Origin of the sequence: Trueperella bonasi (assembly GCF_030811535.1) — a bacterium.
Lineage (GTDB): Bacteria > Actinomycetota > Actinomycetes > Actinomycetales > Actinomycetaceae > Trueperella > Trueperella bonasi.
Window position 1 is genome coordinate 1,323,912 of sequence record NZ_JAUSQX010000001.1, and the last position, 230,686, is coordinate 1,554,597.

A 230,686-nucleotide genomic window follows, 5' to 3' on the forward strand; every position below is an offset into this window, starting at 1 on the left:
GCACGAAAAAATAGAGCCGCAAGACTTTGTGGTGGACGTGGACATGTGGCTGGACGCATCGGCTGCAGCGCGAAGCGACGACGTCGCCCACACCGTTTCGTATGCAGAGGTTGCGGACGCGATCGTGGAGATCATCGAGGGCGAGCACGCGGATCTGATTGAGACGCTCGCGGATCGGATCGTGCGGCGGCTATCGGTTTTTCCGGTCGACGGGCTATCCGTGACGGTACACAAGCCAAATGCGCCGATTCCGCACCAGTTCGAGGACGTGTCGGTGACTTTCGAATGGTGGCGCCTACCCGATACGGACACGTGCGAGGTAGTGATCTCGCTCGGATCAAATTTGGATGATCCGCGGGCCCACGTGCGCGAGGCAATCGAGCAGATCGGGGACAGCTTTGAGGTGCTCGCGGTCTCGAGCCTGTACGAGACGGCTCCGCAGCTCGCGGAGGGTCAGCAGCCGCAGCCCGCGTACGTGAACGCTGCGATGAAAGTGCGCGCATCGGCGGATCTCGAGGCGGTACTGTTGAATTTGCAGGAGATCGAACAAGCGCACGGGCGTGTTCGTGACGAGCGTTGGGGCGCGCGGACCCTCGACCTTGACATCATCAGCGCAGGCGGGCTGAGCACCGATGGCCCGCTTCTGACCGTGCCGCATCCGCGCGCCCACGAACGGCGATTCGTGCTTGAACCGTGGCTGGAGATCGACCCGCATGCCACCCTCGGCGGGCGTGCCGTGTCCGATCTGGTTGACGAGCTGCCCGAACAGTCCGTAAAGCGACTGGACTGACCCGTGGCCCGCAATCACGATTCCTACCAGCCCGGCAAACAGGATCGCGAACCGGGCGGCAAGCTCCGCCCCACCTCGATTTGGATGCTTGTGGCGGTGGGAACCGTTGCGAGCGTGACGCTGTTTATGCTGATCACCCTGTTGTTGCGTTCAGGTGGTAGTCCGATCGCAATCCACAGCCTCCTGTTTTTCGCGCCGATTCTTATTGGGGTGGCCGTGGCCTGGCAGGCGTGGCTTGTACGCTCGTACAAACTGGGGCGCCGGAATCTTGACCCGCTCTACGCTGCGCGGATTTGGGTGCTGACGCAGGCGACGTCGCGCGTGGGTGCACTCATGACCGGCGGCGCGGCTGGAATCTCGCTTGCGTACTGGTGGGGCGGGCCGACGTCGTTCCTTAGCGAGCAGGCCATCAACGCCGGGCTTGCAGCGCTCGGTTCGCTCGTGATGACGGCGCTCGCGATAGTTGGGGAGCGTTGGTGCATCGTCGACGACGAAGACGGCGGCCAGCCTGATATCGCGCAGGCGGGCGTGTAGTCCCGGACTCGGTCCTAGGCTCGGCCCGGTCCCGAACTCTGGCTCGGCCCGGACTCAGCCCGGACTCGAGACAGTTACCGCCCGGGCATGACAAGGGCGCTTTCCGTGGTAGCTAGAATGATGTTATGAAAAATCTGCTCGCACAGGACGTGCAATTCACCCCGTTGCACCCCAAGTTTACGAATGTTACCGTCATTCGATGGGGCTCCTTGGCTCTCGTGGTTCTCATTGCTGCGTTAGTGGCAGCTATTGCCGGGAGCCGGTTTTCTGGCAGTAATGGCTGGCTATGGTGGCTCGCCGTCGTCGTAGCGCTCGGGGTCGGCGTCTGGGCCATATGGCTCGCGGTACGCCGGGCGCGCGTTTTTGGCTATGCCGAGCTCGAGGATGAACTGCTCATCCGCTCCGGCATCATGTTTCACCGCGTGACCGTGATTCCCTATGGCCGGATGCAACAGGTGAACGTCGAAACGGGGCCGCTGCTCAAACGATACGGTTTGGCCTCAGTCGAGCTTGTGACGGCCTCTGCAGACACGAATGCCGAGATCCCCGGCATAACACTCGAAGAGGCCGAACGCCTCCGCGAAAAACTCACCGCGCTCGGTGAAGCGAACATGGAGGGCCTGTGATCCCGCACGACGAACCCGAGACTCAGCCAGCCGCCAACGAAACGCAGCCGCAGGTGCCGCCGACGTCGGGCAAAAGTGGTTTGGGCGGATCAGTGCCGGAGGGCGCCTGGCGAAAATTCCACAAAGTTACCCCGCTTGCGCAAGGTGGCGCGCTGTGGGTGGTCCTCGCGATCTTCGTTTATAACGTAGTCACGCAAATTATTGAATCTGGTTTGACCGAAATGCTCGAAAGGGTTGGCGATATTACGCTCACCTTCGTGCTCGCTATCTTGGGCGCTTTGCTCGCACTGACTTTGCTCGTTATCTTTTTCTCGTGGATTTCGTGGCGGTACCAGTCGTTCGCGATTATCGACTCCGGCATCCACAAGCGTTCGGGCGTACTGCTGAAGAATCATTCGCACATGCGCTGGGATCGCATCCAAACTGTTGAGATCGAACAGAAGCTGTTTGGGCGGATCTTCGGTTTCGGATCGGTCAAGGTCGAGTCGGCGGGCTCGGAGCCGGCTACTGAACTCGGACTGCTGACCATGGAAGACTGCGGCAAACTACGCCGGGAAATTCTTACAGGACTGGGCAACGCCCGGGCCGGTAGACCGATCGGTGTGGGCGTACCGGTCAGTGCCGTCGTCGGCGCCAACACCGTGGAAGCAATCCCCGAGGGTGCGGGTGTGCCGCTCGCGCCTGATTCGCAGACGCCGCCAGATTTAGACACTATGGGTGCTGCGGCGTTGGACTGCACGGGTATGCAATCCGGTATGCAGAGTGGCGAGATCCCCGTTTTTGACCCCGACGACCTCGAAACCGATCAGAAAATCTTCGAACTACCCACATCGCGTCTAATTGTCTCGGCGCTACTTCAACTCGGCCGCATTCTCGCCCTGTTATTCATGGTTGTCTTCATCGTGATTGCAATCGTGTCTGGCGAAATGGGCTTCCTCGCCATCGCGCTTGGTGTCGGTTCGGGCGTGTTCGTGCTGGTGAAAGCGAGTATCGACTCATACGGAACGAAGGTCTATCTCTCGCGTAACGGCTTACGTGTACGCGCAGGCTTGACAACCCTCGTCACCCGTTCCATCCCGCCGCAGCGCTTGCACGCGATCGAAATCCGCCAGCCGATGTTGTGGCGCCGTGCAGACTGGTGGCAGTTGCGTGCGGTGCTCGCCGGCGGCCAGTTTGATTTAGATAGTTCAAGCGATGCTGGCGACGCGATGATTATTCCAGCAGGCACCCGCGAAGACGTGCTGAAAGTGCTGTGGACGATGCTCCCGTCGGCCGGCACCGACGACGACGCCACGCTCATCCGCGACGCCTTCGACGGCAGCGGCACGGGCGAGTTCTTCTTAAGCGCGCCGCGAAAGGCACGCTGGCTCGATCCGATCACCTGGAAATCGCGCGGAATTTGCCTCACGCCGAACGTGGCTGTGTTCCGCACCGGCCGGTGGAGCCGCCGTGTCGTGTTCGTGTGGCAGGATCACACGCAGTCGCTACGGATGAGCCAGGGGCCACTGCAACGGTTGTTCGGGCTCGGGGCGATCCAACTCGATCTGGTCTCGCCGTTTATGGACGCGGGCCAGAACAATATGGCTGTCGAAGATGTGGAGCGCATGATCTGGATCGAAAACGACCTGACTGCGCAAGCTCGCAATCGAGGCGTATCTGAGTCGATCGAAGCGTGGCAGCGCCGAGTTGGCCTCGATTAGCGTTTAAGTACATGTGACCCTGTTTCGCGGGTGCGTACGTGGCCGCCTCGGGCGGTCAGGCTTGATCCCTCGGACGCCCACTTTTCGGACCCGCTGCGGTGCTGGCGCCTGCACTAGCTCGACGCGGCCTTACGGACCGCCTGCTTGATTCGCGGTACCAGGCTTGGGCGCACAGATAGCTCGCGCACACCCGCCGCCAACAGTTGCGGCACGTGCTCCTCGGACGAGGCAAGATCGCCGCATACCGATATCGGCTTATCGAGATTGTCCACCGCGTTTGCGATCAGGTCGATAACCAGTGGCACGACATCACCGGCCAGCCCGGCAACTTCTGCATTGCCCCGATCGGCGGCGGCGATGTACTGAATCAGGTCATTAGTACCAACCGATACGAAATCGACCAACTCGTTGAACTCGGCGATCCGAAGTGCCGCGGCCGGTGTTTCGAGCATCATGCCGAACTCGGGCAACTCCTCCGGGCGCCCCTCAAGCTGGACGGCATCGTGAAACTTCTCCCGTGCCCACGCAAGCTCCTCAACCGTCGTGATCATCGGAACCATCACCTTGATCTGCGCACTTTGCGCCACCTGAATGATGGCCCGGAACTGATCTACCAGCGCGTCCGAGTACCGGCGCATGAGCCTGATTCCCCGCACGCCCAAGAACGGGTTTTCTTCGGGTTCGGCGGCAAAGAAGGGGAGAGGTTTATCTGCACCTACATCCCACGTGCGAATCGTGATCGGCTTGTCGGTGCCGATCTGCTCGGCAATCTCGGTGAAAACCGCTACCTGTTCGGGGATCGTTGGCACGTCGTCGTGATCTGCGAAAAGCACTTCGGTACGTACTAGGCCCGAACCGTCGGCGCCGTTCGCGCGGGCCGTGCCGGCATCGCTTTCCATCGCCACATTCGCCGCCACCACAACGACTTCCTCGCCGTACAACGCGGGCTCGTGCGCGTGCTTCAACGCCTCGGCGTCTAGGCGCTGCTGCTCCTTCGAGGCGCGCAACAATTCGCTCAACTGTGCGCGCGAGGGATTCACCGTGACCATTTGGCTACGCGGTTCGAGCGCCACCTCTTCGCGATCGTTGATCTCCCGTGCCTTTGCAAAGCCCGCTATCACGGGTATGCCCTTGGTGGCAGCGATCAGCGCGCCATGCCCCGTTGCTGAACCCGTGGCTGCCACGATCCCCATAACGCTGCCTTCGTCGATTTCCGAGGCGAGCGCTGGCGTCAACGATTCGAGCACAACGACGGGTGGCGTTCCCAGTTCTTCGATCGCCTTTGCAAGTCCGCCGAGTACCTCACCTCGCAATGCCTGCATGAGTAATTCACCGAGCGCGTTTACATCTTCGGCCCGTTCGCGCAGATAGTCGGTGGGAAGATCGCCATACGCGGCGGCGAGGGCCGCTGTAGCAGCGCTGACGGCGACCCCGGCCGGAATACCGTTCTTTATCCGCGCGCTGATATCTCCCGCATACGTGGGATCATCGAGCAGTCCGAATTGAAGCGCCAACATTGGATTCTCGCCAAGCGAGTTCAAATATTCGCGCACCAGTTCGCGTGCGGTTTCGAAAGCCTCACCCTGGTCGTGTGCAATTTCCTGAGCCCCAGACTGCTGGCCGGGCCGCCACACAAGCGCGGGGCCAACAGCGATATCAACGCTCGAGGTCGGTTTGCGAGTATGGGCAGGTACCGCTGAGACTTCGGTTTTCTTCTCACCCTCGGCCGTCCAACCGCGGGCAGCTAATTCGCCGACGGCGTCGAGGGCCTTGTTCGCATCCAGGCCCGACGCCTGGACGAGAATCTCTCCGCCGCCCTGCACGCCGAGCGAAATGAGGGAGGTCATCGAATTTGCCAGGTTCGGCCCGCGCCCGGCCTTCTCATTGGCCACCCGCACCTGCGCGTCCAGCCCAGAAATCGCCCGCACGAGTGCCGCCGCCGGCCTGGCATGGAGACCAGCCGGATCGTCGACGACGTACCGGCGGCTCGTCCACTCGACTCCCTCTGCATCCGTGATGCCAGTTCCTGGCTGGTCGCCCGTTGAGCTCGCGCTGTCCGCCGAGCCCGAACCGTCCGCCGAGCCCGAACCGTCCGCCGAGTTTTGGCCGCCCACAGTGCCGTCCAAATCCGTGCCGTCCGAATCCGTGCTGTCCACCGAACTAGCTCTGCCGGCCGTACCCGCACTGCCCGGCGACCCACCTCCGTCGTAGGGAATATCCGTTTCCTTCGCGGCTAACGCCCCCATCGCTTCGCCCGCAACCGTTGCGCGATCTGCGCCCGCTCCGGCTGCTACGGCCGCCACCACGAGCCCCTCGACGAGGGGAGCGGGAACGACAGTCGTACGCTCGGCGATATCCGGATCGATGAACTCGAGCGCCATTTCGGTTGACATGACGGCCGAGCCGAGATCTACCAGCACCACGACGCCCGCTTCCGAATCAGCTTCCTCAATAGCGTTCGCAATCAGTTCCGCGTTGGTGCCAAAACTGCCGTCATCCGTACCACCGGCGGCCACGACGACGGCGTCCCTGCCCATATCGAGGGCAAGATCGCGCGCCGCAACCGCCAGCGGCTGTGAATGAGAGACGGCAACAAGGCCGACGTTAGCCATTCGAGGCCTCCGTATTCGTCGTTAAAGAATCTGAGATGTGGGCCGAGCTCGGCGTGATCGAGGCAAAGCTCCGCGTTAGTGAGCGAAAGCTTCCGCGGCGGCTTCGATCAGAAGAACCGACGATGCCGAACCCGGATCCTTCACGCCCCTCGATCGTTCGCCAAGATACGATGCCCGCCCTTTCCGAGCGATCATCGGGATGGTATCTTCGGCACCCTTTTCGGCCGCCTCGAGTGCCGCAGCAAGTGCCGTCGACAACGGGCCGTCACTTGCCTCGCCGGCTTCGAGAGCGGGGAACCACACGTCAAGCATCGTTTTATCTCCGACCTCGGCCTTTCCACGAGCTTGCAGGCCCTCAACCCCGGCGCGAAGCGCAGCAAAGAAAGAGTCCTTGGTCAGTTCGCTATCGCCGAGCGCTCCGCCCATTTTCATGAGCAACGTGCCGTACAACGGGCCGGAGGCGCCACCAACTTTGGACACCAGCGCCATGCCGGCCTTCTTCAGATAAGCGCCCGCATCCGCCATCGAATCCGCGTCCAGCTCAGCAACTGCGGCCACGCCTCGAACCATGTTCGAACCGTGATCGGCGTCGCCAATCTGCCGGTCAAGATCGGTCAGCTCGGCGGCGTTAGCGTCGATTTTTTCTTTGAACGCGGCCATCCAGGCCGAAAATTGTGAAAGATCAGCCACTATGCACCCCACCGAAGCCCGGTGGTCACAACGGGAGCGTCCCAGAGGCGGAGCAGTTCGTCGTCGGCCTTCAGCAGGGAAAGCGCACATCCAGCCATGTCGAGCGAAGTGACGTAATTGCCCACGAGTACGCGTTCGACCTTAACGCCCGCTTCCTCGAGAAGCTTGGCGCACTCGCCCCACATGAGGTACAGCTCCGAAAGCGGCGTGCCGCCCATGCCGCCAAGCAAGGCGACGACGGGAGCACCCGTGAAGTCATAATCGGAAATGATTGGCTTAACCAGTTCCGCGGCCAGCTCGTTCGCTTCTTGAAGCTCGCGGCGCTCGCGCCCCGGTTCGCCGTGGATGCCGATGCCCAGCTCGATCTCGTTTTCTGCAAGATCGAAGGTCGGCTTGCCCGCGGCTGGAACGGTGCACGAGGTGAGCGCGAGACCGTACGAACGAGTATTATCGGCGGCCTTCTGCGCGACGGCGGTTACGGCGTCGAGATCGGCGCCTTCTTCGGCGAGCGCTCCCGCGATTTTCTCCACGAAGAGTGTTCCACCGACGCCGCGACGGCCGGCAGTGTACAGCGAATCCTGGACGGCGACGTCGTCTTCTACAATTACCGAAGTAACTTGCGTGTTCTCCATGTCGGCAGCCATTTCAGCGGCCATTTCGAAGTTCATCACGTCACCGGTGTAGTTCTTGACGATGTGCAAAACGCCCTTGCCGGTATCTACCTTCGTGGTTGCTTCCATGATCTGATCGGGAACAGGGGAGGTAAACACCTCGCCGCAGACGGCTGCATCAAGCATTCCGGTTCCTACAAAACCGGAATGGAGGGGTTCGTGACCAGCGCCGCCGCCGGAAATAATGGCGACCTTGCCATCCTTGGGTTGCTTGCGGTAAACGATATGATTGTCGAGATCGACGTCGAGCTCGTTCGGGTGGGCTAAGGCCACTCCCTTGAGGGAATCAGTGACCACATCATTGGGGTTATTGATTAGTTTCTTCATGCGGCAATTCTCGCACTATTGCTCAACCTATGCAATGATCTGCCGAAACCTTGACTCTCGCGCGAGCGCATCGACATTGCGTCATTGTGAGTTCGGTTTTCCTTCAGGTTCCGGGGTCGTTGACGCGATGGCGAGCCTGGTTCGGCTTTAGCCCACGCCTATACCCGATAGACTTTCGCCGTGAACACACAATTGCATGAAAACGCGAGCGGCCGGATGGGCATTGGCATTATCTCTGCGGGCCGAGTAGGGGCTGCGTTAGGTAGCGCTTTACGTGCCGCCGGGCACACGGTGATCGGCGCTTATGCCGCCTCCGATGATTCACGTGATCGACTCGACGCCATGCTGCCGGGGGTGCCCGCACTCGATATTCCAACGATTGTTGAACGGGCTGAACTCGTTGTGCTCGCCGTGCCAGACTCTGAACTCGCGCCTCTTGTTCAGGGATTAGCGAAGCTTGAAGCGTGGCAGCCAGGCCAAATTGTTTTCCATACGGCGCCCGGGTTTGGCATCGAAATTCTTGAGCCTGCTGCGAAACGGGGTGCACTTACCCTCGCCATCCATCCCGCCATGGAGTTTTCCGGAACATCACTCGATGTCGCTCGGTTAGCAGAGTGCCGATTTGTAGTGTCAGCTGCCAACGCGCTCCAACCAATTGGCTTGGCTTTAGCCGCCGAGATGGGTGGGGAAGGAATCGTGATCGATTCAGCTAACCGCTCGAGCTATCAGGCGGCCGTGGAAAAAGCGGTTTCCAGTATCGAGTCCGCGTCAGCTCAGGCGGTAGAGACGCTCGTCAAGATGGGTGTGAGCCAGCCCGGTGATCTTCTTCGTTCGCTGAGCAGTGCCGCCCTTGAACGTGGCTTGGGCGGTCGTGAACCTCATGCTTAACTGCCGTCGTGTTTGCTCGAAGCACCACTTCACTTCGATAGCCGACCAAATTTTGTGAAAAACCTTGCGATTGTGGCGATAACGTTCATGGAAAGCCCTATTCTCCCAAAATTTGTCCGCTAATATAGCCATCGCCCGCTCGCTGCCCCGCCCACACGATACGCGCTAGAATCTTTACGTGAAAGTTTGTAAAACGCGGCACGAGTTAGCCCAATCCCTTCATGAATCCTCGATCGGTGAATCTACTCATGGTGTTTCCCAACTTCGTGGGCTGGTGATGACGATGGGCGCCCTGCACGCCGGGCACGCCCGGCTCCTGAAGGCAGGCCGGGAGGCGGCCGACGTTCTGATTGCCTCGGTGTACGTCAATCCGCTGCAGTTCGGCCCACATGAGGACTTCGAGGCCTACCCGCGGCCTATCGAGTCCGATCTTGCACTTCTCGAAAGTGAGGGAGTAGATATCGCTTTCGTGCCATCGGACGAAGAAATGTATCCACGCACGCCCCTTGTCCGGATTGATCCGGGGCCAATCGCCACCGTTCTTGAAGGCAAAACCCGCCCGACCCATTTCGCCGGTGTTCTCCAAGTGGTGCACAAAGTTTTTAATCTCGTACGCCCGGACGTAACGTTCTTCGGCCAAAAGGACGCCCAACAGCTCGCCCTTGTTCGCACCATGGTTGAAGACCTCGACATGGGGATTGAGGTTCGGGCAGTTCCAATTGAGCGGGATAGCGACGGGCTGGCGCTCTCGTCTCGAAATACTTATCTTTCCCCGGAGGAACGACGGCGGGCCCTCGCGATCCCGGCAGCGTTACGGGCTGGCCGCGAGGTCGCGGAAGCCGGTGGATCTGCCGCTGATGTCCGCGAGGCCGCACGGAGCGTCGTAACGGGGGCGGACGGCGTCGTTCTGGATTACCTCGTGCTCGTTGATCCGTACACCTTCGTCGAGCTCCCACATGACGCGAGCGGCCGTGGCCTTATCGCGGCGGCCGCTTGGGTTGGGGAAACCCGCCTCATTGACAACATGGAGGTCGAGATCCGATGACATTACCGACCAGCCTACGCACAGTGAGCACCGAAAAACCTACCGCGCGCTGGTGTGCCCAACGCTGCCCGATCGAATGCCAAACCATTGTATGCGAATCAAGGAGTAACCATGCGTTTCCCAACACCGCGTATTCCGCAGATTAACCCGAAAGCTTTCATCCCGGACCCGCGTGAACTTCGCGAAAAACTAGCGAAGCGCGTGGCTCCCGAGACGGCCACAGAGCGAGTGTCGACGGCCCCGGGCGCTAAGGTCGGTGAAAAGGAGATTTCGGAACGGATCGCGTCCCTTGACGTCATGGTTCGGGAGGCACCGCAACGCGTTTTCGATGCGTACGTCCTCAATATTGACGCCACGGTGTTCACAGGTACTCAGCTGATGCCGGAATTACGATTGGTGGTCGATACGCTCGATTCGCTGCGCAGGCCGATCTCGTATCTGTCGATGATGTCGACGGTTTCTTCCGAGCAGCTGATTGCCGCAATGAGAGCGGAGGGCGTGCACCTTGAGCCGGAACAGATCGTGACGCCGGGTCGTCAGGCCGCACGTTATATTCACAAGTCCTATCCGGGGGCAAAAGTGTTCGTGATCGGCGACCACGCGTTATCGGCGGAACTTGAGCAGGGCGGCGTCGCGTTGAGTGGTGACCCGGAAGAGATCAATGTTGTGCTCGTTGGCCACGACTGGAATTTCACATTCGATAAGTTGACGACGGCGTTTCGCGCGATTGACGAGAACGGTGCGGATTTGGTGGCGTCCTCGCTCCGGCGTGTGCGGCGCCAACCGGACGGGACTCGCGAGCCGGGCACTCTTTCCGTGGTGACCGCGATCGAGGTGGCCACGCGTAAACGTGTTGCAAAGAACCTTGGGAGCCCGGAGACGGATTTACTCGAGATGATTTTCGAGGATCTGAACGTTGCCCCGGAGGATGCGTTGCTCGTGACCGACTCTCTGGGCGCTGATATTCGTATGGCGAAGCGTTTCGGAGTTCCGTCGGCCCTCGTGCTCACGGGGGAGGCGAGCCTCGAACAGGCGGAGAAACTTAAGTGGAAGGATCAGCCTAATTACGTGCTCGATTCTGTGGATTCGATTATCCCGCCCTACATCAAGGATCAGCTCTGAGCACCGAGCGTTTAGCCACATCGCCGCTAACGAGTGATGTTGCCGTAAAATGATGACATTAGAGTGTAGCCAATGGTAAGAAGCTAGAGGTAGAGGCCTTGAGCAAGAGCCCCGACTGCGAATCGCCAATCAGGGCCAAGCGACACGAACACGACATAGGAAAGAGCGAATGACACAGCCGCACTACGACGACACCTCCGATCAGATCGCCGTTCGCAAGGAAAAGCGTCAGCGCATGCTTGACGAGGGGCGCGATCCGTATCCGCCCGAGCTCGAAGTGACGGATACACTTGCCGAGATCCGCAAGCGTTATGTCGTGGACCGGGGCGACGACGGCGGCCAGCCCACCTCTGGCCAGCCCGCCACCGGCCCGTCTAGCGACGGCCAGCCCGCCTCTGTCCAGCCCGGCTCAGACCAGTCCCGTGGTGTAGCCCCAACGGTTTTGCAACCGGGCGATGAACTGACCGACGCCGTCGTCAAGATCGCGGGCCGCGTCATGCTCTTCCGGCCGTCGGGCAAGATTGCGTTCGCGCAACTCCAGTCGGGTGATGGCGAGCGTTTGCAGGTCATTTTCTCGTTGGCGAACGTCGGTAAGGAGGCGCTCGACGCGTTGAAGGCCGACGTGGATCTGGGTGACCACCTCTGTGTGGAAGGTTACGTGGGCGCCTCCAAGCGCGGCGAGCTTTCCGTGTTTGCGACGAGCTGGAAGATGGCTTCTAAAGCGATTCGCCCTCTGCCGAAGACGTTTACGGCTGAAGACGGCACCGAGATGTCCCTGAACGAGGAAACCCGCGTGCGCAAGCGGCACCTCGACCTGATCACCCGCGCCGATGCCCGGAACATCGTGCGGATTCGCGCGAAGATGATGAAGTCGATTCGTGCTACGTTCGACGCCCGTGGCTATATCGAGGTCGAGACGCCGATGCTGCAGCCGCTTCATGGTGGTGCGGCGGCTCGTCCGTTCGAAACGCATATTAATGCTTACGATCAGGACCTGTATCTGCGTATCGCCACTGAGCTGTATTTGAAGCGCGCGGTGGTTGGTGGCCTCGAAAAGGTTTATGAGATTGGTAAGAATTTCCGGAACGAAGGCGCGGATTCGACGCATTCGCCCGAGTTTTCGGCCATGGAGGCCTATGAGGCGTACGCGACGTACGAAGAGATGGCGGATTTGACGCGCGATTTAATCCAGAACGCGGCGCGTGACATTTTCGGAACGACGACGGTGACGCTGGCCGACGGAACCGAATACGACCTTGGTGGCGAATGGGCGAGGCTGGATTTGTATGAGTCGTTGTCGAAGGCGGTAGGTGAGGAGATCACGGTTGAAACGCCGCGTGAGCGGTTGGTGGAGATCGCCGAGTCTCGCGGGATTTCTGTGAAAGATTATGCGGTGCCAGGGAAGATCGCGGAGGACATTTGGGAGGAGCTCGTCGGGGATCATCTGTGGGAGCCCACGTTCGTGTTCGATTTCCCGGAGGATACCTCGCCCCTCACGCGTAACCATCGGTCAAAGCCGGGCTTGACGGAGAAGTGGGATTTGTATGTGCGCGGAGTTGAAATTGCGACGGCGTATACCGAGCTTGCTGATCCGGTGATTCAGCGCGAACGCCTTACACAGCAGTCTCTTGATGCTGCAGCCGGCGACCCGGAGGCCATGCAGCTCGACGAGGACTTCATCGAGGCGATGGAGCAGGGCTTCCCGCCCTCGGGAGGCATGGGAATGGGCATTGATCGGATGCTCATGGTGTTGACCGGCCTTGGAATTCGAGAGACGATTTTGTTTCCGTTCGTGCGGCCGCAATCCCGAAAACCCGCTGCTGAGCAGTCTGTGGATGGGGTAGCCGAACCGGCTGCCGATCAGTCTGCCGAACCGACCGCCTAGTCCCGCTACCGATCCGGCTACTGTGCCGACCGCTTAATGAGGCGACCACCTAACGCGGCGACCGGGTCTGACCCAACACCGAGTCTGATCCGGTCGCTGAACCTACCTCAACATCGAATCTGACCGGCGACCGGGTCCGGCCGATCACTGAGTCCGGTTGGCCGTCGAACCGGGCGGCGCTTCCGAATCAGGCCGAACGGGCACAATCCTGCGCCGACCGTGAGCAATGTATTCCCATCCATTGCGGTCTCGGAATGCCCAGCCGTGTTCGTGGCGATAGATTGTGATGTCTCGACTGTGAACGAACCGATGGTGATACCAACACAGCATCACGAGATTGTCGATATTGGAATCCCCACCGTCTTTCCAGTGAACGGCATGGTGAATTTGCGAGGACTGATATGTGTGGTGACATCCGGGAAATCTACAAGTTCGATCCCTTGCTATCACGGCTCTTCGCTGTTGCGGAGTGCATAATCGGTGGGCGTGCCCGTGATCTAGAGTGACACCTTCTTTTGAAAAGATCTGCCTCGAAATTCGTGAATCACATAGTAACGTCATCAAGTCCGAAGGCACTAGGGGAGTTCCGTCATCGAGGGTTGCTGGCTCAAGCCCCTTGAAGAGGTCCGGATCGATGCCCGCTCGGATTTCGCTAAGTACGCGACCTAACACTGGATGCGAAGTAGTTTTTGTGTCGAAGACAGGAGCGGCTTGCGCATTGCCGTCGGTAGCCGCTTGGGTGGCGAAGTTTGGCCCGGTGTGCGTGGTGGAGCCTAGTCCCGCATGGCCTGCTGACTCATCCTTTGCTTGAGCCGCGTGCTGTTCCCTCACCTGAGCCGCGTGCTCACCCCTAGCCTGGGCGGCCAACTCCAATCCGGCTTCACGCTCGAGCTTCGCCGCCGCCTCGGCGGTAAGAAGCGTTTCTAGCGGCACCTGCACAGAAATGTGCGCTGCACCGTTACCCTTGCCTGCTTCGTCGTTTGACTCAGCCGCCCGGTTGCAAATCTCTGCCAACGCGGCCGCCCTGCGAGCCAGTGGGCCGCGCGGATCTCCCAGGCTCGGCACACCCATAACCTTGGTGAGGGCCGAATCGATGATCTTTCCGTTAAGTGAGTCAAGAAAGCCGCTGATAATCCAACCATCTGATTCCTCGACGATCGACAATCGCTCTTCTTTCGAGATTTCGCGTGCCATTCGTTCGGCTCGCTTTGGCGCATGCTTGATCGCCCACGCCTTGACATGCTTTTCAAACTTACCGGCGTCCATGGATTGCGCGGCCTCTCGAAGTTGCGCCGCGCCATCTTCGGGATCTTGAAGTTGGTTTTTCAGCACGGGAGCCTGAATCACCTTCGTGAGCACGTCAACGTGCGCCACCGAAATCTCTCCCTCCGAAAGTCCATCCTTAAACTTCGGAAGATCTTCCTTGAGGGCCTTTGCCCGCCTCACCGTTTTGCGCGACTGCGCCAAACTGGTTTTACTGATCTGGCGTTCGTACTCGCCAACCGTGCGCGCACCGGCCTCTTGCCAATCACCGGTAGCCTCCACGCGTGCGAGCGTCTCTGCTCGTAAAGCCCCAATCTTTGTTTCGGCCTTTGCGAGAAGAGAAGAAAACGTCAGTAGCTCCTCCCCGGCAAGCCCACTTATTTTGCCCTTCGCAAGGGAGTCCAGTCCGTCAATTACCCGCCGAAGCTCTTGCACCGCATTTGCGCCGATGACGCCCGCATTTCCGTTAATGCCGCTCGCACTTGCTGTGTCAACGCCCACGCTTGTGCCACTGACGCCCACCGTGACACGCGATACTCCGCGGCCGTCTGGACGCGCAGCGGAATCAAAGAGGTCTAGTGCCGTAGACACAGCTGGCCTCCTTTCGGTGAGAGTAGTGAAACGTTCTGAACACAGCGCTTTTACTGCTTCGTTCGTTTGGTGAGATGCTTCAATTCTACCCCGCTATTCGAACGTCTGTTCGACATATGGCTCACGCCGCAACCCAGCTCGACGTTTCAGAATTTGTGGAAAACTTTTCGCCCCGCCGCCCCGCCGCACCCGCCGTCCCGGGCCACTCCACCACCCACCTCCTGTACGCTAGGCGAGTGCAAACTTTTTTGACGTCCAAAAAGGCGCTACCTCTGCGCGCCCTCTTTCTCATCTTCTGGTTAGCCATGCTCGGCTTCGGTGGCGTAGCCCAGGGCAAAATTTCTTCCGTCACGGTCAACGATCCGGCCTTCTTCTTGCCGGAATCAGCCGAGTCCACGCTCGCATCGCAGGCCACGGCTGAATTCAAGCAATCCAATGAGCTACCGCTGTTGATCGCCGTCGTCGCTCCGGATGGCTCCGCCCTCGACGCTGCCGCGCTCACCGAGCTTGGCGCCCTCGCCGAAGCGCTCCCCGGCCTCGAACTTGAAAACGGCGCCACTCTGCGCGACGTCATGACCACCGAGTTCATCCCAGTTATCCCCAGCGAGGACTCCACCGCCGCCCTGCTCCCGGTCGGCCTTGACGCTGGCGCTATTAACGTCACCGGGCCAAGCGGCGATCGCCTCGGCAGCACCATCGTCGACGACGTTCGCACTTTTTTCGCCGAAGAATCCCGCTCGTTAGATGCGGATTTCTACGTCTCCGGCCCTGCCGCACTCTCGGCGGATCTCAGCGGCGCCTTCGCGGGCATCGATCTCACTCTTCTCCTTGTGGCGGTCGTGCTCGTTTTCGTCATTCTGATCGTCGTCTATCGTTCGCTCTACCTACCGATCGCGGTGCTCCTCACGGCAATCGCAGCATTGTGCGCGGCAGTGCTCGTCGTCTACAACCTCGCCGCCAACGACGTTTTCGACCTCAATGGCCAAACCCAGGGCATCCTCTCCATCTTGGTTATCGGCGCCACCACGGACTATTCGCTGCTTGTCGTCTCACGTTACCGCGACGAACTTACCGGCCCCGGCACTCCAATCCAAGCACTCGCTCGCTCGATCAAAGGTGTGTGGGAGCCGATCCTCGCCTCGGGCGGCACGGTGATCGCTGGCCTTCTCGCCCTGCTGCTATCTGACCTATCTTCGACCGCGTCGCTTGGCCCGATTGCCGCGCTCGGCGTCGTCTTCTCCATGCTTGCCGCGCTTACCTTGCTTCCCGGCCTTCTCATGATGTTCGGTAACCGGTTCGCGCGCGTCGTGTTCTGGCCGGCGAAACTTCCAGAAAAGTCGGTTTCTGAGGACGGTATCGAAGGGCACGGTATCTGGTCCAGATGGGCCCGTGTCGTTGGAAAACACGACCGCAAGGTCTGGGTTGGCTCTCTCATTTTCCTCGTTGCCCTAGCTGCCTTTGCGCCTACCTTCCGCGCTGAAGGTACCTCGCAAACCGACCAGTTCGTCGACAGTCCCGAGTCCGTCGTCGGTTTTGAAATTTTGGGAGAAAAGTTTGACGCCGGCTCGGTTGAGCCGGTTGAGGTGATTATTTCCGAGGACGCCGCTTTGGCTGCTGCCGAGCAGATCTTGGCGCTCGATGGGGTCGAGTCAGTAGAGCCGACGGTTGGGCAAGACGACGAGCCGCTCGCCGTCGATGGGCGAGTGCTCCTTTCGGTGACGACGTCGATGCCAGCAGGCGATAAGGCGGCGGGGCAAGTGGTGCAGGAGATCCGGGCGTCAGCTCACGAGCTTGATTCCGATGCGCTGGTTGGAGGTGTGGCAGCACAAAACCTTGACACTCAGCAGACGGCGCGTGCGGATTTGGTGAAGATCATTCCCGTGGTTCTCATCATTATCACGGTGATGCTGGTTATCTTACTGCGCGCAATCTTGGCGCCGGTCTTGCTGATCCTTGCGAATATCCTGTCCTTTGCCTCGGCGATGGGGATCTCAGCGATTATTTTCAACTGGATACTGGACTATCCGGGCGCGGATGCATCCGTACCTCTTTATGCCTTCGTGTTCCTCGTTGCGCTTGGTATCGATTACACGATATTCCTGATGGCGCGTGTGCGTGAAGAGTCGGCGCAACATGGAACGCGCGAGGGGTTATTGCGCGGGCTTGCCGTCACCGGTGGCGTGATTACATCAGCGGGTATTGTTCTTGCCGCGACCTTCGGGGCTCTCGCGGTAATTCCACTATTGTTTATGGTACAGTTGGCGATCATCGTGCCGTTAGGACTGCTCATTGACACCTTTGTTGTGCGAACGGCGCTTATCGCAGGCATCGTCCACGATATTGGCAATCCGGTGTGGTGGCCGCGCCGCCTTAACAGGACGGGTGCTCAATGAATGCGTCACGCGGCGCCTCATAACGGTGGCCACCTGCCGTGCCGCGCAGAACATGCCCCACGTGTAAGATATCTTGGCCGTGAGGCATAAAACGTGGGGTCCAAGTCAGTTAGGACTTGGACCCCACTGCTTTGTTGCCACCTAACTATGAGGTGTCAGAACATCGCGGGCAACACCCGGTTAGCGTTTAGGCGTCTTCGGGAGTGACGACGTCCACTACCTCGGTGTCCTCGTCAACCCAGTCGAAGGTGCGCGTGACGGCCTTCTTCCACAGGCGCATCTGACGATCGCGCTCTGCCTTATCCATGGACGGTGACCAGCGCTTGTCTTCCTGCCAATTGTTGACGACGTCGTCGGTGCCGTCCCAGAACCCGACAGCAATACCTGCAGCGTATGCCGCGCCGAGAGCCGTGGTCTCCGTGACAACCGGACGAACCACGTCGGTGCCGAGAATGTCTGCCTGGAACTGCATGAGAGTGTCGTTGGCCGTCATGCCGCCGTCGACGCGAAGCTCTGCGAGATCCACGCCCGAGTCGGCGTTCATCGCGTCCAGCACCTCGGAGGTCTGGAAAGCAGTCGCCTCGAGAACTGCACGTGCCAGGTGACCCTTGTTGTTGTAGCGGGTCAGGCCGACAATCGCGCCGCGTGCGTCGTCCTTCCAGTAAGGTGCGAACAGGCCGGAGAAGGCCGGGACGATGTATACGCCACCGTTGTCCTTCACCGTCTCGGCAAGCCGCTCAACTTCGGGCGCCGAGGAAATGATTCCGAGCTGATCGCGCAACCACTGGACAAGCGAACCGGTCACGGCGATCGACCCCTCGAGCGCGTAGACAGGATCTTGATCACCGAGCTTGTAGCACACCGTGGTCAGCAGACCGTTTTCCGACGTAACAGCCTCGTTGCCGGTGTTCATGAGCATGAAACAGCCCGTGCCGTAGGTGTTCTTCGCCATGCCCTTTTCGAAACAGGCCTGGCCGAACGTTGCGGCCTGCTGATCACCGAGAATGCCCGAAATCGGGGTGTCAATGATCAGCGTGTTCTTGGCGCCGTAGCCGTAGACCTCAGAGGAGGACTTAATGTCTGGAAGCATCGACATCGGGATGCCCATGTCCTCACAGATTTCCGGTACCCACTCAAGCTTGCGTACATCCATGAGCATGGTACGTGAGGCATTGGTTACGTCCGTGACGTGCACGCCGCCATTGACGCCGCCCGTGAGGTTCCAAATGACCCAGCTATCCATGTTGCCAAACAGCAGGTCTCCCGCCTCGGCGCGCTCGCGAGCACCTTCCACATTGTCGAGGATCCACTTGATCTTCGGACCCGAGAAGTAGGTGGATAGGCCCAAGCCGACGATTGGCTTGTAGCGATCCACACCTTCATCTCCGGCGAGTTCGCGGACGATCTTGTCGGTACGCGTGTCCTGCCATACGATCGCGTTGTAGACCGGTTCGCCAGTGTTCTTATCCCACACGACGGTGGTCTCGCGCTGGTTGGTAATGCCAACGGTGGCAATCTCGTGGCGGTTGATATTCGCCTTTGACAGCGCCTCGCCAACTACCTCACGGATAGCGCCGGACACTTCGACGGGGTCGTGCTCGACCCAGCCAGCGCGCGGCATGATTTGCTCGTGTTCTTTTTGTCCAATAGCAACAATGTTTCCGCCATGGTCGAAGATGATCGCACGGGACGACGTCGTCCCTTGATCGATCGCCATGACGTACTTCTTTTCTAATCCTGCCATTGAAATCCCTTCTTCTTTGAACGGCTAAATTTCGATCGACGCTGGTTTCCGAAAACCCTCGCCAGCTGCGTTGATGCGATAGGCAGTTAAGGCGCCCTCGGCATCAATCTGCTAACCGCTAGTCTTTCATAAATGGACAAACAGTGACGGACGCTACACTCACATTGCAAGAAGTTGCAAGCGGGTGGCCGTGACGTAGAAAACGTTCACGGTTTTATTCGCTCCAGCGCAGCGCCGCAAGCATCTGGGTCAAGGATTCCTGAGCCTCGGAATACGACACGAGCCGTGCGCCCTTGGCTTCGAGTTCTTGATACATGGCCGGCTCCTTGCAAAAGTGCGCGATACCGCGCCGCAGCAGATTCGGTAACGGCTTCCTGTTTTCATCAATATCGCGCATGAGCCTGAACCAGAATGTTTGCAACCGAGGGCGCTTGATCCCAAGGGCATCGGCAAGGATTCCCTCGGCACGCAGATCATCAATAATTTCGACGGCGAAAATCCCTTCTGCCAGTACGTAGCGGCGGCCGTCCATATCAAGTTTACGCTCACCGATCTTAGTCGAGGTGGGAATGTCGTAGACCGGCAGTATGGTTGAACCCGTCGTGCACAATTCACGAAGAGTGCGCACGGCCCCCTCTTTGTCCCACGTTTGTGGAGAATCCCAATCGACCATGCCGTGGCGTTTTGGCATTCCCGGGCGATCGCCGTCGTAATAGAAATCGTCAAGTGAGACCACGGGCAGTCCCGTACGTTTGGTGAAGCGCGTCTTTCCGCTGCCGGATGCTCCCATGACGAGAATTACGCGAGCGGTAGGCCGCCGCGCGGATTCGGGCAGATCAAACAGACCATCATCAGACAGGGGCGTAGACATGCTGGCATTCTAACCCGGGCACGCACCTACCTTGATGGTGGGCAGACGTGATTCCCAACGCGCCGCACACCCCCGGCGTGTCATCTAGCGCGCCGGGAACGAAGCGATTTAGCCTCCAAACGGGACTACCGGCTTACCTGGAACCTGTGCGCGGCCAAGGAAAACAGCTCCCTCGGTGTCGGTGGGATCGTCGAGGTTTTCTCGCGAAGTGGTCACGAACACGTCGCGGCCGTCAGCCCCGCCGAGCGTGACAGCGGTGACGAGCCGCGCTGGAATATCCCACTCACCAAGAATTTCCGCGCCCGGGGAGTAGAGCCGGATCTTGCCCACCCGATTGAGCGCCACCCACACGTTGCCCTCAGAATCCACATTCAGGCCATCCGGGCTCGTCCCCGTTGCTTCATGAAATTCCCGGCGATTGGTGAGTTCTTGATCCACCACGTCGAACACGTCCGTGCGCCGCGTTGCGGTGTCATGGTAGTAGGCCCGTGTGCCGTCGGGGCAGAAATCGATGCCGTTCGAGGTCGTGACAGATTCGAGTACCGTTGTGACCTCAAAATCTGGCGTGATCTTGTAAAACTTGCCCGCCCGTTCCTTGCGCGAATATGACATTGAACCGGCATACAGGTTGCCCCACGGATCGGTGCCGCCCTCGTTCATCCGGATATCGGGATCCGTCCACATGGGCTCAAGCGGGCGCACCTCGCCAAAGGCTTCATCGGCAAGGCCAAGCCCGCGCTCAAGTCCCACCACGAATCCGCCAGATTTTTTCGGGCGCACAAACGCGGCAACGGGCGAACCTACGTGCAACCGGTCGATTTCCCCGTTGTCTTCCAAGGTCAGTAGGTCGCCTGCAAGCATGTCGACCCAGCGTAGGCCTCCCCACTCGCTTGCCCAGACGGGCCCTTCAGCGTGGTAGGCAACAGCATCGGTGATCTGTTCGAACACATTTCCTCCGGCAGTAGGTCGGCCCCAGCCATTTGCTGGGAGTCTGAGCGTTTGCGCAGACGAAATTTACCGTATCAGCAAAATTTTCCCCGCAATTGGCTCAGGTGGTGCCTACTCAGCCAGCCCAAGCGACCTATGAATGATTTCCACAGGATGAACTGTAGTGGCGCCACTACCTTTGCGGATCTGCCACCGGCAGGTATCCGTTTCGCATGCCGCAAGCTTTGGATTGGTGCGCTTAATCATGTCGAACAACGGCTTGCCCACAGCCTGAGCAACGTCATACTTTTCCTTCTTCAAGCCGTATGTGCCAGCGATACCGCAGCAAGCCTCACCCGATTCAACAACCGTCACACCCGGAATCGTTTCCATCATCTTGATGGCTGGCTTACCTATGCCCTGACTCTTGACCTGGCATGGTTGGTGGTACGGAATAGTGATATCCCATCGCTGCAGGTCCTCAACCGGGAACTCGCCCTTGTCGATCAACTCCGCAATAAACTCTGAAATCTCGATAGTTCGTGAGCCAACCTCTAGCAGATCGGGATCATCAAGCCCCATAATTTCGTGAGCTTCGTGGCGGATCATACCCGCACAAGAGCCGGAGGAAGCCACGATCGTCAGATCCTTGCCGGCCGCATTCAACTGGTCAACCAACTGGCGGAGCTTCTTCGAAGCGCGCCCGAACAGGCCGTTAGACTGGTGGGCTAGGCCGCAGCATCCCTGCTTTGGCGCGAGTACCTCGTAACCGATGTGTTCGAGTACTTCAACGGCAGCTTTCGATGTTGCAGTTTCGAAATATCCGCCCGCGCATCCGTGGAAAAATACGATCGGCCCCTTCGGAAACGGCCCGGTGCGAGTTTTCTCATGTTCCTTAAACCATGACATGAAGGTGCGCGATTGCGCTTTGGGCATGGGTGCATCGCGGTGAATACCGATCACTTTTTCGACGACGACGCGCACCGGTTTAGTTGCCAGTGCCGCATTGGCGATTGGCGCGAAGGGCGTCATGAGCTTGCCTTCGAGTTCGGTCTCGGGCATGAGCCGATCACGCAGGGGCATGTTATCGGCCTTCATCACGGCACGCGCTTGGGCGTTAATCTCCGCGATCTTCACGCCCTGCGGGCAGACGGTCGTGCAAATCGAGCACCCCGAACAGTAATCGAGCGAAAGATCAACTGATTTGCCGTGCCGGAACCGCTCTGCCTGAGGGCCTACCCACTTCGGGCCTGAGAACAGCGGGGTTTCGCGTACTACGGGGCAATGCGATTCACAGATCGTGCATTTTACGCAGGCATCAAGGGAAGCTCGCGCAAGCGAGGCTTTCGCGTGTTCGAGTGGATTGACAGTCATGATTGATCCTTCTTCCTCTGTGCTTCCTCAGTTTTTCTTTAGCGCGCGGGTGGCGGCAACCGCGGATCCGAGAGCGATTCCTTCGCCGGACTTCTCAGTCCATGGGCGCGCGCCGCCCAGTAGCGATCCCACGCAATGCAGGTTGTCGTACACGGGCTTGCCCTCGGCAAGTGGCAACATTTGAGCATCTACTTTGACGCCACAGCCGAAAATATCCTTGCCGTCTACCACGACAGCTCCTGTTACGGTCCGAGCATCCTCATCCTCGGGATCCATAAAGATCAGTGGCAGATCAAAGATCCGCTCGCCGATGTGTCCGTAGGAATCACGCTCGATTGTTCCGGATTCTAGGCCGCCACCTGCGTAGACGACGGCGTCAACTTTTTCGGTGGTTATTCGCCCGGCACGCTGCACCTTGAGTGCGCTAACCCGTGAGCCGTCAGCCTCGAATCCAACCACCTGAGCGTTGAGGCTGATATCTACACGCTTCTTTCGGGTTTCTTCGGTGAGCGCATCATTGATTCGGCGCCCGGGAATCGACGGTGGTGGAACGGGAATTTCAGCCACCGGTGCGCCGAGCTCTTCGGCGATCTCGTTGTAGGCATCGGTTGAGAAACCCAAAATTGCCGGTAGCAACACCGTTTCACCTTCGCGCATTTCAGAACGGAGCGCTTCAACGATTGCGTCCCGAGTTCCCGGTCCGTCAAGCCCGGCGGTTCCGTCTAGGGCGCGGGCAAATGTTGTGCCCGTGGAATCAGCTTCGGGGCGGCGGGCCTGCACGTCAATCGTCACGGCCCGGGCCTCCACCTGAGCTAGAGGCGTGCGAGCAATATTGTCCGCTATTAGCTGTGCGGGAAAGTCTCGGAACTGTTTAATTCCGGCGACGAGGTATTTCTTTCCATCCTCAACAAGTGCTGGAAGCATCGTGTTTTGCACGCAGGCTGTGGGGCGAACAGCGCCGATCGCCGTCGGGATCAACACGTTCGTGCCGGAATTTTGTGTGAACAGGCCTGTTCTTTCGCAGAGCCAGTCGACACCTTCGCGCACCGCGTCGGCGCCGATAGTAGCGTACGGATGTTCGGGCTGCTCTTTCACCAGCTGGTCGATGGCCGCGTAGGGTTCTTTGATTGGTTGGCCATCGCTGTGCCAGCCGTATACGTCGAGCGTGCCACTGGACAGCCCAAGGCCGCCGATTCCGCGAGTCACGATGTCAACGTCGTGCCCGTCTTCGCGCAACATGAGCGCACTGGCCAAGCCGGCCAATCCCGCTCCAATCACTATGATTCGCATTATGCGTCCTCCTTCACCGGTGCCTGTACGGGCCGGCCATGCAACAGTTCCAGATCGCCGGTGGCGACGATTGCCTCTTTGGTGGGTGCCGGCAGGTGGTCAATGTCTAGATTGCCTGCCAGGATCCACTTGTTGAGCGTGGCCTCGCGTAACTGTTCGCCGTACATGAGCGATTCGAGGCCCGAATAGCGGTTTTTCACGAAGAGCCTGAGCATCGACGACGTGCGGTCGGCATTAGCTTCCGGATCCGTGACGGTGTCGGCGGTCTTTTCGTGCATGATCCCCGCGGCACGCATACCGCAGAAGGTGCCTTGGCACGGGCCCATTCCAAGGCGCGTGCGGCGCCGGATATCGTCAAGGTTTGCTTCCGGTTGCTTGTCGAATTCCTGCTCGATGGTTGAGCGCTGCAGGAGTTCACATTCGCAGATGATCGGATCTTCGTGGCGCTCTTCTTCGGCTTCTGCGAGCCGGTCGGTCACCCTGTGGGTGCGCGCCGCGCGCGGGGGCACGGGCTCGTCCGCCGTCGTGCATTCCACAAATTCATCCAGCTGCGTGAGGAGGGCGTCCACGATGTTCTTCGCCATGAGTCGGTAGGTGGTAAGTTTGCCGCCAGCAATCGTGAAAAATCCCTTGATTCCATCGCGCGTAGAATGGTCGATAATCGACATGCCGCGTGACATGTGGCGGGTATCGGAGGCATCCACACGTGAATCGAGAACGAGTGGCCGGGCTCCTGCCCACGCGTGGACTGCACGAGCCTTGCGGAATCCGGGGATGAGGTCTTCACCTGAATCCAGCATCTGCTGCACTTCGGAGTTCTTTATTTCGAGGAAGTCTGGATCCTCGGCACGCTGGTCGGTGGTGCCAATGATGGACACCGTGTGTGCCGGCACGATGATATCGCCGTCAGCTGGGTGAATACAGCGGTTAACCACCATGTTCACGAGCCGGTGGTTCATCGCAATCATAATTCCGCGGCCGGGAACGACGTCGACGCCGTGGGCGCCCGCCATTTGGGCGATCTGGCCGGCCCATGGGCCACCGGCGTTGATGGCCGCTCGGCAGTTGATGCGGACCTCTTCGCCCGTCTTTTCGTTTGTGCACACGACTTGGCTAACCTGGCCATCCTCGTTTTCGATTTTGGTTACCCGGTGGTAGGTGAGCGTCTGGCCGCCATATTCGCGCGCCGACTCGGCGCATCCCCAGACCATGGCCCAACCATCGACCGAGCCGTCCTCAACCTGAAAGGCTCGCTGAATGCCCGGATTCAGACGGGGTTCAAGGGTGAGTGCCTCCTTGATCGAGAGCTCGTGGGCGGGCACGCGGGTTTCGTTCGCAGCGGCAAGGAACCGTGTGGAGTACTCCGGGTCATCATTTGGCCCGACGACGAACAGGCCGCCGGTTTCCTCGACTGAGTCCGCATGGATTCGGCGCAAGATCACGTTTTCTTCGGCGCATTCGGTTGCCGAGTGCGGATCCGAGATGACGTAGCGTCCACCAGAATGCAGCAGGCCGTGGAAGCGCCCCGAGGTGCCTTGCGCCAGATCGGCGCGTTCTACCATGATGGTGTCAAAGCCACGCATAGCAAGGTCTCGTAAGACTCCCGCTCCCGTAGCTCCGCCACCTATAACAACAACATCGGTGTTCATAGTTTTCATTATTTATCCCGTTTTCTACGCGGAAGGTTCCCTTCCAATGTACGACGTTGTTGCCGTTCGCGGGCGAAAATCTCTTAAGACAAAGAAAAAATGCTCAATCGTGCACATGCGTGCACGATTGATGAAATCAGTTTCACATTGAGTGTAGGATTCTGAGGAGTCAAATCGGGTAAGGAGCACGAATGAACGAACGGGCGCAAGTTGCCTACCAGGCGGCCGTGATGCATTTTGTACAGGGCGAAACGATGGAATCGATAGCCCGGCGGTTGTCGGTATCCCGCTCGACAGTCTCGCGACTCATCGCCGAGGCGAAAGAGACGGGCCTGGTTCAAGTGACTATTCATCCGCCTCAAGCCGCGGCATCCGAACTGCAAAACTCGATAGTGGACATGTTCGACGTGCGGGTCAAGGTCGTCCCCGTTCCATTTGGAGTTAATGAAACCCGGCGGTTAAACGCAGTGGCTCAAGTGGCTGCCATGATGGTGTCCGAGCTCATGAAGCCGGGAACGATCATCGGGGTTGCATGGGGCAATACAATAGCCGCCCTCGTCGATCATTTGGTTCCCCGCCCAGCACGCGGCTCGATCGCCGTTCAACTCAACGGTGCCGCCAATGCATCCACTACGGGCGTCCCCTATGCCGGCTCACTCATGGAAGAGTTCCGGAAAGCATTCGGTTCAGAAAGCCAGTATTTTTCGGTTCCCGCATTTTTTGATTTTGCACAAACTCGCGATGCCCTGTGGCGCGAACGTTCTATTAACTCTGTTCGTGAAACGCAAAAGAACGCCGATGTTGCGCTGTTTGGCATTGGATCGATGACCTCCAACAGTCCCTCACTTGTATACTCTGGCGGGTACCTGAGCGCCGATGAGATCAAAAACTTACGTGAAGACGGCGTCGTCGGCGATATTTGCACCGTTCTGCTGCGAGCGGATGGCTCGTGGGAGGATCTGGAGATCAACTCCCGCGCCTCAGGCCCGACGCCGGCCGACCTGAAAAATATCCCCAAGCGGATCGGCGTCGTTTCTGGGACGGACAAGGTCACCGCAACCGTTGCCGCGTTGCGAGCAGGTGTGATCACCGATTTAGTCATCGATGAGGACTCAGCCGAACTGCTCTACGGGCTCGCGCGCCGGTCAAATAACCCGCGCTAGGAGGCCACATGATCCGCTCGGCCCAAGCTAAAGACGCCCGAACTATCGCAGAACTTGTGCGGCCCTATGCCCGCCGCCGAATCCTTATCGCTAAAGACCTCATCGACTATTTCGAGGACATCCAAGAGTTTGTGGTTGCCGAAATTGACGGCGAAGTGATTGGCTGTGGAGCCCTGCACGTGTTTTGGGATGACATTGGCGAAATCCGCACCCTCGCGGTGAAAGAAGAAATGATAGGTAAAGGCGTGGGCAAGGCGATAGTGGCCGAATTGGAACAACGCGCTCGCGAACTTGGCCTACGCAGACTGTTTTGCCTGACCTTCGAAATCGACTTCTTCGAAAGCCGCGGCTACCGGCACATCGACGGCACGCCCGTGGGGGTGGACGTCTACCAACAGATTTTGCGCTCCCATGACGACGGCACGGCCGAGTTTCTTGATTTAGCGCGAGTAAAGCCCAATACGCTTGGCAACTACCGCATGCTCAAAGAACTGTAGATGTGAAGCTGGCCGATCGCCCAAGTAAACTGGGGGCGATGCCCGTTAGGAGTCCGCGGGCCTGTTGCGGATAAAACCTGCTGCCATGACCATCGCTATCGGTGCTTGAAGGCCAACGAGAATAAGAATAATGCTCGTCACCAACCCGGGCCCGTTAGCTAGCGAGGCGATTCCACTGATCACGACGATAAGGCCAGCCACGATCGCGGCCAGTTTGAGAACTGAAGCGCCAGACCTCGATGCAGCTGACCAACTGACCGGGCGGCGCGAGGACAGCACGAGGTAGGCGGCCCCCACTAAGAGCGAAAGGCCGGCGCCGCCAGTGATCAGAATTGGGAAAATCATATCCTCGCCGGTCATCTGGATCACCAGCCCGATCGCAAAAATAGTGGCGGCTAAAAACGCCAATATGGCGCCGACCCGGGCAAGGGATAGCTTTGCGGAAGCCTCATTCATGGCTTCGATGCTATCGGAAGTTGAAATAGTTCGCCTTCCTGCTCGATCAGGCCATCGACCAACAGGCCGTCAAGTGCGCGTGCAAACCTCGCGGGCTCAAGCGCGGTGGCGGCGTTGAGTGCCTGCCTGCTTGCCGGTTCCTTGCGAAGTTGGGCCATGATCTTGCCACGAGCTTGCCGGTTGGTTCCGTGCCATTTTTGCGGCTTGCGTCGGGCGGCATGTTCGTCCGCGGGCTGCCCGGCTTGGAACCACTCGCAATGCGCTGTCAGCGGGCAGGATTCGCACAGAGGCGATCGAGCTGTGCAGGTTAAAGCCCCGAACTCCATTATTGCTGCGTTCCACAGGGCCGCCCGTTCGTCGTCGTCAGGAACGAAACGCTGTGCACGGGAGAATTCGGCCTTAGTCTGGCTCGGGGCGGGTAGGGCTTGGCCATGCCAGCGCGCCAACACCCGGCGAATATTCGTATCGAGAACGACCGAGCGCTTCCCAAATGCGAATGCTACGACGGCCGCGGCCGTATACGGGCCAACACCGGGTAATTCCACGAGCTCCTCGTATGTGCGCGGAAAACCCTGTGCCCTACCCGCTATCAGTTGTGCGGCTGCGTGGAGCCGCAGTGCCCTGCGCGGATAACCCATCGTCGACCAGGCGATCAAGACCTCGGCGGGTGAGGCGCTGGCGAGGTCGGCCGGCGTTGGCCACCGGTCCATCCACTCACGCCACACGGGCTCAACGCGTGCTACAGGTGTTTGCTGACTCATGATTTCACACACCAAAATGGCCCACGGGTCGGTTGTTTTGCGCCAGGGTAGATCCCGAGCGTGGGTTGAGTACCAGCGGGAAAGCACGGAGTATGCGTGCTCGCGTGTTGGAGCCATCGCACATACTATACGCGGGCAACGCGGCGCGCGTCGCTCTGTGGCCTTCGGTTTGCGGTTACTGTATTTGCGTGGCAGATGACAAACCTCGGCGTACGCGCAGACCTGCGGGTTCTCGCTCGCGCGATGCTGCCCGAAAAGGGCAGCCGCGCCGTGGTGCGGAGCTCCCACGTTCCGAAAAACAGCGGCGTGCGCAAGCAGCTCGTGGTGATAGGCCGACCGTTGGCCGGAGCAGAAGTGATCGGCAACGAAGCGGGCAGCAACCAGCTGGACGCTCAGGAAAAGCTGCAGATGCGAGGGGGCGAAATGTCCACCGTCGGTCGGGTGACGCGCGGGCTCAGGCAGCAATTGCCCGGCGAACAAAGGCCCAGGGAACTGGAGCTCAAAGAACAGCGCCGCAAAGAACAGTGCCGCAAAGACCTGGGCCGCGGAAGCCAAGTTCGCGGAGCGTTCGGTCCGCAGCGGGTGGCCTGTCACAGCGTCAAAAGACGGTCATCTTCGCGGCCACGGCCGTGGTTCTGGCCGTCCTTGCGGTGGTCTTCGTTATGCGTTATGCGCTGTCCAAAATTGAAAGCCATACTGCGCCAGCAAGCCCCGTCGAGCAGTTTGCGCCAGTTGAATGTAGTTCAGACATGCTGGTCACCTCTGCTGAACGCCTCGGCGAGCAGGCCGGGCAGCCGATGCAATTCACGGCCTCGATCACGAACACCGGTGAAAGGCCATGCCATTTCGATGCCACCGATCTTCGGCTGAACATCACGTCGGGTGACCAAACGGTTTACGATACCGCCACCTGTCAAACGGGCATCGGCTCAAAAGTGCTGTTGCTCGATACCGGGCTGACGACGAGCCAGCCATTGCAATGGAATGGCATCAATGCAGGCGTTGACTGTTCCGGCGCTTCCTTCGCACAACCAGGCACGTACGTTGCCCGAATCTTCCTTGCAGGCGAGGAGCTGTTGGAATCCGGAATGGTCTTCGAGCTAAGTGCCACACCTGCGGCGAAGCCGGCTCCTGATGAAGCTGCGGACAACCAGCAGGCAGACGACGGTGCCGAGCAGAGCGAGGCCGGGCAGGTAGGCGAAGCATCTGAGGACGATCAGGCAGCTGAGGAAGTTCCAAACGATGAAGGCGTGCAAGCGCCAACTGAGCTTCAAGCTGATGATCCCGTTGAGGACGTAGAGGAATAGTCCCTCAGGGGAGTGCGTTGTGGTAGACGTTATCTCCGGGACGGGCTTAAACCTCGACGGTAACGGGAAGAACCGAGCGCGTGGCCTGTTGAACGTCGGCCACAGCTTTGACTTTCATGCCTTCTGGTGCTTTCAGGTCATCGCCAGTGTTCGGCACGATAGCCGTGTGAAAGCCAAGCCGAGCCGCTTCGTTTAGGCGCCGTTGCAAACCGACGACGGGGCGCAGCTCGCCGGTTAGCGACACTTCCCCGATGGCGATGACACCTGGGGCTAGCGGAAGGTCAAGAGCTGCCGAGGCGAGCGCTAAGGCAATTGCCACGTCAACCGAGGGTTCTAAAGCTCGCGCCCCACCGACCGTGGAAACGAATACGTCATTGCGGTCAAATTCCACGCTCAAACGTGACTGCAAAACAGCGAGCATCATTGCTACGCGTGAACTATCCACTCCCGAAGTTGTGCGCCTAGGCGGACCAGCAGCCGCCACAGAAAGTGCTTGGACCTCGACGGGCATGGGCCGCCTGCCTTCGAGGGTGACCGTCACGCAGGTACCGGGAACCGTGAGGCTGCGGGCGGATAGAAATAAGCCAGACGGATCAGCTAATCCGTGGATCCCCGAATCTACGAGCTCGAAACAGCCGACTTCGTCCGTCGCCCCATAACGGTTTTTAACCGCCCGAACAAGGCGTAAACGCGAATGGCGATCGCCTTCGAATTGGCATACGACATCCACCAGATGTTCCAGGACTCGGGGCCCGGCAATCGATCCATCTTTGGTCACATGCCCGACTAGGATCACCGGAAGATCGGATGCCTTCGCGGTGTTAACAAGAGCGGAAGTCACGGATCGTACCTGCGCCACCCCGCCCGCGCTGCCTTCCACATTCGGATCTATGACGGTTTGCACGGAATCAACAATCAGCAACGAGGGCTTCGATTCGTTCACGTGACCGAGAATCTTCGCCAAATCTGCTTCGGCAGTTAAGAATAAGTGCTCGTGTAGCGCCCCAATCCGTTCCGCACGCGAGCGCACCTGAGAGGCCGACTCTTCCCCCGTTACGTATAAAACTTGCGGCTTTCCACCTGCCAGTGCCTCCTGTGCGGCTTTAGCGGCGACATCGAGCAAAAGAGTTGATTTACCGACACCTGGCTCACCAGCCAGAAGAATGACGACGCCGGGCACGATACCGCCGCCCAGAACGCGATCAAGTTCAGAAACGCCGGTGGGGATCTTCACGGATGCTTGCTGCGAAACTTCGGTAATCGGTTGCGCGGGAGACCGGGGAGCTAGCGGGGCAACCTTCGATCCACTAGTGAAATCGGCTGCCTCCTCAACGGTGCCCCACGCCTGACATTCGCCGCACCTGCCGACCCACTTCATGGTTGTCCAGCCACATTCGGAACACGTAAATCTCTGTTTCTTTGCCATGAGCTCAGATTATCTGAGGCGTCCGACATGTCGATTTGCGAACGCCTCAAGGAGGGAGGATTCACCTGAAACAATAAGGATATCTGCGGCTCCGACAGTTGTGTCCGCAGTTGCATACTCGAAGGGTTGCCCGGGTGATTTAACACCGATGATCGTCACGCCATACTTTTGCCGGATATTCAATTTTCCAAGCGAATAGCCCACCAGATCTTTCGGCGGAACCATCTTCACGATCGTGAAGCCGTCCTCCATGTCAATGTAGTCCAGCATGCGCCCCGAGAGCATGTGCGCAACTCGCTGCCCGGCGTCGTATTCGGGATAAATCACGTGATGGGCACCGATCCGTTTCAAAATCGTGCCGTGTTCAATGGACGTTGCTTTTGCCCAGATGTCCTTGACTCCCAGGTCAACGAGATTGGCGGTGATGAGCACAGAGGCCTCCAGTGCGCCAACACCCACCACGGCGACGTCGAATTCCTCCGCACCTAGTTGATGGAGAGTTTCGGATGTGCGCGCGTCAGCTTCCACCACGGAGAATCGGTGCGACCACTGCTGTGCCAGATCCGGATTCACTTCGACGGCGAGAAGCTCCTTATCAAGCTTGTCGAGTGTGGCGGCGATCGCGGAACCGAAACGGCCCAAACCGATGACCAACGTAGCTGAATTGACATAATCTCGGTGAGGCATAGCTTCCCTTCCGTTGCTGAAATTTTAGCCAATAATAGGGCGATCTTCGGGCATCCGGATGACTCGGCGCCGCGAACGCAGAGCAAGCGCGGCAGCGAAGGTCATCGTGCCCACCCGCCCTAGGTACATCAGAATAATGAGTATCGCATGCGCGGATGAGGGGAGGTCTGCCGTGATTCCCGTGGAAAGCCCGACGGTGGCGAAAGCGGAGATTGCCTCGAACAGTACACGCGAAAGTGGTAGGCCCGAGAGGTTAAGAATCGTCAGGGTAGCGATCCCGACGAGCAGGGCTCCGATGAAGGTAGCCGAAATTGCCAATCGAAGCACATCGGCAGGGATTCGCTTTCCAAACGCCTCCGTGTCACGGTCGCCACGCGCCTCCGCAATAATGGCGAGTACTAAGACTGCGAAGGTCGTGACCTTGATACCCCCGCCTGTACTCGCAGGACCGGCGCCGATGAACATGAGCGCGTCCATGACGAACCAGGTGCCCTCAGACATTGTGGAAATATCTACCGTGGATAGGCCCGATGAACGCGGTGTCGTGCCCTGGACAAGGGTGGCCAAGAGGCGTTCATTGGTGGAGAGATTGCTGAACGAGCCGTTCCATTCGAGAGCTCCAATCATTGCTACGGCAAGCACCCAAATCGAAAAATACGTGACCAAGGTGAGCTTCGTGTGCAAGGACCACCTGCGTGGCGAACCGGGGTTTTGAGAAATATTTAAGATGACCGGAAATCCGATTGCGCCCACCATTGTTCCTAAAATGATCGGGAGCGAAACGGCCCAATTGCCAACAAAGCTGGCCAGAGCGGCGTCGGTGATGACGAAACCGGCGTTGTTAAAAGTTGAAAGCGCCATGAAAATCGACTGGCCAAGCGCCGCTAGGAAGGTCTCTTCGCGAACCATGATCGATGGAAACAGCGCGAGTGCAATCAGGAGCTCGGCCAATATTGAAACGAGTACAACCGCCTTGAGGAGCCCGCCGATATTTCCCAGTTCAGATTTCCGTTCGGAAGCTGCGAGAAGGCGCTGAGTCAAGCCGATGTGTCGGGAGACGGCCAGGCCGAGGATCGATGCGAGAGTCATCACTCCAAGGCCACCGATCTGAACTCCGATTGCGATGACGGCGTGCCCGAAACCCGTCCAATACGTGGCGGTATCAACGATCGTTAGGCCGGTGACGCACACGGCTGACGTGGCAGTGAACAATGCCTCGATAAGGCTGGCTCCACCCGGGCCAGCCTTTGCGAACGGCATGAGCAACAGCGATGTGATGATCAAGATGATGAATGCAAATACCAGCAGGGTAAGGCGGGCAGGGGAGTGCCGCGCTAGGTGTTCGATGCGCGATCCCAGCGGTCGAATATTTCGCGCGCGGGCCTCCAAGGCCATGTGATCCTTCTCCATTACGTGATCGAGTGTTGACACGTCAAGATTAGACCTTGCGCCCGGTGTATCACCATTCGAGATATCACAGCGGTATTGTGCGAGTTAACTCGGTTCTTCCCGGGCAATGGTGTTGAAATTGAGGAAATCGGGTATGGTGTGAAACGGACTAACGTCGAAAGACCTTAGGTTTCGACGAAAATTTTTACACCTCGGATGCAAGGACGGTTCATATGGCGCAACTCCCACCATCGGCGCCGCAGTTCTTCACTGTGGCCGAAGTTGCCGAAATGACTCGAGTGTCAAGAATGACTGTGTACCGAATGGTGCATTCAGGAGAGCTACCAGCAGTGCGCGTCGGAAATTCGTACCGGGTACCGAAGTCAGCTGTCGATAGCCTGCTTGGCGGTTCGAGTACAGATTCTCGTGAGGCTTCAGGCGCCTAATTTTGCACATGCAAACTCTGAGGTAGTATTTTCACGTTCACGTGGTGTATCCACTGCCCAAGCGATCGGAGGTAGCCAATGGGTTCCGTAGTCAAGAAACGCCGCAAGCGTATGTCGAAGAAGAAGCATCGCAAGTTGCTGCGTAAGACGCGCCACCAGCGTCGCAACAAGAAGTAGGCGGCTGAGGCTTGCAAGGACCGGTTTCTTTAAGAGGCCGGTTTTTTCTTGTGCTGGAAGGTTCCGTTCTCGGCGCTCAAATAACGTCCTGGTGATGTGCAATGTCTGCAAACCCACAGTCGATTTCACCTGGCAGGCTTTTCGACAAACCGAAAATGTGGCATACTCAGCTTGTTGAAGTTTCAATGATGAGGGAGTAGACGTGGTTGATTGGCTCACTGACAAGGAGCAGGTTGCTTGGCGGTCCTTTCTTACGGGTCAAGCACTGGTTCTTGACGCGATCAACCAGGACCTCGCGAGTGATTCCGGCCTAACGCTCAACGAATACGAAGTGCTCGTGCGCCTATCAGAATCGCCACAGCGGCAGCTGCGGATGTCCCATCTGGCAGAAAATCTTGTCCATTCGCGCTCGCGTTTAACCCACACCGTGAAGCGCCTAGAGAACCAGGGATACGTCTACCGTGAACCATGCCCGGAGGACAGGCGGGGAATAATCTGCAAGCTTACCGACGCCGGATTCGCCAAGCTGGAGCAAACGGCTCCGCAACATGTTGAATCGGTGCGCCGACACCTGATTTCCCATCTCAAACCAGATGAATTCCTCGAATTTGGGCGCGTACTCAAGAAGCTGATCGACGCTCAAGGCTGACACGCGGAAGAAGTTTCGCCCCCGCGTGGCACAATTGTTCCTATGGAAATGACAATCGTTCACCTCGTCCGGCACGGAGAGGTTCACAATCCCGAAGCTGTCCTGTACGGCCGCATGCCCGGATACCACCTTTCGCAGCTGGGGTATCGCATGGCAGATGGCCTTGGTGAAGCGTTTCAAGATCGCGACGTCCGGTACGTGATGTCTTCACCTCTTGAGCGAGCAGTTGAAACAGCGACGCCGACGGCTCGGGCTTTCGATCTTGAGATCGTGAAAGATCCGCGACTTATCGAGGCGGACAACAAGTTCGAGGGCGTTCCGGTCAATCAGAACCGGTGGATATTAGCCCATCCGCGCTACTGGCCGTGGTATGTGAATCCGCTCGAACCATCGTGGGGCGAACCGTACACCGAGATTATCGAACGGATGTCGGGAGCAATTGCACACGCCATCGATCACGCCCGAGGTGGCGAGGCCGTGCTGTTTTCGCACCAGTTAACCATTTGGACGATGCGGCGCTTCGTAGAGCGTAAGCCGCTCGCCCACGATCCGCGAAAGCGCGAGTGTTCGCTGGCCTCGGTCACATCGTTAACATTTGCCGACAAGCAGCTTTTAGCGCTTGATTATTGGGAGCCGGTGGGATGTCTGCTGGATGAGGCAGCAGACATGGTTCCTGGCACGTCATCTGCTCAAACCCACGCTTAACGCGAGCCGTACAGGCCACCTTCGTCGCGTTCGTCGTCGTTGGCCTTGTCGTCTTCTTTCCCGTCGTCAACCGGGTCTAGGCCCTCTTCTTCCCGTCTGCGCTGTTCGTAGGCACGGCGGCGATTGCGCGCCTCGAGCCGGGCGAGGAATTCAGGGTCATCGTCGGGAGCAACCGGGCCCGAAGGCTTCTTTGAGCGGCCAAACGGGGTTCCACCGGTGGTGCGATAGTCGGATTTGAGGACGTGCTGATATTTAAAAAACAGCCAAATCAGCGCGCCAATCACGGGCACGATCGCAATCAGCAAGAGCCACACTGGTTTGCTGATACGCGCCGGCATTTTGGATGAATCCGTACGCGCGGCGTCGATGAACGCGTAGATGATCAACGCCACGCCAATGATGATCGGTATTACTCGTGCCACGCGCCCCACTTTAGTTCAAAATATGGTCAATATAAATGTAGTTCAGTCACAGCCAAATTCACCGGTTCGCAAATTAAGATCAGAAAAGAAGAATGGCCAGCAAAACGACGAGGCCCCAAGCCAATTCGAGCAGCCCGGTATCGCGCAACACCGGAATAAGGGCCTGCCCAGCAAGCCCGCTTAGGACTCGCCGCGCGAGGATAGCGGCCCATGCGGCAAGGGGAATCATTCCTAGCGCGATCGGCCAGTGGCTGGCGCTAAGCGCTAGGCCGCAAATGATTGAGCCAGCCAGGATGAGCCCGTAGGAAATGCGCGCGCGGTTATCGCCCAACCGCACGGCGAGCGTGTGCTTGCCCGTCACGGAGTCGGTGGGAATATCCCGAATATTGTTGACCATGAGCAATGCGCATGCAATGAGGCCGATACCCGTGCCGCCAACCCATGCCTCCCACGGCGCGGTGCCCGTTTGCGTGTATGTGGTGCCGACCGTGGCGACGTAGCCGAAGAAGATCATCACGAATACTTCGCCAAGGCCCATGTATCCGTATGGGTTTTTGCCACCGGTGTAAAACCAAGCGGCGATCACGGCAAGTGCGCCAATTCCGATCAGCCACCACTGCCCGGCCAGCGCCACGAGAATCACCCCGGCGATACTTGCCAGTCCAAACGCGATGAAGGCTGCAGCCTTGACAACTGCGGGTGAAGTTTTGCCACCGCCGGTGAGGCGAGGGGGGCCTGTGCGAAACTCGTCCGTGCCGCGGACGCCATCGGAGTAGTCGTTGGCGAAGTTCACCCCGATCTGTAACAGGAGCGCTACGATTCCAGCCAACAGGGCGCGCAGCCACGAGGCGCCACCTTCGAGGGCCGCAACGCCGGTGCCCACCAACACCGGAGACACTGCGGCGGGCAGCGTGCGCACGCGCGCACCTTCGAGCCAGTCGTTGAAGGTCGCCATTTCCGTCCTTTCAGCCGCCCTATCTTACCGCGGCTTAGAGGCTGAGGTGAGCGGCGACCATGTCGGATAGCTCTCGTCGGTTCACCTTCCCAGAATCTGTTAGTGGTAGCGTGCCGCTCAGTTCCGATAAACCAACCACGTATGTTGGCGCCCAGCCTTCGCCCAGTGCCAGTTTGACGAAGCTTCGCATCACCGTGATGTTGCAGCTTTGAGCATGTGCGGCGCGATCATCGACGACGGCGACCACGGCCTCGCCCCACTCCAAATGCGGTATTCCAACGACGACGGCGTCCCAGCCAGTTTTCGCAAGTGCGGCTTCAATGAGGCTCGGCATGACGGTCAGGCCGCCGGTGGTGATCGCATCGTCAATTCGGCCAAGTATGTCGAGCTTGCCGTCCGTGAAGCTGCCAGCGTCCTTGGTGTGGTGGGTGCGGGGCTGGCCTTGCGAATCTGCATCTGGAGAGATGGTGAAATCCTCGCCGGTTTCCTGGCCGAGGTACCCGAGTGCGATGCAGCTTCCGCGAAGGCTGATTCGGCCTTCATCGCTGAGCAGGATGTCGGTATCGCCAATCGGCTCGCCGTCGTAAACGCAGCCACCACACGTTTCCGTCATTCCGTACGAGGTGTGGATTCTCAGGCCGGCTGCCCGCGCGCGTTCTAAAGTTTGCGCGTGAATGCCCGCGCCACCTACCAGAAATACGGCCTGGCGCAGGGCGTCTAGCACTTGCGGATCATCGAGAATTCGCAGTAGCTGGGTGGGCACGAGCGAGAGGTAGACGCGTTCGTGATTGTTGAGCGCCGAGCGAATGGCAAGGGCGTCGGAAAGATCAAGGTCCACGGCGCACAGTGCCGAATTCTCCGAGGCTAGCGAGTGAAGCGCACTGCGGACGACGGTTTGGAATCCTGCGATGTGATGAAAAGGCAGGTGAGCAGCCCAAACGCCCGGCCCGCCGAGAGCGTCGTGAGTCGCTCGCACTGACGCAACGAGCGAATCCCAGCTCAGGGCAACAATCTTTCCGGTGCCGGTGGTTGATCCGGACGTCCGCATGAGAACGCCTGCGCCCTCGGGGATACCGAGCGCGAGTACTTCCTCGCGGGTGGCGGCTTCATCGGTGCCCGGCGGAACCACGAAAAGCGGAGCCGGCCGCTCGCCGGCAAAATGCACATGCAAGGCCTCGCGTACAGCCCGATCAACGCGTTCCAGTGCCAACTGCCCTCGCCCGCCTTCAATAATCGCTATAGCCATCATGCTTTCTCCTCAGTGGCTGACATTTGAGGGACGAATTTTAAACGATTGTCGAATATAAGAAGATCGTTGCGAGAAAGTCCCCCAAATTTACGCATAGTAGGGAAAGTCTTCCCAGTTTGGCGGGCGCTTTTCCAAAAACGCATCACGGCCTTCTTGTGCTTCGTCGGTCATATAGGCGAGCCTTGTTGCCTCCCCGGCAAACACTTGTTGGCCAGCCAGCCCATCGTCGGCAAGATTGAACGCAAACTTGAGCATCCGTAGCGCCTGCGGCGATTTTGTAGCCAAAATTTTGGCGTATTCAAGCGCCTTTTCCTCGATCTGTGCATGTGGCACGGCCTCGTTGACCACTCCCCAACGCTCGGCATCCTCGGCGGAGTATTCGCGCGCAAGGAAGAAGATCTCGCGCGCCCGCTTGTCGCCAACTTGCCGAGCCAACAGCGCCGAGCCGTACCCGGCATCGAAGGATCCTACATTGGCATCAACCTGCATGAAGCGCGCGTGCTCAATGGACGCGACCGACAGATCGCACACGACGTTAAGCGAATGCCCGCCGCCGGTGGCCCAGCCGGTAACGGCAGCAATAAAGATCATCCCCGAGGTCCGCATAAGGCGCTGCACCTCGAGAATGTGCAGGCGCCCGGCCCGCGAGGTTTCGGCGCGGGTTGCGGCATTGGCCTGCGCGTCGTCTCCGCCACCGTCGTACTTGTAGCCGTCCCGGCCCCGAATGCGCTGATCGCCGCCCGAACAAAACGCCCAGCCGCCGTCTTTTTCGCTCGGTCCGTTTCCGGTCAAAATCACGGTGCCGATTTCGCCCGATAGCCGCGCGTGATCGATCGCCCGATAGAGTTGATCCACGGTTTCAGGCCGAAACGCGTTACGCACGTGAGGCCGATTGAAAGCAATGCGCACGACGGGCAGGTCGCGCTCGGCAATCACATCCTCGCCGTCGTAGACGCGTTCGACGCTGCGGTGATAGGTCACGTCCGAATCTGGAAAACCCTCGACGGCGCGCCAGCGGCGCGGATCGAATGTTTCGGAAACGGAATCGGGTAGGGGAGAAGGTGAAAGTGTCATAACCCCATTGTGCCAGCGTATTGTGGAGGGGTGGAGATTTACGTGTATCGGCTCAAATTCAAGAACCGCTTTCGGGGGCTTACCGAGCGCGACGGTTTGCTTTTGCGCGGCCGTGCCGGCTGGGCCGAGGTATCGCCGTTTTGGGATTACGACGACGCCGTGGCGGCAACCTGGCTTGCCGCCGGTTTCGAGGCGGCGCAGCGAGGTTACCCGAAGCACGTGCGCAATGTGATTCCCGTCAATGAGACGATCCCAGCCGTTGACGCGCATACGGCCCACCGTCTCGCAACCGCGTCGACGTGCGGAACTTTCAAAGTGAAGATCGCCGAACATCCGGATTCTTTGGCCGAGGATGTGGCCCGCCTCGAAGTGGTTCGGGATGCCCAGCCAAATGCAAAAATCCGTGTGGATGCCAACGGCGCTTGGAATGTGGACACCGCCGTGAAGCACATACTCCTCATGGAACAGGCGGCGGGCGGTCTGGAATACGTGGAGCAGCCGTGCAGAACGGTGGAGGACATGGCTGCCGTGCGCCGCAGAGTCGAGGTTCCAATCGCCGCCGATGAGTCGATTCGGCTCGACCACGCAATCGACGACATTAAACGAAAGGGCGCGGCAGATATCGCGATCGTGAAGAATCAGCCGCTCGGGGGAGTACGTGCGACGCTCGAACGGTTCGCCAGTTATGGCATGCCGGTGGTGGTGTCATCTGCTGTCGAAAGCTCGGTGGGTCTGCGGGCTGGTCTGGCGCTCGCGGCCTCGCTTCCGCAACTGCCTCATGCGTGCGGGCTTGCTACCTCTCGCCTATTCGAGCGTGACGTGACGGCGGATCCGCTCGTCCCCCGTGGTGGGTACATCGAGATTCGTGATGTGGTGCCAGAGCACTCAGAAGCCATCGACGACGAGTTAATCGAGCGCTGGCGCCTGCGGCTAGAGGCTATGTGGCAGCGGGCTGAGCGACGTGGCCTAGTGGGGGGACGCTACACATTCATGGGGAGGTTTGTGTGATGGAAGCTTCGACGCGCGTGGCACGGCAGGTCGTCGCCGAACTGGTCAAGGCCGGGGTGAGCACCTTCGTGCTGTGCCCTGGTTCGCGGTCCGCTCCGCTCGCCTATGCGCTTGGCGCAGCCGCCGACGCCGGTGTGTTGACCTTACATGTTGAAATCGATGAGCGTGTGGCCGGTTTTGTTGTTCTGGGCGCCGCACTTGCAGGCAAGCCGGCGGCGGTGGTCACGACGTCGGGCTCTGCGGTTGCCAACCTGCACCCGGCTGTCGAAGAGGCGAATCATGCCGGAGTGCCCCTCATTGTCTTGGCGGCTGACCGCCCGCATGAGTTGCGCGGAGTGCGGGCATCCCAGACAGCGGATCACCGTGCGATCCTCGAAGGCTCGGTCCGTTTCGTTACGGAAATTCCCGCAGGTGCGCCACATGTACGCGGGCAAGTTATGCGCGCCGCGAATAAGGCCACCGGCACAAACCCTGGGCCGGTTCTGATAAATGTGGCCTTTCGTGAACCGCTCGTGCCTAGCTCAAACTGGACCGACCCGATCGCTGATTGCAGGTTCGAGCGGCCGAAACCAGCGCGGCATCCGGTCGTGGTTTCTGGGCCGTCAAATCGATCACTTGGCATTGCAAATTTGCTGCATGTCGCCCCCAACCTAGGCCATGTGCCAATACTGGCAGAACCAACTGGCGAGCTCCGTTCTCATTCCAACGCGGTTGGCGCGCACCCGCTCCTGTTACGCACGCGGGTGCGCGAGCAGATCGATTCGGTCGTTGTTCTGGGGCACCCCACACTGACCCGCGAGGTAAGCCACCTTCTTGCGGATCCGAAAGTGAGCGTTTTTGCGGTCGATGAGCCAGCTGGGTACACCGATGCGGCGGGTACCGCGCATGTTGTGAATCTTCGCGAGGTAAATGATCTGCTTTCCAACGCCGAACCCGGTTGGCTCGATCGCTGGCTTGACCTCGATAGAACTGCGCAGAAGGCGATTGACCGGGAAATCGGTACAGAACTTAGTTTCCCAACGATAGCGCGAGCTCTGACCTCCTCACCCGTGCCGACCCAGCTTGCGGCGTCCTCGATTATTCGAGCGGTCAATCTCTACGGTCACGCCCCGGCAGGGCCGATGTTTGCCAATCGAGGTCTTGCGGGGATTGACGGGACGATATCGACGGCGATTGGCGCGGCAATCGCGCTTGGCCAACCAGCGAGGGTCGTCGTCGGAGATCTGGCATTTATTTACGACTTGGGGGCACTCGCTAAGGGAGCAGGCCAGAAGATCCCGGGCCTTGACGTCGTCGTTGTCGACGATCACGGCGGATCGCTGTTTGCTACCCTCGATTACGGCGCCGGCGATGAACCGACCTACGACCGCCTGTTCCGCACGGAAAAGGACGTGGATATCGAAGCGGCCACACGTGCCTTTGGCGTTGACTACGCCGCGCCAACCACTTTGGAAGAGTTCGTTCGACTTCTTTCTCAACCCGATGGCGTGAGGATAACTCACGTAGATCTTGGGCGTATTCCGATGGGCGTGGAACGGGCTTCTCGGCAGGATCTCGGTGAGGTAATCGTGCGCATTCTTGAGCCGTGAGTAAAATTTGAGTCCGAAATTTTTCTCGATCGGGCCGTTCTGCTTAGATTTAGCGTGAGCAAAGCTTTGGGATAAACGTGGAGGGGTAGCGGAAAAAGCTATGAAAGGTCACGAGAACGAACGAGGTTACGGTTCCGCTGGTGAAGCAGGAGACTACTGGCCGGGTGCTCACCACGAAAATGAGCCTTCACAGGCTGAGCGCCTTGCCTATCCGCTTTCCGGGCAACCAACGGTTGGGATGAGCCCGGCGCCGGCCCCTGCCGATATGCCTTGGGCGGAGCAGGTGCACGCTGACAAACCGACAAAGACGAGCCGCAAGGGGCCAGGCTGGATGGCGCTTATCGCCGTCGGCTTGATTGCTGCGCTTTTAGGCGGTGTGCTTGGCGTGGGAGTAGTGAATGCGCGTTGGACCAACGCGAGACCCGCCGCAGCGCCAACCACCTTTACGTCAGGTAGCACCGAGCTTGTCGAATCGAATGGCACGTCACCAAACTGGTCGGCCGTGGCGCAAGCAGTCGGAAATTCGGTCGTTGCTATCGATGTGTCGCTCGCGAATGGTGCGTCCACCGGATCGGGCTTCGTGATCGACGATCAGGGCCACATCATCACGAATGACCACGTGGTTTCCGGTGGCACTTCGATGTTCGTTACTTTGCACGATGGGCGAGTGTATGAAGCGAAGCTTGTGGGTGCCGATGAATCGACCGATCTCGCCGTGATCAAACTGGTATCGCCTCCAGACAATCTGACGATTGCACGTTTTGGTGATTCGAACGAGGTCGTGGTTGGCGATCCGGTGGCAGCGATAGGTAACCCGCTGGGACTATCATCAACCATGACCACGGGTATTGTTTCGGCGCTGGATCGCCCCGTACAAACCGTCAAAGACAAGCGCGGTGCCGATGCGACCCGCGTGATCACTAATGCCATCCAGATCGATGCTGCCGTCAATCCAGGAAACTCGGGCGGACCGGTGTTCGATAAAAACGGAACGGTTATTGGCGTGGCATCTTCGATTGCCTCGCTTGGTGAAGAGGGCAAGACGGGTTCGATCGGGCTCGGTTTTGCGATACCGGCGAATCTTGCTCAGCGCGTTGCAGGCCAGCTCATTGACCATGGCGTGGCAGAACATGCCTTCCTCGGGGTTTCGATTAAGGACGGAATTGGTCAAGCGCAGGGAACGCATTGGACTGGAGCCGAAGTGGGGACGGTTGAGCCCGGCACGCCGGCTGAAGCAGCGGGCATCCAAGTTGGTGATGTCGTCTTGCAGGTGAACGGCCGCGACGTGTCTTCGGCACTTGCTCTGACGGGTTATGTTCGCCAGTTTTCTTCCGGTGATGTGATTACGCTGCTGTTGATCCGCAATGGCGAATTACTCGAAGTGGACGTCACTCTTGCAACTCGGCCCGACTAACGCCCAGCGCGTCCAGCATGGGAACAAATTTGGCGACCGTCTCGCTAAATTCCGCGTCGGGATCCGAATCGGCCAGGATGCCGCCACCTGCGAAAGCCGTCGCTCGATTTCCGTGAATTCTTGCGCAACGTAAAGCAACGCACCACTGGCCGCCGCGCGCATCAAGCCATCCGACGGGCGCTCCGTAACGTTCCCGATCGATTCCTTCAAGATCTGCGATAACGTTCAGCGCCTCGCGCGTTGGTGTCCCGCCGAGGGCTGCTGTGGGGTGTAAGATGCCAGCCACGTCAAGGGCGGTGGCATCCGTATGAAGATCTGCGCGAACTTCGGTAGCTAAATGGAACACGTTGGGTAGTTCGAGAACGAACGTGGCTCCCACCTCGACGGTGCCGACCTTTTCGAGTTCGCTCACAACCGAGTCAACGGCCAGCTTGTGTTCGATGGCGTCCTTGCCAGATGATTGGAGCTTTTCGATGGCGTTTGGTCCGCTTCGCGGGACGGTGCCGGCAAGCACTCGCACTCGAACCGTTCGGCCCTGTGTTTGTGCGAGCAATTCCGGGGTTGCACCAACGAGTCCGTCAACGGCGAATGTCCACGTGTGTGGATAGGTCCGTGCGAGGCGCTTAACGATATGGCGTTCGTCAATTTCGCCATCCGTTTGTACGTCCAGCTTTCGGGCAAGCACAACCTTTGCCACCTCGCCGTTGCCGATGCGCTCTTTGATTGCAACTACAGCGTTTCGGTGGGCATCCGTATCCGTCGGCAATACTCGTGCGGCGCCGTGGCCACGGTACTGGAAAGTCGAGTGCCCCAAAGCGGAATCTACAAGTGCCTGCGCGTGCGAGCTGAGTGTTGCATCCTGGTTAGCGGGCCCGATAACCGTGAGCCAGCCCCGTTCGCCGTCGTAGCCAACCACAACCTGTGGAATGATCAGGGCCGATCCGACTGGCGAATTGCCGGCGAAGCTAAACGAGCCGACGCCGAGTAAGCCAGTAGCTGGTCCGCGCACGTTGTCGTCCACCTCGGCGCTTTCAAGAACCTTGTTCCACCACTGGGAGGCCCGCGTGAACCGAGTGTCTCCTTGGCTTGGAGCCTGGTCGAAGCGGGCTGCCTGCCCGGCGGCAATGAAACCTCGCCCTTCGCGAAGCCAGGCAATGGCCCCTTTCCTAGCGGGCAAAAGCTTGGCAAGAGCGGGCAACCTTGGCAGGAGGGTCGTATGGGCGTGCAATTGTGGAATGTCGAACACGAGTAACGATGTTACGTCGCAATTTGATTTAATGCAGTCATGGAAAGAGCCACACTGGAAAAGAACCCCGTTGATGTTGCGAAAATGTTTGACGGCGTGTCGGGCAAATATGATCTTATGAATGAGATCTTGACCTTCGGCTTGGTTAAAGTGTGGCGCGCGGCGACCAGGGAAGCGATTGCTCCGCGGCCGGGTGTGAAAGTCCTCGATATTGCTGCGGGCACGGGCACATCAGCTGCCAGCTACGCAGCTTGCGGAGCAGAAGTTATTGCCTCCGACTTTTCGCGGGGAATGATTACGAAGGGGCGCGAACTGCATCCGGAGCTTGAATTCGTTCAAGCCGATGCCATGGATCTTCCATTCGCGGATGAATCTTTCGACGTGACGACTATCTCTTACGGCTTGCGAAATGTTCAGGAGCCGGACCGCGCGCTTCAGGAAATGTTCCGCGTGACCAAACCTGGTGGCAGGCTGGTTATTGCAGAGTTCTCGCGGCCGAAAAATAGCTTCTTCCGGGCGGCGTACCACACCTATCTCAAGGGCTTCATGCCGCTCGTGGCAAAGCTTTTTTCCTCGAACGCGCCAGCTTACTCCTATCTTTTCGAATCGATTGAGGCATGGCCCGCGCAAGAAGATTTTGCCAGGCATGTGCAAAACGCAGGTTGGCGAGATGTCGAGTTTAGAAACCTGACCGACGGGATCGTGGCTTTGCACAGGGCGACTAAGCCCTCGGCATAAATTGTCTCAATTGCGCAAGAGAAGTATTGCGTAAATAGACCCGTAATAATTTCTCATGCCCCTTGAAGGTGCGTAGACTATTGGGCGAGTTAGCGGGAATAAATTATTCCCGTTTGGAAAGGGCGCAACGATGGTTGAGCACGCGGATGTCATTGTGGTAGGCGGTGGTCCCGCAGGAGCCGCAACAGCTCACTACCTTGCTCAAAACGGCATTGACGTGCTGGTTTTGGAAAAGGCAACTTTCCCACGAGATAAAATTTGTGGTGATGGTCTGACGCCGCGGGCTGTCGGCGAATTAATCCGTATGGGCATCCCGGTCCGAGAAGAGGATGGCTGGGTTCGCAACTACGGGATTCGTGCGCGCGGCGCGGGCCACGAGATTGAAGTACCGTGGCCGGATCTGGCTTCTCAGCCGAATTGGGGAAGCGCGAATAAGCGCACAGACTTTGACGAAACTTTGATCTTGCGCGCAGTCGAATCCGGGGCTCGCCTCCGTGAGGGAGTTACAGTCACCGGCCCGATCTTGCATGAAAAGTCTGGGCGCGTCGTCGGCGTGAACGCGAGGTCCACACGTGATCGAAACGCTGAAATGAAGTTTTCGGCGCGCTTCGTGGTCGACGCCGGGGGAGTGTCCGCGCGTTTGTCCACCGCAGTTGGCCGCGAAAAGAAGCACAACCGCCCAATGGGCGTTGCTGTGCGTACATATTTCGAATCCCCGCTCGCACAAACAGACATGATGGAATCTTGGCTCGAGCTATGGGCAGGAAAGCCCAACGAATCCGAACAGTTGCCCGGATACGCTTGGGCGTTCGCCGTCGGGGATGGCTTGGTGAACGTTGGCTTGGGAAGCCTGTCGTCAACTGCCACCCCGTCCGGCATCGATCATCGCAGTGTTTTGCAAACATGGCTCGCCAATACGCCACCCGAGTGGGAGCTCAATGCGGACACGCAGCGCGGTCCGATTCGAGGCGCTGCTCTTCCCATGGCATTCAACCGTAAACCGCACTATGCCAACGGGCTAGCTTTGGTGGGCGACGCCGGCGGAATGGTTTCCCCCTTTAACGGTGAAGGTATTGCCTACGCGCTCGCATCCGGGCGCCTGTTGGCCGACTTCATCGGGCAAGCCCTACTGCGTTCAACGCTAGGGCAACAGGACCGCGCCATGGCGCAATACCCCGAGGAGCTAGAGCGTGAACTTGGCGGCTATTACACGCTGGGCCGTATTTTCGCCGCTCTCATTGAGCGCCCCGAAGTCATGCACATTTGCGTCAAGTACGGCCTTCCTCGTCAAACTCTGATGACTTTGGTGATGAAACTCCTATCTGACGCCTACGATCGGCACGGCGGGGATTGGATGGATAGGGTAATCACGGCTTTGACGAAGGCGGTACCAAAGGCATGAACCAGCAACCCGAACACCTTTCACCGGTGAAAGAGCAGGTGGACTTCTAATGTATTCATACGTTCCCTTCCTCGTGATGATCATCGCCTCCGCGGTGGTAGCGGTGGCAGGACTTGCGATATCTGCCATCCTGGGGCCCAAGCGTTACAACCGCGTCAAGGTTGCAAACTATGAATGCGGTCTCGAGCCCACGCCGAATGCTGGGCAGGAAGGCCGTTTCCCGATCAAGTATTTCTTGACGGCGATGACGTTCATCATTTTCGATATTGAGGTTGTTTTCCTCTATCCGTGGGCGGTCACTGCAGGTCAACTCGGCGTCGCCGGAGTGATCGCAATTGCAAGCTTTGTATTCCTTATTACCGTCCCGTTCATCTATGAGTGGCGGCGTGGCGGACTCGAGTGGGAGTAAAAAATGGGCATTGAAGAAAAAGCATCGGGAAAGCTCCTCCATGGTATTGAGGCCGTCAGTGGCTGGGCGCAAGCGCGCTCTCCGTGGCCTGTCACGATGGGCCTAGCGTGTTGCGCAATCGAGATGATGGCATTCGGAGCCGTACGTTTTGATGCATCTCGAATCGGCATGGAGGTATTTCGCGCTTCGCCTAGGCACGCTGATCTCATGCTTGTCTCTGGGCGCGTGAGCCAGAAGATGGCTCCGGTTGTGCGCAATATTTACGATCAGCTCATGGAACCCAAGTGGGTTATTTCCATGGGAGTATGTGCATCGTCTGGCGGAATGTTTAACAATTACGCAATTTTGCAGGGTGTGGACCATATTGTGCCGGTAGACGTTTATCTGCCCGGTTGCCCGCCGCGCCCCGAAATGCTGATCAACGCGATTTTTGAGCTTCGCAACAACCATATTGAGGGCCGCCCGATCGGTGAGCACCGCAAGGAAATCGCGCGCAAGGCTGAGGCTGCCGCGCTCGAGGCGATCCCGGTTGAAGAAAGAAAGGGGCTTTTGGCGTGAGTGACGAACTCGTACATTCCGACGGCGTTGGCCCGTCAGTAATCGCGCACCGAAAAGGCATGTGGGGCGTCCAGGACACCGGCGATACCACGGGCTTTGGTGGCCAGGAAGAAATCTCCGTTATAGCCCCTCCGGCAAGCCGCCCATACGGTGGCTGGTTCGATGAGGTCGTGGACATCATTATTGAGCTGGCCCAAGCTGATGGCTACTCGGAGTCGGACGTTATCGAAAAAGTGTCCGTCGAGCACGATCAGCTAGTTATTTTCGTCAAGCGGGAGCGCCTGTTAGATGTGGCCCGGTACCTGCGTGACGATCAGGATCTGCGCTTCGAATTGTGCCTAGGCGTATCTGCCGTTCACTATCCGCACGATAAGGGCCGGGAGTTGCACGGCTACTTCCCATTCTTTTCGATTACGCACAACCGGATGATCGCGCTTGAAGTTACCTGCCCTGAAGACGATCCGCACATGCCATCCATTTGCTCGGTCTACCCGGGTGATGATTGGTCCGAACGCGAAGCCTTTGACCTCATGGGTATTATTTTTGATGGCCATCCGGGCTTGACTCGCTCCGCGATGCCGGACGATTGGGTGGGCCATCCACAGCGTAAGGATTATCCGCTCGGCGGTGTGCCGGTGGAGTACAAGGGCGCTGTTATTCCACCGCCGGATGCACGGAGGGAGTATAACTAATGAGCAATTCCATGCCGCGCGCCACCAAAGCAGCGACTGAGGAGTCGATGGCGGGCGCGAAAATGTATGAAGCCGTTGGCGGCGATTGGGGAGATATCGCCAAGGACGCCGAAGAGCTGGGCGAAGAGCACATCGTGGTCAATCTTGGTCCGGTGCATCCCTCTACCCACGGTGTTTTACGCGTGCAATGCGAACTGGATGGCGAACGCGTTAATGAGGTCCGGGCAGCAACCGGATTCTTGCACACCGGTATCGAGAAGAATATGGAGTACCGCACGTGGACTCAGGGCGTTACGTTCTGCACCCGCATGGACTACGTGGCCCCGTTCTTCCAAGAGGTTGCCTATTGCCAGGCAGTGGAAAAACTCCTAGGCATTGAGGACCAGATTCCTGAGCGCGCACAGGCGATCCGCGTGCTTCTCCTCGAGTTAACCCGCATTTCCTCGCATATTGTGGGTATCGGCTCGGGTGGTAACGAATTGGGCGCGACGACGATGCTCACCCTGACCTTCCGCCTTCGAGAAGACATCCTTCGTATTTTGGAAGACATCTCGGGCCTGCGAATGAATCACGGCTTTATTCGACCGGGCGGTGTGATGGATGATATGCCCGCCGGCGGTACAGATTATATCCGCGAGCTCCTCCCAGGAATACGTAACACGATTTCTGAGATGCAAGATCTGACCATGGGTAACCCGATTTTCAAGAAGCGTCACGTGGACGTTGCGGTTTCCCCACTATCTTCGCTGATGGCGTTGGGAATGACGGGCCCGTCGATCCGCGCGGCGGGGGTGCCGTGGGACTTGCGGAAGACGCAGCCAAATTCGGGTTATGAATTATACGAATTCGATGTGCCGGTGGCCGATAAGTCGGATGGCTACAACCGCATTAAGGTCAAGTTCGAAGAGTGCTACCAGTCGATCCGTATCGTCTATCAGGTGCTTGATCACCTCGATCAAACCGAAGGTCAGCCGATCATGGTGGAAGACAAGAAGATTGCTTGGCCAGCCCAGCTGTCGATCGCAACCGACGGGCAGGGAACCACACCGGAGCACGTTCAGCACATTATGACTGAATCGATGGAAGCACTTATCCACCACTTCAAGCTGGTCACGGAAGGTTTCCGGGTGCCCGCCGGGCAGGTTTATCAGCTGATCGAGCATCCGAAGGGAACGCTTGGAGTTCATCTGGTTTCCGACGGCGGAACGCGCCCCTATCGAGCGCATTTCCGCGACCCAGGCTTCAATAATCTTCAATCGCTAGCAATTATGAGCGAGGGCGGTTTGCTCGCCGATCTCATTATTGCGCTGGCGGCAGTTGATCCCGTGATGGGAGGAGTTGATCGCTAATGGCAACGAATTACACGCCTGAAGTCGAAGCGCGTTTGCGCGCCGACGCCGAAGAGATCGTCGCCCGCTATCCGCAGTCACGCTCGGCCATCATGCCCCTGCTTCACCTCATTCAGTCCGAGGACGGCTTTTGTTCGCCGCGCGGTATCACTCTCGTGGCAGACATACTCGGGCTGACTCGTGCCCAGGTTTCCGCCGTCGCCACCTTCTACTCGCAGTACCGGCGCCGCCCCAACGGCGAATACAACGTGGGTGTGTGCACCAACGCGCTGTGTGCCGTGATGGGTGGGGATATCATCTGGGAAGAGCTGAGCGAATACGTGGGCATTGGCCACGATGAAACTACCGAAGATGGCAAGATCACCCTCGAGCAGCTCGAATGTAATGCCGGGTGTGATTACGCGCCGGTAGTGATGGTTAACTGGGAGTTCTTCGACAATCAGAATCCGACGTCCGCGAAACAAATCGTGGACGATATCCGTGCTGGGAACGATATCCAGCCAACCCGTGGCCCGAATAAGGTTCGTACCTTCAAAGAAATTTCACGGGTTCTCGCAGGTTTTGAGGACGGGCTTGCCGACGAAGGCCCTGCGGGTGGCGATGCCACAATGGCAGGTTTGAAGATTGCCCGCGAACAGGGCTGGAGCGCACCCCAGCCGACACATGGGGAGGAAAGCAGTGACTGAGTTCAGTACACCCGGCACGCTTGCGCCAGTGCTCAGCGACATTTGGGACAAGGAACGCTCGTGGTCGCTCGAGACCTACCGTGAAAACGGCGGCTATCAGGCAATTGCCAAAGCGTGGGAAATGTCCAAAGAAGAGGGCGCGATCACGAATCTCGTGAAGGAATCCGGGCTGCGTGGGCGCGGTGGAGCGGGATTCCCGACCGGCTTGAAATGGTCCTTCCTTCCAGCTCCCGACGGCGGCCCGCGCTACCTCGTCGTGAACGCTGACGAATCAGAGCCGGGCACCTGCAAGGATATTCCGGTTTTGATGGCCAATCCGCACGTCCTGCTCGAAGGCATGATGATCTGCATGATTGCTATAGGTGGCAACCACGGATTTATCTATTTGCGCGGCGAGGTCGTGCACGTCTACCGCCGCCTACTCGCCGCGGTTCGCGAAGCGCACGAGGCCGGGTTGCTCGGCAAGGGCCTCGGGCCAAACGGGGACTATGATCTTGAGATCACGGTGCATGCCGGTGCCGGTGCCTACATTTGTGGTGAAGAAACAGCCCTCCTCGATTCGCTCGAAGGGCGGCGCGGCCAGCCGCGGCTCAAGCCCCCGTTCCCAGCTGTCGAAGGTCTTTATGCCCGCCCGACTGTCGTCAACAACGTTGAATCTATCGCGTCCGTTCCTGGAATTATCAACAACGGCCCCGACTGGTTTAAGAAGATGGGTGAAGACACGAAGAATTCTTCGGGCCACGGGCTGTTTTCCCTATCGGGCCACGTGAAGAATCCTGGCCAGTACGAAGCTCCGTTTGGTATCACGATGCGGGAACTGTTGGAGATGGCCGGCGGTATTCGTGACGGGCACGAGCTTAAGTTTTACGCGGTTGGCGGTTCCTCGGCGCCGCTATGCACCCCCGATCACCTCGACGTGCCACTCGGTTACGAAGAGGTCGCAGAATCGGGTTCGATGCTCGCAACCCGTGCAATTCAGGTCTTTGACGAAACCGTGTCAGTCGTGCGGGTCGTGTCCCGATGGACCGACTTCTACCAGCACGAATCGTGTGGCAAGTGCACGCCGTGCCGCGAGGGAACCTATTGGATGCGCCAGATTATGCATCGTTTCGAAGAGGGCCGCGGCCGGATGAGTGACATCGATTTGCTGTATGAAATTGCCGGGAATATTTTCGGCCGCTCGTTCTGTGCGCTCGGTGACGCTGCGGCCACGCCCGTCCGATCCGCGATTGAGCTCTTCCGCTCAGAGTTTGAAGCGTGCACAACGACTCCGGTGGCCGAGCAGTTCCCACCCGAAAAGTCTGCACTCTTCCATGAAGTAGGTGTTCAATGACAACCACGCACAATGTGCCCGAAGAGCAGGTCACGCTCAAGATTGACGGCAAAGAAACATCCGTACCCAAGGGAACGCTGATCATTCGTGCCGCTGAGAAGATGGGCGTGCACATTCCGCGCTTTTGTGATCATCCGCTTCTTGCGCCAGCGGCCGCCTGCCGGCAGTGCCTAGTCGAAGTGGCCTCTCCAAATCGGGAGGGCGTGGTGCAAAAGATGCCCAAACCACAGCCGGCGTGCGCGGTTGCCGTCTCACCGGGCATGGAGGTTTACACCCAGGAGACATCCGAAGTTGCGGAAAAGGCTCAGCACGGAATCATGGAGTTCCTGCTGATTAATCATCCGATGGACTGCCCGGTGTGTGATAAGGGCGGTGAGTGCCCGCTGCAAAACCAGGCGATGACGGATGGCCGTGCCCAGTCGCGCTTCATTGATATGAAACGCACCTATCCCAAGCCAATCTCCGTATCGCCGCAAATTCTCCTCGACCGTGACCGCTGCATCCTGTGCCAGCGCTGCACACGGTTTTCCGAAGAGATAGCGGGCGATGCCTTTATCCAGCTGCAGGGCCGCGCGGGCGGATCGCCCGGCTTGGACGTACATGGCCTGCACGGTTCCCAAATTGGTAATTTTGATGCCTCCATTCTCGGTTTCACAGATGCGGACGGTAACGAGGCGCCCGTCGTCGCCAACGATTACGCCGGTCCAAGTGGAGCGCTTGGCCGCGAGGTAGGTTTTGCCGCCGGCCCGGTTGAGCCCGCGGAAATGGACGTGACGGGCAAACCATTCTCGTCCTACTTCTCTGGCAACGTCATCCAAATTTGCCCGGTTGGTGCTCTCACCTCCGCGGCCTACCGATTCCGGGCACGCCCCTTCGATCTGGTTTCCGTGCCCTCAGTGACCGAGCACGATGCCTCCGGCGCTGCAATTCGCGTTGACTACCGACGCGGAACGGTTGTTCGGCGGCTCGCCCAAGAGGATATGGACGTCAACGAATCGTGGATTACCGACAAGGATCGGTTTGCGTTCCGTTGGCAGACTGGTCCAGATCGACTGAAGTACCCGCGCGTGGCCGCCGAACCTGAGGGGCCGACGTCGTGGTTTGAAGCGCTCGATGCCGCCGCGGACGGGCTTTTGGCGGCGAAAGAAAAGGGCGTGGGCCTGATTATCGGTGGGCGGCTCACGCTGGAAGATGCCTACGCATACTCGAAATTTGCTCGGGTCGTACTCGAAACAAACGACATTGATTTCCGCACCCGTGCGGCCTCGGCTGAAGAAGATGCTTTCCTTGCCGCACACGTTGCCGGCACCGATCTTGGTATAACGTACGCCGACCTTGAAAAGGCCAGCCATGTTCTGACCGTTGGATTGGAAGCGGAAGACGAAATCGGAACGGTTTTCTTGCGGCTCCGCAAGGGAACACTGGCAAAGACCACCTCCGTGTCGGTTATTTCCGCGTACGAAACGCTCGGTACATCCAAGATGAAGGCGCGTTTTATCCCGGCAGCGCCCGGAGCCGAGGCCGAGGTCCTCAATGCGATCAACGACGCCGGTGAGCTCGGCGACGTTTTTGACGACCTGAACGCCGAGGGGAGCGTCATCCTGGTTGGCGAACGTGCTGCCGATACGACCGGAGTGCTCACGGCTGCACGTAGACTCGCCGAGCGCACGGGTGCACGTATCGCGTGGATCCCACGTCGTGCGGGTGACCGAGCGGCAATCGATGCCGGCGCAATGGCAAACCTCCTCCCGGGTGGACGCCAAGTGAGCGATTCTGAGGCCCGTATTGATGCGGCCGCAGTTTGGGGTGTGCAGGCACTGCCACAAACCCCGGGCCGGTCAACCGAGCAGATGCTTCAGGCCGCTAAGAATGGTGAGCTGGGAGCGCTTATCCTCGGTGGTGTCGAATTGGCTGATTTGCCCGTCGGCGCCGAAGAGGCGCTCAAGAATGTTTTCGTGGTCCAGCTTGAGGTTCGCGACACCGAGACTACCGGCCTTGCCGACGTCGTTCTTCCCGTAGCGCCAACCTCCGAAAAGGGTGGCACGTTCATCAATTGGGAAGGGCGGTTGCGCCCGTTTGGTCAGTCGATCGTGTCGAAGAACCTTCCAGATCGCCGCGTCTTGCACGATTTGGCGGCGGAAATGGATGTTGACCTCGGGCTGGCAACGCTGGCAGAAGCCGTCGATGAAATGGCCGAGCTACGGCGCTGGGATGGCAAGCGAGCAGAATTTCTCGATGCCGAAGTCGCAGCGATGCCCGCTATTGGCGCTGGACAAGCAGTCCTGGCGTCATGGAAGCAAATGATCGACGCTGGCGCGCTACTTGGCCACGAACCGCATTTGGCCAAGACGGCTCGGAAACCTGTTGCCGTCATGTCTGAAAAGACGGCACGGGACGCTGAGATTTCTGGCGCGGTCACCATTACCGGCCCGCTCGGTTCCATCACGCTCGATGCCGTCACGGTGAATATGCCCGACGGCGTTGTGTGGGTACCGCAAAATTCCATCGGCTGCCAGATCCGTAGCATCGGTAGCCGGGCCGGCGACGTCGTCGCCATCAGCACGGAGGTAGCAAAGTGAATCCGGTGATTTTTGCCAATGGGGGAGTAGCCGCGGACTTTAGCCAAGATACGTGGTGGATCTGGGTGATCAAGGCCGTGGCCATCATCCTGTTTCTCATCTTCTCCGTGATTTTCGCGCTGTGGTTCGAACGCCGGCTGCTTGCCCGCATGCAAAACCGCCTTGGCCCAAACACTGTGGGCCCCCTCGGGCTTGGGCAGTCCTTCCCCGATGCTCTGAAGCTCATGCTCAAGGAAGATTTCTGGCTAGCGGGGGCCGACAAGGTGATCTACGCGATTGCCCCCGTGATCTCGGCGCTGTGCGCGTTCACGGTCATGGCGGTAATTCCTCTTGGCCCGAATGTCTCCATGTTCGGAATTAACACTCCCGTCCAACTTGCGGATTCACCGGTGGCGATGCTGTTCGTGCTTGCCGTAGCTGCGCTCGGTGAGTACGGCATGGTACTCGGCGGTTGGGCTGCAAAATCGACGTTCCCGCTCTATGGTTCGGTGCGTGCAGCCACACAGATGATCTCTTACGAGCTTGCCCAGGGGCTGTCACTGGTTACCGTTTTCGTGATGGCCGGAACCATGTCAACTTCTGGCATCGTTGCTAGCCAGGCGGGGCTGTGGAACATTATCCTCGTCCTTCCAGCTTTCATGATTTTCTTCGTCACCATGTTCGGTGGCACCAACCGCCTCCCCTTCGACCTTCCCGAGGCTGAAGGTGAAATCGTCGCGGGACCGCACCTGGAGTACTCGTCGATGAAGTTCGCCTGGTACTACCTGTCCGAATACATCAACATGCTCAACATGTCGATGCTTGCAACCACCCTGTTCCTTGGCGGATGGCGCTCCGGGCCGATCCTGACATGGATCTTCGGCCTGTGGGGCGGCGATCCGAATCAGGGCTGGTTCCCCGTGCTCGTATTCATCGCCAAGACCTGGGTCTTTATGGGTATTTTCGTCTGGGTTCGAGGCACGCTGCTGAGATTCCGTTACGACCAGTTCATGCACCTTGGATGGAAGGGCCTTATTCCTGCCGCACTTGGTTGGATGGTGGTCGTCATGGCCGTGATCGCGGTCGATATCGCAGTCGGAATCAACGTGCGTAACGTGATAGTTATCCTTTCGATCGGCTACGCACTCATCATGCTCATCTGGGCGTTTGGTGAGGACGACGTCCAAAAGAGCGATGAGGAAATTATTGCCGAGCGCGAGCGCCAAGAATTCGACGGCTTTGAAAACGGCTATCCGGTGCCGCCACTTCCTGGCCAACACCTACCGCCATCGCCGCGAGAACGCGCTGAAGTTCCAACGCTTGAGGAGGCTGACAATGTCTGAAGAAAATAAGAACCAGCCACGTTTCCAGCAGCCGGATCCGGCACTGTACGGGCCGACCAAGAAAGGGCCAATCGCGCGTTTTCTTAACCCCGTTGCCGGCTTTGGAGTAACGTTTTCCACTATTTTTCGCCCCGTCGTAACCGAACAGTACCCCTACGAAAAGGTGCCTACCCGCCCGCGTTATCACGGACTTCACAAGCTCAACCGCTACGCGGACGGATTGGAAAAATGCATTGGTTGCGAACTGTGCGCCTGGGCTTGCCCGGCTGACGCGATTTACGTTGAAGCCGGTGCGAATACGCCGGGTGCCCAATACTCGCCCGGTGAGCGTTACGGCAAGGTTTATCAAATCAATTATTTGCGCTGTATTTTCTGTGCCTTCTGCATCCAAGCGTGCCCAACTCGCGCGCTGACGATGACGAACGAGTACGAAATTACGGGACCGACCCGCGAGGGCATGATTTACGAGAAGGACCAACTTTTGGTGCCTCTTGCCGAAGGCATGCTGAACCCGCCGCACCCAATGGTCGAGGGAACGACCGATGCGGATTACTACCGCGGCAAGGTGACCGGCCCTACTCAGGAGCAAATTGATTGGGTAGCCGAAAACCGACCCGATGATCCGTCCCTACCCAAGGCCCGTGCCACCCAGGACGAGACGCGAGCCGCGCAGAAAGTCGAGGCTAACTAAATGTTGGAGATTTCTGTTGGCGAGATGATCATCTTCGGCGTTGCCGCCGTTGCCATGGTCCTGCTTGCCATTTACGGACTTTTGATTGCTCGCAAGGCGGTGTATTCGGTTGTGTGCGTCATCTTCATCATGGTGGGTTTGGCGATCATTTACACCGCGTTGGAAGCACCCTTTATGGGGGTCGCGCAAGTAGTGGTTTACACGGGCGCGATTTTGATGATGTTCCTCTTCGTGCTCATGTTGATTGGTGTCGACTCGGCTGATTCGAGCCATGAAACGCTGAAAGCTCAACGCCCGATTGCCGCGGTCGGTGGGATCGGAATCGCTGCTATCCTCATCGGAGTTGTCATCGGTGCGGCCAATCCTGAGGCGATAGGCCTCGCGGCGGCCAATGCCGAAGGTAATCCGACAGGTATCGCGAAATCGATCTTTTCCAATCACGTACTAACCCTTCAGCTCACGGGCACGCTCCTCGTGGTTGCGGCACTCGGTGCTATGACGCTCACGCACAAGGATCGACTCCGCCCGATCGTCAAGCAAGAAGAGCGTGCACACCGTTCCGTTCGAGATTTCACTACCAAGGGAACCCACATCGGTAACAAACCGAATCCGGGCGTTTATGCCGAATCTAATTCGTCCGCTAACCCGGCACTCACCGCCTATGGAAATCCCGAGCCGGGCTCGGTTAATCGCGTGCTCCAAGTGCGCGGTCAGGTTCGCACGGTCGGTGAGATTTCACCCAAGACGGTCGAACGTATCGCGACAGGCGAGGGTGTATCCGGCCCGAGCACATATGGAAAGGTTGGTCGTTCTTCACTCATGGGAATGCCAGGAGAAATCGCCCCCGATCACGACGCCGCACTCAAGCGCCTCGAAGAGCTCGAATCCGGAGGCCAGCGTGATGAAATCGATGCGGCTCCAGATGTTGACGTGCCCAGCGCTGGAGAAGTGGCCGCTAAAGGGGAAATGAAAGACGATCAGACCGATACCACACACTCGGAGGAGGGGCGCTGATGGATCTCATGGCTTATGTGATCCTCGGGATCATCCTCTTCGTGATCGGTGGGGCAGCGGTGCTCACCCGGCGAAACGCGGTCGTCGCGCTGCTGGGAGTTGAAATCATGCTCAACTCCTGCAACCTCGTTCTCATCACTTTCTCTCGCATGTGGGGAAACCTCGAAGGCCAGGTCTTCGCCTTTTTCGTCATGGTTGTAGCAGCCGCTGAAGTGGTTGTCGGCCTTGCCATTATTGTGTCCATTTTCCGAACCCGCAGGTCCGCATCGCTTGACGGCGCGAATCTGATGAAAAACTGACGAAAGCAGGTGTGATCATTGACAAATGATTTTTTTGCACTAAACACCGCGGACGTCGGGCAAGCGACGGGCGCGGCAGACATGATCTGGTTAACCGTAGCCATTCCGCTGATCAGCTTTGCGATCCTCCTCCTTGCCGGGCGCAGGGCAGATAAATGGGGGCACTGGCTGGCGATAGGCGCTTCGACGGCATCTTTCGCGATTGGCCTAGCTGCCACTATCCAGTTGCTTGGCATGGACGCGGGCTCGCGCGTGGTCGAATCCACGCTCTACACCTGGGTGCCCGCGGTGGGGGATTTCTCCATCGACTTTGGTACTCGAGTTGATCCGTTGTCGATAACCTTCGTCATGCTCGTGACCTTCGTGGGCACGCTCATCCACATCTATTCCGTGTCCTACATGGAACATGATCCGGATCGACGTCGCTTCTTTGCCTATCTGAATCTGTTCGTCGCTGCGATGCTCTTGCTCGTGCTCGGTAACTCCTACGCGGTGCTGTTCTTCGGCTGGGAAGGCGTCGGCCTTGCATCGTACTTGCTCATCTCATTCTGGAATCAAGTTCCGGAATACGCGACGGCGGGTAAGAAGGCATTCATCATGAACCGCGTGGGCGATCTTGGCATGCTGATCGCCATGATGGGCATGATCAACCTGTTTGGCTCCGTGACCTTCACCGACGTTTCGGTGGGAGTAGCCGGAGTTTCAGAAGGTTCAGCCACGTTTATTGGCATCTTCTTGTTGCTGGCTGCCTGCGGTAAGTCAGCGCAGTTCCCGCTACAGGCGTGGCTCGGTGACGCGATGGCAGGCCCCACCCCGGTTTCAGCCCTCATCCACGCGGCCACCATGGTTACGGCCGGCGTCTACCTGATGGTACGTTCCGGTGCCGTCTACGAGGCCGCTCCAACGGCCGCGCTCGTGGTTGCGCTTATCGGACTGATCACGCTGGTCTTCGGAGCTATCGTGGGCGCGGCGAAGGACGACATGAAGAAGGTCCTCGCGGCCTCAACCATGTCGCAGATTGGCTATATGATGCTCGCTGCCGGGCTCGGTCCGGTAGGGGCAGGATTCGCCATCTTCCACCTTGTCACCCACGGTTTCTTCAAAGCGAACATGTTCCTCGGTGCTGGCGCCGTCATGCATGCGATGGACGACGAAGTCGACATTCGTGGCTTTGGCGGCTTAGGCAAGCACATGAAGATCACGTACTACACCTTCCTCGCCGGCTATCTTGCGATTATCGGTTTTCCGTTCCTTTCCGGGTTCTATTCGAAAGACAAGATTATTGAGATCGCCTTCACCGGCGACGGCGCTCAGCCTTGGATCTTCGGTGGCATTACCGTCGTCGTGGCCGGCCTGACGGCCTTCTACATGTCGCGGCTATTCTTCGGAATCTTCCTGGGTAAGGAGCGGTGGACGAGCGAGGGTGCGGATGCAAAGCAGCCGCACGATCCGTCACCGCTGATGTGGGTTCCGATGGCGCTTCTTGCCCTTGGCTCCCTCGGATTGGGCGCGGTATTGAACTACACCGGCTTCCTTACGTGGCTCGAACCGGCCATCGGACACGTGCCCCACGAAGATCCGGTCCTTTCGATTCCTGTCATCACCACGATCACCTTGGTTTCCGTTGCAATTGGTGTGGGTATCGCATGGAAGATGTACCTTGCCAGCCCGATGCCGAAAGTTGCGCCGGAAGGATCCGGTTTGACCCGCGCGGCGAGAAGCGATCTTTACCAGGATACGGTCAACGAGAACCTGTTCATGAAGCCCGGTATCGCGATCGTGGCCGCAACTGATGCCGCAGATCGCACGATGATCGATGGCGTTGTGGAAGGGGTCGGCAAGGGTGCTCCGGCACTTGGCCGCGCCGTTGGAAAGTTGCAAACCGGTTACGTTCGTAATTACGCGAGCTACGTCTCGATCGGCCTGGTTATCGCCCTTATCGCTGTCGTTGCGTCGGTAGCGTTCTAGGGCTTGGAGGGGACTATGCATTTGAACATCGTTTCTGAAGCCAGCTTTCCCTGGCTATCTACCATGATCCTCCTTGCGGTGGTGAGCGCGCTTGTGCTGTGGCTCGTTAAGCCCCTGCGAAATCAGGCTCGCCACATCGCTTTGGGGCTTTCACTTCTTGTCGCGGTGACCTACGTGATCGCCGTCGTAACGGAATTTGATGTCGCGAACGCTGGGACCATCCAGCTAGCGGAAACCTATTCGTGGATTCCCCAAATTGGCGTGAGCTTGGCGTGGGGAATTAACGGCATGGGCGCCGTCATGATCGCCATGGCTGTATTCCTCGTTCCCGTGGTTATTCTCGCCTCTCGCGGCGAGGTCGACGACGAACGTGCGGCCGGTTACATGGCGTGGATACTGTTCCTTGAAGCGATTATTATCGGCCTGTTCGCGGCTCGGGATCTCTTCGTTTTCTACGTGCTTTTTGAGCTCATGATCATTCCGATCTTCTTTATGATCGGCCGCTATGGGAAGGGAACCAATCGTGCTAAGGCTGCGATGAAGTTCCTGATCTACTCCCTTGTCGGTGGCCTGATCATGCTCGTTGGCGTGATCGCCGTATACGGGTATGGGCCGGGTGGAGCTGGCGGCTTTATGATCGATAATCTCGCAACGGGTCTGCAGATCTCGGCTGGCACGCAAATGTGGATTTTCCTGAGCTTCTTTATCGCCTTCGCGATTAAGGCTCCAATGTGGCCCGTTCACACTTGGCTTCCGGATGCTGCGCAGGAGGCTCCTGCGGGCACATCAGCTTTGCTCGTGGGAATCCTTGACAAGATGGGCACGTTCGGAATGATTGCGATCTGCCTTCCGCTATTCCCGCAGGCAGCCGGCGAGGCGTCCGGAATCATTATGATTCTTGCCGTTACTTCCATTATTTGGGGTGCGTGTATGGCGATCGCGTCAAAGGACTTGATGCGCCTGGTTGCCTACACGTCCGTCTCCCACTTTGGTTTCATGGTGCTTGGCATCTTTTCCGGATCGTCGATGGCCATGGCGGGAGCGATCTTGTACATGGTCGCCCACGGAATTGGAACCGCCGGGCTCTTCTTGGCTGTGGGATTCCTCGGTCAGCGCGGCAAGTCCCACCTAATTGCCGATTACGGTGGCTGGCAGCGCGTTACACCGGTTTTGGCCGCGTTTTTCATGATCAGCGGTCTGGCAACGATTGCCCTTCCTGGCCTTTCGGGTTTCATCCCGGAGTTCATGGTCCTCATGGGTACGTTCCAGGTCAACGCCGCGGCGGCCCTGATCGCCGTCATTGGCGTGGTTTTGGCAGCGGTATATATCCTATGGCCCTACCAAAGAGCATTTACCGGCCCGCGCCCACAAGTCACGGTTAAGGATTTGGATGGCCGAGAAAAGACCGTCATGGGCGTGCTCGTCGCAGCGATGCTCGCGCTCGGTTTCTTCCCAGCCCCCGCACTCGATGCGATTAATCCGGTGGCCGAGAGCTACGTGACCTACACCGCCGAAGTCGAAGCAGCTACAGAAGGGAGCACAAAGTGACACCCCCTAACTACCTTGATTTCAGCATTGAATGGGGAGCGGTGCTACCGTTGCTGATCGTGCTCGGAGCTGCCGTGCTTGCCACGATCATCGAGGCTTTCGTTCCCCATCGAGCACGTCGCCCAGTACAGATCGGGCTGTCAATGCTCGCTTTGGGTGCCGCTCTTGTGACTGTCGTATGGCGCTGGACGGAACTTCGGATATCGGGAGCAAGCGGAACGGCACTGTCTGCTTCGCTCATGCCGGCACATCCGTTTGCGGGCATCCCCGGCACCGATTTTGCAACTGTGCCGCGCGGCCTGTTCAGCGTGGGGCTTGTTGAGGACAACATTTCTTTGATCGGCCAGGCCATCATTCTCGTGTCCGCTTTGCTTGCGTTCCTCGTGATAGCCGACCGTACCGAGACTCGTGAAGGTGCATTCGCCGCCTCGGCGGCAACTCGCCCAGGTTCTCCCGATGAACGTGAAATGACAAAGGCGGGCCGCCAGCAAACCGAAATTTTCCCATTGGCACTGTTTGCCACGGGCGGCATGATGGCGTTCACTTCAGCATTTGATCTGCTCACCCTGTTCATTGCCCTTGAAGTGCTGTCGCTACCGCTTTACGTTTTGGCGGCTACGGCTCGTCGCAAGCGCCTTCTGGCCCAGGAAGCTGCACTCAAATACTTTATTCTGGGTGCGTTTTCCTCGGCGATCTTCCTCATGGGCGCAGCACTGGTATACGGTGCCACGGGCACGCTCAGCTTGACTGGCGCGTTCGTGCGTTTCGAATTCGGCCCGTCGGGAGACTTCACCGCCATGCTGGCCGTAGGTGCGATCATGATGCTGGTCGGACTGCTGTTCAAGGTGGGCGCGGCTCCTTTCCATTCTTGGACCCCCGATGTGTACCAGGGTGCGCCCACGCCGATCACCGGCTTCATGGCCGCAGGAACCAAGGCAGCCGCATTCTTGGCGATGGTACGCGTCTTTTACTGGACGGCATCCTTGGTGCGCGATTCGGTCACCGTTTTCTTGTGGATCGTCATCATCGCAACCATCCTGGTCGGTACGGTGATGGGGCTTGTCCAAAAAGACATCAAACGTCTGCTTGCCTACTCCTCAATCGCACATGCGGGCTTTATTTTGATCGCTGTCAATGCGATCAACCATCCGTCAGGTTCCGCGCTCGTGACAGAACAGTCGATTGCGGCAATCATGTTTTACCTGCTCGCATATGCCGTGGCAACAGTGGGTGCTTTCGGTATCGTGACCCTCGTACGCGAACGTGATGAGAACGGCAACATTCTTGGTGAGGCCACGAAACTGTCGAGTTGGGCGGGCCTTGGAAAACGAAGCCCGTTACTTGCAGCTGCGATGACGATCTTCTTGCTCTCGTTCGCTGGCATTCCGCTGACGGGTGGTTTCGTTGGTAAGTTCCGGGTATTCCAAGCGGGTGTCAGTACTGGGCAGATCGTCCTTGTTGTTATTGCGGTTCTCGCATCCGCTGCTACGGCCGTCTTCTACTTCCGTTTGATACAGCTGATGTACTTCCGCGAACCGGAGGCGGATACCACCGCAGTCGTTGAATCTGAAGGCATGTCTATCGGCGCAATCGTCCTTGCGGCGATCGCGACGATCGGTTTGGGAATCCTTCCCGGCCCGGCACTTGACTTCATTGTAGGATCGTTCGTGTGAACGTAACGGAATTTTTAACCAGCGACGACCCGTTCGCCGGGCGTGTTTCAAAACGAATGGAACAGGTGGAGGAGCGGCTGCGCTCCGAAACCCGAGTGGACGACGTCGTCGTTGATTCCGTAACCTCGCACCTTGCTGATGCCGGCGGTAAGCGTCTTCGTCCGCTTTTGACGCTGCTGGCCTCAGAAATCGGCCCGAACCCGGATTCACCGGATGTGATTGACGCGGCCGTCGTCATGGAACTTACCCATTTGGCGTCGCTTTACCACGACGACGTGATGGACGAGGCACCCAGACGCCGTGGGGTTCCAACAGCCCACTACATTTTTGGTAATTCGTCGGCAATTATGGCCGGCGACGTGCTGTTCTCCCGAGCTTCAAAGATCGTTGCCGGACTGGGCCAGAAGGCAATTCACATGCATGCCACCGCTTTCGAGCGCCTGTGCATGGGCCAACTGCACGAAATCGTGGGGCCACAACCGGGTGATGACCCAATCGAGCACCATATTGGGGTGCTGTCTGGCAAGACTGGCTCACTCATCGCGGCCGCCGCACACCACGGCGTGCTAGCGGCCGGCGGCGCCGACGACCAGGCGGAGCAGCTCGAACAGTTTGGCGAACATATTGGCGTTGCCTTCCAGATAGCCGACGACGTGATTGATCTGGTTTCCGACGGGCAGCTGACCGGCAAGACGCCGGGGACCGATCTGCTTGAGGGTGTTCCGACGATGCCTACGCTCCTTTTGCGTCAGCGTGCTGAAACTGGTGACATCGACGAAGCCGGTGCACAGGCCCTACGTATTCTTGACGAGGGAAATCTGGAAGAGGGTGACAGGCTCGCGACGGTGGTCGGCATTTTGCGTGACCACCAGGTTGTCGTCGAAACCCGCGACCTTGCCTCCGCCTGGGTAGACGAGGCTTTGGGCTATCTTGAAGGCCTTCACGACCATCGCGTACACGAACATTTGGTAGCCTTCGCCCATGCCATGGTTGAACGCATGGCCTGAATCATTGGCTAATAGTGAAGAGTTTCCGGCGATGAAGGCGATATCGGTGGTAGTCGGTAGACTGTTGCCAGTTGTAATGAGGAGTAAACGTGCGCAAACTTATCGATAAGATCCTTCGAGCTGGAGAAGGCCGTCTCCTTCGCAAACTTGAATCTATCGCCGGTCAGATCAATGAACTTGAAGATGTTTTCCAAGATATGAGCGATGCGGAACTCAAAGGGCAAACCGCTGAGTTTCGGAAGAGATACGAAGCGGGAGAATCCCTAGACGACCTGCTTCCAGAGACTTTTGCGGCTGTGCGTGAAGCAGCCGTTCGTACACTGGGCCAGCGGCATTACGACGTGCAGATCATGGGCGGTGCTGCTCTACACTTGGGCAATATTGCCGAGATGAAAACGGGTGAGGGCAAAACGCTCGTGGCCACGCTCGCCGCCTACCTGAACGCGATTCCTGGCAAAGGCGTCCATATCGTCACGGTGAACGACTATCTGGCTTCCTATCAATCGGAGTTAATGGGGCGCGTGTTCCGCTTCCTCGGAATGACCACCGGCACCATCACGTCAGGTTTGACTCCCGGTGAACGCCGCGTACAGTACGCCTGTGACATCACCTACGGCACAAATAACGAATTTGGTTTCGACTACCTGCGTGACAACATGGCGATGAGCCTAGATAATCTGGTCCAACGCGGGCACAATTTTGCCATCGTTGACGAGGTTGATTCGATTCTGATTGACGAGGCGCGAACTCCACTGATTATTTCCGGACCTGCCGAAGGCGATGCGAAGAAGTGGTATCTCGCCTTTTCAAAGGCGATGGACCATCTTAAACGCGATATCGATTACGAGGTGGATGAGAAGAAGCGCAACGTCGGTATTCTCGAACCGGGTATTGACAAGATCGAAGACATGCTCGGCATTGACAACCTCTATGAATCTGCGAATACTCCGCTCATCGGCTATTTGAATAACGCAATCAAAGCCAAAGAGCTATTCACACGGGATCAGGACTACATTGTTCACGATGGAGAGGTCTTAATCGTCGACGAGCATACCGGCCGAGTCCTGGCTGGGCGCCGCTATAACGAAGGCATGCATCAGGCGATCGAGGCAAAAGAAGGCGTGGAGATTAAAGCCGAGAATCAGACACTTGCTACGATCACCTTGCAAAATTACTTCCGCCTGTACGACAAGCTTTCGGGCATGACGGGCACTGCAGAGACGGAAGCCGAAGAATTTGCCTCTACCTACGATATCGGCGTCGTTCCCATTCCAACGAATAAGCCGATGCAACGAGTGGATCAAACAGATCTTGTGTACCCCACGATGAAGGGCAAGTTCGGAGCGATCGTCGAGGACATTAAAGAACGCCACCAAAAGGGCCAGCCGGTGCTGGTTGGTACCGCCTCTGTGGAAAATTCTGAATATCTATCGAAGCTGTTGAAGAAAGCGCGGGTTCCGCACGCGGTTCTCAACGCGAAACAGCACGAACGTGAGGCATCGGTGGTAGCGATGGCGGGCCGCAAGCACGCGGTCACGGTTGCCACCAATATGGCTGGCCGAGGTACCGATATTATGCTCGGCGGAAATGCGGAACATATCGCGCTGGATATGATGTCCAAACGTGGGCTTGATCCGGAGGAAAACGCCGAGGAATACGAAGCGGCATGGCCGAAGGTTCTTGAGGAGGCGCAAGCAGCGGTCAAGCTGGAGCACGATGAGGTTGTGGAGCTTGGCGGCCTGTATGTTCTTGGTTCGGAGCGCCACGAATCGCGCCGCATTGACAACCAGTTGCGCGGCCGTTCTGGCAGGCAGGGCGATCCGGGAGAATCTCGATTCTATCTGTCACTTGACGACGATCTGATGCGGCTGTTTGGAAATTCTCGGGCAACCGCGGCGTTCAGGAACGGCCCGGAAGATGAGGCGCTCGACTTTAAGATCTTGTCGACCGCGATTGAAAAGGCCCAGACCCAGATCGAGGCGCGAAACGCCGAAACGCGTAAGAACGTGTTGAAGTACGACGACGTGATGAATGAGCAGCGCACCGCGGTTTACGCGGAACGGCGGCGAATTCTTGATGGTGAGGACGTCGAGCAACAGATCGAATCGTTTATTGATTTCGTTGTTGACGACGTGGTTGCTTCGCACACTCAAGGCCCAGCTGACGATTGGGATATGCAGGCGTTGTGGACGGATGTGAAGGGTATTTATAAACCGAGTTTCACCGCCGAAGAACTCGCCGATGCTCACGGAGGTCAAGATTCGCTCAGCCGGAAGCTGGTGCGCGATGAGCTTCGAGAAGATATGCGGGCTCAATACGAGGAACGCGAGGACGAGCTCACAGGCGATCAGATGCGAAAGATTGAGCGGCAGGTTTTGCTCACCGTGTTGGATCGTAAGTGGCGCGAACATCTTTACGAGATGGACTATCTCAAAGAGGGGATCGGGCTTCGGGCAATGGCACAGCGTAATCCGCTTGTTGAGTACAAGCAGGAGGGTTACCTCATGTTCCAACAGATGAACGATGCGATTCGAGAGGAAACCGTTCGCCATCTGTTGAACTTCGAAACGCCAACACAGAGGGCGGCGCGTGAAGCTGCGGAGGCTGCAAAGAACGCGGCAATAGCTGGGCTGAACCAGTTGGAAGGCAGTGTATTCGTAGGCCAGAAAGCTCCCATGAAGCCCACGAAAGATAGCAACGAGCGCACGTTGGGTCTGAAACGGCCCGAGAGCGGAAAGCAAAAGCTTACCTATTCCTCTTCGGCTACCCAGGGTGCACCCGTGCGTGGTGCCCAGCCGCCGGTAGGTTCGGCGTTTGGGGGAGGCCAGCCGCGGCCGGCTGAGCAGCAGGCCAATCAGCAGCAGGCTGATCCCTATGCGGGGATGAATCGTCAGCAGCGGCGCGCTGCCGAACGCCGCGCTGCAAAGCAGCGCCGCAAACGCTAGTTACGGTCAGATTATTTCGAGGGCGGTAACGTGCCAGCGTGACTTGCGTACCTCGAGGCGCGTTGCCGCTGCGCGTATCTTCGTGCCGTCAAACACGACGACGGATGCTTCTGCAACACCTTCACGAGGTTCGCACACGATCACTTGCTTAACGCGCGGTGCCAGGCACTTTTCCGCTTTGCCCCGGATGCGTTGCCCGAGCCCTGCGCGGCGGGCGAGGGCTTCGTAGACGAGCGGGTGCAGCCAGGTTTGCAATTGGCGTACCGGGCGGTGGCCGAGCAGCACTTCTATCGCTTGCCCGACGACGGCGGCCGCGAAACGATCTGGCGGGGGTAGAGGACGGGTCGGTTCGTCAGTGACCACATTGAACATTGGACGGTCTATCTTCGGCGAACAAAAGGCTGTGCGATCGAACCTTACGGGAGTGTCATCTGGGTCTAGTAGCGGTTTGGCAAGCGGCTCGGGTTGTGAGCGCGCCGGGTAAGCCCGGGGGATCGGAGTTGGCGCTCGCGGCGGTGTTTTGACGTTAAGTGGTGCGAGTTCTGAGTTCTTAAGCGCTGGCTGAGTCATGGGTTTTCCTTAGGGTAGTTCTAGGCGTTGGCCCGGGTAAATAAGATCGGGGTTTGGGCCGATTGTTGATGAATTTGTGTGCCAGAGTTCGGCAATGATGGCTGTGGTTTCCGACTCGTGTTCAGGAGCGTAGTGAGTGTTGACAATCGACCAGAGGCTCTCGCCCGGTTGGACCACGTGTACGTTCTTGGCGGGGCCGGTGTCGGCTCGCTGAGTTTTTGCTGGTGTGGCGACGACGGCGTGCTCGGGCATCCACAGCGGATCCGGCTGTAGAGCGATCTGGGCCGATTTCGAGTTGGTGTGTTCGATGCTGGTTTCCGAGCTTGGCAGATCGGCTCCCCAGCTGAGATCGATGGGCTGGGCAAATGCGGGGGTGGCTAACGATGTGGCGAGCCCGGTAGCAGCGAGCGTCTTTAGCACTGGTGGCCCCCAGCGTGCCACGGCCTTGCGCAACCGGTGGTTGTTAGTGCGGCGCGCATACAAGTAGGCCGTGACCGAGATCACGTACCACGCAGTGACCGCAATGAGTGCGCATAGCGCGACGAGCTCGAATATCTCTTCGAGTTTCTGTATGGGTGAGGGCCTGATCCGGAGGGAATTGGAGATGACGAACATTTGCCAGCCAATCGTGTCGTTTGGTGTTGTTTGATGTTGTCTGATCAAGTTTGAACGCGCTCTTGCGGTTTCGCGAGTGGGTAAACACGGCATTAAAGAGAGACTGAAATTAAGGAAACTTCCGAAATGATTAATTGTGCTTTCACCTGGATAAACCTGGAAGGTAGGGCTGTGGAAAGGTGAAGTGCGTGAAAGATATTGCCGGTAGATTTTCGTCTATGACCTGGGAAACTTTGGCTTACGATATTGCGGCGCGCATAGAGCAAGATGACCGCGAGGAGCTTTTCGCGCAAGCGTCAGAACTGGCAGACGCGGAAAGAGCGACTCAGCTCTTCGTTGATCGAATTCGGGCATTCACGGGAAAGCGCATCTCGATATCATTGCGCGGGCCCGAGGCCCTTCCTGTGCAGGGTCAGCTAGTGACTTCGGGAGATGACTGGCTGCTTATCCGCGCTCGCGCCTTCCAACACCTGGTGATGGCGCGGTCGGTAACAAAGCTAAAGTCCCCGGCGCTAATCCACGAACCTCCAGCCGGCCTGCCGGTGACTATCGGCTCGATGTTGAGGGGAATTCAAGGTGGTTACGTCACGGTGACGTGTATTGATTCTGAGCATTCCGGGGTTTTAGTTGGAGTGGGTAAAGACTATCTTGTGATTGATCTTGAACAAGACTTGGCAAGGCGAGGATCGTACGCCGCCTCTTGGCGGCCGCGTTTCGATTCCACGCCCTCAGCCAAATACTCGACTTTTGCAATTCCTTTCAGCTCACTTGTGAAAGTGAGTCAGGCGCAGGTTCACGCCGGTGGTGATGGGGAGCCCGATGGAAAAATGATTGGGCACCCTTAAACGTCCTCACCCGATGCGATCTTCTGGCGGGCCTTTTCGTATCCGCGCTCCACATACTCTGCGAGTTTAACGTCTTCGATCCGCCATTGGCCGCGCCCGCCTACCTGGATCGCGGGAAGTTCACCATTTTTGATGAGTGTTCGCACTTGACCGGCAGAAACATTCAAATACTCAGCCACGTCGGCAATCGTTAAAAACCTAGCCATAGTTGAAGTCTCCCACTTTCGCAATCCCTTTCGCAAAGTTATCAACAGGTTTTTGCTTGTGGAAAACTTTTTCACTCCGGCACTGATTCTGGAAGTCTAGCCCTATGAAATCAACAAGCATGCCGTGGAAAGATCCGAGATTTGCTATCGGGGTCGCGTTAATTGCGGGCGGAGGCCTAGCGGGTAGCTTTGTGCTGAGCGGAGAAGAATCCGTCGGTTTTCTTCGGGCGGACCAGCCAATTGCAGCCGGGTCTGTTCTTCAGGAGGGGCAATTCGTGATCGATGAATTACCCGAGCGGATTGGCAGTGGTTACGTGCGTGTAGGTGAGATTCCTGAAGGCGCTGTGGCGGCTCATTCGATTGCTGAAGGAGAGCTGCTAGCAGGTTCAGCGCTAGGAGGCAGCCACGATAGCGTGGATCTATCGGTGCCACTGATGGCAGCCCCGCCGGCAAGCACCGGAATTGGTTCGAAGGTAGAGGTGTGGCGGGTGCGTTCGGTTCAGTTCGATTCTGAGGCGCAAGCGCATCGCATCGCGGATGCAGTTCTCGTCTCGCTGGATTCGCCCGATTCGGTGGGAGTTTCCGGTGTCAACGCACATATTCGGCTTAGCCCTGCCGATGTGCCGGAGGTTCTCGAAGTGCTCGGCACGCAAGATGGCCTCGTTGTAGTAAGCGAAACGGGAACGCAATGATACTCCTGTGCCTTCCCGATCACCTTGATGATGCCCTGTTGCGGGAGCTTGCCGAATTGGGCGAAGAAGATCTAGTTGCCCGCCGGTGTGCAGATCTCGCCGAAGTCCTAGCTGGGGTAGATGCGGGGCTGGCACGCTCCGTGCTTCTTTCGGGGGATGAACCCGGCCTTGATCTCAGTGTCACGGCGGCGCTTCACGGTCAAGGGGTGCGCGTTGGGGTTGTTCCGCACGGCCGCCCTATCTCTGACTTGCGTGCCCTCGGCGTCGAAGTTGTGAGCGAAGGAGAACTCCTCGCATTCGTGCGAAACTCCTCTCGCATTGAAGAAATTCCGGCCAAGCTGGAGCGTGGCCGCATTATTGCCGTTTGGGGGCCGGGAGGATCGGTGGGCCGTACGGCACTCGTTCGCGACTTAGCTGCACTTGCGCAAGACGTTCTGGTCGTCGACGCCGATACCCATCGCCCGAGCCTCACTCAGTTATATGGTCTTGAGGAAACATCGGCCATCGTCGCCCTTGCGCGCCACATCGAACGGGGAAAGAACCCGGACGATCTTGTAGATTCGCTTCTTGTGGATATTCCTGGGAAGTCAGGAGCTGGGCGTCTTTTGGCCGGGCTGAATACCGGGGAACGCTGGCGCGAATTGCCTCGCGTCGTCGTTGATCGCATGTGGGAAGCTCTAGCTTCGCAGGCCCAAACGGTGCTTGTTGATCTTTCTGGTGGTATGGATTTGCGGCCCGAACGCGTGGACCGCTATGCTGCAACCCGCTCCGCTCTGGAGGCGGCAGATGTGGTTTTGCACGTGGGCAAGGGAACTCCCGTGGGCTTAAGGCGGTTTTTGGAACATATCGACGCCGTTGGCCCAGATGCGTCTGGCGATCACGTTGGTGTAGTGATCACTTCCCGGCGCGCGCTGGGAATGGACGGCGGGGCGAAAGTGCGAGAACTGCTTGCTGATGTTCCCATTCGCTGTGAAATCGTTCGAGGGGATCGCGATAGGCTCGACGAATGCGAGCTTATGGTGAAAGCGATGCCAGCCTCGTTTCCGAGATCGAAGTATTCCCGTGATGTAAGTGCGCTGTGGGACTCGCTGGCACGCGCGCTGCCCTAGTTCATCCGTGGATGTTTAGGATGAGGTATGCGTATCTACGTTCCACTTGACCCGTCCGATCTTCGCAGGGAAATTTCACCCCGAACCGTTCACGCTGTCACTGCCCGGTTGAAGAGCGCGGTTCCGGGGGAAGATCCGGAGGGCTGGGAGATGATTGCAACCCTGGCTGCCGCCGATGATTCTTTGCGTAGGCTAGCGGAGTTTGAGACTCAGGTTTTGCGCCGCATCGTGTGCGTTGCTGAGGTGCCTAATTCGGTGCTTGAGGCCGATGACGAATTGCCGACGGCGTGCCGACTGCTCGACCCGGTCTCGTGGGATGACGTGGTGACAATCCTCGTTGATGAACCCGGTTCAGAAAAGGTTATCGAGCGTGCAGTGGGCGGTGACGAGAAGGCGTTTATGGCCTCGGGCGATATCGATCTGATGTGGTACGACGTGGTCGAGCGCAAAATGCTCGCCCGAGAATTAGGCGTTTACTAGTTAGCCGCAGGATGTTAGTTTCCGGCGATGACCCGCATCGTTGACCCGCCATCTTCAAGAGGGCGCACGCTCACCCGATCGCTGATCATGGACTTCAATTCGTCCACGTGGCTGACGATTCCAACGGTTCTGCCGCCCGTGCGCAGCTGCCCAAGCGTATCCATGATCGTTTGCAGGTATTCGGAGGAAAGCGAGCCGAAACCTTCGTCGATAATGAGGGTTTCCATCCGGACACCGCCGTTTTCCGCTTGTACGACCTCCGATAGTGCGAGCGCTAGCGCGAGCGATGTGTAAAACGTTTCGCCGCCTGAAAGTGTTCTGGGTGAGCGGCGGTGATCGCCCTGCGGGCCGGCGTCGTGGTGGATGACCTCAAGGCCAAGACCGGACTTTCGTTCAGCGCCGGACTCGTCGGTTCGCGCCAGCTCGTATCTGCCGAAGGAAAATTCGCGTAGGTGTTCGTTCGCGCGGTCCACGATCTGCTCGAATCTGCGCAGGAGCACCCATGTGGAAAGCCGGATCTTGTTGAGCGAAAGGCTGTCAGCCTCGGCGAGATTCGCTAGACGTACGATCGGCCCAGCCGCATCTGCTTCAGCTTTCCACGCTTTTACCACCTGACGGGTGCGCTCAAGGTGGAGCGCTGCCAACTCCGCCCGGCTATGTGACAGCGTGTGGGCTTTTTCAGCCTCGCGAAGAGCGCCTTGAGCTTCCGCTTCCTTTGCCTTGGCACTTGCAACATCCGGTTGTTCTTCGCCGGTAATCTCGGCAAAGCGCGCAAGGGCAAGCTGGGCCTCGATTGCCGCGGTTTCGCGTCCGTACTTTTCTACACTCGCCTTTAGTTCCGTCAAGCGTTGAGCATCCAGATGTGCTGCATGCGCCTCGGCCTCCGTCACGTCGCTCAGCTCGAGAGATTCCTGGGCGGCCTTCCTCGTGACCTCGGCGTGGCGTGCATGCTCTGCGACTTTTTCAGCGAAAGCTTTTAGCTGCCCGAGATCGGAGCGTTGAGTATCCATGGATTCGCGCAGGGCTGCGATGGAAGGAGCATCACCGCGAGCATCAGCCACCGCCTGCTCATCCCGGGTAAACCCTTCGCTTGCGTTCTTGATCCTTTCCACGAGCGAGCTGTGTTCTTCGCGTTTTGCGTTGAGGTTCGTGCGCTGTTCCTCGGTTGCAGCAACCAATGCATCGAGTTTGCCGTTGAGTTCTAGCGCAGTGTCCGCTGCCGCATTGGCGTCAGCCAGTTTCGCTTTCGTATCGGCGACGGCGGCTGAAAGTTCCTCTTTTGTTGCATCGTTGACCTGACTTTCGAAGGTTTGAACTTGCCCCTTTAGCCGTGCGACTTCCTCATTTGCTTCCTGGAGCTTGAGACTGAGAGGTTCGAGTGCCTTTTCTGCCGCCTGAACATCTTGTAGGGTTGCCGCCTCATCACCCGGCTGAGCTGGCTTGGGATGTTCTGTAGAGCCACACACCGGGCACTCTTTCCCGTCGTCTAGATCAGCTGCGAGGTTTGCGGCACTCGAACGCCGCCAGGCCGCTGTGATTGAAGCGAGAAATTCCTGCTGGGTTCCGTGTTTTTCAAGAATGATCGTTCCCTCTTTTTGCGCTACGGCGAGCTCGTTGCGCAATGATTCGAGCCGTGTTACCCGTTCGTGTTGTTCGACCAACGCTTTGCGATGAGCTTCGAGCGCTGGGATCTTATCGGCGCGCTCGCGTGCATGAGTTATTTCAGATTCCAGCTGCTCTTTCTGCTTGGGGAAGGCGTCGATATCGATAGCCATTTTCTCGATTTGGGCCGCAAGCTTGCGCCCGGAGTCGTGAAGGTCCTTCAGGGCGGTTTCTCGATCGGCCAAGGTGACTTCAAGTTCGGCAATGGGTTTAAGTTCACCGATCTGCGATGTTAATTTGCTGATTGCGCTTTCGCAGCCGCGAATTAGGGTTTCGGCGGGTTCGATGAGATCGCGATCGGCTTCGATTGCGTCGGCTAGGCGCGTTCGTTCATCTTTCACCGGAACGACGCCGGCTGGTAGACCGAGCTTTGCCGAGTCGAGATCCTCGCGAGCTCGCTTTGCGATTCCTAGCCGATCGACGGCGGTGGCAACCGTTTCGTGAAGGGCAATCTTTTGCTGCTTTGCCACGATCTCATCTTTTTGCGCTTCTAATTCTTTTTGTTTGCAAAGCAAGCGCTGGCGATCTTCGAGTGTTTTCGCGAGTTCTTCTTCGGCTTGGCGCACTCTAGTTAGCGCTTCAGCGTTTTCTCTTAGCCGGGTGGCCGTCGCTTTAGCTTCCACAGAGCGCGTCGCGAGTAGTTCGTTAATCTTGGACATCTTAGCGAGCGGCCCGTGATCGTCGGCGTCGATGAACTTGAGCGTCGCCGCGCCGGGAAATTCTTGTTCGAGTCCATCAATATCTGCCCACCCATGAAGCGCTCGGGTGGCTTGATTCCCAGCTTCGTCTACCTTTTTCATGGCGAAGCGAGCCTTCTCGGTGAGCGCCCGAGTGAAAGTGCGGTAGTCCGTCGTCGCAAATAGGGTTTCAAGAAGCCCCGAGCGCTCACTCGAGCTAAGGCGGAGGAACTGCGCGAATTCCCCCTGCGGCAAAACCACTGTTTGCACGAACTGCTCACGGGTGAGAGCGAGCAGTTTGCTCAGTTCTGTCCCAACGTCCCGTGCGCCGCTTGCGAGTACTTCGCCCGCGTCCCACTCACGTGCGTCAACGGCCGATTCGGAGAGCTTCCACAGGGTTGCGGTGCTGTTAACAGGTGTAGTGCCGGTGCCGCGCTTTTTCTTCCTCGTCCATGCCGGGCTTCGCCGAACTCGAAAAACGCCGGATGGAATCGTGAAGACGAGATCGGAAAACGACGGCGTGGAATCATCGGCATGCGCGGAGCGAATACGCGAATCATCGGATTCTTCGCCCGCCACTTTCCCGTAGAGCGCGAAAACTATCGCATCGATGATCGACGATTTCCCCGAGCCCGTCGGGCCTTCAAACAGGAAGAGGCCGCTTGCAGTGAGTTCGTCGAAATCAATACTGTGGGTGCCAGGGAAGGGCCCAAGCGCGCTGAACGTCAAATAGCGAAACTGCATTATGCCCCAACTTTCTCCCACGTCTCACGGATGAGATCGAGCTCGGCATCGGTCAATTCGCGGCCACCGGAAGCTTCAAAAAACTCTCGAAGAACAGCAAGCGGTTCCGTTCGAATGGCTTCCAGCTCGGCAATGGACACTGCGGTAGCTTCTGTTACATGCTGGTGTTCGAGCACGTACGGAAACTTCTGGGTGAGCTTGGCAAAAAGGTTGGACGGCCGGTCCGGATCCGTGACGCGAATGCGCAGGAAATGCCCGCGATACTCATCGAACTTCGCCGACAGCAGTTCCTCGAGGGTTCCCTCGATCGTGGCAAGTTTTCGATAGATGGGCGCGGGCACTAGCGTGATCGGAACATCCGCCTGAGTATCAACAATGACCGAGGACTTCACGTGGTTTTCTTCCGAGAATGAGAACGGGATTGGCGAGCCCGAATAGCGCATGAGTGGCCCGTTTCCGCCAACCTTCTGCGGCCCGTGAAGATGGCCGAGCGCAACGTAATCCACGCCCGGAATATCAAACAGCGAAGCCGCCACGTTCGCCGCGCCGCCCACCGTGATATCGCGTTCGGAACCAGTCTCCTGCGCGCCCGTGACGAAGGAATGCGACATGACGACGACGAACGGGTTGTCCGCGACGCTAGCGTCACCTTTACGCCGTGTATCCTTAGCGCTAAGTCCGCGTGAAGCGAGATCGGCTTCAATGCGGTTCAGCACTTCGCCAAGCACGGCGGTGTGGCTGCGTGCCAAGGGCTCGGCAGGATTGTTGGCGAGCCGCCCCCGTTCCGAATCGGGATCCAGATAGGGGATCGGATAGACCAAGGCACCTAAATCGCCGTCGTGATCATAAAGCGGCACAGGAACGTGGGAGTGCAACGAATCCGTATAGAAATAAAGCCCTTCACGCATGAGCCGCGAACCAAAGCCGAGCCGTTTTGGCGAATCATGATTGCCCGATGTGACGATCACGTTCGTGTGTTCGAGTGCCCGTTCTAGAGTATCCGCAAGAAGATCGACCATGTGCACGGGTGGAATCCCGCGGTCATACACATCGCCGGATACCAGCAGCGCGTCGATGTTCTCGGTGGCGACCAGATCGACGACGTGATCCGCCCAGGCTTCGAACGCTGGCGTCAGATCAGCGCCGTGAAGCGTGCGGCCCAGATGCCAGTCGGCGGTGTGTAAAAATCTCATGTTCCAACACTATCGCCGGGGTCCGACACCGCTACTCGTCGTCGCGGATCGAACCCAAAATTTCCAAGGCTGCCTTGTGAAGATGGTCGTTTGTCGCAAGCGCGTTGCCGCCCCACGGGCCGTCTTCGCCGTCTAGGGAGGTGAATCGGCCGCCCGCCTCCGTCACGATAGGCGCGATCGCCGCCATGTCGTACAGTTCGAGTTCGGGTTCGGCCGCAATATCTACAGCGCCCTCGGCAACCAGCATGTAGGACCAAAAGTCTCCGTAGGCGCGCGTGCGCCAACAGCTTTGTGCAAGCCTGAGGAAGCTACGGAGCTGATTGCGTTCGCTCCATCCGCCGAGCGATGAATAGGACAGCGAGGAATCCTCAATTCGCCCAACATTCGATACTTTGAGGCGGCGCGCACTTGTGGCTGACCGGCCGTTGTACGCGCCTAAGCCTTTGGCCGCATACCAGCGTTGCTTGAGCGCTGGAGCCGATACGATTCCGAGAACGATTTCGCCCTGCTCTTCGAGAGCAATCAGGGTTGCCCACACGGGCACGCCACGCACGTAGTTCTTCGTGCCGTCGATCGGATCAATGATCCAACGCCTCCCCGAAAGACCTGTTTCTCCTTCTTCTTCACCGAGAATCGCGTCACGGGAGCGGAACTGGCCCAGCATGTCACGGATGATGCGTTCGGCGCCCCGATCGGCGTCGGACACCGGGGTCATATCCGGTTTTGTTTCAACCGCTAGATCCGAGGCTCGAAAACGTTCCATCGTGAAAACGTCCACACGATCAGCAATTCCTAGTGCAACTTGAAGATCGGCAGAAAGGCGTGCAGTGTTCATACTCATCATTCTAGCTTTTTATTGCTTCTTATTTTTCTTATTCTTTTTATTTTTATTAAAACTCTGAATCTGGAGGTAGGGGTTCAGAATCTTCCGCATTTTCTTGCGAGAGGTGGACCATACGGGTATGAACCTGAGAATGAGAGCTAAGTCCGAACCGGCTGATAATGTTACCTATGGAATTCGGTTTTCAGGAAAGGAAAGACGTGGAGCCGATCTACACGCCGTCGAACTACATCGATTTCTTGAACTCAGAACATGGGCGCCCGGCCTATGCCGCCTTGCAGAAAGCGCTGGACCACGTACGCCCCTACGCGTTGCGAGCAACAATCGCGGTGGTTGTTGCACTCGTACTAACCTTCGGCGGTTTCTTTGCGTTTCAGAAGTGGTGGGGCGCTATCGCGATCATTCCGGCGATTTACTTCGTCGTCGTCTATTTCCGGGAAAATGAGGCAGTGAGCAAGGCACACAAAGTTTTTCGCCGGGAACTACTGTTTTTCTTTTTCGGGGAAGAAAGCACGCGACGCAACGAGCGCTTTGACCGTCCTAACGAGTTCGTGAAGAGCCTAGACGACGTCGTTGGTTACAGCGCAACCGTCAAAACCGATCTAGGAAAATACGGGCAGGTTTACGCCGTCGACGTCGAGCGTGAACGTTACGAAGAATCAGACGGTAAATCTCAACGAGATATCAAGACGACGAAAGAGAACGGGCATGCGGTACGCCTTCCGTACCAGTCCCTCGTGCGCTCTAAAAGGGCATCCTTTTTCTTTAATGATCGAAAAACTTTCTTGGATGGATTCTCGCTGTCCGGGCGCACCCGGCGCTCTTTCGATTTGACCGACACCGAGCTAAACGAGTGGTTCGACGTCTCAGTGGGGGGTCTGAAAGACCTATTTGTGGAAAACCCTGACGAGCAGCAGTTCTGGACCCGGATCATGTCCCCCTATTTCGAACAAGTTATCAAAGCGCTCGTCGCCAAATATGGGCGTATGAATATTTCGATTAATGATGGCTATTTCTATATCAACGTCGAACGCAGGGCCCCCGGGTTTGACAGCGTTGACTTCGGGAAAATGGACAAGCGCTATCTATCGAGAGTTTGGCTCTCAAACCACGAGGGTAACCTGCAGGAAGGGCATGTGCATCCCAACAAGGTCATCCCCTATCTGTATCGGCTTTTCCTCAACAGAATCATGCATGCGATGACCATATACTTCTTGATGGATTCCCAACACGTCAGTAATGAAGAGCGGGAAGAAGCCAAGTGGGTTCTCGATTACGTCGTCAGCCAGTTCCATGCGATTGATACACAAGCTATGGAAGACCAGTTCAAAATGATTCGAGAGGGAGTAAGAAATGTTTAAAGACGTGCTCAAGGCTGTCAATAGAATTAAGGGAGAAGTCTTTCGCGAAACAGATAAACACGTGGATACGTTTTCACGTAATGTTTCGTCCGGGATTAGGTCCGGGATATCAGGCTTAGCTTCCAATGCGCGTAACCAAGCGATGGACTCGGTGAAGGACGCCGTGGTTGGCAAAGCCAAGAGCTATACCGATTACCTTTTTCAGGTGGATAAGGTGATCCATGAGGAGGATGCACGCAAGCTCGGCATCACCGCGCGCGAACTTATTTCGACGCCGAAGAGCGAGCTTTCTGCACGGCTCGGCGTTCCAGAAGAGCAGCTGACGCCCTACTCGGAAAGCGAGGAATCGCCAGCAGCTATCACGGTGGGCAAGCTGAAGGACATCAACGAGCGCACGGAGAAAGAGGCTAAGGCTCGGCGCGAACAGGCAGAGTACTTGCGCATGGAGCTTTCTGAATTCGACAAGCTTACACTGCAAGAACAGGCTGACAAGCTCGGGATGACTTTAGAAAGTCTGCGCGAGGAACGCGCCCTCATTTTCTAGGAGCACCATGGATCAGGCTATCGTCATTGTTATTATCGTCGCCGCGCTACTGGTTCTTTATCCGATCTATGTCTACAACAAGCTCAACCGGCGCAAGCTATCTGCCGAGCGCGCGTGGTCGGCCGTGGACGCGTATCTCCAGCAGCGATTTGATGAGCTTAACTCGCTGTTTGAACAGTTGCTCACCGCTTTTGATGTTGAGTCGAAGGTGTTTACGGAGGTCTCGCGACTCCGGGCGGGAATCACTAAGGCGCAAGAGAGCGGTGAACGTCAAGACGCAATCCAGGCTTATCAGCAGGCCAACGGCTTTATGCTCGGGTTCCGGCAGGAAGCCTACCCCGAGATGAAATCGATGGACCAGTCGATATTCACGGCTTCGCGCACATCGCACATTGAAACTGAGATCAACGCTGCGCGCCGGGTCTACAACTCGAATGTTATGAGCTACAACGTTCTGTTGAAGAACTTCCCGAGCAACATCGTTTCCCGGATGTTCAGCCATGAGCCGCTTCCCATGTTCGAAGCCGAGCAGCAGGCCCGTAGCCGCCCTGCTATGCCGTCAGCCAATTATGTGAGACGCAAGTACGAATAGATCCCTAACTCAGCGGGGATTGATAATACCCAAGGAGGCCCGTAAGTCGTAAGGGGATCGGTAAGCCACCAAAAACTGGAAATTCTTGGCTTTCGGATCCCCGGTGGCGAAAGGGATCCCCTGCGCGTGTACAATCACTTTGGTGCATAAGAACGATGTGCACCTCATCCGAATACGAAGGAGCTAAATTGTCTGCATTCGAACCTAATCCACAAGTTTCTGGCTATGACACTCCGGCGGTGCTACCACCGGTGAACCAACAAGCTCAATCTGCTGGGCATTACGGAAACCAGTACAATCCGAACTATGACCCCCGCTACAAGGTGATGAATAAGCATCTTTTCGTATGGCTAGGCGCTTGGTTTGCAGGCGCGTTCGGCGTTGATCGCTTTATGCGTGGCCAAGTCGGAATGGGTCTCTTCAAGCTCCTTATCGGATCATGGATCACACTAGGAATCTGGCCACTAGTCGACTGGATTATCGCCATGGTGAAGGCATACGGTCAAGCATACGGTCACGGGGACGATATCGTTTTTGCTGCAAACGGTGCATACATCCGCTAGCTGACCGTTGTGGGCATAGCGGTACGCCGCTACGCCCAGTGTGGCTCCATTGACGTGCGCGAATGCAGGAGCCTGCGGAAGGATTCCACACGCGCCTCGAGCCGCTCGTCGTCGGCCTCATCGAAAGCGCAGTCAAGCGCTCCGGCCTCGTGCGGGCAACCACGGGGGCACTCTTCGGCCACTTCCTGCAGATCCGAAAAACCGCGGAGCAGATCTTCGGGTTCTACGTGCGCCAAACCAAACGTGCGCACACCCGGCGTATCAATGACCACGCCGCCGCCTTCTAACGCAAACGCCATTGCCGAAGTCGAGGTGTGCCGCCCACGGCCCGTCACCTCATTAACGCCGCCGGTCTCGCGTTCGGCTTCGGGAACGAGCTCGTTAATTAACGTCGATTTACCGACCCCTGAATGGCCGACGAGCACCGACACGTGCCCCTGGAGCGCTGCGGCTATATCCGCCACGTCAGCTTCGCCGGCCTCTTCACTAATCGCCGAGGTGTAGATCTCCAGCTCGAGTGGTTCATACAGGGCGAGCAGATCATCTGGATCGGCAAGATCGTTCTTCGTGAGCAGCAAGATAGGTTTCATACCCGCGTCATAGGCGGCCACCAGAATGCGGTCGATCATTCCCGGCCTAGGTTCGGGCTGAGCCACCGCCGTGACGATCACGAGCTGATCGGCGTTTGCTACTATCACCCGTTCAGTACCTGCCGCTTCACTCTCCTCCGCCGTCCGGCGCAGAGCGGTGCTGCGTTCATCGACTTCGACTATCCGGCCCAAAGTATCCTTGCGCCCCGATAGGTCCCCAGTCATTGCAACAATATCGCCGACGACGATCGAACCGTGCGGCAACTCCCTCGCCTTTACGGCGATAACCCGCGTGCCGTCGTCGACCATCGTGACGTGATAGCGCCCTCGATCTACCCGGTATACCTGCGCGCGGGGTGCATTCGAATAGTCCGGCCTACGCTTTGTGCGCGGGCGCGAACCTTTACCTGGCCGGACGCGAACCCGCGGATCGTCGGTGCCAATATCGCGTCTAGACACCGCCACCACCAAATGCCCGCTCCCACATCTGGGCAAACCCGGGCAAGGTCTTAGAAGTTGTTTCGACATTGACCACTTCGGTGCCAGCAAGCCGCAACCCGAGAATGGCTCCGAAGGTGGCCATCCGGTGGTCTTCGTAAGATTCGATCACAGCAGGGCGCAGCTCACCTCCGCCTTCAATCACGAGGTTGTCGCCGTCTTCCCAAGCCTCGACTCCCATCTTGCCCAGTTCCGCGACGAGCGCGGCCAGCCGGTTAGTTTCGTGCCCGCGAAGGTGGCCGATATTTCTCAGGTGCGAGGTACCCTGCGCAAAGGCCGCGACGGCCGCAACCGTGGGAACCAGTTCGCCCACGTCCTTCATATCGGCGTTATACGGCTCGATAACATCAGGCCCGACGACGGTTAGCAGACCATCTTCCAGCGTGATACGCGCGCCCATCGCGGCGAAAATTTCGCGATAGGAATCGCCCGGCTGAGTCGTCACGCTCGGCCAGCGCGGAATCGAAACCTGCCCGCCGGTTACCATCGCCGCTGCAAGAAAAGCTCCCGCATTTGAGAGGTCGGGTTCGATCGTAACATCGGGCAACTGAGGAGTACCCGGCGAAACGATCCACCGATTCGGCGATTCTTCCGGCATCGCGACGATGTCTATCCCCGCCTCACGCAACACCCGAACGGTCATATCCACATGCGGCTGGGAGGGTAGGCTAGCGCCGACGTGGCGCAAATCGAGTCCACGAGTCATGCGCGGAGCTGCGAGCAAGAGTGCGGAGACGAATTGCGAGGACGCAGATGCGTCGATCTGCAGCGCGCCGCCTTCGATTGTGCCGGTACCGTGCACGGTGATGGGTAAAACGGGGGAGCCAGCGTGCTCTGAGGCCTCCACTTTAACCCCGAGTTCGCGCAGGCCGCCCACGATCGCGTCCATCGGGCGCACGCGAGCCGCCTGGTCGCCGTCGAGTCGAACGGGATCATTCGCGAATGCAGCCAGGGGCGGAATAAAACGCATCACAGTGCCCGCGAGCCCGCACTCGACTTCACCGCCGCGGATCGGCCCAGGATGGACTGTCCACGATTCGGGATCACGTTCGATCCTCGCACCGAGAGTTTCGAGCGCGCCGGCCATAAGCTCGGTATCGCGCGCTACAAGAGGATGATGAAGGGTTACTGGATCGCTCCCAAGTGCCGCGAGCACGACGTACCTATTGGTGAGCGATTTCGAACCGGGAATGTTAACCGTTGCTTCAACAGGCCCGGAATGGGGTGCGGTCCAGATCACCGACCGTCCCCAATGTTCAACCGGCCGGCAGCAGAATCCAGCTGGTCGGATGCGGCATCGCGCGCATCTTTGGCGAGCCTTTGTGCGCGCCAGGCGAGCGAAGGCTTTCCGCCACGATCCTGGGTGGCAATCAGGGCGCCGCCAACGAGCCCGGCAGCAGAAATGAGCGAGCTGATCGACTCGCGCCGTTCCTTGCCGCTGTGCTCCCAGAACGGGTTACGCGCCAGCGAAATTGGTAGTTGTAGTGCGCCGAGTAGGAGCGCGGAGCTGCGGGGAAGTTTGCCGCGGGCGAGCGTCAAACCCGCAACCGTAAAGACTGCGCCGGTGGCGCGGGTGATGAAATCGACAGAGCTTTGGCTGGGGCGCTGAATGCCAAGGGATTCAACGACGTCGAGCGCGCGGTTCGCGGCTTCACGATGGCTTTCAGGTTTTGTCAGGGCGTCGATGCCACTGGCAATGAATGGGGCTGCTAGTAGTGGGCGGGCGAGTGTGGAAATCATTTGTTTCTCCAATCGTCGGTGGCACTAGTCTACTGAAAAGATCGACGCCGGCACGCGGGTGAACCAGATTCCGGCAGTCTCGCGTTCCCACAGCATGGCAATATCGCCACCCGGCAGCGCGGCAAGCGACTGATAGCCGTGGTGGCGGGGATTAATGGCCCGACCAAGCCAGGCTCCCTCCGGGTTTTCGGCCCGGTAGACGGTGCCGCATCCCCGATATGGAAGCATGCGGGAGGCGTTCGCAAACACGAGCGCACCGTCGGTTGCGAGCGTTGCGGCGGGCTGGCAGAAAATCTCCCGCAGTTGGGGATCTTCGGTGACTTCGCTCCAGGTCTGCCCGGCGTCGTCGGAGTGCGTGCGCAGCACCCGGGGATGTTGGGAACGCGAGAACATGTGCAGGCGCTTGTCGACTTCCACGATCGCCGATTCGGTCATGGTGAGATGCGGATCGGTAAAGGTGCGCACGTCGATTGCCTCGCCGTCGACTTCCCGGCCTTCGTTCGGAGCGGGGCCACGGAACCAGGTCGCGCCGTCGTCGTCGGACATCAAGGTTGCTGCCGAATGTTGCAAGCCATCCGCGGTGGAGAAATAGCACGGAATGATCAGCCGGCCGGCATCCTCGCCATGTTCGAGCCGAATGCCGTTACCCGGCCCGATACCTAGGAAGGTCATCCAGGGCTCCTTCACGTGGTCGGTAATCAGCCGCATCTGTGACCAGCTTGCACCTTCGTCATCCGATGTCCACACCGCGATATGCGCCGTTTTGACGGCCATCAGCTCGGCGTCGATGAGCACGTTTCCCGCGGGTGCGCCAACGGTTGTGAGGGAGCCATCGGGGCAGACGGTCCAAGGGGTGTGCTTGCCGTTGTGATCGACGACGCCGGTCGGTTCGGTTGGCCAACCACCCGGAACGAAAAATTCGGTGCCATGTGCGTCTTCAAGGATCAACCCCCGCTTGTCCATTCCTGGGCCCGGGCGGGCGTTAAGTAGGCCGGTGTGCGCGGCGTAAAAGTCGGCGAGCACGTGGATGCGGCCGGTTTGATCTTCGACTGCCGCGGCGTCCGTCACCGCCACGCCATCTACGCCCTCGCCTGGGAAAGTCGCGATCGTTTGAACGGGCTCCCACGAGCGGCCTTCATCGAAGGAACGGCGTAGGACGAGATCGGTGGCATTGGGTGCATCGTTGGGCAGGTCGCGGCGGCGATCTGCGAAGGCGAGAAGCGTGCCGGAACTTGTGTAGGTGAGTGCGGGAATTCGATGGAATACACCCGAAGGATAGGAATCAAATACGGGAATTTGCGACAGTGCAGGGCGCCGAGCCAACAGGGCAATTTGCTGGTCGTTTAAGGGGCCGTGAATCCCGCCCTCGCCCACCTCGCCCATCAGGCGGTGGCCGGTGAGATCCTGGCCGATCGTGAACTGTGAAAACCTTGGCAGGCTTCCGGGCAGGTGTTCTTCCAGCCAGCCGTCCACCCAGATCTGGATCGCGCCACCGGTCAAGGCCAAAGCCAGATGATGCCAACGGCCATCCGACCAGTTCCCTGCGGCGAACGCGGCGGTATTTCCGCAGGTCAGCTCTATTCCACGCTCACCGGCAATGCGGGCCTCCAAGGTGGTGTGCCCCGCGTTTCCGGCCGCGATGACCGAGCCGTATTGCCCCGGCCCGCGCACGCGGAACCTGGCATGAATGACGAGTTCGGGAAGCGAGCCGAGCGCGCGGGCGTCGTCATCAGATAGGCGCATTGAAGCAAAGGCAACCTTTGGCACCGGGGGAGCGGTCAGATCGCGAACGAAAACTGCCAGTTCGTCGGGGCTGAGCTCGCCGGGAACGTCCACCGCTTTCAATTCGCCAACGGCAGCCTGGGGAGCTCCATCAAGCGGGGCTAGCGCAGACCACACCTCGTAGCCATCTAGGAAAACCCGTGTGTATTCGCCCTTATGCGCGGTACTCGTATGTACGCCAACAGTGTGCTGGCCAAACACTCGCGCATCTTCGATGTCATAGTCAAAGGGCGCCCCGGCGTTCCCGTGAAGGCGAAGCTTGCCATCGCGCACAGAAAGTTCCCACGAACGGCCTCGAAGAATTGGCCCCTGACGAACTATGCCCGACCACATCCACATGAGCTATTGCCTGACTTCCATAAAGTTTTCGATGAGCGACTTGACCTGCTCCCATACCTGCGTGCCCGGCGTCGACAAGCCGCCGTGATAGGTGCCGGCCAGCATGTGGAGCGCAGCGTTGAAGCCGACGTCAACAAGGTCGGTGGTCCAGATGATCCCCTCATCGCGTAGGGAATCTGCGGCCGCAACTACGGTGAGCACGCGAACGCCGCAGCCCGGGTGGTCAACGAGCCGGGGAAGTTCGCCCGGATGCGTATCTGCAAGGTAGGCGCGCCAAGCGTGGTATGCCTTCACTCGGTTCCACATCTGGGCCTGGTGATGGATGCGCATCGATCGGCCGGACATCGACGGGTCAAGGAATGGTTCCAACATGATGAGCCCCATGGGAGCTTCTCCGCGTTCGAGCATCATGACTGCCGTGGTTTCGGCGAGCCCGCCACCGGCCGAATCGCCAAGGATGAATAGTGGAAGATCGAGGGCTCCCAGAGCCGCCAGGCAGTCGTTCGCGGCGGCAGGAAAGGGATGTTCGGGCGCAAGGCGGTAATCCGGGCTTGCGACGACGGCGTTTAGCCGTGCGGCAAGCTCCGAGTTACGTTGGTCATCGGCCTGCGCACTGCCAGCCATGAATCCGCCACCGTGAATTGCGAGAAGCGCCCGTTCGGCTTTTCCAGGCGGATGCCACACGCGAACGCTCACGGCGCCGATTTCGACGACCTGAAGGCGCGTTCCCGGCGAGATGACTGCGGGCCGGGCGTTTGCCGCCGCGCGCTCGCGAGTGCCGATTGGATCCCACTGCGGATAATAGGCTTCGGCAAGTGCGGGTTGGAGCTGAGGGTCGATATAAAAGCTGGCAGTTTGGCTCGGTTGCGGGCCGATTTCGGCGGCTTTGTCTGGTTCGCGCACATGTGATTCCGGATCGAATGGGGGATGGATGCGGTGCAGGAAATCCACGACGGAGGCCCGATTCGCGTCTGTTTGATCAGCCCACGTGGTATCAAGCTCGAGCGCCGGCACTGAGCTAGGGAGTTCTTGTAGCGGGGCGGCCCCGCCGATCATGCCCGCAAATAAATCTGGCCGGCTTCGGGCTAGTTGGTAGAGATGCCCGCCAGTTTCGGCATGTTCGATCGCTACGGCTCTGCCGTGTTCGTGAACCAGCGTTTCGAGAGTATCTTCGAGCCGGCGGGCCACTTGTGCACCACCTTTGGCAGACGGTAGCCCAACGCCGACGAGGAGGTAGCGATCTGCAAGGCTTCCTGCCAGGTTGGAAAACGGTTGAGTGAAATTGGCCCGCGCTGAGCTGTTGGCAGCTCCCGTGGCACACATGACGACGAGCGGCCCGCAACCGGCGCGAAAGTACGGCAGAGACGAGCACGGGCGAGTTTTAAACATTAGGGTTCCATATCCAGCAAACTTGCAAGCGGTTCGTAGTGGGCAATGACTGCCTCGCGGTAGGCTTCCACGTCACCATCTTGAGCGGTAATAAGCATCTGTTCGTGCGCCCGGGCGGTTGAAAGTAGGCTTTCTGCCGAGTTTTCGTCGAGTTCAGGGATGAAAGTTTGGTGTATCAGCCACATGGCGGCGTTGATTTGGCTGAGCAACTCGTTGTCGAGGTGGGAGACGAGCCCCGCGTGGAACGCGATGTCTTCGTCCATGAATTTTTCTGCGCAGGAAGCTTTTTCAACCATGGCTTCGACCAGTTTCTCCAGCTCAGGATTTGACGTTCCCTTCATCGCGGCAACCAGATTCTCGGCAATGCCAAGATCTATGTACCGGCGCATGGAGACCACTTGACGCAGTGATTCAGTACCCGATTCCCGATCGAGAGCGAAGCGAAGTACGAGCGTTTCAATCAGGGGCGCCACCGACATCGACCCGACGAAAGATCCGCGACCTTGGTGCACGCGCACGATGTCAAGAGCCTCAAGCTTACGCAGCGCCTCGCGCACCGAAGAACGCGAAACTTGCAGGTCCTCGCACAGGGTTGCTTCAGTGGGCAGAGGATCGCCCGGTTTGAGCGAGTGATTCAAGATGTATGCCTTGATCGCATCCATCGTCGCTGAGGAGCGATTGGCGCCGGCAAGCGGCTCGTGAGCACGAACCGACATCGTTGTCGGAGAAAACTTGTTCAAAAGCACTTGCGCTGACTTGTCTGACAACATATGGTTTATGTTACCCGAAACGAAGCATCGATGCTTCAGTGTTACTCGATGGAGAGGAAACGACATGCGTTCATCAAAGCGCTGGGCCAAAGCGACTGCCGTGATTGCGGCAGCAATGCTTGCCCTATCCGCCTGTGGTGGCGGAAACGACGACGGCGGAGGAGGCGGCGGGTCCGAGACCACGGGCTCGACGACGACCGACGGCGGCGGACCATCCGGCCAGATCAATCTGGGCGTTGCTTACGAAACGACCAATTACGACCCTTCGACCACCTCGTCGGCCCTGGCAATGGGCACGAACTGGCACGTCATGGAAGGCCTGTACGAATTTGATATGGCAACGTACGAGGTCTACCCGGCGCTGGCTGACGGCGAGCCGGTCAAAATTTCGGAGACGGAGTACGAAATCACGCTGCGCGATGGCGCAAAGTTCTCCGATGGCACCGAGGTAACCACGGCGGACGTGCTTGAATCATGGGCGCGCACCACGCATGAAACTTCGATCTACAAGCAGTTCTTCACCTTCGTTGATTCCCTCGAAGCCAAGGACGATACGACCATCACGGTCAAGCTCAAGTACCCGTTCGCCGGGCTGGCAGACCGCTTGGTGAACGTGAAGATCATTCCGGCATCGTCGACCCAGGATGAAATGACGGCCCACCCAATTGGAACCGGCCCGTTCAAGTACACGGAAATCTCCAATACGGCCATTGAAGCAGTGCCCAACGAGCACTACAACGGAACCAAGCCCGCGCAGGTTGAGCTCATGCACTGGGACGTTCTCAAGGATGATTCCGCGCGTCTTTCCGCGGCTCTTGGAGGCACCATCGACGTGATGGAAACAGTGCCATCAGCGACGAAGGACCAGCTGGCTAGCGCGGGCTGGACGCTCGATGAGGTGCCCGGCTACAACAACGCCTTCCTCATGTTCAACACCTCAAAGGAACCTTATGATAACGCGGAAGTGCGCCGTGCTTTCCACCAGGCAATTGACCGGCAAGGGCTAGTCGATACCGCGCTGGCAGGCGACGCGATCGTTGCGACCTCGTTCCTGCCCGAAGCCAATCCGATGTACTCGCAGGCCGCAACGCAGTTCGACTACGACACCGAGGCTGCAGCCGAGGTCTTCAAGAAGGCAGGTCTGACTGAGATCACTCTGATCTCGACCGATCATCCGTGGGTTGCAAACCTGACCCCGCAGATCCGCCAAGATCTGGAGGCTGCAGGCCTGACGGTCAATGTTCAGTCCATGGCGTCCGGTGATCTGTACGCGAACTTTGCAGACGTCGACAACCCGACCTACGACATCGCACTCGCGCCTGGCGATCCGTCCGTCTTCGGCCAGGATCCGGGCATCATCATCGATTGGTGGTACGGCGATAACGTGTGGACGCAGCAGCGCACCTCGTGGGCCAAGAGTGCTCCGGAGGCATTCCAGAAGCTACAGGAGATCTCCACCGAAGCATCGCAGCTCACAGGTGATGAAGCGAAGGCAAAGTGGGCCGAGGCTCTTGACCTTATCTCGGAAGAAGCTCCAATCTTCCCACTCTTCCACCGCACGATGATCACGGGCTTCAACAAGGACAAGCTCGAGAACGTTGACGGTATTGGAACCACGGGCCTTGAGCTCGTCGGCGCAAGCGTCAAGAACTAACGCACTCACATCGGAAAGCCGTGGAGGGGCGGCAAACCCTCCCCTCCACGGCTTCCCAACCCGGTGCCGCGGTGCACCACCACGCGGCGCGGGTGCCAACGGTGGCACCGGCGCTAAAAATCCAGCGGCCCTAGGGCGGTAGCGGTTCGAAAAATGCCACACAAAAGCTGGTCCTTCTCAGGTAGAAGAGGAATTTAGGACAGTGAATAATCTCTTAAGACTTTTAGGCAGGCGCCTTCTTGCGCTCCCCATCATGGTGATCGGCGTGACTTTCCTCGTCTTTTTCATCATGTCCCTTTCTCCCATTGACCCGGCCTACACGGCATTGGGCGAATTCGCGACGCCGGAGGCCCTTGAGGCATTCCGTGAAAAGCATGGCTACAACGATCCATTCCTCGTGCAGTACGGCAATTATCTCCTCAATATGGTGCAAGGCGATCTTGGCTTCTATGGAATCGGAGATCAGAACAAGGTGACGGACATGGTCGCTGACGCTCTGCCGATTACCCTTTCGCTAACGTTCTTTGGCCTCATCATCGCCGTCGTTATTTCCTTCCCCCTCGGAGTCATTTCCGCGATCTACCGCGATCGGTGGCCTGATCAGCTCATCCGAGTGATCTCGGTGATTTGCATTGGTACGCCCTCATTCTGGCTCGCATCACTGCTGGTACTCGCCTTCGTTGGCGGGTCAATTCCCGTCTCGGGTGAACTGCCTGCGCTCACAGAAGACTTTGGCGGCTGGTTCATGCGCATGCTGCTACCGGCTATCTCACTTGCCGTTCCCGTGATCGGTCAGATGACCCGCGTTGTCCGCACGTCGATGGTTGAAGAGTTGGATCGCGACTACGTGCGTACCGCGCTCGGCGCGGGAGTCCCACGAAGCGTCGTCATCGGCCGTAACGTGCTTCGCAATGCGCTCATCACGCCGGTGACGGTGCTCGGCCTGCGAGTTGGCTACCTCATGGGCGGCGCCGTCGTCATCGAAATTATCTTCAATATCCAGGGGATGGGCCGCGTGCTCATCTTGGGCATCCAAAACAACTGGGTGAACCTGGTGCAGGGCGGCGCGCTCGTGGTAGCGATCGCCTTCATCATCGTCAACATCATTGTTGACATGCTGTACCTGCTCATCAACCCACGCATTAGGTCGGTGTGACATGACAACGAAGAAACAAAAGCTTGATACCGTGACGGCGAAGGGCGCCCGCTTTACCCGGATGCGCAACATGAGCCTCGGCTCGCGCCTTTCCCTCGCATTCCTTATTCTCATTTTCATCGTCTCCTTCCTTTCCCCATGGATCGCCCCATACACGCCGGACCAGTTGTTTGGCATCTGGATGGAGCCTTCCGGCGACCACCTGTTTGGAACCGACCACGTCGGGCGTGACGTGTTCTCCCGAGTGCTCTACGGTGGCCGTTACTCCCTGATGATCGGCGTGCTTGCAACGCTCGTCGCGCTCTTCTTCGGTGCGATTATCGGTTCGATTGCTGCCGTTTCACGGAAGTGGATCGGCGAGGTCATCATGCGAATCATGGACATCATCATGGCCGTTCCAGGCATCGCCATGGCAGCCGTGATGGTGCTCGTGTTTTCCAGACGGCTTGCACCGGACAATGTCATTGGACTTGTCGGGGTCATCATCGGCGCCATCGCGTTCGTTTACACCCCGCAGCTGGCCCGTATTGTCCGCGCCAACGTGATGAGCGCCTATGGCGAGGACTACGTGCGCGCCGTCATCGTGGCAGGCGCCCGTGCACCGTGGATTTTGACCAAGCACGTTGCTCGCAACACCGCAGCACCGGTGCTGGTGTTTGCCACCGTACTCGTTGCGGATGCGATCATCTTGGAAGCATCCCTCACTTTCATTGGCTCAGGCCTGCAGTCCACAATGGTTGCCACATGGGGCAACGTCCTATCAGATGCCTCATCAAACAGCTCGATCCTCGTTGGCATGTGGTGGACGGCCTTCTTCCCGGGGGTGTTCATCATGCTGACAGTCCTGTGCTTGAACATCCTGTCTGAAGGAATCACGGACGCGATGGTCGCGGCCCCATCGGGTGATCAAAAGGTCGACGCCGTTGCCGCAACCCGCGAACAGGATAAGCTGCTCCTCGATCCGCGCCTTGCGCACGAAAAGCAGGCAAAGCCACTCCAAGAGCGGCTCGACCAGCTGGCGCACGTTGAAGGCCAACGAAGAGACCGCCTCGTTGCAAGAGCCACGGGCAGGCCACTTCTCGAAGTGCGCAACCTGTCGATCAGGTTCCCTCGCCACGGCGATGTCAACGTCGTTGACAACGTGTCCTTTGCCGTGCACGAAGGCGAAACGATGGGCCTCGTCGGTGAATCGGGTTGTGGAAAGTCGATCACAGCCCTAACAATCATGGGCCTCATAGATTCGCGTGCTCAGATTACCGGCGAAGTTCTCTACCAGGGCCGAAATCTGCTCACGATGGAGGCGAAGGAACGCCAAAGCCTGCTGGGCCACGAGATGGCCATGATCTACCAGGATGCGCTGTCATCGTTGAACCCGGCCATGCTGATCCGTTCGCAAATGAAGCAGCTCACCAGCCGAGGGGGCACCCGATCCGCTGAGGAACTGCTCGAACTTGTTGGTTTGGACCCCAAGCGCACCCTTGAGTCCTATCCGCACGAGCTCTCGGGCGGCCAGCGCCAGCGTGTGCTCATCGCCATGGCGCTCACCCGCGATCCGAAGCTCATTATTGCCGATGAGCCGACGACGGCACTTGACGTGACAGTGCAAAAGCAGGTCATCGATCTGCTCAACGAACTGCGAGCAAAGCTCGGCTTTGCCATGGTGTTCGTCAGCCACGATCTTGCGCTCGTTGCCGAAGTGGCGCACAGGATTACGGTCATGTACGCCGGCCAGGTTGTCGAACAGGCACCAACCTCGGAGCTACTGTCCAATCCGGTGCACGAATACACGCGCGGCCTGCTGGGTTCGGTGCTCTCGATCGAAGCCGGAGCGGACCGTCTCCACCAGGTGCCCGGCACCGTTCCTTCGCCGCGTGACTTCCCGGTCGGCGATCGCTTCGCGCCGCGCTCATCCCACCCCGACGTCGGCTTGGATATCCCACCGCTGCGAATGGAAATCGAGGGTAAAGAACACGTCTACGCCGCTGTTCCAGACAGCGCTTGGATGGAGGCCGGCTATGAAGCCCCCGACCATCAGGGTGTTCATGTCCCCGTTGAACTGGCACACAACAGTGAAGAGGAGGGCGAACGATGAGCACACCAATCATCGAATTGCGCGATCTGCACGTGGTCTTCAAGACTCGTACCGGATCGATTTTCAACCCCAATAAGGTGCACGCGGTCAACGGGGTTAACATGAAGGTCATGCCCGGCCAAGTCCTCGGAATCGTGGGCGAATCCGGATCTGGAAAGTCCACGGCAGCCAACGTCATGTGCGGCCTGCAGGCACCGACCGAAGGTCAGGTGTTCTTCAAAGGTGAAGAGGTAACGAAACGTTCGGCCGCCGATCGCCGAAAGATCGGCCGCGTGGTTTCCGTCGTCTTCCAAGACCCGGCAACGGCCCTGAACGCGCGCATGCACGTGCGCGATCAGCTGCTCGATCCGCTGCGAGTTCACGATATTGGAACAGAAGAAGAGCGAAATGAGCGCGTGGAACATCTGATCACTCAGGTCGGTCTGCCAAAATCTGCGCTGGATGCGCTTCCCGGCCAGCTTTCCGGTGGTCAGCGCCAGCGCGTGGCGATCGCCCGAGCGCTCGCACTGCGCCCGGACGCGATCATTGCGGATGAGCCGACATCGGCACTGGACGTGTCAGTGCGCGCTCAGATCTTGAACTTGCTGATGGATCTAAAGAATGATCTTGGATTGGCGATGGTGTTCATTTCGCACGATATCCAGACAGTTCGATATATCTCCGATCGCATTGCCGTCATGAACTCCGGTGAAGTGGTCGAAGAAGGCCCGGCCAAAGAACTGCTAGCAAACCCACAACATCCCTATACTCGAACACTTCTGGGTGCGGCGCCGTCGCTGCTCCACCCGGATCTTGGAGGCAACTCATGAATTTTAGCGGAGTGATACCGCCCGTCGTCGCACCACTTACGAGCCAGGGCGAACTGGATGTTGCCAGCTATGAAAGGCACGTGAACCGGCTGATCGATGCCGGGGTGGATGGCCTATTCGTGTTGGGATCTTCCGGGGAAGTAGTGTTTTCAACCGATGATCGGCGAAGGCAAATCATTGCTGAAACGATGCGGATCGTCGACGGACGAGTGCCGGTGTTGGTGGGAGTGATCGACATGACCACCCCGCGCGTCATCGATCACGCGCGGGTAGCCCAAGAACTGGGCGCCGATGCCATTGTGGCAACGGCGCCGTTCTACGCGATTGTGGGGCCAAAAGAGATCGACCGGCACTTCCGGCTCATCAAACAAGCAATAGATTTACCTCTGTTTGCCTACGACATTCCCGTATGCGTCCACGTCAAACTTAATTCGGCCATGATTTTGGATTTGGCGCGCGACGGCGTGATTCAGGGCGTGAAGGATTCCTCCGGCGACGACGTCTCCTTCCGCAACCTTGCGCTCTCACGTACCGAGCAGGGGCTCGATCTGAAATTGCTGACAGGGCACGAGGTGGTCGTGGACGGGGCATACATGTCGGGAGCCGATGGCTGCGTGCCCGGCCTTGGGAACGTGAACCCCACCGTGTACGTAGAACAGTGGCAGGCATTCAAGGACGGCGATTGGAAGCGGGTACGTGAACTCCAAGACTACGCCGCCCGGCTCATGCGCATCACCTCGGTTCCCGTGGGCGAGTTCGGATTCGGCGCGGGCGTGGGAGCGTTCAAGACGGCCCTCATGCTGTTAGGCATCTTTGAGACCAATACGATGCCCGAACCGGTTGTCGCACTGGAAGGGGCGAATGTCGAGGCGGTCGCCGGAGTGCTCCGCCAAGCCGGAATGCTGAATTAGGAGGGGCCGATGACGGGTGCCAAAGAGGAGATCCTCACGGTTGATATCGGTGGCACCAAAATTGCTTGGGCAAGGGCGGATCGCGAATTCAACTTCAGTTCCATCCAGTCCATGGCAACCAAGGCCGAAGAAGGCGGCACGCACGTTGCGCGGCTTCTTGCTGATCTTGTTCGCGAGGAAGTAAGCGCCCATCCGCGTTTGCGCGGCATTGGTATCGCCAGCGCTGGTGTCGTCAACCCAAAAACGGGGCAAATTGTGTCTGCAACGGAGACGATGCCCGGTTGGGCCGGAACCGAGCTCGGTGCGACCATCGGCGAAGTGGCAGGCCTACCCGTGCACGTCATCAACGACGTGCACGCACACGGGCTCGGGGAAGCCGTCTTTGGAGCTGGCCGCGGCCATGGCTCAGTGCTTTCGGTGGCTGTCGGCACCGGAATCGGAGGCGCTCTCATTCGCAGCGGGCACATCGAATTTGGCGAGCACTTTCTAGCCGGGCATTATGGCCATATCCACCACCATCTGGCCAACGATCTGACGTGCTCATGCGGGCGCTCCGGTCATATTGAGGCGATTGCCTCCGGCCACGGAATCACCAACTGGTTCAACGCGCGCCGAGCCAGCAATGACCCAGAGATCGCAAACGGCAAAGAACTGCAAGATCTTGCAGATTCCGGACACGCGCTTGCAAAGGCAGTCTTCGCGGAATCGGCATTTGCTCTGGGTGAGACCATTGCGACTCTCGCGAACTCGGTGGATCCCGCCGTGATCGTTCTCTCGGGTTCGATGACTCGCTCAGGAGACAGGTGGTGGCGGGCCGTTCACGAGGGTTACGCCGCCCGCGTGATGGATCCCGTGGCTGACGTATCCATCGTGGCAGGCGAACTAGAATCGAAGGCGCCGCTTTACGGTGGCGCCGTGAATTTCCTCAGACAAGAAGGGCAAGAATCGTGAGTGTAATTGAATCGTTGCGCGGTGGCCTGATCGTCTCGGTGCAGGCATATCCGGGGGAGCCAATGCGCCACCCGGAAACCATGGCCCAAATAGCGCTCGCGGCTGAGCGCGGCGGCGCGGTGGCGATCCGCTGCCAGGGACTAGCCGACATCTCGGCCATAAAAGGCCAAGTGGAGATTCCCGTGATCGGCTTGTGGAAAGAGGGGCACGAAGGCGTATACATCACGCCGACCCTGCGCCACGCACGAGCGTGCATCATGGCGGGAGCCGACGTCGTCGCCATTGATGCTACGCGCCGGGCACGGCCAGACGGCCTGAGCTATGCCGACACCGTCAAAGCTTTAAAAGAAGAGGGCGCGCTTGTCATGGCTGACTGCGGATCGATCGACGACGCCCGCATGGCAGTCGAGGCCGGCTCCGACATCATTTCGACCACGCTCGCCGGGTATAGCGGTGAACGCGAAAAAACCGCTGGCCCGGACTTCGAATTGCTCGATCAGATGGTTACTGAATTTCCGCAGGTGCCAGTCCTATGCGAGGGGCGAGTCCACTCGCCCACGCAGGCAGCCGAGGTCATGGCAGCTGGCGCATACGCCGTCGTCGTTGGAACCGCGATCACCCACCCAACCACGATCACCTCGTGGTTTGCTGATGCCATTAAATAATTCCGATCGGGAATACAGCCGTTAAAAAATATTGAAAGGACCACGATGAAGGTTGGAATTTTTCGCAATGAGACTGAAGTTGCCAAGATGGCAGCCGCATACCTGATTGAAACGATGAATGGCGCCCCCGTGGCTAATCTTGGCGTGGCAACGGGTTCCACCCCGCTTCCGCTCTATCAGCAACTGCGCGAGGCTCACGCAAACGGTTCTTTTTCGCTGGCAAACGCCAAGGCCTTCGCACTCGATGAGTACATCGGCCTTCAACCAGGGCACCCCGAAAGCTACCGCAAAGTCCTCCAAGACGAACTGGTCGGCGAGGATAAAACGGGATTGATGGACGAAAATCTGTTCACGCCAAACGGCAACGTCGACGTGCCTGATGGCGCTCGGGAAGCAGCTGCCGCCTACGATGCGGCCATCAAAGACAACGGTGGCGTCCATCTGCAGATTCTCGGAATCGGATCCAATGGCCATATCGGTTTCAATGAGCCTGGAATTTCACTCAGCTCGCGCACACATGTCGATGCGTTAGCCCGCCAGACAAGGGAAGACAACGCGCGCTTTTTTAACGGCGATCTCGCCAAAGTTCCGCAAATGTGTATAACTCAGGGCCTTGGCACGATCCTGGAAGCCACGCACATCATGCTTCTTGCCACCGGTGAAGGCAAAGCAGACGCCGTTGCCGCAGCGGTTGAAGGGCCCATTTCATCTTCCTGCCCGGCGTCGATCCTACAGATGCATCCCTCCGTTCGCGTATACGTAGACGAAGCTGCGGCCGCCAAATTAAAAGGGCGGGAGATGCATGAGATCCGCTGGGAGATGCTCGCATGATTATTCGCGGAAAATTGCTTGATGGCAACGGCCAGCTTGTCGGCTCGGGGCTACGGATAGACGACGGGCTGATCACCGAGATTTTCGAGGCCGATACTGAAATCAGCGGCTGGATCACACCCGGATTTATCGACGTGCACTGCCACGGCGGCGGAGGATCGTCCTTCCCAGATGATCCGAGCCCAGAGGGCGTGGATCGCGCCGTAGAAGCGCACAGATCCATGGGTACGACGGCGATGATGGCCTCCACCGTCTCTTTGCTCGATACCCTGCCACCCATTGAGGGCCTCACCCAGGCGTGCGAGGAAGGCAAACTTGCCGGAATACATCTCGAAGGCCCCTATATTTCCCCGCACAAGGCCGGCGCCCAAAACCCGGTGGCGATTCGTAACCCCGATCTCGATGAGCTACGGAGCTGGCTCGAGGCCGGTAAGGGTTGGATCAAGACCATGACGATCGCTCCCGAGGTTGCCAATGCTATTCCCGCCATGGAAATGCTCCTCGATCACGGTGCCGTGCCATCGTGGGGACATACCAATGCGAATCTCGAGGAGACCCGTGCGGTTGTCGAGGCCACCACTCAGTACGCGGCCGCCATTGGATTTGCTCAACCACCCCAAATGGCAACCCATCTGTTTAACGCGATGCCGGCCATCGGGCACCGTGCCCCCGGTCCAGTCCGTGAACTTGTGGCGGCTGCGGCGCGCGGAGAATGCGTGGTCGAACTCGTTGCCGACCTCGTCCACGTCCACCCAGCTTTAGTGCACGACGTGGTTCGTTACGTCAGCCAAACCAACCCCAACGGCGTGGTTTTCGTTACGGACGCGATGGAAGGCGCGGGAATGCCAGACGGCGAATACGTTCTTGGCGGGCAAGATGTAAAAATTGTTGATGGCACTGCTCGGCTTCTGCGCGGAGGAGCCATTGCCGGGGGAACCTCGCGCTTGGCCCAGCAGGTACAGCGTTTGGTGCAAGGAGGGCACTTGCCGATCGAGGACGCGGTCCGATGCAGCGTTGCAGCCCCTGCAGCCGCCGTCGGATTCGACGAAACGACCCCGGGCGTGACTTTAGAGTGGAAGGTCGGTGCCGCACCCAACGCCGTCGTGTTCAGCGACGAGCTTGACGTCCAACAAGTGATTCGCGAAGGTGAATCACTGCGCTAAAATCCAGTGTCAAGCAATGCGTTATCCTTATGTCGACGACAAGGAGTTCAATGGCTGACGATGTAGCCTCCGATTTTAAAGTTGAGGACGAGACGCCAAAAGAGCGTAGCCTACGCTTTGAACAAGACGCCGTGCCGTATCTGAACCAGCTCTACGGCGCCGCAATGCGGCTGACTCGAAATCCTCAGGACGCCGAAGACCTCGTTCAAGAGACATTCGCAAAGGCCTTTGCTTCATTCCACCAGTTCACGCCAGGTACGAACCTCAAAGCTTGGCTCTATCGGATCTTGAACAACACCTTCATTTCGCACTACCGCAAAAAGCAGCGCAGACCGCTGGAAGCCGATGCGGGTGAAGCTGAGGACTGGCAGGAATATCGGGCGTCAACCCATCACTCGACGGGCTTGGAATCAGCTGAAATGGAAGCGCTTGCAAACCTTCCAAATGAGGAAATCCGGCAGGCAATGGAGCAACTTCCAGAGGACCGGCGTACAGCCGTTTATCTTGCGGACGTCGAAGGCTTTAGCTATCAGGAAATTGCGGACATCATGGGAACCCCCATTGGTACTGTGATGTCGCGGTTGTACCGTGGGCGCAGTCAGCTGCGAGATCTGCTTCGCGACTATGCCCACGAACTGGGGTACGTGAAGGAGAAAGCGTGAGTAGAGAGTTCGAAGAATTAGCGGCGCGCTTCGACGGGTGCGGGTGCGAAGATCTCCTCGATCGACTCTTCGCACTGCTTGGACACGAGATCACTGAGAGCGACGCCGCCCGGCTGGTCGAGCACAGTGCGAACTGCTCCACCTGTGCAAGCCGAACGGAAGAGGCAGCTGTGATCCGCGAAGTGATCCGCCGCGGCTGTTGTGGGGAAGCCGCGCCAGAATCGTTGCGAGTGAAGATCACGAAAATCACCATGCGGTAGTTGGAAGGCCGCCGACCTTGCCGTTACACTGGTGGGGAACTATTTGAGGAGTGGATATGTCGAAGCGTGGTAGAAAGCGTAAGGACCGCAGGAAGCGCCCAGCGAATCGGGGCAAGCGCCCAAACGCATAAGCATTGTGCTTGAAAGCGTCATGGTGCACTTTAACGAATAGGTGCAGGCCGAACCTCCAAACGCGAGGACTTTTAGTCAAACGCGAGGGGAATTTCCCCTCGCGTTTGCATATTACCCCTCGCAGATGGAGAGTCTTCGGCTTATTCGCTTACCTGGGGTTCGACGCCGAGCCAAGAATGCCAGCCCCTGTGCAGAACGAGCCAGGTCATCAGCCCGTAACCGGCCTGCCTTGGGCAGTAACTATCGGGCGACATGGCCATGTCAGTCAGCCACTGTTCGTGTTCCTTTAGTGGCGAATAGCAATCCACGAAGGGAACTTTACGGCGTTCGCAAACTTCGGAAAATGCTTGGCTGAGCGCTTCTTGTGCACGGTGGGTAACGTCCAGCCGAGGCGGTGGCCCGACGACGAAGGTCGGCAAATTCTGCCGATGCGCGTTATCTAGCAGATTCGCAAGATAAAGGCGCGATCGCGCTGTGGTTGTGCGGCCCAGATCGTGTGAACCCAGGCCGATCACGAGGCGGTTGTCGGCCTCCCTGTCAAGGCGCGGTAACACTTCGCTTTCCCAGCGGCCAACGAGTTGCTCCGTGGTCTGCCCGGGCCAAGCCAGTGGAACGGACATCATGGGTGGATCGTTCGGCGACCTTGCTATCGTGCGGCCTACCCAGCCCAGCGCACGGGCATCACCGTAGCCCGCAACTAGTTCATCGCCAATGAAGAAAACGCGAATATTCACCCCTCCACCCTACGGCAAGCTGAGCCCTGATAAGGTGCGATACGCTTGCCGGTGCGTCGCCAACCAATGCTCTTGGGCTGATCACATTGCACAATCATTTGGATAATTCCTCAATTAACCAAGGTATTGCGCTTGAGGGGTTAGGACCCTTTGTGTTTGGAGCTAGATCGCTCCACGCTTGCCGCGCACGCCCATTGCCTCGCGGTAATTACCGAACGGAAAATTGTGGGCGAGCTCCTTGCCGCGAGGACCAGCGACCAACTTTTTGCCCTGTACGAGCTGGTCGAGTTTGTTGCCGGTTACTGAATGGTTCATATCCTCTAGGTGCCATAACAGCCACAGTTCGAATTTTGGATTCGTTACCAAAGCATGAATGTTCTTCTTTTTACATTCCCTGAGTGTGGATTCTAGACGTTGATGATTGTCAACATCGATTACGAGGATGCGGATGTCGAAGGGCTCTCCGTTGATATTCTTTCGCTCTCTTTCCCTTTCCGTGCGCGCATCGCATGCTTGTAGAACTCTCGAAGGCTCACCCTGGCCTGGTTCAACTGTTATAGCGATCAAGTAGGAATTCCGCAGCTCTTGGTTAAGCAGTTCAAAATACCTAGCTTCCGATTTATCGCGAGAGCCCTCAACGACGACGAGGACCTTTCTATGCTTCGAGCGTTTTGGCCTTTGTTGCGGCCTGTATGCTCTCCGACGCTTGTTACTCCTCTTGGCCATAGTCAAACTCTTCGCGATTGTCTTCGGAATCGAAATTTCCAATAAGACTGTGGATGATGGAAGGCGCGAGGCGCGGAATCGCGCCGAAACGACCTTCCAAGTATTGCTTCGAAATATTGGAGTTTTTCTTTATATTGGCGAAATCGTCGAGCGAGTAGAGCTCGCTCGCGCCCGCAGTATCTTTGTCGACATACCAGATCTGTTTCTTCTCCAAATTGAGATCGCTTTGGGGGCCAAGAAGGCTCACGTCGTGTGATGTGAAGATAAGCTGCGAACCGTTCCGGTTATATTCTGGATTTTGGAATAGGGAAACGAGTAGCGCAGCTAATTGTGGATGCAAACTCGTATCTAGTTCGTCAACGCAGAGGAGGCCACCGCTTCTTAGCACCTTAAGAGCCTCGACCGCTAACGCAAGCCACGCCAGAGTGCCGGAAGACTCATTTTCAAGGCCAAAGTGATAATCGCGTTCGTTAAGGTCTTCGGATCTGTGCCTAAAGCGTAGCGACCGTGCGATGGCCTTTTGACTGCTTTCTGATGTGGCTTCTGGATCCTCGACTGGCACCTCATCGCTACCACTGAGAGCTTGAATATTCTTTAGTATCTCGAGAACACGTGGAGGAACCTCCGTTTCTTCCACAGAAATTTCTTCAACCCCCACATCTGCTATCCGAGCAAGATCAACTAAGTCGTGAAATCTGAGTCGTCCAGCCGCAAGTTGGCCAGTAATGTTGGAGAGCCTCTTGTCCCGCTCTTCATCGCCCACGTTAAAAATGGTAAGTCCATCGAGCATCGCCTCGCTGATGGCGGTGAGCACTCCTCGATTCACGCGAAGAACGCGTGATAGGACGAGTTCTTTGGGTGAAACTTCAATACGTCCAAGCTTGCCGCCAAGGCTAACGTCCGAACCTTCACGATCAAAGAGGACGGTGGGACGAGAGCTGCGATACATCTGCAGAAACTCGTGTTTTACTCCGCTGGGATCAACCGAAAACTCGTAGTTGAAACGGTATTCCTCCGCATCTGCTTGATCCTGCGCTGGAAAACCTGAATTCACTAAAACTTCACTGGGAATATTCAAAAGGAAATCGAGCGCATAGAAGCTTTCGCTTTCTCGGGAAGTTGAATCGAGTCTGAACGGATCCCTCGTGATGAAAGGGCGATCTGTCCATTGGCCAGCCGAATGAGCGAGTGCTGAGGCAAGGTATTGAAATGCGCGAATAATTGCCGTTTTGCCGGATGCGTTTGCGCCAAAGATGGCCGCCACCGAATAGAGGTGCTGGGTCCAACTCTCGCCCTCCCGCGGAATGTTGGTACGAAGGGACTCCCTCGTCATGTCCAAGAAGAACTCGTCACGAAAGCTTCGATGGTTCCGTGCAACAAAAGACAGAATACGCATGCGTCAAGCATACATGAAAGTCGCTAATCGGAAAAAGTTTTTCCAAAGAGTAGATCTCGTTACATAGGTGGAGCTTTGAACGTTCTTAGCGCGCAAATGCTGCCCGCATGAGCTCTTCGGCCTCACGAGCGTGCACCGATGCCATGCCCGCGGCCGTGGATGCTGCGGGTGGCCGAGAAACCAAGCAAACATCGTGGCTCAGGTCGGGGAACATGGTGAGTGCAAAGTGCCCCCACGCTCCCTGATTTGCGGGTTCGTCCTGTACCCAGAACACGGCTGCATCCGGATACTTGTCAAGCTCCGCGCGGACCTCCTCGACGGGATTGGGATAGAGCTGCTCGATTCGGATAATGGCGGTGCGATTATCGCCATCCTTTTCCGCCTTTTCCAACAGGTCGTAGTAGATCCGCCCGCTACACAGCAGAGCGCGATCGACGTTGCTAAGGCTTCGATGTTCTCCGATCACGGTTTGTACCGTGCCCGAGGTGAAATCTTCAACGTTCGACTTGGCCGCTTTTCGGCGCAAGAGCTGCTTGGGTGAAAATACGATCATAGGTTTACGCGGGCGGTTATAGGCCTGCTTGCGCAGCATGTGGAAGTAGTTCGCGGGCGTTGATGGTTGGACCACGATCATGTTGTCTTCTGCACACATTTGCAAGTGCCGTTCGATGCGGGCCGAGGAATGATCGGGCCCTTGGCCTTCGTATCCGTGTGGCAGTAGCACGACGAGCGAAGAGTTTTGATTCCACTTTTGCTCGGCCGATGAGATGAATTCGTCGAACACGATCTGGGCGCCGTTGGCAAAGTCGCCAAACTGAGCCTCCCAAATTACGAGTGCATCTGGGCGTTGCACCGAGTACCCGTATTCAAAAGCGAGTACCGCGTATTCGGAGAGGGCGGAATCGAAAATTTTCAGTCGAGCTTGATCCTCAGTCAGGCCCATCAGTGGCGTCCACTCCTCACCAGTGGCGTAGTCGTGGGCGACGGCGTGACGCTGGGTAAACGTTCCGCGCCGAGAATCTTGCCCGGACATGCGCACTGGCACGCCTTCGATGAGAAGTGAACCAAATGCCAGCAGTTCGCCGTAACCCCAATCGATTTCACCTTCGTGAGACATTTTGTTGCGGCGCTCAAACAGCTGAGTCACTTTGGGATGTGCGTTAAAGCCTTCCGGGGTAGTGGTGTGTGCCTGCCCGATCCGGTGCAAGACTTCCGGCGCCACCGCCGTCGTCCAACCCACCATGGTGCCGGCATCTTCTTCTTGGGACTGCGGGATACCGAGCGCATGGGAGGCGTCTTTTTCGTCACCTACCCGGCTCGTTTCAACCTTGCGTACTTCTTCAAACGCGTAGTCCAGCTTGTCTTTGAAATCCTGCTCGACTGCTGCGGCGTCCTCCTCGGAAATGTCGCCGCGGCCAAGCAAAGCCTCTTGGTAGAGCTGACGCGTGGAGCGCTTTTCGTCAACGAGCGAATACATGATCGGTTGCGTCATCGACGGGTCATCGCCTTCGTTGTGGCCCCGCTTGCGGTAACAGATGATGTCGAGGATCACGTCTTTCTTGAACTCCATGCGGAATTCATAGGCCATGCGCGCCATTGTGCATACGGCTTCCGGATCGTCGCCGTTCACGTGGAAGATGGGCAGTTGCAAGCCCTTGGCGATATCGGTGGTGTACCGCGAGGATCGGGAATTTGATGGGGCCGTAGTGAAACCTATTTGATTGTTGACGATGATATGGACGGTGCCGCCTGTGCGGTAAGCGGGTAGTTGGCTCAGATTGAGGACCTCGGCAACCACGCCCTGACCGGAAAATGCCGCATCGCCGTGAATGAGCACTGGCATGATTGCCGCGCCGTCGTCGTCGAGATCCAATTGATCTTGCATGCCGCGCACCACGCCCTCAAGAACGCCGTCGGCAGCCTCAAGGTGGGAGGGGTTTGCTACCAGATATACCTCGACCGCCTCACCCTTGGCCGATTCGTAGGTGCCTTCGGTGCCAAGGTGGTACTTGACGTCGCCAGAGCCCGCTTTTTTTGGGTCGATTACGCCGTCAAACTCAGAAAAAACCTGCGCGTAGGATTTGCCGGCGATATTTGTGAGCACGTTGAGCCGGCCGCGGTGCGCCATACCGATTGCTACTTCGTGGAGCCCGTCGTCCGCCGCTCCGTCCAAAATGGCATCGAGCGCCGGAATGAGAGATTCGCCTCCCTCGAGTGAGAATCGTTTTTGGCCCACGTACTTTGTTTGAAGGAAGGTTTCAAACGCTTCGGCCTCGTTGAGTTTTTTGAGGATTCGCACCCGTTGCTCGCCCGTGATTGGCGACGACGGGCGTTCCAAACGCTCTTGGAACCATGCACGCTGGGTGGGGTCTTGAATGTGCATGTACTCGATGCCAACCGTCCGGCAGTAAGCATCGCGCAACTGGCCTAAAATCTGGCGCAAAGTTAGGTTGCTTGTGCCCGCGAAGCCGCCGGTTGGGAAGGGGCGATCTAAATCCCACAGGGTGAGCCCGTAGGAAGAAATCTCCAGGTCCGGGTGGCGGCGCGGGTGGAAGGAGAGCGGATCGGTGTCCGCAATCAAATGCCCGCGTGAGCGGTATGCGTGGATGAGTTCCGCGATCCGCGCGGGTTTGCCAAGCTCGCGTTCGGCGTCGTATTCGACGTCTCTTTCCCACGTAATTGGCGTGTATGGAATGCGGAGCGAGAGGTATACGCGCTCGTAAAAGCCATCGAGGCCCAGCAGTTTTTCTTCCAGGAGGCGTAAGAAACGCCCGGAGGTCGCGCCCTGAATGACTCGGTGATCGTAGGTTGATCCAATGTGTACAACTTTCGATACGCCAAGGCGGGCGAGCTGCTCGTCGGCCGCGCCCTGGAATCCTGCCGGATAAGTCATCGAGCCGACACCGACGATCAGCCCTTGACCATTCATCAGTCGCGGAATCGAGTGCGTTGTGCCAAGGCCGCCGGGATTGGTGAGGGTGGCGGTCGTTCCTTGGTAATCCTCGATCGTGAGCTTGTTGTCTCGTCCGCGAGCGACCATCTCCTCGTATGCGGACACGAACTCGGAGAAAGTTTTTGTTTCCGCGGCTTTGATGGATGGCACGACGAGCGTGCGGCTGCCGTCGGGTTTCACGACGTCGATAGCCAGGCCGAGGTTCACGTGCTTCGGCTTGACGAAGGCGGGCTTGCCGTCTTCTAGGGAATAGGAAACATTCATTTCCGGCATTTGCGCGAGTGCTTCAACCATGGCGTATGCGATCAGGTGGGTGAAGGAAATTTTTCCGCCGCGCGTTGCTGCAAGATATTTGTTAACGACGATCCGATTGTCGAACATGACTCGGGCGGGTAATTCGCGGATTGATGTCGCTGTAGGGATTGTCAGCGATGCGTCCATATTCTTGGCAAGGCCGCGGTCACCGCCTTTAAGTATCGTGACATCCTTGTCAGCCGGGTTGAGATCGGCGGGAGCTTGAGTGGGGGCGAGGTTGTAGGTTTTGGCATACGGGGTTAGTGCCGGTTGCGCTCCCACCCGCGGCTGGGGCGGAAGATCTGAGCGAGTGACGTTCGTCGACGGCGTCGATGCTCGATCCGCGCTTGAGTGCACTTTACGCTGTGCCGCGCTGACGCCCTGCGGCTCACGAGTTTCCATCCCGTTCGGGTGTGGTTTGCGGCCCTGTTCCTTCCAGGTGCCAAACATCTCCGCCCACTGTGGTCCGACTCCCTCATTCCCATCGAGGTACGCGGCGTAGAGATCTTCCACAAAGCCTTGGTTCGGTCCAAAATTATCGGAGTTCGTTGACGACACTGTCTTGCCTCACTTTTCATAAAAGAAATGACCGATTCCCAGTTTAGTGATGTTCGCCTCCAAACATGTGGTCAGGAGGTGAAATAGGGCCAAAATTCGACCGTGAACACGCGCTATGGTCTCTTATCGTCAAGATGAATTCATCGATGTGTCAAGACTTTCTATTGAGTCGTCAGCTGCGTGGGTTAACATGGGCGCATGGAAGGACGACAACGTAGGGGATGCCTTGGCAACTGATGTAATTTTGCTGGGCATCGGCCTCATTCTGATCTGTGGAAACGCACTTTTCGTCGCTGCCGAGTTTTCGCTCGTTGCACTTGATCCGGCCACGATTGATGATCGGGCTCGAAGCGGTGACTCCAAAGCGCAGTCTGTCAACAAAGCACTGCACAATCTGTCATTGCAGCTTTCCTCGTGTCAGGTGGGCATTACACTGACCACCATCCTCTTGGGCTACGTTGCGCAAGCGCCACTCCAGCACATGTTTGAGCAATTGTTTAATGACCGCGGCATGGCCAGCGCGGCTGCGATTGGTACGGCTGCAACCGTGGCCTTCGTCATGACAAATTTGGCTTCAATGCTGTTTGGCGAGCTCATCCCGAAGAACATGGCGCTTGCGGAGCCGCTTAATACGGCAGCTATCGTATCCTGGCCGCTACGCGCCTTTACTACAGTTTTCAAGCCGCTAATTGTGGTCCTCAATGAGACGGCCAACTGGATTTTACGCCGGTTTGGTATTGAGCCGGCCGATGAACTTTCCGGTGCTCGATCGGCCACCGAGCTATCGGCTCTTGTGCGGCGTTCAGCAGACGAAGGCACACTGGACGTTTCCACAGCGCGCCTCCTGGTCCGCTCAATCGACATCGGTGCGCTGACGGCCGTCGATGTGATGACCGACCGCACCCAGGCAAGCGTGCTTCCCGCCGATGCTACTGCGGCCGACGTCGTCGCGCTGGCCCGGGAAACCGGGCATTCGCGCTTTCCCGTCATCGGGGAAGATATGGACGATATTCGTGGCTTCGTCCACTTGCGCAGGGCCATTGCGGTGCCCTATGAATCTCGGGCGGAGGTGCCTGTGACCTCGTCGTCGTTGCTTGTGGAAGCGACGCAGGTGCCCGAAACAATCGAACTTGCTCCGCTGCTGATCCAGCTGCGCTCCGAAGGTTTGCAGATGGCAATTGTCGTCGACGAATACGGCGGTACATCGGGGCTGGTAACCCTGGAGGACGCCGTCGAGGAAATCGTTGGCGACGTTGCAGATGAGCATGATCGCCGCCGGGCTCGCACGCGGATCGTGGCCGGTGGGGACTGGATGATTCCGGGATCCATGCGCCCTGATGAAGTGTCCAGGGAGCTCGGGCTCGATATTCCCGATGATGGGCCGTGGGAAACGGTGGGCGGTTGGATGATGGCAAAACTTGGCAGAATGCCCGAAGTGGGCGATGAATGCGTAGAGGGTAACGTGCGAGCCGTGGTGGAGACCATGAACGGGCGGCGTATCGAGCAGGTCCGCGTGTCTGGGGTTGATGAGGCATGAGTATTGGAACTGCGCTTATTGTGACGGGCGTGCTGCTGGCGATTAACGCCTTCTTCGTGGGTGCGGAGTTCTCGGTCATGGGTGCGCGGCGCTCGCGGGTAGAGCCGCTTGCTGAGCAGGGGAAGAAAACGGCGCAAATAACGCTCTACGCACTCGAGAATGTGACCTTGATGCTTGCCACGTGCCAGCTTGGGATCACAGTCTGCTCGGTTGCACTCGGTGCCATCTCAGAGCCGGCTATCGCGCATTGGATTGAAGGTCCGCTTGCGGCGGTTGGTGTTCCTGAAGGAATGGTCCATCCCATCGCGATCGTGATAGCTCTTGTGCTGGTGGTCTACCTACACGTGGTGCTGGGGGAGATGGTTCCAAAGAATCTGGCGGTGACCACTCCCGAAAAGGTGTCCTACGTGCTCGTGCCACCGCTGGTTGCTATTTCGAAGCTGCTTTTGCCGATTGTGCACTCGCTTAACTGGTTCGCGAATCGGATTATTTCGCTTCTTGGATTTGAACCTAAGGATGAAGTCGGAGCGGCATTTACGGTCGACGAAGTGGCCTCAATTGTTGACGCTTCGAAGAAGGCGGGCGTGCTCGATGCCGACGTTGGTCTGATTTCTTCGGCCTTGGAGTTCACCGAATACAGCGCGGGCGATCTGATGGTTCCGATTGCGGATTTGACCACGGTTAGTCCGTTAACCACTCCGGCCGAAGTGGAACTGGAAATTGCTCGCACCGGCTTTTCTCGATACCCCGTCAAGGTGCAAGATGAACTCGTTGGCTACATCCATTTAAAGGACATTATTGATATCTCGGCCAGCCGGCGTGAGGAGCCGATCGCGCCGTGGAAGATTCGAAAAATGTCGCTTGTTGATTCCTCTGACGAAGTTGAATCCGCGCTACGCTCGATGCAAAAAGATGGCACACATCTTGCGGCCGTCTCAGTGAATGGAGCCGTGGAGGGGGTCTTGTTTTTGGAGGACATTCTCGAAGAGCTCGTGGGTGAAGTCCGCGACGCTATGCAAAAGTAGCCGGCGTGCTGCTCTTCTCAAGCCGATGTGTGGGGCGCACATGACGCGATTCACAGCCCGACAAGCCCCGAAATCTCGGGCGAGGTAGCGCAAATGTTATCAAACCGTTACCATTTAACTTGTGCGATACGCAGGCCTACTGCGTCACCGATTTCTCACTGAGCTTTAGGAAGGGGGCGAGGTTGTCCCAAGATACGCCAGGGTCTGAGCGTGTGGATGATCCAACGGCTCTTCCTTCGCGCAGGCAACTGCGCCTTCAGCGTGAGGCTGCGCAGCGTGCGAAAGAGTGCTCGGGCACGGCCGAATCAGTTTCGGCGGCGCTGTCTTCCACTGTTGAAGACGAGACGCCGACAGCCGAAATTCCGCCGCTCAAGCGATCCACCCGAGGCGAGTCCGATGCACAGCCCCCCGCCCGCAAGCGTATTCCGGTGAGAAAACATGGCAGGGTTAAGCCCGGCAAACTCATGACGGCGCTTGCAAGCATCGCAGCCTTTGCCGTTGCGGGCACGGCCACCTCGGTTCTCACTATTTCCAATGTTGGCAATGCCCGCGCCGTTCAGGGAGCTGCAGAGCTGGAGCAGAAAGCCAGAGCGACGATCGAGCCGAGCGTGCCCGATTCGTTGAAGAAGGCAGACGGTGCAGCTGACTCAGCTCGTTATCGCGATCTCGAACGGGAATTGGCCGGCGCGAGCGTCCAGTGCGATATTCGTAGCGGTGCCAATTCGCTGGTATCCGCGTTTGTTGAGGACGAAAACGTCGTGATCGATCCTATGCGTGCCGGCTCTTACCGCCTGTCGTCTAGCTTTGGTTGGCGTTACGATCCGTTTACTTACCTGCCTTCGCGCCATTTGGGTGAAGATTACGCCGCGCCGGTTGGCACGCCGATCTACGCGATTGCAAACGGTACAGTCGTCCACGCGGGCGAAGGCATTGATGGCCGTTCGTCGAACCTGATCGTGATTGCCCACGAGATCAACGGTGAAAAGTACACCTCGTGGTACGTGCATATGTACGACGACGGGGTTCACGTTGAAGCTGGCGATCAGGTGCGGGTCGGTCAACATATCGGTGATGTCGGTTCAAACGGTAGGTCGACGGGGCCACACTTGCATTTCGAAATCCATTCGGGCCATGAACTCATTTTGGAAGACGGTTCAACGGACAACGTGCTCAATCCGCTCGAAACCCTTGCAGAGCTTGGCTCTATTGACGTTTCTGAAATTTGCTAAGTTCCAAGGGCAGACTTCACCGCTAAGTGCTTTGCTAGGCTGGTTCAATGGCTGGTGTACGCTTGTGGAAGATAGGTGACCGCCCCGTAGTTCTTGCCCACCGTGGCGGTGGAAATGAAGTGCCGGAAAATTCGATCGAGGCCTTTCGAACCATGCGTGATCGGGGCTTTAATTACATTGAGACCGATTGTCACGCCACGGCAGATGGCATCGCCGTCGTCTTCCATGATCCGATTTTAGATCGCGTTACCGATGCTTCGGGAAGGATCTCCGATTGGGCTTGGGACGATTTGAGACATGTGAAAGACCACTCGGAAAATCGAATTGTGCGCCTCGATGAACTGTTGGAAGAGTTCCCTGAAATCGTTTTTAACCTCGATGCAAAACACAATCGCGCCGTTAAACCGATGATTGAGACGATCCGGCGGGCCGACGCGATCGACCGGGTAAGTTTGGCGAGTTTTAGCGAAGCGCGCCTTGTGTACATGCGGCGGAAGTTGCCCGGAGTGCGATCATCGTTAGGAACGTCGGCGATAGCCCGCTTGGTGATCGCGGCCAAAGCACCAAAGGGTGTGCGTACGGCGATGATCCGTGGTTTGCCCGGGCCGAAACGAGGAGTCGAAGCGGTACAGGTTCCGGAGGCTTTTAAGACGATTCACGTCGTTGATGAGGCCTTTATCGCTCTAGCTCATTCGCGCGGGCTCGCCGTGCATGTGTGGACCGTCAATGAGCGTGATGACATGGAAAAGTTACTCGACCTCGGCATTGACGGCTTGATTACCGATGAACCCACCCTCGCTCGCGAGGTTATCGACCAGCGTTTTGGGAACGGTGCCAACTGAAGCCAACTGAATGGCATGTGAAATGGCATGTGCACCATTTCGGCATGAAAATGCCCGGCATAACATTTCGTTGATATACCGGGCTAAAGTAGAAGTACCCCGAATAGGATTCGAACCTACGACCTTCTGCTCCGGAGGCAGACGCTCTATCCCCTGAGCTATCGGGGCTCAGCGATTGGTTAGTCTAACACTGCGATCGGCTCCAACACGAATCTAGCCTGCACGTCTGGTGTGATTCGGAGCCCGGCATGAGAATGCTGGGACTGTTAACATGTCATTGCACTTCCTCCAAACATCCGAAGGACAGCACGTGACTCCTCGCTCTTGGCTCTCAGTAATCTTGTGCGCTATCGCCTTGATGTTTGCTGGCTGCGCGGGCAACCCTGTGAATTCGACGACGACCAACCCAGACCGTCCAGACGTCGCCCCTGAAATCCCAACCTCTGGTTTCGTTGAACGTTCCAATCCCGGCGCATGGATTTTCAACGAATACAAGTATGCAAATGTCAGCGATTTTCGCGTGCCTGACGGGGAAGTCTTATGCGCCATTCAAGGTGATTATGCGATCACAGCCAGCGATGTCAAGCGTGAGGCGCGCGGGTGGTATTTACCCACGAAAGAGGTCGCATGGCAACGCACGGATGTCTTGTGCCCCTCCGATGGAGTCTCGCCGCAAAGAATCACCCCGGGCGCTGTGCTTGGCACACCTAGGAGCGATCACTATTCTGGACTGCTCGTAGACTTCGCCACTGGTAAAACGCTTATTGATATTCCCGATCTGGACCCAGAGGTGAGGGTGGCGCCCATGCCGATTGGAGTGGCCGGCGACATTCTCGTTCTGAACCTGCATGGGTCACTATACGGAATTAGTAAATCTGGAAAGCAGATGTGGGAGCTCGATGCCCCGGGGTGGACGTGGTCAAAAAACCTGATGACTGGGCACGCTTTCGGACTGAAGGATCAAGAAAACGTCATGGTAGTCAACGGGATAACCGGCCAGGTCGTGCTCGAGTCGAACGTTCCCAAAGGTCGCCCGCTAATTCAGACGGCTGGCGGTTTCATGTATCAAACTGAACCGGAGGAACCCTACACATTCGTCACACTCGACGGCACGGTTTCCACTCTGGACGAGTCGTTTTCGGGCGCGCGATACGTTCCCCTGCCAAGCGCGGGAGCGCTTTTCCCTCTCAACCTTTACCTCAATCCCGATGCGGGCCCGATTTTTGATGCCGCGGGTAATCCGGCGCAGTTCGATATCGGTCTTGGCGAATTTCAACGTGAGGGTACGAGCGAGATGCCCGAGATCGTCGCGGTAAGTGCCGATGGCAACCTCACGATAGTCGACGATTTGAACGGCCTAATTTACGCCGTCGATCGTGATGGTGACACTCTTTGGGATCTCGCCGCGTTGCGCCCTCGGGTGTGTGGCTCCTATCTTCTGGTCGAACTTGGTGTGGGCAACCATGCGATCGTGATTCCAAGCTTTTCCGGCGTCCAAGAAGATGAACCCGATGCGGAGCAATGACCACGGCTGTAAGGCCAATATGAGAGATGGAAGTTTGGTGGTTATCACCTGCCCGGTACACTTTGAGCTATGACTCCAGAAGAACTTTCAGCCTTTATCCACACCTGCTTGAACGAAGCGATCGTGGCGGGTGAGATCGCTCTTGATCCTTCCTCGATTGGTGAGGTAAAGGTTGAGCGTCCGCGTAGCCGGGAGCACGGCGATTGGGCTACGAACGTTGCCATGCAGTACGCGAAGAAGGCGGGAACAAATCCGCGGGCGTTCGCGGAGATCTTGGCCAAACGAATGTGCGCGGCCGATTCGATTGCATCGGTAGACATTGCGGGCCCAGGGTTTTTGAACATCACGCTCAACACGGCTGCTGCTGGTGAGCTTGCGCGCACGATCGTCGAGTCGGGTAGTGAATACGGCCGTACGGCGGCGCTCGCGGGCTCCACGGTCAATCTTGAGTTTGTGTCGGCCAATCCGACAGGTCCGATCCATGTGGGCGGTGCGCGGTGGGCGGCCGTCGGCGATTCTTTAGCCCGAATACTTGAGGCATCGGGCGTGAGCGTTGTGCGCGAATACTATTTCAACGACCACGGAGCTCAAATCGATCGTTTTTCGGGTTCGTTACTTGCTCGCGCTCGAGGTGAAGAACCGCCGGAGGATGGGTACGGGGGCGATTATATTGAGGAGATCGCCACTCGGGTGATCGACGGCGAGTTGGCCTCCGGGCGTCCCGATCCCAGTACGTTGCCTGACGACGAAGCGCGAGAGGTCTTTCGTGAACGCGGTGTGGCGCTCATGTTTGCTGCGATTAAGAAGGAACTGGCCGATTTCCGCGTTGAATTTGACGTGTACTTCCACGAGGATTCGCTGCACGAGTCCGGCGCGGTTGATGAGGCGATTCAAACCTTGCGGGACAAGGGCGTGATCTTTGAAGCCGATGGTGCCACCTGGATCCGCACAACGGATTTCGGTGATGACAAGGACCGCGTGATCATCAAGTCCGACGGCGATACGGCGTATTTCGCCGGCGACATCGCCTACTATCTGGACAAGCGCCAACGAGGAGCTGACCACGTGATCATTATGCTCGGAGCCGACCACCATGGCTACGTGGGGCGCATGTACGCGATGGCCCAAGCGTTTGGTGACACGGCTGGCGTCGGCGAAAATCTTGAGATCCTGATCGGGCAGCTGGTTAACCTCGTGCGCGATGGGGAGCCGGTACGGATGTCAAAGCGGGCGGGAACGATTGTCACGCTCGGTGATTTGGTGGACGTGGCCGACGTCGACGCCTCGCGTTATTCGCTTGTGCGCCAGGCGATGGATTCCCCCATCGATCTGGATCTGGACGTGATCACATCGCGCACCAATGACAATCCGATCTACTACGTTCAGTACGCGCACGCGCGCACCTGCTCTGTGGATCGCAATGCGGCCGAACACGGGGTTACTCGCGATGCTTTCGATCCGGCTCTACTGGATAGCGAGGCCGACGGCGATCTGCTCGCGGCTCTCGCCCAGTATCCAGACATTGTCACACAGGCGGCGCAGTTGCGTGAACCGCACCGGCTTGCGCGCTATCTTGAAGATCTCGCTGGCAAATACCACTCGTGGTATGGCGTTTCGCGCGTCACCCCGCGCGCGGATGATCCGGTGACCGACGTGCATCGCACAAGGCTCTGGCTTAATGATGCGACTGGGCAGGTTTTGCGTAACGGTCTCGCCCTGCTCGGGGTGGGAGCCCCGGAGAGGATGTAATGCGCGAAATAACGCCCGCCCCCGAACCGACCGGTGACGTCCAAGGCATCTGGTCGGTGAACACGCGCCGTACTGATTCCGGCGAACTCGAAGTCGCAGGTGTCGGCGTCCGCGATATTGCCGCCAAGTTCGGTACGCCAAGCTACGTGTTGGATGAAGACGACATGCGCCAGCGTGCTCGCGCGTGGAAGAGCGCAATGGACGATGCCTTTGCCAATCTTGCGGGCGCGGAAGTTTTCTACGCGGGTAAAGCCTTTTTGTCCAAAGCTGTTTCTCGCTGGATGAGCGAGGAAGGCCTGAACATTGACACGGCATCTGAAGGAGAACTGCGAACCGCGCTCGCGGCGGGAGTGCCGGGCAATCGGATAGGGCTGCACGGTAACAATAAATCCGTTACCGAAATCGAGCTCGCCCTGGACGAGGGCATCGCGCATATCGTGATCGATTCGCTACCCGAGGTGGAACAGGTGGCGGCTCTCGCTGCGGCCCGTGGTGTTTGCGCGCCGGTGTACGTGCGCTTGACGACCGGTGTGCACGCGGGTGGCCACGACTTTATTCAAACGGCTCACGAAGACCAAAAGTTTGGACTTTCTGTCAATAGTGGCGCGGCGCAGGATGCGATGAAAGCGATTGCCTCCCACTCTTCTCTCAAGCTCCTCGGCCTGCACTCTCATATTGGCTCGCAAATCCTGTCAACCGAGGGCTTTGGCGAAGCGGCAAAAGCGGTTCTGGCAGTGCGTCAATGGGCTGCCGGGCAGGGAATTGACATTCCCGAAGTTGATTTGGGAGGCGGATACGGTGTTCGCTACACCGAAGCCGACGCCCCTGCGCCACCACCCGCCGAATTCGCGGAGGTCTTGGCCTGCGCGGTGCGTGAACACGTAGCCGAAACGGGCCTACCAGCTCCGCTTATTTCAATCGAACCTGGCAGGTCTATTGTGGCCCCTGCGATGCTGACCCTGTACCGGGTTGGCACGATCAAGGACGTGCACACCGACACCGGTCCGCGCCGTTACATGTCCGTCGACGGCGGGATGTCCGATAATCTGCGGCCCGCGCTTTATGGCGCCCAGTACACCGCGGCCGTCGCATCGCGCGCACCAGAAGGTGAGCCCGTGCGTTCGCGCGTCGTTGGTAAGCACTGCGAATCGGGCGATATCGTTGTCCACGCGGTTGGTCTGCCAACTGATACCGTGGCGGGAGACCTGCTCGCTGTGCCGGTTACGGGAGCTTACGGGCGTTCTATGGGATCGAACTACAACATGATTTCGCGCCCGGGCGTCGTCGCGGTACGGGACGGGCGCGCATACGAAATACTTCGCCGTGAAACAATCGATGACCAATTGGCACTTGACGTTGGCTGATACCAAGAAAGAGAACGATGACGATTAAAATTGCACTGTTGGGTGCTGGTACCGTGGGCAGCCAGGTGGCTCGCCTTTTAAAGGAAGAAAACGAGTTGCTCTCGGCCCGGGCCGGTGCGCCGCTGGAGCTGGTGGGCATTTCAGTGGCAAATCTGGAAGCGGAGCGCGATCCGTGGATCGATCGTGATCTGCTCACAACGGATTCCAAAGCACTGATCGAAAAAGCCGATATCGTGATCGAGCTGATTGGCGGCGTTGACCTGCCACGCGAGCTGATCTTGCACGCCTTGCGCTCCGGTGCGTCCGTAGTGACGGGCAACAAGGCACTTTTGGCCGAGCACGGCCCGGAGATCTACGATCTGGCAAAAGAGCAGAACGTCGACGTGTATTACGAGGCGGCTGTGGCCGGTGCCGTGCCGGTTGTGTATGCCGTGCGCGAGTCACTTGCCGGCGATACCGTGACCGAAATTCAGGGTATTTTGAACGGCACCACGAACTATATTTTGGATGAGATGACGACGAAGGGGCTCGCCTTCGACGAAGTTCTTAAAGTCGCGCAGGATCTCGGCTTTGCAGAGGCTGATCCGACCGCGGATGTCGATGGGCACGACGCCGCGGCGAAGATCGCGATATTGGCTTCGCTTGCCTTCCACAAGCGCGTGCACATCAACGACGTTCAGGTTGAGGGTATTCGCTCTATTACTGCCAACGATATTGCGGCGGCCCGGGCCGGTGGCTACGTCATCAAGCTCGTTGCTACCGCGCGGCAAGAGGCTGGCAAGATTGAGGTGCGGGTGAATCCGACCCTCGTGCCACAATCCCATCCGCTGGCCTCAATTGGTGGCTCGTTTAATGCCATTGTGATCGAAGCGGAAGCCGCGGATCGGCTCATGTTCTACGGACGCGGTGCCGGCGGCGCTCCCACGGCTTCGGCCGTGCTGTCCGACGTCGTCGCCGCGGCTGCAAAGCGCGTGGTTGGCGGGCGAGCGCCACAAGAAATTGTTCTTGGCGAATCGGAATTCGTTTCCGCAGATGATTCGCGGTCAAAGTACTTTATCCGTACGAAGGTGAAAGATCAGGTGGGCGTGCTCGCGGATCTTGCGGCTAAGTTCGCACAATCGGACGTATCAATCTCCTCGGTACGCCAGGATGAACGTGCCGAGGATGGTGAAGCCGAGCTGACGGTCACCACGCATACGGCTCGGGCGGCGGATATTGCCGCGACGATCGACAGTATTCAACAGGCGAAGACGGCCCAGGTTGTGCGCGTCTTGCGGGTGGGAGACGAATAATGGCACATCAGTGGCAGGGAATTATCCGCGAGTATCGTGAGCGTTTGCCCTTCGGCAAGAGCGATCCAGTAGTAACACTGGGCGAGGGTGGCACCCCGCTCGTGTATGCGCGCGCGATTTCTGAGCGGGTGGGGGCCGACGTTCACATCAAGGTCGAAGGCGCCAATCCGACAGGCTCGTTCAAGGATCGGGGGATGACGGCGGCGATCTCGCAGGTCAAGCAAACAGACGTTCAGGTGGTTGCTGCAGCCTCGACCGGCAACACCTCGGCCTCAGCTGCGGCATATGCTGTTGTAGCCGGGCTGAAAAGTGCCGTTATTCTTCCGGCTGGAAAGATCGCCGCGGGCAAGCTGGCCCAAGCGATCGTGCACGGCGCTCAGTTGGTGGCCGTCGATGGTAACTTCGATGACTGCCTTCGGATTGTGCGCGAGCTAACGGATACTCATCCCGTAGCGCTTGTTAATTCTGTTAATCCCTACCGTTTACAAGGGCAAAAAACGGCTGCTTTTGAAATCGTCGACGCCCTGGGCGACGCCCCGGATATTCATGTTCTGCCAGTGGGTAACGCGGGCAATATTACGGCGTATTGGATGGGTTATAACGAATATGCGGGCCGAACAACGCTTGCCTCCATGGATGATTCGGCTTTGCATATGGAACCGGTTTCCACGAAGGTGCCGCAGATGTGGGGCGTTCAAGCCTGGGGCTCGGCGCCGCTCGTTTTGGGCGAGGTCGTGGATAATCCGGAGACGATCGCGACAGCGATCCGGATCGGTAATCCTGCATCGTGGAAGTACGCCGAAGCGGCTCGCGATGATTCGAAGGGGTGGATCGATCGAGTTACTGACGAGCAGATCTTGCACGCCCAAAAGGTACTGTCAGCCGAGGTTGGCATATTCGTTGAGCCGGCGTCCGCAGCGTCGGTAGCAGGGCTCTTGCAGGCAGCTGAGCAGGGCAAGGTTCCCAAGGGCGCCACGATCGTGTGTACCGTCACGGGTAACGGGCTGAAGGATACAGCCACGGCTCTTGGCGATGCGGATCTCGATCTGCGCCCGATCGAGCCAACATTGCAGGCTGCGGCCGAGGTTTTGGGACTGTCATGAGAATCGCAAAAGACACCGCCAAGGTGAAGGTGCCGGCATCGTCTGGAAATCTCGGCCCTGGATTTGACTCGATGGGCATGGCCCACGACGTGTGGGACGAGGTGTCCGCAACTTTGATCACCGGCCCCTCCCGCGTGGTCATATTGGGTGAAGGTAATAGCACTCTCCCTAAGGACGACTCACACCTGATCGTCAAGACCATGAGTGAGACTTTTGAGCGGCTTGGCGCACCCACACCTGGAATCGATCTGGTGTGTCGAAACAATATTCCTCACGGTAAGGGCATGGGTTCCTCGGCAGCGGCGCTGACAGCTGCAGTTATGTTGGTGCGCGAATTACTCGGCACTCCCGATGAGTTCACGCGGGAAGAAGTTTTGAATATCGTGGCCGGTTACGAGGGCCACCCGGACAATGCGGCGCCAGCAATTTACGGTGGCGCAACACTTTCCTGGCGCGAAGGCGAGGGCTTCAAGACGGCCCAGTTACCGGTATCGGACCGTGTGAAGACCACGCTGCTGATACCTGATGAGGTATTGCTCACGACGACGGCCCGTGCTGCCTTGCCCGATATGGTCCCGCTCGTAGACGGTGCTTTTAATGCCGGCCGTTCGGCTCTCATGGTGCATGCACTTTCGCAGGAACCGGAACTGTTGTTCGCCGCAACGGAGGACCGTTTGCACCAGCGCTATAGGGCCGATTCGATGCGACACACCACCGATGTTCTTCGCGCCCTTCGCGAGGCCGGATGGCCGGCCGTCGTTTCGGGAGCCGGCCCCTCGATTCTCGTGTTTGCCGAGATCGATCCCGCAATGGCCAATGTTCTTGCCCAACAGGGATTCCGAACCGTGGACTCCAAGCAGGTGCGGGGAGCGCACGCGGTCTAAAGTTTTAAAAGCAGACACTTTACGTGTATGCTATCGTGTGACAGTATGGCATCGAGCCACAGCGCATAGCAGTTGTTGAACTGCGCGCTATCCGCATTATCTGTCTCAATCCATCATTTGCGCACTGCGCCATTTGCGGATAACTACATGTGCGGACAATTGAATTTATACATTCCAACAATATTGGAACCGAGGAAGGAACCTCGTGAGCGAAAAGTCAACGCCACCAACAGGCCCCATTTCTACAATGCGCCTTGCCGATCTTAAGGAACTTGCAGAATCGATGGGCCTCCAATTGCCGGCGAAGTCCCGGCGCCCCGATTTCATTGCAGCTATCCGTGAAGCGAGGAAAGCGAACCAGGGCGAACCCGCCACGGCACAGCCAAAGTCTGATCAGCACCCAGAATCTGAGCCGCACAACGATACCAGTGAACAAATCGAGTTACCCAAAGCAAGATCGAAAAAATCTGATTCGGGCAAAGAATTGTCAGCTGACGAAAAGAAAGCCGCTCTAGATGCGCTCGGGGACGCGGCAGAACGCCGGGCGGGCGAACGTGGCGATGAGGGCGATAATCGTCGGCGTAGCCGCAGTAGGCGAAACCGTAATCGCAATCGTGACGATCAGAAAACCGAGAACAGGGAGCGTACCAGAGACGATCGCTCCAGAGATGACCGGGCCAAAGAAGATCGCACACAGAACGGGCGTAACCAGCAAACTGATGACTCGGGTGAGGTGCTGATCCCCGTAGCTGGAATCCTTGACGTCGACGGTAATAACAACTACTTGCGCACTGGCGGATATTTGCCGGGCAAGAACGACGCCTACGTTTCAACTCAAATCATTCGCAAATATGGTTTACGCCGCGGTGATGCGATTCAGGGTGCGGTGCGTGACGCCTCAGAAAATACCAATCGTAGGGGGCGTCAGCACAGGTACAACCCGCTGGTAGAAGTCACCTCGATCAACGGGATGAGCCCCGAGGATGCAAAAGAGCGCCCCGAGTTCAATAAACTCACGCCGCTGTACCCCAACGAAATGCTCCGTTTGGAGACCACGCAAAAAGCACACACCACACGCGTGATCGATCTCGTTGCACCGATTGGCAAGGGCCAGCGCGGTTTGATCGTTTCTCCGCCAAAAGCGGGCAAGACGATCGTTATGCAGCAGATTGCCATGGCTCTTGCCAAGAACGATCCGGACGTTCATTTGATGGTCGTGCTTGTTGATGAGCGCCCTGAAGAAGTGACTGACATGCAGCGCCTCGTCAAGGGTGAAGTGATTGCATCAACATTCGACCGCCCGGCTTCCGATCACACGATCGTGGCGGAGCTGGCAGTCGAGCGAGCAAAGCGCCTGGTTGAACTTGGTCAAGACGTAGTAATCCTCCTGGATTCACTTACCCGTCTCTCGCGTGCCTACAATTTGGCCGCTCCGGCTTCCGGCCGAATCCTTTCCGGTGGTGTGGACGCCGCTGCGCTGTATCCGCCGAAGAAGTTCTTCGGCGCCGCGCGCAATATTGAAAACGGCGGCTCATTGACGATTATCGCCTCGGCCCTCGTTGAAACTGGTTCGAAGATGGACGAGGTCATTTTCGAAGAGTTTAAGGGCACGGGCAACATGGAGTTGCGCCTATCGCGTCAGCTCGCAGATCGCCGTATCTTCCCGGCTGTGGATATCAACGCTTCGGGCACCCGGCGCGAAGAGCTACTCTTCAGCCCCGAAGAACTCAAGATCGTTTGGCATTTGCGCCGTGCACTTGGCAACCTCGACGTGCAAGAATCCTCCGATTACGTGCTCGGCCGGATGCGTAAGACGGAATCGAATGGCGAATTCCTCATGTCGATCGTACGCGGCATGCAGGGTAGCGAATAGGGCCCTGTGAGCAATCGCGCGCCGGCGCTGGCTATCAAAGCGCTGGCAACATGTGGTTAAATTGATCGTCGGCTTCTGGTTCACCTCTGTGACGTGCAGGGGACCCAGAGCACTAGATCCTAGGAGACATGATGAAACAGGGAATCCATCCCGAGTACTCGGACATTAAAGTTTCGTGCACGTGCGGTAACGAATTCGATACCCGCTCCACGCTCGAACGCGAGGAACTTCGCGTCGACGTTTGTAGCGCATGCCACCCGTTCTACACCGGAAAGCAGAAGATCCTCGATACCGGTGGCCGCGTTGCCCGCTTTGAGGCTCGCTACGGCAAGCGCAAGAATTAGCTGTTTTCGTAAACGCCGGTACAGTTTTCTGTACCGGCGTTTACGGTATCGAGGTGTGAGATGAGTGAATTCCCGGCGGCCGAGGCAGCGGCTGCAGAGTATAAAGATATTGAAATGCAAATGGCGTCTCCAGAGGTTTTGGCGAAGCCGGAGAAGTTGCGCTCGCTTGGGCGGCGCTACGCGGAGCTTCGCCGCGTGGTCAGCCGCTATGAGCGGTGGCTAGAAGTTTCTAGCGATCTTTCAGATGCTCGGGAGATCGTGGAACTTGGCGGGGATGATGGCGAACTTTTTGCCGAGGAATTACCGCGTCTTGAAGCCCTGGTAGAAGACGCCTCCGCCGATCTGCGTGATGCGCTGTTGCCTCGTGATCCCGACGACGGCCGCGACGTTATCTTGGAGGTCAAGGCCGGCGAAGGAGGCGAAGAATCCGCTCTCTTCGCTTCGGATTTGGTGCGGATGTACCAGCGATATGCGGAAAACAAGGGCTGGAGCACCCAGGTGCTGTCAAAAACTGATACCGATATGGGCGGCTTCAAGGACATCCAGATCGCCATTAAAACCAAGTCTGTTCCAGAAGATCCAGCCGAAGGAGTCTGGGCCCACCTCAAATACGAGGCCGGTGTCCACCGAGTGCAACGAGTACCCATCACCGAATCGCAGGGGCGGGTTCACACCTCGGCAGCTGGCGTACTGGTCTTTGCCGAAGTTGACGAACCCGAAGAGGTCGAGCTGAACGACAATGATTTGCGCATCGATGTTTATCGTTCGTCGGGGCCTGGTGGGCAGTCGGTGAATACCACGGACTCGGCGGTTCGAATCACACATTTGCCCACAGGAATCACCGTTGCGATGCAGGACGAGAAATCACAGATTAAGAATCGTGAAGCTGCGATGCGTATTTTGCGGGCACGTATCCGGCAGGCGCAGCTCGATGAACTCGCAGCCAAGGAAGCCGATCAGCGGCGCAGTCAGGTTCGTACGGTCGATCGTTCGGAACGCGTGCGCACCTATAATTTTCCGGAGAACCGGATCGCCGATCACCGCACTGGCTACAAAGCACACAATCTCGATGCGGTACTCGAAGGTGATCTTGACGACGTCATCACCTCCCTTCGCCAGATGGATGAAGAGGATCGCTTGCAGGCGGCCGCGGAGGACGCGGAGGCGTAGTGAGCAGGACGTGGGCGCATGCACTCGAGGTCGCGCGCACAAAACTCGCCGCCGCAGTTGAGTCTGCGGACGTGGATGCGCGCCTTCTCGCAGAATTCGTTCACGGCGGCGTTCCTTCCGGGTCCGAAATGATCACCGACGCCGAAGTGGCGGCCTTCGAACAAGCGGTGAGCCAGCGGGAAAAGCGCGTTCCGCTCCAACACATTACCGGCACGATGTATTTCCGTTATCTCGAACTTGAATCCGGGCCGGGCACATTCGTTGTGCGCCCAGAAACCGAGATGGTGGTCGAGGCTGTCATTGAAGAAATTGCTTGCCTTGCTGCTCAGCAGTCTCGGCAGCGCCCCGTCGTCGTTGATTTGTGTACCGGTTCTGGAGCTATTGCGTTGGCGATCGCCACCGAAACGTCCGCGCAAGTTATGGCCGTTGAGCTCTCGGAAGAGGCGCATGAATCAGCCAGCCGAAATAGCGCGCGCTACGGACATCCGATCACGCTGATTCGTGGCGATGCGTTAAGCGCATTCGAGGAGCTCGCCGGCCGCGTCGACGTCGTTGTGTCTAATCCGCCCTATGTGCGCGGTGATGAAGAACTTGCGCCGGAAGTCACTCACGATCCCCAGATTGCCCTGTTCGGCGGCGGGGATGACGGACTAGAAATGCCCACTAAAATTATTGCTCGCGCTCACTATCTACTGCGCGTCGGGGGTATTCTCATCATGGAGCACGGTGAGGAACAAAGTTCCGCGCTGCGAGGTGTGGCCCGCAGGTGCGGCTTTGGCGAAGTTTCGACGGGGCAAGACCTGACTGGCCGCGATCGGTGGCTACGCGCAAGGAAGGATGAGGCATGAAGGTTCGCGCATCCGACTCGTTCGCTATCGATCTTGCAGCAAGGGCTATTGGCCGGGGCGAAGTGATTTGCCTGCCAACCGACACGGTTTACGGTATTGGTGCCGATCCCTTCGATCGCGATGCGATTTCGCGGCTGTTAACTGCCAAATCACGCACTCGTGCCAATCCGCCGCCGGTGCTCGTCAGTGATATTGCGCAGGCACAGTCGGTAGCAGCCACTATTTCGAACCTCGGGCTGGCGCTGATGGAAGAATTTTGGCCGGGAGCGCTCACGATCGTCGTTCCCGCTAGGGAAGATATCGGCTGGGATCTTGGTCAGACGAACGGGACGGTTGCGCTACGCGTGCCAGATTCGCAGCTCACGCGTGATCTACTGAGTGTTGTTGGCCCGTTAGCGGTGACGAGCGCGAATCAGCATGGCGAACCTCCCGCCACGACGGTGGATGAGGCCGTGGCCCAGTTGGGAGATGCGGTGACGCTATATCTAGACGGCGGCCTTGTTGGCGGCGGTGCGGGAATCGCTTCTACGATCGTAGATGTGCGCGAGCCGATGCGGATATTGCGCCACGGTGGAATTTCGCAGGAGCAGCTCGAAACTGTTCTAGGGGTTGAGCTGTGAGAACATACCTACTCATCATGGTTGTGGCGGCAGCACTGACCTATGTGCTTGTGCCGTTTATTCTTCGGATCGCCTTGAGTTTGGGGGCGATGACCCAGATTCGCGAACGCGATGTGCACCGTACACCCGTGGCGCGCCTTGGTGGGGTTGCCATGTTTGCGGGTTTTGTAGGTGCGCTGTTGCTGGCTTCACGGATTCCGTATTTGCGCGAGGTTTTCACCAGCTCGTCTGGGGTGTGGGCGATCGTGTTGGGTGGCGGGCTGATGTGTTTGCTCGGTGCGATCGATGACGTGTGGGAGTTGAACTGGTACACGAAGCTAACCGGCGAGATACTCGCCGCCGGCCTGATGGCCTGGCAGGGAGTCCAGCTGGTGACGATGCCACTGTTTGGCTTGACGGTTGGGTCCACGCGGTTGACCCTATTTGCCACGATTCTCGCCGTCGTGATTGTGGCAAATGCGGTGAATTTCGTGGATGGGCTTGATGGGCTTGCCGCGGGTGTGGTGGGGATTGCCGCTTTCGCATTTTTTATTTACGCCTATTATTTGACGCGCGAGGTTTCGCCCGGTGATTACACTTCGGTTGCGACGACGGTGCTCGCCGCTCTGGTGGGAGTGGCGGTTGGTTTTCTGCCGCACAACTTCCATCCGGCCAAGATTTTTATGGGTGACTCCGGGGCGCTGATGCTCGGCACGGTTCTTGCAGGTGCCACAATATTGGTTACCGGCCAAATTGATCCGGCGACAGTTGAGACGCGGCAGGCGATTCCCGCGTTCATGCCGCTCGTCATTCCGCTCCTTATATTGGTGATTCCACTTATCGACCTCACGTGGGCGGTAATTCGGCGGTTGCGCCAGGGCCGCTCACCGTTTTCTGCGGATTCAGGGCATTTGCATCATCGCCTCCTCAGGCGCGGTCATTCGCATACAACTGCCGTGATGATCTTGTACATGTGGACGGCGAACGCGTCATTTTCTGCGGTTGCCTACACGATATTTCCGCACCCGGGAGTCCTGATCGCGTCTATCGCGGCGGTTGTGATCGGCATTATTATCACCTGGGCGAAATTCGGATCGGCTCCTGCCCAGGAGAAAGTGGCTAGCCATGCGGCGTCGTAGACCCGGTGAGCGCTACAGCGCCGAAGGCCTACAGGCGCGTGCGGCGCTGGCGGCAATGCTAGGCACTGGTGCGGTGACGGGCCTTGGGGTGTTGATTGCGCCTGTGCACGCCGAGTCGATCGGTGCGGCTGGCGCTGTCACTGTGGCTCTGCATTTGATAACTGTTGGTGTAAGCGTGCTTTTGGCGCGGTTTGATGTGCCCAGTGCAGTGGGGATTGGAGCCTACAGTGTGAAACTATTTGTTCTGGCCGGCGCTCTGGTTTACCTGCAGGGTTTGGAGTGCATGAACATGCGCGCGGTTTTAGGGACGTTGATCGCAACCATCGTAGTTTCGCTTGCGATCACGGCGGTTATTCTCTCTAAAGGCCCTGGTCCGACCGTTGGGGATGAGTGAAAACGGAGCATGAATTGCACGAACCTGAACCATTTCCTTCTTGCTTTGGAACGTTGAGATCACCTCATGTACAGTATGAAGAGTTAGGTTCGGAGTGTGAGGATCGATCGGCTTCACGGAACAATGCGTCGGTATTTCGCGAGGTTCCACAGCGGAAAGACGATCCAAAAGCCGAGCAGTGCACAAGTTGGGGTATAGGCGAACAGTGATTTCTTACGCGCTTGCATCGTTGCCCATCTTCCTCGCGGGAGATGGTGAAGGTTTCGTCCCACCCTCTTTGGAACACGAATTTAATCCACCGCCGTTGTTTTTCGCTGGTACACCATTTGAAATGAATCGAATCTTGTTGATTCGTCTCATTGCGGCAGTGGTTTTGGCGCTGATTTTGATCTGGTATGCCAAGCGCAAACAGCTCGTTCCCGGGCGTAGGCAGGCTGCGGTCGAGGCGCTCCTTGACTTTCCTCGGGTCCAAATCGGCCATGAAATTATCGGTAAAGAAGAGGCAGAGCGCTATCAGCCGATGCTGATGACGATCTTCCTAGGCGTTCTATTCATGAACATCACCGGCGTGATTCCCGGGCTGCAAATCGCTGGAACATCGCTGATCGGCATGCCGCTGATTTACGCGCTATTTTCATACTTCGGCTTTATCTTGGCCGGTATCCGGGCCAAGGGGGCGGGCGCGTTCTTCAAAGATTCGCTCATGCCTTCTGGCATACCGCCACTGATCTACGTTATTCTGACGCCAATCGAGTTCCTATCAAACTTCATCATCCGCCCGGTTACGTTGACCGTTCGTCTTTTGATGAACATGGTCGCCGGCCACTTGATCCTCGTGCTGTTCTTCCTTGGAACGCACTTCCTGTATTTCCAGCTGTCAGGAGTCATTGGATTCGCAACCGGAACTTTGGCCATATTGGGAGGCACAGCCTTCCTAGTTTTCGAAATTTTCGTCGGAGCTGTACAGGCTTATATCTTCGCCCTGCTCTCCGCCGTCTACATTTCCCTATCCATTTCTAAGTCCCATTAAAACTAAGGAAAGAACACATGACTGGAAACATCGCAACAATTGGTTACGGTATCGCCACCATTGGCCCCGCGTTGGCCATCGGTTGGATCGGTGCCAAGAATCAGGAATCGACAGCCCGTCAGCCTGAGGTCTCTGGAGTTCTCCGTGTGAACATGCTTATCGCGATGGCTTTTGCTGAGGCTCTTGGCCTGATTGGCTTTGGTGCCGGCATCGTCTTCGGTGGATAACAATGGTTGAAACGACTGGCGCGTGGTGGCAATTTGATTGGCACCTCCTCTTACCCGCGCTCCCAGATCTGATTTGGGGCACGGTTGCCTTCCTCATCGTCGCGGTTGCCGTGTACAAGTATGCGTGGCCGTCTTTTAAGGCGATGCTCGATGAGCGTGGCGAAAAGATTGATGAGGGCCTGAGGGCGGCTGAAGTTGCGCGGGCAGAGATCGCTGACCAGCGCGTGCAAATTCAGGAAGAAATCCAGCAGGCTCAGCGTGATGCTACGGGCATTCGTGAATTGGCGCAGGAAAACGCTCAAGCGATCGTCGCCGAAGCGCAAAATCGCGCCAACAAGGAAGCCGCGAGCATTCTGGATAAAGCGCAAAACCGCATTAGCGCCGATTCTCAGGCGGCAATGCGTAGCCTTGAGGGCGACGTCGGAGTTTTAGCCACTGAGTTGGCCGAGCGGATCGTGGGCGAGGCACTTCAAGATGAGGGGCTGGCCCAGCGCGTCATTGATCGCTTCTTGGACGATCTCGCCACTTCGACCCCCGAGTACGCCAAGGAGGCGGAGGCCTAAATGCGCTCTGGTAGCCGCACAGCCCTGCAACGTGCGATCGATCGGTGGGATGGCCTTCTGGCCAACCGGCCGAGAGAAGAGTTGAGTCTGGGAATCCAGATTTTCTCGGTGGTCGACATTTTGAAGAAGTCCCACGCGTTGCTTAACGCGCTCGAAGACGACTCACGCGGCGGCGACGAGCGTGCGCAACTGGCACAGAAGGTCCTGGGCGGTCGCGTATCGGACGAGATTACCGAACTGGTCATGGGCATGGCGCGAGACACCTGGTCTGAAATGGGTGACTTGGCGTTGGCTTTGGAAGATCTGGGTGTCCACGCGATTTTGTATGGTGCTCGGCGTGAAGACCTGCTCGGTGAAACTGAAGAGCAGCTCTACCATTCGCAGCGAATCCTCAAAAACGAACGTGACCTGAGGCTAGCCTTTAATTCGGTGACTCAGCCGGTAGAAAAGCGGATGGACCTGGTCAACGAAGTCTTTACGGGAGCCAATCCCTATACGATTGCGCTATTGCGTAGGGCTGTTGGAGCTGAGGAGCACTCGATCGCAACCCTCGTGCGGCGTTATATCGATGCGGCTGCAAACATGGGTCAACACCTGGTCGTGGCAGTGACGAGCGCGCTGCCGCTGACACGCGAGCAGGAAGAACGCCTGGGCGCTATCCTGTCCGCGAAATACGATGCCGATGTGCAAGTTCACGTGTCGATCGACACGGCGGTTATTGGGGGCTTGCGCGTTCACATTAAAGATGACGTTATTGACGGCACAATCGCAAGCCGGCTTGCCGGTGTGCGAGAAGCTTTTAGGAATTAACCGCGGCATAAGCCGCAATCGAGCGAAGGAAGATTAATGGCTGAACTGATCAATCCGGAGGAAATCCGGGCTGCGCTGGACAGCTTTGTGAGTTCGTATGAACCCGCGAAGGCGGTTAACGAGGAGGTTGGCCACGTAACCCTCACCGCGGACGGTATTGCCCGAGTTGATGGCCTGCCTGGCGCGATGGCAAACGAGCTATTGCAGTTCGAAGATGGCACACAGGGCCTTGCCATGAACCTTGAAGAACGCGAAATTGGCGTGGTTGTTCTTGGCGATTTCTCGCACATTCAAGAAGGCATGGAGGTGCGCCGCACGGGTGAAGTACTTTCCGTTCCCGTGGGTGAAGGCTACCTCGGCCGCGTCGTCGATCCCCTAGGCAATCCCATCGACGGACTGGGCGATATTCGCGACCTCGAAGGGCGCCGCGCGTTGGAGTTGCAGGCACCCGGCGTGATGATGCGCAAGTCCGTGCACGAACCTTTGCAAACGGGTATCAAGGCCATCGACGCCATGATTCCGATCGGGCGCGGTCAGCGTCAGCTGATCATCGGCGACCGCAAGACCGGCAAGACGGCCCTCGCTATCGACGCCGTGCTGAACCAGAAAGAAAATTGGGAATCGGGAGATCCGAACAAGCAGGTGCGTTGCATTTACGTGGCCGTCGGACAAAAAGGTTCGACCATTGCCGCCGTCCGCGCAACGCTCGAGCGCAACGGCGCGATGGACTACACCACGATCGTCGCCGCACCGGCGTCGGACTCCGCAGGCTTTAAGTACCTAGCGCCCTACACGGGTTCGGCCATCGGCCAGCACTGGATGTATCAGGGTAAGCACGTACTCATTATTTTCGACGACCTGTCTAAACAAGCCGAAGCCTATCGCTCCATCTCCCTGCTACTTCGCCGCCCACCGGGTCGTGAAGCATATCCGGGCGACGTGTTCTACCTGCACAGCCGCCTCCTTGAGCGCTGCGCAAAGCTGTCGGATGAGTACGGCGCCGGTTCGATGACCGGCCTGCCGATCATCGAAACGAAAGCTAACGACGTCTCCGCTTATATTCCCACGAACGTCATTTCGATTACCGACGGCCAGATCTTCTTGCAGTCGGATCTTTTCAACGCGAATCAGCGCCCGGCCGTCGACGTCGGCATCTCGGTCTCACGTGTGGGCGGCGATGCACAGATCAAGGCGATGAAGAAAGTTTCGGGTACGTTGAAAATCACGCTGGCACAGTATCGATCGCAGGCAGCCTTCGCGATGTTCGCATCGGATCTGGATGCCACCACCCGTCGCCAGCTCACGCGTGGTGAGCGCCTCATGGAGCTGCTCAAGCAGCCCCAATACACGCCCTATCCTGTTGAAGATCAGGTCGTGTCTGTATGGGCGGGAACGAATGGTTATCTCGATACCATCGAGGTCTCCGACGTCGCCAAATTTGAGCGCGGGTACATCGACTACCTCAAGCACAACACCGACATTTTGACGACCATCGCGCAGACCGGAAAGCTCGAAGAAGACACCGAACAGGCGCTAAAGGAAGCAACTGAGAAGTTCCTCGAGTCCTTCACCTCGGCCTACGAGGCGCAGGATCTTCCGATCGATGAGGTCGAACCCGCCGAACAGACCCAGGAGACACTCGTTAGGGCAAGGAGCTAGTCGTGGCTGGCGAACAGCGTATCTACAAGCAGAAGATCAAAGCGACCCAAACGCTTGAGAAGGTCTTCTCCGCGATGGAGCTCATCGCAGCTTCTCGCGTTGGTCGCGCGCGCGAACGCGCGCTTGGCCAAGATCCGTATACGCGCGCTTTGACCACCTCGATTGCAACCGTCGCCGCACATGCCGACGAAGAGCACCCGCTCTTGAACGAGCGCACGGACACCAACCGGGTGATCCTCCTGATCGTCACGTCCGATCGCGGCATGGCGGGAGCTTATTCTGCCTCCGTCCTACGGGAGGCAGATAGGCTGCGCGAGGAGCTTGAAGCCCAAGGTAAAGAACCGGTGCTTTACGTGTTCGGGCGTCGCGGCGTATCGCACTACAGATTCCGGGGCGTAGAAATTGCGGGGAGCTGGACCGGTGAATCGGATAATCCGAAGGGTGAAACAGCACATCTGATTGCGAAGGAATTTTTACGGCTATTTCTTGCCGAACCTGAAGACGGTGGCGTGAGCGAACTCCATCTTGTATACACCCGCTTCGAAAATATGATTACGCAAAAGGTTGAAGTTCGCAGAATGCTGCCGCTTGTCGTCGTTGACGACGCCTCTGAACTCCATGAAGCGCCGATTTACGAATTCGAACCTACGCCACGAGAGTTGTTCGATGCGCTTTTGCCGATGTATGTCGATCAGCGAATCTACTCCGTCCTCCTCTTGGCCGCTGCCTCCGAGCTCGCCGCGCGTCAACAGGCCATGCATGCGGCTACTGAGAATGCCCAAGAGCTCATCGAGGATTACACCCGCTTGGCGAATAACGCGCGCCAGGCTGAAATTACCACAGAAATTACCGAAATCATCTCCGGTGCGGATAGCCTCGGAAAGTAACCGAACAAGGACATAACAATGACAGTTGAGACGTCGCAGAAGCTGGCAACCGGCCGCATTATTCAAGTGGTCGGCGCAGTTGTGGATGTTGAGTTCCCGCCGGATGCACTCCCGGAGATCAATTTCGCGCTTGAAACTGAGGTCACGCTGCCAACCGGTGAAGATGCCGGCGAACCGATGACGATGACTCTCGAGGTCGCCCAGCATCTCGGCGAAAACATCGTGCGAACAATCGCGATGAAGCCGACCGATGGACTCGTACGTGGCGCGACCGTCGTCAACACCGGCGGACCAATCTCCGTGCCCGTGGGCAACGTGACTTTGGGCAAGGTTTTCAACGTGGTCGGAGAACCACTCAACCTCGCAGAAGGCGAGACCCTTGACGTGGAGGAGCGCTGGCCGATTCACCGTCAGGCACCAAACTTTGATCAGCTTGAACCCGAAACGCGCATGTTCGAAACCGGAATCAAGGTTATCGATCTGCTCACCCCGTACGTGCAGGGCGGAAAGATTGGCCTGTTCGGTGGCGCAGGCGTTGGAAAAACGGTTCTGATCCAGGAGATGATCCAGCGCGTTGCACAGGATCACGGCGGTGTGTCCGTGTTCGCGGGAGTTGGCGAGCGTACCCGTGAAGGTAACGATCTCATCTTCGAAATGGAAGAAGCCGGCGTTCTCGATAAGACGGCGCTCGTGTTCGGGCAGATGGATGAGCCGCCGGGTGTGCGTTTGCGAATTGCGCTTTCGGGTTTGACGATGGCGGAATACTTCCGTGACGTGCAAAACCAGGACGTCCTGCTCTTCATTGACAATATTTTCCGCTTCACCCAGGCCGGTTCAGAGGTATCGACCCTGTTGGGCCGCATGCCATCCGCCGTGGGTTATCAGCCCACCTTGGCTGACGAAATGGGCGCACTTCAGGAACGTATCACCTCCACTCGCGGGCATTCGATTACCTCTCTCCAAGCGATTTACGTGCCGGCTGACGATTACACCGATCCGGCTCCGGCAACCACCTTCGCGCATTTGGATGCGACGACCGAACTCTCCCGTGACATCGCTTCGCGCGGCCTGTACCCGGCGGTTGATCCGCTTGCATCATCGTCGCGAATCCTCGATCCGCAATACGTTGGGCAAGCCCACTACGAGGTTGCCACCCGGGTGAAGCAGATCCTCCAAAAGAACAAGGAACTGCAGGACATCATCTCAATTCTTGGTGTGGATGAGCTTTCGGAAGAAGATCGGGTCACCGTCGCTCGCGCTCGGCGTATCGAACAGTATCTCTCCCAAAACACCTATACTGCAGTGAAGTTTACTGGCGTTGAGGGATCCACGGTTCCGATCGACGAAACGGTAGAAGCATTCCGCCGGATCGTGGACGGCGAGTACGACCACATTCCAGAGCAGGCATTCTTCAACATCGGCGGCATTGAAGACATTGAGCGTGCCTGGCATAAGATTCAGGCCGAGTCATGAAACTAGAAGTTGTTGCACGGGGCGGGGTCCTTTTCGAAGGGGAAGTATCCGACGTCGTCGTTCCTGCATTCCACGGCGAAATGGGTATTTTGCCTGGCCGTGCGCCGGTGATGGCAGTGGTGCGACAGGGCGAGGTGCGGTTTACCGAAAACGGGCAGAAAAATTCTGTCGAGGTCGGTGACGGCTTTTTGACGGTCGATGACGATCACGTGATCGTCGTCGTGGAAAATTATGATGTGAAGCGGGGCGCCTACGATCCCTCCCCGCTTGCCGATACTTTGGAGGAATAGCCTTGGTCGGGGAAGCGATCGCATGGGGCATTTCTGCCGTTTTGCTTGTCGGCCTCCTTCTCGGCTTCTGCTTCCTTCTTCGAGCTAGACGATTGCTGAATCTTCCCGCCTCCATTCAAGTCGCTTTTCGGGGTGAGGACGGGCGGTGGGTCAATAGCATTGCAGTCTTGGGTGATGAAACACTCGATTTGTATCCGACCCGGTCCTTACGGTGGGCTCCCAGCAGGAGAGCTCGGCGTGACGGCATACAATTTGAGTTACGGCCCGAGCGAGAGGGCGTCCAGATAGCAACCTTGGCCACAGAGAAGGGTAAGTGGCATATTGCATCCAGCGCTGATGAGGTTTCCGCGATGCTTTCGTGGATCGATTCGGCACCTCCGGAAGCTGAACCCACGATCGCCTGATATGCTGGTTCGCGCCTTGTGCAGCCAGTGAAAGGACAGTTGTGCGAATCGTTTATGCCACGTGTGCAGTTGACTATTCCGGCCGTTTAGATGCCCACCTCGAACCAGCTGTGCGTGCCGTGATGATTAAGGCTGACGGAGCGGTGCTTGTCCATGCCGACGGCGGGTCGTATAAGCCGCTCAATTGGATGTCACCGCCGTGCGCAATGCGAGTGGAGGAACCTTCTCAAGAGGAAGGGGCTGCGGGAATTACTCAAGTGTGGCGAGTCGAACATGATAAAACGGACGATGCGCTGGTGATCTACATTTATGAGATTCACGATGAGATGACCATGAATCTCGGCGAAGAGCCAGGACTGCTCAAAGACGGGGTAGAGGATCACCTGCAAAAACTGCTCTCTGAACAGCCGGAAATTTTAGGTAAAGACGTCCAGTTGATTCGGCGTGAGCACCCCACCGCGATCGGACCGGTAGATTTGCTGGTCAAGGACGGATCTGGGCATATCGCGGTGGAAGTAAAACGGCGCGGTGAGATCGACGGGGTCGAACAGTTGACTCGCTACCTGACCTTGCTCGAACGTGATTCAACTCTGCGCCCGATTCGGGGAATTTTTGCCGCGCAAGAGATTCGCCCGCAGGCTCGCGTTTTGGCGGAGGATCGTGGAATCGAGTGCGTGGTGCTCGATTATGATGCGATGCGTGGCGTGGACAACCCGGAGGATAGGCTGTTCTGATGGCTCGGCGTAGGCGTTCTCACGGCCGTAAGCATTCGGGGGAGTATAGGCCCCTTGATATTGGCCGAATCATGAACTACACAACCTATGAGATCGCCGATAATGGAATGGAATTCAAAGTCCACCATGTGCGGGCCGGCCGGAAAGAATATGTGTGCCCCGCGTGTAACGGACGAATTTACGTGGGCGAAGCTCACGTTGTTGCGTGGACCGAAGACTCGTGGTTCGGCGCCGAAGCTGGTCAACAGGCTCGGAGGCATTGGCATACCAGCTGTTGGCGGGCCCGAGGGCGCCGAGCAACGGGTTGGTGATGGTAACGTTGGGCCATGATTGCTTTTCGTAGAACCGGCCCCGACTCCACGCTTCCTCTCGTACTTTTGCATGCGCTCCCGCTTGATTCAACAATGTGGGATCCCGTGCGCGCCGAACTTGCAGATATCGATATCCTGACGTTCGACGCGCCTGGTTTTGGTGATTCTCCAAGCGGACAAGCGCTTAGCGGCGACGAACCGAACACGGCGGTGTTCGTAGATGCGATCAAACAACGGTTGGATGAGCTAGGCATTGAACGGATTGGCCTTGGCGGACTATCTATGGGTGGTTCGGTGGCCGCCGACTTCACTTATGCCTACCCGCAGATGGTTGCCGGGCTCGCCCTGATGGATACAAATATCGGTTCTGACGATGAGGACCGCAAGGCTTTTCGACGGTCAGTGGCCGAGAAGGCTGACCGGGGCGAAGGTTATGAGACGGTGAAAGATTGGACAACCACCATGGTCGGTAGCCATGCCACTGAGGAGGTGCGCGACTCTTTGGATGGGCGTTTTAGGGCATTACCTAACGAAGGGCTCGCGTGGATTCAGCGTGCGATGGCCAACCGCGAAGATCGTTCCAATGCGGTATCACTGGTCAAGGGGCCGGTGTACTTTATTCGAGGTACGGAAGATCCGACAGCTTCGCTGGAATCCTATATGGAACTCGCACTGCAGACCGATCAACCGCGGATCAGGGAGATCGACGGCGTTGGGCACTTTGCGGCCGATGAGAAACCCGTTGAACTCGCCAAGATTCTAGGTGACTTTTACGCGGATGTGACGCGCTGGGAGAACTCCGGGCGCTGAGGTCTATTCGTCTGCTTGGCTTTGAGGTTCCACAATCTCATCGATCACGATGGAATGATTGGACGAGGTAAGAATCGCGCGCATATCAGCAAGATACGACTCGAGGGTTTCGCGCTGCTCGCGCAGTGATTCTACGTGATCGTCGGCAGCTGAACGCGTGGCTTGAGCCTCGCTATTGGCCTCGTTGCGAACGCGAGTGGCTTCATCTCGAGCCTGCGCAATTATCTCGGCGGCTTCTTCGCGAGCAGATCGGACGATGGACTCGGCGTCCTGCCGAGTTGAATGTGAAAGCTCGTCGGCACGTTTTGTGGCTTCAACGACGCGCGCTTCGGCATCTTGGGCTTCAGCTTCGGCGCTGTTCATCATCTCCTCCGCGCGGGCACGTAGTTCGGCGTCGCGTTCGCTAAGAATCCGAGCCGATTCTTCAGATTTTGTAACGATCTCGTTTTCGGCTTCGGTGCGCATCCGCTCGACTTCTTCCTGAACGCGTGTACGCAGGCGTGTCATCTCCGCTTCAACCGTGGCGCGCAGTTCAGCGACTTCGTGTTCGGCCTGTGAGCGCATGGATGTGGATTCTGATTCGGCCATTGAACGGAGGCGTTTGGCTTCACGTTCAGCCGAGGAAACCATCTCTTCGGAGGTACGCCTAGTCGTCTCTGATAAGACTTCTGCTTCGGACTTTGCTTCTGAGCGGATGGTCAGTGCCTCCTGTTCGGCTTTTTCGAGAGTCTTTTGGCTGTCGAATTCTGCGGACAATCTGAGCTGGTCGGCTTTGTACTGAGCGTCGGACACGAGTTTTGAGGCGTCTTTGCGAGCCCTCGTCATGAGATCGAGAGCCTGTTCTTCGGTCGAACGCAGTAGCCGTTCCACCCTTTCGCCAAGACCTGAATAGGAGGGGCGCTCGTGTTCATTCAAAGCTCCTTGCGCTTCCGCTAACTCGGCGGATAACTCCAAAATTTGTTCGTCGAGCTTCGAGATGTGACTGCGAGTTTGTGACAGATTGGATTCCAACTGGGCCACACGTTCGTCGACTTGTGCGCGGTCGTATCCTCGCATGACAATGGAAAACTGTTGATCGCTCACTTCTTCTCCTTGATGGCCTGTATTCCTACAGCGTAGCGCTTCGTGAGGTCGAATCGCTCACGCTACGATGATCTTATTACCAAAACCCGATAGTGTTACACAATTGTATGCGATGCGAATGTGGAAGAAAGACGTGAGTATGAAACGTATTGCTGGGTTGCTGCTGGGCGCGATTGGCATTGCCTGCGCCGTTTTCGGCATCGTTCGCGGCGCGACGGCGGAGGACACGACGGTCGTCGAGGTAACAATCCCAGGTGGTCAGGCGCAGATGATGTACACGGCCCCCGGCGTGCTCCATCTTGTAGACGACACCGTCGACGTTACGTTGAGTGCCCCCGAAGGGAAAATTCACTGGGGGCTTGGCGCGACTCAAGACGTGGAAGATTTTATCGGTGAATCTGCGGCTATCAAAGTGACCGGCCTGTCAGACTGGCAGACGCCAGCGTACGAGGAGCTTCCGGGCACACCTGAAGGAATCGAACCGATTGCCGAGGCGGCTGCGCAGGAATCCTGGGGAATCGAACACATGGATCTTTGGTTCGAATCTGGTACAGGGGAGCAGAGTGTTGAACTACCTTTGGAGCCGGACCAGTCGATTCAACTTTCGCTTATCGTTTCCACCACGACGGGCAAGGCGCCCGATATGACGCTGGCGTGGGAGCATTCGTTACCGGGTGCCAACGCGCGGCAGATCGTCGTCATTGGCCTGCTTATAGCCCTCATTGGCTTACTGCTCTGGATAGGTTCACGTCAAGAAACCTCTCTCAATCGCAAGATCGCCGCGAAGAGGCACGAGCGCCGGGAGCGGCAGGAAGCTCAGACGACTGTCATGCAAAAGATCGAACGCTCGCGTGATGAAGCCAAACGGACGACCGGTGGCGCTTTGGGTGCGGGAATTATGCCCGGCGTTAACGAGTCGTTGCGGGACCGAGCCTTGCAAGATTCCGATCGAATTGTTCTACCGGCAATCGAAGAGGACTCCGAGCTAGACGAACAGGTGGCGGCCGAAGAAGAACCGGAAGTGCAAGAAGCTGGACCCGCTGAGAGCTCTAAGGATGAGGTGGCGACAGACAAGGGCGTTGATGACAAAGAATGGCGTGCACTATGGAATTTCTCGTGGGGAACTCCATGGACGAAGGAGGAGGACGAAGATGCGTAAATTGATGCTGTGCGCTCTGAGCGCCGCTTTTGTTCTTAGTTCGTGCTCTACCACTGATGAACTACCGCAACCGACGTCGGGAAACAATCCGCATCCGATCGTGACGGACGAAAAATACGAACAGATCGCGCAGGAGACCGCAGACGGAATCGCTGCTGCGAATGAAAGTCTTGACTCAGGCGACCTGACGAGCAGGGTGAGCGGCCCCGCGCGCAACTATCGCACGGCGCAGCTGCAGCTCAAAAGCTATCTTGGTGACAGTTACGATCTAGACCCAATGCTTATTTCCCCGGAAGGCTCACCGGTTGTGTCCGGCACGGCATATCCGCGAACGATGATGACCACGGTGCCACCGCGCGACGGTAGGAATCTCACGACACTATCGGTGTGGAGTCAAAATGGCCCCCGAAGCAATTACCACCTTTGGGCCGATATCGAGCTTTACGGCACGGCTAACCTGCCAGATATCGTTTCCGCGCTGAGTGACACGGCAGGGTTTCCCGAATTGGATCCGGCAGATTACGCGGTTGATCCGACCGAGGTGCTAAAACAGTACGCTCTCTACAACGGGACGCGCGAGCAACAGGACATTGTTTTTTCTGCGCACGATCCGCTGTATACGCAGATTGCGGCGCAGCAAGATGCCTTCGTTGAATCTCTTGGTGAGCTTGGAACGGCAGCAACAAATTTCAGCGTGGGTGATGGAGGTCTGCGTGGTGTTGCCACAGAATCTGAGGGTTTGGTGGTCGTGGGTGAGATGATATATCAAGTCAAGATCACCAAAACTAACGCTAATGCAACCTTGCGAATCGGCGGGGAAATCGGCGCGATGTACGAGCAGAGTGGCGATAATGCGATGCTCGAGATAGGCGATCAAGGAATCGCTAACTATGCAGCTACCGTCGCATTTTATGTTCCACCAGCAGGGGCTGAACCGGTAGTTGAGGTGATTGGCGCTTCTCAGCCGACTCTGATTAGTGTGGAGAATGTGGTGGCTGATTAAGCCGGCCCGAGGAGGAGACATGTCAATTAACGGATCATTGGGCGCCTACGACCTATCGGCGTTCCAAAAGAACGATAGCGCGCAAGGAGTTCCCGGTGGGGATCCGGGGCAAGCCACCCCAGGTGCCGGGGGTCAGAGCGTAGCCGGCCCCTACGTCGTCGAACTGACTGCGCACAACCTCCAAACCGTGGTTGAAGTTTCGAGCAAACTGCCGGTAGTCGTGGCCTTCCATTCCGCGCATTCGGAAAACTCGGCAAAACTCCTAGACTCGTTGAAACGGTTAGCACTCAGCAAGGGTGGCCGTTTCCAGCTTGCTACGGTCAACACGGATGAAAGCCCGGACGTTGCTCAAGCTTTTGGAACGCAGGCCGTGCCCGCGGCCGTGGCACTGCTCCAGGGCCAGCCCGTGCCACTTTTTCAGGGGCTGCCCGACGAGGCTCAGCTGGCAGAGACGGTTGACAAGATTATTTTAGCCGGCGAGCAATACGGGCTCACCGGCGTGCTCGACGGCGGTGAGGTCCCCGCTGAGCCGGAAATTCCGCCACTGCACAAGGCTGGCTTGGAAGCCCTCGAACGGGGAGATCTGGACGCGGCGCACACCGCTTATACCGATGCGTTGGCACAAAATCCAGGCGACGGTGATGCTCAGACCGCACTCCACCAGGTCGAACTCCTGCAGCGCATTTCAGCACTGGATGAAGACGCGCAGATGGTCTTAACTCGCGCGCAGGATGCGCAAGCATCGGACGTCCAGATCCATCTTCAGGCGGCAGATATCGAGTTCTCGCACCAGCGCCCCGACGCCGCATTCGCAAGGCTCCTTGACGTCATTCGTGCCACCACAGGCGATGACCGGGAAGCCGCTCGAAAGCGTCTGCTTGCATATTTTGACATCCTTGGGCCAAGCCACGAGACCGTTGTCGCCGCGCGCAAAGCACTAACAAACGCTCTGTTTTAGTCAGACTCTTCGCACATATACCACAGTGCGGCATTGGGTGGGACAACAAGTGTTCCATCCGCCTCGGCGAATTCTCGCGATTGAACAATGACCTTAATGTTCTTGGGCAGCTGGACCGGCAAATCAAATGTGCAGATGATGTGCACGTCGGCACGTGAGCTAAGTCGTGAGATGTAATGCAGGTGGTCTGCATTTTCCTCGGCATCGTAGAGCGCTGCCCGTGCCATCTGTAGTTCCTTACGAAGTGCAAACAATCTGCGGAAAAGATTGAGCGTTGAATCGGGGTTAGCCCGCTGATAATCGGCTGCTAGAGTGTGGAAAGTTTCAGGTTGCGGCAGCCACACCTCGCCAGTCGGCGAAAAGCCATAGCCTGGCTCATTGTGGCACCAAGGCATCGGTATGCGGCAGCCGTCGCGGCCCGCTTCCTTTCCGTTTGTTCGAAAGAATGCAGGATCTTCTCTTAGTGCTTCTGGCAACTCCATGTGCTCAGGTAGGCCGAGTTCTTCGCCCTGATAGATATATGACGAGCCAGGCAAACCAGTTTGGAGCACATGAGCAGCGATTGCTCGATTGAAGCCAAGTTCAACATCCGGCTGCTCGTCATCTTTTCGGATTCCATTTGGCCCCTTGCCTGTTTTACTCAGACCAAAACGCGAGACAGCGCGAACGACGTCGTGATTGGATAGGACCCAGGTGGTAGGTGCACCTACGAAATCCATTGCGGCCAAAGAATCTCGGATGGTTTCGCGATATGATTCCACACCCCACGGCGCAGTCAGGAAATCAAAATTAAACGCTTGATGCATTTCGTCGGAGCGAACGTACGTCGCTAGATCGTTCAGATCATCCACCCAAGCTTCGGCAACGAGGGCCCTGTCAGCGCCATATTCCGCCAGAACATCGTGCCATTCGCGGTAAATATCGTGAACTTCTGGGCGATTCCACTGTGGGGGAGGCGGGATAGCCTTGGACAGCTCAGCCGCTCCCGAAACCATGTCATAGTGGAATTGCCAGTCGGGCAGCGCTGGGTCCTTCGCCATGCCATGTGCGACGTCAACACGGAAGCCGTCCACGCCTAGGTCAAGCCAGAAACGCAGAATATCTCGAAACTCCTTACGTACTTCCGGGTGCTCCCAGTTCAGATCCGGCTGCGAGGAGTCGAACAGATGCAAATACCACTGCTTATCGTTTTCCCACGGCGATCCAGGGGCATCTGAGCGATCGCAAACGCGCGTCCACGCTGCACCACCAAAGACGGACACCTAGTCGTTAGGTGGTGCTTCGCCGTCGCCATCCCGAAACCAGTAATAGTCCCGCAGGGGTGAGTTCGGATCGGTGAGCGCTTCCAGAAACCAATGATGTTGGTCGGACGTGTGGTTTGGCACCAGATCGACGATGATGCGAAGCCTTGCCGAATTACGGTCTGGCGGCGGCCATGTCACTGGTGATTTTCGTGATTGTGGGAAGCGTGTCACTGTACTCGTTTAGAAAGTCGAATGCCTTTGAAGGGTTGGGATCATGACGCAGGTTCACGAGGTTAGTTCTGGTCAGTTAGACGTGCGTGCGAACAAAATACCTTTTAGCAGGTGGTTCCGCGAGCTCGGCTTTAGGCATGTTGTTGCGATCTTGGCAGCAGCCTATGCCGCGTTCCCGATTCTCTACATTCTTTCGGCGGCTCTCAATCCATCTATTTCGACAACCCTGACCGGCGTGAACGAGATGTTTGCTGAGGTATCAACCCAGAACTTTAGCGAGCTAAATGGCACGATGTTTTGGACGTGCTTGAAGAACACCCTGATCATTGGAGTTGCAACCGCAGTTGGCACTGTCCTTATGGGAGCGGCGGCGGCATATGCTTTTTCTCGGTATCGTTTCTAGGGCCGCAAGGTCACGCTCATGTCGTTGATGGTCATTCAGATGTTCCCGCAGCTGTTGACCTTCGTTGCGATCTTCCTCTTGCTCACCACCCTCGGCGATGTCATCCCATGGCTGGGAATTGACTCGAAGATCGCATTGATCTGCGTCTACTGGGGAGGCGCGCTCGGTGCGAATACCTTCCTCATGTACGGATTTTTCAACTCCGTGCCGGTAGAGCTGGACGAAGCTGCGAAGATTGACGGCGCGAGTCATGCCCAAGTCTATTGGAGAATCATCATGCCACTGGTTATTCCGATTTTGGCGGTTGTTGGATTGCTGTCCTTTATTTCGGCGTTTAACGATTTCATTCTTGCTCGGACGATCTTGACCAGCCAAGACAATTGGACGCTTGCCGTGGGGATGAACTTATGGGTCGGCGGAAATGATAAGCAGTGGGATTCGTTTGCGGCAGGCTCTGTGATTGCCGCGCTACCAATTTTGCTCCTGTTCCTTTTCTTGCAAAAGTGCATCGTTTCTGGACTGACCGGAGGTGCCGTCAAAGGCTAGTCTCTCGCAGCTTGCACACGCCCACGCGCCGCTCGGGTCTAGCTCGCCGGGGAGGTCGGTAAGCCACGGAAACCCGAAAAACAGTGGCTTACGGATCCCCACACGAGTCATCACTTCTCTCCGGCGACGCTTGGTTGCTTCCGGCGGCACCATATTTCGCAACTTATGTGTCGCGCGAACGATCTAAGTTGCGCCGGAAAAAGGTGCGGTGACCAGCAGTCTGGCCGGAGAAGTGGCAGCATCAAGCAAGCGTGTGCGGGAGGGGAGGAAGCAAGTACACACGGGAAGTGATAGCACCTGATGAGCTATGAAATAATGGGCTACGTCAAGGGGCGCGCATTTGTACTCGAAAAAAGCCGTTTTTCGGCGCGAGCGCCGATCTGAGCGCTCAAATTCAGCAGTTTTGTGCACCTCTTGATGTAGACGGTGGGCCATGTCTCTCATTTACCGATACAAGCAGCAGAGGCTTGTGAAAATGATCCGACGTTCAACCCTCCGACCACAATGACCCCAATGTTTCCGTGCCATATCAACGAAAAATCCGCTTATTAGACCCGTAGTCGATCTATTTACCCTCTCGCTGTTTGAACACGTCCACACGTAGTAAACCGGTTACCATTCACTTATTCCGGGCAGGTTTTCCGTGTCCCTTGTGAGCGAAAGATAACCGTTTGCTGTGGTGATTCGAAAGCCGAGCCTAGAGCTGGGCGCGCACCGTCGTCGCCGCCTCAACCAAGTTTCGCAGGGTCTGCTCTGTTTCAGCGTATCCGCGGGTCTTCAAACCGCAGTCCGGATTAACCACAGCTGCTGTGCCGGCACGTTCTTCAACGCCGCCAAGATGAGCTCCTCAAGCTCCTCGGTGGGCGGAACACGCGGAGAATGAATGTCCCACACGCCCGGGCCAATGTCATTCGAGAACACGCCAGAGACCGATTCGAGCAGTTCCATCCGGCAACGGGCAGCCTCCACGGACGTCACATCGGCGTCAAGCCCAGCAATCGCATCGATGATCTGGTTGAACTCCGAATAGCACAGGTGCGTGTGGATCTAGGTTTCATCGCGCACGCCCGAATCGAGGTAGTCGGTGACGATCTGGGTGATCTCCTCGATGGACGTGCCTACGCACGTCAGATGTGCCAGAGGGGGAGTGGGTACGTGGCGGGCGAGAATTTCAGTCACTGCTCGAGCGCCACGGCGATCTTGCCCGGCTGCCCCGTAGGTCACCAATATGAAATTCGGGCGGCTGTCAACGAGCTTTTTGACGGTGCTCCAAAATTTTGGCGCCGCTTGAGGGTTGCGCGGTGACATCACCTCAAATGATGTTGTGATATGGGTGGGCAGTTGGATTGAGTTCGCATCGGGTAGCCAGCCAAAAGCCCGCGGGGAGGCATCGGTAAGTGTGCCGACGTCGTCGTTCTAAAATGAATTGGTAGCCATAGTCATCCTTGATTGCGTTCAATGATGCGGGCTTAATCGATCTCGATAGGCGAGAAGCGATGGTAAGTGGTGCTGTTGGGGCCTACGCGCCCGGCGTGCGAAGGAACCTAGCACACGCACATTCGTGCAACGCGGGCAGTCTGTGCGGACTGGGCGTTGGCATACACGTAAGCGATCATGTGGCTAACATATAGAATGTCGTGCCGGAGACCAAATTGCGCAACAAAACGTCTCATCTGCTGGATGTCCGGTTGGGGCTGGGTCAACCTCTCCTTCCGGAGATCCTTTTGGCGTAAGGAGGTCGGTAAGTCGCGCGGGGATCCGTAAGCCACTGTTTTTCGGGTTTTCCGTGGCTTACCGGCCCCCGGCGGCGAGATAAATCCCCGCGTGCACTATCGGACCAGACCGCTAGAGGCCGGTTGGAACAGCTGACTCGTGCTCCAACCGGCTTTCCACTAGTAGTCGTGCGTTATTCTCCGGCCTCTGTTTCCGCTTCGGCTGGCGCTGCCGGCGTTAGATAGACGACGCCGTAGGGCGGCAACTGGAGCACCGCAGAATGTGAGCGGCCCGCCCATTCAATCTCTTCAGCTTCAACAGCCCCGAGGTTGCCCACCCCGGATCCGCCGTATTCCACCGCGTCAGTGTTGAGAATCTCTTCCCACACCCCACCGTGCGGCAGACCAACCCGGTAGTCGTTATGCGGCACGCCCGCGAAATTGCAGATCGCCGCGATCGTATCCTCACCATCGGCAGACTTGCGTAGGTAGGCGAGCACGTTATGATCCGAGTCGTTGACCTCAAGCCATTCAAAACCATTGTTGGAATGGTCATCCGACCACAGTGCCGGGTGTTCGCGGTAGATCTCGTTCAGGCGCTTGACGCAGCTCATCACGCCATCATGGCCGGGGTTGTCAGTGAGCCACCAGTCGAGGCTGCGGCCTGAATTCCATTCGTCGATCTGGGCAAACTCTTGGCCCATAAACAGAAGTTGTTTGCCAGGATGTGACCACTGGTAGGCGTAGAGCAGGCGCACGCCCGCAAGCTTTTGCCAATGATCGCCGGGCATCTTCGAATATAGCGAGCCCTTGCCGTGAACAACCTCGTCGTGTGAGAGCGGTAGAAGGAATTGCTCAGAGAACGCGTAGACGAGCGAGAACGTGAGTTCGCCGTGATGCCACTTTCGGTTCACGGGCTTTTCCTGCATGTAGTGCAGGGTGTCGTTCATCCAGCCCATGTTCCACTTCAGGCCGTAGCCGAGGCCACCCTGATCCGTCATGGCTGTTACGCCACCCCACGACGTCGACTCCTCGGCGATCATCATGATGCCCGGGTGGTTCCGGTAGACAGTCGCGTTGGCCTCCTGAATAAAGGAGATCGCCTCGAGATTCTCACGGCCACCGTATATGTTCGGCTGCCACTGGCCCTCTTGACGCGAGTAGTCGAGGTAGAGCATGGAGGCGACGGCGTCGACGCGTATGCCATCCACGTGGAACTCTTCCATCCAGTACAGGGCGTTCGCAACGAGGAAGTTACGCACTTCCCTTCGCCCGAAGTTAAACACGTAGGTCCCCCAATCCGGCTGCTCTCCGCGCAAGGGATTGGGATCTTCGTAGAGCGCGGTGCCATCGAACTTGGCGAGCGCCCATTCGTCTTTAGGGAAGTGGGCGGGCACCCAGTCCATGATCACACCGATGCCGGCCTTGTGGAGCTCGCTAATGAGATATTTCAGATCATCAGGGTGGCCAAAGCGAGCGGTGGGTGCGTAATAGGAGGTGACCTGATATCCCCAAGAGGGGCCAAATGGATGCTCCGCGAGCGGCATGAATTCCACGTGGGTAAAGCCCAAATACTTCACGTGCCCGATGAGTTGTTCGGCTGCCTCGCGATAGCTCAGCCCCTGGCGCCATGAGCCAAGGTGAACCTCGTACACCGAGACCGGGCCCTTGTGCGGATCGGTCTGGGCACGGCGCTCCATCCACTCCGAGTCATCCCATTCGAAATGCGACTGGGTGATAATCGAGGCAGTCGATGGCGGGACCTCGGTTCGCCGTGCCATCGGATCAGCCTTTTGGTGCCACGAACCGTCGGCATATTGAAGCTCAAACTTGTAGCGATGGCCATCTTCTGCCCCGGGAATGAACACTTCCCAAATGCCGCTCGTTCCCATCGTACGCATGGAGGAAGCGAGCCCATTCCACGAATTAAAATCACCGATCACTCGAACCGCTCGCGCATTTGGTGCCCACACGGAAAAGCTCGCACCGCGCACCATGCCCATCGGCGTGTCATATTCGCGCAAATGGGCACCCAGTACCTTCCACAGCTCCTCGTGGCGTCCCTCAGAAAATAGATAGCGATCCACTTCGCCAATCGTCGGCAGGAAACGGTAGCCGTCCTCCGTCGTCGCCTCAAAATCGCCGTACGTGGCCCGGACTTGGTAGGTCGGAAGCTCCCCGCCGTCCAACGTTGCCACCCAGATACCGTTCCATTCATGCTCGGCCGGATGTTCCCCATCGGGGGTCACGATCGTTACCGAGTCGGCAAGCTGGCGGCTCACCCGAATAGTCACGCATTCACCATTGCTATGCGGGCCAAGCACATCATGGGGTGAGTGATGTTCGCCTTTGGAGACGGCATCAAGGACTTCTTGATTTACTGGCAGTGGTACAGGCTGTGCGGTCATATCACACTTCCTTCTCGATGAGCGCCGACAATAGTTGATCCCATTCTACTTCGGATTGGGAAATTCAGTGTTCGTGTAGTGAAAGTGCTCCCAGATTCCCCGGAAATCTCGAGGTTTGGGCCATTTTCATTTCGAAACTGCGCTCATTCAGAAGCGAACTGACGGCGAACCGCGCCCACGGGAATATCGATCCAATCGGGCCGACTGGCACTTTCATACGACACTTCATAGAGTGCCTTATCAAGCATGAGCGCTTCCAAAAGAGCCTCTTCCGACTCGCTGAGTTCGCCGTATCCAGCCAAAAACGCGTCCCGCGCCCCCTCGTACCAGGACGCGGCGGCTTGGCTGTCGCCACCCTGGCGCACCGTTGTTCCGGCAGCGTAATCAAACGAACGCAAAATACCCGCGACGTCTCGGAGAGCTAAGTCCGGTTGTACACGTTCCGAAAGAGGACGAAGCGGCTCACCTTCAAAATCTAACGCCACCCAGCCGCGATCGGGAACGTGCAAAACCTGGCCCAGGTGGTAGTCTCCGTGAATCCGTTGCAGAGGCGGCCATTGCACGCTACTGACGGAAGCAAAGACGGAGTCTATGGCCTCGCGATACTGATCGAGTTGCGGGGCGTCCGCCAATGCGCGATTCGCTCTATTTCGCCACTGGCCCACGAGCTGTTCGCGCGCATCGTCACTCGCGGTGGCAGTCCCAAAAGCTGTTGCCAGATCGCGATGAATCTGCGCGGTCAGGGATCCCAGGCCACGGATCTCATCCGATACCTCAAAGTTGCCCGCGGCCAGCGCTCCGGTGATAACTTGCCAGGCGTCCAAAGCTCCCACAAGGAATTCTTGCGCAACGGCAACATCCGTCTGATTACCATCCCACGCACCACGCACCGAACCGTACTGGCGTGGTACAGCGTGCGAACCTGCGGCATCTAACGCCTGTTGAAGTTCAACATCAGGATTTGCTCCATCGCTCAGCACACGGAAAACCTTGAGGATGATCCCAGCAGCGCCGTCATCCGGGTCCACAAACCGGTAGATTATTGAGGTGTTCGACTGCTCCGAGGTCAACCTATGGGAGCTCGCAACAGCCGGAAAATTGCTGCGGATTGGCCGGGCAGACAACCGGAACGCGCCAGCTTGATCATCGCGATCGGCGCTCAGCAGATTGAGCAGGGCACGCTGCCCGTCGACGTCGTCCGTCGCGTCCCACATCTGCACCTGACCAATGTTGCCGATTGGTTGGGACCCGATCCCTTCACGGGAATCTGGGCCTTCGCGGAACGTGAGCGGCACGCAGAAGGTTAGTTCCCCAGACCGAACGAGGAACATGACGGTAGATACGTTCTGACTCGACTCGATCGGGCTCGCGTGGGTGAATACCACGCCATCTGAAGGGTCTCCCGTGAACCAGCGGGTGCTCGTCAACCACCGCCCGGTAGCCTCGGCAAGCTCGGTGGGAGTGGCCGTCCATCCGCCCATCATGAGCTTGCCCCGGTACGGGTTGGTGGCGGCACCTGGTCGTCATCACTGGCCGCTTCAATGCCCTCAACGGGAGCTGGATCTTGCGCGCCCGGGCGCGTGAGCTCCAGCCAGAAAAAGTCGCGGGCACCCATGGTCACCGTGTAGATCCCGTCCTCGTCAACCTTCGGGAAACCGGCGCCACCGAACACGTCAGTGACCTCCCACCCGGCGAACTCGGGAATCGAGATACCAGCCGCACGCGGCGTATTCGCCAAGTTCATGATGCACAGCATCACCTGTTCATCGTTTTCACGAGTAAATGACAGGAGCGCTTCGTTATTGGCTTCACGCAGGCGGAACGCCCCGTTGCCCAGCACCGGATACTTGCGGCGAATAGCGAGGATCCCGCGCGTCCAGTGCAATAGCGAGGACGGCTGGGCGAGCTGAGCTTCCACGTTAATCGCCTGATAGTGGTAGACCAGCGACTGCACGACCGGCAGATACAACTTGCCCGGATCGGCAGTGGAAAAGCCCGCATTACGATCGGGCGTCCACTGCATGGGGGTACGTACAGAATCGCGGTCGGGCAACCAAATATTGTCACCCATACCCAGTTCATCGCCGTAGTACAGGCACGGTGAACCGGGCAGCGAGAGCAGGAGTGCATTGGCCAACTCGATCTCGGCACGCGAATTACCGAGCAGGGGTGCCAGGCGGCGCCGAATGCCCACATTCGCTCGCATACGCGGATCTTCGGCATACCAGCCATACATTTTCGCGCGCTCTTCGGTTGAGACCATTTCCAAAGTGAGCTCATCGTGGTTACGCAGGAACGTACCCCACTGGGTACCAGCCGGGATGTCCGGCGTCGCATTCAAAATGTCGCGGATCGCCGTCGCCCGCTGGTCACGCAACGCGTAGAAGATACGCGGCATGACGGGGAAGTGGAAACACATGTGGCATTCGGGATTTTCTTCCGTGCCAAAATATTCGACGACGTCCTCAGGCCACTGATTTGCCTCAGCCAGCATAATCTTGCCCGGAAATTCCTCGTCGAGCATGGCCCGCAGGTCCGCAAGATACTGGTGTGTGCGTGGCAGGTTCTCGCAGTTCGTGCCCTCTTCTTCGAAAAGATAGGGCACTGCGTCGAGCCGGAAACCATCAATACCCAGGCGCGCCCAAAAGCGCACGACGTCTTTAACCGCTTCTTGGACCTTGGGATTTTCGTAGTTCAAATCCGGCTGGTGGGAGAAGAACCGGTGCCAAAAGTATTGACGGCGCACGGGATCAAACGTCCAGTTCGACGCCTCGGTGTCGATGAAAATAATGCGCGCATCCGAATACTCGGTATCGTCGTCGCGCCACACGTAGAAATCCCCAAACGGACCGTCCGGATTCGAGCGTGAAGACTGGAACCACGGATGCTGATCCGAAGTGTGGTTGACCACCAGGTCGATAATAATTCTGATCCCGCGGGCGTGCGCTTCCTCAATCAGCTTCGAAAAGTCATCGAGGGTGCCATATTCTGGGGCGATCGCCGTAAAATTCGACACGTCGTAGCCGCCGTCGCGCTTGGGCGAAGGGTAAAACGGTGGAATCCATAAGCAATCGACGCCGAGCCATTGCAGGTAGTCCAAGTGATCGATGAGGCCGCGAAGGTCACCCTGCCCCGATCCGGTCGAATCACCGAAAGCGCGGAGCAGAACCTCGTAAAAAACGGCCGTCTTAAACCAGTCCGGATCGTTGCTCAAACCGGGGCGATGGCTCTGATTTGTTGCTGTTGCGGGCTGGGGTAGAGCGTGTGGGGATTGTGGCACTACAAAACCTTCACTGACAGAATGTGGGCGACCTGGCTCTGCGGGTCCAGGCTGACGTACGGGCGGTCATTCCAGTAGAACGTTGCTCCGCTGAGCTCATCACGAACTTCGAGGGCGGGCGAACCATCCCACTTGGGGCTGGTGCCAAAAGCTGATAGATCGAGATCGATCGAAGCCGAGTGTGCCTCGTAAGGGTTCACATTGAGCACGACGATTACCATATCAACAGAACCGTCCGCGCTCTCCTCGGGCTTAGTGACCTTGCTAAAGCACAGAATATGGTCGTTGTTCGTGGGATTGATCGTCACGTTACGCAGGCGGCGCAACGCGAGGTGTTCGGAGCGGATGTGATTGAGCTTGCCCAAAAGGTCGGCGATACCAAGCGCGTCACCAGCGGAATAATCGCGATCCTTGTATTGGTACTTCTCATTATCAATCTGCTCTTCCGCACCCGGGCGCGCCACATTCTCCACGAGTTCGTAGCCGTTGTAAATGCCCCATGTGGGTGCCCCGGTAGCCGCGAGGATAGCGCGGATTGCAAATGCGGGCACGCCGCCGCGCTGCATGTAGGGAGTCAGGATATCGTGCGTCGTCGGCCAAAACGCCGGGCGCACACGCGAATCCGATTCGTGGGCGAGCTCTACGAGGTACTCCTCGATTTCCTTCTTCTCATTACGCCATGCAAAGTAGTTGTACGACTGGTGGAAACCGATGGCTCCGAGCGTTTGCAACATGGGCGGCTTCGTGAACGCTTCCGACAGGAAAATTACATCTGGATGATTGGCACGGAAGTAGGCCAAAAGCCGGTGCCAGAACGGTAGGGCCTTCGTGTGCGGATTATCGATCCGGAAGAGGGTGACGCCGTGGCTGACCCACACCTCAAGCACGCGCTTAATCTCCTGGTAGATCCCTTCCGGATCATTATCGAAGTTCAAGGGGTAAATATCCTCGTACTTCTTTGGCGGGTTTTCTGCGAACGCGATCGTCCCGTCCGCTCGCGTGGTGAACCACTCTGGGTGGTCCTTGACCCACGGGTGATCAGGCGAAGCTTGGAGTGCGATATCGAGTGCGACCTCCATGCCGAGCTCTTTGGCGCGGGCGACGAACTTGTCGAAATCATCGAAGGTGCCCAGATCGGGGTGAATCGAATCGTGACCACCCTCGTGGGAGCCAATTGCGTATGGCGAGCCCGGATCTTCCGGTTTCGCATTCAGCGTGTTGTTCCGGCCCTTGCGGTTGGTGGTGCCAATCGGATGGATCGGCGTGAGGTAAATGACGTCGAATCCCATGGCAGCGATGCGATCAAGATCCTTTGCAGCTGTCTCAAACGTTCCCGAGACCCACTTCTTCGTGCTCTTGTCATAGTAAGCCCCTACAGTTCGTGGGAAAATCTCGTACCACGAGCCAACGAGCGCCTTTTCACGGTCAACTGCGACTGGGTAGCGCGCCGATTCGGTGACCGAATCGCGAAGTGGATACTTGGCGAAAGCCGCGTGCACGTCGTCGGAATCAGCCGCGGCGAATCGAATATTCTTTGATACGCGCTTGCGAGTCATTACTTGAACGGCGTCGTCGAGAACGTCCCATTCCACGGAATCTTTCGGCATGTTTTCCATGGCGCGAGCAAAGAGCTTTTCACCCTCTTGGAAAACGAGCTCAACATCCACGTTGGCATCGAGCTTGAGCTTAGAATCGCGGAACCACGTTGCCAGGGGATCCGACCACGAGCGGACGAAAAATTGCCAATTACCCGGGTAGGTGGGGGTGAGCCAGCCCTTGTAAATGTTGAGGCCGGGATGGGAATCGTGCATGATCGCTTCCTGCACTTCGTTACCCTCCGGGTCAACCAGAACTGCGGCCGCACCGAATTGATCGTGCCCCTCGCGGAACACGGTTGCGGTAACCGGGAACGCTTCATGTTCCGTTCCCTTTGCCGCCCATGCACCATTTTGGAGAACGGGTTGAACGTCAACGATGGGGATGCGGCCAACGGGGGCGAAAGGCGCGGGCTGAGGTTTGGCGACGTCGCCCGTGAAGCCAGGCGGCGTGGGCGCGGTTGGCGCTTTGGTTTTCCTTGCCGTGGCGCGGCGAGACGGTGCCTTTTTAGGAGCAGCTTGGGAAGCGGGCGCTTTTGCTGCGGGTGCTTTCGCGGCCGGCGTCTTTGCTGCGGGTGCTTTCGCGGCCGGCGTCTTTGCTGCGGCGGTCTTGGACGAAGCTCTTGACGCTGGCTTTTTGGTGGAAGTCTTCTTCGTTGCGGCAGTGCGTGTAGCTGGCTTCTTCACCGCCTGCGATTCGGTTGTGGAGGTTTCAGGTGCCGAATTCGGCGTGACCTTCTCATTCATGGGAGCTGCCTTTCTAGAATCCGTCTGTTGCCTCAGCGCCTTCTCGCATGTGAACTTGGCGGTGATCGTACCCTTCGATCCTAGTAGAAAATAACGGTATTTTCGCGGCCTTCACCCAGCACGAAATCGGTTGGCAGCCCGCGTGGGCTTCACGTCCCCCGGATTTAGCACGACGACGGCCTGCCACCTATGCAAACCGGGCAGTTTCCACTCACAAGGCGCACGTTTCACCTACCCCTTGTGAGTGTTTGGTGCCCCGTTTGCAGATGGGGCGCCAACGAGTCGTGGCGGCAAACAGCGGCCCATATTATGGATATCCGAGGGATGAAGCCTCACCGCCCGAGGTAGCTGCATGTGGGTGGTAAGTAAGCGGCCCATATTATGGATATCCGAGGGATGAAGCCTCACCGCCCGAGGTAGCCATAATATGGGCCGCTCTTTAACCTTCCCTAAATCTTTTGCGGCTCGATCTTCCACACTTCATTCGCGTAGTCGCGAATCGTGCGGTCCGAGGAGAAGCGACCGGATTCGACGATGTTCTTCCACACCATTGCTGCCCAGTGGCGCCGGTCGGCGTAGTAGTCCTTCGCCATCTTGTCGCGGGTCTCGCGGTAGGAGGCGAAATCGCCGAGCACGTAGTACTCGTCGGCACCGCCCCAGTCGCCGACCATGAGCGAATGGTGAAGGTCGTGGAAGAGCCCGGTTCCGCCGTCGTCGAGTGTGCCATCCACAAGAGCGTCGACGACGCGCTGCAGGCCGGGCGTGTTGGCCACGGTTTGGCGCGGGTCGTAGGTCTTGCGCAGCTCGGGGAGCTCGTCTTCCTCGGCGCCGAAGATGTAGGCGTTGTCGTGCCCGACGGAATCGACGATTTCGACGTTTGCGCCGTCCATCGTGCCAAGTGTCAACGCGCCGTTCATCATGAACTTCATGTTGCCCGTGCCCGAAGCTTCCTTACCGGCAGTCGAGATCTGTTCGGAGACGTCGGTTGCAGGAATGATGTGCTCAGCGGGGGAAACGTTGTAGTTTTCGACGAAGACGACCTTGAGGCGCCCGGCCACATCCTCGTCATTGTTGACGAGTTCGCCGATCGTGTTGATCAGCTTAATGATGGCCTTGGCACGCACGTAACCCGGGGCTGCTTTAGCGCCGAAGATGAAGACGCGCGGCGGGACCTCCATCGACGGGTTGTCTTTGATCTGGAAGTACAGATCAAGAATGTAGAGCGCGTTCATGAGCTGGCGCTTGTATTCGTGCAGACGCTTGATCTGGGTGTCAAAGATCGCGTGTGGATCGATGTCGATACCTTGGCGGTTCTTGATCCATTCGGCGAAGTCCACCTTGTTGGCGTGCTTGATCTCGTTGACGCGGTCGAGCACCGTCGTATCGTTGAGGTAGCCTTCGAGTTCCTTGAGTTTGTCAAGGTCGCGTACCCACTCGTCCGAGCCGAGAAGTTCGGTCAGAAGCGCGGATAGGCGAGGGTTGCACTGGTCGAGCCAGCGGCGCGGAGTCACGCCATTGGTCTTGTTGTTGAACTTTTCGGGCCAGAGCTTATACCAGTCGTTGAGCGTGTCAGCTTTGAGGATCTCGCTGTGCAAAGCGGCGACGCCGTTGATCGAGTAGGAGGCGTAGCAGGCGATCCAGGCCATGTGTACGAGGTTGCCCGAGACCGGCGCGAGGTAGTCGATCTTGCCCGCATCCAAACCAGCTTCCGACATTTCTTCACGGAAACGGCGGTCGATTTCGCGAACGATTTCGAGGATGCGGGGGAAGAGCCGCTCAAAGATCGGGATCTCCCACGTTTCCAGGGCCTCCGCCAGAACCGTGTGATTGGTGTATGCGAAGGTGCCCTGGACGATCTTCCACGCATCTTCCCAGGTGAAGTCGTAGTCATCGAGCAGAATGCGCATGAGTTCTGGGATGGCGAGAACCGGGTGCGTGTCATTGAGCTGGATAGAGTTGAAGCTGTCGAACTTATCCAGACCGCCACGCTGTTCGATTTCGTTGGCAATGATTTGTTGCAGCGAGGCGGATACGAAGAAGTACTGTTGACGCACGCGCAGGATCTTGCCCTCGAATGAAGAATCATTCGGGTAGAGAACGCGCGAAATGTCGGAGACGCGTTCGCGTTCGACGATCGCGCCCGTGAAGTCTTGTGAGTTGAAGGCGTTGTAATCGAATTCGTCGATTGGTTCTGCCTTCCATAGGCGCAAGGTGCCCACGTTGTCGGTGCCGTAGCCGGTAATGGGCATGTCGTAAGGGATGGCACGTACTTGCAGATCCGCGTAGTTGACGCGCACCTGTTCTTCTTCACGGCGGATCACGAACGGGTAGCCCTCTTCCATCCACGGATCGGGCTTTTCGCCCTGGAAACCGTTTTCGAAGAACTGCTTGAACAGGCCGTAGCGGTACAGGATTCCGTAGCCGCGAACCGGTAGGTCCTGCGTCGCGGAAGAGTCGAGGAAGCAAGCTGCCAGGCGGCCGAGGCCACCGTTACCGAGGGCGGCGTCATGCTCTGCCTCGAGAACATCGGTGAGGTTCACGCCGTAGTTGGCGAGGGCTTCGCGAGTTTCCTCAATTTTTCCGAGATTGTTGAGATTGTTGAGCAAAGCGCGGCCCATGAGGAATTCAGCGGAAAAGTAGTGCTGCATTCGGCTTGCGTTGTACCGTTCTTCGGTCTTCTGCCAGTTTTCTGCAATGGCGGAGATGACGGCGGCAGCGGTTCCCTGCCAGTACTCCATGAGCGTGGCGGAATGGGCATTTTTGCCGGAAACCGAGCGTACCTGGCCTCCGATTGCTGTGGTGATATCAACGTGAGTCAAAGAAACCCCTTTATAACAACGCATGAAAACACTGTTCATGTCGGACATGTACAAGGATAGTCGCTTTAAAGCGCGAACCAAATTAGGGCCGTGGCTGCGCGGGGTTGTTGTTAGTAGACCATACCGAGTGCGGCGTGTACTTCTGCCAGAGTTTGCCGGGCCTGCTCACGGGCGCGTTCGTTTCCACGCTGGAGTATTGATTCAAGGTAGCCCGGATCCGCGGCTAGTTCGGCTCTGCGCGTGCGTACCGGAGCGAGGTGTTCGTTAACTGCTTCGGTGACGACGGCTTTGAGGGTTCCGCCCCCGCCGTCGCCGATCTCGCTGGCGATCTCGTGTGGTGCACGCCCGCTGGCGAGTGCCGCAAGAAGCAGAAGGTTCGAAACTTCGGGCCGGTTTCCGGGATCGTAGGTGATGTTGCGATCCGAATCTGTCACTGCCTTCTTCACGAGTTTTGCCGTCTCATCGGCGCTCATGCCAAGCTCGATCGTGTTGCCTTTCGACTTACTCATCTTCGTGCCGTCAAGGCCGAGTACGTTCTCAGCTTCCGATAGGAGCCCTTGTGGGCGCGGAAAAATTCGGTCTTCGCCACCCGAGCCGTAGCGCTTTTCAAACCGGTCTGCGATGACTCGTGTTTGCTCGAGGTGAGGAAGCTGATCTTTGCCTACGGGCACGAGGTTTGCTTTGCAGAACAGGATGTCGGCCGCCTGGTGGACGGGGTAGGTGAGCAAGAGTCCGGACATGGGCCGGTCGCCCGTCGCCTCCAATTCTGCCTTCACCGTGGGATTACGGCGCAATTCGGCGTCGGATACCAACGAAAGGAAGGGAAGCAGGAGCTCGTTAAGTTCGGGCACCTGCGAGTGCGTGAAGATTGTGGTTTCTTCCGGATCCATTCCGATTGCGAGATAGTCGGTGAGTAGCGAATACACCCGCTCCCTCATTGGCCCGGTGTCGTCACGGTCGGTAATCACCTGATAGTCAGCGATGAGGAGCCAGGTTTCAACGCCGCGCTGCTGAATCGATACCCAGTTGGAAAGGGCGCCAAAGTAGTGCCCAATATGCAAATTGCCGGTGGGGCGAGCGCCCGTTAGGACGCGGAACTGCGATGGGTCTTTATCAATGGCCGCCTCGATTTTCGCGCTGGTTTGGCGCGCGTGCTGAAGCGAGGCGTCTGTGATCTCAAGTTCTGCGGTGTTGTCTGTCATGCTTCCATGGTACGTCCGCTAAGCGTGAGCACGTAAATTTAGCGCGGGTTTGCGAAGAATAAAGTGAACGAGAGCGGCTCAACGCGCGTGGTGGCACCGGGGGCGTAGACCGTGGTGGATGTTCGCGGCCTCTCCCAGGTGGAACACCACTCGAGTCTGAACGGCGTTCCTCGCCCTTCGGGCAAAGTAACCACGCGAGAAGCGGGATCTCCATTGATCACGATAAGCGCATCGGCGTCTTGGCCAAATCCGGAGCGCAAGAATTGCAATAGCCGAAAGTTCGGATCGAACCACTTGTGGTCCGGGATCTGTTCGCCGGTGTGGTCGAGCCATTCGATATCCATGATCGAATCACCCGGCGCGATTGCCCCCGTATAAAAATCCTTGGGCCGGAATACCCGGTGGTCGCGCCGCAACCGTAGCAGATAGGCGACGGTGTCGCGCATGTTGCGCTGGTCGTCGTCGAGCTCCCAGTCCAGCCATGAAATTTCGGAGTTTTGGCAGTAGGCATTGTTGTTGCCGCGCTGGGTTTTCATGATCTCGTCGCCGGCGGTAATCATTGGCGTGCCCCCGGCAAAGATCAGCGAAGCGAAGAGATTGCGCATGGAGGTACGGCGTGCCGCAAGAATCGCCGGATCGTCTGAGTCGCCTTCTACGCCGTGATTCCAAGACCTGTTGTTGTCGGTGCCATCGCGGTTGTCTTCACCGTTGTCATGGTTGTGCTTGTGGTTGTAAGCGGTGAGGTCATGCATGGTGAAGCCGTCGTGGGCCGTAATGAAATTGATGGAGGCATAGACTCCGCGTCCACCGGGCACGCGTCCATGACCGAAGAGATCGGCGGATCCGGCAAGCCGGGTGGCCAAATCTCGTTGGTCGCCACCGTGCCCGCCGTGCATGATGGAGGCAGGTTCAGTGATCCAAAAGTTGCGTAGCGTATCGCGGAAGCGGTCGTTCCAGTCGGCTGTGGGGGCGGGAAATTGCCCGGTGCGCCAGCCGCCGTGGCCCATATCCCACGGTTCGTTAATCAGTTTCACGCGCGAAAGAATCGGATCGGTTGCCATGGCCACGTAGAGCGGGTGGCTGTGATTGAAGGAGTCGCCCTCGCGTGAAAGGGTGACTGCCAGGTCGAAGCGGAAGCCGTCTACGCCTATTTTTTCGACCCAGTAGCGCAGCGAATCCAGTGTTAGCTGTATGACTGGGTGGCGACGAAAATCGAAGGAATTGCCGGTTCCAGTCGTGTCGATGAGCTGGCCCGGGCGCGTGGAGCTGTGGCGGTAGTACATAGCGTTGTCGATACCGCGGAAGGAGACGGTGGGCCCGTCATTTCCGGCCTCGGCCGTGTGGTTGTAAACGACGTCGAGGAGAACTTCGATTCCGGCCTCGTGTAAAAGTTTGACCATTCCTTTGACCTCGTCGATAACGGCCTGAGGGCCGGCCTCGCGCGAGGATTGCATCGCGTAGGAAGGTTCGGGCGCGAAGAAGTTGAGCGTGGAGTAACCCCAATAGTTTTCCTTGCCTTGCATGGTCAAGAAGGGCTCAGTCATTTTTGAGTGGATCGGCAGGAGCTCGATTGCGGTGACGCCGAGTGATTTAAGGTAGTCGATTGTGACGGGGTGGGCGACGCCGGCGTAGGTGCCGCGCAGCTCGTGCGGGATGCCCTCCAGTTGTTTCGTCAAGCCGACGACGTGGGCTTCGTAGATAACCGTTTTATCCCAGGGGATAAAGGGGTGGTGATCAACGGCGTCGGGCTCTTCCAGTATGACCCCAAGAGCGTTGATGTTGAGCGAGTCGCGGTTATCGGCGCTGAGGCCGGGTTCTGGCATCAGGTCGGCATCGACAGCGTGGGAAAATAGGGCCGGGTGAAGCTCGGGTTCGCGGGTGATGCCGCGTGCATAGGGGTCGAGTAGAATCTTGGCCGGATTGTGGCGCAGCCCGCGTTCGGGGTCCCAGCGCCCGTGGATGCGATAGCCGTAGGCTTGCCCGGCGCGGATTCCTGGGACGTGGCCTGCCCATACGCCGTGGCGGCATTTGTGTAACGAAAATCTGCGTTCTGACATGTTGCCCGGTTGCCCGTCGATGAAGCAGACTTCAACGGCTGTTGCGTGTGATGCGAAAATTGCGAGGTCTACCCCTTGGTGGGTGAGGTGTGTACCCAGTTGGCAGGGCCTGTTCAGCGGCAGGCTCGGTTCGGGTTCGCGCGCGGTGTATCGCGAGACTTGGGTTGTGGATTGGATTTTCGTCACGTCTTACATTGTGGCAGGTTAAACGGTGATTCGGAAAACGTGCCACGCCGCCGGGCTGATTGTCGGCCTCGCTTAGTACAGTGGTGCGTGAGGAGAAACTATGTACGGGAAATTGTCTCATTCGCGTGAGATCGCTGATCGGGATGCGGCAACGCGTCTGAATCCCGGCTCGGCTTTGGCCGATCCGAATGGTCGCTACGTTCTCGTGCAGGGCGATGCGGTTGCGGCTTGCGGCGATGCGCTCGTGCTGTGGGACCGCGATCGCGTCGGAGCCCTTGGCGAGGTCGCGGTTTCGTACTTGGGCAGGTATCGTGGCGCCCCCTATTTTGGGGTGGATGTGGGCCCTGCGAGCATCGATGCAACCTGGCAACCAGAGCTTGCCGAGGTTACTTTCGAAGGGTTTTACGGGTTAGGGCCGCTCCTTTCCGAGGTTGAGGCCAACCTCGCGATGAGTGCCATCGCACTTGCTAATTGGCAAAGGCGTTCCAAGTTTTGCCCTCGCTGCGGCAGCGCTACCGAACTTGTTGCGGCCGGTTGGGAGCAGCGTTGCCAGGGCGGCCACATGGTGTATCCGCGGTTGGATCCGGCGGTGATCATGGCGATCCACGATTCGCGCGGGCGAATCCTTTTGGGCCGCAATCGCGCTTGGCCCGAAGGCCGATTTTCTACGCTTGCCGGTTTTGTTGAGGCCGGGGAGACGATCGAGGATGCGGTGCGGCGCGAGGTTCGCGAGGAGGTTCAGATTGACGTGGGGCGGCTAGAATATTTTGGCTCTCAGCCCTGGCCATTTCCGCGTTCCCTGATGCTCGGTTTTCACGGCTACGTTTACGACGACGCACAGGAGATCAAGGTCGATGGCGTTGAGGTCGTTGATGCTCGGTGGTTTACTCGAGACGAGGTCAAAGCGCTGTACGCCGATAATCCGGAACGCTTTCCCGGCCGCACCTCGGTTGCCCGTGCCCTGATTGAAGATTGGTATGGCGGAGTGTTGAGTGAGGGCTGATGGCAGAAGAATTACTCGACCACCTAGATGATCGTCAGCGCGAGGTGGCTGCTCACGTGAACGGGCCGATGGCGGTGCTCGCGGGCGCGGGTACCGGTAAGACTCGCGCCGTCACCTATCGGATTGCCTACGCGATCCGGTCCGGCCAGCACGATCCGCGAAATATTCTGGCCGTGACCTTCACGGCCAAGGCGGCAAGCGAAATGCGCTCGCGGCTGCGCGATCTCGGTGCGGGAAACGTCCAAGCACGTACTTTTCATTCGGCGGCGCTCAGCCAGCTGCGCTACTTTTGGCCGAATGCGATCGGTGGGCATGTTCCAGAGATTCGCGAGTCAAAAATGCCGCTGGTCTCGCAGGCTGCAGCAAGCTTAGGTATGGACGTTGATCGGATTGCGGTTCGGGACATGGCCGCCGAAATCGAGTGGTCGAAAGTCTCTCTGGTCGCACCTGATAACTATGTGGAGCGTGCCGAGGCCGATGCGCGCCCGCATGTGGCCAACTATTCCCACGAGCAGATCGCGAATCTGATCAAGGCCTACGAGGAGGTGAAGGCGGATCGGGGCGTGATCGACTTTGAGGACGTCATCGTGATCCTGATCGGCATCATGTGCGACCGCCCAGATATTGCGGCCCGGATTCGCGAGCAGTACAGGCATTTCGTCGTCGACGAATATCAGGATGTTTCGCCGATGCAACACCGATTGCTCCAGCTGTGGCTCGGCGATAGGCGAGACCTGTGCGTCGTCGGCGATGTCTCCCAGACGATCTACTCGTTTACCGGCGCCTCGGCCGGGTATCTGGAAAACTTTTCCAAACAGTTCCCCAAAGCGCGCACGGTCAAACTCAACCGCGACTATCGCTCAACGCCTCAGGTGGTTGAGCTCGCCAACGCGATGATCGAGCCGATTCGTTCTCCGGCTTCGGTGGAGCTGGTTTCCGCCATGAAATCCGGGCGCCCGATCCAGTTCAATGAATATGGCGACGACGCCGATGAAGCGGCCAACGTTGCGGGAAAGATTCTGAGCCTGCGCGAGGCCGGGGTGCCACTTTCCGAAATCGCGATTTTGTATCGAATCAACGCTCAATCCGTGGAGCTGGAAACCGCGCTTTCGCAGGCGGGTATTCCATACGAGATTAAGGATTCGCAGCGGTTCTTCGATCGGCGTGAGGTTCGCGATGCGATGGTGGCCTTGCGGGCTGTTGCGCGCGGGCCGCAAGGTGACTCCCTGCCGGAGATGGTTGAGGACACGTTGAAGGTCATGGGGTGGCGCCCCGAGGCTCCGGAGGGTGGAGCGGCCAAAGAAAAGTGGGAATCGCTCAGGGCTATTCGCGAACTGGCGGGGGACGTCTGGGACAGGCGCGGAGCGTCCATGGCTGAATTTGTGGCAGAGCTCGAAGAGCGGGCGCAGGCGAATAATGAGCCCGCCACGAATGCCGTCACCCTTTCCACGCTTCACGCCGCCAAGGGCCTAGAGTGGACGGCCGTGTTTCTCGTGGGGATGAGCGAGGGCCTGATGCCGATATCGCACGCGAAAACGGCAGAGAATATTGCCGAGGAGCGCAGGCTCCTTTACGTAGGCGTTACGCGTGCCCGCGAAGAACTCTTCCTGTCGTATGCCACCGGCAACCGCGGCAAGAGCAATAGGAAACGGAGCCGTTTCTTGGATGATCATTGGCCCGAGCCGGAATCGCGCACGACCCGCGCGAGGCGGCGTTCTAAGGATGCGAAGGAGAATTGGGCGAAAGAAAATCCAAACGACGTGCCCCTTTTCGAAGAGCTGCGGGCATGGCGATTGGAGAGATCGCGTGCCACCGGAAAGCCGGCACACGTGATTTTGCATGACGTGACGCTTCGCGAAATTGCCGAAAAGAAGCCGCGAGATCTGGCAGAGCTGGGGCGTGTGCGGGGGATAGGAACGCGCAAGCTCACCGATTACGGTTTTGACATTCTGGCGATTGTGAACGGAAAACCTTTCGGCCACGGTCGGTAGATTGACACGCTAAACGCATCCCTATACACTCTGTGACTAGTCAACTATTCACTGAGTGATTACTAGAGGTTGCCGTGGCCGATCCGCAGTATGCTTTCCTTGGTTTGTTGAGTAAAGAACCCAACCATGGGTATCAGCTTAAGAAGCTCTACGACCACTATTTCGCCGGCGATAAGCCCATGCTTGCCGGGCAGGTATACAGCATTTTGGCAAGGCTTGCTCGAGACGCGATGATCTTCGAAATTGCCGATTCCGGCGAGTCCGGCGGGCCTTCCCGCACCCGTTACGCGCTGACCGAGCTCGGGGCGCGAGAACTTGACGAATGGTTAGCCACTCCCGAGCCGCCTGCCCCCACGCTGCAGGCTGATCTCTACGTCAAAACTATCCTCGCGCTGCTGGTCAATGGCGAGGCTGCCACGTTCTTACAGGCTCAACGCAAGGCCCACATGCAGCGCATGCGCGAGCTCACCGCGCGCAAAAAGGGCGCCTCGGTAGCTGACAAGGTGCTTCTCGACTATTCGCTTTTCCATATCGAGGCCGATCTACGCTGGATCGACATGACGGCCTCGCGTCTGAACCACCTTAAGGAGCAGCTGTGAACGTGTTGACCGCTCACAACCTTGAGAAAAGCTACGGCAAAACCGTGGCGATGCGCGGAATATCCCTCGAGGTCGCTGCCGGCGAGGTGCTCGCGGTGATGGGTCCTTCCGGATCCGGCAAATCAACGCTCCTGCACGCCCTTGCCGGCATTGAGCTGCCCGATCGCGGCTCCGTCACGTTCAGCCCGCCGGGAGCAAGTATGGAGATCACGGCGCTGTCCGACGACGAGCGCACCCTTCTTCGCCGCAAAGACTTCGGCTTTGTATTCCAGTTTAGTCAGCTCGTGCCCGAACTGAATGCCCTCGACAACGTGGCGGTTCCCCTGTTGCTCGCGGGTACCAAGAAAGACGAGGCCTACGAGGTAGCAAGCCGCTGGCTCGACGTCGTCGGACTCGCTGAGCTGGCAGACTCGCTGCCGGGAGAAATGTCGGGCGGCGAGGCGCAGCGAGTGGCGATAGCCCGAGCGCTATGCCCAGAACCTACCGTACTATTTGCCGATGAGCCCACCGGAAGTCTGGATTCGTTGAATTCTGAACTGGTGATGACGGGACTCACCGATATCGTGCGCGATCGGGGGATGACCCTCGTGCTCGTCACGCACGAGGCGTCGATTGCGGCGTATGCGGATCGCGAGGTCACCGTGCGTGACGGCCGGTTGGAGGCCTAATGCACTTGAGTTGGGCAATAGTGCGCTCCTCGCTCACGCGCACCAAAGGCAGACTCGCACTCATCGCGGCAAGCGTGGCGCTCGGTGTGTTCCTCTTGCTAACGGTGGCGGCCTTCTGGAACGCGACGTCGGTAACTAGTCACGCAAATTGGCGCGAAGCCGCCTACGAGGCAAGCAGCGCATACGATCGCGCCACCTATGCGGAAGATCATGCGCTCCTCAGGTCACTCGAGGAAGGCAATATGCGCGTGCTGCACATGCCAAGGGCTTCGGTGATGGTCGCCGGCGAGAAGCAGGTGAACGTTTTCTATGTGGATATCACCGGCGTATCGGAGCCGCCGGATCTTGCGGGGATCACGTGGCCCGGCGAAGGGCAATACCTCGTGTCGCAGGCTTTACACGACTACATTAAGGCTAATCCCGCGGTGGCTCTCGATAAGCGCCTCGGCCGAGAATCTATCGGCATCCTGCCGAATGAGCTTGTGTTTGGCCCAGATGAGATGCTCGCCATTGTGGGGCAGGACCTGTCGGAACGTGGCTACCCGGTTGCGGACTTCATCCCGGAAGGCGCACCCGGAATCCTTTCCTATAAGCCGGTGTTGATCATCGGGCTGGTCGTTCTCCTTGTGCCGATCCTGTTGCTACTTGCTGTGTCGGCCGCGCTCGGATCGGTCCAGCGCGAGCAACGATATGCTGCGCTGCGGCTGGTGGGCGCCACCACGAAGCAGATCGCGCAGATCGTCATTCTTGAGGCGCTTGTGGGTGCAATCCCAGGCTACCTTCTTGGCGCGGCCTTGTTCGTTATCCTGCAACCGGCACTCTCCCAAATTCCGCTCACCGGCCAGCGTTACTGGCCTGCCGATGTGAGCGTCGGCCCGCTTGGCTACGGGCTGATAGCGCTCGCGACGCTCGGGCTCGTCGTCGTCGCTAATCTGTGGGGATTGCGATCCGTTCGTACCTCTCCGCTCGGGGTGGTGCGCAGGCAACGCTCTGCCGGGGCTGGTAGGCCATCGGCTTGGCGTCTAGCCGGTATCGGTATCGCACTCGCGATCTTTGTATATCTCGCGATGACCGTGCACGAAAACTTGGCGCTGCGGCAGGAAATTTTTCTCCTGCTTGCCGGGGTTGTGATCTTGATGGTTGGCCTACTGGTTGCCTCGCCGTGGCTGGTCGTGAAAACAGGGGATATTGTGCGGCGTTGTGCACGCTCGGGCCCAGCTATTATCGGCAGCACGTATGTGGGTGCCCATTCGCGCCGCATTGCGCGCTCGGTATCGGGCGTTGTGCTCGCGCTCTTTGCTGGCGCGTTCTTCTTGACCACCGTCTCCGAGGCAATCAGTTTTGAAGATGAGCGGTGGCTGAAAGAACAATTGCCGGAAACCTCAGTGGCGCTCATCAACCTGTGGCCGGGGCAGGCAGAAGAGCTAGCAGAGAACTTAGCAGGTAAACCCTACGTGGACGAGGTGGTTGTGGCCCACTATGAAGCAGGGTCTTGGCTCGTTCTGCCCTGCGATTTCGCTAGCGACTTCGCGGCCGTATCGTGCGCCGACGAATCGGTTGTGGCCATAGACTTCTGGCTACCAACCTCAACTGGGGGAGCTGTGCTGGAAGCGCCGTCGCATGAAGAGCTTCGCGAGCAGATGAGTCTGGACTTTAATGCCTATCTTGATGAACCGGAGCAGGGTTTGGCATTGAGGCTCCACAGCGCTTCAGACATCGAGCTATTGCGAAATGAGATCTCCGCGCTCGAGTTTGACGACTGGGTCAACATCCATATGTTTTCCAACCTGAAATCGGAGCCGATTGACCAATCTGGAGTGTGGGTGATGACCCAACTCGTCTACGCGGGAATTGCGCTGACGCTCGCGATCGCCATCGCTTCCATGCTCGTATCGAGCTATGCCTCGATTTTGGAGCGCCGCCGATCGCTGCTTACGCTTCGCTTATCGGGCATGCGGGTTCGCGAGATCATGAAGATGATGCTCGTAGAATCCGCTTTGCCATTAGCCGTGATTTCGATTCTCGCAACTGCTGCCGGTTTCGGCGCGGGGTGGCTGTTGATGCACATGGTCTCGAAGTCGCTCGACGCGGTGTTCACGCCGCTGCTATTTGCTGTAGTGGGATCTGCACTCGGATTGGCCGTACTTGCGATCATCTCGCTTGGGCCAACACTGCGCCGCGTCACCGCGCCGAGCAATAACGTCCGCGAATAGCCCTACCAGGAGGCTTTGCGGATTCCGGGAAGTTCACCGCGCAGTGCGCGTTCCCGGAAATTCACTCGCGATAAGCCCGCCTTGCGCAGGTAGGCGCGGCGCCGTCCGTCGAGCTGGTCGCGATTGCGCACCCGCGTGGGTGAGGCGTCGCGGGGGAGCTTGGAGAGCAGGCGCTGAGCTTCGAGCCGTTCTTCCATGGTGTCCGCCGTGCGCACTAGCTCCTTGAGTGCGCGACGTTTTTCCGCATACTTGGAGACGGTGAGCTTGCGGCGCTCATTTGCTCCGATCTTTGACTTTTTCGCCATGGGTTATCTTGTTTCCTTGAAATCGACGTGCTTGCGGATCACCGGATCGTATTTGCGCAAGACGAGCCTGTCCGGCGTCGCGCGCCTGTTCTTGCGGGTCACGTACGTAAAGCCAGTTCCCGCCGTCGAAACGAGCTTGATGATTGGGCGCACGTCTTTGCTGGTTCCTGCCATTACAGTTTCACTCCCTTTTTGATCAGATCGGCGACGACGGCGTCGATCCCACGTTTGTCGATCGTTTTGATCCCCTTGGCGCTAAGGGTCAGCGTGACATTGCGCTTCAAGCTGGGCACCCAATACTTCTTCTTTTGGATGTTGACGTCCCACCGGCGGCGGGTTTTGCGATTCGAATGCGATACAGAGTTTCCGAATCCGGGCCCTGCTCCGGTGATTATGCAGGTTCGAGACATGTGTGCTCCTTTCCTCAGCACACACTACGTGAGAATGAGAGCCGTTATCAACTAGCGTGACCTAAATGAAGAAAGACATCCATCCCCCATACCAACCGATCGTCTTCAGAGATCGCTCGGCGAATTTTATGTTGAAGACCCGTTCCACCTTGACCTCGGAAAAGACGGTCGAATTTGAAGGCGAAGTCCTCCCCGTCATCGACGTGGAAATCTCCTCGGCCTCCCACCCCTACTACACGGGTAAGGCGCGAGTTGTGGACACCGAAGGCCGAGTCGAACGCTTCAACCGGCGCTACGGCAAAAAAGCAACGAGGAAAGATCATGAAAGTTAGAAACTCGTTGAAATCATTGAAAAACCAGCCAGGAGCCCAGGTGGTGCGCAGGCGTGGGCGCGTCTACGTGATCAATAAAAAGAACCCCCGATTCAAAGCGAGGCAGGGATGACGTCCCAATCGGCAGAAAAATCGCCTGTCCCGGTGGTGCTCGTGTGCGGGATCGATGGGGCACTCGCGCAGGCAAGCTCGGCAGCGCAGCTCGCACTCCCGGAGGCCGTCGTCGTCCGCCACACGCTTGATCCCGAGCGTGACGTGCTCACCCGCACCGTCCACGAACTCCTCGGCCACATTGAAACCGTGGAAATCAAGCTTGACCACGCGTGTATTGCCTGCGCGATTCGCGCCGATATTGTTCCGACGCTCGAAAAGCTTGCCCGCTCTAGGCGCTGGCCAGCAATCATTGCGGAGCTTCCGGCAACGACCGAGCCGATGCAGATCTACCACGCACTGGCGCTATCCCATACGGCAGCCGATTATGTCCGTATCGGCTCAATCCTTGCGGGCCTCACGGGGCCCAGCATCATAGCTGATTGCCTCGGATCGCAATATTTGACCGATCGCGGATTGCCTGTGCGCGCCGACGACGATCGGGGAATCGCCGCGGCCGTTTCACCCCGAAAGATTTATGGACAATCTAGCGCGACTTGCGCACTGGCAGGTTCGGGGCAGGGGAGTGTTCTGGCTGCCCACGCGGCCAGATCAGGTGTGCCTGTGGGACGGTGCAGGGGGAGCATTATGCATCGGCGCTCAGGAACGCGTCGAAGCCGAACCTCACATGTCACGAATTTTCATCGTTGGCCACGGCGAGGGGCGCTCCGAGATTGAGGCGGCTTTCGAAGCCAGCCTCGTCAGCGAAGCTGAACTTGCTGACCGGCCCGGTGCATGGCTGGTTGCCGAAGACGGACTCGAAGACTGGCTTGGCCCTATCAACGCCTCGAGCTTTAGTCACTAGACCTGTCAAGTGAGGTACAACCGCAGCTCGGATGCGGCTCTAATATCATCGGTTCGGGCGGCGTGGGAGATGGGCCAACCCGCCACATGTGCGGGACGCGCCCGGCATCAAAAGCCTCGGTGATATCTCGTACCGCCAGGCTAATGGCGAGCATGGCGGAACCGATTTCAGGTAGGAACGCGGGAGCGGCGCACGCTTGGCGGATCAGGGTGCGCCAGTTCGGATCGAGTTCTTCTCGGTGCAGCATGAGGCAGTTCGCGCAGGCGGTTTCATGCGCGATGGTCAGCGGCCCAACAATGATGTCCACCTCCTCAATCCACGCCTGATAAACGGGCACCTGCTCTGCGGCGTATTGACCCACTGTGATGGGATCAATCGCATAGGTGCCGGTAACGACGACGAGGTCCGGTTGGCTTGAGGTGCGCTTGCCGGCCCGCACGTGAGGGCTTTCCCTGCGGACAAGAGTTTTCAGGGCTGCCTGCCGGTCCACGCCGATGCCAAGCTTGCGCATGTGCGGGTGGTCGGTGAACGAAACGACGTCGCAATCATTGGACGTGATACGGCCAAAACCGCAGCGCGCTAGCCCAATCGCGATTCCAGCACCAAGATAGTCGGCCCTGTCAATGTGGACGTGGTAGCCCTGCCGGTCGGGTACCGAGCCGTGAATACGTTTGGCTGCGAAAGCATCTGGTAGCGGTGAAGGATCGGGATCAAGCACGCCCGCGCGGCCAAGCATGTTAAGAATGCTGCGCAATCTAGGCGCGGAAATCCCTGTAGCTCGGGCGCGAGCTGTCACCTCGGCGTCCGTATGCGGGCGGGTTAGCCAATCCACAAGCTGAATTTCGCCAGGTGCTAAGCCATCGAGACTTATGCCAAGGCGCGGGTCAAGCCCAACCTGAGCCCTGTGTGTATCCGTCCAGAAAATTCCCGTAGTTAACTGCATAGCGAGATCGTAAAGCGGCCCCGGTGCAGGCGCGGACGATATGCACGGCTGTGGATTTAATCCTTCGCTTCATCCTCGGTTGGGGTATCGTCACCGAACGCGGCTTCATGCGGACCCTTTGGCTGGTTATCATCGGAAAACAATTCCTCAAGGAAGGTGTCGAGTTCGGCCTCAATATCTTCTTGCTCGGCCGCAAAAAACGATTCGGGATCATCAAGCGCTTTGCTGCTTGGCAACAGATCGGGATGTGCCCACAGAGCGTCCCGGCCCGCAATCCCCTTCTCAGCCTCGGCCCGCTGCCAAAACGCCGCGGCCTCGCGCTGACGCTGCGCCGCCAGCTCCACGCCGAGCTGCGCCTCCCACACGGCTTTCGCTGGATTGTCCGTCGCATACCTACGGGTGAACAATTCACGCATGGGTACGGCATTTGGTAGATGTGCCAAAACCGCGCGTGCCGAGACCTCAGCCACCCAGCCCTCGATGAGCGAAAGCAGATGTTGGAGGCGTTCGACTGAGTCTTCCTGTTCCTGTGAAAGTTCGAGAATGAAAATATTAGACATGTCGATTTCCGGCATGGCACCAGGATTCATCGGATCGATAGCCATTCCCTGCACCTGCTCCTCAATCGAATCCATGTTGATTTCAATGCCGGAAGCTATCTGTGCGATCGTGTCCAATACTCGGGGCCGCAGCCAGGGAACCGCTGTGTAAAGTCGTACGGCAGCCGCCTCTTGAACGGCAATGTACAGCAGGATCTCTTCCTTGGGAACGTCCAGCCCAGCTGCAAACTCAGAAACGTTCGAGGGAACAAGAATCGCGGAAGAACCTTCGAGCAAAGGCACGCCGGTGTCCGTTGAACCAAATGATTTCACCGCCAGCTCCGCGAGGGCGCCGCCGTATTGGACGCCCAAAACGGATGCGATCATTTTCGAAATGAAACCGGAAGGATCGCCGAACATCTGCGCCATTTGCGGTGGCATCTGCTGGGTCTGTTCGGAGAAGGCGTCGGTGAATGCACGCGAAACGTTAGCGCCAATGGGGTCAATAAGTTTGCGGAAAGTTCCCAGTGAATGTGCGATCCAATCGAGCCTGTTTAAAGCCATATTCGGCCCCTTGGCCGGATTGAACTCGCAGGCGGCATCAAGCCACAGCGAGGCGGTACGCATCGCGGAGCGGGTCTCTTCGGCTTTTTCCGCTGTCAGCTTGTCCGCATGAGCGCGCGTCACCGTTTCTCTGGCGACCCGTTCGGCCAGCTGCCAGTTAACGGGTCCTTCCCCCGATGACCCGAGCATTGACTGTATCTGCTGAGTCACCATGGTGATATTAGCCGGATTGAACAGCTGCGCCATTGCTGGATCTTGACCTTCTGATTTCAGTTGCTCAATGATCTGCTCGGCGCCGTCCTCGCCAAAAACAGCGCGTAACATTTCCTCCCAGTTGTGGTCGGGCTCGCCCCGACCGTTATGATCACTGGTGCTCATACATTTCCTCCTCGGCTGTCCTCCCACATTAGTTGGCAAGGTCCAGCCAGACAATGCGGAATGGTGCGCCGGGCGCGAAAATGAGCTTTGACACGAAAACACCGGCATGGCCCAGGTAGCGGGCCATCGGGGGCTCGGCACCGGGCCCAATAGGAAGGGGAAGCATGCGCAAGGTTGGGCGTCCATCACGAATGTGGATTGCGGGCGCAATCTACGCACTGATGCTCCTTGTCGGGATTGCGATCCCTACGGCCTACATTGTGCAAAGCCCGGGCCCAGTTCTTGACGTCACGGGAGAGATTGATGGGGAAGAAATCCTGGAAATCTCGGGACTGCCGACGTCGGAGTCCGAAACTGACTTCCTGATGACGACGGTAACGGCGACTGGCAACGCTGACCACGGCGTACCCGGCGTTGTTGCCGCAAGCGCGGTATTTTCGCGAAATCTCCAGCTCGTTCCCGTCCGTGCACTGTACCCGCGGGAGGTTACGTCAGCTGAAATACGCGAACGCAATCTGAGCCTCATGGACTTCTCTCAAGACACGGCAGCGGCTGTCGCTTTTGAAACCGCCGGACTGGACGTGGCGATGACGCTCAGCATCGCACGAGTGCCAGACGAATCACCGGCCGCCGGAAAACTTCAAGAAGGTGACGTGCTCAAGGCAATCTCATCGGCTGCGGACGGAACCAACGGGGTTGAATTTGTGCCGATTGAGACTTTCAAGGACCTTTCGGGCGTCCTCGATGCCACACCTGAGGGCACCGAGGTGAGTCTGAAAATCGAACGGGAGGGCCAAGAAAAAACGGTGAGCGTCGTAACTGAAGGCTTCGAACCGGATGTCACCGGTTGGGTCCATCCAGGATCGAAACTCGGAGTTTTTGTGCAGGTGACGGACGTGGAGCTACCTGCCGAGGTCGAATACGTAGTTGACAATATTGGGGGCCCTTCGGCGGGAATGATCTTCGCGCTCACGATTTACGACGCCGTCACCGAGGGCTCACTTGGAGGTGACTCGACCATCGCGGGCACCGGAGCGATCGCCTGGGATGGCGAAATTGACTCGATAGGCGGAATTCGCCATAAGATCAACGCGGCTGCAGACGCCGGCGCCACCGACTTTATTGCGCCAGCTCCCAACTGCCCGGAAACGGCCGGATTCGAACCCGACGGGCTCAATATCTGGGCCGTGCGTACAATCGATGAGGCGATCGACGTCGTCGAATCAATCGAAACGGGGGATACCTCGGGGCTAACGCCGTGTTCGGCGATCGAACTCGTCGAACCGCTCGGCACCAACTAGGACTTTACGAGTTACTCAGCCTGCCAGGCGTCCTCGGCGAATCCAAGGCGCAGCCCTTCTACAATTCCGGGAACGAGGTTCTCGCCCGAAAGCACCTTCAGCGGATCGTCAAAATCTTTCATCCGAATCACGCACCACGATTCACCGCTACGAAGCACCGAGACTACGATTCGCACGTCCTGCCTGTCTGGATGATCAGCAATTGCGGCTTCGGCCTCCTGCGGGTCTTTCGGGAGCTTCGTCTCAGCTCCCGGAGGCAGAACAATTCGCTCAACGGAAAGTGAAGCGCCATCGACATTGTCCGGCCACACGATCCGTGTGACCAGTTCTTCAATGCTGTCCACCTCCGGCACACCCTCCTGTTCGATGGAGAACAAGGTGGTCGCATCGTTGATTGCGTCGGCCTGCACGTCGGCGGGTAGTTCACCGGCAAGCTCGGGGTGGAGCTCAAGCGCCTTTTGGGCATACGCTAGCGCAAACAGCCTGATGGGAGCATCCCAACCGCCGGTAGCTACGTGGCGCTCAATCTCCAGCGTGGACTTTTCGAGGGAGCGGAGCATGGGAGTCTTAGTTTTATCGGTCACGTACTAATTGTGACATATCAGCTTTGTTTCTCGTCGGCCGGTCACTCGGTCGGTGAACCGCATGGCAAAAGGGAGGACTTTTGTTATACGGTTTTGGGAGTTGTCAACAGTGCGCGGTAGGCCTCGCCGAATAGGCGAGCGCGAAATGAGGTTTAATTTGACCAGTCAAACGGCACCAACAGGTCGGCCCGATTCTGAGCGATCACCGCTAAGTGGAGCATTCGTGCCCACGTTGCTGGTGTTGGGCGTGCTCGTATTCGGAATTGTTGTTTTCGCAAAGTTTTGGACGGAACTTAAATGGTTCGAGCAAATCGGATCTGTTCGAGTGTTTTGGACCCAATACGGAGCTGCAATCGGGCTTGGGGCAATTGGATTTCTCATCGTTGCCGGGGTCGTCGCGTTAAATTTGCGGATTGCACTTGGCAAAGCGAAGCCGAAGGACCAAGGAAACGTGATCAATCTCGACTCCCAGGTCGTTGATTACCGCGAGACTTTACTGTCGAAGAAATGGCTAACATACGGCGTCATTCCCGCCGTTGTGGCCCTCTTGTTCGGCACTGGCCTATCGGGAAGCTGGCGCACCTTCCTTCTGTGGTTCAACGGATCCTCCTTCGGCTCAGCCGATCCGGAATACGGCCTAGATATCTCCTTCTACGTATTCGCACTCCCGGCGATCCACGCCATTATGAGCTTCTTGGTGACCTTGCTCGTGCTGTCGGTCCTTTCGGCCGGCATCGCATACTGGCTGACTGGCGACATGGGGATTAACCAGTCCGGTTTCAAAATTTCTAAAAAAGCTCAGCGTCACTTTGGCATCTTGTTGGCTATTGGCGCGCTACTCGTTGCAGTAAATTATTGGCTAGCTCGATACGATCTGCTGCTTGGCAATCAGCAGCGGTTCTCGGGAGCTAGTTACACCGACATCAACGCATCCAAACCCGGTTTGACGATCTTAGCGATCGTCGTCGCCATCGTTGCAGGGCTCTTCATCCTCGCGGCGCTTCGGCAAATGTGGAAACCCGCCGTCGTCGGTATCGCGTCGACCATCGCCGCCGCGCTGGTCGTCAGCTGGCTGTACCCGGCGCTTATGCAAAACTTTCAAGTTAACCCGAATGCGGCCGAACTGGAATCTACTTATATCCAGCGAAATATTGACGCCACACTCGAGGCCTACGACATGGCTCACGTGAAGACCATGCAATACGACGCGCGTACCGACGTCGAACCCGGCCAGTTGCGCAAAGATTCGGAAACCGCCGCACAGATCCGCTTGCTCGATCCGAACATCGTGGATCCGTCGTTTAATCAGCTCCAGCAAAACAGACAGTACTACCAATTCCTCGAGCCCCTCACGGTGGATCGTTACGAGATTGATGGTAAGACTCGCGATACGGTGATTGCGATACGCGAACTTAACCTCGATGGTTTGGACGCCGAACGGCGCTCGTGGGTCAACGACCACACCGTTTACACCCACGGTTTCGGCGTGGCAGCAGCCTACGGAAACACTATTACCGACCGCGGTGACCCGAAGTTCTGGGAGGCCGGAATTCCATCCGTTGGCGAGATGGGTGAATACGAACCGCGCGTATACTTCGGGCAGCAAAGCCCCGCTTACTCGATCGTCGGAGCCCCGGAGGGGTCAGACCCATGGGAGCTCGACTATCCCGACGACGCCGCTCCAAACGGCCAAGTCATGAACACCTATGAAGGTGACGGCGGACCGTCTGTTGGCAATGCCTTCGAACGCCTCATGTTCGCGATCCGGATGGGCTCGACCGAACTTTTCTTCTCCGATCGTGTAACGAGCGAATCACAGATCCTATTCGATAGGGATCCACATCTGCGCGTACGCAAAGTGGCGCCGTATTTGACGCTCGACACGAAGGCAGTTCCTGCGGCGATCGACATGGATGGCGATCCGGACACGCCCAAGGAATTGGTGTGGATTATCGACGGTTACACCACCTCGAACAACTATCCGTACTCTGCCCGGGAGACCCTGGTTGAAGCGACGACGGACGCGACCACCATCGGTATGACGGGCGTGAATCGCCCCGATGAAATCAACTACATCCGCAACTCGGTGAAGGCCGTCGTTAATGCGTATGACGGCTCGGTCACCCTGTACCAGTGGGATGCTGACGATCCAATTATTAACGCGTGGAAGTCGATCTTCCCCGGTCAGATCACCCCGCTGGAAGAAATGCCGGGCGATCTGGTAGCGCACGTGCGTTACCCCGAGGATCTGTTTAAGGTCCAGCGCACCTTGCTTTCGCGCTACCACGTGACCGATGCCAAGTCTTTCTACTCCGGTGGCGATTTCTGGCAGGTGCCACTTGAGCCAACGCTTCCGGCAGGGCCTTCAACACCGAAGCAACCCCCGTACTACTTGACGTTGAAGATGCCGGGCGAGGAAGAAACCAATTTCTCGCTGACCACGTCCTACATTCCCGGTGGCACCACCAACCGCAACGTGATGACCGGCTTCTTGGCCGCATCGGGCGATGCCGGGAACGAAGACGGTGTGAAGGCCGAGTCGTATGGCAGGCTGAACCTGCTTGAACTGCCGCGAGATTTGACAGTTCCAGGGCCCGGGCAGGCAGAAAATACGATGCTCACGAACCCGAAGGTTTCGACCGATCTGAACCTGTTGCGGCAGGGTGGAACCGAGATTATTGAAGGTAACCTGCTTTCCCTTCCAATCGGACAGGGCTTGCTGTACGTTCAGCCGATTTACGTTCAGGCCACTTCCGGTACGCAGTATCCGACGCTCCAGTATGTGCTGACGCTGTTTGGTGACAACGTCGGTTTTGCACCAACCTTGGACGAATCACTCGATCAGGTCTTCGGCGGTGACTCCGGTGTTAAAGCCGGCGATGCCGACGTCGTTGGTGAAAAGGAAGCGCCGGTAGAAGGTGGCGAGATTGATCCCACGTTAGCCGATCCGAACGCCGTGCCTACCGAAGACCCTGCGCCTACACCGACCACTAAACCGACTACCGAGCCGAGCACGCCAGCTCCGGCCGCGCCTGGCACGGCCCGGGATCGCCTAGATACGGCGCTGCTCGATGCCAAGACTGCGATCGAGGATTCGAACGCAGCGATGAAATCTGGCGACTGGGCAGCTTACGGCGAGGCCCAGGAGGCGCTATCCGATGCGATTGAGCGTGCGATTGCGGCTCAGGAGGAGATCGACGGCTAGCGCTTGGCGCCACCACACCACCTGCGCTTGGCACAACCCCTCGCAGGTGGAGATTATTTCAAGTGCGATGACCCGCCTTGAGCTGTATCTCGAGTATTGGTATTACTTCTCGCCACGCTTGAATATTGGCTTTTGCCCAAAGCGCTGACGTAACTGGTCGAGAGATTCGGCCGATGAGTCGCGCAAGCGAGCCCACCGCGTCGTTGTTTTTTCGTCGACGGGTGCCGGATGTGCGCGTTCGCGATCGCGGGCCGCTTCCTCTTCGGCGATTTCCTCTTCGATGATGCGTTCGGCTGCCGTGACTGCTTCGTCCATGTGGTCGAAGAAACGATCGTGTCCGCCCATGGCGACGCCAAGTCCAAGCCGATCGGTGAGAGCTTCGTGGGTGGTGCGCAAGCCGACGAGCAGGACATTGTTGTCTGCTCGCCGAAGCGCGGTGACGATGTCCGTGAGCGCCTTGGCGCCGGTTGCGTCCATGACGCCCACGCGAGAAAGCCGAATGATGACCACGCGTACGTTATCGAGCCGGGTGATTTCTTCTTCAATACGGTCCGCAACACCGAAGAACATGGACCCATCAATACGTAAAACGCGGATCTTGTTGTTCTGGGTTGGATATTCGCGATGAACTCCCGAATGGTTCGCAAAGTGACGCAGCATGAGCGTGCCCGCTACGAGCAGTCCGATTGCGATTGCCCAGATGAGGTCGAAGACTAGGGTGATGATCACGGTGAGAATGAATACGACGGCGTCGGAGCGCGTTGAGCGCATAATCTGTTTGATCGCGCGCACCGGGACCATGCGTGCCGAAGTAACGAATAGGATTCCCGCCAGCGCGGCGAGCGGAATTTGGCCGACCACGTCTGACAGGGAGTAGACGACGACGAGAAGTAGCAGCGAATGGATAATTGGGGACAACCGCGAGCGGCCTCCCGAACGAATATTGACGGCGGTGCGAACGATGGCTCCCGTTGCTGGCATGCCGCCGAAAATGCCGGCGGCAAAGTTTGCGGCACCTTGCCCGAAGAGTTCACGATCGGGATGGTAAGTACCGCCTTCAACCATGCCGGAAGCAACGCGCGCGGACAGGAGCGATTCAATGCCGGCGAGGAAGGCCACAGATACGGCTCCGGGCAGTAAAGCGACGAAAAGATCGGGTGAGACTTCGGGTAGGACGGGTGCGGGGAGCGAGTCTGGGATTTCGCCGATGAGGGGGACATTCGTATTCGTTGTAATCACGACGACGGAGACGATGGCTAGCGCGACGAGGGAGCCTGGGAACGATGGGTGTATTTTGTCGAAACCAAGGATCAGGACGACCGTCGCTATCGCTATCGCGAGCGGGATGAATGCTTCTGGATAGGGGGCCTCTGCGATTGCGCGGATTCCGGCAACAAGGGTGTTTCCGCCGGTTTCCGCTTCAACGCCCAGAGCGTTTGGAACTTGCTGCAAGAATAAAATGCATGCGATGCCCAGAGTAAAACCTTCGATCACCGGCCAGGGAATGAGCGAAATAATGCGGCCGAGGCCAAGGATTGCGCCACCGAAAAGAATGATGGCAGCCATGATCGACAGTGTGGGTACAGCGACGATGCCGTGCTCGGCCACGAGCGGTGCGAGAATGACCACCATCGCGCCGGTTGGGCCGGAGATTTGAAAGCGTGAGCCGCCAAATATTGCCCCAACGATTCCGGCGACTATTGCGGTGATGAGGCCGGCTGCAGCGCCGACTCCTGATGCTACGCCGAAGGCGAGAGCTAGGGGAAGGGCGACGATTCCGGTGGTGATCCCCGCGAGAATGTCACCTTTCCAGTGTTTCTGAATTTCCTCGAGGTCACTTTTCTGGGGCAAAAGAGAGGTCAAGTGCGATAGTGCGTTCACAGTATCCATTTCTCTAGGAGCGGCTACCATTTAACATAGCAAAACGAGCGTGGGATGTCTGTGACTCATTCTAGAACCCGTACAAAAGCCATCGTGAGAAAGCGCACCGCGAAAATTCTTGAAGATCTTTGGGCTGCGGCCTAAGGTAGTAAATGCCGACGCGGGGTGGAGCAGTTCGGTAGCTCGCCGGGCTCATAACCCGGAGGTCGTAGGTTCAAATCCTGCCCCCGCCACTAGTAACGAGGCCCAGATGAAAATCCGGGCCTCGTTTTTTTGCAAGAACGGAAGCAACTAAGACCAGTAGACTATGCGGCATGGATCTTTCTTCGAGCCTTGTGCCGATCATTTTTGGGTGGGACCTCGGCGATTATGCGATGGCGCGCCTGATTCACGAGAATTCGGGGGTTCGGCCACGGCTCTACAGCCAGATCAACCGCGGTTTCATTGACGATTCGAAGATCCTCGACCTGCATATCACGCAGCCGCGGGGCATTTCGGAGCCGGCCAAGTTCGAGGAACTCCTCGCTGAGATCGCCAAGGAATTTCCAACAGATCGCGTTGTTCCGCTGGCTAATTCTGACGAGCACGTTCAGCAACTTGCCGAACTCCGGCCCAATCTGCCGCAGTCTTGGCTGTTGCCGTACGCACCTGCCGAAGCTTTTGCGATCGCGGATTCCAAGACTCGATTAGCGGGCGTTGCCGATACACTCGGCCTGGCTACGCCGAAGCATGTGCTCGTTAACACAGGGGACCCAGCGGAAGCAGATTCCATGCTCGAGTCGCTCACCTTCCCCATCGTGCTCAAGCCCGACGAGCGTTCGGAGTTGAACTTTCACACGTCCCGCGGGCTTGCCAAAGTGAAGCCGTGTGCCACGCACCAGGAGGCCGTGGATGAAATCGCTCGGTTGCGTGATGCGGGAGTGTCCATCGGCCTGACCGCACAGGAACTTATTCCCGGTGACGACACGACGCAGTGGGTGGTCAACGGCTATATCGCGCGCAATGGTGCAGTCTCTGCGATCGGCTCCGGCAGGGTGCTGCTAGGTAACCACAATCCGGATCTGCTGGGTAACGCGGGCATTATTCACGTGATCCCAAATGACGATTTGATGGCCGATGCGCAGCGCCTCGTAACGGCCGTTGGGCTACGAGGATTCTTTTCAATCGACGTGAAAATCGATCCGCGAACGAACACCGCCTATTGGCTGGACCTCAACCCGCGCATAGGGCGCAATCACTATTACCTCAAGGTTGGGGGAGTGGATTTGTGGCAGGCGCTCATCGACGACGTCGCCGGAGTGCCGAGCTATCAGCGCATGGCACAGGAAGGTCTTTATCACGTGCTGCCGTTGCGAATGCTGAACAGTAAATATATTCGCGATCCGCAGCTACGCAAACACGTTCGAGGCTTGCGCCGAAATGCGGTTGATCCTTCGAAGTACGGTGCTGATCGCCATCCGCGACGCGCGCTTTTCCGGCGGATCAATTCCGAAAACATGGCGCGCAAGACTCGTGCGCATTATCCACGCGCCACGGATACGGGCTTTTAGATTGCGAGGCTCTTGTCTCGTAGAATCAGGAGAAAAGAAACGAGGGATTATGAAATTTGTGCGTCTACGAAATTCAACGTATGAGCGCTTTGCCGAGGGCGCGGAGCGTATGGCAATCCCTCAAATACCGGAATACGTTGCCACGCGCCGAGCCCAGGGCTATCAGGTTGAACTCGTTGGCGTTGTTGATGACGACCAGCTGGTAGCCGCGGCGGCCGTGCTTATGCAGCCGTGGCGGAAGATCTTCAAAAAAGCCAATCTGGTATTTGGCCCAACGTTCGCGCACTATTCGCCGCAGGCCGAGGAAACCTTCTATCGAGGGCTAGTTTCTTGGCTGAAGAGCACGCCGCGCGTTATTGCGTTGCGGCTTGCGCCGATGGTTGTACGAGCGCATTACGAGGACGTCGAACGCGGCCCTGAGACCGAGCATGCCGAGCGCTTAGATCAGTTGATTGCTGAACTTGGCGGCGAACTGCTGGATAAGGATTTCCGGGATTCAAGCGATATCCAAACTCGGTTTGTGTATATCAAGGATCTTGAGGGAATGGACTTGGCGCAGGTGACGAAATCTGTGGCGCAACAGGTGCGTACCGCGTTTAACCGGTGGGGCACGAACGGTGTCGAAGTTCGGTTTAACGAGCCCGGCGAGATCGGCGTGCTGGAAAATGTGCTCACACATACGGCCGAGCGTACTGATACGGATGCGCCCACCCAGTCCGAGATTTCTTATTATCAGGATTTGGCGGAACGCTTAGGGCCAGATCGTGCATTCTTTCCCGTCGCGGTTCTCCGGCCCGCGGAGTATCTTGAAAAGATTGCCGAGGAACGGCAGGAGATTGAGGCCAAGGTGGCCGGGTTTGCAGAGCGGGAAAGGGCGCTCGAAGCTGAAGGTAAAGCGCTTGGTAGGAAACAGCGCAACCAGTTGAAAGAATTGCAGGGGAGGCTTGAGGTTCTGGAGCGCCGCGAGAAGGAGACTGCGAAGGTGCACGCCGAACACGGCGATGAAGTGGTGCTTGCGGCGTCGTTCTTTATTCAAACACCAAATGAACTCACCTATTTAGTCTCCGGCGCTTACTCTCAGTTCAACGATTATTACGGAATCTACCTCATCCACCGGGCCATGCTCGACTGGGCTACCCGTAACGGTGTGCGCTGGTACAACTTCTTCGGCATGACCGGTGATTTCTCAGAAGATGCCTCCGACGCCGGCGTGGTCCACTTCAAACGCCAATTCAAGGGCGATACGGAGGAATACGTGGGCACTTACGAGGTGCCGATCAGGCCGATGCTTGCGAAAGTGGCTGGCGCAGTGGATTAGCGCTCACGGCTCGCGCCAATCGAGGCGCGAGCCGTATATGCGGCATATTTTTCTTCGTCCAAGGGCACATCGATATTGCCCAGCCAATACACGATATTCCCTGCCGTGAACTTCTTCTTGAAATGTGTAAGCGGATCATCGTCGTCGTCGGAAAGAATGCCGCCCATATCGTAGGCCTCGCAGCCGGCGTCGATTGCGTGGCAGATCTCCGCAAAATCAAGCTGGTAAGACTGGCTCAGATGCACCTCGCGAGTATCACCGCCGTAGAGCCCGTAAGCGGTTTTGCCGTGAATCACCATGAGCGAGGTCGCAATCGGCCGACCGTCATACACGGAAAAGCTCAGTCGGGTAGCGCAGGGGAATGCCTCGAAAATTCGTTGGAAATAACTCAGCGGTCGGGTAGTGATCCCGTGGTATTCGTTGGATTTGCAGATAATCTTGTAGAAAAGTTCGAGATCCCCGGCGGTACCCAAGTGGGTGCTTACCCCGAGCCGGCCCGCTTTGAGTATTTGTTTGCGCGTATTACGTGAGTAGTCGGTCAGCAGTTGCTCCGAATTGCGCCCGCGTATCTTGAGCACTGCGTTCATCAGTGGTTGGCTTGAGGAAAATGGATCTCGAGTCACGGTTAAACCCACGGCTAAATATCGAGCTTCAAGCTGTTCATCCAACTCGGCTGCAGGATCGGCCCGGAACAGGAAGCCGCCGTTCTCCCGGGCAAAATCAGCGGCTTCATTTACCAAAGCAGCTACAAGTTCAGCATTGCCCGGATCACAAATGGGCCCGCGGCACGCGTAAAACAACCGGCCGCCAATGTCGGCGTCGTTGATCGAAAGCACCTGCATTGCCGCGTCAATCTCACCGTCCGTTTTGTGGATGAAATAGTGGGCGTCCCAGTTGTTCTTAACGTGCGCCCAGCCGCGCGTTTGAAACAGGGTAGCAAAAGGCGAAGAGGCGGCAAAAGTGTCGTATTGCGCCAAGGATATAGCGTCGTCGGGAGCAATGTACATGCCATGATCGTAAACGCGGCCAAAGCGCTACAGAATCAGGCTTGGGTTGGATTTTGCGATAGTGCAAGGTCAACCGAAAGTCATACAATGAAAGTTCATATCTACGCCGCCGTCCGAGAAAGGCTCGCTGTCATCACAGGCATGTTCAGTAACCGTTATAAGCCTCGCCACGCGCTAAACTTATCCGACGTCGCGGCGGGGCAGTCCGCACCCGAGGCGGCGGTTTCGGGTGTTCAGAGCACGCCGAGCCCGGATTCCTTCGATCGGTCGAAGAAAAGTTCGGCCCGCGCCTCGCTTGTGATGTCGCTGGGCACGCTTACGTCGCGCCTGCTCGGCATGATTCGATCGCCAATGCTCATGGGGGCAGTGCTCGGGCTGAACTCGCTGGTTGGAAATTCCTTTGACATTGCGAACAAGCTTCCCACTTTGCTGTACATGATTATCGCGGGTGGGCTCGTCAACGCCGTCCTCGTGCCAGCAATCGTCAAGGCCAGCCGCAGCTCGAAAGACGCCGGCGCCGCATTTATCAACAAGCTCCTCACGCTGTCGATGGTTGCGCTGGGCACAATCACCGTGCTGCTCACCCTCGCATCGCCGCTGATCGTCAAGATTTACGCGGCCACTTTGGATGAACAGTGGTATCGGCTCACGGTTCTTTTTGCCCTGTGGTGCATGCCCCAGATTTTCTTTTACGGCATGTACACGATCTTCGGGCAGATCCTCAACGCTCGCGAAAACTTTGGCCCGTACATGTGGGCACCGGCGCTCAACAACGTGATCGCCATCGCCGGCCTAGCCATGATGCTGTGGATTTGGGGGCCTGCCGATGTGGCAACGGCCTCCGACGCGGCCACGTGGTTTTCGGTGCGCGGACACTTCTTAGCGGGCGTTCATACACTTGGAATTATTGCGCAAGCGGGGATTTTGCTGATTCCGCTGCGGCGGGTTGGGATTCGGTACAGGCCTGATTTTCAGTGGCGGGGCTCCGGGCTTGGCCAGGCGGGCCGTGCTTCGCTCTGGGTGCTTGCGACCATGGGCGTTGGTATGCTGCCCACGATTGTCCAGAGTAACGTTTCGGCGGGTGCCACGATGCACGCCGAACAAGCCGGAATGAATATTGAAGCGGTGGTCGGCAACCTCGGCTACTCAACTGCGTACACGATCTATTCGATTCCGACCTCGGTGATCACCGTTTCGATTGCTACGGCGCTGTTTACCAAGCTCGCCCAAGCGGCGGTTGCCAAAAATTATGCTCGCGTGCGCGCCGAGGCCTCGTATACGTTACGGGTGACTTCCGCGCTCATGTTCCTGTGTGCCGCTCTACTCGTGGTACTGGCCGTGCCCGTCACGCGCCTGCTCTCACCTGGCTCTGCGCCGGTTGAAATCACGTCGATCTCTCTTGTTGTTGCGGTTATGGCAGTTGGGCTTCCGGGCGTGAGTGCCGTGACCGTGCTTAACCGCGTCTACTACGCGCTCGAGGATACGCGTGCGGCCTTTTTCGTGGGGTTACCGTGGCAGATTTTCGGCCTGGTTGGCTTCGCGCTGTGCGGTTTCTTACCCCCGCAGTGGGTGGTATTCGGAGTGGGCGCAGTGATGGCTGCAAGCAACCTGTTGGCCGGCGTCGTCACCTATCTTCTGGTGCGACGCCGTCTGGCCGGCTTAGATTTCAACCGCATTTGGCGGTCCCATGCAGCGCTCGCGATTTCTGCTGGCGTCACCGGGCTTGTTGGGATTCTTATCATCCGACTTGTGGGGGCGCAGGCGTTGGCTACGTCGGTGCCCGGCTCGTTCCTTGCGGTGGCTTTGATCACGCCACTTTTGGCTGTCATTTATTTCGGCACCATGAAAGCGCTCCGGATGCCGGAGGCAGACGCAATCGCCAAGATGCTTGGGCAACTCGGGAGCAGATTCCGGCGCAGGGATTAAGTTCGCCGAGTAGCCTATTCGCCTAGAAGCTCGCCGACGACGCTCGAATCGGCGTCTTCAAGCATGGCCCGGCAACGTTCGTATTCGGCAGTTTCGCCGATGAGCCGCGCTGCGAGGGCCAGTGAGGCGATTGCATGCAACACGGCCCGGTTCGGTTCGTGGGAATATGGCACCGGGCCGGCGCCGCGCCACCCGTTTGCCCGCAGGCGATCCAGTGAACGGTGATATCCGGTACGGGCAAGTGCGTACGCGAGGATCTTCTCGTCGTCGCTCTTGGCATTATCGATGGCATTGAGTGCTCGCGGAGCCCACACCGACGGGCTTTCCGGGTGGGAAAATACGGTCTGGGACGCGCTGGGATCGAGGTCCGAGGCGGGGTCGGCAGGAAGAAGGATCGGATCTGGCGCAAAAAGGTTTCCTCTCATATGCTCATCCTACCTGTCAGCGGTTGGCGATCATTGGCGTGGCCTGATTTTCCGGTGTAACACCATCAGGCTCAGCGCAAGAAGGCGAGGAATGAGCCATACTCGGCGCCTAGGATCAGACCCGCCACAATTGCAACGGCAACTGATATTAATGCGATGGTTGATAAGGCAAACACCCGCCCAATCAAGCCGGAGAATTTGGGCCCGGGAAAGGTGGCAAGGCGGTCGGGAAGCCCAGCTTGACGTTCTTGCACGATGCTACCCGCGCCGATCAACGCCGTCGTAAATGCCATGGAAACGGCGATGATGACCGACATCGCCGTCGGATCGATCGAGTTGCCAGTGAACTGCTCGACGGGCCGGAAAACATGATCTCGACTACGGCGATCATAAAGATAGGCATGGTAACCGCGTAGAAAACCGATGCTGGCCGGCGTCGCCACTGCTTGAGCAACCGCCCGGCGTGTACGAATACCGTGCTAAGTGAATGAATGTGGACACTCATGCTTGCCTCCTGAAAGCGGCGAAAATCCACCAGCACTGACAGCAGACTGGCGATCAGCAATCCGCCAAGATGCTGAGGTTTGGCGCCGCAGAGCAAGGCTACAACGACAACCGATAGAACGGAGACGACGAAGCGATGGAGATCCGTGATCGTCCTTCCGCCGATTGCAACCCAAGCCGGAATTGGCATGGCCCGAATTCTGTCGATCAGGCCGTTTTCGACTTCGACGGCAAGGGCCGTACACGAGCCGCCGGCCGCGAACATGACCGCGTGGAACATGGCACCGGCAAGGAGGAAAAGTGCGTAGTCAAAGCCGGCGCTCTTTGCGGCGTTGCCAAATACGAGCCAGAAGGCAGCCATCATCATGGCGGGTATGACCAGCGCTAAGACCATGGAAGCGCTGTTGCGCACGAGCCGTCAATTGTTCCGGGTCACGGCGCCGCGCAAAGCATTGAGTAGTGTGCTGCTCATGCGGAACCGCCCGCACCGTCTGGTCGGAAAGCGGTTCCCTGCAAAACGATTTGGCCATCGCGTAGAACCCCGATGTTATCGGCCAGCCGCTCGGCTTCTTCAAGATACTGGGTGGTGAGCAAGATGGCCACCCCATGCTCGTGCAGTTCTTCAACCATCTTCCGCAGCTCGCGCCGGGAGAGGGGATCGAGCCCGGTTGTCGGTTCGTCGAGAAACAGAAGTTTGGGTTCGACGACGAGCGAGGCGGCGATATCGAGGCGCCTGCGCATGCCGCCCGAGTAGGTGGCTGCCCGCTGGTTACCGGCATCGGTGAGCCGGAATTGCCGGAGGAGCTGATCGGCTCGGGCGCTGGCCTGTTTGTGGCCGTATCCGTGGAGGCGATGTTGACGGTGGTGGTTTTTCCTGCCCCGTTTGCGCCGAGGAGCGCTACTGTTTGCCCGGAGTGGACCCGTAAGTTCAGGCCTTTAAGTACGTGTTGAGTGCTTTGCCCGCTGCCGAAAGATTTGTGGAGGTCGTGAATATCGACAACCACGCCATCGGGTGTTGGACCTGATTGTTCCTCGGCTATGTGCCGTCCTTACTAGTCGAGAATGAAGATCGTTTAATCGGCGCCCTAGCGTAGGTGAGGCTCACCTAAGACTTTGTGGGGTTGATGTAACACAAGGGCGGGCCTGGGGCATATTAACCATGCCCCAGGCCCGCTTCGCATAGCTTCTAGTTCAGATGTTTCTTCTCAATCCGTGCCAGCGTCACCGCGCCGATTGCGCGGAACGGATGGAGTGGATCGGGAGCTTCTGAACCGGTGGGTCCACCCAGCTCGGTGTGGGCGACTGCGGACATCAGCGTGTAAGCATCCTCATTGCTCAGACCCTTATCGGTTGTGAGAACGTCAAACAGTGATTCATAGGCCATGACGATCGAATCTTGCACCGGATTGCCGAGCCCGACAGCAATGATCTCATCGTCGGTTTCCACGCGCGGCGCGCGCAGACGGGCGAGTGAATCGTCATCGGCCGGTGCCTTCACAAGGTCAACGGAAACCGTCGCCTCACCCGCGGCTTCAATGGCGACGAACGAGGATTCACCCCGTGACATCACAGCGTGGAGATCGCCAATGTACAACAGTGCGCCTTCTACCTGAACTGGTAAATAGACCGTGGATCCAGGCGCGGCATCGGTCAGATCCATGTTGCCGCCCGTGGGATAGGACGGCATCACGGTAGACATCGTGACATCGGCAGCTGCCACTCCGATACAGCCAATCATCGGCTGGAGCGGCACGGAAATATCCTCAGTTACGTGTGCGACCTCTTCCGTGAGGTTGATCTTGCGGGTATACATTTGATCGCCCATGGGTTCGGCCAATGCGCCCGCTCCGGGGAGGTACACCGACCAGCCGGTATTGGACGGAAACTTAATATCGTGAATCGTCACGGCTAGGACGTCGCCGGGTTGCGCGCCTTCAACATAGACCGGCCCGGTGAGCGGGTTGAGAGTGGCCGTCACCTTTTCCATCGACCGGAATTCGTGCATCTGCGCGTAGGCTTCATCATCGGTTTCGAATGTGATTTTCTCGCCCGTGCCCGGTTCGATACGGAGTTTGGGCTCCCGATCCGCATGGAAACCATCGGTGCCATCAGCTTTGCTTAAGTAGTGTGCGTTAGTCATATATCCCTCCATAAACTACAGCTCTTCCACCGTATCCGATGGTGGGAATTTTGACACGGGGTGGAGCCTCGGCTTGGCTTTTGGCCTAACTCGTGCCATTTGTTGTGAGTTCGAGCGTTTTGAAGCACAGATTTGGCAAAATACGCCGATTTCTCACAACACATGGCTCGGTGTCCGAATTGCCAGACGTTCAGATAACTAGATAGGCGACGAAGATTGCCAGGTGTGCGGCGCCATGGCCGGCTCGCGCTCTTCCCGAGTTGAGAACGAAAAGACACAGTCCGATCGTTAAGCCTAAAAGCGCGAGCTCACTTGAGCCAGCGCCAAGCACAACCCTTTGGCCAGTTATCGCCGCGATCACGAGCACGGTGGGAACCGATAGGCCCAAAACTGCCACGAGTGCCCCGTGGGAAAGATTTGAAACCCGCTGGATTTCACCATTCCAGCCAGCCTTAACCGTGGTGAATGTTTCCGGTAATAGCACGATGATTGCAATGAGCAATCCGGCCAGCGCGGTGTCCGGCACGGCGGCATCAAGCAACGGGGAAATGGCGCGCGATAATAAGACGACCGGCACGAGGGTGAACACAAGCCACACGAAATCTCCACATGCCGGTTCGGTGCTTCGCTTATTCGGCTTAGGTTCGGAAAAATCAGCTGAATTAGGGCCCAGTTGCCGCCACATGAACAGTGCATATGCGCAGGCCAGAACAGTTGCTATGATCGCCGCCGACGCTCCCGCCACGGCGCCGTCGTCGTCAATAAGGAGCGGCACCGCAAACGTCAGGAAACACAGCAACGCGATCGCGACAAGATATCTGGCCACTCCCGACATCCGAAATCTCATGGGGCCGTGGCGCAACCCGCCAACGAGTATTGCACCACCCAGAATCAGATTGATGAGGAGCATGGCCGATGAAAAGGCGGTATCGCGAGCGATCGAGGAATGGTTACCGGGCCCAAGTAAGACGCTTACCACCATCGACACTTCAATCACGCCAATCGACACCGTCAAAATGATGGTGCCAAAGGGCTCTGCAAGCTTGCGGGAGAGCGCATCGGCTCGGCGCATGACGCCGAACGAGGCGTAGATGACGGCAGCGAGCAACCCGATGAGCGCCAGTAAATCCGCGGGTTTGAGTAAATGTGCAGCGAGTACGGCTAGCCAGCTAACAACGGCGGGCATTCTTACCTTTTCTAAGGGCCGTCCCTTCCTGGATGAAGCCGCGCCGGGCCGTCCCGGCGGGAGAGTGCTACCGAACGTTATAGCACGAAGGCACTTTGTTTGGTTAGTCCACCTGTTCGGTGAGCTTGTCAGCCTGATCGGGCTCACCCTTGTTGAGCTGATGTTCAACAGACAAGGTGGCTATGACCATTGCCGATCCCAGGACGAACCAGCCGAGCATGGCCGGCCAATCCGACGCGGGAGCGAGGAGGTTCGCATCGCCGTCTTGCCATGGCCATAGCGCACGCAACGAACCGAGCATGAGGCCAGCCATCGTCACCAGTGTGACTGTGCGGTGGTTTTCGAGAAGATAGTCAAGAGCGCGAATGAACAGCACGATTCCGGTGAGTGCTCCGGCTGCGAACACCGCCATAAAAGGCACGTCGCGCTCGGCGACGGCGGCCATGACCGGCTGGTACAGGCCGACTGCCAGCAGGAAGAACGATCCGGACACGCCGGGCAAAACCAGTGCGCACACCGCAATCGCTGCCGCACCGAAAACCACCAGCAATGAGGGATTTTCACGTGTGGCAGAGGTGATCCCGGTGCCGAAGAAAGTCAGTACGGCACCGACGGCGAAGAGGAGCCACACCCACGGGCGAGCTTTCACTTCTACGCGATCAACCATCGAAAACGGTACGTAGATTGATGTGGCGACCATGCCCAGGAACAGGGCTCTGGCAACGGGGGCATGATTGTCTACGAAGCTTGCCATCGTGCCGGCCATCGAGAAAATCGCAATGAGCATGCCGAAGAGAAGCCCGAAAATTAGAACCCATTCGACTTCTGCGAATTTCCGCTTGGAGCTTGCACGATCGCGAAAGATATTCTTGACGCCCCGGAGCAGGGACATGCCCGAGTCGATCAATCGTTCGTAGACGCCGACGACGAGCGCGATTGTTCCCCCGGAAATTCCAGGTACGAGCTCTGCCAGCCCGATGAGGAAGCCGCGAATGACGTGGAGTACCGAGTCTATGGCCCAGCAAGGTGCGGGCGCCTTGGTCTGATTATTCACGCCCATTACTTTACTGCACGCTCGACCTGAACTGCGCCGTCTCTTTTGTTATGATCGGCGTACAACAGGACACCTCCCTAAGTCCCAGATTGTGAACACCGCCACGCCGGCTGTGGTGCAAGTTTCACCTTCTGACGTCCCGAACGGGCGGAGAGTCCCGTATTCCATTAAATTAACCAGTAATAATGGAGGCAGGAGGAAAGATGAAATTAAAAGCACCGCCGTCGTGGGCCCTGAAGGTTACCATGGCGGTTACGGGCGCCATTTGGGCGATCTTTGTACTAATTCACCTTTACGGAAATCTCAAGGTTTTTCAAGGTCCAGAAAAGTTTGACGGCTATGCCCACTGGCTAAGGCACGCATTCGAACCGTTCTTCCCTGAGACGGGCGTGCTGTGGCTCATGCGAATTGTGTTGGTGATCGCGTTAATCTTGCACGTGGGTGCGGCTGCCATTCTCTATTACCGGGGCCGTAAGTTCCGTGGCAAGCATCGCGCGAAGAATTACCGTAATGGTCTGCAGGCGGTCTCGGCTCGGTTGATGCCTCTTACTGGCGTGCTGATCCTAATATTTATTATCTTCCATATTCTCGATTTGACGGTTGGTGCTCAGCCGATTGCCACCGAGTCGTTCCAGGGGCCGACTGCGACTAAGTCGTCAGCGTATTCGAACCTTGTAGCGTCCTTCAGCCGGCCGCTTGTTGCGATTTTCTACTCAGTGATGATGGTTTTCCTTGCTATCCACGTGACACACGGTGCCAAGAACATTGCTGTTGACCTGGGTGCGATGGGTAAGAGGCTCCGCATGACCTTCGTTATTATTGGAGCCGTTGCTGCAATCGCGATCCTGATTGGCAATGCATCGATTCCGATTGCAGTTCAGATGGGGTGGCTCAATTGAGTTTGATAGACAAAATGAAAGACATTGGTGAGGCTATCGTGGGTAAACCCGACGGCGAGGTGGACAAGGCGCCGGACCAGCCCGCATCGTCGCAGACGGCGGTTTTGGATGCGAAGGGTAAGCCTTTTGTTCCACCCAAGATGAAGATCGACGGCGCGCGCGTCGGCAAGATTCTCGAAGACGGCGTGCCCGATGGTGATCCAGCAACGGCCTGGCAACGTAGGCGTGACTCTTACAAGCTCGTCAGCCCGCTGAATACGAAAAAGTTCACCGTCGTCGTCGTTGGTACCGGGCTGGCTGGTGCGGGCGCTGCTGCCGCGCTGGGCGAGTTGGGTTACAACGTCCATTCGGTGACCTATCACGACGCGCCGCGCAGGGCCCATTCGGTGGCCGCACAGGGTGGCGTGAATGCTGCGCGTGCGCGAAAGGTAGACGGCGATTCGCTTCACCGTTTCGTGACAGACACTATCAAGGGCGGGGACTTCCGTGCCCGTGAGGCCGAGGCTTTCCGGCTGGGTGAAGAATCCGTCCGCGTGATCGACCACATGAACGCGATCGGAACTCCGTTTGCGCGCGAGTACGGTGGCACGCTTGCTACCCGCTCGTTCGGCGGCGTCCAGGTTTCGCGAACTTACTATTCGCGTGGCATGACGGGCCAGCAGCTGCAGCTGTCGAGTTCGCAGGCATTACAGCGGCAGATTAAGGCTGGTACGGTCACGATGCATATCCGTTCGGAAATGCTCGATTTGATCATGGACAACGGGGTTGCTCGCGGTGTGATCATCCGTGATCTGGTTACGGGTGAAGTGAAGGCGATCCCGGCGCACGCAGTGATTTTGGCGACCGGTGGTTACGGCTCGGTGTTCTTCCAGTCCACGCTTGCTCTCCATTCGAACTGTACAGCTGCATGGCGTGCCCACAAGCACGGAGCTTATCTGGCTCATGCGGCGTTCGTGCAGTTCCATCCAACCGGTTTGCCGGTGCAGACCGAGTGGCAGTCCAAGACCATCTTGATGTCGGAATCTTTGCGTAACGACGGGCGGATCTGGGTGCCCAAGGACAAGAACGATCCTCGCGAACCCAATGACATTCCCGAAGATGAGCGCGACTACTATCTGGAACGCAAGTATCCGGCCTTTGCTAACTTAACGCCGCGCGATATTGCTTCGCGTGCTGCCACAGAGCAGATCAATGCCGGGCATGGTGTAGGGCCTCTGAAGAACTCGGTCTATCTCGATTTCAGCGACGCTTTGCGCCGGTTTGGCAAGGACACGATCAAGGGGCGCTACGGCAACCTCTTCGATATGTATACCAAGGCGACGGGCGAAAACCCGTATGAGGTTCCGATGCGTATCGCGCCATCGGCGCATTTCACGATGGGTGGTCTGTGGTCAGACTTTGATCAGATGACGGCCATTCCCGGTCTGTTCGTTGGTGGCGAGGCCGGGTGGGCGTACCACGGCGCGAACCGACTTGGAGCTAATTCGCTTCTGTCCGCATGCGTGGACGGATGGTTTACGTTGCCGTTCTCGGTACCGAACTACCTCTCGGGGCACCTCGGTGAAGAGCTGCCGGCACTGGATTCGCCCGCGGTGCGTGAAGCGCTTGCACGGGTGGAGGCCGCCACGCAGCGCTTCCTCGACATCGGCGGAACTCGTGGTCCCCAGCAGTTCCACCGCGAACTCGGGCAGATCATGTACGAAGGTTGCGGTGTTGGCCGGACGGAAGAATCACTCAAGAAGGCTTTGGGTGAGGTTCGCCGCCTGCAGGGAGAGTTCTGGGAGGATCTGTCCGTCCCGGGTGGATCGGCGCAGGTTAACCAGACTTTGGAAAAGGCTGGCAGGGTAAGAGATTTCCTTGAACTGGCTGAGCTGATGTGTATCGACGCGCTCGATCGCGAGGAGTCTGCTGGAGCTCACTTCCGGTTTGAATACCAGGATGAGGGTGAAGCAAAACGCAACGACGACGAGTGGGCGTTTGCTTCCGCTTGGGAATCGCACGCTGATGGAACGTTTACGCGCCATATGGAACCGCTTCAATTTACGGCCGTTCCATTGGCAACAAGGAGCTACACATGAAACTTACACTTGAAATTTGGCGCCAAGAAGGTCCGGATTCTCCGGGGCGGTTCGAACATCACACGGTTGACGGGCTTGATGAGTCGATGTCAGTTCTCGAATTGCTCGATAGGCTCAATGAGCAATTGGTGAATTCTGGCCAGGAGCAGGTGTCGTTCGAATCGGATTGCCGTGAAGGTATTTGCGGTGCGTGCGGTATCCAGGTTGGCGGTATCCCGCACGGGCCCGAACGTAACACGCCCGCGTGCCATCAGCGTCTACGCTCGTTCCAAGACGGCCAGACGATCCGGCTTGAGCCGTTTAGGTCGGCGTCGTATCCCGTCTTGCGTGACCTGATGGTCAATCGGCACGCGCTCGATAAGATGCTTGAAGCTGGCGGGCACGTGGCGGTTAATGCGGGAACTGCGCCAGATGCGGATGCTGTTCCGGTGGATCACGAAACCGTTGAAGACGCGCTCGACTTCGCGGCCTGTATTGGTTGCGGTGCGTGTGTTGCCGCCTGCCCGAATGGTTCGGCTCACCTGTACCTGGGTGCGAAACTGACCCATTTGGCGATGTTGCCGCTTCCTTCGCAAGAGCGTACCCGCAGGGCGCGTGCGATGATCGAGGTGGCCGAGGATAATTTCGGGCCGTGCTCGAACTACGGCGAATGTGCGGAGGTGTGCCCGGCTGGGGTGCCACTCAGCGCGGTGGCGGCTGTTAATAAGGAGCGCCTGCGGGCAACGTTCAAACGCCGCTTGGATAAGTAGCTCTTATCAGTAGCTCTTTGGGAGCACCAAACGGGTTAAAACGCCCTCGTTTGGTGCTCCCATTGCCGTTTGGTGCTCCGCGTGTGTGGAAGGGCGGGGCACCGGAGGGTGGCGCGGAAGGAAGTGCGGGGCTTGGGACCTTGGTCTGCGAATGAGTGCTTATCTGGAGCCGCTCCGTCTCCTAGCCAAAACTCAGCACACCAAACATCCAAATTGTTTACCGATCATTTATAAAAAATGCTTAATGTGAGGTTATGGATATCGGCGAGAACGCAACAGATAGTAACAGTTCAGTTGGTGATAAAACCATTATTAAGGTTCGCGGCCTTACCAAAACTTTTGGTAAAGGTGATGCCCAAGTACACGCACTTCGGGGGATCGATTTAGATATCCAACAGGGGCAGCTCACCGCCATCATGGGGCCATCCGGTTCGGGGAAATCGACCCTCATGCATTGTGTAGTCGGCCTCGAAAAAGCCACGTCGGGCACGATTGAGTTGGCAGGCCGCCGAGTCGATCAATTGAACGAAAAAGGCCTCACCGCACTGCGCCGCGATCACGTGGGTTTCATCTTCCAATCCTTCAACCTCGTCCCAACGTTGAACGCGCGGGAAAACATTGAGCTGCCAGCAACAATCGCCGGCACGAAGATCGACCCCACAGCATTCTCGCACGTCGTCCAAGCACTCGGAATAGAAGACCGGCTTGAACACAGACCCTCGGAGCTGTCCGGAGGCCAGCAACAAAGGGTTGCCTGCGCACGCGCCATGGTGGGCTTTCCCGCCGTCGTGCTCGCGGACGAACCCACAGGAAACCTGGATTCGGTAGCTACCGGTCAAGTCCTCGAGTTCCTCCGGTCATCAGTTGATGCCGATGGCCAAACCGTCGTCATGGTCACGCACGAACCGGAATCAGCCGCGATCGCTGACCGCGTTGTTTTCATTGTGGATGGCCAGATCGCGGGTGAACTCATCGATCCGAAGAAAGAGGACATCCTCGACCAGTTGAAGGTTGAGGACTAGGCATGTGGAAAGTAACTCTGAGGGATATCAGAGAAAATTTTGCGCGCTTCCTCATGTCAGTCGCGGCGGTGTCGATCGGCGTCGCTTTCTTGACCGGAACCCTATCCATGCGCGACCTCCTCGGCGCCACCTTCTCGAACCTCACCGGGGCAACAATCACAGCAGATCTATACGTGGCCGGCCCGCAATTAACGCCGCCTGCCTATATGACCTACGGCGAGATGACCGACGATGACTTGACCACCATCCGCAACACGCGTGGGGTCGAGTTCGCCTTCCCCACGCGTAGCGCCAACGCATACGTGTACGACGACGCCGGCACGGCGGCCAACGTCGCGCAGGCACCTGCCTTGGGGTTCAACTTCGTTCCCGAGGTCAACGAGGATCTGTTGAATGAGGGGCGTGCCCCCGAGCGTGGCGAAATAGCGATTGAAGAATCGACGTCGATCCGTTCGGGCATCGAGGTGGGCGATACCGTCGTCGTGTACGTTAACGAGCCCGTCGAGATGGACGTGGTGGGCAAGTTCGCGTTCGGTACCGGAATGGCCGGCGCCTCGGTGGTCATGATGAACGACGCCGAATTCGTTGAGCTAGTAGGCACGGCCTTCACGGAAGTCTCAGTCACCGTCGAAGATGGCGCAGATCCCGCCGTCGTTAAGAACGCGCTCGTTCAGGCGGTCCCCGATGATTACGTTGTGGAGAGCGCCGCAGAGAAAAAAGAGGTCATCGATGAGGCCATCGCCGGCCCGCTCAACCTCGTTAACACGTTCCTTCTGGTGTTCGTGGTGATTGCGCTCGCGATCTCCACGTTCATCATTTCCAACACGTTTACGATTTCGGTGCGCCAGCGCCAGCGTCAATTCGCGCTCTTGCGCGCAATCGGGGCCCGGCCGGGGCAAGTGTTCGTTGCCGTGATTTTGCAAGCCGGTGTTATTGGCATTATCGGATCTTTGGTGGGCGTGGTCTTTGGCCAAGGTCTGCTGAGCTTGATCCGCGCTGGTCTGGAATCCGCCGGCATGCCGATGGACGGAAACTTGGTTGTGACCGGAAAGACGGCCGGCATTTCAATCCTCGTGGGCGTTATCGTCACGCTTTTGGCCACGATCGTGCCCTCGAGGCGTGCCGCGCTGACCGCACCGATTGAGGCCATGCGGGAAGGGAGCGGGTCGGCGGAAAAGCCGCTCCGCCGCCGCACGATCATTTCCGCGATTGCGCTGGTGAGCGGGGGAGCCTTGCTCGCTTACGGCGCGACGAACGATTCGGGCGGCGCCTTTGGCGGCGGAGCTGCGCTACTTTTGCTCGGAGTCATCGGCATTATGCCCGGGCTTGTAGCTCCAGCGACGACGGCGCTCGGCTGGCTATTCCGGAAGATTAGCCCGGCTACCGGCGTCGTTGCCTCGCGCTCGCTCGTGGCTAGCCCGCGGAAGACGGCGTCGACGGCGGTGGCGCTCGCGATCGGCGTTGCACTCGTGTCTGCCGGATCTTCATTGGCCGCATCCATCAGGGAAACAATGTGGCAAGATCTCGACGATAACTTTGAAGCGGACGTGCTTCTCATGGCAAACGGGCTCGTTCAGGATACGAGTGCTGCGACGAGCCTAGTTGAGGCGGTCGACGGGGTGGCTCACGTTGACGATTCGATGCTCAACGGCACCGCCTTGCTGGTGGCCGTTGATGGGGAGCCGCGCGAGAACATATTCAAAACGGGAGCTCTTTCCTCCCATGCGATGGAGGGCATCGGCCTCGTGTACAAGGAAGGTTCCTCCGCTGCGATCGATAACGGCCAGGCCGCGATCTATGACCAGGTGGCGGAGGCGGTTGGTGCGGAGCAAGGGTCGGTGATCCAACTTGCGACCGAAACGGAGATGGTTGAGATCGAAGTCGGCGCGATCGTCGAGTCTGGGACCCTCACCTTTTCGAATGCGCTCATCATGCTGCCGCCCGACGTGGCAGAGAGGCTCGACCTGATTAATCCGTGGAAGCCAATTGTGGTCGTCGATCTAGAAGAGGGCGCGGATTCTGCGCGGGCTGTTGAAGATATTCGATTGGCTCTTAAGGATCAGTATGTGTGGACTGTCGAGGAACGCGAGGGATTGTGGGGCATTGCGAATTCTCAGGTCGATGGTGTGCTTACGTTCCTTTACGGGCTGCTTGGCCTGTCCGTGATTATTGCCGTGCTCGGCGTCGTCAATACGTTGAGCCTGTCGGTGGTGGATCGCGTGCGCGAAATTGGCTTGCTGCGCGCGGTGGGCATGCAGCGCTCCGGAGTGCGGCGAATGGTGGTTCAAGAATCGATCATCATCACATTGTTCGCAACCGTGGTTGGCATTGTTCTGGGCGTGACTCTTGGGCTTGCTCTCACTCGGTACCTCGCATCTGACTCCGAAGCGTTCTATGTGATTCCCTGGCAGGCGATGGGGACCGTGCTCGTCGTCGGCCTCGTTGTTGGGGTGTTCGCCGCGTTACTTCCGGCGCGAAAGGCGGCCCGCTTGGACGTGCTCGACGCGATCGCGGAAGAGTAGGCGCGATCGCGGAAGAGTGAAGGGCTTGTGTAAGTGCGCGGAGCCGAGCTTGGGTTCTGATCTTTCTTCTGCACGGAGCACCAAACGGGTTAAAACGCCCTCGTTTGCTGCTCCCTGTGCCGTTTGGTGCTCCGCGTGCTGGGGTGGGTAGCGGTAAATCCGCTCGGCCGTGCTCGAAGCGATTGATGAAGAGCAACCTCACTCGACCCGTTGTTGAAAGTTAAACTAGAGTGCCTTAGGATCGGATCAACAACGACCTAAGGTGACACATGCAGTTTGGAATCTTTTCAGTCTCGGACATCACGACGGACCCCACGACGGGCACGACGCCGAGTGAAAACGAACGTATCAAAGCGTCAGTAGCTATCGCTAAGCACGCCGAAGAAGTAGGCCTGGATGTCTATGCGATCGGGGAGCATCACAATCCGCCGTTCTTCTCCTCTTCACCAACCACCACGCTTGCTTATATCGCGGCGGAAACAAAAAAGATCATTCTTTCCACGTCAACAACCTTGATCACCACGAACGATCCGGTCAAGATCGCCGAAGATTACGCAATGTTGCAGCACCTCACCGACGGCCGGATGGATATCATGCTCGGGCGGGGTAACACCGGCCCTGTCTACCCGTGGTTTGGCCAAGATATTCGCCAGGGCATTCCGCTTGCGATTGAGAATTACGCGCTTCTTCGCCGGCTATGGGATGAAGAAGAAGTGAACTGGGAAGGTAAGTTCCGCACGCCTTTGCGTGGTTTCACATCCACTCCGCGCCCGCTCGATGGCATTCCGCCCTTCGTCTGGCACGGTTCGATCCGATCGCCCGAGATCGCCGAGCAGGCCGCCTACTACGGTGACGGATTTTTCCACAACAATATTTTCTGGCCGATGAGCCACACCAAGCGCATGATCGCCCTGTATCGCCAGCGCTTCGAACACTACGGGCACGGCAAGGCGGAGCAGGCCATCGTGGGGCTGGGCGGTCAGTTCTATATGGCGCGCGATTCGCAAACCGCAAAACGCGAGTTCCGCCCCTATTTCGATAACGCTCCCGTTTATGGCCACGGCCCGACGATGGAGGACTTCACGGAGCAAACCCCGCTCACTGTGGGCTCCCCGCAGGAGGTTATCGATCGCACGCTCGGCTTCCGTGAACACGTGGGTGACTACCAGCGCCAAATGTATCTGATCGACCACGCTGGCTTGCCGCTCAAGACGGTCTTGGAGCAGATTGATTACCTAGGTGAGATTGTGCCGGTGATGCGTAAAGAGTTTGAAGCGATGCGCCCCGAAGGCGTGCCAGTGGCGCCAACGCATGAGTCCAGGCGAGCGGGGGTGAAGTGATGCGAACTGTTGTCGTATCTGCTTCTCTCTCAGAAAGCTCGACCACGCAGCAGCTGGGGAATGCGATCGCCGAAGCCGTACAAACCGAACTTGGTGGCGAGGTCGTGCACATGGCCTTGCGCGAGCTCGCCCACGCCATCACGGATAATATGCTGACCGGTTTTCCCTCCCCAGAACTAGAAGCCGCTTTCGAGCAAGTAAAGGGCGCCGACGCCGTCGTGGCAGTTACGCCCGCTTACAACGGCTCGTATTCCGGCCTATTCAAATCGTTTTTCGACGTGCTCCCAGAGGAAATGCTGCGCGGTAAACCCGTGGCGATTGGCGCGACGGGCGGCACGCCGCGGCACTCGCTCGTAACCGAGCATGCAATTCGGCCAATGTTCACGTACCTGCGAGCGGTGACGGCGCCGACGGCGGTGTTCGCGGCAACGGAAGATTTCGGTGCACACGCGGCGGACTCGGATAGCGCGGGTGGTGCGAGCTTGGGTTCGCGCATTGAGCGGGTGGCGCGCGAGCTTGCCACGATTGTGAGAGCCCAGAGTCCGCAGGCATTCGCTCAAACGGGTGGCACTACCTGGTCCGTGAGCGAGGCCGCGGTTGAGCACACTGAACAGGTAGAGACGGGAATTTCGAAAACCGATCAGCCCGATATTCAGGCAGCCCGCGAGCTTTTCGACGATTTCAAACCGATGGATGAGCTGTTTGGGTAATGCGAAATGTTCGGCTGTAACGGTTAGGGTGTTGAAAAAAGTGTGACACAGAGCCTTTCTGACGACGCTCACGCTCAGAACCCGGCTTTTGTCAGTTTATTTTCACGGCTCTCGACGTTGCCGAGTGAATATTCTTTAGAATCCGGTATGGGGGGGGGGGAGGGGGAAGCGCCGTTTACCGTAGGCCAATAGCAGGCCAAGGCAACTAAAGGACTAATTTCATCGCCGCCGGAGGCATGTGTGACCGGTGGAGGTCCATTTCGCTGAGGGAGACTCGTGTTGCTCGCGGGGAACGGTAAGCCACGGAAATCGCGAAGATCCGTGGCTTACCGATCTACTTAGGAGCTACCGGCCTCCAGAAACAACACCAATCCCCGCAGGAGTTACGACTTCCCGTCGGAGCGCGCGATCTCCGCGTGTGATGAGCAGCGCGCGTGGTAACAGTTCATATGGGACTTCAAACGGGAAAACGCAACGGCCAACAAGTTCACATTGATAGCCGGGGCACGTGGAGCCCGAAAACGGCTTATAGATCGAGGTACGCTTAAAAGTGCTGACTTTGAGCGTTCACGTCGATGCTCAAGGCGAAAAACGCGTTTTTTCGAGTAGAAATACGCACCCATCGAGTAGAGCGCGCCCACTACGGCTAGTTTGCTCAGGGGAATGCCTACTCGATGCTCAGGGTTTGTAACTAATTCTCATCCCAGTCTCTTAAGAAAAACTGTTCGGCCCCAATTTTCGTTTACTAACTCGCTGTTGATCAGCAACCCGTTAACGCCCGCACAAACTAGAGCGCCCCAGAACGCGCTGTACCTGCAAGCGGGCCGGGATCGAAACCTGATCGTTTCTTGCGGTAGACCGTCATCCGATATCGAGTGCCGTTCGCGGCAGTGTGCCAGCCGCGGTCCGGATCGGATTGGGCAGTTTCCCAATCAAAAGGGATCATTGGCGCGTATGCGTCGGCGCCCGGAACGTCGAGGTCGATATCTGTGACGACGACGCCGTCGGCGATTGCAAGCCCTTCTTCGTAGATTTGTGCTCCGCCCATGATCCATACGAGCGGATCAGATTCGCCCGAGCTGGCTTGTGCGCAAAGGCGTGCCATCTCGTATGCCTCGGCAAGATTTCCCGCTACGTGGGCACCCTCCGGTGAGAAATCTTGATTGCGGGAGAGCACGATGTTCGTGCGCCCGGGCAAAGCGCGCCCGCCCAGCGAATCCCAGGTTTTGCGGCCCATGATCACCGGGCGGCCCATCGTCATTTTCTTGAAGAAAGTCAGATCTTCGGGCACGTGCCAGGCCATCGTGCCGTCTTTGCCGATTGCCCGATCGTGGCCTTGGGCCCAAATCATGCCGAGCATCAGACAGCGACCTCGCCGCTGAGCTTTGGATGGTGGCGGTAGCCTTTGGAAGCCAGAATGTCATCCATGTCGTAGTCGAAGATCGACGGCGCTTTCTTCAGCTCCAGCGTGGGGAACGGGTAGGGTTCGCGCGAAATCTGCTCACGCACCTGCTCAATATGATTCGTGTAAATATGGCAATCCCCGCCAGTCCATACGAAATCACCCACGTCCAACCCGGTCTGCTGGGCCACCATGTGAGTGAGCAACGAGTAGGAAGCGATATTGAACGGGACGCCGAGGAACAGATCGGCCGAGCGCTGGTATAGCTGGCAGGATAGTTTGCCGTCAGCAACATAGAACTGGAAAAGCGCGTGGCAGGGCTGCAAGGCCATATCGCCAAGATCAGCCACGTTCCATGCCGAAACGATGAGGCGCCGAGAATCGGGCGCGGACTTTATCTGCTCGATTACCGCTGCGATCTGATCAATGTGCTCACCATGTGGCGCCGGCCACGAACGCCACTGGTAGCCGTAGACGGGGCCGAGTTCGCCGCGCTCGTCAGCCCATTCATCCCAAATTGTGATGCCGCGTTCTTGCAGCCACCGAACGTTCGTGTCCCCACGCAAGAACCACAGCAATTCGCCTTTAACTGCTTTCATTGCCACAAACTTGGTGGTAATGCGCGGAAATCCCTGCGAAAGATCGTAGCGAAGTTGGCGCCCGAATACCGATAGCGTGCCAACACCCGTGCGATCAGTTTTCTCAGTGCCGTTATCCAGTACGTCTTTGAGTAGATCTTCGTATTGCCTGTTGATCTCGGTCATGGGGCAAGTCTAGCGAAGATCACTATTGGTCCTGATTTTCTGACCGTACTCGGGCGATTTCTTCGTTGACGAGGACCACGTCGCGGGAAAGAACTTTTCCAGCACGTTCGATGGCAGCTTTTTCGATTCGTCCGCCAACGAATGGGATTTTCACGTTGATGTCGCCGGTGATCTTGGCCGGTGTTGTGGCCCCGCCGTCGCCTAGCACATATGTGAGTGAACCGGAGGCTGGCGCTCCTTCAATCGTGACGTCGTAGGCAAGGCAGGCGCCGCGGGGGTGCCCAGTCAGTTCCGTTACTTGACCGTGGAGCAACGCTTTCAGACCGTTGGGAAGGAAGGAACGTGCAGCGGCGGGTAGTTCGGAGTTTGGAACAAACGCGCGAAAGGTATGCGCTGTGGTTGTGCCGTCATACTCTACTTTTCCTCTGGCGCCAAGCTCTTCTAAGCGTTTTTGTAGTAGAGCTTTAGAGCCGAGAACTTCGAGTACGATGTTGATCGGGCCAACAAAACTGGTCTCAGATTCGAATTTCATATTTCCTATTCAACACGATTACTCACTATTGTGGGAGTGTGTCAACGCTTTCACGTATTTTGGACCGCGCCTCCAACCTTTCTACCGCGCAACGAGACTGGTTGCATAAGCTAACTGGAGATTGGCAGATCATTGCCGATATCTCCTTTTCGGACCTCGTCTTATATGTTGAGTACGGCGATGGGGTGATCGTTGCGGCGCAGGCGCGCCCGAGTACGGCGGCAACCGTACACCAGTCCGACTTTGTGGGCGAACAGCCACAACCGTGGCTTGAATTTGAACTCCGGCGCGTTGTTGCGTCCGGCGAGCAAGTTTTTTTTCACGACGACGAACACGCGGTTGACGTGCGGCTTGTGCCGGTGAATCACGACGGCCAATTCATCGCGGTGATGGCGATGGTGACGGCGCAGCGAGGGGATCGAGTGCCCACCGAAATGCTGGCTAATTACGAATCAATGGCGAATGATCTGGCAAGGATGGTCCAGCAGGGGCAGTTCCCGATCGATGGATCGCCCTCGGGTTATCGCCATGGAACGCCGCGCGTATCGGATGGTCTGATTCACGTTGATTCGGAGGGCAGGGCACTGTATGCCTCGCCAAACGCGATCTCGCATTGTCGCCGGCTCGGAGTGGAACAGCCGATTATAGGTTCCGTGCTTGCCGAGCTGGTGACGGGGGATTTTGAAGGTGTACAGCAGGTGGATGAGGCCTTACCTCTGGTTCTCATGGGTAGGGCTGCCTGGATGGCGGAAATTGAGCGGAACGACGTGGTTGTGATGCTGCGCGCGGTTCCGTTACGCGATGGGCCCAAGCGCGAGGGCGCGATTATCCTATGCCGGGATATTAGCGAGCTTCGTAGGCAGGAGCGGGAGTTGATGTCGAAAGATTCGACGATTCGCGAAATCAACCATCGGGTGAAAAATAATCTTCAAACGGTATCAGCTCTGCTTCGCATGCAGTCGCGCCGTGCCGGCTCTCACAAGACGCGAACGGCGCTCGATACTGCCCAGCGCAGGGTGTCCACGATCGCCGTCGTTCACGAAAAACTCTCCCAAACCATCGACGAGGTGGTCGACTTTGATCAGGTGTTCGTGCCGGTGATGCGGATGGTCCGGGATGTCGCGGTAACCACGAATCCGGTGGTGACCACCTTCAATGGGAATTTCGGCCGGGTGAGTGCGGAACAGGCGACGGCGCTTGGCGTGGTGATGAACGAGATCATTTCCAATGCGATCGAACACGGTTTACCCGATGGGGGCCGCTTAGATGTCAAAGCGGAGCGCAACGGCTCTGAGCTACACATCGAAGTGGCCGATGACGGGGTTGGGATGAAAAAGCTCAAGCCCGGGTTGGGTACTCAGATCGTGGAAACCATGGTTTCCGGAGAGCTACGCGGTAAGATTGACTGGCATCGGCGCGAAGGCGGTGGCACCGTCGTCGTGCTTGACCTTAATATCCGAACCTAGCCCCAGTACTGAAATTTAGCGGCGTGCGCGAGCGGTGCGGCGCTTGTGGATGCGGCGCTCATCTTCGGACATGCCGCCCCAGACGCCGGCGTCCTGGTTGTTCGCCACTGCCCAATCCAAGCAGGTCTGCTTAACGGAGCAGATTGCGCAAACGGCCTTGGCACGTTCAGCCTGTGCTATAGCCGGACCTGACGAGCCAATCGGGAAGAAAAGCTCAGGGTCTTCATTGAGGCATGCTGCACGATGGCGCCAATCCATTTACGTCTCCTTGTGGGTGCGAATCTATTCGCGGGTTCATACGCAATTAACCTTCGCAGGTTTTGGCCCGCCGGTAAAGGGAAAAAACTGTGATAAACGCCTAAGAATCCGCTATTTTGCAGTGTTTGTGGCCTGAGCCACGTCAGTGCGGGCGGTGAGTGCTCCGATCGCGATGCCGGCGAGCAAAAGAAGGATCATTTTTGCCGCGATAGCAAGGTAGGGAACTTTGAGTGCGCCCGGTAGCCCCGATTCAGCTAGCACGATCCAAGATGTCGCAATGCCGACCAGGCAACCGCCGGCGAGCATAACTGCGGCAGAGAATGCGGCGTCGCCGATTCGGCGCAAGTGCTGGCGGCGAAGGCCGAGACCGAGTGCCCGGAGTGTGCGGATCTCGGATTGTGTGGCGGAAAAGGCGAGCGGCAGTCGTGTAAACGCTAGGAAAGTAAGAACGATGACGATGCTGGATTGGACGATCATCGCCAGGTGTCCGCTATTGAGCGGTGTGAAATCCCCGGCGGAGCGGCTGAGGGTGATCACCGGGCGGGAATTCGGTGTGTCTTCCCCTAGCCGCTGTTCGAAATCTGGGTAGGTCTGGGGCAGCGTTTCGTGGGCGCCCGGCTCGAGCCGCACCCAGATCTCATCGACCTTGAGCCCGGGCGCGTCCGCAACAGACATGAGCGCCACGGGAACGTTTGATTTTACGACGTCGAGGCGCACCGTGCGGCTCACGCCTTCGGCGTCTTCGTAGCCAAACTCGAGCGTGGCGGGGATGTGTTTCGTTCCGCGGGGAACGAGCAGGTGGGAAGTGATGTCGAGCGCGGAGGAGAAGTAGGCGTCAGCCTCGTCGTCGTTGACGGCATAGATCGGCCCGGGCTGGAAATCGGCATCCACGGGCAGATCGGTTTCCACCATGTGGAGGGAGAGGGTGGACTTAGCGGCCTGCCATGAGCGAACGGTTGAGATTTGGTGGTCGGTGAGTTCGAATTCCCCGAGGCGGGCGCGAATCGCCACGTCGAACCGGTCGTGGAGCGCCAGATCCTCGCCTGCAAGCGAGCTCGTCGTCGTGTGGAGTGAGCTAATCGCTCCCGCCGCTAAGAAGATGACGAGGAGGGATTGCAAACGTACAAGCCCCACTCGCGATCTGGGCCTCAGGTATGTGCGTGCGATCAGTACCGTGCGCCTGCTGAGCGCGCCGGAAAGGAAAATTCCTAGCGAGTAGACCAGACCAAGAAGTAAGGCGATGAGTGCGACCATGCGGATTTGGATCGCATGGGGCGCAGGCTGGTCAAAGTTGTGTGCAATGTTCGTGGCCCAGTAGATCGTGGCTGCCCCCACGATGATGGTGAACGGGGCGAGCCACATCACCCGGCGCAGGCCCTCAGTTTTCGTAATCGAGTTAGCAAGAAGAACAGCTAAAAGGAGTGCGAGCGCGAGTGCGGCGAGTGCAAACAAATAGGCACGTGGAGGAGCGCTGAGCGTGGAGGGCAGGAATTGAGCACCCGGCAGGGATCGGAGAATACCGACGATGCTGACCGATGCGGCCGCACCTATTCCCAATCCGATCAGTGCGGCGAGCACGCCGGCGGCCCCAAGCTCCGATATTTGTATCCACGTGAGTGTTCGGCGGGCGATGCCCAGGGCGCGTAAATTTCGGCGCTCCGTGGCTCTTCGATGGCGGTTTCTCACCAAGCCCAGTGTGAGAACGGTGGTCGAGGCAAGGAAGCCAGTTGCCAAAAGCCATGGCACCGTGATGCTAATTGCGGACATGGCCCTAGCGTGTCGAGCAAAAACCAGCTGCTGACGATCCTCGGAGCGGATGACCACCGAATTGCCGAGGGCCAAAACGTCCTCGATGACGTTTTGTGCGGCACCTGCCGAGGTGGCTTTGACTTCGATACCGCCTTGGCCGGAATTGTCGACATGCGCGGCCACGTAACCCGGATTTGCGCTGTGGGTTAGGCCTTCGTATGCGGAGTCGATGCGGTCCTCGAAGGGAGAACGGGCGTAGATGCCGGTCACGAGATAGCGTTCGGCCACCTGGTCTCCTGCCAGGGTGAGATAGGAGCCGACGTCGATCTCCAACGCCTTGGCGAGCTGATGGGTCACGGCTAGCTGGTTATCTTCGGTCGGGTAGTCGCCGCGGGTGAGCGCTTGGGTGCGCAAGCCTTTGGGTGGAAGGTTCCGCAGTACCATCGAAACGTTTCCGGTTGCCGATATCGCTTCGGCCGCGCGCCACGCATCGACGTGCACGAGTTCCACGTTGGGGTTTTGGCCAAGAGCGGTTGCGAGGTCGGAGGCCGCGCCAGCCTCCATATATACGAGGAAATCAGCTCGAGGGGTGGACACCCTGGCCGAGGTTTGCACGGCCCGATCGCCGTAGCTGACCATCGCTAGTGCAGTGAATGTGAGCGCGCACAGAATAACCAGCGTTATTACGGGGAGAACGTATGATCGCCAGTGGTATTCGAGGTGCTCGCGCAACATGGTTAGACCTCGCCGTGGACGGCCTGGAGCGCGTTGAAAATCGAGTCCAGCGTGGGGTTGACCAGTTCGCCGGCAACTTTCGCGTTCGAGAGAAGGAACACGTGGTCTGCGTACTGGGCGGCAAGCGGGTTCGTCGTGAACATCACCACCGTCAGGTCCAACTCGCGTACGCACATCCGTAAAAGCGCCAAAATTGTATCCGCATCCGCCTTATCTATACCGGCGGTTGGCTCATCGCAGAGGAGGATCGTACGCCCGGCAAGTACCCTGCCAGCGATCGCAACCCGCTGCTGATCAATGGGAGCAATTGATTCCGGGTAAAGCTTCAGGATTGAGTCGAGGTCGAACAGCTCAACGATCCGGGCCCGTTCGGCGTCGTCGATCTTTTTCCCGTTGAGCTCGGCGGGCAGGTCAAGGTTTTCTTGCACGGTCAACGCGGGCATGAGGTTATCACGCGGATAGATGACGCCCAGGTGCTCGGCGAGTAGCCGTTGCTTTTCGGCGTCCGTTGCCCGGGTGAGATCGACGTCTCGAACGACGACGTTGCCATCGTCCACGTCGAGCAGCCCGGCCATGACCTGCATGAGTTCTGATTTTCCGGAACCGGACGGGCCAAATATGCTGGTGAACTGGCCGGGGAAAATTTGGAGCGAAACATCATCGAGCACCGTGCGGGTGGCCCGGCCTACGCCACGTACTTTTCGCACGTAGTCGAGGCTCATCACACTCACCCGAGATCACCTGGGCGTACCAGGCCGGCTTCGTAGGCCAGCACCACAGCCTGGACGCGATCACGGGCGCCGAGCTTGGCGAAAATCCTGCCGACGTGGGTTTTGATCGTGGCCTGCGCGACCGCCAGTTCGTCCCCGATCTCCGTGTTCGAAAGCCCGCGTGCCATGTGATAGAGCACCTCGCGCTCGCGCTCTGTGAGCACGTCGACTATCTCTGGGCGCAGAGCGCGATCCTCGACAGCCTTTTCGGCTAGATAGGACACGAGCCGCTTCGTTGAAGACGGCGCGATCACCGCGTCGCCCTGATGGACGGTGCGAATCGATTCAAGCATCTGATCGGGCGGGGCATCTTTGAGCAGGAAGCCCGATGCGCCGCCGCGGATCGCGCGCATGACGTACTCGTCTAAATCGAAGGTGGTCAAAATAATGACCTTTGGTTTCACGCCGTGTGGGAAGTCGCTACTCGTGATGCGTTCGGTGGCTTCCAGCCCATCCATGCCCGGCATGCGGATGTCCATGAGGACGACATCGGCGGGAACGAGGTTGAGGCGATCGAGGGCCTGCTTGCCATGCGAGGCTTCAAGCACGGTTCGCATATCTGTTTGAGAGTCGATGACCATCGCAAATCCGCTGCGAACAAGCTCTTGATCGTCAACGAGTGCGACTCTGATCTTTTCCTCAGACATGGGAGGTCCTTTCGGTAGGGGTTGGGATAGTTGCAGTGACTTTGAAGCCGCCGCCTTGGCGCGGGCCCGAAACGACTGTTCCGCCGAAAACGGCTGCACGCTCGTTCATGCCGATCAGGCCGTGGCCCTTGCCGTCGTCAGCTGCGGCGGCCCCGCGGCCGTTATCCGTTACGTTGAGAATGACCTCGGCCGGGCGCCAGTGGAGTGCCACGGTGACTTGGGCGTGCGGGCCGGCGTGTTTGAGCGAGTTGGTGAGGGCTTCTTGGCAGATACGGTACACGGCGTTGCCCACACCCACGGGGAGCGGGCGGGCTTGGCCGGTGACCACGAACGAGACGTCTTGGCCAGATTCTCGCACCTGTTCGATCAGGGTGGTCAGATCGGAATCGATCGGTTCGGGGGCAAGCGGGGCGTCGGCGTCGTTCGGATCGCGAAGCACGCCGATGATGGAGCGGATATCGCCGAGCGCTGCGCGCGACATGTCCGCAATGACGGTCAGGGCTCGCTCGGCCGCCTCCGGGTTCGACTTGGCCGCGTAGCGCCCGCCGTCGGCTTGGGCGATGACGACCGAGAGGGTGTGGGCGACGATATCGTGCATTTCCCGGGCGATTCGGGTTCGTTCTCCGACGACGGCGAGCTCGGCTTCACGTTCGGAGTTGCGTTGCGCCATGTCGGCTTTGGCAATCAGATCGTCGAACCGCAGATACTGTTGGCGGCGCAGAAGGGCGCTCGTCGTCGTCACTCCAATTGCTGCGAGGGCGCCAAAAAGAGCCAAGAAGATTATCCCGGGCCGAATATCTGAGTGAAGGGCGGGTACAACGAGGAGGCATGCGCCAAAGACTGCGCCGATGATTGCGGGCCAGCGAGCCTTGTGGCTGCCGTAGGTGAGCACTGCGTACAGGGCGAAGAACACGGCGATATCGATGAGCCACATCGAGTTTGGGAACGCAAGGTAACGAAGCAGAGCGCCCACGTAAACAACGATCGCGGCCGGGGTGGGGTACAAGCGGCGGAAAAATGTGCCGAGAACTAGGCAGATAACGGCTAGATAGAAGAGAACATCCGCCAAAAGCTGTTGGCCGAGGACATACCTCGCGTCGATGTACGCGATCCCTACAACTATGAGGGCAAGCACGAGATCGAAGGGGGACACCCCTCGGATCGTCGCGAAATTCTTCATGTCACTAGATTACGTGTGGTGGGAGCGCTGCGCCTACGCGAAGCTCATTCCGCGGGCTGAACGGGCATGATGTTGCCCGGCAGGTTGTTACGAACGTTGCCCACGGCTTTGTGCACCTGATGGTAGGCGAGTTCGGGATGTGGACGCTCGAATTGGTGGATGATGGCCGGATCGGTGAGGGTGGGATCGAGCCAGGTGTCGTATTCGTGCGCGTCGAGGATGAGCGGGACCCGGTTGTGGATCTCGGCCATCGCGCCTTCTGCCTCGCGGGTGATGATCGTACAGGTGAGTAGCCAGTCATCGCCGGTGTTGTACCACGAGTACAGGCCGGCAAAGGCGAGGGGGCGGCCGTCAGCGCGGAAAATGTAGAACGGTGTTTTCTCAGGTTTGCGCCACTCGAAATAGCCCGAGGCCGGAATGATGCACCGGCGGCTTTTGAGCGAGGGCGCGAACATTTTCTTTTCCGTAAGGGTTTCCATGCGCGCGTTGATCATCGGGCGGCTGAGATCTTGAGCCCAGGGTGCGATCAGGCCCCAAAAGGCTGGGTTGAGGGCGCGGACGACGGAGGCTTCGGCTGGCTGGGCGGCTGGTGATTGGCCGAGCCGTTCGTCGTCATCCAAAGGTTTGCGTATCACAACGATTGGGACGGTCTGTGTCGGAGCCACGTTGTAGTTTGGTGGTGGCTCGTAGGATTCGGTTGCGGCCTCGAGCCGGAATTCGAGCTGAAGGTCGGTTCGAGACATGGTGGTTGCGTAGCGTCCGCACATGGGATGAGCCTATCGCTCGAAGATGAGGCTGGCAGGTGAATGAGGGACAATATGGATGTGAAAAATTTTGACATTGCCAAAGTGCGCTGGAACGAGCTTGCGCCCAAGGTGCGCGATGCGCAGGATGCCTATCATTTAACCGGCGAACCGATCATGGTGGATGCCACTTACGACGCGTTGATCGCCGAGCTGCGGATGCTCGAGGATCGATTCCCGGAGTTGTGGAGCCCGCAGTCGCCGACGATGAAGGTCGGTGCGAAGGTAGCGCGCGGAGATGTGGCTGAACTTCGGCACGAGCAGCGGATGTACTCGCTTCAAGACGTGTTCAACCGGGAGGAATTGGCCGCATGGTATGAATCGGTGACGGCGGAATTGCCGGCGGGGAGCCGGTTGACGGCCGAGGTGAAGGTGGATGGCCTAGCGTTGAACCTGACCTACCGGCGCGGCGTGTTGGAATCGGCTGCAACGCGCGGTGATGGCGTGACGGGTGAGGATGTGACCCGCAATGCGCACGCCGTGTGGAATATTCCGAACGAACTGGCTGGCGAGGACCACCCGGAGCTGGTGGAAGTGCGCGGCGAGGTGTACTTCCCGATTGATAAATTCGAGCAGTTCAACCAGCTAGTTGACGAACGCAACGAGGAGATCGCGCGCCGCAATGCCGCCGTCGACGATCATAACCGGAAACTGGCTGAGGAAAACCGGGAGCGGGCGCGCGAGGGGCTGGAGCCTTTGCCACGCGTGCGCAGGGAGGACCAGCTTCGCACTTTTGTGAATCCGCGCAATGCTGCGGCGGGAACGATGCGCCAGGAGGACACCACGGGCTTTGCGATTCGGGCGCTGTCTTTTCTTGCGCATGGCGTAGGCGCGCTGGAAGGAGCGTCGGCCGGGCTAGCTGAGCAGATGGCCACCCAGGAGGGGGTTTACGAGGTGTTTCGGGGCTGGGGTTTGCCGGTTTCTGAGCAGACTGAGATTGTTTCGGACCTAGCGGATATCGAGGCGTTTCTTGATAAGTATCAGGATGCCCGGCTTTCGCTGGATCACGAATTCGACGGCGTGGTGATCAAGGTAGAAGACCGGCGCATGCAAGAACAGATGGGCTACACCTCGCGCGTTCCGCGGTGGGCCGTGGCTTACAAGTTCCCGCCGACCGAGGTGCAAACCCGCCTGCTCGATATTCGGGTTCAGGTGGGCAGAACCGGGCGGGTCACGCCGTATGCGGTGATGGAGCCCGTTTTTGTGGACGGCTCGACGGTTTCGCAGGCCACCCTGCACAATCCGTTTGAGGTGGAGCGCAAGGGCGTGAAAATCGGCGACGTGGTGATCTTGCGTAAGGCGGGCGACATTATTCCCGAGGTGGTAGGCCCGGTGTTGGCCGAGCGGGATGGCACCGAGCGCGATTTTGTGATGCCGAAGGAGTGCCCGATCTGCGGGGGAGCGATCGAGCCTGCGAAGGAAGGCGATAAGGACCTGCGGTGTTCGAACACGCGGTCTTGCCCGGCCCAGTTGCATCAGCGGGTGATTCACATCGGGTCGCGGGGTGCGCTTGATATTGAATCCTTGGGCGAGGAATCGGCGCAGTGGCTCGCCGCACCGGATCGGTATCGCGGGGATGCGCTGATCGCGCTCGCGACCGGCTATGCGTTGGAGCTCACCGATGAGCATGCGCTCGCGGCCCATGAGGCAGGGTGGCCGCTCGAGGACGCGGGCGATCCACGGGTGAAAGTGCGGCTTGATTTAGAACGGCGGGTGGACCTTGGCATTACGGATAGTGATGGTGCCTTGCTGGATCCCGATGTGGTGATTCCTGAAGACGTGCAGGTGAAGTTGGGGATTCCGGGAGCGCAGCAGCCGTATTTGGATACCGAGGCGGGCCTGTTCGGGCTGACGGCCGAGGTGATGCGTGATGTTCGGACATGGCAGCCGGTGCGGGTGGCCGGCGAGGAAACCGGGGATTGGCGATATATTCGTGCGGGCTGGACGAAACCGACCTGGCTTAGGCCGAGCGCTAATCGGGAAAGTTATGAGCTGCGGACGGATTCGGCACCCTCGAAGACTTTGGAGAAAGTGCTCGAGGAGCTGGACAAGGCGAAGGGCAAGGAGCTGTGGCGCAAGCTCGTGGCGCTGAATATTCGGCACGTCGGGCCGGTGGCTGCTCGCGAGCTAGCGGATGCTTTTGGTTCGCTCGATGCGATTCTCGAATCTGGGCGTGCCCAGATGAAAGCGGGGGAGGTGCCGTTCAATGAGATTGAGGGCGTGGGCGAGATTATCGCGCGCTCCTTCCTTGACTGGTTTGACGAGGATTGGCATGCCGAGATCGTTGAGCGGTGGCGGGCCGATGGCGTGACCTTCGAAGATGAGCGCCCCGAGGAAAGCGATGATTCCGGGCCGAAACCTTTTGAAGGCATGACGATTGTGGTGACCGGCGCAGTTGAGGGCTTTACGCGCGATTCCGTGGCCGAGGCGATCGTGGAAGCCGGTGGTAAGGCTACTGGTTCGGTGTCAAAGAACACCACGGCCGTCGTCGTTGGTGAAAAGCCGGGGGCTTCGAAGATGAAGAAAGCCGAACAGCTCGGGATTCCGATGTGGAGTGCGGAGGAGTTCAAGGCCAAGCTCGGGTCGCTCGGGCTGGAAACCGAACCGGCTCAATAGCGCCCTCTTCGCATCCCGCGCGCGGGGGTTGCTCTTGTGCAGGGAGGTCCGTAAGCCGAAGAAACCCCGTTTTTCCTTGGCTTACCGGCCTCCGCGCGGCTTATCGACCTCCGAAAGCGAGATCGATCCCCGCCCACCAAGATAACGGCACGACCCGCCCAGATAATGGCCGGAGCGCCTGCCAAAGGAACGGCTGGCTAAATTAAAACGTACTTTAAATGCCGCCCCCATGAGTCGGTATTTGAAAGTATACTTTGAGCCATGAGCAGTTTGATTGTGCGCCCAAGGTACCTTGATCTTCTCACGCGCGATATTGATCGTGACACTGTCCGTATTCTGACGGGGGTGCGCCGAGCGGGAAAATCGAGCGTACTGCGCCTGTACCGCGATCATCTCCTAGCTTCCGGGGTCAGTGAGTCTGAAATCATTACCGTGAATTTTGAGGATATGCGCAACCGTCATTTGCGCGATGCACAGACTTTCCACGAATACGTCGTTAAGGCCTACGACGACGGCGCAAAGTTCTTGCACGTGGATGAGATTCAAGAGTTGGACACGTGGGCGCAAGTGATCAATTCACTGAGAGTGGCTACTGACCTCGAAATCTGCGTGACAGGCTCGAACGCGTCAATGTTTTCAGATGAAGCTGCAACATACATTGCAGGGCGATACGTGACTATCGAAGTCTGGCCGCTGAGCTTGGCAGAGTTTCGCACGTTTAAGGGACTCGACGATGAGCCGGTTGACGAAAGCTATTCGGCTTGGATAACAGCTGGGGGTTTTCCGCGCGTTGTTCTCACTCAAGATGGAGATCTTCATGCCGGGATGGTGCGTGACATTTTCGATTCCATCTTTGCCCGCGATATCGTGCTCCGCGGTCAGATCCGTGACGCGGCAGCTTTTTTGCGTGTGGCTAGATTTGTTTTTGCTTCGATCGGATCGCCGATTAACGCTCACAAGATTCACACGCGATTGAAAGCGAACGGGATAAAGCTCTCCGCACCCACGGTGGAAAACTATCTGAGGCTGATGGAGCAGGCGAACTTAATTTTCCCGGTACGCCGCCAAGATACCCGCGGTGGGCAGTGGTTGCAGGGTGGCGCTAAGTACTACGGCGTAGATCTATCGTTGCGAGATGCATTGCTGGGCACTGGTAGCGCAGGTGAGGGCCACGATCTGGAAAACCAGATCTATATTGAGTTACGACGCCGGGGATATCGGGTTGTTGTGGGTACAAACGGTGGCAAGGAAATTGATTTCGTGGCCGCAGGCGAGGGGCGAACCCATTTCATCCAAGTGGCGTTTTCTGCAATGGATGAGGGTACGCGAGCCCGAGAGTTGGCAGCCTTCGACGGCCTGGCCGCCGGTGCCTCGTGCATTCTCATCACTCTCGACCGGATTTTCTACTCCACCGGACACGTTCGTCGAATCAACGGCGCCGATTTCCTCGCCGGCCTTGTCGATCTACCGCACTAGTGCGTCGAGTGCGCACGAAGAGAACCAAAGAGTCATGGAAAGAGGTCATTCGTAGTAGGTCTGTAACCACGGCTGTTGCTTGAGCATGCTCTCGCCAAGGCAGGTGGGTGATCCAGATACCGATTGGGATCAGATGCGTCAGCGGTTTGACGACGCCCAAAAAGCTGGGTTGTGCCACTAAAATCTCCCGCCCGTTGCCGGCCACCCGGATAATGGCACGGTGTACTCAGATAAAGGGCCGTGGCTGGCTTAGACTGAAGAACGATTGGTGAGCGCTGCAAAGAAGGGGCTTTCGGGTGGCGAGATTAAATCTTAGGGCGGTAGAGGAGCGGGTTGCGCCGCTGGGCGGCCGCGATCATTACGACCGCGAATTTATTTTCGAGCTGCTGCTTGCCTATGGGCGCTCAAAGAGTTCAGTGACCCGCTTGCGCAATGGCAGCCTCAACCTGGCTGCTGATAAGTCTCGAGACATCCTGCAAAAGGGCATCGTCTGTTTCCGTGAAACGGATGGTGATCCGCTGAGCGAGCTGGAGTCGATTAAGAACGCCCCGGAGACTGTGCGATTCCGCCCCCGGTTCATCATCGTTACTAACTATGAAGAGTTACTGGCGATCGACACGAAAACCCGCGAGAACCTGATTATTTCGATCGCGCAGATCGATCAGTATTTCACGTTCTTTTTGCCGTGGGCTGGGATGGAGAAGGCGCAGTACACGGCGGAGGCGCATGCTGATGCGCGGGCAGCTGAGCGCATGGGCGAGCTTTATGACGAGCTGCTCAACGTTAATCCGGGCCTGCTTGAGACGGATTCGGGCCGCCACGGGCTGAACCTGTTCTTTACACGTTTGTTGTTCTGTTTCTTTGCTGAGGATACGGAGATTTTCCCGCCGGGGCTGTTTACAGAAACGATCGGGTCGCTATCGCGTGAAGATGGTTCGGATACGGCCGAACTGATCCGTGAAATTTTCCGTGCGTTGGATTCTAACGACGACGCGGATAAGCCGGCTCACTTGCGCCGCTTCCCGTATGTGAATGGTCGGCTTTTTTCGGTGGGGGACGACGACGTCGTGCCCCAGTTTTCGCCTAGGTCGCGCAAGCTGCTTACGGATTTGGGAAAGTTGCAGTGGCAGGAGATTAACCCGGATATTTTTGGTTCGATGTTCCAAGCGATAGCGAAGGATGAACGCCGTTCGGAGCTTGGGCAGCATTACACATCCGTGCCGAATATTTTGAAGACGATTGAGCCGCTGTTTTTGGACGAGCTTCGCGACGAGTTCGATCGTTCAGCAGATAGCGTGAAGAAGCTCAAGGCGCTGTTGGAGCGGATTAGTGCGATCCGAATTTTCGATCCGGCGTGTGGCAGCGGGAATTTCTTGGTGATCGCTTATAAGGAGTTGCGCAGGCTGGAGCATGCGATCTTGGAACAGATCGATTCACTCGAGAACCGGCTAAGTAAAGAGCATGAGACTCTGACCATCGTCGCCGACTCGAGAATCAGCATTGAGAATTTCTATGGCATCGAAATCGACGACTTCGCCGTAGAGGTAGCGATCCTGTCTCTATGGATCGCCAAGCATCAGATGAACGTGGAATTTCGGGAGAAGTTCGGGGTGTCGATTCCGCTGATCCCGCTGCGCGAATCGGGCAATGTGGTGGTGGGCAATGCGGCCCGCATTGACTGGAACGAGGTCTGCCCGAACGACGGCGAGGCGGAGATCTACCTGATTGGTAATCCGCCGTATGGTGGCTCAAAGCTCCAAAATGCGCAGCAAAAGGCGGACTACGGATACGTGTTTGGTGATCGAAAATACTCGAAGGATCTCGATTACGTAGCGCTATGGTTCGTGAAAGGTGCAGAGTACATCGTAGACAGCCGCGCCGAGCTGGCGTTCGTTTCTACTAACTCGGTTTCGCAAGGCCAACACGTGGCGATGCTTTTCCCGATGCTCTTCGATTTAGGCATGGAAATCGGCTACGCCTACACCTCGTTCAAATGGGAGAACAACGCGAAGGGGAACGCCGGCGTGACGGTCGTTGTTATCAGCTTGCGCAACCCGAGTGAGAAGCAAAAGTACCTGTTTACCGAGGACGTGGCGATACCGGCTACCAACATCAATGGGTATCTGGCGGACGGGCCAAACATTTTCGTCAATTCTCGAAGACATGCAATCGGTACGATACCGAAAATGCAGTTCGGAAGCATGCCGATCGATTCAGGTGCGCTCACTCCAACTGAAGCAGAAGCAAGAGAACTCTTGGATAACAGGGCAGCGAAGCCCTTTTTGAAACGTTTTATGGGCGCCAGCGAATTCATCAATGAGAAATTACGCTATGCAATCTGGATTGAGGATTCTGATCTTGACGAGGCGATGCGGGTAGATGCGCTCAGTAATAGGATCGAGCGCGTGCGTAAATTCCGGGAAGACTCTAAAAGGAGTGCGACCCAAGAACTTGCTCAAACTCCTTGGAAATTCGGGCACATCAGTTACAAGCCGACGGATGCGATTATCGTTCCGTCTGTTTCGTCCGAGAGGCGCGAATATATTCCCATCGGGTTCGTTGGTCCTGACACGGTAATTTCTAACCTCGCTTTCGCAGTTTACGATGCCGAGCCGTGGCTGTTCGCCATTCTGACCTCGCGGATGCACATGGCGTGGACGCGGGCTGTCGGCGGAAAGATGAAAACCGATTACAGATATTCCAACACGCTCGTTTACAACAATTTTCCGATGCCGGATTTAACCGCCGCAGATAAGGCTCGGCTCGATGAGGTCGCATTTCGCGTGCTCGACGTGCGGGAATACCACAGCGAAAAAACACTTGCCGAACTCTACGATCCGGACCACATGCCAGACAACCTGCGCGAAGCGCACGCACGCGTGGACGAACTGGTGGATTTGCTCTATCGCAAGGCGGCATTTGAGACCGACGAGGAGCGCCTTTCACTGCTCTTCGAGATGTACAAGAAACTGACGGCAGAAGAAGGGCTAAAGAAATGACGAAAGTGATGAACGTCGTCGATGTTACATACGAGCAGACCGGCAAGTCAGTCAACACCAACGAACTTGGCATGCGCGAAATGCAGGCGCGAGTCTGGGAAAAGCGCGATGCCGAACGGCTGCTCATCAAGGCGCCGCCGGCGTCGGGAAAATCCCGTGCCCTCATGTTCGTTGGGCTCGACAAGCTCTACAACCAGGGCCGGAAGAAAGTCATCGTCGCGGTACCGGAACGCTCGATCGGTGCGTCCTTTGCCTCCACGGATCTCACCAGCTACGGCTTCTTCGCCGACTGGGAGATTAAACCGCAGAACAACCTGTGCCTGCCCGGATCAGACACCGGCAAAGTCGACGCCTTCCTCCGCTTCTTGGAGAGTAAGGACACGACCCTTGTATGCACACACGCCACGTTGCGTTTCGCATTCGAACGGCTCGTGCCCGAAGACTTCGACGGCACCGTGCTCGCAATCGACGAATTCCACCACGTCTCAGCCGACGTGGAATCCAGCCGCCTCGGCGCGCTCCTGCGAGAGATCATGGCGGGCTCCGACGCCCACATCATCGCCATGACCGGATCATACTTCCGCGGCGATTCCGTGCCTGTGCTCCTGCCCGAAGACGAAGCCAAATTTACGCCCGTCACCTTCAACTACTACGACCAGCTCAACGGATACCAGCATCTGAAGAGCCTAGGAATCGGACACCACTTCTACCAAGGCCGCTACACGGAAGCCGTACACGAAGTGCTCGACCTCGACAAGAAAACGCTCATCCACATCCCCTCCGTTAACTCGGGCGAATCCACGAAAGACAAGATCGAAGAGGTAGGGCTCATCCTCGACCACATTGGCGAGGTTGTGGGGGTAGAGGAAGACACCGGCGTGCTACTCGTCAAGCGCCGAGACAACGGCCAGATTCTGCGCGTAGCCGACCTTGTGGATGACACCGACCAGAAAAAGCGCGCCCACACCCTGCACTACCTGACCTCAGTGGCCGCTCAAGAACGCGATGGCATCGACGTGATCATCGCCCTTGGCATGGCAAAAGAAGGCTTCGACTGGCCCTTCGCAGAACACGCGCTCACCATCGGCTACCGGGCCTCGCTCACCGAGATCATCCAGATCATCGGCCGTGTGACCCGGGATAGCGAAGGCAAAGACCACGCCCAATTCACCAACCTCATCTCCGAACCTGATGCCACCCGCGATGACGTGACCGTGGCGGTCAACAACATGCTCAAGGCCATCACCGCCTCGCTGCTCATGGAACAGGTGCTCGCGCCGAACTTCACGTTCAAAGCCAAGCAGGAAACAGATGACCTTCCCGAAGAAGGAACACTGAAAATTCACGGGTTTAAAGAGCCGAGCTCGCCGCGAGTGAAACAGATCGTGGAAACAGATTTGAACGACCTGAAAGCCAAGATTTTGCAAGACAACACCTTTGCTCGTGCGGTTGCAGGTGCCGTAGATCCCGAGACCACCAACAAAGTTCTCATCCCGAAAATTATTCGCGAAACCTACCCCGATCTGGACGACGAACAGGTTGAGGAGGTGCGCCAGCAGGTCGTCGTCGACTCGGTGATCAAAAACGGAGAAGTTCGCGAGGTGGGCGACCAAAGATTTGTGAAAATGGCCGACAAGTTCGTCAATATTGACGATATCAACATCAACCTCATCGACTCCGTTAATCCATTCCAACGCGCATTCGAAGTCATGTCCAAATCGGTCACGCCGAAAGTACTGCGCGTTATCTCCGACTCGATCGCAACCACGCGCCTCGATATTTCTTTGGAAGAGGCACTCGCACTATTCCCCAAGATAGAAGCGTGGGTCAAAGTCAACGGCCACAGGCCTGATCGCCGATCCGAAGATGCAACCGAGAAATACTATGCCGAAGCACTGCTCATCCTGCAACGCGCGCGCCAAGAACAAAAGAAGCGTGAGAAAGCGGGGGAGATCACCTGATGTCCGAGATCGAAAAGAGCCTCGATGCGCAACTTGCCCAGCTGGCAGAACACGACACGCACGGACTGCTCGACATGCCAGAAAAGCCGAAACGGCCCACCAACAGTGACAGGCTCGAACGCTCATTCCTGGAGATCGTTGAGTTCTATGAACGTGAAGGCCGCGAACCGAGCTCAACCACCCGTGATATCGCCGAACGCAAGCTCGGAGCACGGCTCGATGGAATTCGCGCGAACGTGGACAAGCTCGGTGCGCTCCGGCACCTAGACGCGGCCGGGCTACTGCGAGAACCCGAGGCTCCGGCGTCGTTGGAAGAAATCTTTGAAAGCGATAGTGCTGGCCTCCTCGACGATGACACCGGGCTACTCGACACCTCGGCGCTACCCGAGCCGTCGAAGACCTTCGAGGTTGAAGAGCGCGCGCAACGTACGCGCGCTGAGGACTTCGCCCAATTTGAAGCCGCCTTCAAGCAAAAGCACGCCGAGCTCCAAGCGGGCGCCGTGAAACTCCAGCCGTACACGGGTATCCACCAGATCCAAGCAGGCCGCTTCTTTGTTCTCCAAGGAATGATGGTTTTTATTGCCGACGTTGGTGAAACCGAATTTTCGATCACGGCAGGCAAGGCACGCCGCAGGCAGCGGCTCCGGGCGATCTTCGAAAATGGTACCGAATCGAATCTCTACCGGCAGTCACTTGCAACGCGCCTGATGGAAAAAGAGGGGAGCGTCGTCGTTGATCCGCACATGGACCTTCAGCGAATCACAGACGAAGACGACCATGGCGGCTACGTCTACGTGCTTCGATCACTCAGCACCGACCCCGAAGTTGCCTCGATACCCGACCTCTACAAAATCGGGTTTACGCATACGTCGGTGAAAGAGCGGATTCGGCACGCGGCAAGCGATCCGACCTACCTCATGGCGGGCGTCGAAGTGGTGGCAACGTACCGCGTGTATAACGTGCGGGCCTCGGCCATTGAGCACCTGCTCCACCGGGTATTTGCGGACGTGCGGCTGGATATTTCGCAGATTGCTGCCGGTGGTGCAACCTATGATCCTTCGGAGTGGTTCGTGGTGCCACTTGACGCGATTGACGAAGCGGTGAGCATGATCGAATCGGGCGATATCGTCGACTACGTTTACGACCGCGCGGCTGGTGCCCTCATCGAGCGCTGAGGCGCAACCCCACCCGCCTGCCAAACACTGAGGGGAACTCCCACCCGCCGAGCGCCAGCCCAGCGCTCCAGCGACACTTAGATTGTTCTCGCGAGAGTTTACTTGCTAATAAATGTGTCCCGGGAGTGTTTAGGTGTCGCGGGAAGGTGTAGAAGCAGAAGATCAGGGCGGAGAAGGTCATTCGTGCTGTCCGCACTGCTCATGACGCGAGCGCATCACCCAATGCATGTTTTGTGGCAATCCCAGTGCATGATTTGTGGCGAGCTCAATGCATGTTTTACGGCGGTTCCAATGCATATTTTGTGGAAGGATGGGGCGTTCCGCGAGCCGGGCAGGTTTCCCTCCCTGTGCCGTTTGGTGCTCCGAGCGGCACAGCAAGGGGATGCTACAGCAGCGGCGCCAGCGGTTTAAGAATTTTCTCGGTGATCCGGGCAAGCCGCCCACGCTCGGCCCACACCTCGGGCAGGAGCTCCTGCGAGTTCGTAAGGTCAAGCTCGAAAATCTCTTCCATCACCTTCGCAAAATCCGCATCGAAGATCTCGAGGTTGATCTCAAAATTTCCGGCCATTGAAAGCCGATCAATGTTCGTGGTGCCAACTGTTGACCAGATGCCATCCACGGTCATGGTCTTGGCGTGGATCATCGCCTCCTCGTAGAGGAAGATCCGAACGCCGGCGTCAAGAAGCTCATCATAGTGCGGGCGCCCCACCCAATCGGCCACGATGTGATTGGAATACTGAGGAACAAGCACGCGCACGTCAACCCCGCGCCGAGCGGCCTGCTTCAGTGCATGCATCATCGCGAAATCGGGAATGAAGTACCCCATGGAAATCCACACTCGGCGATGGGCCCGGTCAATGGCGCCTAAATACATCGCCCGTACGGGATAAGACTTAAAGGCTGGAATATTTTGCACCGCGGAAATCCGGGAGGACCACCGCTTTTGCCCGCGGTCAGGCAATTTCGGATGGTGCGATTTGCGATAGACCATCCACATGTCGGTAAACGCGTTCTCAAGCTCCCAGGTAGCCGGCCCAACAATACGTACGTGGGTATCGCGCCATTTTTGGGCGTAAAGCTCGCCGATGTTGTATCCGCCAACGAACCCGATCTGCCCGTCAACCACCAAGATCTTCCGGTGGTCAAGCCCGCGATCTTTGCCCTGCCCGGTAAAAATCCCCGTGCGAATCAGCGGGAAACGGATCACGTGCAGGTTTGGCAAATCAGGAAAATATCTGAAGCGTGGGTCTTGATTGAGGTTTCCGAAGGTGTCGATGATGATGTAAACATCAACGCCACGTTGAGCGGCGTCAATGAGGGCGTTGCGAAAACGATGCCCAACGGCGTCGGCCTTCATAATGTAAATCTCAAAAAAGATCGTATTCTGTGCGCTCTCGATCGCGTCCAGCATGTCCTCATAAAGATCTTCGCCGTAGGTGTACACCGTCAAATCGGAATCGGCCACGTGAACCGTGCGTGGGCGCATTGAAGGGAATTCGTCGGTGGGCGGGTTACGGCGTTTGCGGTGTTCATCAACGGCGACGACGGCGAACGCGGCAGCCACCTGAGCGGCAAGAAAACCGCCGAGAGTGTACTTGACAGCCCGCTTGGCAGTTTTGCGATTCGGCCGTGATATGAGCGACATGTGCACATACTACCGAACGCGTTAGAATTTGGTCATGTCAACATTTTCCAAGGATGAGGTCGCCAGATTGGCGGACCTTGCGCGCATTGCTTTAACAGATGAGGAAATCGAACAGTTCGCTGGTGAACTAACGTCGATTTCGAATGCCATGGAGGCGGTGAAGCATGTGGCGGCCTCCGATATTCCGCCCACGTCCCATCCGATACCGTTGCACAACGTGTGGCGTGAGGACGTCGTCACGGACGAGAAGCTGGACATGGATGAAGTGTTCGCTTCGGCGCCCGCACACGAGGACGGCAAGTTTGCCGTGCCGCAGATTTTGGGGGAGGACGCATGAGTATCTTGACGCTTTCTGCAATCGAGCTGGCCAAGAAGCTGCGCGAGGGTGAGATCACGTCCGAGGCGTTGACGAAGGCGACGCTGGATCGGATCCACGCCGAAAACGAGCGGCTGAACGCGTTTCTTTTTATCGACGACGACGGCGCGCTTGACGTGGCGCGCGCGGTTGACGCGGATCGGGCTGCCGGCAAGGAGCTTCCTCCATTCGCGGGTGTGCCAATCGCGTTGAAAGACAATATTTGTGAGCGTGGAACTCCGGTCACGTGCGGTTCGAAGATGCTCGAGGGATGGATCGCTCCCTATGATGCGACGGTTGTGAAGAACATTATGGCGGCTCGCCTGCCCATTGTTGGCCACACGAATATGGACGAGTTCGCGATGGGATCATCGACGGAGAATTCGGCCTTTGGCCCGACGGTTAATCCGTGGGGCGAGAATCTCGCGCCGGGCGGCTCCGGTGGTGGCTCGGCTGCTGCCGTTGCTGCCTATCTGGTGCCGTGGGCGCTGGGCTCGGACACGGGCGGGTCGATCCGCCAGCCGGGAGCGCTGACGGGAACGGTGGGTGCTAAGCCTACCTATGGCAACATTTCGCGATACGGCGTGGTGGCAATGGCGTCCTCGCTCGACCAGGTCGGCCCTGTGGCGCGCACGGTTGCGGACGCGGCTGCGCTTCAAGAAATCCTGTCGAGCCATGATCCGCTCGATTCCACGTCACTTCCTGAGCCGGCTACCGGCCTGTTGGACGCAACTGGCGAAGGCTCGCAAACCGAAGACTTGAGCGGCCTGCGCATCGGCGTCGTCAAGGAACTGAGCGGCGAGGGAATCGAACCCGGCGTTGAAGCTGTATTTGAACAGGCCGTGGAGAGCCTGAAGGAACGTGGCGCGCAGATCGTGGAAGTGTCGCTGCCATCGTTTGAGATGGCGATTGCCGCCTACTATCTGATCATGCCGGCGGAAGTTTCCTCGAATATGGCGCGCTTTGACGGAGTGCGCTACGGGAACCGGGTGGAGCCAACGGAGGGGCCGGTGACGGCCGAAACGATGATGCGTGAAACGCGCGGAAAGATGCTGGGCGCGGAGGTTAAGCGCCGGATTATTCTGGGCACGTACGCGTTGGACGCGGGCCGTTATGACGAGTTCTACGGCTCGGCGCTCAAGGTGCGCACGCTTGTTCAGCGCGAACTAGCGGACGCGTTTGCGCAGGTGGACGCGCTAGTTACGCCAACGGCGCCCGGCGTGGCCTTCGAGCTTGGCGCGAAGAGTGAAGATTTGATGGCCATGTATATGAACGATATGACGACGACCCCGGCCAACCTTGCGGGTGTGCCTGCGATGTCGGTGCCGGCAGGTTTGGCCGATGGTTTGCCGGTGGGCGTGCAGGTGGTAGCGCCAGCGCACGAAGACGCCCGCATGTATAAGGTGGCCGCCATGATCGAGGCGAGTGCAGACCCGTCGGCGCGCACGTGTCCAATTGACGTTAGGGAGGACGCATAATGGATCAGCTGTTGGAATATGAGGACGTGGTGAAGTCTTACGATCCGGTGCTCGGCCTCGAAGTACACGTGGAGCTGTCCACGAAAACTAAGATGTTCGACGCCGCTCCCAACGAGTTTGCCGGCGAGCCGAACGAATATACGACGCCGGTATCCCTCGGCCTTCCCGGCGCGTTGCCGGTGGTGAACAAGGCGGCGATCGAGTATGCGATCCGGCTTGGGTTGGCGCTGAATTGCGAGATCGCGGAATCGTGCCGGTTTGCGCGTAAGAATTACTTTTACCCGGATTTGTCGAAGAATTTCCAAACTTCGCAGTCCGATGAGCCGATTGCTTTTGACGGCTATTTGGATGTTGAACTGCGCGACGGCGAGATTTTCCGTGTGGAGATCGAGCGGGCACACGTGGAGGAAGACGCGGGTAAGAACACCCATATCGGTGGCGAGGGCCGCCTGCAGGGTGCCGCGTATTCGCTGGTGGATTACAACCGTGCGGGCGTGCCGCTGGTTGAGATCGTGACCCGCCCGATTGAAGGTGCCGGGGAGCGCGCGCCCGAGGTGGCTGCCGAGTATGTTCGCACGATTCGCGATATCGTGCGGGCGATCGGGGTTTCCGAGGGGCGGATGGAGCGCGGTAACGTGCGTGCGGACGTGAATGTTTCGTTGCGTGCGACGCCGGAATCCCCGCTTGGCACTCGTACCGAAACGAAGAACGTGAATTCGTTCCGTGCGATTGAGCGTGCGGTGGAGTATGAGATGCGCCGGCAGGCCGCGGTGTTAGATGCGGGGGACGCGGTTGTACAGGAGACGCGCCATTGGCAGGAAGCTGATGCGACGACGTCGTCGGGGCGGCCGAAATCGGACGCGGATGACTACCGCTATTTCCCCGAACCGGATCTTGTGCCGATTGTGGCATCGCGAAAATGGGTGGAGGAGATTCGGGGATCTTTGCCCGAGCTACCCGCGCAAAAGCGCCGCCGGTTGAAGGGCGAATGGGGCGTGTCTGACATGGAGATGCGCGACATCGTCAATGCCGATGCACTCGAGCTGATTTCGGACTCGGTGGACGCCGGTGCAACGCCGGGTGGGGCCCGGAAGTGGTGGATGGGCGAGCTTGCCCGCCATGCTAAGGACAATGATCTTGAACTGGTTGACGTTCCGGTGACGCCTGCGAATATTGCTGAGCTCGATGAGCTGGTGGAGAGCGGGAAGCTGACCGATAAGTTGGCTCGCCAGGCGCTTGACGGCGTACTGGCGGGTGAGGGCAGCCCGAGCGAGGTAGTGAAGGCTCGCGGTTTGGAAGTGGTCTCGGATGAGGGCGCGCTGAATGCGGCTGTCGATGAGGCGCTTGCTGCTAACCCGGATGTGCTTGAAAAGATTCGTGGGGGCAAGGTTCAGGCTGCTGGCGCGATCGTCGGGGCGGTCATGAAGGCAACTCGCGGCCAGGCGGATGCTGCTCGCGTTCGCGAACTCGTGATGGAGCGCGCCAACGAATCCTAGTGATGTTGTAGGAACCTACTGGTGCAGGCGGGGGCCGGGATACATTGGGGAGCGCGTAAATCTGCTGAATCTGAGCGTTTGCATCGATGCTCGAGCCAAAAAACAGCTTTTTTCAAGCACAAATACGCGCTTCCTCGAGTAGTCGAGTGCACGCCGGTGCTTCTGGTGGCGCGAAGCATGCTGCCACGTGGTACGCCATGCCGTGATGCGAATTAAATCCACGAAGCGAACTCACTCAACACCTCGGCTGGTGACTTTGGCATGATGTAGGTAGCAAGCTATCCAAGGAGGAATAGTACGTCTATGGCACACCCAAGTTATGCCGTCACCCTGAGAATCCGCGCGCCCTTTGATGCTCAGGCCGTGCCCAAAGCAACCAGAGTGATCTCCGATAACGGAGGAATGATTACCGGGCTCGACATGGTCGGGACCGAGGACGAAAAGTTAACTTTCGACGTCACGTGTTTGACCCTTGACCTCGGGCACGCAAAGATGTTGCGCTCGCATCTTCAGACCGATCCGAATGTCACCGTGCTTGGAATTCACGATTCCACGGTGCAGGCGCATCTTGGCGGAAAGATTGAAGTCACGCTCAAGCGCCCGCTGAAGACCCGCCAGGATCTTTCGCGGATTTACACTCCGGGAGTTGCCGCCATTTGTGAGCGGATTGTTGAAGATCCGGCTGAAGCGCGGAGGTTGACGATCAAACGAAACACCGTGGCAGTAGTTTCGGACGGGACGGCGGTGCTCGGTCTTGGTGATATCGGCCCGAAAGCCGCAATGCCGGTGATGGAGGGTAAGGCCGCGCTGTTCAAGAACTTTGCGAACGTTGATGCCTTTCCGATTTGTTTGGACACGAAAGACACCGACGAAATCGTGTCGATCGTTAAGGCCATTGCGCCCGGCTTTGCCGGCGTTAATTTGGAAGACATTTCGGCGCCGCGCTGTTTTGCGATTGAACGCAGGTTGAAGGAAGAGCTCGATATTCCGGTGTTCCACGATGATCAGCACGGCACGGCCGTCGTCGTTCTGGCCGCGCTGATCAACGCGCTGAAGTTCGTCGGAAAGCGGATCGAAGACGCGAAGATCGTCGTATCGGGCGTGGGCGCTGCGGGTAATGCAATCATTCGCTTGCTCATCGGGCAGGGAGCGCACGACATCATCGGTGCCGGGCGTGCAGGAACGCTTGGTGTTTTCCGGGAGGAACCGGATCCGGACCGCAATTGGCTGGCACAGAACACCAATCCGCGAAAGATTGAAGGTTCGCTCAAGGACGCTTTGGTGGGCGCCGACGTCTTTATTGGCGTTTCTGCCGGCAATATTCTGACGGGAGATGACATCGCGACTATGGCCGACGATGCGATCGTGTTTGCGCTCGCAAACCCGACGCCCGAAGTTGATCCGCTAGCGGCTGGCGAACACGCGGCCGTTGTGGCAACTGGCCGATCGGATTACCCAAACCAGATCAACAACGTTCTTGCATTCCCGGGGCTCTTCCGCGGAATGCTGGATGTGCAAGCTGAACGGGTGAGCGACGACATGCTCGTCGTTGCCGCGAATGCGATAGCAGGCGAGGTGGAAGATGCGGAGCTGAACGCCTCCTACATCATTCCGGGCGTATTCCACCCGGGCTTAGCAGAGGCGGTTGCCTCGGCAATCCGGGAAGAATTCGCCACGGGTCAGAAGCGATAGAGCTTAATCGCCAAAATGCCACTCGAACGCGCTGTGCCTTCCGGCACAGCGCGTTCTTCCTTGTAAACAGGCGGTAAACGAGGTGTGTGAGTAGAGACACCGCGAACTGGTTTGACCAGCTCGACGCCTCGGCCGTAAAGTTCTTAATCGTTGCTCCGGCAGAGTGAAACTCGATAGGAGCACAGCGAATCACCAGCAGTGTGAACCGCATCGCAAGAAGTTGACTTCGAGCAGGGCGGTTGACTAAGTTGGAGAGGTTGCTCCGGCGGGGCGTGCAGGTAATACTGCAGGTCAAGCTCGTGGGTGTGTTGTTTGATGTCTCAATAGTGTGTCAGCTTTTTATGTTGTATTTTTTTCTGGTTGGCTGGGTTTTTCTGGTTGGCCAGTGTTGTGTCATGGCTGGTGTCTTGCTTTTTTTGGTGGGGTGTTGGTTGTGATGTTTTTTGCCAGTTTGTTTTGGTATTTTTTGTGAGTCTGTTTTCGGGCTTTCTGTATGGAATTGGTTGCCCTTTTTTGGGTTTCTGGTTTTTTTGTGGAGAGTTTGATCCTGGCTCAGGACGAACGCTGGCGGCGTGCTTAACACATGCAAGTCGAACGATGAAGCTCTTACTTTTGTTTGGGTGGATTAGTGGCGAACGGGTGAGTAATACGTGAGTAACCTGCCCTCTTCTTTGGGATAAGCTTGGGAAACTGGGTCTAATACTGAATATTCTGCTCTTGCCGCATGGTGGGGGTTGGAAAGGGTTTTTCTGGTGGGGGATGGGCTCACGGCCTATCAGCTTGTTGGTGGGGTGATGGCCTACCAAGGCTTTGACGGGTAGCCGGCCTGAGAGGGTGACCGGCCACATTGGGACTGAGATACGGCCCAGACTCCTACGGGAGGCAGCAGTGGGGAATATTGCACAATGGACGGAAGTCTGATGCAGCGACGCCGCGTGGGGGATGAAGGCTTTCGGGTTGTAAACTCCTTTCAGTACAGAAGAAGCATTTTTGTGACGGTATGTGCAGAAGAAGCACCGGCTAACTACGTGCCAGCAGCCGCGGTAATACGTAGGGTGCGAGCGTTGTCCGGAATTATTGGGCGTAAAGGGCTCGTAGGCGGTTTGTTGCGCCTGCTGTGAAAACCTGGGGCTTAACTTTGGGATTGCAGTGGGTACGGGCAGACTTGAGTGTGGTAGGGGTAATTGGAATTCCTGGTGTAGCGGTGGAATGCGCAGATATCAGGGGGAACACCGATGGCGAAGGCAGGTTACTGGGCCACCACTGACGCTGAGGAGCGAAAGCGTGGGTAGCGAACAGGATTAGATACCCTGGTAGTCCATGCTGTAAACGTTGGGCACTAGGTGTGGGGCCTTTCCATGGGTTCTGCGCCGTAGCTAACGCATTAAGTGCCCCGCCTGGGGAGTACGGCCGCAAGGCTAAAACTCAAAGGAATTGACGGGGGCCCGCACAAGCGGCGGAGCATGCGGATTAATTCGATGCAACGCGAAGAACCTTACCAAGGCTTGACATACACTGCGATGTGTCAGAGATGGCGCAGCCTTCGGGGTGGTGTACAGGTGGTGCATGGTTGTCGTCAGCTCGTGTCGTGAGATGTTGGGTTAAGTCCCGCAACGAGCGCAACCCTTGTCTTGTGTTGCCAGCATTTGGTTGGGGACTCACAAGAGACTGCCGGGGTTAACTCGGAGGAAGGTGGGGATGACGTCAAATCATCATGCCCCTTATGTCTTGGGCTTCACGCATGCTACAATGGCAGGTACAGAGTGTTGCGAGCCTGTGAGGGTGAGCTAATCACTTAAAGTCTGTCTCAGTTCGGATTGGGGTCTGCAACTCGACCTCATGAAGTCGGAGTCGCTAGTAATCGCAGATCAGCAACGCTGCGGTGAATACGTTCTCGGGCCTTGTACACACCGCCCGTCACGTCACGAAAGTTGGTAACACCCGAAGCCCGTGGCCTAACCTTTTGGGGGGAGCGGTCGAAGGTGGGATTGGCGATTGGGACGAAGTCGTAACAAGGTAGCCGTACCGGAAGGTGCGGCTGGATCACCTCCTTTCTAGGGAGCCACTGTTTCTTGCGCATGATGCGTTTGTGTGTTGTGTGTGGGGTGTCATCAGGCGTGTTGTCTGGTGGTGAGTGTGGTTTTTAGTGGATGCAATGTGATTGGCTGGCATGCTGTTGGGGTGTGGGGTAACACCTGGTGCTTCTCATGTGCAATGACATGGTTTGTGTTGTTGTGTGTGGGTGGTGTGGTGGTTGAGAATTGTATAGTGGATGCGAGCATCTTTTGGTTTTTGTAAGTGTTTTAGGGCGTTCGGTGGATGCCTTGGTACGCGGAGCCGATGAAGGACGTTGTAGCCTGCGATATTCCTCGGGGAGTTGGCATACGAGCTGTGATCCGAGGGTTTCCGAATGGGGGAACCTGGCCAAAGTTGTTTTTGGTTACCATCATCTGAATGTATAGGGTGGTGGGGGTAACGGGGGGAAGTGAAACATCTTAGTACCTCCAGGAAGAGATATTCTGTGAGTAGTGGCGAGCGAAAGCGGATGAGGTTAAACCGGGTGTGTGTGATAGTCGTCGGACGTTGCGCATTCGGGGTTGTGGGAGCTGCTGTCTGCCTCCGGCGGGGTGGAAGAAAGTGATAAAACAGTGGGATAGGTGAACTAGTTGGGAAGCTAGACCGTAGACCGTGATAGTCGGGTAGCTGAAATCTTGTTGTCTTTTGGTGGTGTTCCCGAGTAGCACGGGGCTCGTGAAATCTCGTGTGAATCTGCACAGACCACTGTGTAAGCCTAAATACTCCGTGTGACCGATAGTGGATAGTACCGTGAGGGAATGGTGAAAAGTACCCCGGGAGGGGAGTGAAATAGTACCTGAAACCGGGCGCTTACAATCCGTCAGAGCCTCTTTGGTGGGGGTGATGGCGTGCCTTTTGAAGAATGAGCCTGAGAGTTAGGATGTGTGGCGAGGTTAACCCGTGTGGGGTAGTCGTAGCGAAAGCGAGTCTTAAATGGGCGTTGTAGTTGCATGTTCTAGACCCGAAGCGAGGTGATCTACCCATGGGCAGGGTGAAGCACGTGTAAGAGCGTGTGGAGGTCCGAACCCACTTCAGTTGAAAATGGAGGGGATGACTTGTGGGTAGGGGTGAAAGGCCAATCAAACTTCGTGATAGCTGGTTCTCCCCGAAATGCATTTAGGTGCAGCGTTGCGTGTGCTTGCTGGTGGTAGAGCGACTGGATGGTTGATGGCCCTTATTCGGGTACTGAGATCAGCCAAACTCCGAATGCTGGTTTAAGTTGTGCGTGGCAGTGAGACTGCGAGGGATAAGCTTCGTTGTCGAGAGGGAAACAGCCCAGATCATCGGTTAAGGCCCCTAAGGGTGTGCTAAGTGGGAAAGGATGTGGAGTTGCTGTGACAACCAGGAGGTTGGCTTAGAAGCAGCCATCCTTGAAAGAGTGCGTAATAGCTCACTGGTCAAGTGATTTCGCGCCGATAATGTAGCGGGGCTAAGTACACCGCCGAAACCGTGGCAACAGTTTTTGTTGGGTAGGGGAGCGTCGTGCATGAGGTGAAGCAGTCAAGTGATTGGTTGTGGATTGTGTGCGAGTGAGAATTCAGGCATGAGTAGCGATTGACGGGTGAGAATCCCGTCCTCCGTATGACTAAGGGTTCCAGGGCCAGGTTGTTCCGCCCTGGGTTAGTCGGGTCCTAAGGCGAGGCCGACAGGCGTAGTCGATGGGTAACCAGTTGTTATTCTGGTACCGGCGAAGAACCGTCCGTGCTGAAGCAGGGGATACTAACCATCCAAACCATTGCAGTGGCCTTCGGGTTGTTGTGGTGGGGAGCGTGGGACCTGATCTTGTTGTAGGCAAGCGTGTTAACAGGGGTGACGCAGAGTGGTAGCTTCCGCGTGGCTAATGGCTTGCCACGTTTAACAGCGCAGCTCGTTTCCTAGGTAAATCCGGGAAGCATGATGGGTGAGGCTGGATGATGACCACAGTTTTGTGGGAAGTAGGGTGATCCTGTGCTGCCAAGAAAAGCCTCGACGTGAGGTTCTAGCCGCCCGTACCCGAAACCGACACAGGTAGTTGGGTAGAGTATACTAAGGAGTTCGAGAGAATCGTGGTTAAGGAACTCGGCAAAATGCCCCCGTAACTTCGGAAGAAGGGGGGCCTGATCCTTGAAACACTGTGCGTGTTAGGGGTGATGGCCGCAGAAACCAGGGAGAAGCGACTGTTTATCAAAAACATAGGTCTGTGCGAACACGTAAGTGGAGGTATACAGACTGACGCCTGCCCGGTGCTGGAAGGTTAAGAGGATTGGTTAACAAACTGTGTTTGTGAAGCTAAGAATTTAAGCCCCAGTAAACGGCGGTGGTAACTATAACCATCCTAAGGTAGCGAAATTCCTTGTCGGGTAAGTTCCGACCTGCACGAATGGCGTAACGACTTCTCCGCTGTCTCAACCGCGAACTCGGTGAAATTGCATTACGAGTAAAGATGCTCGTTACGCGCAGCAGGACGGAAAGACCCCGGGACCTTTACTATAGCTTGGTATTGGTGTTCGGTACGGCTTGTGTAGGATAGGTGGGAGACTGTGAAGCCATGACGCTAGTTGTGGTGGAGTCATTGGTGAAATACCACTCTGGTCGTGCTGAATGTCTAACCTTGGACCATGATCTGGTTCAGGGACAGTGCCTGGTGGGTAGTTTAACTGGGGCGGTTGCCTCCTAAATGGTAACGGAGGCGCTCAAAGGTTCCCTCAGCCTGGTTGGTCATCAGGTGTTGAGTGTAAGTGCACAAGGGAGCTTGACTGTGAGACTGACAGGTCGAGCAGGAACGAAAGTTGGAACTAGTGATCCGGCGGTGGCTTGTGGAAGCGCCGTCGCTCAACGGATAAAAGGTACCCCGGGGATAACAGGCTGATCCTGCCCAAGAGTTCATATCGACGGCATGGTTTGGCACCTCGATGTCGGCTCGTCGCATCCTGGGGCTGGAGTAGGTCCCAAGGGTTGGGCTGTTCGCCCATTAAAGCGGTACGCGAGCTGGGTTCAGAACGTCGTGAGACAGTTCGGTCCCTATCCGCTGCGCGCGTTGGAAACGTGAGGAGGGCTGTCCCTAGTACGAGAGGACCGGGACGGACGAACCACTGGTGTGCCAGTTGTACCGCCAGGTGCATGGCTGGTTAGCTACGTTCGGGAAGGATAACCGCTGAAAGCATCTAAGTGGGAAGCCTGCTCCAAGATAACGTTTCCGTCAACATTTTGTTGTGTAGGCCCCCTATAGACCATGGGGTTGATAGGCCAGGCGTGTAAGCCTAGTAATGGGTTAAGCTGACTGGTACTAATCGGCCAACCACTAACAAAAACAGATACAAGAAAATACGCATCCACTATACAATTCTGGACCACCACACACATGCCAGAGCGTGACCGGTAATGAAAAGTTTATATAGTTTTAGCGGTGGCTACAGCGGTGGGGACACGCCCGGTCCCATTCCGAACCCGGAAGCTAAGCCCACCAGCGCCGATGGTACTGCACTCGAGAGGGTGTGGGAGAGTAGGACACCGCCGCTATTTATACATCGAAGGGGGTCTTTCCGCTATTGTGGAAAGACCCCCTTTTTTGTGGCTTTGAAATATGCAAGCGAATTTGGTGCAGTCAAAACATATGAGTTCAAAGCAATAGAGTAGAAAAAGCAGCGCGTTGAGGAGGGATTTTATGGCCGGCACTGGCGGTGAGCCTACTAATCCCTTTTTGGCTGCAGGTGTTTCAGCCCAAGCGTACATTGACGTTCGTCCCGGTTATCCCGAACAAATTCTCGATTTGCTCAGCATTAAGAGGGACGACGCCGTGCTCGACGTCGGGGCAGGCACCGGCAAACTGACCGCCCAGCTTTATGAGCGCTCCTCCCACGTCATAGCCGTTGAGCCTTCTGCAGATATGAGGAAGGCGTTTGCGCGTGCTTTCCCAGACTTTCCATCAGACCGGCTCCTAGATGGCACCGCAGAAAGCCTTCCCGTCGATGATGCACGTGTGGATCTCCTGGCGTTCGGCCAGTCCTGGCACTGGGCAAACGAACGAGCAGCAGCCCTAGAGGCGGAACGAGTCATGCGCCCCGGCGGACGGATCGCGATCATCTATAACCAGTTGGACGTGCGCCAAGCTTGGGTGCACAGGCTCTCCCGCATCATGCGCTCAGGCGATGTTCACCGCGCCGATCGGCCACCGGATCTGCGCGTGCCCGGCCATCACGGCCACATGGAGCGACCATTCACCGCGCCCACCCTCCACCAGCTCACGTGGATCGATCGGCTCACAGTACCAGAGCTCTACGAACTGGGAACCACTCGCTCGTCGTGGATCAAAAACACGCCCGAGGGCCGGGAACGCATGCGGGCGAATCTTGAGTGGTACGTGACGGAACACTTGGGCGTGCCGCACGATGGTGCCGTCGGACTTCCGTATCACGTGCACTGTTGGGTGGCCGAGCGGCTTTTGTAGCGGGCAAGCCGTCTTTCTAGCCGTTGGTGAAGCGCATGCTTACAGGTCGGACTTCACAACCTCGGGGCCACTGTGGCCGCTAGAATTGAATAGCTAAATTGTCAACTTAAGGATGGACATGCCTCAACTTCGTTCTGCGACGTCGACTCAGGGACGCAACATGGCCGGTGCGCGCGCACTTTGGCGCGCCACGGGTATGGGTTCGGAAGATTTCGGTAAACCAATTATTGCGGTTGCGAACTCTTTCACCCAGTTCGTACCCGGCCACGTGCACTTGAAGGACATGGGCCAGCTCGTGATTAGGGCGATTGAGGAAGCCGGCGGTGTGGGCAAGGAGTTCAACACGATCGCGGTGGACGACGGGATCGCAATGGGTCACGATGGCATGCTTTATTCTTTGCCTTCGCGTGAGATCATCGCGGATTCGGTGGAGTATATGGTTGAGGCGCACTGTGCCGATGCGTTGGTGTGTATCTCGAATTGTGACAAGATCACGCCCGGCATGCTAATGGCCGCGATGCGGTTGAACATTCCCGTGGTATTCGTCTCGGGCGGTCCGATGGAGTCGGGTAACGCCGTTGAGGGCGTGGTTGACCACAACACGAACCTGATTGATGCAATGACGGAATCGGTGAATGAGTCGGTCACGGATGCGCAACTGCTCGCGATCGAGGAATCGGCGTGCCCGACGTGCGGTTCGTGTTCGGGCATGTTCACGGCCAATTCGATGAACTGTTTGACAGAAGCGCTTGGGCTTTCGTTGCCCGGTAACGGTTCGACGCTGGCAACTGCCGCCCGCCGCAAGGACCTGTTCATTGAGGCCGGCAAAATGATCGTTCAGATTGCCAAGCGGTACTACGAAAACGACGACGAATCGGTGCTCCCGCGTAACATCGCAACGCGTGAGGCGTTCTTGAACGCGATGACGATGGATATCGCGATGGGCGGCTCCACGAACACAGTTCTTCATATTCTCGCGGCGGCCCTCGAAGGTGAGATCGAATTTGATATTTCAGATATTGATACGCTTTCGCGGAAAACCCCGAACCTTTCGAAGGTTGCGCCGAATTCGGTGAAATTCCACATGGAGGATTTCCACCGCGCGGGCGGTATCCCGGCGATCTTGGGTGAGCTCGATCGCGGTGGGCTACTCGAACGTAACGTGCATGCGATCCATGCCGATTCTCTGGACGAGTGGCTCGATAATTGGGATGTTCGCGGGGGCAAGGCCACCGCGAAGGCGCACGATCTGTTCACCGTGGCCCCGGGCGGGGTTCGCACAACTCAGGCGTTCTCGCAAGATAAGCGGTATGAATCGCTGGACCTGGACGCTGCCCAGGGGTGCATCCGCGACATCGAGAACGCCTACACAGCCGACGGCGGCCTGTGCGTCCTGTACGGGAATCTTGCCGAGGACGGCGCCGTCATCAAGACCGCAGGAATCGAAGAGGATCTGTTCCACTTCGAGGGGCGGGCGCGCGTCGTCGAATCTCAGGATGATGCGATTCACCTGATTTTGTCGAAGTCGGTTGAGCCGGGCGACGTCGTCGTGATCCGCTACGAAGGCCCCAAGGGCGGGCCGGGCATGCAGGAAATGCTGTACCCGACGTCGTATCTGAAAGGTCTTGGGCTGGGCAAGGTGTGTGCGCTGATTACTGACGGCCGATTCTCGGGCGGAACGTCCGGGCTGTCGATTGGCCATATTTCGCCGGAAGCCGCTTCGGGCGGAACGATCGGGTTGGTGGAAGAGGGCGATACGATCGTCATTGATATTCCCGAACGTAAGCTGCACCTTGACGTCTCCGATGCTGAGCTTGCCGAGCGCCGTGCGGCGAAGGGCGAGGCGCCTTGGGAGCCGAAGCGTGACCGTAAAGTTTCCAAGGCTCTACGTGCCTATGCTTCGATGGCCACATCGGCCTCGTTTGGTGCGGTCCGCAAGGTCGACTAGCGCCCGTTAGCATGACCAGACGCCCGCGATGGATGTGCCACAACGGCATACGCCATTGCGGAGCAATACGTGCGGATACGGATCGCGGCTAACGACGACGGCCGTGCAGCTTGGGCAGTATGTGGCAGCGGCTTTCGGTTCGCGAACGTTACCGAGATAGACGTGGTGTAGCCGGTCTCGCGCGCAATATCGCGTGCCCTCCGTAGAGTCTCGATGGGTGTGCGTGACGAAAGAAGCGCCCGGCGCATCTAACTACCGCGGGCGCGGTTCCGGGACCACGCCCGCCGGGCCCGGATCGCTATCGAGAGTACTGGCGATCGCCGAACGTGCGACGGGTAAAAGCCAGCGGCCGGCGTCGCTTGGCAGGCTGGTTATCTGATCTGGCATTCAGCGCCCTCCCGTTCATTTTGTTGCGTCCGTAGGTGAATTCTCCGTGAGTGCGAAAGCCGCATAGCCGACCACCCGGTCAAGATTGCCCGAGGCGTCGCCTGAATTGCACGAGGCGAGCAAGCGAATGTTCATGCCCCGCCGCTTCGCCGCGAGCAACATGCCGTTAAGCGGATAGGAGCCGCAGGCCCGATCGGAAACAACGGTGGAATCCAACCACAGAATCTTTTGAATCGTCTCCCGATCGGCGTCGATAGCGTGCCGATAGCCAAGATAGTGCGACAGATCGGTGCTGATCAGAATCAGCGTCTCGGGCCCGCCCCACACGGCGTCGAGCGCTTCGGCTACCTGCTCGGCGGGTGCACTGCCAACGACGAGCGGCGAGATTTCGACGTCGCCGAGCATACGCTGGATGAACGGCAACTGGACCTCAAGCGAATGTTCGTGAGCGTGCGTGTCATCATTCGTGTCAACGAAGGGGAGCTCCCGCAGGCTCTCGGAATAGTGCACGGCAAGTTCGCCGGTCGGGGTTTGCCACCGACTGTCGGAGCTCATCGCAAGCCCCGGCACCCACACCCGATGCGCCGGGCCAAGTATGACCACCCGCTGAATCTCGAAGCGCCCCGCGAGCAGACGATACGCGTTGGCCGCCGTCGAACCGGAAAACATCCACCCGGCGTGCGGAACTACCAGCGCTTTCACGGCCGGATTTCCCACGAGATCCCGGGCATTGCTCAAAGCTGAGGGCTGCTTGTGAGCCGATTCGACGACGTCGCTCACCGCCACCTGGGATGCGGCCGCAAATGCCTGATCAAGCGCATTTTCTAGCTCGGGCGGCGCTTCAGGGTAGAAGCTGCCCGCCACGGCAGGTGTTCGTACAGACATCGGTGCCTCCTATATCGAGCTTAGCCGAGATCGTAAGCTTGCTCACGCAACGCCGCTTCGGGCCTTACGGCTACGGGAAGGGACCAGCGGTGCGGTTATACTTGGGCCGAGATTAAGGACGAAGATGATCGCTGTTTTTGAGTTTCTTGCATCGCAACCCGTACTTCTAGCATTCTTCCTCGTCGGGTTTGGCATGGTTTTCGGCCACATCAAAGTGAAGGGTATTTCGCTTGGTGCTGCCGCGGTGCTGTTTGTGGCAATCGCTGTTTCGGCGTGGGGTGCCTCGCTTGGCGTGGACGTGCTGGTTCCCCATGAGATCGGCACGCTGGGCTTGGCCCTTTTTGCGTTCACGATTGGTAACAATTCTGGCCCGTCTTTCTTTGAAAATGTGCGCAAGGCGGTTGGGCCTATGGTGGCGCTTGTGCTCCTGTACGGCGTTGTTGCCGGGATTGGTTACGTGGTGGGCAGGTTCGTGTTCGACATGGACATCGCCCTCATTGCTGGCACCTTCGCTGGCTCGGTGACGAACACTCCCGCGCTTTCGGCTGCCGGTGAGGCGGCGGGCGATGCGGCGACGGCGACAGTCGGCTATTCGATTGCCTACCTGTTTGGCGTGATCGGCATGCTCGCAGCGGCCTATATTGCTCTTCGCAAAGCGCATGAAGATACGGACAAGCCCGAACCCGTGACGCACGTGACGCTGCGGGTTGATCGTGATGATCAGCCGCGGATTGGTGAGATCGTGGGGCTCTTGAAGAAGCCAGTTGAGATTTCGCGGATGCGGCGTGGGGAAACCGGTCCGATTTGGATCCCAACCCGCAATGACGTACTCGAAAAGGATGACCTGCTGACCGTCGTCGGAACTGTTACCGAACTAGGGCAACTCGAAGAACTCGTTGGGCACCGCTCCTCGCACTCGCTGCGCTCGGACCGGCGCTTCCTTGATTTCCGGCGGATCACGGTGTCTGAGCCGAAGCTCGCCGGCATGACGATCGCCGAACTCGACGAGGTGTTGACGGAGAAGTTTGGCGCTACGGCCTCGCGCGTGCGGCGCGGAGATTCTGACCTGCTGGCGATTCCTGATTTCATGATCGAGATGGGGGATCGCGTGCGAGTGATCGGACCGACGTCGAACATGAAAG

At 57.8% G+C, this 230,686-nt stretch carries 196 protein-coding genes, 2 tRNA genes, 3 rRNA genes and 4 pseudogenes (2 of these 205 only partly in view); 128 read left to right on the forward strand and 77 right to left on the reverse strand.

What is annotated here, in order from left to right; all coding sequences use genetic code 11:
• The 4 genes from folK to J2S70_RS06140 form a co-directional block, all read left to right on the forward strand.
• Positions 1 to 790, forward strand: the 3' portion of a protein-coding gene (gene folK, locus J2S70_RS06125) for a 2-amino-4-hydroxy-6-hydroxymethyldihydropteridine diphosphokinase (RefSeq protein ID WP_307682852.1). It extends 59 nt beyond the left edge of the window; 790 of the gene's 849 nt are visible here — the last part of the coding sequence; the start codon falls outside the window, past its left edge; its stop codon occupies positions 788 to 790.
• 3 nt (positions 791 to 793) lie between these two features.
• Positions 794 to 1,324, forward strand: a complete 531-nt coding sequence (locus tag J2S70_RS06130) for a DUF3180 domain-containing protein (protein WP_307682853.1) — start codon at positions 794 to 796, stop codon at positions 1,322 to 1,324.
• Between the two features lie 125 nt (positions 1,325 to 1,449).
• Positions 1,450 to 1,950 carry a PH domain-containing protein gene (locus tag J2S70_RS06135; protein WP_307682854.1) on the forward strand — a complete coding sequence of 167 codons (501 nt, stop codon included), beginning with the start codon at positions 1,450 to 1,452 and terminating at the stop codon, positions 1,948 to 1,950.
• Complete coding sequence (locus J2S70_RS06140; RefSeq protein ID WP_307682855.1) at positions 1,947 to 3,650, forward strand: PH domain-containing protein; 1,704 nt, start codon at positions 1,947 to 1,949, stop codon at positions 3,648 to 3,650. The genes J2S70_RS06135 and J2S70_RS06140 overlap by 4 nt, the downstream gene beginning before the upstream one ends.
• A gap of 113 nt (positions 3,651 to 3,763) precedes the next feature.
• On the opposite strand, the gene dhaM is transcribed toward J2S70_RS06140, so the two are convergent.
• From dhaM to dhaK, 3 genes are all read right to left on the reverse strand, one after another.
• Positions 3,764 to 6,262 (reverse strand): dihydroxyacetone kinase phosphoryl donor subunit DhaM, encoded by a 2,499-nt coding sequence (gene dhaM, locus J2S70_RS06145; RefSeq protein WP_307682856.1) that lies wholly within the window; start codon positions 6,260 to 6,262, stop codon positions 3,764 to 3,766.
• Between the two features lie 75 nt (positions 6,263 to 6,337).
• Entirely contained in the window at positions 6,338 to 6,952 is a 615-nt protein-coding gene (gene dhaL, locus J2S70_RS06150; protein ID WP_307682857.1) for a dihydroxyacetone kinase subunit DhaL, read from the reverse strand.
• Entirely contained in the window at positions 6,952 to 7,950 is a 999-nt protein-coding gene (dhaK, locus tag J2S70_RS06155; protein ID WP_307682858.1) for a dihydroxyacetone kinase subunit DhaK, read from the reverse strand. The genes dhaL and dhaK overlap by 1 nt, the downstream gene beginning before the upstream one ends.
• A gap of 180 nt (positions 7,951 to 8,130) precedes the next feature.
• Here dhaK and J2S70_RS06160 point away from each other — a divergent pair, with 180 nt between their 5' ends.
• The 4 genes from J2S70_RS06160 (at position 8,131) to lysS (ending at position 12,890) form a co-directional block, all read left to right on the forward strand.
• Positions 8,131 to 8,838: a Rossmann-like and DUF2520 domain-containing protein gene (locus J2S70_RS06160; RefSeq protein WP_307682859.1), complete on the forward strand. Its 708-nt coding sequence runs from the start codon at positions 8,131 to 8,133 to the stop codon at positions 8,836 to 8,838.
• A gap of 178 nt (positions 8,839 to 9,016) precedes the next feature.
• Entirely contained in the window at positions 9,017 to 9,883 is an 867-nt protein-coding gene (gene panC / locus J2S70_RS06165) for a pantoate--beta-alanine ligase (RefSeq protein ID WP_307682860.1), read from the forward strand.
• Between the two features lie 111 nt (positions 9,884 to 9,994).
• Positions 9,995 to 11,005: an HAD-IIA family hydrolase gene (locus J2S70_RS06170; RefSeq protein WP_307682861.1), complete on the forward strand. Its 1,011-nt coding sequence runs from the start codon at positions 9,995 to 9,997 to the stop codon at positions 11,003 to 11,005.
• Between the two features lie 169 nt (positions 11,006 to 11,174).
• The gene (gene lysS, locus J2S70_RS06175) at positions 11,175 to 12,890 is read left to right on the forward strand and encodes a lysine--tRNA ligase (RefSeq protein WP_307682862.1); all 1,716 of its coding nucleotides are present in this window, start codon (positions 11,175 to 11,177) and stop codon (positions 12,888 to 12,890) included.
• Between the two features lie 144 nt (positions 12,891 to 13,034).
• Here the strand turns inward: lysS and J2S70_RS06180 are convergent, their stop codons facing one another.
• Positions 13,035 to 14,744 (reverse strand): HNH endonuclease signature motif containing protein, encoded by a 1,710-nt coding sequence (locus J2S70_RS06180; protein WP_307682863.1) that lies wholly within the window; start codon positions 14,742 to 14,744, stop codon positions 13,035 to 13,037.
• Positions 14,745 to 14,980: 236 nt separating this feature from the next.
• Here J2S70_RS06180 and J2S70_RS06185 point away from each other — a divergent pair, with 236 nt between their 5' ends.
• Complete coding sequence (locus J2S70_RS06185) at positions 14,981 to 17,137, forward strand: MMPL family transporter (RefSeq protein ID WP_307682864.1); 2,157 nt, start codon at positions 14,981 to 14,983, stop codon at positions 17,135 to 17,137.
• A gap of 187 nt (positions 17,138 to 17,324) precedes the next feature.
• On the opposite strand, the gene glpK is transcribed toward J2S70_RS06185, so the two are convergent.
• From glpK to glpA, 6 genes are all read right to left on the reverse strand, one after another.
• The gene (glpK, locus tag J2S70_RS06190) at positions 17,325 to 18,881 is read right to left on the reverse strand and encodes a glycerol kinase GlpK (protein ID WP_307682865.1); all 1,557 of its coding nucleotides are present in this window, start codon (positions 18,879 to 18,881) and stop codon (positions 17,325 to 17,327) included.
• Positions 18,882 to 19,095: 214 nt separating this feature from the next.
• Positions 19,096 to 19,752 carry a uridine kinase family protein gene (locus tag J2S70_RS06195; protein ID WP_307682867.1) on the reverse strand — a complete coding sequence of 219 codons (657 nt, stop codon included), beginning with the start codon at positions 19,750 to 19,752 and terminating at the stop codon, positions 19,096 to 19,098.
• A 108-nt stretch (positions 19,753 to 19,860) separates the two neighbouring features.
• Entirely contained in the window at positions 19,861 to 20,700 is an 840-nt protein-coding gene (locus J2S70_RS06200; RefSeq protein WP_307682868.1) for an SMP-30/gluconolactonase/LRE family protein, read from the reverse strand.
• A 111-nt stretch (positions 20,701 to 20,811) separates the two neighbouring features.
• Complete coding sequence (locus J2S70_RS06205) at positions 20,812 to 22,053, reverse strand: anaerobic glycerol-3-phosphate dehydrogenase subunit C (protein ID WP_307682869.1); 1,242 nt, start codon at positions 22,051 to 22,053, stop codon at positions 20,812 to 20,814.
• Positions 22,054 to 22,080: 27 nt separating this feature from the next.
• Complete coding sequence (gene glpB, locus J2S70_RS06210; RefSeq protein ID WP_307682870.1) at positions 22,081 to 23,343, reverse strand: glycerol-3-phosphate dehydrogenase subunit GlpB; 1,263 nt, start codon at positions 23,341 to 23,343, stop codon at positions 22,081 to 22,083.
• Entirely contained in the window at positions 23,343 to 25,001 is a 1,659-nt protein-coding gene (gene glpA / locus J2S70_RS06215; RefSeq protein ID WP_307682871.1) for an anaerobic glycerol-3-phosphate dehydrogenase subunit GlpA, read from the reverse strand. Before glpA ends, glpB begins: the two co-directional genes overlap by 1 nt.
• A gap of 182 nt (positions 25,002 to 25,183) precedes the next feature.
• Between glpA and J2S70_RS06220 the strand changes: the two genes are divergently transcribed.
• Positions 25,184 to 26,155: a sugar-binding transcriptional regulator gene (locus J2S70_RS06220; RefSeq protein ID WP_307682872.1), complete on the forward strand. Its 972-nt coding sequence runs from the start codon at positions 25,184 to 25,186 to the stop codon at positions 26,153 to 26,155.
• A gap of 8 nt (positions 26,156 to 26,163) precedes the next feature.
• Positions 26,164 to 26,652, forward strand: a complete 489-nt coding sequence (locus J2S70_RS06225) for an amino-acid N-acetyltransferase (RefSeq protein WP_307682873.1) — start codon at positions 26,164 to 26,166, stop codon at positions 26,650 to 26,652.
• A 45-nt stretch (positions 26,653 to 26,697) separates the two neighbouring features.
• Here the strand turns inward: J2S70_RS06225 and J2S70_RS06230 are convergent, their stop codons facing one another.
• Complete coding sequence (locus J2S70_RS06230) at positions 26,698 to 27,108, reverse strand: hypothetical protein (RefSeq protein WP_307682874.1); 411 nt, start codon at positions 27,106 to 27,108, stop codon at positions 26,698 to 26,700.
• A complete protein-coding gene (locus J2S70_RS06235) occupies positions 27,105 to 27,986 on the reverse strand; it encodes an HhH-GPD family protein (protein ID WP_307682875.1) in 882 nt (293 codons plus the stop codon). Before J2S70_RS06235 ends, J2S70_RS06230 begins: the two co-directional genes overlap by 4 nt.
• Before the next feature lie 407 nt (positions 27,987 to 28,393).
• Here J2S70_RS06235 and J2S70_RS06240 point away from each other — a divergent pair, with 407 nt between their 5' ends.
• On the forward strand, positions 28,394 to 29,176 hold the full coding sequence (locus tag J2S70_RS06240; RefSeq protein ID WP_307682876.1) for a hypothetical protein: 783 nt from the start codon (positions 28,394 to 28,396) through the stop codon (positions 29,174 to 29,176).
• Positions 29,177 to 29,222: 46 nt separating this feature from the next.
• Here J2S70_RS06240 and radA read toward each other — a convergent pair whose 3' ends face one another.
• Genes radA through J2S70_RS06255 form a run of 3 tightly spaced genes read right to left on the reverse strand, consistent with a single transcriptional unit; the run spans position 29,223 to position 32,720 of the window.
• Entirely contained in the window at positions 29,223 to 30,602 is a 1,380-nt protein-coding gene (radA, locus tag J2S70_RS06245) for a DNA repair protein RadA (protein WP_307682877.1), read from the reverse strand.
• Positions 30,603 to 30,611: 9 nt separating this feature from the next.
• Complete coding sequence (locus J2S70_RS06250; protein WP_307682878.1) at positions 30,612 to 31,289, reverse strand: potassium channel family protein; 678 nt, start codon at positions 31,287 to 31,289, stop codon at positions 30,612 to 30,614.
• A gap of 24 nt (positions 31,290 to 31,313) precedes the next feature.
• Positions 31,314 to 32,720 carry a TrkH family potassium uptake protein gene (locus tag J2S70_RS06255; protein ID WP_307682879.1) on the reverse strand — a complete coding sequence of 469 codons (1,407 nt, stop codon included), beginning with the start codon at positions 32,718 to 32,720 and terminating at the stop codon, positions 31,314 to 31,316.
• Between the two features lie 191 nt (positions 32,721 to 32,911).
• On the opposite strand from J2S70_RS06255, the gene J2S70_RS06260 reads away from it, so the two are divergent.
• The 4 genes from J2S70_RS06260 to J2S70_RS06275 all read left to right on the forward strand — a co-directional run bounded on the left by J2S70_RS06260 (position 32,912) and on the right by J2S70_RS06275 (position 34,655).
• Complete coding sequence (locus J2S70_RS06260; RefSeq protein ID WP_307682880.1) at positions 32,912 to 33,124, forward strand: helix-turn-helix domain-containing protein; 213 nt, start codon at positions 32,912 to 32,914, stop codon at positions 33,122 to 33,124.
• A gap of 78 nt (positions 33,125 to 33,202) precedes the next feature.
• Complete coding sequence (locus J2S70_RS06265; RefSeq protein ID WP_019174583.1) at positions 33,203 to 33,301, forward strand: 30S ribosomal protein bS22; 99 nt, start codon at positions 33,203 to 33,205, stop codon at positions 33,299 to 33,301.
• Between the two features lie 202 nt (positions 33,302 to 33,503).
• Entirely contained in the window at positions 33,504 to 33,950 is a 447-nt protein-coding gene (locus J2S70_RS06270; RefSeq protein ID WP_307682881.1) for a MarR family winged helix-turn-helix transcriptional regulator, read from the forward strand.
• A gap of 42 nt (positions 33,951 to 33,992) precedes the next feature.
• On the forward strand, positions 33,993 to 34,655 hold the full coding sequence (locus J2S70_RS06275; protein WP_307682882.1) for a histidine phosphatase family protein: 663 nt from the start codon (positions 33,993 to 33,995) through the stop codon (positions 34,653 to 34,655).
• On the opposite strand, the gene J2S70_RS06280 is transcribed toward J2S70_RS06275, so the two are convergent.
• The 4 genes from J2S70_RS06280 to J2S70_RS06295 all read right to left on the reverse strand — a co-directional run bounded on the left by J2S70_RS06280 (position 34,652) and on the right by J2S70_RS06295 (position 38,355).
• Positions 34,652 to 35,077: a PLD nuclease N-terminal domain-containing protein gene (locus tag J2S70_RS06280; protein ID WP_307682883.1), complete on the reverse strand. Its 426-nt coding sequence runs from the start codon at positions 35,075 to 35,077 to the stop codon at positions 34,652 to 34,654. The two genes, J2S70_RS06275 and J2S70_RS06280, sit on opposite strands and share 4 nt — an antisense overlap.
• A 79-nt stretch (positions 35,078 to 35,156) precedes the next feature.
• Positions 35,157 to 36,032, reverse strand: coding sequence for a 1,4-dihydroxy-2-naphthoate polyprenyltransferase (locus tag J2S70_RS06285; protein ID WP_307682884.1), 876 nt, complete (start codon positions 36,030 to 36,032; stop codon positions 35,157 to 35,159).
• Between the two features lie 34 nt (positions 36,033 to 36,066).
• Positions 36,067 to 37,281: an AMP-binding protein gene (locus tag J2S70_RS06290; RefSeq protein ID WP_307682885.1), complete on the reverse strand. Its 1,215-nt coding sequence runs from the start codon at positions 37,279 to 37,281 to the stop codon at positions 36,067 to 36,069.
• 87 nt (positions 37,282 to 37,368) lie between these two features.
• The gene (locus tag J2S70_RS06295; protein ID WP_307682886.1) at positions 37,369 to 38,355 is read right to left on the reverse strand and encodes a 1,4-dihydroxy-2-naphthoyl-CoA synthase; all 987 of its coding nucleotides are present in this window, start codon (positions 38,353 to 38,355) and stop codon (positions 37,369 to 37,371) included.
• A gap of 30 nt (positions 38,356 to 38,385) precedes the next feature.
• On the opposite strand from J2S70_RS06295, the gene J2S70_RS06300 reads away from it, so the two are divergent.
• From J2S70_RS06300 to J2S70_RS06310, 3 genes are all read left to right on the forward strand, one after another.
• The gene (locus J2S70_RS06300; protein WP_307682887.1) at positions 38,386 to 39,363 is read left to right on the forward strand and encodes an o-succinylbenzoate synthase; all 978 of its coding nucleotides are present in this window, start codon (positions 38,386 to 38,388) and stop codon (positions 39,361 to 39,363) included.
• Positions 39,363 to 40,952: a 2-succinyl-5-enolpyruvyl-6-hydroxy-3-cyclohexene-1-carboxylic-acid synthase gene (gene menD / locus J2S70_RS06305; RefSeq protein ID WP_307682888.1), complete on the forward strand. Its 1,590-nt coding sequence runs from the start codon at positions 39,363 to 39,365 to the stop codon at positions 40,950 to 40,952. Before J2S70_RS06300 ends, menD begins: the two co-directional genes overlap by 1 nt.
• A 100-nt stretch (positions 40,953 to 41,052) precedes the next feature.
• Positions 41,053 to 42,366, forward strand: coding sequence for a S1C family serine protease (locus J2S70_RS06310; RefSeq protein ID WP_307682889.1), 1,314 nt, complete (start codon positions 41,053 to 41,055; stop codon positions 42,364 to 42,366).
• Here the strand turns inward: J2S70_RS06310 and J2S70_RS06315 are convergent.
• Positions 42,341 to 43,612, reverse strand: a complete 1,272-nt coding sequence (locus tag J2S70_RS06315) for an isochorismate synthase (protein WP_307682890.1) — start codon at positions 43,610 to 43,612, stop codon at positions 42,341 to 42,343. The two genes, J2S70_RS06310 and J2S70_RS06315, sit on opposite strands and share 26 nt — an antisense overlap.
• Before the next feature lie 39 nt (positions 43,613 to 43,651).
• Here J2S70_RS06315 and J2S70_RS06320 point away from each other — a divergent pair, with 39 nt between their 5' ends.
• From J2S70_RS06320 to secA, 18 genes are all read left to right on the forward strand, one after another.
• Entirely contained in the window at positions 43,652 to 44,350 is a 699-nt protein-coding gene (locus J2S70_RS06320; protein ID WP_307682891.1) for a demethylmenaquinone methyltransferase, read from the forward strand.
• Positions 44,351 to 44,480: 130 nt separating this feature from the next.
• Positions 44,481 to 45,752, forward strand: a complete 1,272-nt coding sequence (locus J2S70_RS06325; protein ID WP_307682892.1) for a geranylgeranyl reductase family protein — start codon at positions 44,481 to 44,483, stop codon at positions 45,750 to 45,752.
• Positions 45,753 to 45,801: 49 nt separating this feature from the next.
• Positions 45,802 to 46,161 carry an NADH-quinone oxidoreductase subunit A gene (locus J2S70_RS06330; RefSeq protein ID WP_307682893.1) on the forward strand — a complete coding sequence of 120 codons (360 nt, stop codon included), beginning with the start codon at positions 45,802 to 45,804 and terminating at the stop codon, positions 46,159 to 46,161.
• A 3-nt stretch (positions 46,162 to 46,164) separates the two neighbouring features.
• Entirely contained in the window at positions 46,165 to 46,719 is a 555-nt protein-coding gene (locus J2S70_RS06335) for an NADH-quinone oxidoreductase subunit B (RefSeq protein WP_307682894.1), read from the forward strand.
• On the forward strand, positions 46,716 to 47,411 hold the full coding sequence (locus J2S70_RS06340) for an NADH-quinone oxidoreductase subunit C (RefSeq protein ID WP_307682895.1): 696 nt from the start codon (positions 46,716 to 46,718) through the stop codon (positions 47,409 to 47,411). The genes J2S70_RS06335 and J2S70_RS06340 overlap by 4 nt, the downstream gene beginning before the upstream one ends.
• 47 nt (positions 47,412 to 47,458) lie before the next feature.
• The gene (locus J2S70_RS06345; protein WP_407702660.1) at positions 47,459 to 48,760 is read left to right on the forward strand and encodes an NADH-quinone oxidoreductase subunit D; all 1,302 of its coding nucleotides are present in this window, start codon (positions 47,459 to 47,461) and stop codon (positions 48,758 to 48,760) included.
• Entirely contained in the window at positions 48,760 to 49,446 is a 687-nt protein-coding gene (gene nuoE, locus J2S70_RS06350) for an NADH-quinone oxidoreductase subunit NuoE (protein ID WP_307682896.1), read from the forward strand. The genes J2S70_RS06345 and nuoE overlap by 1 nt, the downstream gene beginning before the upstream one ends.
• Positions 49,424 to 50,779 (forward strand): NADH-quinone oxidoreductase subunit NuoF, encoded by a 1,356-nt coding sequence (nuoF, locus tag J2S70_RS06355; RefSeq protein WP_307682897.1) that lies wholly within the window; start codon positions 49,424 to 49,426, stop codon positions 50,777 to 50,779. The genes nuoE and nuoF overlap by 23 nt, the downstream gene beginning before the upstream one ends.
• Positions 50,776 to 53,358 (forward strand): NADH-quinone oxidoreductase subunit G, encoded by a 2,583-nt coding sequence (locus tag J2S70_RS06360; RefSeq protein ID WP_307682898.1) that lies wholly within the window; start codon positions 50,776 to 50,778, stop codon positions 53,356 to 53,358. The genes nuoF and J2S70_RS06360 overlap by 4 nt, the downstream gene beginning before the upstream one ends.
• Positions 53,355 to 54,680 carry an NADH-quinone oxidoreductase subunit NuoH gene (gene nuoH, locus J2S70_RS06365; protein WP_307682899.1) on the forward strand — a complete coding sequence of 442 codons (1,326 nt, stop codon included), beginning with the start codon at positions 53,355 to 53,357 and terminating at the stop codon, positions 54,678 to 54,680. The genes J2S70_RS06360 and nuoH overlap by 4 nt, the downstream gene beginning before the upstream one ends.
• Positions 54,673 to 55,371 carry an NADH-quinone oxidoreductase subunit NuoI gene (gene nuoI, locus J2S70_RS06370; RefSeq protein WP_307682900.1) on the forward strand — a complete coding sequence of 233 codons (699 nt, stop codon included), beginning with the start codon at positions 54,673 to 54,675 and terminating at the stop codon, positions 55,369 to 55,371. The genes nuoH and nuoI overlap by 8 nt, the downstream gene beginning before the upstream one ends.
• On the forward strand, positions 55,372 to 56,385 hold the full coding sequence (locus J2S70_RS06375) for an NADH-quinone oxidoreductase subunit J (RefSeq protein ID WP_307682901.1): 1,014 nt from the start codon (positions 55,372 to 55,374) through the stop codon (positions 56,383 to 56,385).
• Positions 56,385 to 56,684, forward strand: coding sequence for an NADH-quinone oxidoreductase subunit NuoK (gene nuoK / locus J2S70_RS06380; RefSeq protein ID WP_307682902.1), 300 nt, complete (start codon positions 56,385 to 56,387; stop codon positions 56,682 to 56,684). The genes J2S70_RS06375 and nuoK overlap by 1 nt, the downstream gene beginning before the upstream one ends.
• Before the next feature lie 81 nt (positions 56,685 to 56,765).
• Entirely contained in the window at positions 56,766 to 58,652 is a 1,887-nt protein-coding gene (nuoL, locus tag J2S70_RS06385; protein ID WP_307683382.1) for an NADH-quinone oxidoreductase subunit L, read from the forward strand.
• Positions 58,653 to 58,667: 15 nt separating this feature from the next.
• The gene (locus tag J2S70_RS06390) at positions 58,668 to 60,200 is read left to right on the forward strand and encodes an NADH-quinone oxidoreductase subunit M (protein WP_307682903.1); all 1,533 of its coding nucleotides are present in this window, start codon (positions 58,668 to 58,670) and stop codon (positions 60,198 to 60,200) included.
• On the forward strand, positions 60,197 to 61,873 hold the full coding sequence (gene nuoN, locus J2S70_RS06395) for an NADH-quinone oxidoreductase subunit NuoN (protein WP_307682904.1): 1,677 nt from the start codon (positions 60,197 to 60,199) through the stop codon (positions 61,871 to 61,873). The genes J2S70_RS06390 and nuoN overlap by 4 nt, the downstream gene beginning before the upstream one ends.
• Positions 61,870 to 62,880 carry a polyprenyl synthetase family protein gene (locus tag J2S70_RS06400; protein WP_307682905.1) on the forward strand — a complete coding sequence of 337 codons (1,011 nt, stop codon included), beginning with the start codon at positions 61,870 to 61,872 and terminating at the stop codon, positions 62,878 to 62,880. Before nuoN ends, J2S70_RS06400 begins: the two co-directional genes overlap by 4 nt.
• A gap of 89 nt (positions 62,881 to 62,969) precedes the next feature.
• A complete protein-coding gene (gene secA / locus J2S70_RS06405; RefSeq protein WP_307682906.1) occupies positions 62,970 to 65,825 on the forward strand; it encodes a preprotein translocase subunit SecA in 2,856 nt (951 codons plus the stop codon).
• A gap of 6 nt (positions 65,826 to 65,831) precedes the next feature.
• On the opposite strand, the gene J2S70_RS06410 is transcribed toward secA, so the two are convergent.
• The gene (locus J2S70_RS06410) at positions 65,832 to 66,395 is read right to left on the reverse strand and encodes an Rv3235 family protein (protein ID WP_307682907.1); all 564 of its coding nucleotides are present in this window, start codon (positions 66,393 to 66,395) and stop codon (positions 65,832 to 65,834) included.
• 9 nt (positions 66,396 to 66,404) lie between these two features.
• Positions 66,405 to 67,058: a LysM peptidoglycan-binding domain-containing protein gene (locus J2S70_RS06415; RefSeq protein ID WP_307682908.1), complete on the reverse strand. Its 654-nt coding sequence runs from the start codon at positions 67,056 to 67,058 to the stop codon at positions 66,405 to 66,407.
• Between the two features lie 140 nt (positions 67,059 to 67,198).
• Between J2S70_RS06415 and J2S70_RS06420 the strand changes: the two genes are divergently transcribed.
• A complete protein-coding gene (locus tag J2S70_RS06420) occupies positions 67,199 to 67,855 on the forward strand; it encodes a hypothetical protein (protein ID WP_307682909.1) in 657 nt (218 codons plus the stop codon).
• On the opposite strand, the gene J2S70_RS06425 is transcribed toward J2S70_RS06420, so the two are convergent.
• Positions 67,852 to 68,061 (reverse strand): helix-turn-helix domain-containing protein, encoded by a 210-nt coding sequence (locus J2S70_RS06425; protein WP_307682910.1) that lies wholly within the window; start codon positions 68,059 to 68,061, stop codon positions 67,852 to 67,854. The two genes, J2S70_RS06420 and J2S70_RS06425, sit on opposite strands and share 4 nt — an antisense overlap.
• A 104-nt stretch (positions 68,062 to 68,165) precedes the next feature.
• Between J2S70_RS06425 and J2S70_RS06430 the strand changes: the two genes are divergently transcribed.
• From J2S70_RS06430 to J2S70_RS06440, 3 genes are read left to right on the forward strand one after another with little or no spacing between them, the layout of a single operon-like run.
• On the forward strand, positions 68,166 to 68,753 hold the full coding sequence (locus J2S70_RS06430) for an SAF domain-containing protein (protein WP_307682911.1): 588 nt from the start codon (positions 68,166 to 68,168) through the stop codon (positions 68,751 to 68,753).
• Positions 68,750 to 69,862, forward strand: coding sequence for an AAA family ATPase (locus J2S70_RS06435; protein WP_307682912.1), 1,113 nt, complete (start codon positions 68,750 to 68,752; stop codon positions 69,860 to 69,862). Before J2S70_RS06430 ends, J2S70_RS06435 begins: the two co-directional genes overlap by 4 nt.
• Positions 69,863 to 69,889: 27 nt before the next feature.
• On the forward strand, positions 69,890 to 70,342 hold the full coding sequence (locus J2S70_RS06440) for a DUF6912 family protein (protein WP_307682913.1): 453 nt from the start codon (positions 69,890 to 69,892) through the stop codon (positions 70,340 to 70,342).
• Positions 70,343 to 70,356: 14 nt separating this feature from the next.
• Here the strand turns inward: J2S70_RS06440 and J2S70_RS06445 are convergent, their stop codons facing one another.
• Genes J2S70_RS06445 through hisN form a run of 3 tightly spaced genes read right to left on the reverse strand, consistent with a single transcriptional unit; the run spans position 70,357 to position 75,453 of the window.
• A complete protein-coding gene (locus J2S70_RS06445; RefSeq protein ID WP_307682914.1) occupies positions 70,357 to 73,425 on the reverse strand; it encodes an AAA family ATPase in 3,069 nt (1,022 codons plus the stop codon).
• Positions 73,425 to 74,618: an exonuclease SbcCD subunit D gene (locus J2S70_RS06450; protein WP_307682915.1), complete on the reverse strand. Its 1,194-nt coding sequence runs from the start codon at positions 74,616 to 74,618 to the stop codon at positions 73,425 to 73,427. Before J2S70_RS06450 ends, J2S70_RS06445 begins: the two co-directional genes overlap by 1 nt.
• A gap of 31 nt (positions 74,619 to 74,649) precedes the next feature.
• Positions 74,650 to 75,453 carry a histidinol-phosphatase gene (gene hisN / locus J2S70_RS06455; protein WP_307682916.1) on the reverse strand — a complete coding sequence of 268 codons (804 nt, stop codon included), beginning with the start codon at positions 75,451 to 75,453 and terminating at the stop codon, positions 74,650 to 74,652.
• 176 nt (positions 75,454 to 75,629) lie between these two features.
• Between hisN and J2S70_RS06460 the strand changes: the two genes are divergently transcribed.
• From J2S70_RS06460 to J2S70_RS06475, 4 genes are all read left to right on the forward strand, one after another.
• A complete protein-coding gene (locus J2S70_RS06460) occupies positions 75,630 to 76,820 on the forward strand; it encodes a hypothetical protein (protein ID WP_307682917.1) in 1,191 nt (396 codons plus the stop codon).
• Complete coding sequence (locus J2S70_RS06465; RefSeq protein WP_307682918.1) at positions 76,813 to 77,364, forward strand: hypothetical protein; 552 nt, start codon at positions 76,813 to 76,815, stop codon at positions 77,362 to 77,364. Before J2S70_RS06460 ends, J2S70_RS06465 begins: the two co-directional genes overlap by 8 nt.
• 7 nt (positions 77,365 to 77,371) lie before the next feature.
• Complete coding sequence (locus J2S70_RS06470; protein WP_307682919.1) at positions 77,372 to 77,956, forward strand: LemA family protein; 585 nt, start codon at positions 77,372 to 77,374, stop codon at positions 77,954 to 77,956.
• A 188-nt stretch (positions 77,957 to 78,144) separates the two neighbouring features.
• Positions 78,145 to 78,519, forward strand: coding sequence for a TM2 domain-containing protein (locus J2S70_RS06475; RefSeq protein ID WP_307682920.1), 375 nt, complete (start codon positions 78,145 to 78,147; stop codon positions 78,517 to 78,519).
• A gap of 29 nt (positions 78,520 to 78,548) precedes the next feature.
• Here the strand turns inward: J2S70_RS06475 and rsgA are convergent, their stop codons facing one another.
• The 6 genes from rsgA to J2S70_RS06505 are packed head-to-tail and all read right to left on the reverse strand — an operon-like array spanning position 78,549 to position 85,627.
• Positions 78,549 to 79,568 (reverse strand): ribosome small subunit-dependent GTPase A, encoded by a 1,020-nt coding sequence (gene rsgA / locus J2S70_RS06480; protein WP_307682921.1) that lies wholly within the window; start codon positions 79,566 to 79,568, stop codon positions 78,549 to 78,551.
• Entirely contained in the window at positions 79,561 to 80,847 is a 1,287-nt protein-coding gene (gene aroA / locus J2S70_RS06485) for a 3-phosphoshikimate 1-carboxyvinyltransferase (RefSeq protein ID WP_307682922.1), read from the reverse strand. The genes rsgA and aroA overlap by 8 nt, the downstream gene beginning before the upstream one ends.
• The gene (locus J2S70_RS06490) at positions 80,844 to 81,347 is read right to left on the reverse strand and encodes a DoxX family protein (protein WP_307682923.1); all 504 of its coding nucleotides are present in this window, start codon (positions 81,345 to 81,347) and stop codon (positions 80,844 to 80,846) included. The genes aroA and J2S70_RS06490 overlap by 4 nt, the downstream gene beginning before the upstream one ends.
• A 24-nt stretch (positions 81,348 to 81,371) precedes the next feature.
• Positions 81,372 to 83,468, reverse strand: a complete 2,097-nt coding sequence (locus J2S70_RS06495; RefSeq protein ID WP_307682924.1) for a sialidase family protein — start codon at positions 83,466 to 83,468, stop codon at positions 81,372 to 81,374.
• Positions 83,469 to 83,471: 3 nt separating this feature from the next.
• Positions 83,472 to 84,857, reverse strand: coding sequence for an alpha/beta hydrolase fold domain-containing protein (locus tag J2S70_RS06500; protein WP_307682925.1), 1,386 nt, complete (start codon positions 84,855 to 84,857; stop codon positions 83,472 to 83,474).
• Positions 84,857 to 85,627, reverse strand: a complete 771-nt coding sequence (locus J2S70_RS06505; RefSeq protein ID WP_307682926.1) for a FadR/GntR family transcriptional regulator — start codon at positions 85,625 to 85,627, stop codon at positions 84,857 to 84,859. The genes J2S70_RS06500 and J2S70_RS06505 overlap by 1 nt, the downstream gene beginning before the upstream one ends.
• A gap of 64 nt (positions 85,628 to 85,691) precedes the next feature.
• Here J2S70_RS06505 and J2S70_RS06510 point away from each other — a divergent pair, with 64 nt between their 5' ends.
• From J2S70_RS06510 to J2S70_RS08890, 12 genes are all read left to right on the forward strand, one after another.
• The gene (locus J2S70_RS06510; protein ID WP_307682927.1) at positions 85,692 to 87,281 is read left to right on the forward strand and encodes an ABC transporter substrate-binding protein; all 1,590 of its coding nucleotides are present in this window, start codon (positions 85,692 to 85,694) and stop codon (positions 87,279 to 87,281) included.
• 202 nt (positions 87,282 to 87,483) lie between these two features.
• Positions 87,484 to 88,437 (forward strand): ABC transporter permease, encoded by a 954-nt coding sequence (locus tag J2S70_RS06515; RefSeq protein WP_307682928.1) that lies wholly within the window; start codon positions 87,484 to 87,486, stop codon positions 88,435 to 88,437.
• 1 nt (position 88,438) lies between these two features.
• The gene (locus tag J2S70_RS06520; protein ID WP_307682929.1) at positions 88,439 to 90,529 is read left to right on the forward strand and encodes a dipeptide/oligopeptide/nickel ABC transporter permease/ATP-binding protein; all 2,091 of its coding nucleotides are present in this window, start codon (positions 88,439 to 88,441) and stop codon (positions 90,527 to 90,529) included.
• Positions 90,526 to 91,338 carry an ABC transporter ATP-binding protein gene (locus J2S70_RS06525; protein ID WP_307682930.1) on the forward strand — a complete coding sequence of 271 codons (813 nt, stop codon included), beginning with the start codon at positions 90,526 to 90,528 and terminating at the stop codon, positions 91,336 to 91,338. Before J2S70_RS06520 ends, J2S70_RS06525 begins: the two co-directional genes overlap by 4 nt.
• Positions 91,335 to 92,249, forward strand: coding sequence for a dihydrodipicolinate synthase family protein (locus J2S70_RS06530; RefSeq protein WP_307682931.1), 915 nt, complete (start codon positions 91,335 to 91,337; stop codon positions 92,247 to 92,249). Before J2S70_RS06525 ends, J2S70_RS06530 begins: the two co-directional genes overlap by 4 nt.
• A 9-nt stretch (positions 92,250 to 92,258) precedes the next feature.
• Positions 92,259 to 93,200 (forward strand): ROK family protein, encoded by a 942-nt coding sequence (locus J2S70_RS06535; protein ID WP_307682932.1) that lies wholly within the window; start codon positions 92,259 to 92,261, stop codon positions 93,198 to 93,200.
• Positions 93,194 to 93,865, forward strand: a complete 672-nt coding sequence (locus J2S70_RS06540; protein WP_307683383.1) for an N-acetylmannosamine-6-phosphate 2-epimerase — start codon at positions 93,194 to 93,196, stop codon at positions 93,863 to 93,865. The genes J2S70_RS06535 and J2S70_RS06540 overlap by 7 nt, the downstream gene beginning before the upstream one ends.
• A 45-nt stretch (positions 93,866 to 93,910) precedes the next feature.
• Positions 93,911 to 94,696: a glucosamine-6-phosphate deaminase gene (gene nagB / locus J2S70_RS06545; RefSeq protein ID WP_307682933.1), complete on the forward strand. Its 786-nt coding sequence runs from the start codon at positions 93,911 to 93,913 to the stop codon at positions 94,694 to 94,696.
• A complete protein-coding gene (locus J2S70_RS06550; protein WP_307682934.1) occupies positions 94,693 to 95,859 on the forward strand; it encodes an N-acetylglucosamine-6-phosphate deacetylase in 1,167 nt (388 codons plus the stop codon). Before nagB ends, J2S70_RS06550 begins: the two co-directional genes overlap by 4 nt.
• A gap of 50 nt (positions 95,860 to 95,909) precedes the next feature.
• Positions 95,910 to 96,521 (forward strand): sigma-70 family RNA polymerase sigma factor, encoded by a 612-nt coding sequence (locus J2S70_RS06555; RefSeq protein ID WP_307682935.1) that lies wholly within the window; start codon positions 95,910 to 95,912, stop codon positions 96,519 to 96,521.
• Positions 96,518 to 96,781 carry a mycothiol system anti-sigma-R factor gene (rsrA, locus tag J2S70_RS06560; protein WP_307682936.1) on the forward strand — a complete coding sequence of 88 codons (264 nt, stop codon included), beginning with the start codon at positions 96,518 to 96,520 and terminating at the stop codon, positions 96,779 to 96,781. Before J2S70_RS06555 ends, rsrA begins: the two co-directional genes overlap by 4 nt.
• A gap of 56 nt (positions 96,782 to 96,837) precedes the next feature.
• Complete coding sequence (locus J2S70_RS08890; protein WP_407702661.1) at positions 96,838 to 96,912, forward strand: 50S ribosomal protein bL37; 75 nt, start codon at positions 96,838 to 96,840, stop codon at positions 96,910 to 96,912.
• A gap of 141 nt (positions 96,913 to 97,053) precedes the next feature.
• Here J2S70_RS08890 and J2S70_RS06565 read toward each other — a convergent pair whose 3' ends face one another.
• The 4 genes from J2S70_RS06565 to J2S70_RS06580 all read right to left on the reverse strand — a co-directional run bounded on the left by J2S70_RS06565 (position 97,054) and on the right by J2S70_RS06580 (position 103,574).
• On the reverse strand, positions 97,054 to 97,641 hold the full coding sequence (locus J2S70_RS06565; protein ID WP_307683384.1) for a GDSL-type esterase/lipase family protein: 588 nt from the start codon (positions 97,639 to 97,641) through the stop codon (positions 97,054 to 97,056).
• Between the two features lie 168 nt (positions 97,642 to 97,809).
• Positions 97,810 to 98,373, reverse strand: a complete 564-nt coding sequence (locus J2S70_RS06570; protein WP_307682937.1) for an RloB family protein — start codon at positions 98,371 to 98,373, stop codon at positions 97,810 to 97,812.
• Entirely contained in the window at positions 98,357 to 99,769 is a 1,413-nt protein-coding gene (locus tag J2S70_RS06575; protein ID WP_307682938.1) for an AAA family ATPase, read from the reverse strand. Before J2S70_RS06575 ends, J2S70_RS06570 begins: the two co-directional genes overlap by 17 nt.
• Positions 99,770 to 99,854: 85 nt before the next feature.
• Positions 99,855 to 103,574 (reverse strand): multifunctional oxoglutarate decarboxylase/oxoglutarate dehydrogenase thiamine pyrophosphate-binding subunit/dihydrolipoyllysine-residue succinyltransferase subunit, encoded by a 3,720-nt coding sequence (locus J2S70_RS06580; RefSeq protein WP_307682939.1) that lies wholly within the window; start codon positions 103,572 to 103,574, stop codon positions 99,855 to 99,857.
• Positions 103,575 to 103,764: 190 nt separating this feature from the next.
• On the opposite strand from J2S70_RS06580, the gene J2S70_RS06585 reads away from it, so the two are divergent.
• The 4 genes from J2S70_RS06585 (at position 103,765) to J2S70_RS06600 (ending at position 108,207) form a co-directional block, all read left to right on the forward strand.
• Positions 103,765 to 105,111 (forward strand): hemolysin family protein, encoded by a 1,347-nt coding sequence (locus J2S70_RS06585; protein ID WP_407702662.1) that lies wholly within the window; start codon positions 103,765 to 103,767, stop codon positions 105,109 to 105,111.
• Positions 105,108 to 106,136, forward strand: coding sequence for a hemolysin family protein (locus J2S70_RS06590; protein WP_307682942.1), 1,029 nt, complete (start codon positions 105,108 to 105,110; stop codon positions 106,134 to 106,136). Before J2S70_RS06585 ends, J2S70_RS06590 begins: the two co-directional genes overlap by 4 nt.
• Before the next feature lie 182 nt (positions 106,137 to 106,318).
• The gene (locus J2S70_RS06595; protein WP_307682943.1) at positions 106,319 to 107,365 is read left to right on the forward strand and encodes a M23 family metallopeptidase; all 1,047 of its coding nucleotides are present in this window, start codon (positions 106,319 to 106,321) and stop codon (positions 107,363 to 107,365) included.
• A gap of 47 nt (positions 107,366 to 107,412) precedes the next feature.
• Complete coding sequence (locus J2S70_RS06600) at positions 107,413 to 108,207, forward strand: glycerophosphodiester phosphodiesterase (protein ID WP_307682944.1); 795 nt, start codon at positions 107,413 to 107,415, stop codon at positions 108,205 to 108,207.
• 95 nt (positions 108,208 to 108,302) lie between these two features.
• On the opposite strand, the gene J2S70_RS06605 is transcribed toward J2S70_RS06600, so the two are convergent.
• A tRNA-Arg gene (locus tag J2S70_RS06605) sits at positions 108,303 to 108,375 on the reverse strand.
• 142 nt (positions 108,376 to 108,517) lie between these two features.
• On the opposite strand from J2S70_RS06605, the gene J2S70_RS06610 reads away from it, so the two are divergent.
• The 25 genes from J2S70_RS06610 to J2S70_RS06725 all read left to right on the forward strand — a co-directional run bounded on the left by J2S70_RS06610 (position 108,518) and on the right by J2S70_RS06725 (position 131,689).
• The gene (locus J2S70_RS06610) at positions 108,518 to 109,732 is read left to right on the forward strand and encodes a hypothetical protein (RefSeq protein WP_307682945.1); all 1,215 of its coding nucleotides are present in this window, start codon (positions 108,518 to 108,520) and stop codon (positions 109,730 to 109,732) included.
• A 69-nt stretch (positions 109,733 to 109,801) separates the two neighbouring features.
• Positions 109,802 to 111,481: an arginine--tRNA ligase gene (gene argS / locus J2S70_RS06615; RefSeq protein WP_307682946.1), complete on the forward strand. Its 1,680-nt coding sequence runs from the start codon at positions 109,802 to 109,804 to the stop codon at positions 111,479 to 111,481.
• Positions 111,481 to 112,845 (forward strand): diaminopimelate decarboxylase, encoded by a 1,365-nt coding sequence (gene lysA / locus J2S70_RS06620; RefSeq protein ID WP_307682947.1) that lies wholly within the window; start codon positions 111,481 to 111,483, stop codon positions 112,843 to 112,845. Before argS ends, lysA begins: the two co-directional genes overlap by 1 nt.
• A gap of 17 nt (positions 112,846 to 112,862) precedes the next feature.
• Positions 112,863 to 114,137, forward strand: coding sequence for a homoserine dehydrogenase (locus J2S70_RS06625; protein ID WP_307682948.1), 1,275 nt, complete (start codon positions 112,863 to 112,865; stop codon positions 114,135 to 114,137).
• The gene (thrC, locus tag J2S70_RS06630) at positions 114,137 to 115,240 is read left to right on the forward strand and encodes a threonine synthase (RefSeq protein ID WP_307682949.1); all 1,104 of its coding nucleotides are present in this window, start codon (positions 114,137 to 114,139) and stop codon (positions 115,238 to 115,240) included. The genes J2S70_RS06625 and thrC overlap by 1 nt, the downstream gene beginning before the upstream one ends.
• Positions 115,237 to 116,124, forward strand: coding sequence for a homoserine kinase (gene thrB / locus J2S70_RS06635; RefSeq protein WP_307682950.1), 888 nt, complete (start codon positions 115,237 to 115,239; stop codon positions 116,122 to 116,124). The genes thrC and thrB overlap by 4 nt, the downstream gene beginning before the upstream one ends.
• 247 nt (positions 116,125 to 116,371) lie before the next feature.
• Positions 116,372 to 117,997 carry a transcription termination factor Rho gene (rho, locus tag J2S70_RS06640; RefSeq protein WP_307683385.1) on the forward strand — a complete coding sequence of 542 codons (1,626 nt, stop codon included), beginning with the start codon at positions 116,372 to 116,374 and terminating at the stop codon, positions 117,995 to 117,997.
• 131 nt (positions 117,998 to 118,128) lie between these two features.
• Positions 118,129 to 118,341 carry a 50S ribosomal protein L31 gene (rpmE, locus tag J2S70_RS06645; protein ID WP_307683386.1) on the forward strand — a complete coding sequence of 71 codons (213 nt, stop codon included), beginning with the start codon at positions 118,129 to 118,131 and terminating at the stop codon, positions 118,339 to 118,341.
• Positions 118,342 to 118,401: 60 nt separating this feature from the next.
• Positions 118,402 to 119,511, forward strand: coding sequence for a peptide chain release factor 1 (prfA, locus tag J2S70_RS06650; protein WP_307682951.1), 1,110 nt, complete (start codon positions 118,402 to 118,404; stop codon positions 119,509 to 119,511).
• Positions 119,511 to 120,359 (forward strand): peptide chain release factor N(5)-glutamine methyltransferase, encoded by an 849-nt coding sequence (gene prmC, locus J2S70_RS06655; RefSeq protein ID WP_307682952.1) that lies wholly within the window; start codon positions 119,511 to 119,513, stop codon positions 120,357 to 120,359. The genes prfA and prmC overlap by 1 nt, the downstream gene beginning before the upstream one ends.
• On the forward strand, positions 120,356 to 120,979 hold the full coding sequence (locus J2S70_RS06660; RefSeq protein WP_307682953.1) for an L-threonylcarbamoyladenylate synthase: 624 nt from the start codon (positions 120,356 to 120,358) through the stop codon (positions 120,977 to 120,979). Before prmC ends, J2S70_RS06660 begins: the two co-directional genes overlap by 4 nt.
• Positions 120,976 to 122,097: an MraY family glycosyltransferase gene (locus tag J2S70_RS06665; protein ID WP_307682954.1), complete on the forward strand. Its 1,122-nt coding sequence runs from the start codon at positions 120,976 to 120,978 to the stop codon at positions 122,095 to 122,097. The genes J2S70_RS06660 and J2S70_RS06665 overlap by 4 nt, the downstream gene beginning before the upstream one ends.
• A complete protein-coding gene (locus tag J2S70_RS06670) occupies positions 122,084 to 122,491 on the forward strand; it encodes a hypothetical protein (RefSeq protein WP_307682955.1) in 408 nt (135 codons plus the stop codon). Before J2S70_RS06665 ends, J2S70_RS06670 begins: the two co-directional genes overlap by 14 nt.
• Positions 122,492 to 122,696: 205 nt before the next feature.
• On the forward strand, positions 122,697 to 123,521 hold the full coding sequence (gene atpB / locus J2S70_RS06675) for a F0F1 ATP synthase subunit A (protein ID WP_307682956.1): 825 nt from the start codon (positions 122,697 to 122,699) through the stop codon (positions 123,519 to 123,521).
• A 17-nt stretch (positions 123,522 to 123,538) separates the two neighbouring features.
• Positions 123,539 to 123,748, forward strand: a complete 210-nt coding sequence (atpE, locus tag J2S70_RS06680) for an ATP synthase F0 subunit C (RefSeq protein WP_307682957.1) — start codon at positions 123,539 to 123,541, stop codon at positions 123,746 to 123,748.
• Between the two features lie 2 nt (positions 123,749 to 123,750).
• Entirely contained in the window at positions 123,751 to 124,311 is a 561-nt protein-coding gene (gene atpF / locus J2S70_RS06685; protein ID WP_307682958.1) for a F0F1 ATP synthase subunit B, read from the forward strand.
• Positions 124,312 to 125,121, forward strand: coding sequence for a F0F1 ATP synthase subunit delta (locus J2S70_RS06690; protein WP_307682959.1), 810 nt, complete (start codon positions 124,312 to 124,314; stop codon positions 125,119 to 125,121).
• Positions 125,122 to 125,157: 36 nt separating this feature from the next.
• Positions 125,158 to 126,780, forward strand: coding sequence for a F0F1 ATP synthase subunit alpha (gene atpA / locus J2S70_RS06695; protein WP_307682960.1), 1,623 nt, complete (start codon positions 125,158 to 125,160; stop codon positions 126,778 to 126,780).
• A 2-nt stretch (positions 126,781 to 126,782) separates the two neighbouring features.
• Positions 126,783 to 127,667, forward strand: coding sequence for a F0F1 ATP synthase subunit gamma (locus J2S70_RS06700; RefSeq protein ID WP_307682961.1), 885 nt, complete (start codon positions 126,783 to 126,785; stop codon positions 127,665 to 127,667).
• A gap of 18 nt (positions 127,668 to 127,685) precedes the next feature.
• Positions 127,686 to 129,140 carry a F0F1 ATP synthase subunit beta gene (gene atpD, locus J2S70_RS06705; RefSeq protein WP_307682962.1) on the forward strand — a complete coding sequence of 485 codons (1,455 nt, stop codon included), beginning with the start codon at positions 127,686 to 127,688 and terminating at the stop codon, positions 129,138 to 129,140.
• Positions 129,137 to 129,430: a F0F1 ATP synthase subunit epsilon gene (locus tag J2S70_RS06710; RefSeq protein WP_307682963.1), complete on the forward strand. Its 294-nt coding sequence runs from the start codon at positions 129,137 to 129,139 to the stop codon at positions 129,428 to 129,430. Before atpD ends, J2S70_RS06710 begins: the two co-directional genes overlap by 4 nt.
• A gap of 41 nt (positions 129,431 to 129,471) precedes the next feature.
• A complete protein-coding gene (locus tag J2S70_RS08895) occupies positions 129,472 to 129,834 on the forward strand; it encodes a DUF2550 family protein (RefSeq protein ID WP_407702663.1) in 363 nt (120 codons plus the stop codon).
• Between the two features lie 41 nt (positions 129,835 to 129,875).
• Positions 129,876 to 130,568 carry an endonuclease NucS gene (nucS, locus tag J2S70_RS06715; RefSeq protein ID WP_307682964.1) on the forward strand — a complete coding sequence of 231 codons (693 nt, stop codon included), beginning with the start codon at positions 129,876 to 129,878 and terminating at the stop codon, positions 130,566 to 130,568.
• Between the two features lie 102 nt (positions 130,569 to 130,670).
• Positions 130,671 to 130,898 carry a hypothetical protein gene (locus tag J2S70_RS06720; RefSeq protein WP_307682965.1) on the forward strand — a complete coding sequence of 76 codons (228 nt, stop codon included), beginning with the start codon at positions 130,671 to 130,673 and terminating at the stop codon, positions 130,896 to 130,898.
• Positions 130,895 to 131,689 carry an alpha/beta fold hydrolase gene (locus J2S70_RS06725; RefSeq protein WP_307682966.1) on the forward strand — a complete coding sequence of 265 codons (795 nt, stop codon included), beginning with the start codon at positions 130,895 to 130,897 and terminating at the stop codon, positions 131,687 to 131,689. The genes J2S70_RS06720 and J2S70_RS06725 overlap by 4 nt, the downstream gene beginning before the upstream one ends.
• Before the next feature lie 3 nt (positions 131,690 to 131,692).
• On the opposite strand, the gene J2S70_RS06730 is transcribed toward J2S70_RS06725, so the two are convergent.
• Positions 131,693 to 132,772 carry a DivIVA domain-containing protein gene (locus J2S70_RS06730; RefSeq protein WP_307682967.1) on the reverse strand — a complete coding sequence of 360 codons (1,080 nt, stop codon included), beginning with the start codon at positions 132,770 to 132,772 and terminating at the stop codon, positions 131,693 to 131,695.
• A gap of 133 nt (positions 132,773 to 132,905) precedes the next feature.
• Here J2S70_RS06730 and J2S70_RS06735 point away from each other — a divergent pair, with 133 nt between their 5' ends.
• From J2S70_RS06735 to J2S70_RS06745, 3 genes are read left to right on the forward strand one after another with little or no spacing between them, the layout of a single operon-like run.
• On the forward strand, positions 132,906 to 133,931 hold the full coding sequence (locus J2S70_RS06735) for a hypothetical protein (RefSeq protein WP_307682968.1): 1,026 nt from the start codon (positions 132,906 to 132,908) through the stop codon (positions 133,929 to 133,931).
• Positions 133,924 to 134,934 carry a hypothetical protein gene (locus J2S70_RS06740; RefSeq protein WP_307682969.1) on the forward strand — a complete coding sequence of 337 codons (1,011 nt, stop codon included), beginning with the start codon at positions 133,924 to 133,926 and terminating at the stop codon, positions 134,932 to 134,934. The genes J2S70_RS06735 and J2S70_RS06740 overlap by 8 nt, the downstream gene beginning before the upstream one ends.
• Before the next feature lie 19 nt (positions 134,935 to 134,953).
• Positions 134,954 to 135,892, forward strand: a complete 939-nt coding sequence (locus tag J2S70_RS06745) for a tetratricopeptide repeat protein (protein ID WP_307682970.1) — start codon at positions 134,954 to 134,956, stop codon at positions 135,890 to 135,892.
• On the opposite strand, the gene J2S70_RS06750 is transcribed toward J2S70_RS06745, so the two are convergent.
• The gene (locus J2S70_RS06750; RefSeq protein ID WP_307682971.1) at positions 135,889 to 137,154 is read right to left on the reverse strand and encodes an alpha-amylase family glycosyl hydrolase; all 1,266 of its coding nucleotides are present in this window, start codon (positions 137,152 to 137,154) and stop codon (positions 135,889 to 135,891) included. The genes J2S70_RS06745 and J2S70_RS06750 overlap by 4 nt on opposite strands.
• A complete protein-coding gene (locus J2S70_RS06755; protein WP_307682972.1) occupies positions 137,155 to 137,334 on the reverse strand; it encodes an alpha-amylase family glycosyl hydrolase in 180 nt (59 codons plus the stop codon). It lies immediately after the preceding gene.
• Between the two features lie 76 nt (positions 137,335 to 137,410).
• On the opposite strand from J2S70_RS06755, the pseudogene J2S70_RS06760 reads away from it, so the two are divergent.
• A pseudogene (locus tag J2S70_RS06760) lies at positions 137,411 to 138,316 on the forward strand (sugar ABC transporter permease).
• A 697-nt stretch (positions 138,317 to 139,013) separates the two neighbouring features.
• Here the strand turns inward: J2S70_RS06760 and J2S70_RS06765 are convergent.
• The 9 genes and pseudogenes from J2S70_RS06765 to glgX form a co-directional block, all read right to left on the reverse strand.
• Positions 139,014 to 139,363 (reverse strand): annotated as a pseudogene (locus tag J2S70_RS06765) (5-methyltetrahydropteroyltriglutamate--homocysteine S-methyltransferase); the annotation flags it as partial.
• Complete coding sequence (locus J2S70_RS06770; protein WP_407702635.1) at positions 139,364 to 139,624, reverse strand: methylenetetrahydrofolate reductase; 261 nt, start codon at positions 139,622 to 139,624, stop codon at positions 139,364 to 139,366.
• Positions 139,625 to 140,222: 598 nt separating this feature from the next.
• The gene (gene glgB, locus J2S70_RS06775; RefSeq protein ID WP_307682973.1) at positions 140,223 to 142,436 is read right to left on the reverse strand and encodes a 1,4-alpha-glucan branching protein GlgB; all 2,214 of its coding nucleotides are present in this window, start codon (positions 142,434 to 142,436) and stop codon (positions 140,223 to 140,225) included.
• Between the two features lie 143 nt (positions 142,437 to 142,579).
• Complete coding sequence (locus J2S70_RS06780; protein ID WP_307682974.1) at positions 142,580 to 143,920, reverse strand: maltokinase N-terminal cap-like domain-containing protein; 1,341 nt, start codon at positions 143,918 to 143,920, stop codon at positions 142,580 to 142,582.
• Positions 143,917 to 145,716 (reverse strand): maltose alpha-D-glucosyltransferase, encoded by a 1,800-nt coding sequence (gene treS, locus J2S70_RS06785; protein ID WP_307682975.1) that lies wholly within the window; start codon positions 145,714 to 145,716, stop codon positions 143,917 to 143,919. Before treS ends, J2S70_RS06780 begins: the two co-directional genes overlap by 4 nt.
• Positions 145,716 to 148,058, reverse strand: a complete 2,343-nt coding sequence (locus tag J2S70_RS06790; protein WP_307682976.1) for an alpha-1,4-glucan--maltose-1-phosphate maltosyltransferase — start codon at positions 148,056 to 148,058, stop codon at positions 145,716 to 145,718. The genes treS and J2S70_RS06790 overlap by 1 nt, the downstream gene beginning before the upstream one ends.
• Before the next feature lie 449 nt (positions 148,059 to 148,507).
• The gene (locus J2S70_RS06795; protein ID WP_407702636.1) at positions 148,508 to 150,877 is read right to left on the reverse strand and encodes a glycogen/starch/alpha-glucan phosphorylase; all 2,370 of its coding nucleotides are present in this window, start codon (positions 150,875 to 150,877) and stop codon (positions 148,508 to 148,510) included.
• A gap of 110 nt (positions 150,878 to 150,987) precedes the next feature.
• Positions 150,988 to 152,079 (reverse strand): tryptophan--tRNA ligase, encoded by a 1,092-nt coding sequence (gene trpS / locus J2S70_RS06800; RefSeq protein WP_307682978.1) that lies wholly within the window; start codon positions 152,077 to 152,079, stop codon positions 150,988 to 150,990.
• Between the two features lie 38 nt (positions 152,080 to 152,117).
• Positions 152,118 to 154,322, reverse strand: coding sequence for a glycogen debranching protein GlgX (glgX, locus tag J2S70_RS06805; RefSeq protein WP_307682979.1), 2,205 nt, complete (start codon positions 154,320 to 154,322; stop codon positions 152,118 to 152,120).
• Positions 154,323 to 154,422: 100 nt separating this feature from the next.
• Between glgX and nudC the strand changes: the two genes are divergently transcribed.
• The 5 genes from nudC to J2S70_RS06830 all read left to right on the forward strand — a co-directional run bounded on the left by nudC (position 154,423) and on the right by J2S70_RS06830 (position 160,796).
• Positions 154,423 to 155,325 carry an NAD(+) diphosphatase gene (gene nudC, locus J2S70_RS06810; protein ID WP_307682980.1) on the forward strand — a complete coding sequence of 301 codons (903 nt, stop codon included), beginning with the start codon at positions 154,423 to 154,425 and terminating at the stop codon, positions 155,323 to 155,325.
• Positions 155,325 to 157,316, forward strand: a complete 1,992-nt coding sequence (locus J2S70_RS06815) for an ATP-dependent helicase (protein WP_307682981.1) — start codon at positions 155,325 to 155,327, stop codon at positions 157,314 to 157,316. The genes nudC and J2S70_RS06815 overlap by 1 nt, the downstream gene beginning before the upstream one ends.
• Before the next feature lie 74 nt (positions 157,317 to 157,390).
• Complete coding sequence (locus J2S70_RS06820; RefSeq protein WP_307682982.1) at positions 157,391 to 157,915, forward strand: PadR family transcriptional regulator; 525 nt, start codon at positions 157,391 to 157,393, stop codon at positions 157,913 to 157,915.
• A complete protein-coding gene (locus J2S70_RS06825) occupies positions 157,912 to 158,583 on the forward strand; it encodes an ABC transporter ATP-binding protein (protein WP_307682983.1) in 672 nt (223 codons plus the stop codon). The genes J2S70_RS06820 and J2S70_RS06825 overlap by 4 nt, the downstream gene beginning before the upstream one ends.
• Positions 158,583 to 160,796 carry an FtsX-like permease family protein gene (locus tag J2S70_RS06830; RefSeq protein ID WP_307682984.1) on the forward strand — a complete coding sequence of 738 codons (2,214 nt, stop codon included), beginning with the start codon at positions 158,583 to 158,585 and terminating at the stop codon, positions 160,794 to 160,796. Before J2S70_RS06825 ends, J2S70_RS06830 begins: the two co-directional genes overlap by 1 nt.
• Before the next feature lie 2 nt (positions 160,797 to 160,798).
• Here the strand turns inward: J2S70_RS06830 and rpsN are convergent, their stop codons facing one another.
• Genes rpsN through rpmB form a run of 3 tightly spaced genes read right to left on the reverse strand, consistent with a single transcriptional unit; the run spans position 160,799 to position 161,511 of the window.
• Entirely contained in the window at positions 160,799 to 161,101 is a 303-nt protein-coding gene (rpsN, locus tag J2S70_RS06835; protein WP_307682985.1) for a 30S ribosomal protein S14, read from the reverse strand.
• A gap of 3 nt (positions 161,102 to 161,104) precedes the next feature.
• Positions 161,105 to 161,275 carry a 50S ribosomal protein L33 gene (gene rpmG, locus J2S70_RS06840; protein WP_307682986.1) on the reverse strand — a complete coding sequence of 57 codons (171 nt, stop codon included), beginning with the start codon at positions 161,273 to 161,275 and terminating at the stop codon, positions 161,105 to 161,107.
• Positions 161,275 to 161,511 carry a 50S ribosomal protein L28 gene (rpmB, locus tag J2S70_RS06845; RefSeq protein ID WP_307682987.1) on the reverse strand — a complete coding sequence of 79 codons (237 nt, stop codon included), beginning with the start codon at positions 161,509 to 161,511 and terminating at the stop codon, positions 161,275 to 161,277. Before rpmB ends, rpmG begins: the two co-directional genes overlap by 1 nt.
• Positions 161,512 to 161,576: 65 nt before the next feature.
• On the opposite strand from rpmB, the gene J2S70_RS06850 reads away from it, so the two are divergent.
• From J2S70_RS06850 to J2S70_RS06860, 3 genes are all read left to right on the forward strand, one after another.
• The gene (locus J2S70_RS06850) at positions 161,577 to 161,843 is read left to right on the forward strand and encodes a type B 50S ribosomal protein L31 (protein ID WP_307682988.1); all 267 of its coding nucleotides are present in this window, start codon (positions 161,577 to 161,579) and stop codon (positions 161,841 to 161,843) included.
• Complete coding sequence (ykgO, locus tag J2S70_RS06855) at positions 161,833 to 161,955, forward strand: type B 50S ribosomal protein L36 (protein WP_307682989.1); 123 nt, start codon at positions 161,833 to 161,835, stop codon at positions 161,953 to 161,955. The genes J2S70_RS06850 and ykgO overlap by 11 nt, the downstream gene beginning before the upstream one ends.
• A gap of 516 nt (positions 161,956 to 162,471) precedes the next feature.
• Positions 162,472 to 162,798 carry a CobW C-terminal domain-containing protein gene (locus J2S70_RS06860; RefSeq protein ID WP_307682990.1) on the forward strand — a complete coding sequence of 109 codons (327 nt, stop codon included), beginning with the start codon at positions 162,472 to 162,474 and terminating at the stop codon, positions 162,796 to 162,798.
• Here the strand turns inward: J2S70_RS06860 and J2S70_RS06865 are convergent.
• Genes J2S70_RS06865 through J2S70_RS06875 form a run of 3 tightly spaced genes read right to left on the reverse strand, consistent with a single transcriptional unit; the run spans position 162,788 to position 165,388 of the window.
• Positions 162,788 to 163,741 (reverse strand): ubiquitin-activating E1 family protein, encoded by a 954-nt coding sequence (locus J2S70_RS06865; protein ID WP_307682991.1) that lies wholly within the window; start codon positions 163,739 to 163,741, stop codon positions 162,788 to 162,790. The genes J2S70_RS06860 and J2S70_RS06865 overlap by 11 nt on opposite strands.
• A gap of 56 nt (positions 163,742 to 163,797) precedes the next feature.
• Complete coding sequence (locus J2S70_RS06870) at positions 163,798 to 165,222, reverse strand: zinc-dependent metalloprotease (protein ID WP_307682992.1); 1,425 nt, start codon at positions 165,220 to 165,222, stop codon at positions 163,798 to 163,800.
• A gap of 28 nt (positions 165,223 to 165,250) precedes the next feature.
• Entirely contained in the window at positions 165,251 to 165,388 is a 138-nt protein-coding gene (locus tag J2S70_RS06875) for a hypothetical protein (protein WP_307682993.1), read from the reverse strand.
• Here J2S70_RS06875 and J2S70_RS06880 point away from each other — a divergent pair.
• Complete coding sequence (locus J2S70_RS06880; RefSeq protein WP_307682994.1) at positions 165,387 to 166,523, forward strand: YlbL family protein; 1,137 nt, start codon at positions 165,387 to 165,389, stop codon at positions 166,521 to 166,523. The two genes, J2S70_RS06875 and J2S70_RS06880, sit on opposite strands and share 2 nt — an antisense overlap.
• An 11-nt stretch (positions 166,524 to 166,534) precedes the next feature.
• Here the strand turns inward: J2S70_RS06880 and J2S70_RS06885 are convergent, their stop codons facing one another.
• On the reverse strand, positions 166,535 to 167,107 hold the full coding sequence (locus tag J2S70_RS06885) for a PPA1309 family protein (RefSeq protein ID WP_307682995.1): 573 nt from the start codon (positions 167,105 to 167,107) through the stop codon (positions 166,535 to 166,537).
• Between the two features lie 223 nt (positions 167,108 to 167,330).
• Between J2S70_RS06885 and J2S70_RS06890 the strand changes: the two genes are divergently transcribed.
• Entirely contained in the window at positions 167,331 to 170,312 is a 2,982-nt protein-coding gene (locus J2S70_RS06890; protein ID WP_307682996.1) for a UPF0182 family membrane protein, read from the forward strand.
• A gap of 102 nt (positions 170,313 to 170,414) precedes the next feature.
• On the opposite strand, the gene J2S70_RS06895 is transcribed toward J2S70_RS06890, so the two are convergent.
• Positions 170,415 to 172,202, reverse strand: coding sequence for a SulP family inorganic anion transporter (locus J2S70_RS06895; RefSeq protein ID WP_307682997.1), 1,788 nt, complete (start codon positions 172,200 to 172,202; stop codon positions 170,415 to 170,417).
• A gap of 150 nt (positions 172,203 to 172,352) precedes the next feature.
• Between J2S70_RS06895 and J2S70_RS06900 the strand changes: the two genes are divergently transcribed.
• The 3 genes from J2S70_RS06900 to J2S70_RS06910 all read left to right on the forward strand — a co-directional run bounded on the left by J2S70_RS06900 (position 172,353) and on the right by J2S70_RS06910 (position 175,061).
• A tRNA-Met gene (locus J2S70_RS06900) sits at positions 172,353 to 172,426 on the forward strand.
• An 81-nt stretch (positions 172,427 to 172,507) separates the two neighbouring features.
• Complete coding sequence (locus J2S70_RS06905) at positions 172,508 to 173,743, forward strand: carboxylate--amine ligase (RefSeq protein ID WP_307682998.1); 1,236 nt, start codon at positions 172,508 to 172,510, stop codon at positions 173,741 to 173,743.
• A 49-nt stretch (positions 173,744 to 173,792) separates the two neighbouring features.
• Positions 173,793 to 175,061, forward strand: coding sequence for a peptidoglycan bridge formation glycyltransferase FemA/FemB family protein (locus tag J2S70_RS06910; RefSeq protein WP_307682999.1), 1,269 nt, complete (start codon positions 173,793 to 173,795; stop codon positions 175,059 to 175,061).
• On the opposite strand, the gene J2S70_RS06915 is transcribed toward J2S70_RS06910, so the two are convergent.
• The gene (locus J2S70_RS06915; RefSeq protein WP_307683000.1) at positions 175,058 to 176,068 is read right to left on the reverse strand and encodes a lipid II:glycine glycyltransferase FemX; all 1,011 of its coding nucleotides are present in this window, start codon (positions 176,066 to 176,068) and stop codon (positions 175,058 to 175,060) included. The two genes, J2S70_RS06910 and J2S70_RS06915, sit on opposite strands and share 4 nt — an antisense overlap.
• Positions 176,069 to 176,155: 87 nt before the next feature.
• On the opposite strand from J2S70_RS06915, the gene murJ reads away from it, so the two are divergent.
• Positions 176,156 to 177,994, forward strand: a complete 1,839-nt coding sequence (gene murJ, locus J2S70_RS06920; RefSeq protein ID WP_307683001.1) for a murein biosynthesis integral membrane protein MurJ — start codon at positions 176,156 to 176,158, stop codon at positions 177,992 to 177,994.
• A gap of 14 nt (positions 177,995 to 178,008) precedes the next feature.
• Here murJ and J2S70_RS06925 read toward each other — a convergent pair whose 3' ends face one another.
• The 8 genes and pseudogenes from J2S70_RS06925 to J2S70_RS06960 form a co-directional block, all read right to left on the reverse strand.
• Positions 178,009 to 178,419, reverse strand: a complete 411-nt coding sequence (locus tag J2S70_RS06925) for a DUF3151 domain-containing protein (RefSeq protein ID WP_307683002.1) — start codon at positions 178,417 to 178,419, stop codon at positions 178,009 to 178,011.
• 71 nt (positions 178,420 to 178,490) lie between these two features.
• A complete protein-coding gene (locus J2S70_RS06930) occupies positions 178,491 to 178,712 on the reverse strand; it encodes a hypothetical protein (protein ID WP_307683003.1) in 222 nt (73 codons plus the stop codon).
• Positions 178,691 to 179,335 (reverse strand): ABC transporter permease, encoded by a 645-nt coding sequence (locus J2S70_RS06935; RefSeq protein ID WP_307683004.1) that lies wholly within the window; start codon positions 179,333 to 179,335, stop codon positions 178,691 to 178,693. The genes J2S70_RS06930 and J2S70_RS06935 overlap by 22 nt, the downstream gene beginning before the upstream one ends.
• A gap of 56 nt (positions 179,336 to 179,391) precedes the next feature.
• Positions 179,392 to 179,703, reverse strand: a pseudogene (locus tag J2S70_RS06940) (AAA family ATPase); the annotation flags it as partial.
• 107 nt (positions 179,704 to 179,810) lie between these two features.
• A pseudogene (locus J2S70_RS06945) lies at positions 179,811 to 179,927 on the reverse strand (hypothetical protein); the annotation flags it as partial.
• A 182-nt stretch (positions 179,928 to 180,109) separates the two neighbouring features.
• Positions 180,110 to 181,063 (reverse strand): acetamidase/formamidase family protein, encoded by a 954-nt coding sequence (locus J2S70_RS06950; RefSeq protein ID WP_307683005.1) that lies wholly within the window; start codon positions 181,061 to 181,063, stop codon positions 180,110 to 180,112.
• A gap of 190 nt (positions 181,064 to 181,253) precedes the next feature.
• Positions 181,254 to 182,249 carry a calcium:proton antiporter gene (locus J2S70_RS06955; protein WP_307683006.1) on the reverse strand — a complete coding sequence of 332 codons (996 nt, stop codon included), beginning with the start codon at positions 182,247 to 182,249 and terminating at the stop codon, positions 181,254 to 181,256.
• Positions 182,250 to 182,352: 103 nt separating this feature from the next.
• Entirely contained in the window at positions 182,353 to 183,303 is a 951-nt protein-coding gene (locus tag J2S70_RS06960) for a DUF368 domain-containing protein (RefSeq protein ID WP_307683007.1), read from the reverse strand.
• Between the two features lie 203 nt (positions 183,304 to 183,506).
• On the opposite strand from J2S70_RS06960, the gene J2S70_RS06965 reads away from it, so the two are divergent.
• From J2S70_RS06965 to J2S70_RS06995, 7 genes are all read left to right on the forward strand, one after another.
• Complete coding sequence (locus J2S70_RS06965) at positions 183,507 to 184,202, forward strand: succinate dehydrogenase (RefSeq protein WP_307683008.1); 696 nt, start codon at positions 183,507 to 183,509, stop codon at positions 184,200 to 184,202.
• A 140-nt stretch (positions 184,203 to 184,342) separates the two neighbouring features.
• Entirely contained in the window at positions 184,343 to 186,280 is a 1,938-nt protein-coding gene (locus J2S70_RS06970) for a fumarate reductase/succinate dehydrogenase flavoprotein subunit (protein WP_307683387.1), read from the forward strand.
• Positions 186,277 to 187,029 carry a succinate dehydrogenase/fumarate reductase iron-sulfur subunit gene (locus J2S70_RS06975; RefSeq protein ID WP_307683009.1) on the forward strand — a complete coding sequence of 251 codons (753 nt, stop codon included), beginning with the start codon at positions 186,277 to 186,279 and terminating at the stop codon, positions 187,027 to 187,029. Before J2S70_RS06970 ends, J2S70_RS06975 begins: the two co-directional genes overlap by 4 nt.
• A gap of 254 nt (positions 187,030 to 187,283) precedes the next feature.
• The gene (locus tag J2S70_RS06980; RefSeq protein ID WP_307683010.1) at positions 187,284 to 188,051 is read left to right on the forward strand and encodes an ABC transporter ATP-binding protein; all 768 of its coding nucleotides are present in this window, start codon (positions 187,284 to 187,286) and stop codon (positions 188,049 to 188,051) included.
• A gap of 2 nt (positions 188,052 to 188,053) precedes the next feature.
• Positions 188,054 to 190,573, forward strand: coding sequence for an ABC transporter permease (locus J2S70_RS06985; protein ID WP_307683011.1), 2,520 nt, complete (start codon positions 188,054 to 188,056; stop codon positions 190,571 to 190,573).
• 269 nt (positions 190,574 to 190,842) lie between these two features.
• Positions 190,843 to 191,913, forward strand: a complete 1,071-nt coding sequence (locus J2S70_RS06990; RefSeq protein ID WP_307683012.1) for an LLM class flavin-dependent oxidoreductase — start codon at positions 190,843 to 190,845, stop codon at positions 191,911 to 191,913.
• Positions 191,913 to 192,623 carry a CE1759 family FMN reductase gene (locus tag J2S70_RS06995; RefSeq protein WP_307683013.1) on the forward strand — a complete coding sequence of 237 codons (711 nt, stop codon included), beginning with the start codon at positions 191,913 to 191,915 and terminating at the stop codon, positions 192,621 to 192,623. The genes J2S70_RS06990 and J2S70_RS06995 overlap by 1 nt, the downstream gene beginning before the upstream one ends.
• A gap of 787 nt (positions 192,624 to 193,410) precedes the next feature.
• On the opposite strand, the gene J2S70_RS07000 is transcribed toward J2S70_RS06995, so the two are convergent.
• Genes J2S70_RS07000 through J2S70_RS07010 form a run of 3 tightly spaced genes read right to left on the reverse strand, consistent with a single transcriptional unit; the run spans position 193,411 to position 195,321 of the window.
• A complete protein-coding gene (locus J2S70_RS07000) occupies positions 193,411 to 193,974 on the reverse strand; it encodes a dihydrofolate reductase (RefSeq protein WP_307683014.1) in 564 nt (187 codons plus the stop codon).
• An 8-nt stretch (positions 193,975 to 193,982) separates the two neighbouring features.
• Entirely contained in the window at positions 193,983 to 194,789 is an 807-nt protein-coding gene (locus J2S70_RS07005) for a thymidylate synthase (protein WP_307683015.1), read from the reverse strand.
• 22 nt (positions 194,790 to 194,811) lie between these two features.
• Positions 194,812 to 195,321, reverse strand: a complete 510-nt coding sequence (locus tag J2S70_RS07010; RefSeq protein ID WP_307683016.1) for a DUF2505 domain-containing protein — start codon at positions 195,319 to 195,321, stop codon at positions 194,812 to 194,814.
• Positions 195,322 to 195,359: 38 nt separating this feature from the next.
• On the opposite strand from J2S70_RS07010, the gene J2S70_RS07015 reads away from it, so the two are divergent.
• The gene (locus tag J2S70_RS07015) at positions 195,360 to 196,787 is read left to right on the forward strand and encodes a sensor histidine kinase (protein WP_307683017.1); all 1,428 of its coding nucleotides are present in this window, start codon (positions 195,360 to 195,362) and stop codon (positions 196,785 to 196,787) included.
• A 15-nt stretch (positions 196,788 to 196,802) separates the two neighbouring features.
• Here the strand turns inward: J2S70_RS07015 and J2S70_RS07020 are convergent, their stop codons facing one another.
• The 6 genes from J2S70_RS07020 to J2S70_RS07045 form a co-directional block, all read right to left on the reverse strand.
• Entirely contained in the window at positions 196,803 to 197,045 is a 243-nt protein-coding gene (locus J2S70_RS07020; protein ID WP_307683018.1) for a WhiB family transcriptional regulator, read from the reverse strand.
• 111 nt (positions 197,046 to 197,156) lie between these two features.
• Positions 197,157 to 199,529, reverse strand: a complete 2,373-nt coding sequence (locus J2S70_RS07025) for an FtsX-like permease family protein (protein WP_307683019.1) — start codon at positions 199,527 to 199,529, stop codon at positions 197,157 to 197,159.
• Positions 199,530 to 199,531: 2 nt separating this feature from the next.
• Positions 199,532 to 200,251 (reverse strand): ABC transporter ATP-binding protein, encoded by a 720-nt coding sequence (locus tag J2S70_RS07030; protein ID WP_307683388.1) that lies wholly within the window; start codon positions 200,249 to 200,251, stop codon positions 199,532 to 199,534.
• A 5-nt stretch (positions 200,252 to 200,256) separates the two neighbouring features.
• Positions 200,257 to 200,946: a response regulator gene (locus J2S70_RS07035; protein ID WP_307683020.1), complete on the reverse strand. Its 690-nt coding sequence runs from the start codon at positions 200,944 to 200,946 to the stop codon at positions 200,257 to 200,259.
• A complete protein-coding gene (locus J2S70_RS07040) occupies positions 200,939 to 202,126 on the reverse strand; it encodes a sensor histidine kinase (protein WP_307683021.1) in 1,188 nt (395 codons plus the stop codon). Before J2S70_RS07040 ends, J2S70_RS07035 begins: the two co-directional genes overlap by 8 nt.
• Before the next feature lie 44 nt (positions 202,127 to 202,170).
• Entirely contained in the window at positions 202,171 to 202,893 is a 723-nt protein-coding gene (locus tag J2S70_RS07045) for an SOS response-associated peptidase (protein WP_307683022.1), read from the reverse strand.
• Between the two features lie 57 nt (positions 202,894 to 202,950).
• Here J2S70_RS07045 and ligA point away from each other — a divergent pair, with 57 nt between their 5' ends.
• The 5 genes from ligA to J2S70_RS07070 all read left to right on the forward strand — a co-directional run bounded on the left by ligA (position 202,951) and on the right by J2S70_RS07070 (position 213,156).
• Entirely contained in the window at positions 202,951 to 205,545 is a 2,595-nt protein-coding gene (ligA, locus tag J2S70_RS07050; protein ID WP_407702637.1) for an NAD-dependent DNA ligase LigA, read from the forward strand.
• Positions 205,546 to 205,806: 261 nt separating this feature from the next.
• Positions 205,807 to 207,021, forward strand: coding sequence for an ATP-binding protein (locus J2S70_RS07055; protein ID WP_307683024.1), 1,215 nt, complete (start codon positions 205,807 to 205,809; stop codon positions 207,019 to 207,021).
• A gap of 296 nt (positions 207,022 to 207,317) precedes the next feature.
• Positions 207,318 to 210,020, forward strand: a complete 2,703-nt coding sequence (locus J2S70_RS07060; RefSeq protein WP_307683025.1) for a DNA methyltransferase — start codon at positions 207,318 to 207,320, stop codon at positions 210,018 to 210,020.
• The gene (locus J2S70_RS07065; protein WP_307683026.1) at positions 210,017 to 211,981 is read left to right on the forward strand and encodes a DEAD/DEAH box helicase; all 1,965 of its coding nucleotides are present in this window, start codon (positions 210,017 to 210,019) and stop codon (positions 211,979 to 211,981) included. Before J2S70_RS07060 ends, J2S70_RS07065 begins: the two co-directional genes overlap by 4 nt.
• Entirely contained in the window at positions 211,981 to 213,156 is a 1,176-nt protein-coding gene (locus tag J2S70_RS07070) for a GIY-YIG nuclease family protein (protein ID WP_307683027.1), read from the forward strand. Before J2S70_RS07065 ends, J2S70_RS07070 begins: the two co-directional genes overlap by 1 nt.
• 385 nt (positions 213,157 to 213,541) lie before the next feature.
• On the opposite strand, the gene J2S70_RS07075 is transcribed toward J2S70_RS07070, so the two are convergent.
• Positions 213,542 to 214,801 (reverse strand): phospholipase D-like domain-containing protein, encoded by a 1,260-nt coding sequence (locus J2S70_RS07075; RefSeq protein WP_307683028.1) that lies wholly within the window; start codon positions 214,799 to 214,801, stop codon positions 213,542 to 213,544.
• A gap of 34 nt (positions 214,802 to 214,835) precedes the next feature.
• On the opposite strand from J2S70_RS07075, the gene gatC reads away from it, so the two are divergent.
• The 10 genes from gatC (at position 214,836) to J2S70_RS07125 (ending at position 228,651) form a co-directional block, all read left to right on the forward strand.
• Complete coding sequence (gatC, locus tag J2S70_RS07080; RefSeq protein WP_307683029.1) at positions 214,836 to 215,138, forward strand: Asp-tRNA(Asn)/Glu-tRNA(Gln) amidotransferase subunit GatC; 303 nt, start codon at positions 214,836 to 214,838, stop codon at positions 215,136 to 215,138.
• Positions 215,135 to 216,634 (forward strand): Asp-tRNA(Asn)/Glu-tRNA(Gln) amidotransferase subunit GatA, encoded by a 1,500-nt coding sequence (gatA, locus tag J2S70_RS07085; RefSeq protein ID WP_307683030.1) that lies wholly within the window; start codon positions 215,135 to 215,137, stop codon positions 216,632 to 216,634. The genes gatC and gatA overlap by 4 nt, the downstream gene beginning before the upstream one ends.
• A complete protein-coding gene (gene gatB / locus J2S70_RS07090) occupies positions 216,634 to 218,130 on the forward strand; it encodes an Asp-tRNA(Asn)/Glu-tRNA(Gln) amidotransferase subunit GatB (protein ID WP_307683031.1) in 1,497 nt (498 codons plus the stop codon). Before gatA ends, gatB begins: the two co-directional genes overlap by 1 nt.
• Positions 218,131 to 218,433: 303 nt before the next feature.
• Entirely contained in the window at positions 218,434 to 219,822 is a 1,389-nt protein-coding gene (locus J2S70_RS07095; RefSeq protein ID WP_307683032.1) for an NAD(P)-dependent malic enzyme, read from the forward strand.
• A gap of 529 nt (positions 219,823 to 220,351) precedes the next feature.
• Positions 220,352 to 221,876 (forward strand): 16S ribosomal RNA (locus tag J2S70_RS07100).
• A gap of 238 nt (positions 221,877 to 222,114) precedes the next feature.
• A 23S ribosomal RNA gene (locus J2S70_RS07105) occupies positions 222,115 to 225,187 on the forward strand.
• 92 nt (positions 225,188 to 225,279) lie between these two features.
• Positions 225,280 to 225,396 (forward strand): 5S ribosomal RNA (gene rrf, locus J2S70_RS07110).
• The 16S, 23S and 5S rRNA genes sit together here, the layout of an rRNA operon.
• Positions 225,397 to 225,541: 145 nt before the next feature.
• Complete coding sequence (locus J2S70_RS07115) at positions 225,542 to 226,324, forward strand: class I SAM-dependent methyltransferase (RefSeq protein ID WP_307683033.1); 783 nt, start codon at positions 225,542 to 225,544, stop codon at positions 226,322 to 226,324.
• A gap of 118 nt (positions 226,325 to 226,442) precedes the next feature.
• The gene (gene ilvD, locus J2S70_RS07120) at positions 226,443 to 228,272 is read left to right on the forward strand and encodes a dihydroxy-acid dehydratase (RefSeq protein ID WP_307683034.1); all 1,830 of its coding nucleotides are present in this window, start codon (positions 226,443 to 226,445) and stop codon (positions 228,270 to 228,272) included.
• 223 nt (positions 228,273 to 228,495) lie between these two features.
• The gene (locus J2S70_RS07125) at positions 228,496 to 228,651 is read left to right on the forward strand and encodes a hypothetical protein (RefSeq protein ID WP_307683035.1); all 156 of its coding nucleotides are present in this window, start codon (positions 228,496 to 228,498) and stop codon (positions 228,649 to 228,651) included.
• A 23-nt stretch (positions 228,652 to 228,674) separates the two neighbouring features.
• Here J2S70_RS07125 and amrB read toward each other — a convergent pair whose 3' ends face one another.
• Positions 228,675 to 229,544: an AmmeMemoRadiSam system protein B gene (amrB, locus tag J2S70_RS07130; RefSeq protein ID WP_307683036.1), complete on the reverse strand. Its 870-nt coding sequence runs from the start codon at positions 229,542 to 229,544 to the stop codon at positions 228,675 to 228,677.
• A gap of 124 nt (positions 229,545 to 229,668) precedes the next feature.
• Between amrB and J2S70_RS07135 the strand changes: the two genes are divergently transcribed.
• Positions 229,669 to 230,686, forward strand: partial view of an aspartate:alanine exchanger family transporter gene (locus J2S70_RS07135; protein ID WP_307683038.1) — the 5' portion only. Its footprint extends 584 nt past the window's final position; only the first 1,018 of its 1,602 coding nucleotides appear in the window; its start codon is at positions 229,669 to 229,671; its stop codon lies off the right edge, out of view.

What these genes read in the sequence shown, in the direction of transcription:
- J2S70_RS06135 (WP_307682854.1), top strand. Translation starts at nt 1,450, where the DNA reads ATGAAAAATCTGCTCGCACAGGACGTGCAATTCACCCCGTTGCACCCC.
- dhaM (WP_307682856.1), bottom strand. Translation starts at nt 6,262, where the DNA reads ATGGCTAACGTCGGCCTTGTTGCCGTCTCTCATTCACAGCCGCTGGCG.
- dhaK (WP_307682858.1), bottom strand. Translation starts at nt 7,950, where the DNA reads ATGAAGAAACTAATCAATAACCCCAATGATGTGGTCACTGATTCCCTC.
- J2S70_RS06170 (WP_307682861.1), top strand. Translation starts at nt 9,995, where the DNA reads ATGCGTTTCCCAACACCGCGTATTCCGCAGATTAACCCGAAAGCTTTC.
- lysS (WP_307682862.1), top strand. Translation starts at nt 11,175, where the DNA reads ATGACACAGCCGCACTACGACGACACCTCCGATCAGATCGCCGTTCGC.
- glpK (WP_307682865.1), bottom strand. Translation starts at nt 18,881, where the DNA reads ATGGCAGGATTAGAAAAGAAGTACGTCATGGCGATCGATCAAGGGACG.
- J2S70_RS06195 (WP_307682867.1), bottom strand. Translation starts at nt 19,752, where the DNA reads ATGTCTACGCCCCTGTCTGATGATGGTCTGTTTGATCTGCCCGAATCC.
- J2S70_RS06205 (WP_307682869.1), bottom strand. Translation starts at nt 22,053, where the DNA reads ATGACTGTCAATCCACTCGAACACGCGAAAGCCTCGCTTGCGCGAGCT.
- glpB (WP_307682870.1), bottom strand. Translation starts at nt 23,343, where the DNA reads ATGCGAATCATAGTGATTGGAGCGGGATTGGCCGGCTTGGCCAGTGCG.
- glpA (WP_307682871.1), bottom strand. Translation starts at nt 25,001, where the DNA reads ATGAAAACTATGAACACCGATGTTGTTGTTATAGGTGGCGGAGCTACG.
- J2S70_RS06220 (WP_307682872.1), top strand. Translation starts at nt 25,184, where the DNA reads ATGAACGAACGGGCGCAAGTTGCCTACCAGGCGGCCGTGATGCATTTT.
- J2S70_RS06225 (WP_307682873.1), top strand. Translation starts at nt 26,164, where the DNA reads ATGATCCGCTCGGCCCAAGCTAAAGACGCCCGAACTATCGCAGAACTT.
- J2S70_RS06230 (WP_307682874.1), bottom strand. Translation starts at nt 27,108, where the DNA reads ATGAATGAGGCTTCCGCAAAGCTATCCCTTGCCCGGGTCGGCGCCATA.
- J2S70_RS06235 (WP_307682875.1), bottom strand. Translation starts at nt 27,986, where the DNA reads ATGGCTCCAACACGCGAGCACGCATACTCCGTGCTTTCCCGCTGGTAC.
- radA (WP_307682877.1), bottom strand. Translation starts at nt 30,602, where the DNA reads ATGGCAAAGAAACAGAGATTTACGTGTTCCGAATGTGGCTGGACAACC.
- J2S70_RS06250 (WP_307682878.1), bottom strand. Translation starts at nt 31,289, where the DNA reads ATGCCTCACCGAGATTATGTCAATTCAGCTACGTTGGTCATCGGTTTG.
- J2S70_RS06260 (WP_307682880.1), top strand. Translation starts at nt 32,912, where the DNA reads ATGGCGCAACTCCCACCATCGGCGCCGCAGTTCTTCACTGTGGCCGAA.
- J2S70_RS06265 (WP_019174583.1), top strand. Translation starts at nt 33,203, where the DNA reads ATGGGTTCCGTAGTCAAGAAACGCCGCAAGCGTATGTCGAAGAAGAAG.
- J2S70_RS06275 (WP_307682882.1), top strand. Translation starts at nt 33,993, where the DNA reads ATGGAAATGACAATCGTTCACCTCGTCCGGCACGGAGAGGTTCACAAT.
- J2S70_RS06285 (WP_307682884.1), bottom strand. Translation starts at nt 36,032, where the DNA reads ATGGCGACCTTCAACGACTGGCTCGAAGGTGCGCGCGTGCGCACGCTG.
- J2S70_RS06290 (WP_307682885.1), bottom strand. Translation starts at nt 37,281, where the DNA reads ATGATGGCTATAGCGATTATTGAAGGCGGGCGAGGGCAGTTGGCACTG.
- J2S70_RS06295 (WP_307682886.1), bottom strand. Translation starts at nt 38,355, where the DNA reads ATGACACTTTCACCTTCTCCCCTACCCGATTCCGTTTCCGAAACATTC.
- menD (WP_307682888.1), top strand. Translation starts at nt 39,363, where the DNA reads ATGGAAGCTTCGACGCGCGTGGCACGGCAGGTCGTCGCCGAACTGGTC.
- J2S70_RS06310 (WP_307682889.1), top strand. Translation starts at nt 41,053, where the DNA reads ATGAAAGGTCACGAGAACGAACGAGGTTACGGTTCCGCTGGTGAAGCA.
- J2S70_RS06320 (WP_307682891.1), top strand. Translation starts at nt 43,652, where the DNA reads ATGGAAAGAGCCACACTGGAAAAGAACCCCGTTGATGTTGCGAAAATG.
- J2S70_RS06325 (WP_307682892.1), top strand. Translation starts at nt 44,481, where the DNA reads ATGGTTGAGCACGCGGATGTCATTGTGGTAGGCGGTGGTCCCGCAGGA.
- J2S70_RS06330 (WP_307682893.1), top strand. Translation starts at nt 45,802, where the DNA reads ATGTATTCATACGTTCCCTTCCTCGTGATGATCATCGCCTCCGCGGTG.
- J2S70_RS06335 (WP_307682894.1), top strand. Translation starts at nt 46,165, where the DNA reads ATGGGCATTGAAGAAAAAGCATCGGGAAAGCTCCTCCATGGTATTGAG.
- J2S70_RS06345 (WP_407702660.1), top strand. Translation starts at nt 47,459, where the DNA reads ATGGCGGGCGCGAAAATGTATGAAGCCGTTGGCGGCGATTGGGGAGAT.
- nuoE (WP_307682896.1), top strand. Translation starts at nt 48,760, where the DNA reads ATGGCAACGAATTACACGCCTGAAGTCGAAGCGCGTTTGCGCGCCGAC.
- nuoF (WP_307682897.1), top strand. Translation starts at nt 49,424, where the DNA reads ATGGGGAGGAAAGCAGTGACTGAGTTCAGTACACCCGGCACGCTTGCG.
- J2S70_RS06360 (WP_307682898.1), top strand. Translation starts at nt 50,776, where the DNA reads ATGACAACCACGCACAATGTGCCCGAAGAGCAGGTCACGCTCAAGATT.
- nuoI (WP_307682900.1), top strand. Translation starts at nt 54,673, where the DNA reads ATGTCTGAAGAAAATAAGAACCAGCCACGTTTCCAGCAGCCGGATCCG.
- J2S70_RS06375 (WP_307682901.1), top strand. Translation starts at nt 55,372, where the DNA reads ATGTTGGAGATTTCTGTTGGCGAGATGATCATCTTCGGCGTTGCCGCC.
- nuoK (WP_307682902.1), top strand. Translation starts at nt 56,385, where the DNA reads ATGGATCTCATGGCTTATGTGATCCTCGGGATCATCCTCTTCGTGATC.
- nuoL (WP_307683382.1), top strand. Translation starts at nt 56,766, where the DNA reads ATGATCTGGTTAACCGTAGCCATTCCGCTGATCAGCTTTGCGATCCTC.
- J2S70_RS06390 (WP_307682903.1), top strand. Translation starts at nt 58,668, where the DNA reads ATGCATTTGAACATCGTTTCTGAAGCCAGCTTTCCCTGGCTATCTACC.
- J2S70_RS06410 (WP_307682907.1), bottom strand. Translation starts at nt 66,395, where the DNA reads ATGACTCAGCCAGCGCTTAAGAACTCAGAACTCGCACCACTTAACGTC.
- J2S70_RS06425 (WP_307682910.1), bottom strand. Translation starts at nt 68,061, where the DNA reads ATGGCTAGGTTTTTAACGATTGCCGACGTGGCTGAGTATTTGAATGTT.
- J2S70_RS06430 (WP_307682911.1), top strand. Translation starts at nt 68,166, where the DNA reads ATGAAATCAACAAGCATGCCGTGGAAAGATCCGAGATTTGCTATCGGG.
- J2S70_RS06435 (WP_307682912.1), top strand. Translation starts at nt 68,750, where the DNA reads ATGATACTCCTGTGCCTTCCCGATCACCTTGATGATGCCCTGTTGCGG.
- J2S70_RS06440 (WP_307682913.1), top strand. Translation starts at nt 69,890, where the DNA reads ATGCGTATCTACGTTCCACTTGACCCGTCCGATCTTCGCAGGGAAATT.
- J2S70_RS06445 (WP_307682914.1), bottom strand. Translation starts at nt 73,425, where the DNA reads ATGCAGTTTCGCTATTTGACGTTCAGCGCGCTTGGGCCCTTCCCTGGC.
- J2S70_RS06450 (WP_307682915.1), bottom strand. Translation starts at nt 74,618, where the DNA reads ATGAGATTTTTACACACCGCCGACTGGCATCTGGGCCGCACGCTTCAC.
- hisN (WP_307682916.1), bottom strand. Translation starts at nt 75,453, where the DNA reads ATGAACACTGCACGCCTTTCTGCCGATCTTCAAGTTGCACTAGGAATT.
- J2S70_RS06460 (WP_307682917.1), top strand. Translation starts at nt 75,630, where the DNA reads ATGGAATTCGGTTTTCAGGAAAGGAAAGACGTGGAGCCGATCTACACG.
- J2S70_RS06465 (WP_307682918.1), top strand. Translation starts at nt 76,813, where the DNA reads ATGTTTAAAGACGTGCTCAAGGCTGTCAATAGAATTAAGGGAGAAGTC.
- J2S70_RS06470 (WP_307682919.1), top strand. Translation starts at nt 77,372, where the DNA reads ATGGATCAGGCTATCGTCATTGTTATTATCGTCGCCGCGCTACTGGTT.
- J2S70_RS06490 (WP_307682923.1), bottom strand. Translation starts at nt 81,347, where the DNA reads ATGATTTCCACACTCGCCCGCCCACTACTAGCAGCCCCATTCATTGCC.
- J2S70_RS06495 (WP_307682924.1), bottom strand. Translation starts at nt 83,468, where the DNA reads ATGTGGATGTGGTCGGGCATAGTTCGTCAGGGGCCAATTCTTCGAGGC.
- J2S70_RS06500 (WP_307682925.1), bottom strand. Translation starts at nt 84,857, where the DNA reads ATGTTTAAAACTCGCCCGTGCTCGTCTCTGCCGTACTTTCGCGCCGGT.
- J2S70_RS06505 (WP_307682926.1), bottom strand. Translation starts at nt 85,627, where the DNA reads ATGTTGTCAGACAAGTCAGCGCAAGTGCTTTTGAACAAGTTTTCTCCG.
- J2S70_RS06510 (WP_307682927.1), top strand. Translation starts at nt 85,692, where the DNA reads ATGCGTTCATCAAAGCGCTGGGCCAAAGCGACTGCCGTGATTGCGGCA.
- J2S70_RS06520 (WP_307682929.1), top strand. Translation starts at nt 88,439, where the DNA reads ATGACAACGAAGAAACAAAAGCTTGATACCGTGACGGCGAAGGGCGCC.
- J2S70_RS06525 (WP_307682930.1), top strand. Translation starts at nt 90,526, where the DNA reads ATGAGCACACCAATCATCGAATTGCGCGATCTGCACGTGGTCTTCAAG.
- J2S70_RS06530 (WP_307682931.1), top strand. Translation starts at nt 91,335, where the DNA reads ATGAATTTTAGCGGAGTGATACCGCCCGTCGTCGCACCACTTACGAGC.
- J2S70_RS06535 (WP_307682932.1), top strand. Translation starts at nt 92,259, where the DNA reads ATGACGGGTGCCAAAGAGGAGATCCTCACGGTTGATATCGGTGGCACC.
- nagB (WP_307682933.1), top strand. Translation starts at nt 93,911, where the DNA reads ATGAAGGTTGGAATTTTTCGCAATGAGACTGAAGTTGCCAAGATGGCA.
- J2S70_RS06550 (WP_307682934.1), top strand. Translation starts at nt 94,693, where the DNA reads ATGATTATTCGCGGAAAATTGCTTGATGGCAACGGCCAGCTTGTCGGC.
- J2S70_RS06555 (WP_307682935.1), top strand. Translation starts at nt 95,910, where the DNA reads ATGGCTGACGATGTAGCCTCCGATTTTAAAGTTGAGGACGAGACGCCA.
- J2S70_RS06570 (WP_307682937.1), bottom strand. Translation starts at nt 98,373, where the DNA reads ATGGCCAAGAGGAGTAACAAGCGTCGGAGAGCATACAGGCCGCAACAA.
- J2S70_RS06575 (WP_307682938.1), bottom strand. Translation starts at nt 99,769, where the DNA reads ATGCGTATTCTGTCTTTTGTTGCACGGAACCATCGAAGCTTTCGTGAC.
- J2S70_RS06585 (WP_407702662.1), top strand. Translation starts at nt 103,765, where the DNA reads ATGGGCGCATGGAAGGACGACAACGTAGGGGATGCCTTGGCAACTGAT.
- J2S70_RS06590 (WP_307682942.1), top strand. Translation starts at nt 105,108, where the DNA reads ATGAGTATTGGAACTGCGCTTATTGTGACGGGCGTGCTGCTGGCGATT.
- J2S70_RS06600 (WP_307682944.1), top strand. Translation starts at nt 107,413, where the DNA reads ATGGCTGGTGTACGCTTGTGGAAGATAGGTGACCGCCCCGTAGTTCTT.
- argS (WP_307682946.1), top strand. Translation starts at nt 109,802, where the DNA reads ATGACTCCAGAAGAACTTTCAGCCTTTATCCACACCTGCTTGAACGAA.
- lysA (WP_307682947.1), top strand. Translation starts at nt 111,481, where the DNA reads ATGCGCGAAATAACGCCCGCCCCCGAACCGACCGGTGACGTCCAAGGC.
- J2S70_RS06625 (WP_307682948.1), top strand. Translation starts at nt 112,863, where the DNA reads ATGACGATTAAAATTGCACTGTTGGGTGCTGGTACCGTGGGCAGCCAG.
- thrC (WP_307682949.1), top strand. Translation starts at nt 114,137, where the DNA reads ATGGCACATCAGTGGCAGGGAATTATCCGCGAGTATCGTGAGCGTTTG.
- thrB (WP_307682950.1), top strand. Translation starts at nt 115,237, where the DNA reads ATGAGAATCGCAAAAGACACCGCCAAGGTGAAGGTGCCGGCATCGTCT.
- rho (WP_307683385.1), top strand. Translation starts at nt 116,372, where the DNA reads ATGCGCCTTGCCGATCTTAAGGAACTTGCAGAATCGATGGGCCTCCAA.
- rpmE (WP_307683386.1), top strand. Translation starts at nt 118,129, where the DNA reads ATGAAACAGGGAATCCATCCCGAGTACTCGGACATTAAAGTTTCGTGC.
- prfA (WP_307682951.1), top strand. Translation starts at nt 118,402, where the DNA reads ATGAGTGAATTCCCGGCGGCCGAGGCAGCGGCTGCAGAGTATAAAGAT.
- J2S70_RS06660 (WP_307682953.1), top strand. Translation starts at nt 120,356, where the DNA reads ATGAAGGTTCGCGCATCCGACTCGTTCGCTATCGATCTTGCAGCAAGG.
- J2S70_RS06670 (WP_307682955.1), top strand. Translation starts at nt 122,084, where the DNA reads ATGCGGCGTCGTAGACCCGGTGAGCGCTACAGCGCCGAAGGCCTACAG.
- atpE (WP_307682957.1), top strand. Translation starts at nt 123,539, where the DNA reads ATGACTGGAAACATCGCAACAATTGGTTACGGTATCGCCACCATTGGC.
- atpF (WP_307682958.1), top strand. Translation starts at nt 123,751, where the DNA reads ATGGTTGAAACGACTGGCGCGTGGTGGCAATTTGATTGGCACCTCCTC.
- J2S70_RS06690 (WP_307682959.1), top strand. Translation starts at nt 124,312, where the DNA reads ATGCGCTCTGGTAGCCGCACAGCCCTGCAACGTGCGATCGATCGGTGG.
- atpA (WP_307682960.1), top strand. Translation starts at nt 125,158, where the DNA reads ATGGCTGAACTGATCAATCCGGAGGAAATCCGGGCTGCGCTGGACAGC.
- atpD (WP_307682962.1), top strand. Translation starts at nt 127,686, where the DNA reads ATGACAGTTGAGACGTCGCAGAAGCTGGCAACCGGCCGCATTATTCAA.
- J2S70_RS06710 (WP_307682963.1), top strand. Translation starts at nt 129,137, where the DNA reads ATGAAACTAGAAGTTGTTGCACGGGGCGGGGTCCTTTTCGAAGGGGAA.
- J2S70_RS06720 (WP_307682965.1), top strand. Translation starts at nt 130,671, where the DNA reads ATGGAATGGAATTCAAAGTCCACCATGTGCGGGCCGGCCGGAAAGAAT.
- J2S70_RS06725 (WP_307682966.1), top strand. Translation starts at nt 130,895, where the DNA reads ATGATTGCTTTTCGTAGAACCGGCCCCGACTCCACGCTTCCTCTCGTA.
- J2S70_RS06740 (WP_307682969.1), top strand. Translation starts at nt 133,924, where the DNA reads ATGCGTAAATTGATGCTGTGCGCTCTGAGCGCCGCTTTTGTTCTTAGT.
- J2S70_RS06745 (WP_307682970.1), top strand. Translation starts at nt 134,954, where the DNA reads ATGTCAATTAACGGATCATTGGGCGCCTACGACCTATCGGCGTTCCAA.
- J2S70_RS06770 (WP_407702635.1), bottom strand. Translation starts at nt 139,624, where the DNA reads ATGTCACCGCGCAACCCTCAAGCGGCGCCAAAATTTTGGAGCACCGTC.
- glgB (WP_307682973.1), bottom strand. Translation starts at nt 142,436, where the DNA reads ATGACCGCACAGCCTGTACCACTGCCAGTAAATCAAGAAGTCCTTGAT.
- J2S70_RS06780 (WP_307682974.1), bottom strand. Translation starts at nt 143,920, where the DNA reads ATGATGGGCGGATGGACGGCCACTCCCACCGAGCTTGCCGAGGCTACC.
- J2S70_RS06790 (WP_307682976.1), bottom strand. Translation starts at nt 148,058, where the DNA reads ATGAATGAGAAGGTCACGCCGAATTCGGCACCTGAAACCTCCACAACC.
- trpS (WP_307682978.1), bottom strand. Translation starts at nt 152,079, where the DNA reads ATGACAGACAACACCGCAGAACTTGAGATCACAGACGCCTCGCTTCAG.
- nudC (WP_307682980.1), top strand. Translation starts at nt 154,423, where the DNA reads ATGTACGGGAAATTGTCTCATTCGCGTGAGATCGCTGATCGGGATGCG.
- J2S70_RS06815 (WP_307682981.1), top strand. Translation starts at nt 155,325, where the DNA reads ATGGCAGAAGAATTACTCGACCACCTAGATGATCGTCAGCGCGAGGTG.
- J2S70_RS06830 (WP_307682984.1), top strand. Translation starts at nt 158,583, where the DNA reads ATGCACTTGAGTTGGGCAATAGTGCGCTCCTCGCTCACGCGCACCAAA.
- rpsN (WP_307682985.1), bottom strand. Translation starts at nt 161,101, where the DNA reads ATGGCGAAAAAGTCAAAGATCGGAGCAAATGAGCGCCGCAAGCTCACC.
- rpmG (WP_307682986.1), bottom strand. Translation starts at nt 161,275, where the DNA reads ATGGCAGGAACCAGCAAAGACGTGCGCCCAATCATCAAGCTCGTTTCG.
- rpmB (WP_307682987.1), bottom strand. Translation starts at nt 161,511, where the DNA reads ATGTCTCGAACCTGCATAATCACCGGAGCAGGGCCCGGATTCGGAAAC.
- J2S70_RS06850 (WP_307682988.1), top strand. Translation starts at nt 161,577, where the DNA reads ATGAAGAAAGACATCCATCCCCCATACCAACCGATCGTCTTCAGAGAT.
- ykgO (WP_307682989.1), top strand. Translation starts at nt 161,833, where the DNA reads ATGAAAGTTAGAAACTCGTTGAAATCATTGAAAAACCAGCCAGGAGCC.
- J2S70_RS06860 (WP_307682990.1), top strand. Translation starts at nt 162,472, where the DNA reads ATGGACAATCTAGCGCGACTTGCGCACTGGCAGGTTCGGGGCAGGGGA.
- J2S70_RS06865 (WP_307682991.1), bottom strand. Translation starts at nt 163,741, where the DNA reads ATGCAGTTAACTACGGGAATTTTCTGGACGGATACACACAGGGCTCAG.
- J2S70_RS06870 (WP_307682992.1), bottom strand. Translation starts at nt 165,222, where the DNA reads ATGAGCACCAGTGATCATAACGGTCGGGGCGAGCCCGACCACAACTGG.
- J2S70_RS06880 (WP_307682994.1), top strand. Translation starts at nt 165,387, where the DNA reads ATGCGCAAGGTTGGGCGTCCATCACGAATGTGGATTGCGGGCGCAATC.
- J2S70_RS06875 (WP_307682993.1), bottom strand. Translation starts at nt 165,388, where the DNA reads ATGCTTCCCCTTCCTATTGGGCCCGGTGCCGAGCCCCCGATGGCCCGC.
- J2S70_RS06895 (WP_307682997.1), bottom strand. Translation starts at nt 172,202, where the DNA reads ATGGATACTGTGAACGCACTATCGCACTTGACCTCTCTTTTGCCCCAG.
- J2S70_RS06905 (WP_307682998.1), top strand. Translation starts at nt 172,508, where the DNA reads ATGGATCTTTCTTCGAGCCTTGTGCCGATCATTTTTGGGTGGGACCTC.
- J2S70_RS06910 (WP_307682999.1), top strand. Translation starts at nt 173,793, where the DNA reads ATGAAATTTGTGCGTCTACGAAATTCAACGTATGAGCGCTTTGCCGAG.
- J2S70_RS06915 (WP_307683000.1), bottom strand. Translation starts at nt 176,068, where the DNA reads ATGTACATTGCTCCCGACGACGCTATATCCTTGGCGCAATACGACACT.
- murJ (WP_307683001.1), top strand. Translation starts at nt 176,156, where the DNA reads ATGAAAGTTCATATCTACGCCGCCGTCCGAGAAAGGCTCGCTGTCATC.
- J2S70_RS06925 (WP_307683002.1), bottom strand. Translation starts at nt 178,419, where the DNA reads ATGAGAGGAAACCTTTTTGCGCCAGATCCGATCCTTCTTCCTGCCGAC.
- J2S70_RS06930 (WP_307683003.1), bottom strand. Translation starts at nt 178,712, where the DNA reads ATGGCATTTACGACGGCGTTGATCGGCGCGGGTAGCATCGTGCAAGAA.
- J2S70_RS06950 (WP_307683005.1), bottom strand. Translation starts at nt 181,063, where the DNA reads ATGACTAACGCACACTACTTAAGCAAAGCTGATGGCACCGATGGTTTC.
- J2S70_RS06955 (WP_307683006.1), bottom strand. Translation starts at nt 182,249, where the DNA reads ATGCCCGCCGTTGTTAGCTGGCTAGCCGTACTCGCTGCACATTTACTC.
- J2S70_RS06965 (WP_307683008.1), top strand. Translation starts at nt 183,507, where the DNA reads ATGAAATTAAAAGCACCGCCGTCGTGGGCCCTGAAGGTTACCATGGCG.
- J2S70_RS06970 (WP_307683387.1), top strand. Translation starts at nt 184,343, where the DNA reads ATGAAGATCGACGGCGCGCGCGTCGGCAAGATTCTCGAAGACGGCGTG.
- J2S70_RS06975 (WP_307683009.1), top strand. Translation starts at nt 186,277, where the DNA reads ATGAAACTTACACTTGAAATTTGGCGCCAAGAAGGTCCGGATTCTCCG.
- J2S70_RS06980 (WP_307683010.1), top strand. Translation starts at nt 187,284, where the DNA reads ATGGATATCGGCGAGAACGCAACAGATAGTAACAGTTCAGTTGGTGAT.
- J2S70_RS06985 (WP_307683011.1), top strand. Translation starts at nt 188,054, where the DNA reads ATGTGGAAAGTAACTCTGAGGGATATCAGAGAAAATTTTGCGCGCTTC.
- J2S70_RS06990 (WP_307683012.1), top strand. Translation starts at nt 190,843, where the DNA reads ATGCAGTTTGGAATCTTTTCAGTCTCGGACATCACGACGGACCCCACG.
- J2S70_RS06995 (WP_307683013.1), top strand. Translation starts at nt 191,913, where the DNA reads ATGCGAACTGTTGTCGTATCTGCTTCTCTCTCAGAAAGCTCGACCACG.
- J2S70_RS07000 (WP_307683014.1), bottom strand. Translation starts at nt 193,974, where the DNA reads ATGATTTGGGCCCAAGGCCACGATCGGGCAATCGGCAAAGACGGCACG.
- J2S70_RS07005 (WP_307683015.1), bottom strand. Translation starts at nt 194,789, where the DNA reads ATGACCGAGATCAACAGGCAATACGAAGATCTACTCAAAGACGTACTG.
- J2S70_RS07010 (WP_307683016.1), bottom strand. Translation starts at nt 195,321, where the DNA reads ATGAAATTCGAATCTGAGACCAGTTTTGTTGGCCCGATCAACATCGTA.
- J2S70_RS07020 (WP_307683018.1), bottom strand. Translation starts at nt 197,045, where the DNA reads ATGGATTGGCGCCATCGTGCAGCATGCCTCAATGAAGACCCTGAGCTT.
- J2S70_RS07025 (WP_307683019.1), bottom strand. Translation starts at nt 199,529, where the DNA reads ATGTTGCGCGAGCACCTCGAATACCACTGGCGATCATACGTTCTCCCC.
- J2S70_RS07030 (WP_307683388.1), bottom strand. Translation starts at nt 200,251, where the DNA reads ATGAGCCTCGACTACGTGCGAAAAGTACGTGGCGTAGGCCGGGCCACC.
- J2S70_RS07035 (WP_307683020.1), bottom strand. Translation starts at nt 200,946, where the DNA reads ATGTCTGAGGAAAAGATCAGAGTCGCACTCGTTGACGATCAAGAGCTT.
- J2S70_RS07040 (WP_307683021.1), bottom strand. Translation starts at nt 202,126, where the DNA reads ATGAAGAATTTCGCGACGATCCGAGGGGTGTCCCCCTTCGATCTCGTG.
- J2S70_RS07045 (WP_307683022.1), bottom strand. Translation starts at nt 202,893, where the DNA reads ATGTGCGGACGCTACGCAACCACCATGTCTCGAACCGACCTTCAGCTC.
- J2S70_RS07055 (WP_307683024.1), top strand. Translation starts at nt 205,807, where the DNA reads ATGAGCAGTTTGATTGTGCGCCCAAGGTACCTTGATCTTCTCACGCGC.
- J2S70_RS07065 (WP_307683026.1), top strand. Translation starts at nt 210,017, where the DNA reads ATGACGAAAGTGATGAACGTCGTCGATGTTACATACGAGCAGACCGGC.
- J2S70_RS07070 (WP_307683027.1), top strand. Translation starts at nt 211,981, where the DNA reads ATGTCCGAGATCGAAAAGAGCCTCGATGCGCAACTTGCCCAGCTGGCA.
- J2S70_RS07075 (WP_307683028.1), bottom strand. Translation starts at nt 214,801, where the DNA reads ATGTCGCTCATATCACGGCCGAATCGCAAAACTGCCAAGCGGGCTGTC.
- gatC (WP_307683029.1), top strand. Translation starts at nt 214,836, where the DNA reads ATGTCAACATTTTCCAAGGATGAGGTCGCCAGATTGGCGGACCTTGCG.
- gatA (WP_307683030.1), top strand. Translation starts at nt 215,135, where the DNA reads ATGAGTATCTTGACGCTTTCTGCAATCGAGCTGGCCAAGAAGCTGCGC.
- gatB (WP_307683031.1), top strand. Translation starts at nt 216,634, where the DNA reads ATGGATCAGCTGTTGGAATATGAGGACGTGGTGAAGTCTTACGATCCG.
- J2S70_RS07095 (WP_307683032.1), top strand. Translation starts at nt 218,434, where the DNA reads ATGGCACACCCAAGTTATGCCGTCACCCTGAGAATCCGCGCGCCCTTT.
- J2S70_RS07115 (WP_307683033.1), top strand. Translation starts at nt 225,542, where the DNA reads ATGGCCGGCACTGGCGGTGAGCCTACTAATCCCTTTTTGGCTGCAGGT.
- ilvD (WP_307683034.1), top strand. Translation starts at nt 226,443, where the DNA reads ATGCCTCAACTTCGTTCTGCGACGTCGACTCAGGGACGCAACATGGCC.
- amrB (WP_307683036.1), bottom strand. Translation starts at nt 229,544, where the DNA reads ATGTCTGTACGAACACCTGCCGTGGCGGGCAGCTTCTACCCTGAAGCG.